The sequence below is a fragment of the Ignavibacteriota bacterium genome (genome assembly GCA_013285405.1).
Lineage (GTDB): Bacteria > Bacteroidota > Ignavibacteria > Ignavibacteriales > Ignavibacteriaceae > IGN2.
The window spans coordinates 2,155,001-2,385,686 of record CP053446.1; the positions used below are offsets into that span (position 1 = coordinate 2,155,001).

Consider the following 230,686-nt stretch of genomic DNA (forward strand, 5'->3'; position numbering starts at 1 on the left):
TTATCGGGATGACAGCGTGCCTTTTGGATAATGAGCCAACGAGTTACTCGTATGTTGCAAGGTTAATTCCCTAAGGGAAGCAGCCACAGCGAAAGCGAGTCCTAATCGGGCGATTGAAGTAACATGCGGTAGACGCGAAACCGGGTGATCTACCCTTGTCCAGGATGAAGTGAGGGTAAAACCTCATGGAGGTCCGAACTATTGCGGGTTGAAAACTGCTTGGATGAGATGAGGGTAGGGGTGAAAGGCCAATCAAACTCGGAAATAGCTCGTATTCCTCGAAATAGCTTTAGGGCTAGCCTCGATTAATAGTATGCGGGAGGTAGAGCACTGATTGGGCTAGGGCTGTCACAACGGTACCAAACCCAGACAAACTCCGAATGCCCGTCATATGTTTTTCGGGAGTCAGGCTGTGAGGGATAAGCTTCACGGCCAAGAGGGGAACAACCCAGACCACCAACTAAGGTCCCTAAATAATAGTTAACAGAGAAAGGATGTTAAGTTGCTTAGACAACTAGGATGTTGGCTTAGAAGCAGCCATTCATTTAAAGAGTGCGTAATAGCTCACTAGTCAAGCGACTTAGCGTCGACAATACACGGGACTTAAACTATTTACCGAAGTTGTGGATCCGGCATTAGCCGGGTGGTAGAGGAACATTCTATATGCATCGAAGGTTAACTGCGAGGTTAACTGGAGCGTATAGAAAAGCAAATGTTGGCATTAGTAACGATAATCTCGGTGCAAAACCGAGACGCCGAAAATCTAAGGTTTCCTGAGCAATGTTAGTCATCTCAGGGTTAGTCGGATCCTAAGCTGAGGCTGAAAGGCGTAGGTGATGGCAAACAGGTTAATATTCCTGTACCTGGTGAATTTCGTTTGACCGTAAGGAGAGACGCAGGAGTGAAGATCAGCCATCTGTTGGATTAGATGGTCTAAGCATGTAGGCTGAAAGCGTTGGCAAATCCGCGCTTTCTTAAGGCTGAGATGCGAACGGGAGTCCTTTGGACGCAAACTGATCGTAATCATACTGCCGAGAAAATCTTCGTACGGGAGAAATTTATCAGTCCGTACCGCAAACCGACACAGGTAGATGGGATGAGTATTCTAAGGCGCTCGAGTGAGCCGTGGTTAAGGAACTCGGCAAATTAACCCCGTAACTTCGGGAGAAGGGGTGCCTCTTGTAAGTGATGTCCTTCGCGGGCATAGCTGAAAGAGGCCGCAGTGAAATGGCCCAAGCGACTGTTTAACAAAAACACATGTCTCTGCGAAGTCAATCAAGACGATGTATAGGGACTGACACCTGCCCGGTGCTGGAAGGTTAAGAGGAGAGGTTAGCCGCAAGGCGAAGCCTTGAATCGAAGCCCCAGTAAACGGCGGCCGTAACTATAACGGTCCTAAGGTAGCGAAATTCCTTGTCGGGTAAGTTCCGACCTGCACGAATGGTGTAACGATTTGGGCACTGTCTCAACCACGGGCTCGGTGAAATTGTGGTACCGGTGAAGACGCCGGTTACCCGCATATGGACGGAAAGACCCCGTGCACCTTTACTGCACCCTAATATTGGGTTCGGATAGGGCATGTGTAGCATAGGTGGGAGGCTTTGAAGCCGGGACGCTAGTTTCGGTGGAGCCAAAGGTGAAATACCACCCTTGTTTTATTTGGATTCTAACCTCGATCCTTGAATCAGGATTAGGAACAGTGTTAGGCGGGTAGTTTGACTGGGGCGGTCGCCTCCAAAAATGTAACGGAGGCTCTCAATGGTTCCCTCAGCATGGTTGGTAATCATGCGTCGAGTGTAAAGGCACAAGGGAGCTTGACTGCGAGACATACAGGTCGAGCAGGTGCGAAAGCAGGACTTAGTGATCCGACGGCTGCGAGTGGAAGTGCCGTCGCTCAAAGGATAAAAGGTACGCCGGGGATAACAGGCTGATCTTACCCAAGAGTTCATATCGACGGTAAGGTTTGGCACCTCGATGTCGGCTCATCGCATCCTGGGGCTGAAGAAGGTCCCAAGGGTTTGGCTGTTCGCCAATTAAAGCGGTACGTGAGCTGGGTTCAGAACGTCGTGAGACAGTTCGGTCCCTATCCTATGCGGGCGCAGGATACTTGAGAAGGGTCGCTTCTAGTACGAGAGGACCGAAGCGAACGTATCTCTAGTGCACCAATTGTCACGCCAGTGGCATAGTTGGGTAGCTATATACGGTTGTGATAAGCGCTGAAAGCATCTAAGCGCGAAGCACGCTTCAAGATTGGGTATCCCTCAGGCTTAGCCTGACTTAAGACTCCTCGGAGATTACGAGGTTGATAGGCTGCAGGTGTAAGTGTAGTAATATATTTAGCCAAGCAGTACTAATAAGTCGTGAGACTTAACCATTTATTTTTATAAACAGGTTACGTTTCAAATTCTCATACAAGCTCTGCTCTTTCAATCTTCGTTATTTTGATATGTCATTCCGTCCCGACTTTATCGGGATCGGAATCTCTGAGATGCTGAAACAAGTACAGCATAAATTTTTAGATTTTGGTGACTATAGCCTGGGTGATACACCTCTTCCCATTCCGAACAGAGAAGTTAAGACCCAGTACGCCAATGGTACTGCATGCGCAGGTGTGTGGGAGAGTAGGTAGTCGCCAATTTTATTTTTAACCCTGACCATTATATGGTTGGGGTTTATTTTTTTAATAGTGTGTGGGAGTCCCGATTTTCATCGGGATAAAATCCGGTAGTCGCCAATTTTATTTTTAACCCTGACCATTATATGGTTGGGGTTTATTTTTTTAATGGTGTGTGGGAGTCCCGATTTTCATCGGGATACCTGTCCGCCTTTGGTGGAAAATCCGGTAGTCGCCATTTTTTATTTTAAATCACGGAACTCATTATTTGTCATTTGTCTTTCCCAGCCAGGCCAAAACAATTCTCAATTTTCCGTAAGTAATATCAGAAGGTGTACATTCTTTAATTTCGCTTAACCTGATACCTTCCAAATTCAACGGGAAATATTCAGCAATTTTTCTTGCTTCACTGATTGACATAACTTCATCTATTTGAATTAAATTCTGCTTGATTGCTCGCGCTAAATGTCCTTCAATTGTGCTGATGACGAGATTTCTTTCATTTGCTATCTGATTGAGATTCTTTCCTTGTCTAAATAATCTTACTGTTTCTGTAACTGTATCCGTTTTTTCGATTTTGTTCTTTGCGTAAGTACTTCGAAGAATAGGCAGAGTATTTAACACAGCTTCCTTGTTGAAAGATTTTTTATTCTTCAAATAATCTTTGAGAATGAATCCGCTTTTACAATAATTGATGTTAATCAGTTGTTCTGATAACAGATTATTTATGTCAGCTACTATCTTGTCTATCGGCTTTGCCAGTTTTTTTGTTTGAACTTGTAATGGATGGTTAATGAATAAATTCCTCCAGGCATTTATTTCATTATAAAAATAAATCGCTCCATCCTTAATTCTATTTTGCAAGAGATGATTATTTTCTACTAATGCTTTTTCTTTGCTGATCCGAAATATTGCATCTTTAAATTTCTCAGAAGTTTCGGATAATTCAATCTGTTTTGTCATCAGGTTATTTAGCCAGACTATTGTATCAGAAGGAAAATTTGATTGATTCTCATTTAACAGATCACTAAAATCTTTCAGCTTATAATACCAGTTTTTCCAGGTGAAAATATTTTGAAGCTCATGTAAAATAAATTGTTCTCGTGCCTTAAGAAACTGTTGATTAATATCGCTATCTATAATTTTACTTCGCCATTCATTTGGTTCTTTTTGCGAACTTAGTGAATTGCTATTTATTGCACTTATAAGAATGAGTCCTTCTAAAGTTGTGCACCTGCTTAATGCAACATAAACCTGCCCGGATGCAAATGCTCTGCCTGCATCAATAATAACTTTATCAAATGTCAAACCCTGACTTTTATGAATCGTAATTGCCCAGGCAAGCCTTAATGGATATTGCAAAAAATTCCCTAAAACTTCTTCAGTTATTTGTCTGGTCTCAGGATCGAATTTAAATCTGATGTTTCGCCATTCAGATTTCTTTACAATAATTACTTTTTTATCATCTTTACAAAAAACTTTAATACTGTCCCAATCGAGCTCTGTTACAGTGCCGATTTTACCATTAAAATATTGTTTTCCTTCAGTATCATTTTTAAGAAACATTACCTGCGCACCATGTTTAAGTACTAATTCCTTTTCTGCCGGTAAAATGTTTTCAGGAAATTCACCGGTTATATCGGCATTAAAGATATATTCTCGTGAAGTAAGGTTATCTATCTTTCTTTTGTTTATTTCATCTGCCTGGTAGTTGTGTGTAGTTAGTGTAATGTATCCTTCATCATCTTTAGGTGTGAAATTTCTTTTAAGTCGTGAACTTAGCAGATTAAAATTTTCCTCTGATATATTGTTATCACGGATGCCATTAAGTATCTCAATAAACTTATCATCTTTCTGACGATAGATATTTTTCAACTCGATAATAACCGGAAAATTCTCTCGCAAGACGAGACTGTCAAAGAAAAAAATTGATGAGTAGTAATCCTGCAGAATTTTCCATTCTTCATTTTTAATAACAGGGGGAAGCTGATTCAGATCACCAATGAATAAAATTTGTACTCCGCCAAAAGGCTGTTCAGGTATTCTTTTTATATAACGTAGGATAATATCAATCGCATCCACTATATACGAAGCGAGCATGCTTGCTTCATCAATAACAAGTAGATCAATGCTGCTCAATAAATTCAATTTTTCCTTGCTGTAATGAATTCTTGAAAGAAGAGGATGATTTTTAAAATAATCTCTGCTGAGATGAAAAGTATCAGAGGAGGGAAGAATAATTCCAAGTGGAAGTTGGAATAATGAATGAAGTGTAACACCCTGAGCGTTTACCGCTGCAACACCTGTTGGTGCAGCAACAACCATTCTTTTAATTGAGTTATTGCGAAGATATTTGAGGAAAGTTGTTTTTCCTGTTCCCGCTTTACCAGTGAGAAAAATATTCTTGTTTGTTTCGGTTACAAAACGATCGGCGAGATCAAATTCTTCTGTACGATTAATTTCACTCATAGATTTCATTCATAATTGTATATAAAAATATAACTTTTATTTATTTATAGCTATTTAATTGTAAGATTTAATTTTTTAATTCTCTTGATTTGCGTTTATGACTTTTTGTCTTAACTCATTCAGCTTATCTTTGATATAATCGAAAGCATATTTTGGAGGTTTAATGGTTTATTTAATATTAGTTTTGATTCATGTTATTACTGTAATTATTTTTCTTGGTAATATTACAATAGCTCCTTTCTGGAAAATGCGCGCTGAAAAAACAAAAGACAGGTTATATCTGATTAAAACCTGGGAAGGAATAATTCGTGCCGATAAATATTTTACTATGCCGGGTGTTTCAATTTTAACTTTGTTTGGAATAGGTGCTGCTGCACATTTTAAATATAATTTTATTGAAACCGGATGGATTTTCTGGTCAATAATTATGCTTGCAATTTCTGGCGCAGCATTTATGGTAAGAGTGGTTCCTATTCAAAAGAATATTGTTGCGTATTTAACTGATGAATCAAGGTTTAACTGGGATGGCTACAATAAACTTTCAAAACAGTGGGACATTTGGGGTTCGATTGCAACTCTTTCTCCGTGGATTGCTGTTATTTTAATGGTGCTTAAACCTGAAATTTGAATTAAATTATAAATCATCTTTTATCTGATAAAACTAAAGTGGCTTAAATGTTTTCTAAAATTATTTCTCTATCATTTTTAGGTTTCTTCCTTCAATCACAGATTTTTGCAGCAGGTGAAACGGATTTCCCATTGCATTATTATGATGTGGTTGCCGTAATATTTTTAATTTTAATCGTACTATCACTTCTCAGTATCATTTACTTTGAAGGAAAGACAAAAGCTTTAATTGATAAACAATTTTCGCTTTTATCAAAGCATACAGAAATGACTGTTGAACATAGCGGCGATACAGTAAGAGAATCTGACACTAAAATTCCAGCCTGGTTCAGCTTGATTTTCATCTGCACAATTCTTTTCGGTGCTTATTATCTGATTCAATATCATCTGTTTGTATCCGGGCATTCAAATCAAAATGTTTCTACTGTAGATATAAATAACACTTCGGCTGAAAATGGGACTTCAAAAAATTCTAACACAACAGTAAATGAAGAAAATGTAACTCAATTAACAGACGCTGCAGATCTCAAACTTGGAAAACAAATTTTTGAAACAAATTGTATTGCTTGCCATGCCGCGGACGGCGGTGGAATTGTTGGTCCGAATCTTACTGATGAATATTGGCTCAAAGGCGGTGGGATAAAAAATGTTTTTCATACAATCAAGTATGGTGTTCCGGATAAAGGAATGATTAGCTGGCAATCTGTGCTCAATGACAAACAAATTCAGGAAGCAGCCAGCTTTGTTTTAAGTCTGCAAGGAACAAAACCTGCTAATCCAAAACCACCTGAAGGCGAAATCTGGAAAGGAAAGTAATTTATCAATTATTATTGATGAATTTTGAGTTATGAATTTTCACAGTTCAAAAATGTATAATATGAGATTAGTCCGGAAGTGTTCATTGAACAACAATATTTTTCTCTATTGATTCAATTCTGATTAAGACTTTCACTGTTAAATAAAATTTGATAGAATACATTTCTTTCTGACAATAGTCAATTACAAAGTTTGGTTTGATTAACAAAAATTTAAATCAGCGAAAATCTGCTTAATCAGTCTCATCTGCGTTCTATTAACTAACAACCCATTGAAATATTAACAGCAGTTTTTGTCGGATTAGTTGGGAGTTTTAATGTTTGCGTGTTTAGTAAATTGATCAATATCGGAATAAGAGCTAAAATCAGGAAAGCAGTTCCGGTTCTGACAATTATCCTCGGAATCATTTTTGTTTTGAGAGAAATGAATGTGAGAATCCCAATACTCAGTCCAAAATTTTTTACTCAAACTGAAGTTTCTTCGGTGATGGAATGTTATTGATTTAAGAAGCTAAGGCGGAGGCGACGGCTGAGAATTAGCAAATCTGAAGTATTCTAAAGCGAAATTAATACTCTACACTTGGAATATTAGTAATTTTTCTTAACTTAGCTAAGTAAAATGACTAAGTTATCGGAGTTTAAAAATGACACAAGTTAACATTCACGAAGCAAAAACGAACCTTTCAAAATTAATTGATAAGGTGTTAAAAGGCGAGAGCGTAATTATTTCGAAAAGTAATAAGCCGGTGGTTAAACTAGTTCTGGTTGATGAAATGAAAAATAAACGTAGCCTTGGTACTGCAAAAGAATCGATTAAGATATCAGAAGATTTTGATGCACCTGTAAACGAATTTAAGGAATATATTTAAATGGAATGCTTACTTGATACTAATGCACTTCTGTGGATTGTTACTGATGATGTTCAACTCAGTAAAAAAGCAAGAAAAATATTTTTAGATGAGGAGAATGAAATTTTCATAAGTGTTGCCAGCTTGTGGGAGATTGCTATCAAAGTAAGTTTGAAAAGGTTGAATCTTGGACAGACATTAAATGAATTTTATATAAGACATATCGTCGGTAATAAAATTCGCTTGATGGATATTAAGGTTGAGCATCTGGCAGAACTGGAATATCTTGAATTTCATCATCGCGATCCTTTTGACAGATTAATCATTTCTCAGGCAATTGTCGAAAAAATTCACGTACTGAGCAAGGACAAGGTTCTATCAAAATATCCAATTAAAAGAATATGGTAATCATTCTCGGAATCATTTGTGTTTTGAGAGAAATGAATGTGAGAATCCCAATACTCAGCCCAAAAATTTTTACTCAAACTGAAGTTTCTTCAGAGATGGAATGCCAATGAAGTAAACCAGGCAAAGGCTGAGGTGAAGCTAAAGAATTTAATAAATTACAATATTCAATCATTCAATAATACATTCATACATCATTCATCAAATCTTCCTTTTATTATTTTTTAAATTGACTTAAGTTTATGTGTGTTAAATTATTTTGGTGTTGAAATGAAAAAAATTTTTCTATTAATAATTGTCTCGTTTTTTCCGCTCATTATCTATTCTCAACAGAATAATATAACTTATACGGATGTGTCACCTGATGGCAGAGAAATCTCAACTTATAATTCTGATGAAAAAAATATTGAAGGTGTTGTTATTGCCAATTCGGATGATATTCCTTTTAGCTTAACTCCAGATTGGAGTTCAACATTGGAACGACAAATTGGTGGAATGGCATGGGGAGATTATGATAATGATGGCGATCTTGATCTTGCAACCGGTTGTTATTTCAGTAACTCATATCCGCCAATTCCGGAATATGAGGTTTTGATTTATAGAAATGATAATGGAATTCTTACTACAACACCAGCGTGGGTTTCAACTGATATGAGATCGACCACTGATGTAAAGTTTGCTGATCTTAACGGCGATGATAAACCTGAATTGATTGCTGCTAATGGTGATAACTCTTTCGTGCCATCCGTAATTTATTTTAATGGAGAAAGCGGACTGAATAATTCACCCGGATGGATTTCACAGGATAATAACTGGACAGTAGGAGAAGCTCTTTGTGATATTGATGATGACGGAGATCTTGATCTTACATTTGGAAATCAAGGGAACAGCGTAAATCCTATGAAACCAATCTGTATTTTTTATAATAATGGAGGAACATTTCCTGTAGTACCAAATTGGTTATCAGCGGATCAGATGATAACAAATTCAGTGGCTTTTGGTGATCTCGATAATCAGCAAATAAAATATAAATATTTGGAATATTATGGAGATGAAATCAGATATACATTTCCTCTTCCTTTGTATCCAATATATTCTATTGATACTGTACTGGTCGATGATCAACCTTATTATGAATTTTGTTATGATCCGATTGGTGGCTGGATTTCATTGGGAACCAGACCACAATCCGGGATGACAGTAAAAATTTCATACCGATATGTTACTAAAGGTGATCTTGCTGCATCAAAGTGGGTGAATTATGAAAGCGGAGTTTATTTTAATAACAACGGCGTGATAAATAATTTGCCGGGCTGGACAGTTGGAAATACCACAAGTCAAAAAGGAATTGCGTGGGCTGATTTTGATAATGATGGTTACCAGGATCTGGCTATCTCAGGAAGTGGAGTTCAGACAGTTATTTACAAAAATGTGAACGGAACTTTAACGGGTCCAGTTTGGACATCAAATTCTGTTAACACTTCTGCACAAGAGTTGATAACTGGTGATCTCGATCGAGATGGTTATCCTGAACTTGCAGTCATTCATTTTGGTGGTGGCAGAACAGAAATATTTAAAAATCGTTCCGGAGTTTTAGATACAACACCAACCTGGCTTTATATTGCAGGATCTTCTGCAACTTCTATTTCATTCGGAGATGTGAATGGTGATGGTGCATTGGATTTAGCAGTAGGAACTGCGCGAACTCCGGTGGTTGTTTTTATTAATCAATTGACAATTCCGGTTGAGTTAGTTTCTTTCACCGCATCAATAAATGTAAATGAAGTTCGGCTAAATTGGAGTACTGCAACTGAAACGAATAATCGTGGATTTGAAATAGAAAGAAGCCCATCCCTAATCACTTCCCAAACCCTTTGGGGGGATTGGGAGGAGATTGGTTTTGTCCCGGGTTTTGGAACTACTACTGAGCCTAAATCTTATTCATTTATTGATGATCTTTCTCTTACTCCTAAACTGCCTTCTGATAGGCAAGGTCTTACTCATACTCTTCGTTATCGATTAAAGCAAATTGATTTCGATGGAACCAGCAGATACTCTGAAATTGTTGAAGTTGAAATTTATTCTCCTGCTGAATTCTCTCTTGAACAAAACTATCCTAATCCGTTTAATCCATCTACAAAAATAAAATTCACAATACCTTCTGTCATTGCGAGTGAAGCGAAGCAATCTCAGTTAGTTACTTTGAAAATTTACGATATTCTCGGTAACGAAGTTGCAACTTTGGTAAATGAAGAAAAACCAGCAGGCACTTATGAAGTTGAGTTTAATACATCATCCATTAAACATCAACCGTCTTCCGGAATATATTTCTACAAACTTCAGGTTGGTTCATATACTCAAATAAGAAAAATGACTTTATTAAAATAATGTTTAGGTTTACATAAATTAATATTGATTGATTAATAATTTATTTTAAAAACGTAAGGAGTGCTAATGAAAAGTATAATTACTGTTTTATTTTTGTTCTATTGTTCACTGACAATAGCTCAACCGGCAGAATTGTTATACAATCCTACGCGGTTAATTGTTAAATTTTCAGAATCATCTGAATTATTTACAAACATTCGGGGAATTCGTGTAGAAGAATCCGGTGATAAAATTGAAGCGGATGAAATTGTAAATAATGTAGAAGTATTCTCATTTTTCACTCAAAATAAAATCATCTCAATAACCCCGGCAAAACTTTCTGATTGGAACAATCCGACAGCAAATGAGATTTCAAGAATTTATTTTTTAGATTTTTTGAATAATGATGATCTTGAATCAGCTTATAAAAATCTGAACGATTCACCTGATATTGAATTAGTCGAATATGATTGGAGAGGCACGGGTAGTGGTTACCAAAGTATGATAATACCAAATGACCCGGGATTCAATAACCAATGGGGATTGAGAAATACCGGACAAAATATCAACGGTGTTACGGGTACACCTGGTGCTGATATTAATATTACTCCTGCCTGGGATCTTACAGTCGGAAATTCAAATACCATTGTTTCAGTTTTGGATACTGGTATTCCTCTAACTGCAGCAGAGTTTAGCGGACGCATTTTACCCGGTTATGATTTTGCAAATAATGATAATGATCCAACAGATGATCAAGGTCATGGAACGAATGTTACAAGTATTGTTGCTGCATCTGGAAATAATTCTTTGGGAGTTGCTGGTATAAACTGGAATTGCAAGATAATTCCGATTAAAATACTCAATGCTAATAATAGTGGATATTATTCATGGTGGATTTCAGGGATTACAATGGCTGTGGATAGTGGCGCGCAAGTACTTAGTATGAGTGTCGGTGGAAGTTCTTTCAGCCAGCCATTATTAGATGCTGTAAACTATGCGCTTAATTCGGGATCTATTGTTGTTGCATGTATGATGAATGAAAACAATGAAGTTCCTTATTATCCAGCGGGTTTTGACAACGTAATATCTGTTGGAGCATTAAATAATACTGATAACAGAGCTGTTCCTTTTTGTTGGGGTGGAGGAAGCTGTTTTGGAAATCATATTGATTTCGTTGCACCTGGTGAGATGATTATCGGACTTTATTTTCTTAATCCAACGCAAATGACTTATTGGTGCGGAACTTCACAAGCAACTCCAATGGTGACTGGTTTAATTTCACTTATGCTGGGAATTAATCCATCTCTGAACTTAACACAGATTTACAACCTGATAAAACTTTATGCACACGACCAGATTGGTAATCCTGCTGAAGATGTTCCTGGTTGGGATAAATATTATGGCTGGGGTAGAATAGATGTTTATCAGGTTATTAATTCTTTAATTACCGATGTTCCTTATGAAGATATGATAGCATCATCTTTTTCTCTTTCACAGAATTATCCAAATCCATTTAATCCATCGACAAAAATAAAATTTACAATACCGGCATCCTTAAATCCATCCAAAGGAGAGAATTTAGCGCAATTACAAGTTTACGATATTTTAGGAAACGAGATTGCAACATTGGTTAACGAAGAAAAATCTGCTGGCACATACGAGATAACTTGGTTTGCAGAAAACTTACCAAGTGGTGTTTATTTCTATCAGTTGAAGGCAGGATCATTTATAGAAACCAAACAAATGTTATTGCTCAAATAATTAGTATAAGACTTCTGAATGATTATCGATGTATCACTCTTTTCAATTTAAAAACAAGATATTTCACTCCTGCCTTGCCGGCAGGCAGGTCGTTTAATATGACAAACTAAAAATTTTCAGAAGTCTCAATATAACTGTAGGGGCAGGCTGAGACCTGTCCTTACAATCATACAAACATGCAATCATTCATCCATGCATTCATGCATTTATTTACTCATTCATTATTGTAATTGGTTATATTTGTGTTTATAAAATTTTCATTCAATAAATGCGTACCTGGCTAAAAGTTACAATCGGAATCATTGTTTCACTCATAATTATCTTCATTGTTGGTGGATATATATTATACAATTCGCTTCTTGAATCTCTCCCGATTTATCAAGGTGAATTAAAAGCTCCTTCACTCAAATCAGAAGTAAAAATTTATTTTGATAGTCTTGCTGTTCCATATATCGTTGCGAACACTGATGAAGATGTTTCATTCACACTTGGTTATTTGCATGCAAGTGAAAGAATATTTTCTATGGATATGATGCGTCGTGCTGGTGAAGGAAGACTGAGTGAAATATTTGGAGTTGAAACTTTACCATTTGATAAAATGTTCAGAACAGTTGGCTTGGGCAGAACAGCAAAGATGATAAAAGAGAAAATGAATCCCGAAGGATTGAAACTGCTTGAAGCTTATTCACGCGGAGTGAATTTTTATATTGAAGAAAAGAAAAATGATTATCCTGTTGAGTTTGATGTACTTGGTTATCAACCGGAAGAGTGGAAACCGGAACATAGCATAATCGTTATTAGAATGATGGCGTGGGAACTTAATCTTGGATGGTGGACGGATTTGACTTTCACTGAACTGGTGCAAAAACTTGGTGAAGAAAAAGTAAAAGAAATTCTTCCCGGTTATCCTGAAAATGCACCTACAATAATTCCATCGGATATAAAAAAATTTTCTCAGATCAATTCTAATTTCATTGAGACGGATAAAGCTTTCAGAAAATTTATTGGAATGACTGGAACACATCTAGGCTCAAACAACTGGGTTGTAAATTCTCAAATGTCTGCTTCCGGAAAACCGATTATTGCAAATGATCCTCATCTTGCGTACAGAGCTCCGGGAATCTGGTACGCTGCTGTTATCAAATCACCGAACCTGCCTGACGGCAAGGCAGGATGGAATGCTGCTGGAGTTACTCTGCCGGGAGTCCCGGGAATTGTTATCGGAAAGAATGAGAATATTTCGTGGACGTTAACAAACATAATGACAGATGAAACAGATTTTTATTTTGAAACTCTCGATTCATCACGAACAAAATATTTATTAGATGGCAAATGGATTGATTTAAATATTATTCAGGACACAATTGAAACAAGAGATGGAATCAGAGAACCGATTGAAATAAAATACACTCATCGAGGACCGATAATCTCGAACATTCATCCTTACACTTTTGTTTTTAACAAGGATGAATCAACATATCCACCAATTAGTATGCGATGGCTTGGTAATGAATTCAGCGATGAGATGGATGCTTTTCTGAAAATAAATAAAGCCAAAAACTGGAACGAGTTCAAATCAGCAGTTGAAAAGTTTAATACTCCCGGACAAAATTTTGTTTATGCTGATCGTGAAGGAAATATCGGATATATTTTTGGTGGTGCACTTCCTATCCGACCAAATAATGCAACTACTTTTGTGTTTGATGGTTCAACAGCTAAAAATGATTGGAAAGGATTTGTCCCGAGAAATGAACTTCCATATTTGTTCAATCCAACTCAGAACCTGCCTGCCGGACAGGCAGGTTTTATTGCAACTGCAAATAATAAAGTGATGAAAGATTTCAAGTATCACATCACAAATCTCTGGGAACCTTCTTCAAGAATTGAAAGAATAACGGAACTTCTACAATCAAAACAAAAACACTCGGTGGAAGATTATATGAAATATCAGGAAGATATTTTATCTCCGTACGCAAAGCAGATTGTTCCTTATATACTTTTTGCTTTTCAGGATGTTGAAGTGAAGGATAAAAATTTATCACGAGCACTTCAGTTATTGGAAGAATGGAATTATGAAATGGATAAATATCAGCAGGCACCGGCTATCTTTTTAACTTTTTTTGACAAGCTGATGAAAAATATTTATATGGATGAAATGGGGGAAGATCTTTTTAACCAGTATGTTTTTCTTGCGAATGTTCCTTACAGAAATATTCCTGAACTTTTGCAGAATCCTTTTTCTGATTGGTTTAATGATGTGAAAAAGAATGAAAGAAAAACAAGAGATGATGTTATCAGAGAAAGTATGAATGATGCACTCGATGAACTTGAAAATAAACTTGGTAAAGAGGTAAAATTCTGGCAGTGGGGGAACCTGCACACAGTTACTTTCAAGCACGCATTTGCCGGTGTTTCGTGGATACTTGATGAAGTAATAAATATTGGTCCTTATGAAATTAGCGGAGATGGAACAACTATCTTCAACACAGAATATTCTTTCTCTGAAAGCATTGAGAAGTATCCTTTGTTTCGTCACGAACCTTTTGATTGCGAGCTTGGTCCTTCGATGAGATTCATTTATGATTTTGCCAAGCCTGATGAGTTTTATTTGATTCTTACCACAGGACAGTCAGGAAATATTTTCAGTGATCATTATAAAGATCAGACAGAACTTTTTCTTAATGGTAAGTATATGAAGATAAGAACTGATGAAAAATCAATAACTAATCAAGGAAATAGTTTGCTAAGATTGCTGCCGAAATAGATCAAAGCGGAACCGGTGCGACCGTGACGGCCCAGCCATAGAATTAATATTAACCCTTTCATTACAAACTCCAATTATTAATTTAATTTTAATATTGTACTATGTATAAGTTTATTTAGATAGCTTAATTCAAAGCCCGTTAATTCTTCTGACTCAAATCTTTTCTCAATTCCAACACCTACACCAGGTGTATCGAAACATTCTAATCTTTCAACATCATCTAATAATGTATGAGTTTTGTATAAAGCTTCAGCTTCTGTCATTATTTTATCAGAAGATTTTAGTCTATAATTTTCAAGAGATGCGCTTCGGATTATCTTGGAGAAATATTCATTGTATATATCAGTGCGGTTAAAGATTTCAATATGTAATAATTTATTTTTTACAAATACAGTAATTCCGTTTACGTCATTTTCGACTTTGAAACTCTTTAGAATTTTATCAAATTCCTCAAACTTTCTTTCATATATTACATTGTAATCGGAAGTGCAAGAATCTTCTTCGGCACTCATGCAGTATAGATGAACTTCCTCCCAAACTTCGCCCTGATCGGCACTGAATGATTTATTTCTCTTTAAGTTCTCACTGACGCTTTTAGCCTTTTTGGCTCTCAAGATACTTGTTCCAATATCTGGTGATTTATCAAATACTGGTTTAGAATAATTCCATCTCCCTTGTTCCACACAACTGACTGGTAAAATTATCTTTGAATTAGGTGCTAAAAACACTGAAGTATTCAATACTCGATTTTGCTTTGCACCAGTGAGAATATCACCATCCATAAAGAATACAAAATTGTCAGAGTTGTTTTCCAAAAAAATCTTATTGACACTTGCTTGTTCACTAACTTCTTTGAGAATAATATAATTTTCTTCCAATGCTTTAGGTCCGGAGATATGCTCAAGAGTGTTTTTCTCGCTAGTTGAAAATTGCACAATAGAAATATTACTGTTAGTTTGAAATGTGATTGGCCTTATTTGCATTTTCTAATCTTTCTTAATTAAGTTTAATAAACATTGTATAATCGAGAAGATCATCCGCTTCTTTTTTTATTCTTTTTGCTTTATTGGTAATCATCTTTATTTGCTTAGAAATTTTTTCTTTTTTTAGTGAGTTTGTCTTCAGCTTTAAGATTCTTAGCAATTCTATATTGCAGTTTCTTTTTCTAAACTGATCTTGTTTGGTCATTAGTCTAATTTTTCTGTCCAGAAGAACATTTCTAATAAATATTTCCATTCCTACTCCTATATCACTAAACAATGTTACTGATAACTGAACCTCTTCTGTGTTCCCATTCTGATTTATAACGACCCGGACAACCTGTTCACCTCTTTTGAACAGCACCCATTTTTTATCTCCTTTAATCAATCTATAACCATTCTCCTTTGTTACTCGATCAATCAACGAACCTAATATTTCAACATTATTTACTTCCTTAAATAAATTCATTTCAGAATTGCCTGTTTGCAAATGGTAATTTCCCTGTAGATTGATAAAACTGTCTAATTAATTTTTCCTCTAATATTCTTGGCGCTGGTGGATTGCCAGTTGCTAATACCCAGATCTCAAAGTTTTCATATCCACTTAGCTGCCAAATTATTTCCCCACCTTTATGTGGTCCTCTATCAGTTACAAATCCCATTGAGTGATTAACTAAATCCTTTAATCTTGATTTAAGTGATCTAGGTGAGTTTGCCCCTGCTAACCCGTAATATAGAATATCTGCATCATCAACCCATTTTCGTGTAAGCCTTTCGATATCCCAGGGAGCTATTACATTTCCATTATCCTTTGCTTCACTTGGAGAAAAATATTCGGGGTTATAATTGACTGGTTTAACCATTGAATATACTCCGCAGGCATTTAATGTTTCAATATCTGGGAAACCATTTTGTTGTAAACTAAGGATGGTTCCGATACTTATAAATCCAGAGCTTTTAAGAAAGTCCAGTTTATGAACTATTACTTGGGGTGATTCTAATTCTTGATTTAATTGTTCTGCCATCTTTTTCTCTTTCAAAATTTCTACTCCAAAAATAAGTAGAGAAAGAGGCGTTAAGATTTTGGCAATGTTGTGGCAATAGTTAACAGATTTGAATTTCTGAAGGAGAATCTAAGAGATGTTTGCAAGCTTCCACATCTTTCCTCACATCTTTAACATTCATATATGAGAGAGCTGTTTTTCGAGTCTTTCCATTAGAATGCTTAAAGAGATCAAGCCCTCTGCCAATATTAAATGCGAACTGTTCAGTATAGATAAATCGTTCATGCGGTAAAGCAGTATTAGTATTAAGTGGTACATAATACTTCATAAATATTTCAATATTACTAATATTGATAGGTAAATGGCTGGATAATTCGCTCATTATAAAATTTGATGTCCCTTGATCTCCTTTATCGGAATGGATAGTAATTTTAATATTTCGATTTGGATTATTGAGGCCAGCAAACCAGTGAATCAAAACCTTCCAACTATAGATGTAATCATCTCTGACATTTTTACCAAATGAATAATCACAAATTTCTATATGGTTGGCATTAAGTAACAATTTTCTTAAGAATTTATTTAAGTATATTAACTCGTCATATTCATCATCGGATATAGTTCTACCTGATCTGCAATAGGAATATCTTTCTTTTTCGAAAATGCTCTCATTATAAGTATCTATCGTAGCTGTTTCAACTTCCCATTCGTATGATTCGGATTCATTTTGGCTTAATAAAATAATATCTAATTCTTTATCAATATATTGTTCATTTAAACAACGCAAATCAGATTTTCCTCCAACATAGTCAGGTATTAAATAAGCATTGAATCTATTATTCTTCTTTAAATAAGTGAATAAAGACGTTAATTCACGTCTATCGAACGACTCAGGTAATTGATTAACAAGTTCGCCTATCTCTGTTATTTGATGATAGTCCTCAAAAGTGAGAATTGAACAATTTATTGAAATACCTTTTAAGATCTCTTGTAAATGTTTTATTGCATAATTTCCTTGTTCATTTGCATCCTTTATAACAGCTGGATCAAAATATATATAGAAAATCAACTGAACATCTCCTCAAAATCTTCTTCAAAGAATCCGCCAGGTATTGGATCAAGAATTTTACCCATTCTATCAATTCGTAAATTTCTGAGAATCGTTCCGTTTTTTGTGTTCTCAACAAAAATTAAAGCAACATCATCGGGAGTTAATTTTGGTAATCCATTATCCTTATTTAGAGTCGATTCTCTAATCAATTTAAGTATCCTCAACATCATGGTTTCGCTATGATTTTCCAGAATGAAAGTATTCTTATTCTCACCCAACGCAGAACTGACTATTAAACTTCCTAATTCTGCTTGTAGTGCGGGGTGTAAATGTATCTCTGGTTGTTCAATCAAAATCGTTTTACCTTTATTTGCGTATGCAGAAACTAATACTGGTATAACTTGACTAATCCCAAAACCAACATCACGATGTGTTACAACCGTATTAGAATTCTGATCTACAAGAACTAGGTCATTAATTCCTTCAATCGCATCATCTTGATTCACTTTTTCCAATACTTTGTCAAAAACTCCACTATCCCCACTCCATTCCTTGAATTCAGATAATTCAAAATCGATATCCTGTGCTGCAGCCCATATTTGATCTTCAAAATCCTTAGACTTTGGATCAATATGCTTTCGGACTTCCAGCTTATATTTTGTATTAAGCTTAGCAGTCGAGCTCAACCAATTATTAACTTTATCTCTTATATCTTTAAAGTCTCTTAGAGTCTCCCAGGCATTTGCTCCGCCGGCAATCCAGTTCGGATCATTATTGTTTGTGAATGCAAGATGTCTGGCTGGGAATGATCTTACTGGTCCAAGGTAAATTAGATTACTTAGTTGGGAATCAAGTTCATTATAAACTGATTCTATAATTTCAGTTAGCGCAAATGGTAAGTACAATTTTAGCGAACTAACTAAATCGCTTTCTCTTGAATCACGACTAATCGGTAAAACAGTCTTGGATGCATCATAAAATGATTCACGAACTTTTTTCAGATGTCTGGGAATAAATAATGTGTCGTTGGAATATAATTCGTTTATAATCGAATCCATTGCTTCCTGAATAATATTCCAATCACTTTGCTTTATTTCTGGTGTCGTTGTATTTGAAATTATTAGAGCCTCAATTAATCTTTTAAGGAGAGAATTTTCTAAATTCAGGTAATCAATCCTAAAAGCAAGATTTTTCGTTAAACCAATATTCAATAAGGGTTCGCCATCGGTTAAGATTTCAAACTTTTGCACTTTGGGCTTGCCAGTGGCGATAAATTCATCGGTTGGCAGTTCATCATAATAAATTTGATGATCTTCAACCCGAATTACTTTCTTTTTCTTCCTTTGTTCAAGTGGTTGCCTAACTTCAAACCTCGCTGAAACAATATTTGTTTCTGGAAAGTTTTTCCTTAAAGTTTCATTTCCTTTCTCAGCATCTATGTCAATGTAAAAATTAATCGATCTTTGGAAATCCCGTTTATGAACCAACTGTCTGAATCCACCCAGGTCCACAGAATCACCACTTATTTTCATATAATGAGTATCAAGTTCTTTACTACTAAAAGCATTTTGTAGATACAGCAGTGAATGTATAAGACTTGATTTGCCTGAACTGTTAGGTCCAAAAAGTAATGTTATCGGTTTGATTTTCAATTCTTGTATGGAGTTATAACTTTTAAAATTGGCAATTCCAATATGTTTAATTGATATTTCCGTAACACTCTGTTCTTGTTGAGCTTTTTCAAGCAGTCCTTCAGTATAATAGCGATAATCATCTGATACGGAGGCATCAAAATCATTCCATTCCATCAATCCAACTTTGTCGCCATTAATTTCAAATATTTTCGGATTATTTTTTGCTTCTAAAAATATTTTGCCAGCACTTGTAGGAAGAACTCCTTCAAATTCCCCCTTATATCTACGGTTAATTTCATCCGCAATTACTTTTGTTGTGAGTTCATCCTTGTTATCTTTTAATACCAGGGTAATTGCATCTGACAGTGAAAATTCAACACTTCCAACGATTGAATCTGGCTCAACATAAAACGTTTCCTTTTTCCCTTCCCATTCAACAAGACCAACATAGTTACCCTCACGTGTAAAGAGCTTAGGATAATTTTTTGTTCTGCCATGTATTTGAAATGGTGTTACAGATGAACCATCCCGCTTATGATAATTTCCCCTTTCATTTACCTTCTCAGCAATCTCTTTTGTCATCAGTCCGTGACCAACTTCTTTGAGTATTGCAACAATCTCTTCGTGCAGTGTCATTTTAATTTCCTTTAATTAACCTTCTCTAAATATTTTTTCTGTTCTTCCATTTCTTGAAGCAGTTCTTTCATATGTGCTTCTCGCCAGGATGATGTTAAACTTCCATCGAAAGCTTTTGAAAGTACTAATTCAAACAAATTATTAATTCGTTCAGATGATTTCTCTCGATACTCTCTTTTCTGCTCAAGATTGATAATCATATCATCAAACTTTTTATTCAAAATTTCATTCTCATTCGGATACGGAATTTTTAGATTTAATATGTCATTTTCAGATACTGCTGGATATGATGCACCTTTGGCCATACTCATTAATATATTTGAAAACCAATTCAATCTCGATAATGCATACAGAAAACCAAAACCATAAGGCTCTTTGGTTCTCAAAACACAAAACCCTGTGCTGCAAACTTGGTTATCTAAACTTTGAGGCACTAATGCTGTTGCTTTGAGGTAAGGTCTGACTGTTGAAACGAGAACATCATTGTTTTTTATAATTTGTTTCGCTCTACTTGGAGCATCTGATCCTACATAATTAGCGAAAGACATTATCTTCCCTTTATTTCCGTCCACACTTGATATATCAATATACTTAAATTCATACTCGGGTAATTTTCTTAAATCCTTCTGTTCAACTTTTTTTACAATATCTTTAATCTTTAACTTTCCATTGTAAGTAAACGGATCCCCAAACATCTCATAAAACAAAGCGGGAATTATTTTCTCTGCTTTTTCATCTGCTTGTTTGCGGAGTTTGCGTATCTCATCTGCTTGGTCTAATATTTCTACTATTCGGCGCTGCTCGGAAAGCGGAGGGAGATCTAATTTTATTTTCTTTAGATCGCCGGTTGATATACTGGCTTGATTAACGGCTCTTTTTGAAATACGAATAAACAGATTTTTAAATCGATAGTTTCTAAGAAAATAATAGAGATGTTTTGGATAAACGATTTTTCTATTGGGTCGTAAACATAACAGATTCATTCCGTGTATTATTTTTTCTGGTTGGCCTTCATATATTGCAACTTTACCTAAATGCTTTTCACTGTTTATATGACTTAATAATATATCACCTTCTAACAGTAACCAATTAGAATAATTATCTTCATTTAGATTAGCATATCCAACTTTATTAGGATCAATAATTTCATCAGAAATAGTTTCGATTCTTGTAATTGGTAATCCTCTAGATTCCGTTGACAACTGGTTGACATTCAGTCCATTTCTTATTAAAGAATTTACAGAACCCAGATTTGCTTCAATCCAATTCATTATTTTTACTTAATTTCGTTTAGTAGTTTATATAATTGTTCGGTAATCTTCTTTTCAATTTCAATAACATTTTTTATCAAATCAACAGGTTTTTCATCATTAACCTTTTGTGTAATCTGCGGTTTGTATCTTCCAGCAGAAAGGTTGTAATCGTTCTCAGCAATCTTATCAACCAGAGCCCACCAGCATTTGGGTTCTTCACTTCCGTGTTCAAGAATTGATAAAGCTTCAACTCCGGGAGGATTTTTAAAGTTGGATTTTTTATAACTGTTCCATTGCATAATCAAATCGGGAATATCATTTTTATCTGGGGTTTCAGGTCTTCCGCCTCCCGTAATTTTATCGGGATCATAGCCATCATTTTGTATTTCATAAAACCAAACTTTTTCTGTTGCAGGTTTATCTTCAAACAATCCTTCTTTAAAAGGTTTCTTAAAGACAAGAATAGAAGTTTTTACTCCCGCATAAGGTTTAAACACTCCTGCTGGTAAGGAAATAACAGATAGCAATTGGAATTGTTCAACCAGCTTAACTCGCAACTCCAGGTGTGCATTAGTAGAACCAAACAACAGACCTTCAGGAACAACTACTGCACATATCCCTCCTTCAACAAGCGAATCCATCATTACTGCCAGAAAGAGCAGCTCACTTTTCTTTGTATTCTTTGGCAAGTTTTCTCTGATAGACTCTTTAGGTAGAACACCTGCAAATGGCGGATTTGAAAGAATGACTTTGTATTGACGGTAAAGATCTTCTTCAGTCAATCCACCCATTTCAGATAGAGTATTTCCTCTTTTAACATTTGCTTTCATCAGTCCGTGCAAAACCATATTCATTGTAGCAATACGCATTATCTGTCTGCTTACATCCACTCCATAGATAGAAGCTTCAAGAATTCCCCAGTCAGGTATCAAGTCGCCATTTCCTTTTCTATAAGTCATTAAATTGGGAACTTCTTTTTTCAATTCAGTAATAAAATTCTCTCTGAGCTTAGGATCATCATCAAAAGAAAAATCTTCTTCTTTAAATTTTAATTGAACTTCAGCTTCCTGCTTATTGAAATATTGCTTTAACAGCCATTCTTCTCCATAAATTGGTACATCAATAGTCTTCTCAGAATGCTTTGCCATAATAAATTCAAGTGCATCAATTAAGAAACCCGCTGTTCCGCAAGCAGGATCGTAAATCGTATCACGCCAATCGGGGTCTACAATTTCAACCATCATCTTTCTAATTTGCCTTGGAGTTCTGAACTGACCCAGCAAAGCACCTTCCATCGTGTTAAGATAAGTGAGCATATATTCATAAATATCACCCTTAACATCGGAACCAAGTTTGGAAAAATTGATTTCATCTATTTCATCAACAACTTGTTTCAATACTGCAGGGTCGTTTATTTCTAATACAGCATCGCGGAAATAAGAAGCTATATGCTGATTTTCACTATTTATTGAAGACATATAGGGAAAGACTTCGTCACGAACAAACTTTACAAGCTTTTCACCGCTAAGACCTTTCCACTCGAACCATCTGAATCTTTTTGCTTGTTCTGGATAAAGTGATTTTGCCCGTGTCGCAGCTAGTCTTTGTTGGATTGCGATTTCACTTTCTCTTTCATCCAATAATTTAAGATAGATCAGATATGAAATCTGTTCGATATAGGTGATCGGATTATTTACTCCACCAGCAAATAAAATATTTGTTATTCGGTCAAGTTTTCTTCGTATTTCCTGGTTCATAGTTATCCAGCTTTAAGCGTAAATAGTGATTCATTCATTTCTTTAATAACATCTTTTAACCCATCTTCGCCAAATAATTCTACACCCAAACCAGCAGCATTCAATATTGATAAAGGTGGTTTAAATAATTCCTCCATCTCAATTTTACCTTTCACAATTCCTCTGTTCTTCAGCATAGAAAGATACTGAGCCTGTTCAGGTGAGAGTGATTTTGTTATGAGCCAGGCGTGAAAATTTTCCGTTACAATTTCTTCTTTTGACTTCTGTTTTTCAGTTCCTAAGGCATATTTAATAAAGTCTATAAGGTTACCACCAGGCTGCTGATATGCTTTTCTTAAATTGTCTTCGTTGAAATACATTTCTGGAGAGTTAAGTGATTCCGCAAGACTTTGTTCTTCTTCTGGGGTTAGTCCATATTTTTCTCTTTCTTCTTCTTGTGCAGCCGATTGATTTTTTATCTTTTCAATGAGTGGATCATTTTCTAATTGCCGCTTTATGGTCTGTTCCCAATTAGTAACATATTCCTTTTTATCCACTCTTTCGCCCTGTGGACCAACTTCAACATATTTTACACTATACATCCATTCATCGTCTAATCCAAGTTCAATAAGTTCTTTTGCAGTTTTCGGTTTATCTGGTTTAGTCTCATAAGCGTTGCCAAAACCAGACCCAGAGAAAATATCCACCTCGCTATCATTAAAGTATTCGTGATTACCAAAGAAGTCATAGATCATAAATTTCCTCTTATCAATCTTTGGACACGTTCTTGTTCCTCTGCCTCGCATCTGCTGATAGAGAATTGGAGATCGAACTCTTCGACACATAACAAGATGTAAAACTTCACGACAGTCAAAACCAGTATCAAGCATTCCTACACTCACAGCAACCATCGGGTAATCTTCTCTCTTAAATTTTCTTATCAGTTCATCAGCATTTGTCACATCACTAGTAATTACTTCTGCATATTGTCCACGTGATTCAGGATGTAACTCATTGAGGAATTTTGCTAATCTTGTTGCATGATTTTTCGTAATTGCAAAAACTATTGTTTTGCCGGGACCTTTTGATTGTCCTGGTGCAAGTTCTTTATAATTTTCCCAAGCAAGTTTGTCAAACTCTTCCATCATCAAACGATTCGTCTTTTCGTTTGTCCATATTCTTTCAAACTCAGCTGGATCATAATATTCTTCATCAACCTCTACACCTTCAGTCATCAGTTTTGTAATTCTCTCTGCAAATTTATAGGGCACTAAATATTCACCTTCAAATGCTTTTCTAATTGGTAAAGAGAAATCAGGTGCTTCATTCTTACATTGATAGAAATCAAAAGTATTTCTTTCAATATATATTGAAGGCGTGGCAGTTAATCCAATGTGAAAAGCATCAAAATGTGTTAAAGCTGTCTGCCAGGCACCATAAATTGAACGATGACATTCATCAGCAATAACAACATCAAAATATCCGCTCGTATAATCGGTATATCGTGAAATCATTGTCTGTAATAAACAAACCGTGATTTGTTTTTCTTCTCTAATAACTCCAGGTCTTAACCAATAACTGCTGTATTGCCTGAGTATGTCCTGTATAGCTTCAAGAGCTTGCTTAGCGAGTTGTTCACGATCAACCAAAAAAAGAATTTTTTCTGCTCTTCCTGCTTCAATTAATCTTTTAAGATATAAAGCAATTAGGTCGGTCTTTCCTGTACCTGTTGGAAGTTCAATCAAGAATCTTCTTTTGCCTAATTCCAAGGAATGGTCTAAAGCTTTCATTGCTTCCTTCTGGTAATCTCTCACATTTCTTACTTCACCTTGCCTGATGTAATTATCAGGAATTGGCATATGAGCCATTGGTTCTCTGTTAGCTCTTTGCTTTACTATTCTCTCTAGATCCTTCTGAGAATAAAAAGAGTTTACAATTCTTGCATCGTCGTTAGTGTAATCCCAGAAATAAATTAATTCTCCATTTGTTAAAAAGATGAACGGAGCACCTATTGCTTTTGCATAAGGAAGTGTTTGTTGCTTAGCTCGATACGGATGAAGTGCGGATTTCTTTGCTTCAACTACAGCAAGTGGTTTCCCATCTCGATCATAAAGAACATAATCAGCTCTGCCAAGAGTTTTATCTTCTGAATAATCTCTATCCGAATATTTATCCTGATTCTCTTTAACTATATTAATAGGCACTTCTGTCCGCACCTGGAAACTATCTTTCAAATCCCAGCCAGAATCTTTTAACAGATCGTTAATAACTATTCTTGCGTCTTGTTCGGAGGAATTAAAACTCATATTGAAATTTCATCGATTATTGAGATCATATAAAAATTTATTATACAAAATAAAAATAATTCAGATCGGAAGAATTTTGGCAATGTTGTGGCAATCTACTTCAGCTTTTTAGATTTTAGTAACCTTCTTTTTTCAATTGTCTTTCTTGTCTTTTCGATTTCACCTGCAAGTAGTTCCTCATCGGGAAGCGTTAATTTATATTCTGAAGCGAGAACTTTATTAGGTAACCCGGCAAGAGCATACTTTGCTACTGCACTGTCTTTTTCAGCACAGAGTATTAATCCAACCGGCGGATTTTCACCTTTATTAGTCCAATTATCCTTTGCAAAGTTAAGATAAAGATGCATCTGCCCGGCATCTGCGTGAGTGAATCTTCCAACTTTTAAATCAATTACTACAAGACATTTTAATTTCCTGTGGAAAAACAGCAAATCAATTCTATACCACTCATTTCCAATTCGCAATCGTTTCTGGCGACCAATGAAAGCAAATTCTCCACCAAGCTCAAGAAGGAATTTCTCGAGATGAATTATCAATGCTTCTTCGAGTTCATTTTCTGAGTATTCATCTTTCAATCCAAGAAATTCCAAAATGAAAGGATCTTTAATTTCTTCTTCAGGCGTAACTATATCTTCAGGCAAAAGTTTTTCGCCTTTCTTAAGCATTGCTGCTTTGTTTTTTGAAAGCAATGTTCTCTCATAAAACTGAGATGAAATTTGCCTGTCAAGTAATCTTACAGACCAACCATTTCTAAGTGCTTCTGTTTCATAAAAATTGCGAGCTTCTTTTTTCTTCGCCCTTCGAATCAATATAACATAGTGAGACCAGGAAAGTGGAAAAATATCATAAAGTTTTTCAGATTTAAAAATCCGAGACAATGTATCGGATTTGTTTGAGTCGGATTTCCGAAACAGCGTCTCGGAAATCTTATCTTTTGGATAAGCCAGGTAAAACAATCTCATTAATTCCAGATTATCAACAGAAAATCCTCTCCCAATATTTTTTGTTAAATCATTTGAAATATTTTGCAATAATTTTTTCCCATATTTGGCTTTTACCACACCGGATTGTTCATACTCTACAATTCTTCTCCCAATTTCCCAATAGGTAGCTGTCAGGATTGCATTGATGACCCTTGTAGTTTTGCTTCTGGCGGATTCGAGTAGTTCTGCAATTCCACTGATTAGCGAAGTGTATTTATTTGGCTTGCTTATTTTTGAATCATTAATCATTCAAATCTTAATAAATTATTTTCAACTTATTTTTATTTGCTTTTAGACCATAAAATTTTGCCCCCCTCTGTCCTTCAATGCTAATCTTAAATGCTTCTAACACTGCTTCCTTCTCAATTACTTTTTTAATTTTCTTATTAATTTTTGAGACATTTCCGCGGAAAGTATAAAGCGAAAGACCAAATTTATTTCTTTCCATTTCTTCCAATTCCATTCTGTTTAAATCCAAATCGGGGAAGAGCTCGGTGTGTATTTCGATAATTCGTTTCAGGAACGCATTGGATGTATTTATCCCTGAAAACTTTTCAAGACCTTTATCGTTGATGATCCTTTCTGCAAAATATCTGTAATAAGAAAGTTCCACCGGTGCCAAACTAATTACTTTATCCTCAATAATTAATCCTGGTTTTGAAATGCTTAATGTTGCCGATGGAAGTAAATCCTTTAATCCTTTCACCTCTTCTTTTAATCTTACTATCCTTGGTAAAGATGTATCAATTTTAACAGAAATGTTTTCAGATTTACCAAACTTTGGATCTTTCACTTGGATTAACCTTAATGGATTTGATTCCGAAAAATCACCCGATTCAGCCAATAGTATCCAGCAGACAGACATCGCAGGTGTTCCAGATGATATTGCTGCTGTGTAAATAAAAGAGTCAGTTTTATCCAGTTTATCTGTAAAATCTTTTAATTGTGTATAAATCTTATTGTGATTTGTAATATCAGTAATAGCCAACTCTGTAATTGAAACTAAATTAGATAATTTTCTTTTACTAATCTCTTTTTTAAGATATTCAGCAATTTTTTTATAAGTGATTTCGGTTGTCTTCCCTCGATTCCAAAGAAGCTTAACTTGATCAAACTTTTCATTGTCAAGAGCTGTCAGGATAGCACCATCAGGTTTTCCGGCTAATTTACCTGCATCATTAGAACCGATGAATGAAAGAAGAATTTTTAATTTTTTGATCATAATTTTATTTGAAAATAATCAAAGAATAGATGAGTATTCTTTTTAGATAAAACAATTATTGAAAAATAGTGAAGAAAAAAGTCCTATTGAAAATGTTAAAGAAATATTTAAAGTTTTACCTTAAATAATTCACTTCTAATCAAACCATAATTATTATTAACTTTGTCTATATTTACACAGATAATTTGTCCAACAAAAAGAGATTAAATGAAAGTAATTGATCATTTAGAGAAGGCGAAAGAACCTCTTATAAGTTTTGAATTGATACCTCCAAAACGAGGCGGAGATATCACGGATGTTTTACACGTTCTCGATGGAATAATAAAATTCAGACCACCGTTTATTGATATTACCAGTCATTCCGCAGAAGTTATCTACGAGGAAACCTCTGAAGGAATTAAAAAGAAAGTAAAAAGAAAACGTCCCGGAACTCTCGGAATCTGTGCCCTCATTCAGAATAAATATAATGTTGATGCTGTTCCTCATATTCTTGTAAAAGGATTTACCCGTGAAGAAACAGAAGACTTTATGATCGAGTTGAATTATCTTGGTATTGATAATATTCTTGCAATCCGCGGAGACGACAGCGGATATGAAAAACCAATTCCTGTTGGAAGAAGTGCAAACAGAAATTCAGTTGAACTTGTTGAACAAATTATGAGAATGAACAAAGGAATTTATCTCGAGGAATCTCTGCTCGATGCAAAGCCAACAAATTTTTGTGTTGGTGTCGGTGGTTATCCTGAAAAACATTTTGAAGCTCCGAATTTAAAAGCTGATATTAAATTCGCAAAAGAAAAAGTTGATGCCGGCGCAGAATACATTGTTACTCAAATGTATTATGATAATAAATTTTATTTTGAATATGTTGATAAATGCCGTGAAGCAGGAATAAATGTTCCGATTATTCCGGGATTAAAAATTTTAACTTCAAAAGCTCAGCTTCATTCTATTCCAAAAGATTTTCACGTTACAATTCCTTCCGCTTTATCAGACGAAATTGAAAAAGCAAAACCGGAAGAAGTTATGAATATCGGAGTTGAATGGGCTGCAAACCAGGTTCTTGAACTTCTTGATAAGAATGTTCCAAGCGTTCATTTTTATGTTATGCTGAATGCCAGACCGACTAATATGGTTATGGAACGTCTGAAATTATTTAATAAAGTTTTTTAGAAAGTCAGTTCGGCTTAAATGGTTAATGTAAGAAAACCTGTCGTAAAAAAATTAAAATGGGGAGTTGCAGGCTGTGGAAGATTTAGCGAGCACACTTTTATTCCCACAATAAAATTTTTAAGAAGAAGTTTTGTTCAATCATTTTATAGTCATAATCTTAACAGGGCAAAAGAACTTGCTGAATTATCCGGCGCTTCAGGATATTTTGACAGCTATGATGAATTTCTGAAATCAGATATTGATTGCGTTTTTATCGGAAGTGTAAATGCACATCATTATGAACAGGTCATCAAAGCTGCGGAAGCCGGAAAAAATATTCTTTGTGAAAAGCCATTATCGATTACCAGCAAGCAAGCAGAAGAAATGGTTCAGGTCTGCAAAAAAAATAATGTTTTGTTTGCAGTAAATTATGTTCATCGTCTCCATCCTCATGTAATAAAAGCAAAAGAATTAATAAAAAATCAGACTATTGGAAAACTTGTAAGTATAAATCTCTCATTCAATCTTGATTTTCCACCGGGCAATAATTTCAGATTTAAAAAAGATTTAAGTGGCGGTGGTGCCTTGCGTGATCTCGGAACTCATTTAATTGATTTGTTAAGATTTTTTGGCGGAGAAATTTCAGAGATAAATGGTTATATGGATAACATCATTTATAATTATGAAGTTGAAGATTATGTATCAGCAATTGTAAAGTACGAGAATGGAAACTATGGTTCGTTCAATGTTTCTTACAACACTAAAAAAGCATTCAACAGGATTGAAATACTTGGACACACTGGTGCAATAAGCATCGAAAATTTTATTGGAGTAAAAGGAGTTCCTTCAAAACTTACTATTCAGCTTGATGGTGAAGCAAAAAAAAGTTTCCGCAAGCGTGGTAATAAATTTTTGTTTATGATGCGGGCTATTCAAAAATCATTTTTGAAAAATCAGACACCACCTGTTACTGGCGAAGACGGATTGATCAATATGAAATTAATGGAAGAGCTTGAAAGAAAATGTCAGAGATAGATAAGCTCATTTCTGTTTGTCACAAAGTTTATCAGAAAGGGTTTGTTGCAGCCAGTGATGGAAATGTTTCACTGATCACTGATGATAATACAATTCTCATTACTCGTTCAGGAATCTGCAAAGGAGAAATAACAGAAAAAGATATTCTTGAATTTGATTTCAACGGAAAACATTTAAAAGGCGAAGGAAAAATCACAACTGAATTTAAATTACATCTTTATGCATATTCAAAAAGAAAAGATGTAAATGCAGTTGTGCATTGTCATCCAATTCATTCAACCGCTTTTTCACTTTTGGGTGAAGGACTTGTTAATCATTATTTCCCTGAAGTGATTTTAACACTCGGGAAAGTTCACCTTTGCAAGTATGCAGCACCATCAACAAATGATCTCCCGTTGAGTCTCGACCCTTTTATTGAATACGGCTGGGCATTTCTATTACAAAATCACGGTGCAATGACACTCGGAAAAAATGTTGATGATGCTTATTACAAAATGGAAAAACTTGAACACGCAGCAGAAACTTTATTCAAAGCGCGATTGCTTGGAAAACCAAATGAGTTATCTCCCGAAGATGTGAAAAGATTAGTTGAATTATCCGAAGAGACTTACGGAATTACACAGGATCCGAGAAATGTTTTTTAACTAACAGACTAACCCAATTTCTATAAGAAATTGGGTTAGTAAAAATAGTAAAAGGTAAATGATTAAAGTAAAACCCAAAATAGCATTATTAGTCGGTGGAACTTCTCCCGAAAGAGATGTTTCAAAAAAATCAGGCAAAGGAATTTTGCAGGCTTTAAAGAATCTTCAATATCCTGCAGTTGTTATTGATCCGGCTTATGGATTGCATCAGCCAAAAGAAGAAATGCAATTCTTTTCTGAAAAAGATTATTCTGAAATATCTAACCGGAATTGTATTGATGCAATTAATTCTACGATGTTTGATAATGTCGATATTGTTTTTTCTGCAATGCACGGAAAGTGGGCTGAAGATGGTACAATTCAATCACTACTTGAACTCCGCGGATTAAAATATATCGGATCAAAAGTTCTTGCAAGTGCTCTTGCAATGGATAAGGATATGTCGAAAGTAATTTTCAGACAGACCGGAGTTCAAACCGCTGATTGGTTTACTATTAATTACAAAAGTTTCGAACCTGTTCTTATTGCTGATGAAATTAAGCGGCGATTCGGATTTCCATGTATCATAAAAGCGAATGATCAGGGTTCAACAGTCGGATTAAAATTTGTTAAAGATGAATCCGAAGTTGAAGAAGGAATTGCACTTGCTCAGCAATATTCTTCCAAAGCATTGATTGAAAAATATATTCCCGGGAGAGAATTAACTGTCACGGTACTTTTAAATGAAGCGTTACCAGTTCTTGAGATCGTTCCGAAAAGTGGTTTCTATGATTACAAACATAAATACACTTCCGGTATGAGTGAATACATTGTTCCTGCAAACATTCCTGACGATGTTGCAAAGAAAGCACAGCAGCAGGCAATAACTGCATTTCATTCTCTCGGCTGCGAAGGTTATGCAAGAGTTGATTTCAGAATGAATAATCAGAATGAATTATTTTGTCTTGAAGTAAATACATTGCCAGGAATGACACCGACAAGTCTGGTTCCAAAAGCAGCAAAGGCAGTTGGAATTTCATTCGATGAATTGGTTGATAAAATAATTAAACAGGCTTTGTAATGGCAAAGAATAAAAAGAAACTTGTTCTGTATTTATTTATAGCCATTATTGTTCTTGGCTTACTTTATATTTTTTTTAACGAACGTGGTTTGATTAAATATACCGGATTGAAAAACCAGGTTGACTCGATGCAGGTCGAACTTGAGAAAATAAAACTCGAAAACGAACAACTAAAAAATGAAATTGATTCATTGCAAAAAAAGATTCCTGCAAAGATGGAACAAATCGCCCGCGAAAAATATAATATGAAAAGAAAAGATGAGACAGTAATTGAAATCGAAGAAAAGTGATGACAAAACCGGATTACCGAACACTCCGCTTGCTGACAGAGTAAGACCAAAATCTCTTACAGAATTTTACGGACAGGAACATCTCGTTGGTGAAGGCAAACCAATCCGGTTGATGATTGAAAATCAAACGGTCACTTCATTTATTCTTTGGGGACCACCGGGAACTGGTAAAACAACTCTCGCACAAATTATCGCAAATGAAACTGACTCAAAATTTTATCAGATCAGTGCTGTTTCTGCTGGAGTGAAGGATGTCAGAAATATTATTCAGATTGCCGAACATAATAAAAGTCTCGGACTTCGGTCAATTCTTTTCATTGATGAAATTCATCGCTTCAACAAAGCTCAGCAGGATGCATTGCTTCATTCAGTTGAAACTGGTTTAATAATTTTAATCGGTGCAACTACTGAAAATCCTTCGTTCGAAGTAATTCCTGCTCTTCGTTCGCGTGCAAGAATTTATGTGCTGAATGAACTTTCAAAAAATGATCTTCACAAAATTTTGCACAATGCAATTTCAAAAGATGAATACCTGTTGAAATATAATATTGAAGTACCGGCTGAAGATTATTTGCTATATCTGTCTGGCGGCGATGCAAGAATAATGCTGAGCATATTTGAATCAGCAATCATTCAGGAGATTGAAAAGGAAAAAATCATTGTAACAAAAGAACTTCTCGATAATATTATTCAAAGAAAAAATGTTGTTTACGATAAAGGTGGAGAAGAACATTACAATTTAATTTCAGCTTTCATCAAAAGTGTTCGCGGAAGTGATCCTGATGCAGCACTTTACTGGCTTGCAAGGATGCTTGAAGGTGGTGAAGACCCATTATTCATTGCAAGAAGATTAATTGTTCTGGCTTCTGAGGATATTGGAAATGCAGCGCCAAACGGACTTGTTCTGGCTGAAGCTGCTTTTGGTGCAGTTGAAAAAATAGGAATGCCGGAAGCGAGAATTATTTTAGCACAGTGTACAACATATCTCGCATCCAGTCCGAAAAGTAATGCATCTTATATCGGAATTTCGAAAGCGGAACATGAAGTAAAAAACCAACCACTTTATCAGGTTCCTGTTCATTTACGAAATGCGCCAACAAAGTTGATGGAAGAACTTGGCTACGGTGAGAAATACAAATATCCTCACGACTTTGAAAATAATTTTTTAATTGAAAAATATTTTCCTGATGAGATGGACGGGAAGCAATTTTATTTCCCAACAGAAAATGGGCAGGAAAAAAATCTGAAAGACCGACTTAAGTTTTTATGGAAAGAGAAGAAGAAATACAATTGATCAAATCGCAATGTTCAAATTACAAATCACAAATAATATTAAATTTAGAAAATCTAAAGTTCAAAAATTGTCTGGAAATTTTGTTTGATATTTGTGATTTATTTGGGTTTTGTGTTTTGTGATTTGGATTTTAGAGCAGCGCGAACATCTTCCCTGGCAGCTGCTTAATCAATCCTTTAAACTCAAGCGAAAGCAAATTAACTAAACAATCTGATGTCGAAAGATTTGCAAGCGTAGCAATTTTGTCAATGTGCAGCGGTTCAGAATTCATTACGTTAATAATTTTTTCTTCAAATAAACTCAAATCAACTTGCTGTTTCGGAATATTTTTACCAAGCACTGGTTTAAGTTTAAGTTCAAGTTCGGTAATAACATCCTCTGCTGAAGTAATCAATTCAGCTTCTGATTTTTGAATTAGTAGATTTGTTCCCTCTGATTGTTTAACTCCAACATTTCCCGGTAATGCAAAAACTTCTCTATCCTGATCAAGAGCAAATGCTGCTGTTTGCATTGCACCACCCTGGAGTCCTGTTTCAATTACAATAACACCAAGACTTAGTCCGGAAATAATTCTGTTCCTTCTTGGAAAATTTTGTGCATCGGGTTGTGTGCCGAGAGAAAATTCACTTATCACAGCACCACATTCGGTAATTTTCTCAAATAATTTTTTATTTTCAGCAGGATAAATAACATCTAATCCACTTCCGATAACTGCTATTGTTCTTCCTGCTGATTTGATTGCAGCATTATGCGCCACCGAATCAATTCCTCTTGCCATTCCGCTTACGATTGTAATTCCCTGTTTAGCAAGGTCCATTGAAATTTTTTCTGCATGAACTTTACCATAATTTGTTGGCTGCCGTGTTCCGACAATCGCAATTGAATATTGGTCACTGTCAGTCATCTCTCCAAGCAGATAAAAAAGAATTGGTGGGTCGTAAATCTTTTTCAGGATTGCAGGATATTCCTTATCCCAGATTGTAATTAATTTCCCGCCAAGTTTTTCTAATTTTTTTAATTCTTTCTCAGTGAATTTTTCTGTCTCTGCTCTTTCGTGTGAAGCTTTTCTGATTCGTTTTGCAAGGTTTGTACTGATGCCTTCAACATTCATCAAAGATTGGGAGTCAGCTAAAAGAATATTTTTCGTACTTCTGAATTTTGCCAGCAGATTTCTGAATTTGCCGGGACCAATCCCATCAATCGATAAAAGCAGAAACAGATCGGTTAACTGTTCAAAATTTAATTTGCTCACATTAAAGAATTTTTATTTTTTAGAAGTGTATTTCTCGTTCACATCGATTGAATCAACAACAGCTACAACTATTGAATGAACTGGAGCTTTTTTATGTCCAAGAATTTGCTGAACAGCTTTTCCTTCCTGAACAAGCAAAACAGTGTCACCAATTCCTGCATTTGCAACATCAATAGCAAGAACATCATTACTACCAATGTAATTATCATTTAAATCAATCGGATGAACGAGCAACAATTTTTGCCCGACAAGATTAGAATTTTTCTGAGTCGAAACCAGGTTTCCTTTAACTCTTGCCAGGATCACTTTCGCTATCCTGCCTGCCCATTTGGGAAACTTGTTCTTTATCTGATTTCTTTCTTAAAAAAATTGATAATGGAAAAATGATGACATAAGCTATAAAGAGTAGTATTGGTGAGATTACCAGAGAAGAAAAACTATCCCAGGGACCGATGGTCATAAAATAAAATCCAATAATTGTTACAATCAGACCGAGCGCAAGCAGGTAATAGTTCCTTTTATCCCAATAAATATTGAAAGGGGAAACAGATATTTTTTTTGTCTGTTTGATTGTTCTTTTTTTGATTTTGGTTGCCATAATTACTCCTAAAAAAAAAATTAAAAAGCCCAGCGATGGGGGACCACTGGGCTCGACTCTGTTACATCAAAGGGCAGGGGAGAACCCTTTGAAAGAGTCATTAGAAATATAAATTGATAAGCGCTATTTGTCAAGTTTTATTATTTACTAATCTGATAAACAATCTTTCTGATTGTATCGAATTGCAAATAAGGATATTCTTCCCTGATTGCATCAATTGCATCACCTGCACTTACCTTACCAGCCCTCAGGCTTTTGAACTTTTTACGAATCTGATAATCGCGAACCGCTTTTTCATCAATCAATCCATGAACTTCTAACAACTCAAAGATTTCGTCACTAATTAATTCAGACAGAGGATTGTCTATTTTTGCTTTTATTTGGTTCATCTCAGCTTTCCTTCCTTTTTGTTAATGAATGTCTGTGTATTATTACAGTATCGAAGATTTAGAATAATTCCTCCGTATTTTGTTCCATTATGTTTAAAACTAAAAAACCGACCAGAGCTATTCCCTAAAATCGGCGTAAATCTGCTACTCTGGTAATAAAAGTTCCTGATAAACGTTTTTTATTAAAGTAGCAAATTATCTATAATTGTATTGATTTTTACTTAATTATTAAAATTCGTTTCAAAAATAAATAATCTTTCGTTAATATCAAACGTCTTTGACCAGCTTCATAAACAAATTTCGTATGAGCAATAAAGTAAAATATAGTTATTTTTCAAAGGAATATTCTTTAATCTTGACATTTTCATTTCAGATGAAAAAACAACTTTTTCATAGATAATCATAAGGGAAATATTTAATTCATGGCAGAATATAAAGGACTGGATTTTCTGGATCTTTTAGTAGTTCTTACAAAATGGAAGATTTTTTTATTGATTTTAATAGTTTCCACTTTTGTAATATCCTATCTCGTTATCTACTTTGTTATTGATGAAGAATTTGAATCAAAAGCTTTAATCATACCTTCAGACGATTCCTCACCAACAGGCAGCATATCAGGTATTATGAAAAATCTTAAAGACCTCCCTTTAGGACTTGGTGGAAGTTCAAAATCAGCTAGTACCGATCTATATATAACTATTATTTATAGTCGATCAAATCTGGAAAATGTAATTAAGAAATTTGATCTCTTAAATGATTACAACCTAAACAGCATGGAAAAAGCTGTCAAGCTAGTATCAAAGAAAATAGAAGCAGAAGTGACCGATGAAGATGCTTTTGAGATATCGGTGCGAGCAAAAACCAGAGAAAAATCTGCCGAGATAGTAAACTATCTTCTGGAGGTTCTAAATCAGAAAGTGATTGAATTAAATATTGCCAAATCAAGGGATAATAGGATCTTTTTGGAGAATCGTTACGCTGAACTAAAAGAAAATTTGAGAATTGTTGAAGATTCTCTGCAACATTTTCAAGAAAGTACAGGATTGTATGAAGCAAAAGAGCAACTTAAATTGATTGCAGGTACTTATACTGAATTAGAGACTAAAATCACAATGAAAAAGATTGAATTAGAAATATTAGAAAATATGTATGAAAAGGAATCTCCCCAGGTAGATTTGTTAAGAAGGGAAGTGAGTTTGATGGAATCGGAATTTAATGGTTTAAAGCGAAATAAAAATGAAGAAAGCTTTTTATTGGCGCTTAATTCATTACCTGAAAATATGAAAAAGTTTTTAAGATTGTACCGGGATATTGAAATATATACTGCCATCCTGGAATTTATAGTCCCTATATATGAACAGGCTAAGCTCGAAGAGCAAAAAAATATTCCGGTTTTACAAGTAATTGATTATGGAGTTGTTCCTGAGAAAAAAGCTTATCCACCGAGGCTATTAATGTCAGCGATAACTACATTGATAATATTCTTACTCTTTGCTTCTTTCCTTATCTTCAGAGAAGTATTTAGGAATTCAAAAAATCCTAAAGTTGAATTCATCCTGTCAAACATAAATTTTTTCAAACGAAGATAAACTTTTTGCAAATTCTCACTACAAATATTAATACTGAGAATAATCAGAAAAACTTACTCCTCCAATTACTAATAGCATTTATACTCGCAGCGGCTATTGTTCTGCTTATTACAACTTTAGATATTAAAGCCCGCTATTATGTAATAATAATATCAGTCCCCTTATGCCTTTTTATAATTCTAAATTACAGATTGACATATTCAATTCTGATTATTTCCATCTTTGTTAACCTCAATTTTTTTTATTTCTCAATTTCTGAATTACTCGTGTTGTTCGTAGTGTTATCGTTTCTTTTAACTCATAAGTATGAGTTCCAAGAATTTAAAAACAAAATATTAAATTATTTTGGAATTTTCATTCTTTCATTAATTCCATCCTATTATAACTTAATATCGAATGTTACAGAAGCTCTGCCATTGTCATTACATCTTATCTTTTTTGTCTTGACGTTTACCATAATCTCCGCATCTATACAAAATCATTTTCAAATTAGAGATTTAATTATTTTATTTTTAGCTGTTTCATTAATTAATGGACTTTTTGTTGTAGCATTGGCATTACTAACTGGCCAAAGAGTATTCGGTTTTTCAGGTATTATGTACGTCGACTATGTTGGATATTCAATTGTGATTTCATTCATTTTCTTAATGCTTAAGAAAAGAGGAAAGCTGATAAGTCTGATTGTTTTGTGTATTCTTTCGCTTGCTCTTATCTTTACTCAAACCCGAAGTATCTGGTTAGTGACCGGAGCTACTCTATTCTTAAGTTTTTTGCACTTATTTTTTAGCAGCCAAAAGTATCAATTGAGCCGACTAAAATTATCTGTAGGTTTTATTTCAATCATTTTTGCTATAAGCATTTTTACTCTGACTTTAAAGGATGTAAACAAAGATTATTTTGAACGAGTAGAAATAAAAAAGATTGAGCAAACAGACGATCCGATGCGACTAACTCTCCAAATAAATTCTTTGGTAACAAGATATTTCATTTGGTCAGCTGCATGGGAGGCTTTTATTAATAACCCTGTTATTGGTGTTGGAATTTATGGATTCCCATTTGTTTCCAAAGAATATTCTGACGTAGATCCGTTTCTTTACAAATCGTTTATTGAAAAACTTACACCTCATGAAACATTCTTAGCAATCCTTACTGAAGGTGGTATACTAGGATTTTTAGGCTTCATGTTTTTTTTAATCTCAACTATACTTTATGCAATAAAAAACTACAAGCTAAGTAGATCCCAAGACGAACTTTTTTATTCTGAGCTAATTCTGTGGTTAACTATTTATACTCTGCTTTCGATGATTGTTACAGACGCCTGGTTGTGGGGACACGGAATTGTGCTGTGGGGAGTACTTTTAGGTTTATCAATTGCTAACAGGAAAATTTTAGGGCGTAGAACAGGCATAGCGAGTACATGACATGAATATTTTTTATAGAATACAGAGAAAAACAAAAAAGTTAATTCGTGAATACATTCTAAATAAAGAATTTGTAAAAAAAACTAAATATGGATTCAAAATTAAATTAGATGTTTCCAGAGACGTTGACAAACATTTTTACTGGGGAGAGTTCGAAATTGAAATAATTGAATTCTTGAGGACATTACTAAAAAGGAGTTCAGTTTTTTTTGATATTGGTGCTAATATCGGAATCTATTCTCTTCTAGCGAGTAAAAATATCTTAGCTGGCGGAAAAATTTTTGCCTTTGAGCCAGCAGATTGGGCATATAACCGTTTAACTGAAAACATAAGAATTAATGCTGTAAAGAATATTGAAACATTGAAACTTGCCGTTTCTGATTTTACAGGTTCAAATCAATTTTATGTTTGTGAGGATGATGCGTATAATTCACTGATCAGTACCCCAATGAAGCAGGTACAGAAAGTAATCAAAATTAATTCAATTCGTCTTGATGATTTCTGTCTGAAAAATAATATTAAGGATATAGATATTTTAAAGATTGATGTTGAAGGTGCTGATTTCTTAGTTCTGAAAGGAGCCAAGAATATCTTAAGATCAGACCATTCCCCTATAATTATTTGCGAATTTAATAGAAGTATAACCAATGGTATAAAATCTTCACAGGATGAGTTTGTTTTTTTTATGAAAGAGTTGTCTTATAGATTTTTTACAATAAAAGAAAGAAAACTTGTTGAAATTGATTTAGCAAATACAGCAGCTAATGAGCTTATCTGTATAAAAGACTGCCATCTCCCCAAGTACAATCTTAACCTTAAATCCTGATGAAGAAGAAACTCCTCTGGAGCTCAATTACAGGAACTTTTCAGGTAATCCTTAACACAGTTCTAATTTTTATTGTAATCCCAGTTTTTATAAGCACACTTGGTTTACATTCTTATAGTATTTTCTCGTTGTTATTATTATTCAACAACCTGAATGTATTTATGAATTTGGGATTAAATACTTCCCTAATTAAGTATGTTGCAGAACAAGGAAGGTCTCAACAATCAAATTATGATATAGCAGTTAGTTTCTCATTGCTTTTTATTGTTCTCATTCCAATCTCAACAGCTGCTATTTTCTTTACTGAGTTTTTTTTAAGCAACGTTTTTAACATAAGCCAAGTATATATTACATCCGGAACAACCTTACTTTTTAATGCGATTATTATTTCAAACTGTTTTTTGTTACTCGGACAAATATTTAGTGCCGTTTTAGATGCTCAGCAGAAAGTTTACCTGAATAATGCCGCTCTCATACTTTATAACTTTCTTTATTGGGGACTAATTCTTCTGTCACTGCTTAAATTTCCCGGGTTCACTGCAATTAGCATTAGCATTCTGACAGCGACAATAGTGTGGTTTGTTGTAGTATACATCTTATTTAAGAAAACCTGGGGCAGTTTTAAATTACGAGGTGTTAGAAAGAATTTCTTAATCACCGCAAAAAAGCAACTTTCATATGGTGTTAAACTTTATTTAAGCGGCTCAATTAGCTTTTTTCATGAACCCCTCACAAAACTGCTTATCAGTCATTTTGTTGGACTGACTGAAGTCGCTTTTTTTGATATAGCAATAAGGTTAAAAAATCAACTTTGGAATCTTACAAGCCGTGTATTTTATCCACTCTTTCCATTTATTTCACAGCTTAGCGATAAGGAAAAAATTAGAAAATTAATTCATACTGTTGAACAAAAAACAGCTTTTCTAATTATTCCCATTGTATGCATTGTTATATATGTTTCTAAGCCATTTGTTGAAATCTGGATTGGGAATGATGTTGAAGTTATTTCAGTAAGTATGATTTCGATCACTGTTGCATATTTGCTTGCTGTTATAGTAGTTCCGGTGTATCAATACTTAATGGCAAAAGGTTACCCGGGAAAAACAATTATCATACAGATTTTGAACGTCATTGTGAACACCTGTCTTTTCTTTCTTACATTACCTTGGATTGGCTACAATGCAGCAGTAATTAGCAGTGTTGGGTCAATTTTAAGCTCATTCACATTAACACTGTATTATCAGAAAAAATATTTAAATAGTCTAATACTTGATAATTTTAAACAACTTTGGAAGTCCTTTCTGATTCTAAGCATTAATATTTTAATAGGACTAGCTTTATCTGAAATTATAGAGAAGGATATTCTTAAGATTATAATTATCCCTCTGGTTTTGATAACGGTATCTGTATACATGTTTCGTGTGCTGAAAATATTTTCAAGAGAAGAAATTAATAAATTTGCAGTCAGCGAAAGCACTTTGTTGAAAGTCGCCGATAAAATTTTTGTGAAAAAATGATTGATCATACCATTAAATATGATTTAAGACTTGATTAATTAAATTGGTATTTTTGATTTTGTAACGTTAGTTTAACATTATTACATAGTATATGACTAATCCAAATCCAGTTGTCTCCGCTATAATCTCAACTTATAATTCCGAGAAATTTATTGAAGGTAGAATTGTCGATCTACTCGAACAAACTATAGCTGATAGAATAGAAATAATAATTGTAAATAGTGGTTCCGCAGAAAATGAGGGAAAAATAATTCAGCCTTATTTAAGAAACTACACTAATGTTCACTATTTAAGAACTGAACAACGGGAGTCTATTTACAAAGCCTGGAATAGGGGAATTAAGGTTGCGAATGGTAAATACATTACGAATGCTAACACAGATGACAGACTTAAGAAAGATGCCTTAGAAATTTTAGCTTCACATCTGGAAAAAAATCCCAAAGTTGCAATCGTGTCCGCTGATCAGAAATATTCGTATACATCAAACGAGAAATTTGATGAGATAAAAAGAAACAAAATTCGAAGGTGGAATGATTTTTCTATTACAAGATTGTTAGAAGCAAGTTTAACAGGACCGCAACCTATGTGGAGAGCTTCACTTCATTTAGAGGATGAAATATGGTTTGATGAAAATTTGGAAGTCGCAGGCGATTATGATTTTGCTTGTAAAGTTGCACTTAAGTATAAGCTTTATCACATACCGAAAGTTTTAGGTTCCTATTACCTTTCAACAAGCAGGGAGAACAAGGAATATAAAGAACAGAAAAAGGGAATTACAGAATCATATCATATCCGAAATAAATATTGCGAGCAATATATTCGCTATTTAAGCTTTCAAGAATTAGAAATTAAAATTCATTATTATAATAAATGGAGTCAGGCAGGAAAATTACTCTTCTACTTTTGGAAATTATTGTTCAAAATCATATCTCCAGCACGAAGACTGGAAACAAGAGAGTTCGTTACATTTTTTGCAGTTAAATTGAATAGCCATTTAGGGTTGAACAAAAATGCAATGGCTCTGTGCGACAATTATTTAAGTAAATATTCCTCATTTGATATATCGAGTTTAAGGTATTCACTAACTAGTGAATTAATGTATAAGGTTTCAGTAAGTGTAATAATACCTACCTTCGACCGTCCAAATTTTTTGGATGATGCACTTGAAAGTCTGACAAATCAATCCTTTAAAGATTTTGAAGTAATTGTTATAAATAATGGCGAGGTGAAAATATCAGATTTAATTGAAAGATTCTCTGGAAGAATTAGTATTAGGCTTTATGACTCAGAGATTAAAGGGAATGTTTCTCACGCTAAAAACATTGGATTAAAAGCCGCTTCCGGTAAATATGTAGCTTATTTAGATGACGATGATTGGTATCATCCTGAGCATTTACAAACTCTGTACGATTTTCTGGAAAATTCTGAGATTATGTTTGCGTACACTGATGCCCTTGTTGAGTTACAGGATAAAAAAGATAATACTTATTTTACAACGAAGAAGTTCGTGGAGTATTCTAAAGATTTTAATAGAAATTTGTTATTAATTAAGGATTATATTTTTACACCTTGTGTTATGCATCATCGTAGATGTTTTGAAGTCGTAGGTTACTTTGACGAAAAGCTTAGTACTGATGAAGATATGGATATGTGGATAAGGATGAGTCGCATTTATGATTTCAAACACATTAAAAAAGTTACTTGTTCAGTAAGAAGAACTTCTGATACCGGCTCCTTAACTAAAGATTGGAGTAAGATGTATCAGAATGCAAAATATTTGAATGAGAAGCATTCAAATTATGGTAAGTTTAATCCGATAGTTTGTCTAGGTAGAAAATATTATCTGGAACTTAGAAAAAGCAGAGCAAAAAGATCCCAATATGGAACTGTCAGTAATTATTATTAACTATAACAGTAAACAAGTACTTTTCAACTGTCTAAACTCTTTAGTGCAAAGTACTAGTTCAACTTCAACTGAAATGTTTGTAATTGATAATGCCTCTTCTGATAGTATAAAAGGTATAGAACCAGAATTCCCCACCATTAAATTTATTTATAATGAAAAAAATATTGGTTTCGCTGCTGCAAACAACATAGGTATAAAAAGATCTAAAGGAAAATATATCCTACTCTTGAATCCCGATACAAGAGTAAATGAAAATTCATTTCAACCGATGATTGATTATCTAGAGAACCACGACGATGTTGCAATAGTTGGTTGTAAAATTTTTAATACAAATGGAGAAATAGAGAGATCAACTCATTCTTTCCCATCTTTGCTTAAAGAGTTTGTTCATGCAAATGAGTTTATAAAAAATATGATTGGTTATGAAAGTAAGACTGCGGCTTTGTTGAAGAAATTTTTAAAGTCAAAATCATTGGAGAGTTATTGGGATCATAACAGTAGCAGGGAAGTTGATCATGTAACAGGGGCTTGTATGATGGTGAAGAAAGAAGCAATTGATAAAATCGGTATTTTAGATGAAGCTTTTTTTCTTTACAACGAAGAAGTAGAATGGAGTTACAGATTTAAACAAGCAGGTTACAAATCTGTTTTTCTACCGACTTCTAATATCATTCATCTGTTTGGACATTCAACCGGACAGCGTGTGCAAAAACAAGCGGTAAATAATCTTTTAGTAGAACGGTACAGAGGAATGTTCTATTTCTTTCAAAAGCATTATGGAGTTATCAATTTATTTTTATTACGAATATTAGTATTCGAAGGATTCACTCTTCGAATATTATTCTCTTTTATAAGCTCATTTTTTATCTCAAACGAGAGAAATCGATTAAAAAAGATTGAAAGAGCCAGCATGCGGAAGATTTTATCTCTTATCTTTAAAACGGATTTTGATTGGAGAAAGAATTCGTAACAATTGCAGTCAAGATATGAGGACTTTAATTTCAGTGTTTTGGTTTTAGCATATTTACATTATTTTCGACCCTTAAATGCAAAAATTTCAACTATTCAATTGGAGTACTAGTTAATGAATATTGCCTTCATAAATCCCCCGTTTTTCCCAAAGTATTCAAGGGGATCGAGAAGTCCAGCTGTCACCAAAAGCGGAACAGTTTACTATCCTATTTGGTTAGCACTTGCAGCAGGAGTTGCAGAAAAAAATGGTCATCAAATCACACTAATTGATGCACCTGCGGAAGCTATTTCAGTTGAAGAAACGATGAACAGGTTAGCCAACTTTAATCCTCGAATTGCTGTAATTGAAACAAGCACTGGAAGCATCAGCAGTGATATAAAGTTTGCTGAAGAAGTAAAAAAGAAATTTGATAACGTATTAGTCTGTTTGGTTGGAAACCACGTAACTGCCGTTGATAAAGACACCCTAAAAAGTTCAAATTTGATAGATGCAATTGCCAGAAATGAATACGAAGCCACCATCGTCGAATTAGCAGAACGACTTGAAAAGAAAGAATCACTGGAAAATGTTCTCTCACTTACTTGGAGAAATGGAATTGAAATTGTTGCGAACGGTCATCGCCCTGCTTTAACGCAGGAAGATCTTGATGCTATGCCATTTGCAAGTGAAATTTTTAAAAGATTTTGTAATTCTAGAGATTATTTTTTTGCAGCTGGCCGTTTCCCGCAAATGATGGTTTATACTGGCAGAGGTTGTCCATATCTGTGTACCTGGTGTGTTTATCCTCAAAATTTTTATGGACATACATATAGACATCGTTCTCCACAAAGCATTGCTGCTGAGTTTAAGTACATTGAAGAAAATTTTCCTGAAGTTGTGGAAGTAACAATTGAAGATGATACTTATACAGTATTTAAAAAACATACTATTGAAATTTGTAAGCTTCTTATTGAACAAAATAACAAACTAACTTGGACTTGCAATGTAAGAGCTGATCTGGACGAAGAAACAATGCACTGGATGAAAAAGGCAGGATGTCGTTTAGTCATCGTTGGATTTGAAAGTGGCTCGAATGAAATCTTAAAGTTGATGAAAAAAGGTGTGCGAGTTGAACAGTTTACAGCGGCTGAAAATGCTCGTAAAGCTGGATTGCTAATCCACGCCTGCTATATGATGGGAAATAGAGGCGAAACTTTACAAACGATGAACGAAACTCTTACTTTAGCAAAGAGACTTAATACTGATACTGCGCAATTCTTTCCGCTGATGTTGTATCCCGGAACCGAAGCTTACGACTGGGCAAAAAAGGAAGGACTGATAACAGCAAAAACCTGGGATGACTGGCTTACTCCTGAAGGTCTGCACAATACGGTTGTCGGTACGCATGATCTTTCAGCTCAAGAGATTGTCGACTTTTGTAATTATGCAAGAAGAGAATATTACTTAAGGGCTGCATATTTCTCTATGAAAGCAAAGAACATTATCAGACATCCATCAGAACTTAAAAGAACATTAAAAGCTTTTCTCACTTTTTACAAGCACCTTTTTAGTAAAGAGTCCAAAGCTAACACAGATAAGTTCAAGACTCGATTATCACACGACAAAGATGTAACAACTGAAATAAATGGGGAAAAAGGTTTGAATAATGTTGTTAAAAAATCTTCTGAGGCAACAGTAATTCAGAAAGAAACAGTAGTATAGATTACTATAAATATTTATTCTGATTCTATTAAGTAAGTCTTTGATTAATCATAATAGAACTATATGACTTTCTTCTCTCTTTTCGTTTAAAAATGCGATGCCAATCAAAATACAAAATTGATTTATATATTTAGCCTTACTATTTATAATATTTATTGATACAAGTGGAACTTTACATTGCAGCTATTTTCTGGTTTGCTGTCTTACTCCTTCTTCATGCATATCTGATTTATCCTTTTTCGCTTAGGATATTCAAACTTTTTAAATCCAGACCATTTACTGCGGATCAAGACTATTTCCCATCGATTTCAATTTTAATTGCAGCATACAATGAAGAAAAGGTTATTGCTGAAAGGATTGAGAATATCAAGAACCTCAACTTTGATTTTGGCAAGCTGGAATTGATCATAGGATCAGATTGTTCTTCAGATCGAACAAGTGAGATAGTACAGAGTAAGAGCAAAGACTATAACTGGTTGAAATGTGTAAATTTTGAGCAGCGAAGAGGAAAAGCTACCGTGCTAAATGATCTGTTTAAAACAGCTAAGAATGATATACTTGTTTTTAGTGACGCCAATACTAAGTTTAACAAAGATGCGCTTGTTAAGTTAGTATCTGAATTTGATGATCAAAAAGTGGGTGGTGTGTGCGGCCGTTTGGTTTTGGAAGAGCCCGCAGATGATTTCGATAAAACCAACCGGGAAAGATTGTATTGGCAGTATGAAACGCAGCTAAAAAAACTTGAAGGTAATCTGGGTACGCTCATCGCAGCAAACGGTGGTATTTATGCGATAAGGAAAAAACTGTTCACTAAATTTCCGGTTCAAGTTGCTATAACTGATGATTTGTTTCAGACATTAGCTGTACTTCAACAGGGTTTTCAGTTTTTATACAAATATGATGCTATAGCAGTTGAGGAGGTATCGAAAGAAATTATAACCGAATTCAGAAGAAAAGTCCGGTTCGCAACGACAAATTTTCAAACTCTGAAATTTTTCGGGGGTCTTCTCATCCCTAAAAAGATACTTTTATCGTATGCTTTTTTTTCACACAAAGTGATACGCTGGTTCGTACCTCTGCTTCTGATATTATTGCTGATTACAAATGCATTGTTAATCGATCATCAATATTTTTATAAAATCATTTTCTATTTTCAAATCGGATTTTATGTATCCGCTCTAGTGGGATTTATTCTTAATAAATTGAAAATTAATATTTCAATATTTAGTATCATCTACTATTATGTATTCACTAACCTGGCATTGCTTATTGGACTATATAAATTTCTGATGAGGAAGCAGGTATATATTTGGAACTCAACCCCAAGATAGAATATGATAAAATCCCTATTTAATTCCATCTGCAACCATTTAACCTAACCCATGCAGCCAACTACAAAAGTCTCGAGTAATGTTTCTGCAATATTTTTTGGCAGGGGCGCGGAAATGCTCATCACTCTTGTTTCGGTTACACTCATTGCACGTAATCTCGGTGTCGAGCAGTATGGTTTGTTCTCTTCTATTGTTGCTTTGACTGTACTGGTTTCTAAATTTATTGATATTGGTTTTGGTCCGATTGTCTTCAGAGAGTCGTCAAAGAAAGATTCAAGCTACGATCTGCTTAACACAGCATTTAGTCTGCGGATAATTTTGTTGTTTGGTTTGTTTCTTGTCTTCAACACTTTTTCTTTGATAACAAATCTGAACCAGAAGGAACTGATCCTTTCCAACATCCTTTTTCTGAACATTATATTTTCATCAAAATACATGAACTTCCGTGAACTTCTGGAAGTTTTGTTCAAGGTTAATCTGAATATGTTCAGCGTTATGCTGTTTAATACGATTGATAGTATCGTGTTGCTCATTCTTGTTTTTTTGATGTCTTATACAGGAGGAGGACTTGAATATTTGGTTATAGCTTATGTTGCCGCAAATATTCCCGGATTTTTACTTCTGATTATCTATCTTCATAAAAAGTATAAGTATAAATTTAATTTTTCTTTTAAAGAGGGAATCTGGTTAATCAAAGAATCTATTCCTCTATTTGGAACAGTTGTCCTGACCACAGCATTTCAACAGCTTGATGTTTTACTATTACGAAGTATGGATTCTGAGTATTCGGTTGGATTGTATTCTGCGGCGCTCCGGCTTACGGTTCCGCTTGGAATAATTCCTCAGGCATTAATTACTACAATCTTCCCTTTGATTGTTCGGGGAAGGGAAACCGGAAGTGCAAGCACAATGCCGGCGACAAGACTCGTTTACAAAATTTTATTTCTTTTTTCATTCTCGATTTCGTTTATAATAACCTTCAAAGCTGAACACATTATCAAACTTATTTTCGGCGGTGAATATTCAGATGCCTATCTGCCGATGACCATTTTATTCTGGTCGATATTATTTACCTATTTCAATACTTTTACTTTAAATCTTCTTACAGTTTATAACAAACAGAAATATAATTTTTTTGGTACTTTATTAATAGTTTTATTTCAGGTCGCATCAGTTATAATCCTTACTCCACTTTATTCGTACAGCGGTGTTGCTGTGGCAAGAGTCGCCGCTGGTGCTGCAGGTACAATTTTTTTCATATTTATTTTAAAAGGAATTGGTATCCAGTTTAATTTCTTTTCGATGAGAGTTGCCAAATGGCTGATCCCGTTTATTACAGGTTCTGTTCTTCTGTCTTTTCTTCCTTTCTTTGTTTATTTACCCATGGCTGTTTTACTTACGATTACACTCACAATAAAATTAAAATATTTTTCAGATGAAGAAGTAAATCTTCTTCTCCGAGCAATTAATTATGAGTCATGGAAGAGCAAATTCAAAAGTTAGGGATTGACGTTTCGATAATTATAGTTAATTATAAATCAACAGAATTATTGAGAAACTGTCTTAATTCGATTTATACTTTTACAAAAGATATTTCATTTGAAATTATAGTAGTGGATAATGAATCAATTCCAGGTGAACTTGAAGACGTCACGAAGAAATTCGCCGGGATAAAACTCGTTAAGAATGAACTGAATAAGGGATTCGGAGCGGCAAATAATCAGGGAACGGAACTGGCTGAAGGAAAATATTTATTGTTTCTTAATAATGATACAATTCTTCAGGAGAATTCAATTAAGAAAGTTTTTGATTATGCTGATTCAATCTCAGGTGAGAATATTATAGGTTGCAGACTTCTTAATGAGGATAGATCGATTCAAAAATCTGTTTTTGATTTTCCGACTTTAGCTAATGTATTTACATCAAACTTTTTTCTTTATTTACTGTTTCCTAAATCAAAATACTTCAACAAATATCATCTGATGAATAGCGAGATAAATTCAATTACAGAAGTTGATGTAGTTACAGGTGCATTTCTTTTCACTCCAAAGCAAATCTTCAAAAAGCTTGGTGGATTTGATGAGAGATTTTTTTTCTATATGGATGAAACGGATTTATGCTATCGTTATAAGCAGATGAATGAGAATGTAGTTTACTTTCCTGAAACTTCGCTTATTCATTTGAAAGGGAAATCAGCCGGAGGAGAATCCTGGTTCAAAAATAAATATCAATCAATCTCCACCATTAAATTTTTTCAGAAGCATTTTAAAGGAATGAAATTTTTCTTCGCGATAATTTTTCATTATGCAGGTCTGATTATCCGCATTCCGGTTTTTCTGATCGGTGGAATCTTAATGATGAAAAGAGATTTAGTGAAAAGAAGTTTGTACTATACCCGATTATTTTTTATTTATCCGGCTAATGAGTTTAAAAGCTGAACAATTTAATCATGCTAATCGACAAAAATATATTGATGATTTCGCAGGCACTTTTTCCTCCTGATATCAGGTTAGAAAAAGAAATTAAAAGCCTTAATGAAGCCGGATATAAAATTCTTGTGGTTTGCAATCAGTATGACAAAACACAAAACCCCGCTTTTAAATATTGCGAAATCAAAAGAGTTAACGCACTGTTTAAATCCATAAAACTCAACCGCATAATTAATTTTCCGATCTTTTTTAATCCAAGATATCTGGTTAAAGTTTTTATTTGTATAGTAAGATTTAAACCAGGATTTATTCATGCTCACGATTTACCAATGGTTCCAATTGCTTTGTTGTTCGGAAAGTTGTTCAGACTTCCGGTAATTTTTGACATGCATGAAAACTATCCTGAAGCTTTGAAAGCTTTTGGTAAAACCGGTTTGATAAATTTAATATTTAAGAATTACAAAGCAGCCAGACTTCTTGAAAAGTTTTGTATTAAATATTCAGATGCAATTATTACAGTAGTTGAGGAAAATACAGAGAGACTGTTGAAGCAAGATGTTAATCCGGAAAAAATTTATCTTGTTTCAAACACTGTTGATCTTGATACTTTTGCTATGGAACCGATCGATGAAAAAATCATTGCGAAGTATAATAATTTTATTGTTTTGCTTTATGCCGGCTACGTTACACCTGAAAGAGGTTTGGATGTTGTTGTAAAAGGTATGAGCCGTTTGAAAGAGAAATTTACTAATGTGAAACTCCTGATCATCGGTAATGGAATTACTGTTCCAGTATTAAAAAAAAATTCTGATGAACTGTCACTAAAAAATGTAATCGAGTTCATAGACTGGCCCGGTCACGATAAACTCGCTTCATATTTCAAGGTAACGAAAATATTTATAAGCCCACAGCCTGAATGTGAATTTTGGAATACCACTATTCCGCACAAACTGTTTGAATATATGTCCAAATCAAAACCGGTTTTAGCCGCTGATTCAAAAGCCATTAAACGAATCGTCGATGAAAGTAAGTGCGGATTAACTTATAAAACAGGTGATTCTGAAAATTTTGCTGCTGCGGCAACTGAAATTTTATCTTCAGATAATCTTTTCGGTCAAAATGGATTAAAAGCCGTAAAAGAAAAATATAATTGGAAAACGGATTCAAAGGTATTAATTAGTCTCTATGCGAAAAAATTTTCAGGTTGAGGTAATGAAAATCGTAATTTTTTCTGTTTTAGAATTCATATTTTTGAAGTTCAATTACAGCAGTAGAAATAACACTAAATCTGCATGTCAACAAACATTGGTACTGTGTCGTCCAACTAAATAATTATGATAGAAACATCCTCCAGGAAATACAGTTTCTCGATTGTGATACCTTGTTACAATGAACGGGATAATATCGGAAATTGTTTGGACTCAATTATAAATCAAAACTACGATCATGATTTAATTGATATAGTTATCGTTGATGGACATTCATCTGACGGAACGATTGACAAAGTAAAAAGTTATCAGGAAAAATTTCCTAAGATTACACTACTGGATAATCCTGTAAGAAAAACACCTACCTCATTGAACATTGGAATAAAAGAATCAAAGGGTGAAATAATTGTTATACTTGGAGCGCATGCATCCCTCGATCCGGATTTCATCTATTATAATAATAAGTATCTAACTGAAAGAAATTTGAAAGTTACCGGTGGCACACAAATAAATCTTGGATTCAATCTCACTCAAAAAGCAATTGGGTGGGCAATGGAAAATCCGTTTGGAATGGGAAGCGCGCCTTATCGTTGGAGCAGGAAAGAACAGTTTGTAGATACTGTTGTTTACGCGGCATACAGAAGAGAATTATTTGATGAAATAGGATATTTTGAAGAAAACTTTTCTATAGCGGAGGATGCCGAATTAAACTGGCGTATAAGAAAAGCCGGACACAAAATATTTTTTTCACCTGATATTAAAAGTTATTATCACCCGAGAAAAACTGTTAAAAAGTTTATACAACAAATGTTCAGATACGGAATATTAAGAGTGCACATGTTCAAGAAACATAAATCGGCTGCAAAAATAACTCATCTGATCCCACCAGCTTTTGTATTTACACTTATTATACTTTCGATATTGACGATGCTTTCAATTTTATCGCCTTTGTTCCTGATTATTGTTCTTGGATTTTATTTTTTTGTAAACCTGCTGAGTGTTTCAATCAAATCAACAAAAGAAAATTTTAAATTTATTCCATTAATATCCAGTTTGATATTCGCATTACATTTTTCATGGGGATTGGGTTTTTTAGTTGGATTACTTCTGCCCAGATCAAAAAGGTGGTAAAATAATTCACATTTAATAATAAAAAGTATTTTGAAAACCAGAACACAGAAAATATTAATCTTACTATCCGATTTTGTTTTTATAAACATAGCTTGGTTCGTTTACTATTACATCAGGATTGAAACCGGCTGGTTCAAAGTATTGATAATGCCGGAAATGTACATCACAATGCTTGTTATGTACTTCTACTGGCTGATTATCTTTACTTTTTTCGGTATGTATCGTACGTGGTTTGCTGCTTCCCGCTTCGATGAAATTTCAACTTTATTTAAAACGACATTCATTGGTATTTTCATTTTATTCTTCCCGATATTCATAAGTGATTACTTAGAAGGCACAGAATCGAGCTACCGGATTCTGATATTCATTTATTGGAGTTTTCTTTTTGTATTCGTCTTAATCGGAAGATTAGCGATCAGAAGTTTCCAGCGAGCATTGCTTATCAAAGGTATCGGCAGAAGAACTGCGGTGATTGTCGGTTTCAATTCAAGAGGGCAGGAAGTTCACGACCAGATTCTTCAACATCCTGCTTTAGGTCTTGATGTTGGTGCTTACGTTGCTGTTCATTCTGAAAATGTTGGAAAGATTTATAAAGATGTTAAAGTTGTTGATAATTATGAAAATCTGTTAAACATAGTTGAAATGACTCACGCAGCGGAAATAATTATTGCACTTGAAAAAGAAAATCACGATCTGCTGGTTGAAATCATATCAAGAGTTGAGAACAGAGAAATTGGATTAAAGATTGTACCTGATCTTTATGAAATATTGAGCGGTCAGGCTAGAACATCGCAGCTTTATGGAATTCCTTTGATCGACATCATGCCCGAGCTGATGCCTGAATGGGAGAAAAAATTAAAGAGAATTTCTGATGTTATTATTTCATTGCTGGTTCTTTTAATAACATTACCTCTAAATTTTCTTGTTGCTGTGGCGATAAAATTGGACAGCAGAGGTCGCGTACTTTTTAAACAAGATAGAATTGGAATGAATGGTAAGGAATTTAAAATTTATAAATTCCGTTCGATGCACAAGGACGCTGAAAAAAATACCGGACCGGTTTGGTCAAGCAAGGATGATCCTCGTGTAACACGAATTGGAAAAATTATCAGGAAACTCAGGATTGATGAAATACCACAATTCTTCAACGTCTTAAAAGGTGAAATGAGCCTGGTTGGTCCCAGACCCGAAAGACCTTACTTCGTTGAAATGCTTGCCGAACAATTGCCGTATTACAAACGTAGATTAAAAGTAAGACCAGGAATAACGGGCTGGGCACAGGTAAAACATAAATACGATGAAAGTATTGAAGATGTAAAAGTTAAATTGCGTTACGATCTTTTTTATATTGAAAATATGTCAATAAGAATGGATCTTAAGATCCTTGCCAGAACAGTTCTGGTGGTAATATTCGGTAAAGGACATTACAGTTGAGGGTTTTATTTAAGAAATTTGTCCGCTGCAGTAAGGTTTGTGTCAGTTAATTATTAAATTCAGGTATGAAAACATTAATTATCATCCCAACATATAACGAGCTGGAAAATTTACCCAGATTGTTGCCTGTTGTTCTTTCAAAGGATAGCACGATTAATATCCTCATTGTTGATGATAATTCACCCGATGGTACAGCTTCGTTCGTTGAAGGTGAAATGAAGAAAGATAATCGTATTCATATTATTAAACGACCATCAAAGCAAGGACTTGGGACAGCATATATTGCCGGATTTAAATTTGCACTTCAAAATCAATTCGATCTCATTTTCGAAATGGATGCTGATTTCTCACATGATCCGAATGAAATACCAAAATTTCTGGAAGAGATAAAAAAATCAGACGTTGTTCTTGGCAGCCGCTACATAACCGGCGTGAATGTAATCAACTGGCCAATGAGAAGATTATTACTTAGTTGGTTTGCGAATTTTTATACAAGAGTAATTACCGGAATGTCAGTTCACGATGCAACAGGCGGATTCAAATGTTTCAGGAAGGAAGTACTTCAAGCAATTGATCTCGATAAAGTAACATCTAACGGTTATGCATTTCAGATTGAAATGACTTTCAAAGCATGGAAAAAAGGTTTCCGGATAAAAGAAATACCAATCATTTTTATGGATCGTGTAAAAGGAAAATCAAAAATGTCAAAGAAAATTGTTCGTGAAGCTGTTACAATGGTATGGAAATTAAGATTAAAAAGTATTTTTGGAATGCTTAAATAGGGTTTCAATTGGACCTTTCCGTTATCATAGTTAATTACAATGTAAAAGAATTCCTGCAGAATCTCCTTCATTCAATTGAAAAAGCATCTGCAAATCTTTCCAAAGAAATTATTGTTGTTGATAATGCATCCGATGATGGGAGTGTTGAAGTCATCAGGGAAAAATTTCCTTATGTCAATCTCATCGAAAATAAAATTAACGTTGGTTTTGGAAAAGCTAATAATCAGGGACTTGCCATTGCAAAAGGGAAGTACATTCTTTTTATCAATCCTGATTGTATTGTTAGCGAAGACACTCTCGACAAAATGATCTCATTCTTTGGAGGACACTCTGATTGCGCATTAGCAGGCTGTAAAATTCTCAATTCAGATGGAACTCTTCAGTTAGCCTGCAGAAGAAGTTTCCCCGGACCCTGGACTTCATTCACAAAAGTTACAGGACTCAGCAACCTTTTTCCCAAAAGCAGAATATTTGCCCGTTACAATCTTACATATCTTGATGAAAATAAAACTTACGAAGTTGATGCTGTCTCCGGTTCATTTATGATGATGAGAAAAACTGTATATGATAATGTGGGCGGATTTGACGAACAGTTTTTTATGTACGGTGAAGATCTGGATTTATGTTACCGCATTCAGAAAGCCGGGCACAAAGTTTTCTACGTTCATTCAACACAGGTGATACATTACAAAGGTGAAAGTACCAAACGCAGCAACCTCGACGAGACAAAATTATTTTACGATGCAATGCATCTCTTCGTAAAGAAACATCTTTCCAGCTTTCCGCTTGTTGAAATAATTCTTCGATCGGCAATTGGTTTTAGAAAACTATTTGCATTTATAGGCAAAAGAAAGTTGTCACTCTACTCCGCAATCGCCGATGTACTTTTGTTTAACATCTCACTTTTTGCTGCTGAAAAATTTTACAAGAATATTACCGAGTGGGTTGGGTTTGACCCGGGAGCTTACTGGATTGTTTATACCATTCCAGTCTTCATTCACGTTTTGGTAGCGTTTCTTTCAGGAGTTTACAAAAAAGATGAAGTATCGGTACTGCGAAATATTGGTGCAATGTTCATCAGTTTTTTAATCATTACATCAGCAACATTTTTTTTCAAACAATATGCATTCAGCAGAGCTGTTGTTCTCATCACGTTTATTTTTCTTCTTTTAGGAACTACACTTTATCGTATCTTTCTTAAATTATTTTTTAAAGTGGGAATTAAGATTGATGGCACTTTGAACAGGAGAACAGTTATTATTGGCACCGATGATGAAGCGATAAAACTCGCACAAAAAATAAAATCTCAAAAATCTGAATTTCATAGTTTTATCGGATTAATCGGAAAAACTCATTCCGTTATCGGGCTGGAGGTTGCCGGATTCAAGGTTGTAGGAAGCATAGGAAACATCAAAAATGTTTTTTCGGGAAACAAAATAAATGAAGTAATTTTTTCTTCGGAAGAAATATCGTATTCGGATATGATGTCGATTGTTTCTGCGAGTAAAGACCATAATGTAGATTTCAAAATAGTTGGTTCAGATATGAACTTTGTAGTTGGTAAAGGTTCAGTTTCGATGCTCGACGATATTCCACTGGTTGAAGTCAACTACAATATTTCCAACCCTACTGTAAGAACATTAAAAATAATATTTGATTATGCGATTTCTATTCCGGTATTATTTACTCTTTACCCGGTGATAATCCTAATTTCAAAACTCACCGGTAAAAAAACAGAATTCAGAAAATTTATACTTTCAATCCCTTCTGTTATTTCAGGAAAATGTAGTTTAGTAGGTCCAAAAAAACCTGTCTTGCTTGAAAGTAATAATTTGGGGAAAACAGGTTTAACAGGTTTATGGTATATTGATGAAGGAACATTTACAGATTCTGAAAAACTCGACTTTTATTATGTAAAGAACCAGAATATCTGGCTTGATCTTGAGATACTCGGAAAAACACTGAATAAAATGCTGAGTAAAGGAGATTAAAATATGGGCAAAACAATATTAGATTTTGAAAAACCGGTTTATGAACTTGAGCAGAAGCTCGAGGAAATGAAAAAATCATCCGACAGGCTTGGAATTGAAAAAGAAATTGCGCGCATTGAAATAAAAGTTTCTCAGCTTAAAGAAGAACTTTATAAAGATTTGTCCCGCTGGCAGCGGGTTCAACTGGCGCGTCATCCCGACAGACCATACTCCCTCGATTATATAAATTTAATGACAACAAATTTTATTGAACTTCATGGTGACAGGCATTACGGCGATGATAAAGCAATCGTTGGTGGGTTTGCTCAGCTTGATGATTACAAAGTTATGATTCTTGGTCACCAGAAGGGAAGAGATACCAAGTCAAATGTTTACAGAAATTTTGGAATGGCAAATCCGGAAGGTTACAGAAAAGCTCTTCGTTTGATGAAACTTGCCGAGAAATTTGATAAACCCGTTATTACTATGCTTGATACTCCCGGTGCTTATCCCGGTCTTGAAGCTGAAGAACGTGGGCAGGCGGAAGCGATCGCAAGAAATTTATTTGAGATGAGCAGATTACGGGTTCCGGTAATTGTTTGTATAATTGGTGAAGGTGCAAGCGGTGGTGCGTTGGGAATTGGAGTCGGCGATAGAATTCTGATGTTTGAAAATTGCTGGTACTCTGTTATCAGTCCTGAATCCTGTTCAAGTATTTTGTGGAGAAGCTGGGATTATAAAGAGCAAGCTGCTGAAGCATTAAAACTCACTGCAACTGATCTGCTCGAGCAAGGAATTATTGATCGCATTATTCCCGAACCATTAGGTGGTGCGCATAAAAATCATCAGAAAGCTGCTGACAATTTGAAAAAAGCGCTGCTTGAGGAATTATCGGAGCTTGTGAAAATTAAAAAAGATAAGCTTGTGCAAAATAGAATTGACAAGTTTGGAAGTATGGGTCCTTATACTGAATAATTTTATAGTTCTAATTATATCATTCCTGCTCGTCAGGAATTTTAAATCATAAATAGCACAAACAGATTCTGAACTTATCAGTTCGTAACTAAAATTGCAGAATTTGTAGCTTTGGTTATAAAATTTTAATCCCGATATCTTCGGGATTTTTTAATTTGCTAATGCGAAAAAGAAAGATTTATTAAATGCTAATTCATAAAACTACTTTACGGGTTCGATACGCGGATACAGATCAAATGCAATATGCATATAACGGAAAATATTTTGAATACTTTGAAGTCGGACGAACCGAAATGATGCGTGAACACGGATTGACTTATAAAAAAATTGAAGAGAGTGGTTTTCACATGCCGGTGTATGAAGCATTCCTCCAATTTAAAAACCCGGCTTTTTATGATGAACAACTTGAAATAGAAACACGTGTTGAAAAAATACCGCAGGCTAAAGTGCATATCGATCATACAATCCGAAGTCTTGATAGAAATATCATTATTGCCGAAGGTTACATCGAGCTTGCATTTATAAAATCGGGTACAAAAAAAATTACAAGAGCGCCTGAATTTTTTACAAGCGCTATTGAAAAATTTTTTCGGAATAAATAATAAATTGATTTTAAAAAAATAACCTGATGTTCGATAAGCTAAAAGAACTGACAAAAGATACTGCCATTTATGGAATCAGCACAATGATTGGCAGGTTCTTAAATTTCATTCTTGTTCCGCTTTATACAAATATTTTTTCTCCGGCAGATTACGGAATCATCCAACTGATTTACGCGTATATGGCAATACTTAATATTGTTTTCATTTACGGTCTTGATTCAGCATATCTCAAATTTGCATCCTTTAAAGATGTCGGAGATGATAAAGATAATTTTTCAACTCCGTATGTTTCAATTTTGATGACTTCTCTTCTGTTTGTTTTTTTAATAATAATGAATATCAGTGCAATCGGAAATTCTCTGGGAATTCCATCTGAATATCAATATCTGATTTATTTTGGTGCTGCAATTTTATTTCTTGATGCGAATGTAGTAATTCCTTTCCTGAAACTTCGGCTGGAAAGAAATGCTAAAATTTTTTCATTATACAGAATTATAAATATTCTCGTAAATATTCTGCTGAATGTTTATTTAATAATAATACTCAAATGGGGAATTAAGGCAATATTATTAAGCAACCTGATTGCATCTGCTGTTTCACTGCTGTTATTGTTACCAACTATCATTAAAAACTTTCGATTCAAATTTCATTCAGTTCTTTTTAAAAGAATGTTGAAATTTGGACTTCCTTTTCTTCCAGCAGGTTTTGCGGTTATGCTTGTTCAGGTTATTGATGTTCCGATTCTCGAAAAATTAACTGACTTACAAACCGTCGGAATTTACAAAGCAAATTACAAGCTTGGAATTTTTATGATGCTTTATGTAAATATGTTTCAGTTTGCCTGGCAGCCCTTCTTTCTTCAGAACGCAAAAGAACCAAATGCGAAAGAAATGTTTTCCAAGGTGTTAACTTACTTTACCCTGGCTGGAAGTGTTATGCTTGTTGTCGTTTCACTTTTTATATCAGATATTGCACAAATCAGAATTGCCGGCTTTTCTATAATTGGTTCTGAATACTGGTCGGGATTGCATATAGTGCCAATAGTGTTATTAGCTTATCTTATCAATGGAATGTATTCAGTATTTTCTGCAGGAATTTATATCGAAGAGAAAAGTATTTATGTTCCTTTTATTACGGGAGCCGGTGCAGTTGTAAACATAATTGTGAATTTTCTATTAATTCCGGTTCTTAGTTTGACAGGAGCCGCACTTGCAACATTTGCAAGTTATTTGGTGATGGCATTGGGTTATTATTTTGTAACGCAAAAATTTTACCAGATAAAATATGAACTGAAAAGGATTGGGCATATTCTGTTTGCAGTACTGATAACGGGAACTCTGTTCTATTATCTTCATTCATCAGGAAATTTATTGTTCGTGTATAAAATTTTAATCCTCATAATATTCTCACTGTATATTTATTTTGTGGCAGTAAATAGAAATGAAATCAATCTGATAAAAAATAAATTTGCAGAGAGCAGAAGAAAGAATAGCTGATGCCGCAGGAAATTGAAATTAAGTTTAAACGATTGAGAAAAGAATTAATCCATATTCCGTTGCCATCGTATGCAACAAGGGGAAGTGCCGGACTTGATATTTATGCAGCATTGGAAAAACCGATGAATATCACTAAAGGCTCAATTGAAATGGTTCCAACAAATATTTCTGTTGAAATTCCTGAAGGATTTGAAATCCAGGTTAGACCGAGAAGCGGACTTGCAGCAAAACACGGAATCGGAATATTAAATTCGCCTGGTACGATTGATTCAGATTATCGTGGAGAAATAAAAATTATAATTATTAACTTGGGTAAAGAAGATTTTGTAATTCAACCTGCGGAAAGAATTGCACAGCTTATTGTGTCGAAAGTTTACACGGCAAAATTTATTGAAACAGATGAACTGAATAATACTTCTCGAGGCAAAGGAGGATTTGGACATACTGGGCGATGAGTAAATAATTTTATCTCATTACATTGCATTTTAATTTTATTTTTCTGAAGTTGAGTTCAGAAATTTTTCTTCTCACTGCAATACAAATTCTAAAAAATTATTAACCAATGGCAGAATTCATTCATCTCCATAATCATAGTCATTACAGTCTTCAGGATGGTGCCTGCACCGTTGATGGATTAATTGCAGCCGCGATTAAATTCAATATGAAATCTGTTGCACTTACAGATCACGGTGTTCTGTACGGTGTGATTGAATTCTATAAAAAAGCAGTAAAAGCAGGCATCAAACCAATTCTTGGAATGGAAGCTTATGTTGTAAATGAAGGTGACAGATTTGAAAGAAAAAGTTCACAATCAAATGGAACCGGAAAACGAAGAAAGAACTACAGCCACTTAATTCTTCTTGCAAAGAACAAAGAAGGATATAAAAATTTAACAAAGCTTTCAACACTCGGACACACGGAAGGATTTTACTACCGACCAAGAATCGATCTTGAACTGCTGAGGAAATATCGTGAAGGATTAGTCTGCACTTCTGCCTGTGCTGGCGGAGTTGTATCAACTCATCTCGTTCACAACGATTATGATAAAGCAAAGCAGGTAGCAAGAACTTACAAAGAAATTTTTGGCGATGATTTCTATCTCGAAATCCAGAATCATAATATGGATGTTGAGAAACCGATACTGGAAAATATGCCGAGGATTGCGAAAGAACTTAATATCAGTTTAGTTGCAACAAATGATTGTCACTACATCGAAAAAGATCACGCTGTTGCGCACAATATACTTTTGCTTCTTGGCGATAAAATGGGTGACGAGATTCATTCAAATCTCAGGTACGGTACCGATCAGATTTATTTTAAATCTGCAGAAGAAATGGTAAAACTTTTCAAGAATCACAAGCAGTCAATTGAAAGCACATTGGAGATTGATTCCAAAATAGATTTGAAACTCGACTTTAATGAATATCACTTTCCGAATTTTCCAATACCAAAAGATTCAAAGGCAAAAAATCTTGATGAATATTTTGAACAGCTTGCCTGGTTGGGATTAGAAAAAAAGAAACTTGAAGTAACAGAAGAAATTGAAGAGCGCTTCAAATACGAAATTGAAACAATTAAAAAAATGGGTTTCTCAGGTTATTTTCTGGTTGTTCAGGATTTTATTAATTCAGCAAAAGAAAAAAATATTCCGGTAGGACCGGGAAGAGGAAGTGCTGCAGGAAGTTTAGTAGCATACGCTTTGGGAATTACGAGTATTAATCCGCTCGATTATAATCTTCTCTTTGAAAGATTTCTGAACCCGGAAAGAAAATCAATGCCTGATATTGATGTTGATTTTGCCGATGATCAGCGTGGAGAAGTAATTGAATACGTTCGGAAAAAATATGGTGATAACAGTGTTAGTCAAATCGTAACATTCAACAGACTTTCCTCAAAAGCCGTTATCAGAGACGTTGCAAGAGTTTTGAAGATACCTATTCCAACTGTCAATAATATCACAAAGCATATTCCTTCAAAATTTGGGAAGGTATATTCAATTGATCAATCACTTGCAGAAGTTCCTGAGTTGAAATGGGTGAAAACTTCAGAAGAACCGCAGATAAAAGAGTTATTTATGCATGCACGTGTTTTAGAGGGAATGAACAGGAATGCATCAAAGCATGCTGCTGGTGTTGTTATTACTCCCGGTGAAGTAAGCGAATATGTTCCGCTTGCAAGTGCTGTCTCTCAGCAGGAAATCGTTACTCAATACAATATGAAAGATATTGAAAACGTTGGTTTGCTGAAGATGGATTTTCTTGGATTGAGGACACTCACAATTATCAGAGACACAATCGATCTTGTTAAGAAAAATTATAATGTTGAAATAAACATTGATGAAATTCCTTCTGAAGATCAGAAAACATATCAGCTTTTTACAAAGGGACAGACGACAGGCATATTTCAGTTTGAATCTCCGCCAATGCGTGAATATCTGAAAAAACTGCAGCCATCAAGTCTGAGTGATCTTGCCGCGATGAATGCTCTATATCGTCCCGGACCGATGGAGTTTATTGATGACTTCATTGAAAGAAAATTCGGAAGAAAAAAAGTTGAATATCTGCATCCGGTTCTGGAAGATATTCTGAAAGAAACTTATGGCGTAATTGTTTATCAGGAACAGGTAATTCAGATTGCAAACAAAGTTGGCGGGATAAGTCTTGCTGAAGCAGATATTCTCAGAAGAGCAATGGGTAAAAAAGATCTCATTGCAATGCAAGAACAGAAAGCAAAATTCATAAAAGGTGCGGTTGAAAACGGAATCAATAAAAAAGTTGCTGAAGAAATATTTAATGCGATAGATAAATTTGCGAATTATGGTTTTAATAAAAGCCATGCTGTTGCATACAGCTATATTGCGTATCAAACTGCATTTCTAAAGGCTCACTATACTGCAGAGTTTCTCGCAGCAAACCTGACAAATGAATTTGAGAATACAGATAAAGTAACAAAGTTTCTTGAGGATTGCAGGAAATTAAAAATTGAAATTCTTCCACCGGATATTAATAACCCCTCGGTGAATTTTGATGTTGTTGGCGGGAAAATATTATTCGGACTTTCCGCAATAAAGAATGTTGGTAAAAACGCAGTTGAAGAAATAATTAAATCGAGAAAGAAAATAGGAAGAAACTTTGCGAGCTTATTTGATTTTTGCTTAAACGTCGATACAAGAATCGTCAACAAAAGATCACTTGAAGGATTAATTACAGCCGGGGCTTTTGATTCTGTTCATAAAAACCGGTCATCTCTGTTTGAATCGGTTGAAACTGCACTTGAACATTCTCACAAAGTACAAAATTCAAAACTTGCTTCCGGTGATAGTCTTTTTGGTGGTACGGACGACATAATAATTCCCGAACCTTCATTAAAAAAAGCCGAACCATGGTCAGAAAAAGAAATGCTGGCTAAAGAAAGAGAAGTTGTAGGATTTTATGTAACCGGTCATCCACTTCGTAAATATGAAATTGAATATAAATCATTTGCCAACTTTCACATTGGGGAAGTTGAGGAGAATGAAGAAATTGAAAATGTGAGAGCCTGCGGAATTATTACTGACGTTAGAACAAAAATTGACAAATCAAATAAACAAATGGCTTTCTTTACAATTGATGATTTCACTGGCTCATGCGAATGCCTGATGTTTTCAAAAGTTTATGCTGAGTACGGGAAGTATGTTCAAAAAGAAGAAGCTGTTTTTGTTGTCGGTAATCTTGAAAGCAGCGGCGATACAGTTAAAATGCACATCAACAAATTATTACCAATCGATGTTGCAAGGAATGAATTAGCAGGAAGTATCAGAATTAATATTAATAAAGATAAAACCCCACCCGAATCCCTGCCTGAACTTCGAAGGATAATGGAAAAATATCCGGGAAAAATTCCTGTGTATCTTCAGCTGTTTTCAAATGGAAGCAAAAGTTCTGCATACGGACTTAAGAACCACAGAGTTGAATTATCAAATGAATTCTTTGGTGAGCTAAATAAATTGTTCGGAGAAGATTCAATTTTCTTAAACACAAAATAAAAAGTAATATCAAAACTTTTGAAATTATAATTTATTTGTGTGACTTTAACCTATTTTGTATTATTACACCCACTAATAAATCAATATTTCATCGTCTATGGATAAAGAAGCAAACAAAAAATTCTGGGCGCTTATTTTAGGTGCATCCTCTGGATTTGGCGGCGCTACTGCAATGAAACTTGCTGAGGATGGATATAATATTATTGGCATTCATCTCGATCGACAAGCTACAATGCCGAATGTCGAAAAGATCATTAGTCATATCAAATCTAATGAAAGAGAAGCACGGTTTTATAATGTAAATGCAGCAGATCAGTTTAAACGAACAGAAATAATTTCTGAATTAAAATCGCAGCTTGGCGGTGAAGGCGCAATAAAAATTATTATGCATTCATTAGCATTCGGTACTTTGAAAAGTTTCGTCCCGCGAAATGATGAGCAGCCAATAACACACTCCCAGATGGAAATGACACTCGATGTAATGGCACATTCTCTGGTTTATTGGGTGCAGGAAGTCTATATGGCAAATCTTCTGGCAAAAAAAGGAAGAATTTTTGCGATGACAAGTTCAGGAAGTCACACCGCGATTCCTTATTATGGTGCTGTCTCTGCTGCTAAAGCCGCTTTAGAGTCACACGTACGACAGCTTGCAATCGAACTTGGGCATATGGAAACAGGTGTGACAGCAATAATGGCAGGTGTAACCGATACTCCGGCATTACGAAAAATTCCTGGAAATGATGCAATGATTAAAGTTGCTGAAGTTAAAAATCCCAGAGGAAGATTAACGACTCCAGAAGATGTAGCAAAAGTTATTTCGCTGTTAAGCAGAGACGGAGGCGAATGGATAAGCGGTGGAATGATAAATGCCGATGGTGGTGAAGATATTGTCAGTTACACAGGGAAAACCATCAATTAATTTTTTTATAAAAGGATTTAAGAATGAAACCAGTTGAAATCACAGATGAAAATTTTGAAACAGAAGTAATCAAATCAGATAAACCAGTTCTAATCGATTTTTGGGCTGTATGGTGCGGACCATGTAAACTTATTGCACCAATCGTTGAAGAATTAGCTGCAGAATACGATGGCAAAGTTAAAATTGGTAAGCTTGATGTTGATTCAAATCAGCAAACCTCAATAAAATTTGGTGTACGTAGTATCCCAACACTTCTTCTTTTTAAAAATGGAAATTTAAAAGACACAATTATTGGTGCAGTTCCAAAGAGCAAGATAGTTGAAAAATTAAACGCTGCGCTTTAAGCTGTTAATAAACTTTAAATATGTTTAGATGAAAAAAATCCTTATCAGCGATTCCGTTGATGATAAATGTATTTCAATTTTGAAATCAGCCGGTTTTGAAGTTGATTATAAAACTGATTTATCTAAAGAAGAATTAGCAAATACAATATCAGATTACAATGCACTGATTGTGCGGAGCTCAACTCAGGTAAAACCAGATTTAATTGAGCAGATGCAGAATATGGAATTAATCGGAAGAGCTGGTGCCGGTGTTGACAATATTGATGTTAAAGCTGCAACCAGAAAAGGTATTCTGGTTATGAATACTCCCGGTGGAAATACGATCTCAGCAGCAGAACATACTATTGCTTTGATGCTTGCTGCTGCAAGAAAAATTCCGCAGGCAAATATTTCTCTTCAGTTAAAAAAATGGGACAGGAAAAGATTTCAGGGAACAGAGCTGTTTGGAAAAACACTTGGCTTAATTGGTTTAGGTAAGATAGGAAAAGAGGTGGCGATAAGGTCAAAAGCATTTGGGATGAAAGTAATTTCATACGATCCATTAGTAACATCTGAATCGATTATTGATTTCGATATTCAACTTGTATCACTGGATAAAATCTGGAGTAATGCTGATTTTATTTCTGTTCATACTCCTCTGAACGAAAAAACAAAAAATCTGATTTCGTATGAACAGATTTCAAAATGCAAAACAGGAGTTATCCTGATAAATTGCGCTCGTGGCGGTATTATAAACGAAAGTGATCTTTTAAAAGCATTGAAGGAAGGTAAAGTATCAGCAGCAGGTTTGGATGTTTTTGAAAGTGAACCACCTGATTTCAGTACCGGATTACTCCAGCATCCATCTGTCGTTTCAACGCCACATCTTGGTGCATCTACTGAAGAAGCGCAACAAAAAGTTGCAGTTCAAATTGCAGAACAGGTAATTGATTATTTCAAAAACGGTTCTTCACTTGGATCTGTTAACGCATCGGGATTGAAAGAAATAACAAATGAAAATCTTAAAGCATTCATCAAACTGTCTGAAAAAATGGGAAAGCTTCTCTCACAAATCAGGAATGATTCTCTGGTAAGACTATCAATCGATTTTTATGGAGATATTTTTAACAGCAATGAAAAAATTATTTCGAATGCTTTTTTAAAAGGATTCCTCAGCGAACAATTAGATACGAATGTTAATTTTATTAATGCACCTGTATTAGCTGATGATCTTGGAATTGTACTTGAAGAAACGATTTCGACTGAACAGCACGATTATTTAAATCTTATCGAGATAAAAATGATAACAACCACTACGGAGTGGAAAATTTCAGGAACTGTATTCGGTAACGATGGACTCAGAATAGTGGAGTTCAATAATTATCCTGTAGAATTCAAACCAGATGGAAGCATTTTAATTTACCGGAATTTGGATAAACCTGGAATGCTTTCATCTGTTAGCAGTAAACTGGCAGCATCAAATATTAACATTGCAGGCTTATCACTCGGAAGAAATACAGAAGGTGACTACGCTTTGACTATTATAAATATTGACAGTCCGTTAAGCGAAGAAATTAAAAATACAATTTCAGAGATAGAAGGCATCAAAGATATATTTTCGGTACTCATTTAGTTTCATCGGATAAATCAATCTCTTGACATTTTTAGTAAAAAAGCTTATTTCGGAAAGAGTAAATAAATTGTGTTTCAATGCTTGACTGTAATAATTGACGGTATTATTTTGCACAGGTAATAAAAATTAACATTTTTTATCTTTTTATTATCGGTTCATAATAAAAAAGAATAACAACTTTAAATAACATTATTCGTACAACAACTTAGAAGGAGTAAACTATGGTCAGAAAAATGACTATCTCAATCTTCGTTTTAGCATTAGTATTTTCAACTGCTTTTGCTCAAAACAAAAATATTGTAAAAGAAAGATGGATTAAGCCCTCTGATCAAAGCCAGGTTGGCTTTTCACAGAATGGTTACAATTCCCCTGCATTAACTCCAGGTCAGGAATTATTCCAAACTGACTACGATTACATGACAAACAATTCGGTTGGTCCTATGATTGCTCTCGTTGACCTTGATGGCGACGGTGCTCTGGACCCAATAATGACGGCTATGGCCAGACAAAATGCTGGAACAAGACAAGTGCGTTTTTCATACATTGCTTTTGGTGCACCAGCGGATAATTTTTCAGCCTTTGATGAAACAGCCGGAACAAGCGGTAGTGCAGCTTACGGTTGGGGAACTGTGCAGGTTTGTAATGGTGGTACATTTGATGGAAATGCTTTGATGTTTGCTCATAGTAATAGCAGTTCATGGCATTCTGTAATTGATTTAACAAATCTTGCACCAGTTACACCATACCCAACAACATCAATTGCAGGTAACTTTCCGATGTTTGTTTATTTGACTGATGGAACCATTTTAGTCAATAATACTAACTTTGTGTATTTTTCTTCGTCGGATTATGGTGTCACCTTCGACTCACTGTTCCGTGTTGGTGATGGAGATTCTGGATTCCTGTTTTCCACTACAAATACTCCTTCAGAACTTCCAATATTTAAATCAGATGATGGAACATATATATCTTCAGTTGGTGGTTTTGATGCTGTTTTCACATCAGGTAATCCTGATGGAATATATTTGTACCGTTCTACTGATAGTGGAGCTTCCTGGAGCGGTTTACAGGCTGGTAAAGGTTCCGGAGCAAATCCAGAATATGGTCAGGTTATCAATAGAACCTACGCTGCATATTTCACAAACTTTGCACAAGTCAATGCAAATGTCAGTAATGATGGTGTAACTCATATCGTATTAAATGGATACGGCGAAGGTGTTCTGCAGGGTGCTACAGACACAACCAACGTATTCCCAATTCTATATTGGAACAGCAATCATCAGGATTGGATTTCAGTTTCTAACCCTCTTACAGATGCTCCAACAGATGGATTTGGAAATCAGGTTACAGGTGGTACAACAACCAGACTTTATTCTGGAAATGGCATCGGTCAGGCTTATCCAAACGTATCTACATCTGATGACGGTCGAGTAGTTTTTGTAGTATGGCAAGGATTTGAATATACCGGTGCAATTGGCAGCAGTGCTTGGAACGTTTATCCTGGTGATGGCAGCCCGGATACCGGTCCTATCTATTTCACAGATTTATATTATGCAGTTTCAACCGATTATGGTCAAACATTTTCAGATGCTGCAATACTTAAAGGTGATGCAAGTGTAATGGAACAGTTTCCATATTTAGCCAGAAGAATTGAATTTAATGGTGATATGGCAAAAGTTCACTATATGTATATGGAAGATGCCATCCCCGGTGGTGGTATATTTATCGGTCAGGTAGCAGGTCAAAATAGTTTATCAAATAATACAAGATGGTTATATGATTCTTTCGAATTCCAGGTTCTTAGCAATGACGATGAAATTTTAGCAAATAATTTCACATTAGAGCAGAACTATCCGAATCCGTTCAATCCAAGCACAAAAATAACTTACTCACTTGCAGAAAGAAGTGATGTCTCATTAAAAGTTTATGACGTTCTTGGTAAAGAAGTTGCCAGCTTGGTAAATAACACAACACAAGAAGCCGGAAAATATGATGTTACATTTGATGCTGGAAAACTTGCATCCGGTCTTTATATTTATACACTAAATGCAGGTAACTTCACTTCATCCAAAAAGATGATGTTGCTCAAGTAATTTGCGTGTGAAGGTTATATGACACGGGTGGGTTTTCCAATTTAACGATTGGTAAATTCGCCCGTTTTTTTTAACGTACTTTTGTTCTTTTAATTCTTAAATAGAGATTAACTCAGAAGATTATTTCAAACATTTCGTGGAGAAGAGATGAAAAAATTATCTACAAATCTTCTGGCAACTTTAGTCTTTCTGCTCTTATCAGCCTCAATGTTTGCTCAAACGGGAGTTGGCAAAATGAGTGGTAAGGTTTTAGACGCAGATACTAAAGAACCTTTGATTGGTGCCAATATAATATTATTGAACACTAATCTTGGTGCTGCCACAGACATCGATGGAAATTATTTTATATTAAATATTACTCCCGGAACCTACGAGGTCAAAGTCAGCTACGTAGGTTATGCACCCAAAACAATTCAGGAAGTAAGAATTGTTGCAAACATTACATATGAATTGGATGTTGAACTGTCAACTGACTTTACTTTGCCAGACATTGTTGTTGTTGATAAAAAATTCTTTGAGGCAAAGTCCACTAATACGGTTAAAGTAATTGATTCAGAACAGATTTCCAGATTACCTGTTCGTGGTGTTCAAGGCTTAGCTTCTCTGCAGTCTGGTGTCGTAACTCAGGAAGGAAGCGGTGGACAGGATGGTAACGCAAGTATAAACGTACGAGGCGGAAGAGGGAGTGAAGTACTTTATATAGTTGATGGTGTTCCTCAGAATAACTTATACAACAGAGGAACAGTTGCCCAGGTCAGTAACGTTGCTATAGACCAGATTTCATTTCAGGTTGGCGGCTACGAAGCTAAATACGGACAAGCGCAGTCAGGTATTGTGAACGTAACAACTAAATCCGGTCAACCGGATTATGACTTGTTTGTCGATGTTCAATCCTCTGACTTATTAAACACAGATGATTTTGGATCCAACTTATATTCAGGTTCTTTAAGCGGTCCTATCATACCAGGTATTCCTGAACATACGATTTTCTTGTCGGGTGAAAGAGGATGGTACCAAGATGCAGATCCTCCTGCTGTTCCGATGGAACTCTGGACTGCTGCAGACGGCTCTGTAATGAATGAACCATTAATAATGGAAACGATTCCCAATAACCCTGCCAGTGTTTGGAGATTCAGTGGTAAGTTAAACTCTCGTTTTGGCGATTGGAATGTTCAATTAAGTGCTTTGCTTAATGACAGAATTTACAAAAACTCCAAGGGTACTGGTCCAATGAGGCAATACAAAAACTCTTCTCAGTTTATTGAAGAAATTGAAGAAGAGAATGCTTCTTACAGTATGAGAATTTCTCAAACAGTAAGCAGTACTACTTTCTGGAATTTAAATTTGGGTTACAGACAATTTGAATTGCAGCGTTACAACCCCTTCTTAAAAGGTGTTGAAAATCAGATACTTTATGGTGATAGCTTGTGGTGGGCTAATGAATCTGGAATGAATGTTACTCTTCTTGGAAATGGAAGAAGAACAAGAACTGAAGACATCAATGGAGTTTTCAGACCTTATGGTTATTCTACCGGCTTATTCCAGCAAAGAGAGGATGACAGAATTGGTGCAGATTTCGATCTTACTTCTCAGCTAGATAATCATCTGCTTGAATTTGGATTTGGAATTGAGCAGCATACAGTCAGAGGTTACGGAAACTTTGCTTATGTAGTTGCAGGATTGGATCCTAGTCAGCCTGACTATATAAGATTCGCTCAGAATCAACCATTCGTCTTTGGTTATGATGTTACAGGGATTGAGAAAACAGGCTCGGATTATCCTTCCTCTTTAGATTGGTTTGCTGACCCCAGCATTCAGTCACATCCAACAATGGCTGAGTTTTTAAAACCAAGACAACCAATACTCGGCTATCTGTATTTGCAGGATCGATTCGAGTTACAGGATTTAGTATTAAATCTTGGTGTTAGAATGGACTATTTTGACATCAAATCTCATGAACTCATTGATCCAGAATTACCTTATGCTGGTGGAGTAGATCCTAATAAATTTGATATTGGGGACTTTAGAATTAAAGACGTAGAAGTTAAATTCTCTCCAAGAATAGGTATAGGATTTCCAGTAACTGAAGCTACAGTATTTCATGCTCAATACGGAACATTCTTCCAGACACCAGAGCTTAATGATATGTATGCTGGTCCGTTTGATTACAACCAGTACATCACAATGTCACCACAGAATGGATTTAATGGAGGCTTGATTAGCGAGGAAACCACTCAGTATGAAGTTGGTTTTAGACAGTTGCTTGGTCTTAATTCTGCATTAAACCTGACTGCCTTCTACAAGAATACAAAATCTCTTGTAAATGTTGAGATGAGTCAGTACCGACGCACAGAAGGTGGTGAAGTTATTAATGCCATTGGACCGCAGAATGCTGATTTTGGAACTATCAAAGGATTCGCATTTTCATTTGATGTTACACGGCTAAGTTACTTCAGTGTGTCACTACAGTATACACTCTCCTTTGCTGATGGAACAGGTTCCTCAACTAGTTCGAGTCAAACAGCAGTATTCAGAAACCTTGACAACCTGCCTCCAAAGGTTATTGCACCATTATCATTTGATCAAAGACATACTGCAATAGCAATATTGGATTTCTTTGTGCCCGAAGGTGAAGCAGGGATGTGGGAACTCCTTAATGTAAATACCATTTTCTCATACAATAGCGGCAGACCATATACTCCGGTTGATCAATGGGATATTTTAGGAGATAATGGACTAGTAGCTGATAATACAGGTTATATAAATTCAGCCTACGCTCCGGGCAGTTTCAGAATTGATTTGAAAATTGAAAAAGGTTTCCCGATTGGAAACTTATACATTACACCTTATGTATGGATTGAAAATCTTCTTGACGCAGATAATATTGTCAACGTATGGAGATCAACAGGAGATCCCTATACAACTGGCTGGTTAAGTGACCCGGATGCTCAGGGTACCATTCAACAGCAAGGTGAAGGTTATGTTAAAGATTATGAATTCTTAGAAAGAGATCCGAGTAATTTTGGAATACCAAGACTTATTAAACTCGGTCTCAAGTTAAATTTTGGTAGAATAACTTTCTAACAAAAATTTGATTTAATTACAAACAGGATAATTAAAATGAAAATATATATTAAATACAGTTATAAATTGCTGCTGCTGATAACAACCGCAGCATTTATCACATTTGGTTTTTTAGGAGATGATATAAACGGTGTTAAATCTCCCAGACCAATTTATAAAATTAACAATGAACAAGCCTCAGGTAAAAATGGAGATGCCTACGCATTGAATGTTAACAATGTTTATATGCCCTTGAACCGAAAGGGTATAATCGCAGACGTAAACGTACCACCCATCGGCTCACTTGGACGTTTCGCTGGCTCAGGATTCCTCTTTTCCGGCGGCTTCTTCTTAAGCGGTTATAAGAATGGTGTTCTTTGGGCTAACGCCGCAGCTTCTGCCAGTCTTGTAGAAGATTATATACAAGGTGTTGTTGATGGTGAGAATGATCCAAATGCAGTCGTCTATGTAATAAACTCTCAGGATGAACCATTCGGTCAGAGTTGGCAAGATTGGATTGACGCGGTTAATCTCGGTGCCGATTTCGTTGATGGCGATGGTAATGGAGTTTATAACCCGACTGATAATAATAATAACGGTTTATACGATCCTGAATCTCAGCCTGGAGCTGGTGATGGTGAAGATATGCCTGATTTAATTGGTGATGAGCTTGCATGGTGTGTTTATCATGACGGTTTACCAGTTGCTCAACGAAGATGGAATACAACTATCGAAGTTGGACTTGAAGTAAGACAATCTGTTTTCGCTTTTGCTTCAGCCGGTGCTATTGGAAATATCATCTTTGTCAGATACAGGATGAAATATGTTGGATTAACTCCGGGCGACCCCGAACAACTTACAGATGTCTATTTCGGTGCCTGGGCTGATCCAGATCTTGGTGATGCGACTGATGATGTTGTGGGTGTAGATGTTCCAAGAAACGCAGGATACACTTATGGTAACAAATCTGATACTGAATATGGAAATCAGGTCCCTGCTTTCTTCATTGATTTTTTCTCAGGTCCGCGTGTCCCTGGAACTTCGACTGATACCGCATTTTCCATTCAAGGTCAGTTAAAGGGGAAAAAAATATATCCTGGATTTAAAAACCTCCCAATATCTTCATTCGTCGTTTACTTCAATGGAGTTGCAGCATTAGGCGATCCAAATGATATAAATGAAGCACGTAGTTATGCACTTGGTTTTGATAGATTTGGTGTTCCAGTAGATCCTTGTAACTTCGCTTATGGAGAAGTTAGAGGCGGAGTAGATTGTGCAACTGTCGATCCTAGATTCTGGTATTCGGGTGATCCGGTTACTGATGTGGGATGGATTTGTAATCAAAATCGAGATGTTCGTCAAATGACAAATACTGGTCCTTTTGTTCTTGACAAAAATCAAGAAAATGAAATTGTTATCGCTTATGTTGTAGGAAGAGGTGCGCAGCCATTGGATGGCATTACAACGACCCGTGCAATAGATGATGGAGCTCAGAATATATTTGATCTGAACTTTTTGGCTCCAACACCACCACCGGCTCCCCAAGTTAATCTGACTTCGAGCGATGATTTTATAGATATTACGTGGTCCACAAGCAAACAGGTTAATTATTTAAGTCAAACACCTACTTGGGATTTAAAATTTGAAGGTTATCAGGTTTGGGCTTTCAAAACTAATATTGCTGAAGATGAAGTATCCGGGCAGGATAATTCTGTATTATTAGCAAGATATGATTTGAATGACTTCATTCAAAATGTATATAAAGAAAATGCTGAAACTGGTGGAATAGAATTATTATATGAAGTCTCTCCTTCAGGTAATCAATTGAATTATTCAATATATGCTGACCCTAATACTGGCAGAATTAGGCTCAGAGTATTCAACGATCCATTTGAACCTAATATAAAAATTTATAAAGGAAGACCTTATTACTTTGCTGTAACCAGTTATGCTCTTAACTATGATGCATTGGTTTACAAAGATAATGATACTCTGGCAGTTGGTACAGTTGGAGATTATTATTTGGATGCTTTTGCTTTCGCTCAGGAAGCTGAGAATGTTAGATCAATCGTTTCTATAGTTGCTGGCGAAAATAATTATACACCGCCCCAGCTTGTTTTGGAAAGCAGTAAATTGTCTGGATTCAGCGATGGTAAGGTTCAGGTTGATCCTATTAACAATGAAGCCCTAACTGGTGATACGTATGAAGTAACGTTCACAAAAGACAATTCTTCAACTCTTTATAAGATGTTCTGGAATCTTGAGAATGTATCAACTTCAACTATGCTTCTGGATTCTATGAATCAATTTTTATATGGCAGTACGCAAATCAGCTATCCAAGTACCGATGGCTTTATTACAAAAGTATCAGATGCAACCCCAACACTTGGTACCCTTGAATATCAGACTTCAAACCTTTGGTACGACACTGCCGGAACAAAACGTTACTATTTAAACGTTGATGTTAAGAATGGTGGACCTATGGGTGATGCTCTTGGAGGTAATTCTCTTGCGAAAGATACAACCAAGATTACAACAGCTGATAAAATGCGTAGAGTTGAAATCAGGTTCGGTGATAACGGTAAGGCATATAGATACTTGCATGGCTATGTTGGAGCAAATCCTCCGGCAAGAAATTCTTCGTATGTCTATGCCGAAGGGGTTACAACTGCGAATCCGGATGTTGTCGTTGACTTGAGTGATATTGGTAAGCTTGGTGAAGGATTTGTAGATGTGCCATTTACAGCTTGGATGGTAGATACAAGATATAACATCGAAAAACAACTTGCGGTTGGATTTCTTGAACGCAAATCTGGCTCACCAAATAATGGTACTCCAGATGGCATCTGGGACCCAGGCACAAACGTTACTATCTCCGGAGAATTTATTTTTATCTTTGATGCAGACTATGATCCAACTGGAAATCAACAGGTATATAAAGGTAATTACCCTGCAAATCAGACTGTATGGGCAAAATTACGTGGTTACAATATCCCAACAGATGCTTCTGCAACCGAAGATGAAAGGACGATAGCCAAATCACCTTACTTCAATGTAATGTATGTTCTTGGTGTACAAAAAAGGGATAATGCGATATTCTATCAACCGGGTGATAAGTTAGTTATCCCGGTAGGTACTTATCCATATACGATAAATGATGTATTCCAATTCTCAACAAAAAAATCTGGTGCTTTAACAACAGATGAAGAAAAGAACTTGTGGGAGAAGGTAAATGTGTTCCCTAATCCTCTATATGGATACAACACTTTATCAAATTACTATTCCAATACGCCTGATGAACCTTTTGTGACTTTTACGAACTTACCTGAAGAAGTCACAGTAAAGATTTATTCTTTATCAGGTTCACTTTTGAGAACAATAGGTACTGAAGATAAAGATTCACCAACTTCGCCGTTCTTACGATGGAATTTGCAGAATGAATCCGGATTACGAGTGGCTTCAGGCATGTATCTTGCAATTGTATCATCACCAAAATATGGTGATAAAGTATTGAAGTTTGCTATAATTATGCCTCAGAAACAAATACAAAGGTTCTAACAAAATTAAGATTGGCAGGTATAAAATTGTTGCCTGCCAGCTATTTTTAGTTAAAATAGTGGAGTTTAAAAAATGAAAAAAATAATACTTATACTAATCTTAATTGCAACTTCAATCTATGCAGGTGACGTTGCAAGAAAAGGTACAACGGGTGCTGAGCAATTATTGATACCCGTAGGTGCTCGTGGAATAGCTACAGGAGGTGCATTCCTGGCTAATATTACAGGGTTAGAATCTATTTATTACAACCCTGCAGGTTTGGATATCAATCCGCAAACAGAAGCAATGTTCAGTTATGTTAGCTATCTTGCTGACATAAATATTTCCTACTTTGCAATTGGTACCAGCCTCGGCGATATCGGATCTATTGGATTTGATTTAAAGACTTTAGACTTTGGTGATATCCCGATAACTAGTGAAAACTTTCCTGATGGAACGGGTGAAACTTACTCACCATCGTTTATAACTTTGGGATTCACTTACTCAAAATTATTAACAGATAGAATATCAATTGGAACAAATCTGAAACTCATCTCTGAGAATATTCAAAACACGAATGCAACAGGTTTTGCAATTGATGCAGGTGTGCAATATCGTTTCTCTGAAGCTTTGATGATTGGTGCGGCTGTTAAAAATATTGGTAGTGATATGAGTTACTCTGGTCAGGAACTTTCTTCCAGAACGGTCATACCGGGGACTATACCCGGAGCTTCTACAGGAAGTTATGAAATCATAACCGAATCTTTCCAGATTCCCAGCTTCTTCCAGCTTAGCTTAACTTATGCATTTCAGTTTAACGAACAGAATAATCTGTCAGTTGGTGGTGCATATACAGCTAACAACAACTTCGAGGATATCGGTAATCTCGGACTTGAATACAGTTTTATGAATAACTTCTTCCTGAGAGGCGGATATAATTTCTTGTTTGAAAATGCTGATGAATACATCTATGGTCTTACTTTTGGTGCCGGTTTGGATTATAAAATCGGTGGTGAAGTCGGATTTGTATTTGATTATGCATTCAGAGATGTGAAAGAATTCCCAGCCGCAAATCATGTATTTACGATAAAACTTAGTTTTCAATAGTAATTTGATTGCCTTGATTAAAGCGTCTGTTGATTTTTCAACGGGCGCTTTTTTATTTTGTTAATAACAATTAGAAAAATTGAAATGAACAGGTTACTTCTTCCAATATTCGTACTGACATTTGTAGTAAATCTTTATTCCCAGAATATCAATTTTGAGTTTGATTACGCTCAGTTTGGTTATGATTCACTATCAAATTATGTCGAATTTTATTATTCATTTAATCAGGTTGGATTGACTGTCACAAATACAGATACTGGTAATTATGTAAATGGACTTTTAGATATTGAAATAGCTGACTCGACAACGGGAAATGTAATTGTAAGCCGACGCTGGATGGTATCAAATGAAATCACTGATTCAACAAGTTATAATAAGAGCCTTATTGGTCTGGTTGGTTTTATAATTGATCGTGGCTCATACATAGTAAATGTAATTGGGAGTGATTTTAACAATAGCTTAAATAAAAAAAATTTTTCAGAAAATATTATTGTAAAGCCTTTTCTTAATAATGAAACATCATTAAGTGACGTTCAGCTTGCTTCCAATATTGTTCCTAATTCACAAAATACATCTTCAATATTTTACAAGAATACTTATGAGGTAATGCCATTGCCAGCCAGCGTTGGAGGGGAAATGCAGCCAGTTGTATTTTATTATCTCGAGCTATATAATCTGCAGTCCGAGGCAGCCGGAACAGAATTAAGGCTGGATGAGATAATTTTAAATAGTAAAGGTCAACTTGTAAACTTCAAATCGAAAAAAATAAATAAGTTAGTAGATACAAGAGTTGAGGTTGGATTAGTTAAAGCTCATAAACTTCCGACTGATACTTATACACTTCGGCTCAATTTAATTGATAGTGTTGCTAATTACGGCGTATCATCAACAAAAAGATTTTTTGTTTACAATCCATCTGTTGTAGCAATGGATTCACTTTCACTCACGGTTTCGCCAGTGCTTAGCACTACATTTGGAGCTATGTCAGAAGAAGAAATTGATGATCTTTTTAATAAGTCTAAGTACGTTGCCACAAATCCGGAAATTGACAAATATAAAGCACTGTCAACGGAGGAAGCTAAAAGAGAATTCATTTACAATTTCTGGAAATCCCGTGACGAGAATCCTTCTGATGATAGAAACGAAAGTTATCTCAACTATACAAAAAGAGTAAGCGAAAGTGATAATAAATTTAGTGCAATGGGTAAGCCAGGATGGAAAACGGATAGAGGAAGAGTGTTTATCATTTATGGCGAGCCTTCAGAAATAGAACGACACCCAAATGAAACCGGAACCCGACCTTATGAAATCTGGAAATATGAAAACCTTGAAGGCGGAGTTTATTTTGTATTTGGCGATCTTACCGGGTTTAATGATTATCAACTGATTCATTCCACAAAAAGGGGTGAATTACGCGATGATTACTGGCAGCGACGGATTGCAGTTCAATAGTTGCTGATCCTGTATTCATTAGAATATATGTTCTATTAATCCTTCATCTTTATTCATCAGCTTTGGTTATTTTTACATCAATTATTGTTGGATATGATGAAGAACAGGATTGAATATATTCTTTTTATTTTTTTTAGTCGCTGCTTTAAGTTTTTCGGGCTGACTCTTTCCAGAAAATTTGCCAGCATTTTAGCATTCACATTTTTTTATCTTATCCCTATTCGAAAAAAGGTTGTGCTGAAAAATCTTCACATTGCGTTTCCTGAAAATGATATCGTAACTAACAAGAAACTGGCGTATAAAATTTATTTAAGCTTTGCTATTACTCTTGTTGAAATTTTGTATCTGCCGTATATGAGTAAGAACGATATTGCATTTGCGGTTGAGTGCAGCAATCCGGAATTAATTATTGAAAAATATAAAGAAGGTAAAGGCGTAATATTACTTTCATCGCATTTCGGTAATTGGGAGTTTATTGCGATCTCTGTTGCAATCCAATTACAACTTCCTTTTTCTGTAATTGTAAAACCACTTCGTAACCCATTGGTTTTTGAATGGATGAATAAATCACGAACCAGGTTTGGCAATGAGGTCGTTCAACTTGGAATATCAATACGAAAAACTTACCAAACTTTAAAAGAAAAGAAAATTGTTGCAATGGTTGCTGACCAAAGAGGACCGGCTGAAGGTGTAAAAGTAAACTTTTTTAAGAGAAAAGTTGCTGTATATACCGGACCTGCTGTACTTGCAATCAAAACTGGTGCACCGTTGATTTGTGGTATTCCAATAAGAGATAAAAATTACAAGTATAAAACTACTTTGGTCGAAATTTCTGTGGACAATCTTCCTGAGAATTATGATGAAAAAGTGATCGAACTTAGTCAAAGATATATTTCCTATCTTGAAAAAGTGATTAGGGAAAATCCAGAACAATGGTTATGGATGCACAACAGGTGGAAACACTAAATGAGTGAAGTAAAAAAAATACTTGTTATTCAAACAGCATTTCCCGGTGATGTTATCCTTACCTTACCATTTATCCAGGAATTGAAGAAGAGACGAAACCAGTATTTAATTGATGTTTTGTGTATCCCATCAACTGCGGAAATATTTAATGCCTCACCTTCTGTTAACTCCACAATTACATTAGATAAAAAAGGAAAACAAAAATCTTTTTTCGCTTTCCACAGATTTATAAAAAATCTGAAATTAAATAATTATGATATCGTTTACTCACCTCACAGATCATTTCGGAGCGCACTTATTACACTGAGTATTGGTGCAAAAGAATCTTACGGATTTGATAACAGCAGTTTGAAATTTGCATTTAAGCAAACAGTAAAATATGATCCATCTTCGCACGAAGTTAAAAGAAATTTAGCTTTCCTCGGTGATGACTTTAGTGATGATGATGCCTGGAAAATTATTCCTGAACTAAAATCTTCTGCTGAAAACAGGATAAAAGCAGAAGAATTCTTAAAATCGAATTCGATAAACAAATTCATTGCTATAGCGCCAGGTTCAATTTGGGGGACAAAAATTTATCCTTTAGAATATTTTAAAACTATTGTGGATTATTTTATAAAGAATAAATTTCAAATCGTAACCTTTGGCAGTGAGCAGGATAGAAATTTATGTGAATCATTGCGGTCTGAACAAGAGAAAAATGTTTTTATTGCTGCTGGTTATTTTTCTTTTACTGAATCAGTTGAACTGTTGAAAAGTGCTTCGCTTCTGATTTGTAATGACAGTGCACCGACTCATTTGGGAATGTGCGCTCAAATTCCTGTGCTAACCATATATTGTTCTACTGTACCGCGGTTCGGTTTTTATCCTTACAACTCAAAAAGTGATTTTATCAGCTATGATAAATTACTTTGCAAACCTTGTGGAATACATGGATTTAGCAAATGTCCGATTGAGACATTCGATTGTGCAAAACTATTAACACCTGATCTTATAATCAAAAAGGCTGAAAAATTATTATCTGATGCAAACTGATAGTAAAAATATAATCAATATAGATATTGAAGCCGAAAGAGCTTTGACGTTTGCAACAGAATTGTTCCAAACAGGAAGGATTTTCATCTACCCAACGGATACAATTTACGGAATTGGTGGTAATCCTTTGAATCAAAAAGTAGTAAACAGAATATCAGAAATCAAAGGAAGAGATGAGCAAAAAAGATTTATCTGGTTGATTTCGGATATAGATAATTTGTTGAACTATACTGATTTTGCAATTGAATCTCACATCGAAATACTTCAGAAAATTTGGCCCGCTCCGTTATCGGTGATTCTGAAATTGAATGAAAGAACGAGTGAACTTTTAAATCAAAAAACTGTTGCTGTAAGGATTCCGTCTGATAAATTTTGTTTAAATCTTCTTAAAGAAATTTCACGACCATTAATTTCAACGAGCGTAAACCGTACCGGTGAAAATCCATTATATCGTACTGATCTGATAATCGAGGAATTTTCTGACAAGGTAGATGCAATTCTGTTTCATACTGAATCACCTGAAAGAAAATCATCAACAATCATCGATCTCACTACAAATAAACCAAAATTAATTAGAGAAGGTGCAATTAAATTTGTAGAATTGTTACAAAACTTCACTTAAATTTACTCCACTTTAAAATGATTTTACGAAGATGTCGATATTAAAATATATTAAAAATCTGAAAAGCTTTTCAGTAATAATAGTTCCTGATAATACTTCGAGTGGGGCTAAATCAAAAAAGATAACTCTCTCAAAAATATTATTGCTTGTAGTGACCTATTCAATATTAATATCAATACTGGGATTTTACTTGTTGAATATTTCCGGAGCTGGTGATTATATATTACCAAATAGTTATACACGTGACTCGAAGAATAATTTGCAAATAGAACAATTAAATGAAAAAATCTTGTTCCTGGCGAATGAACTTCAAGTCCTTAAATCTACGAACCAAAAGCTTAAGTATGCTTTAGCATTAGGAGATTCGTCCTTAATTGACTCTTTAAAAATCGATGCGGATACACTTAAAAAATATTATCAAACTCCGCATGAAGGAAATATTTTTGGAGTTCTTTTGAGCATTCTTCATAAATATTTTATACAACAGCAAGAGAATAAAATTTTTTTCATTCTTCCCTCTAATGGATATATTAGCAGAGCATTTGATCCTGAGAGAGCTCATTATGGTATTGATATCGTTGTTAAAGATGGAACTCCGGTTTATGCTTCTGCAGGAGGATTCGTAGTTTTTTCAGGTTATACAAATAATTATGGTAACATAATTATCCTCAATCATTCTGATGGATATCTGAGTATTTACAAACATTGCTCTGTTATAATAAAAAGAGAAAGAGAATTCGTAAAACAAGGTGAACTGATTGCACAGAGTGGAAACAGTGGATTAGCAACTACCGGTCCTCATCTTCACTTTGAAATATGGCATAATGGTAAACCTATTGACCCAGAAACAATTTTACTAATCAATAATTAAGGAGAATATATGAAAGGCAAAATGAACGGTGATTCAGAAGAAATCACAATTATCAGTCACGGTGTAAAAGTCGAAGGCAAAGTTTCAAGTAATGGAAGCATCCGGCTTGATGGAACTATTCAAGGTGATATTGTCTGTCAAGGCAATGTTACAATCGGTGAGTCTGGTGAAGTATATGGAAAAGTTAATGGTCAGAATATCACCATTGGCGGCAAGGTTGAAGGTATGATAAATGCAAAAGAAAAACTTATGCTCGAAGCTAAAGCTGATTTAAAAGGAGATATTTTTACCAAAATACTTGTCGTCGAAGCAGGTGCACGTTTTGATGGTAAAAGTAATATGGGTCAGGGTGGTTATTCATCTGAATTATCTGATTCTTCTTCAACAAATTCTTAGTAATGAAACTGGAACCTGATAATCTTAAAGGTACCAGAAATCTATATAAAACCGTCGGACCTTATGTTGGCTTAGGTCTCCAACTGGCTGTTACCGTAACCGTAATGGTTTTCATTGGCATTTGGCTGGACGGATATTTTGATACTAAGCCAATTCTTACAATTGTTTGCGCATTTTTTGGTGTATTTGCAGGGATGTACAATTTCATTAAATCCGTACTGAAAGCCGGAAATGATAAAAAATGAAAAACAACTTCTGCTTCAGTGTTTTTTAATTTCAATTATTATTTTTCTGGTTCTGATAGTATTGTATTTAATGGATAATATTTCTGCGATACTATTTAAGTCTATATTAATTGGCGCACTGATTTCATTATTAAATTTTTTAATAGGATTTCTGCTGATTAAGTTAAGTCTGCACAAATCTGAGAATATTTTCCTCCTTTCTTTGTGGGGCGGACTTCTGATCAGGCTATTGATAGGACTTACTCTCATATTATTAACCCTCTTTTTTTTGGAAATAAACACCTATGGGTTTATATTTTCAATCCTCTTTTTTTACGTTTTTTATTTATTAATAGAGATATTTTATTTGATTTTAGGGAGAAAAAGCCAGATTGGCAGTAACCGATAACATAGATACTCTGAGAGTTGTTACAGATAGTTTGATGACTTCTGACAAAGCTGAAAGTGATTGGATTTTACATCACATCGTTGATGGTAAAGAAATCGAACTTCCTTTGCTAGGATATGTTCATATACCTCAACTACCTCCAGTTTTCGGAATTGATATTACACCAACAAAGCATGTTATTTTTATGTGGATAGCAGCATTTTTAGTGTTATTTACATTTTATTTCGTTGCGAAGAATTATAAGAGATCTCTGATTCCCGGAAGAATGGCAAACTTTTTCGAAGTGTTGATCATTTTTGTTCGAGATGAAATTGCAGAACTGACATTGGGCAAAGCTTATAAACCTTTTCTTCCTTTTCTTCTGACTTTATTCTTTTTCATTTTGTTTGGTAATTTTCTTGGATTGATTCCATTCTCGGCAACTTTTACAAGTAATATAGCCGCAACTACGGCGCTTGCAATCATTTCATTTTTTATGATTCAATTGGGAGGGATCAAACACCACGGATTTTTAGGCTACTTCAAAGGATTAGTTCCACATGGTATTCCAATGTGGCTGCTGCCGCTTATGATACCTGTAGAAATTCTTGGATTATTCACGAAACCTTTTGCATTGACGATACGACTTTTCGCAAATATGATAGCAGGTCATACTGTTATCCTTGCTCTTATCGGCTTAATATTTTTTATGGGAACAATTTTTATTGCGCCCGTTTCAGTAGCATTCGCAGTTTTTATTTATCTATTAGAAATTTTAGTTGCGTTAATTCAGGCATATATTTTTACAATGCTTACTTCCTTATTTATAGGAATGGCAGTACATCAGGAACATTAATTTATTAACAAATATTAAAGGAGTACTAAAATGGATTTAGCATGGTTAGCAGCGGGTATTGGCGCCGGATTAGTTGTTATCGGTGGCGGAATTGGAATCGGTAAGCTCGCAAGTTCTGCAATGGATGCAAGCGGCAGACAGCCGGAAGCTGCAGGCGCAATCAGAACTTCAATGATTATTGCTGCTGCTCTTATAGAAGGTATATCATTCTTCGGACTGGTTATTTGTATCCTTCTGGCGCTTAAAGCATAAATACCTAATCAATAAGGAAAAAAATGTTAGCTGAACTTACATTTGCTGTAATTGCATCTGAAGGCGGAGGAGGCGGTTTACTTGACGTTAGCCCGGGCTTAATGATCTGGACTGTACTGACGTTTATTATTCTGCTTCTGATTTTGAAAAAAGTCGCCTGGAAACCTATTCTGCAAGCGATTGATAAACGCGAAAATGATATCAAAGAATCACTGGCTCAGGCTGAAAAAGCCAGGGATGAAGCAAGAAAAATTCTTGAAGAAAATCAAGCGAACCTTTCAAAAGCGGAAGAGGAATCAAAGAAAATAATTGAGCAAAGCCGTACTTATGCTGAGTCGCTCAAAGAACAAATAATTAAGGACAGTAAAGAACAGGCTAAGAAAATTGTTGATGATGCTTCATTAGAAATTCAAAGAAAGAAAGATACTGCTTTTGAAGAACTAAAAAATCAGATAGCTGAAATTGCTGTCAGCGCAGCTGAAAAAATTATCAGACAATCACTTGACGCTCAAAAAAGTAAGCAGGTAATTGACAAGTATTTAAATGATGTGACGAAAAATTAGTAATGGCAGATTTCAGAATTTTACATAGATATGCAACTTCTTTATTGGAATCTTCAATTGAGAAAAATAATCTTGATGTCGTAACCACAGATTTCCGGCTTCTTGTTGAAACTCTTGATCAAAGCAGAGAGTTACAGACTATGCTTGATAGTCCGGTGGTAAGACCTGAATTAAAACTCAATATTCTCAAAGAAATCTTTAAAGAAAAAATATCCGGAGATTCCATGGAATTCGTTGAATTCGTTATTGCTAAAAATCGTGAAAGTTTGCTGCTTCCAATAAGTAAACGATTTTTAGAATTACGCGACGATCATCTTGGCATTGCTAACGTATTTATAACATCGGCGACTGATTTTTCAACTGAACAAAAAAATGTTCTGGAAGCAAAGCTGGAGAAGATTCTTGATAAAAAAGTCCGGCTGAATTTTAAAACTGATTTGAACCTTGTTGGTGGGTTCATAGCTAAAGTTAATGATACACTCTATGATGCTTCAATAAAGCATCAACTGGAACTACTGAAGAAACAATTTTTAACGGGTGATATATCACTCAACTAAACAATGAAGTTTAAAAGGAATTAAGTTATGGCTGAAGTTAGACCCGACGAAATATCGGCAATATTAAGGAAACAACTTTCAGGTTTCGAGAGCGAAGTAGATATTTATGATGTTGGTACCGTTCTGCAAATTGGTGATGGGATTGCACGTGTTTATGGTTTGAGCAAAGTTATGGCTACTGAACTCGTTGAATTTCCTAACGATGTAATCGGAATGGTTTTGAACCTTGATGAAGACAGCGTTGGATGTGTTCTTTTTGGTGAAAGTTCGCTGGTTAAAGAAGGTGATACAGTAAAACGAACAAAACGGGTTGCTTCAATTCCAGTTGGTAAAGAACTATTAGGTCGAGTTGTAAATCCTTTGGGTAAACCTATTGATGGAAAAGGTGCAATAAACACTGATAAGTTTTTACCTATTGAGAGAAAAGCACTTGGTGTAATTCAGAGACAAGGTGTGAAGGAACCGGTGCAGACTGGTATTGCAGCAATTGACGCGATGATTCCGATTGGACGAGGACAGAGGGAATTAATTATTGGTGATAGACAAACTGGTAAAACGGCAGTTGCAATAGATGCGATTATTAACCAAAAATATACTCATACTGAAGAAGCCAAGTCGCTCGGTATAAAACCAGTTTATTGTGTTTATGTTGCCATTGGTCAGAAGAGTTCAACAGTTGCCCAGGTTGTTGCTAAATTGCAGGAACACGGCGCAATGGAATTCACAACAGTTGTAGTAGCTTCAGCGTGGGAACCAGCACCGCTTCAGTACATTGCACCATATTCAGGTGCTACACTCGGCGAATATTTTCGTGATAATGGAATGCATTCACTCGTTATTTACGATGATTTATCAAAACAAGCTGCAGCTTACCGTGAACTTTCTCTTTTATTGAGAAGACCTCCGGGAAGAGAAGCTTACCCCGGCGATGTTTTCTATCTTCATTCAAGATTACTTGAGAGAGCTTCCAAACTTAGTGATGAACTTGGTGGCGGCAGTTTAACTGCTTTACCAATTATTGAAACTCAGCAGGGAGACGTTTCAGCTTACATTCCAACAAACGTAATTTCAATTACTGACGGACAAATATATCTTGAATCAAGTTTGTTTAACTCCGGTGTTCGACCTGCTATTAACGTTGGAATATCTGTATCTCGTGTTGGTGGAAATGCCCAGATTAAAGCGATGAAAAAAGTTGCCGGTTCTCTTAAACTTGATCTTGCTCAATACCGCGAGCTGGAAGCATTTGCTAAATTCGGTTCTGACCTTGATCAGGCGACACTAAAGACTTTAAACAAAGGTGCAAGACTTGTTGAATTACTGAAACAAGGTCAGTACGCTCCAATCCCGGTTGAAAGACAGATTATAAGTATCTTTTTAGGGACAAGAGGTTATATGGATTCCGTTCCCGTCTCAGACGTTAAACGATTTGAGAAAGAAGCACTTGAGTTTTTTGAAGTAAAGCATAAAGACATTTTTGAAACTTTGAAGAAAGACAAAGATATTTCAAAAGAGCTCGAAGCAAAAATTAATTCTGCAGCAGAAGACTTCCTTAAAGTTTTTAAGAAGACAGCATAGATAATTTAAATGGCAACCTTACGTGATATAAAGAATAGGATAGTCGGTGTTAAAAGCACGCAAAAAATCACAAAAGCAATGAAAATGATTGCCACCGCAAAATTACGCGGTGCTCAACAACGAATTGTTGGTGCAAGACCTTATGCGAACAAAATTGGTGAAATGCTTTCCCGCCTTGCTGCCGATGATTCTTTGCAAACTAATCCATTCTTCACTTTAAGAACTTCAAAAAAAGTTTGTGTTGTTATAATAACTGCAGACAGAGGATTATGTGGTGCTTTCAACACTAATATTAACAAAGAAGCATCAAACCTTATCAGCGAAGAATTAAAAAATGATAGTGATATCTCAGTTTATACAGTAGGTAAAAAAGCTACAGAATATTTTGGCAGAAGAAATTTTAAACTGCAGGGTAAAATGACCGGTCTGTTTGGTTTACTTGAATATCACTCAACTCTGCAACTTTATAATGATCTGATCCCTAAATATTTGAGTGGTGAAATTGACAAGATTGTTTTGGTGTATAATGAATTCGTTTCGATGATTCAACAAAGGATAGTTAGAGTGCAACTACTGCCGGTTCCATTCATTTCAGAAAATAATGATGATAAGGTTTCATCAAATTATATATATGAACCCGGTCAGCTTTCAATATTTGAATCGCTAATTCCAAAACACTTAAAAGTTCAAATTTGGAGAAGCCTGCTTGAATCAAATGCTGCGGAGCTGAGTGCGAGGATGACAGCTATGGATAATGCTACCACGAATGCTCAGGAACTAATTCGTTCCTTAAATTTAACCTACAATAAAGAAAGACAGGCTTCAATAACTAAAGAGATACTGGAAATCGTTTCCGGCGCCAATGCACTTAAATCCAGCTCATAGATTCTCTTTTTATCTCGCCATGTTTATTATGAAATGTTAAGATGTTTGAAGATTTATCATTAAAAATAGAAAACGCTTTAAAAAAAGTTCGAGGTCAGGGACGTTTAAATGAGAAGAATATTTCTGACACACTCAGAGAGATTCGTCGCATATTACTGGATGCCGATGTTAACTACAAAGTAGCCAAAGAGTTTATTGACAAAGTTTCTGAAAAAGCACTCGGTCAGGAAGTTATTACGTCAATAACACCCGGTCAGCTAATTACAAAAATTATTTTTGACGAGCTTGTAGCTTTACTTGGTTCCTCACAATCAGAAATAAAACTCAATCCGTCTGGTGTGACCACAATTATGGTTGTTGGGTTACAAGGTTCAGGAAAGACTACTTTTTGCGCTAAACTTGCACGAAGATTAAAAGAGCATAAAAGAAAAGTTTTTTTAGCCGCCGCTGATGTTTACAGACCTGCAGCAGTCGAACAGTTAAAACAGCTCGGTGAAAAAATTGATGTAAAAGTATTTTCCCTTGAACAGCCAGATGCAAGAAAAACAGCAACGGAAGCACTAAAGTTCGCCAAAGAAAATAACTTTGATACATTAATTATAGATACAGCCGGTCGTTTGCATGTAGATGATCAGATGATGGAAGAAATTGCGGATATAAAAAAATTAGTGAATCCATCAGAAATTCTTTTTGTTGTAGATTCAATGACAGGTCAGGATGCAGTAAATTCAGCCAAAGCATTTAATGAAACGGTCGATTTTGATGGAATAGTGCTTACAAAACTCGATGGCGATGCCCGTGGTGGTGCAGCATTATCAATCAGATCAGTTGTAGGAAAATCAATAAAATTCATAAGTAATGGTGAAAAAACTGAAGCTTTAGAGGTTTTTTACCCCGATCGGTTAGCTTCCAGAATACTTGGGAAAGGCGATGTAATCTCATTAGTAGAAAAAGCTCAACAAAATTTTGACGAAAAAGAAGCTGAACGACTTGAAGAAAAGTTCAAGAAAAATCAATTTGATTTTGATGATTTTCTTAAGCAAATTAAAGTGATTAAGAAAATGGGTTCTCTGTCATCTTTGATTGGAATGATTCCGGGAGTGAGTGCTCAGATTAAAAATGCACAGATTGATGATAAAGCTCTCGTTAAAGTTGAAGCGATTATCAGTTCAATGACTGGTTCAGAGAGAGGGAATCCTAAAATACTGAACGGCAGCAGAAGAAAAAGAATTGCACGAGGCAGTGGAACATCCATACAGGATGTAAATAGATTCCTTAAGCAATTTGAAGAAATGAAAAAGATGATGAGCAGATTTTCAGGTAAGTCATCTTTTGCCAATTTGCCGTTTGGCAGATAGATTCAAAAATATTTTTTTTAACAAATGAATAAATCGGAAAGGTTCTAATAAATTGGCTGTTAAGTTAAGATTAAGACGCATGGGTAAAAAGAAGCAACCAATCTATAGGTTGGTTGCTGCAGATTCAAGATCACCCAGAAATGGAAAATTTCTTGAAGCTGTTGGTTTTTACAATCCTTTAACTAATCCGCACACGCTGGATTTTAAAGAAGAAAGAATAATGTACTGGCTGAATGTTGGTGCAGTACCAACTCATACAGTAAAAAGTCTTTTAAGGCAGAAAGGTATTACTCTTAAAAAAGAATTAATATCAAAAGGTCTGGATGAAGAAAAAATTAAATCAGAAATTGAGAAGTGGCAGAAATTGAAAGAAGCCAGTTCAAATAAAAAGAGTGATAAAAAATTATCCAGAAAAGCCAAAGCAAAACAAGAAACCCAGACGAATGCTGAAGCATCTGAAAAGCAAGCTCCGGCAGAAGAAAATAAAACAGAAGAGACAACTAGCTAAAGTACATCAGAAGATAATGGCGCTGCTTCTGATATACTGATAAAACAGTACTGAACTATTAAGTTCAAAGCGCTTATTGAGGAGGCTCTTATGAAAGAGTTCGTGGAATTTATCGTGAAGTTCCTTGTGGATCATCCTGAAAGCGTAGTTGTTGAAGAAACACTCACTGAAGAAAATAAAATTAGTTTTACTCTGAGAGTAAAACAGGAAGACATAGGGAAAGTAATCGGGAAAAAAGGGAAAACTGCTATTGCAATGCGAACCCTTCTTACAGCAGTTGCAGCTAAAGAAGGAAAACGTGCAATACTGGAAATATTAGATTAGATTTTTTGTTTTTTAATTTGGACTATCTTTTAATCGCAAGTATCGAACAAATTTATGGTAAAGATGGATACCTGCGAATAAAATCTTTTTCAGATTTTCCTGAAAGATTTACTCGCTTGAGAAAAGTTTATTTAGATTTTTGGGGAGATAAGAAAACCTTTTTCATCGAAGATGTTAAGAATGTTAAAGGGAGTATAATTGTAAAGTTTGAAAAATTTGACAGCATAAGAGATTCTCAGCTGCTTTTAAAAAGAGAAATATATATTGATGAAAAAGATGCTGTTAGTTTACCCAAAAATCATTTTTTTGTACACGATTTAATAGGAAGTGATGTTATTGCAGAGAAAGAATGTCTTGGTGTAATCACGGATGTTATGAAAGGAAAAGGAAACGATGTGCTTGTAATTAAAAGTGATGATAATAAAGAAATATTGTTCCCTCTTGTTCTTAAATTTATTGAAAAATTTGATGTTGCACAGAAAAAATTAATTCTGAATATTACTAAAGATTTCTTGCAAGATGATCAGGATTGATGTTATATCGGCTGTACCGGATTTGCTTGAAAGCCCGTTGAAGACAAGTATTATCAAGCGTGCTCAGGATAAAGAAAAACTTTTGTTGCAAATTCATAATCTCCGGGATTATGCATATAACAAGCACAAGCAGATTGATGATAAACCTTTCGGTGGTGGTCCGGGAATGGTTTTAAAACCCGAACCTTTTTTTGAATGTATAGAATCACTGCAATCTGAAAGAATCTATGACAGAATAATTTTTACTACACCCAAAGGAAAATTATTCAATCAGAAACTTGCGAATGATCTGTCACTTGCAGAAAATTTGCTCGTAATTGCAGGTCACTATAAGGAAGTTGATGACAGAGTAAGACAGAAATTTGCCACAGATGAAATTTCGATCGGGAATTATGTGCTGACTGGCGGAGAACTTCCGGCTTTGATAATTATCGATGCAGTAGTAAGATTAATTCCGGGAGTATTGAACGATAGTGAAGCAGCATTAGATGATTCGTTTCAGGATGGTGAAATAGTTGAAGCGCCTTATTTTACCAGACCTGCTGAATATAAAGGGCTGAAAGTTCCTGAAGTTCTTCTTTCTGGCAACGAGAAAGAAATTAAAAAGTGGAAAGAGGAGCAATCAAAAATTTTAACAGAAAAATGGCGTGAAATTAATTCATCCAAAGACTAAGAGTCTTTGGTAAAAAGTAAAGGAGTAAAAGATGGATAAAATAAACAGCATATTAAAGGAAAAACCAAGAACCGATTTACCGGAGTTCAGAACCGGAGATCATATCAAAGTCTTTGTAAGTATAGTTGAAGGTGACAAAGAACGAATCCAGCCTTTTGAAGGAGATGTGATTAGCGTTCGAGGTACCGGACTTAATAAATCTTTTACTGTAAGAAAGATAGCCAGCGGAGTTGGTGTTGAAAGAATCTTCCGAATTACATCACCGAAAATTTCAAAGATAGAAATTTTGAAGAAAGGTAATGTTAGAAGAGCAAAACTTTACTACCTTCGCAATCTTTCCGGTAAAGCTGCAAGAATTAAAGATAAAAAAGCTCAGTAATTTTAGTTCGCCGCCTGCAGGCGGCTTTTTTATTTTATGATTACCAAATTCTATGTGCCGAAGAATATTTTTTCACAAATTCTGATTTCGGAAATTTCTGATAAATCGACTCTTGATATTGAATTTTTTCCTGCATCACTGATAGCAAAGGAAATTTCAGGCAAAAAAAACACAGTTGGATTAATTCCATCAATGGACTTAATAACAAATAGAGATTTATTCGTTTCATCGGAAATTGGAATTTCATTCAATGCACTTTTATCCAATTCTTATATTCATTTCAAAGAAGAACAGGAAACGATTAACGAACTTTTATTAAAAGGTGATGTATCCTCTAATGAAGTAATACTCAGCAAAATACTTTTCAAAGAATTTTATGATGTTGAGATCAGGACAACTTTGTTGAACAGAGAAGTTGCAGATTTTAAAGATAATATTCTGATAGCAGGAGATGAAAATTATCAGAAAGAGCTTTTCTTAAACGGATTAAGTTTTTCCGAAGAGATAATTGAATTACTAAATGCACCTTATGTTAATTTTGTTCTGGCTTCGTTTTCTGAAGATGCGATTAAAGAATTCTCTTCCGATTATAAAAACCAATTTCAGAATGGTCATTCAGAAAATTTTAATGAACTATTTCCTTCTTTTCCTCAATCATCACTTGATTTTCTTTCAGTAAATATTCAGCATCTTATTTTTGATTTCGACGAACAGGACAGGGAAGGCATCACGCAATTGCTGCAAATGCCTTATTACCACGGTTTGATTAAAGACATTATTGATGTGAAGTTTGTTTGATAATAATTGGGCGACTCAATTTGAATCGCCCGGTTAAAAGATCTAAATCTCTACGTGGCTAACACTGATTATATCCGGATTCTCACTCATCTTTTTAAGCATATCTGGTGTTGCACTATTCATTAATTTCATAGTACAACTTGCTGCAATTCCACCATCAAAAATTACATTTTCGATTTCTTCAATGTTTATATTACCTTCTCTTAATAAATCAAGAACGCTTGCCAGTACGCCAGGTTTGTCATAATGTTTAACAACAAGCTGATAGTGAGCATCCGTTATCTTTGCTCTGTTTACCCAATGATCAATTATTCCGCTGTGAACATAGTGATTGATTATGTTAATTGTTTCTTCAGCAACTGCATCCTGTGCTTGTTCGGTTGAAGCACCAATGTGATGGGTTACATAAATATTGGGATTGTTTTGCAGCTTAGATGTTACCTCACCTGATTTTCCTTCAGGTTCACCTTTGAATACATCACAAGCATAACGAATGTTTTTTTCTTTAATTGCCTGAAGAAGATCATCTTCAACTACTATATCCTGTCTGGAAGTGTTGATAAGATATGCACCGTCCTTCATATAACTGATCATTTGTTTGTTAAACAAACCTTTAGTCTGTGGTGTAGCAGGCAAATGAATGCTGACAATATCACAAAGTGGAAGTAATTGATCCATCTCACTAAAGTCTTTAATCTGAACGCCTTCTATCCTGGATATATCTTTGCCGTAAACATTCATTTGAAATGCAAGAGCTCTTTTTGCAACTTCTTTCCCAATATTTCCAACACCAATAAGACCAAGAGTTTTACCTTTCAGTCCTTTGCCTTTTGAAAATTTATCTTTATTCCAAACACTCTTGTTAAAATCACTAACATTATCAGGGATAAATCTATCAAGTGAAATCATTAATCCCATAGCAAGTTCAGCAACTGCAACAGCATTCATTCCGGGGCAGTTGGTAACATAAATACCCTTTTTGTTCGCTGCAGCGATATTGATATTATTTACTCCTGAACCAGCACGAATAATGAGGTTCAACTTTTTTGAACTGTTAATGGTTTCTTCATTAACCACGGTTGATCGGACAACAAGAATATCAGTTTCTTTGGCAGCATCTGGAAGATCTTTTTCTCCAAGCTTTGGCTGATAGATGACATCAAGGTCAAGATCCTTCATTTGCTGGATATATTTTTCTGGAAATTTGTCGGCTACCAATACTTTAAGTTTCATATTAACTCCTCTATTTATGATTAAGTAATGCTGAACTTGCCTGCCTGCCAGGCAAGTTCGGAATGATTAATTCGGTATTAAGGAATACCCGGAAACGAATCCACAAATTTTATTTTAATATCACCGAAAGATTCTACTATTTGCACTTTAATATCAGGGAACGAATCAACAATCTGCCATTCACCACAATCTTCTGCAAACGAATCAACTATTTTAACTTCCAGGTCAGGAAATGATTCCACAACCTGAACCGTCAAATCAGGAAATGATTCTACAAACTGGATTTTTCCAAAGAGTTTGATCCCATTGAATGTGCATTCGTCTTCATTTATTTCATCTTTTGATTGAGCGAATGAGTTGTTGTTGAAAGTTAATAAGCTTACAACAATGACACATAAAACTTTTAATGATATTGAATACATTTTTTCTAATTATCCTTCGTAGTTCTCTGTGTATTCTTTGTGTTCTCAGTGTAATGAAACTGGTAGTTACACAGAGTCCACCGGGAACCACAGAGGTTCACAGAATTTATTTCAACATCGGAATTTTAACATTCCACATTTTCGCATTTTCAATTGCCTGCTCGTATCCGGCATCAGCGTGACGTATTATTCCCATTCCAGGATCGTAAGTAAGAACACGTTCCAATCTTTCTTCAGCTTCTTTAGTTCCATCAGCAACCACAACCATTCCAGCGTGAATTGATTTACCAATTCCAACTCCACCACCATGATGAACCGATACCCAGCTTGCACCACCAATTGCATTAAGAAGAGCATTAAGTATTGGCCAATCAGCAATTGCATCGCTCCCGTCAATCATCCCTTCGGTTTCTCTGTTTGGTGAAGCAACGGAGCCGCAATCAAGATGGTCCCTACCGATAACGATCGGGGCTTTAACTTTTTTATCAGCGACCAGCCGATTAAATATTTTTCCCATTTTTGCGCGCTCTCCATAACCAAGCCAGCAAATTCGTGCGGGTAATCCCTGGAAGTGAACTTTCTTTTGAGCCATATCAATCCAGTTCATCAGTGCTATGTTGTTAGGAAAAGTTTCTTTCACAGCTTTATCTGTCTCGTAAATATCATTTGGATCACCAGACAATGCAGCCCATCGAAATGGTCCTTTACCATCACAGAAAAGTGGGCGAATAAATTCAGGAACGAAACCTGGAATATCAAAGGCATTGGTTATACCATTTTCTTTTGCTTCGCCGCGAATATTATTTCCGTAATCAAAAGTAATTGAACCGCGTTTTTGAAATTCAAGCATTGCTTCAACATGTTTTACAATCGTTTTTCGTGAAAGTTTGATGTATTTGTCAGGATCAGATTTTCTTAATCCAATTGCTGCTTCGAAACTCATTCCCATTGGAACATAACCATTAAGTACATCATGAGCTGATGTCTGATCGGTTAACACATCAGGAATAATATTTCTGTTCAATATTTCAGGAAGAATTTCACCTGCGTTTCCGATTAATCCAACTGATAAAGCTATTCCTTTTGATTTAGCTTCAAGAACTTTGTTTAAAGCCTCATCAATATCATCAGTCAGAAAATCAAGATAACCAGTATCAATTCTTTTTTGTGCTCTTGCACGATCTACTTCGATTCCGAGGAAAGCGGCACCGTTAAATGTTGCAGCAAGCGGTTGAGCTCCACCCATTCCACCTAAACCTGCAGTTAAGACAAATTTTCCTTTAAGTGTTCCATTAAAATATTTTCTCGCACACTCAGCAAAAGTTTCATACGTACCTTGAAGAATTCCCTGAGTGCCAATATAAATCCAGCTTCCTGCAGTCATCTGACCATACATCGTTAAACCAAGATGTTCAAGTCTGCGGAATTCATCCCAGGTAGCCCAATCGGGAACAAGCATTGAGTTTGAAATAATAACTCGTGGTGCGTTTGTGTGAGTTTTAAAAATACCAACTGGTTTACCGGACTGAATTAAGAGTGTTTCATCATTTTCAAGATTCTTTAATGACTCAATAATTGCATCGAAAGCATCCCAATTTCGTGCGGCTTTTCCGCTTCCACCATAAACTATAAGCTCCTCAGGTCTCTCAGCAACCTCAGGATCCAGATTATTCATCAACATCCGTAATGCTGCTTCCTGTATCCATCCTTTGCAGATTAATTTAGTTCCGGTTGGTGCTTTAATAATTTTTATAACATTGGACGTCATCTTCAACCTTTAAAATGATTTTCAAAAATATCAGAGTATTGTTTGTATAGCGATTTCATTAACCACTTCTTAAAGAACCAACTTTTATTCATTTCTTTTTTCAGATATTCAATATTCTGCTTTATGTTATTTGTAAGTCTGATTTTTTCATCTTTTGTAAGTTTGACAGATTCTTCATTTGAGTTCAACTTATCCAAAACTGAGTTAAAAGCTTTCACCTCTCCAAAGTACTGATTGTCGCTGCCCATTTGTTTAAGAGCCTGTTTACAAAATGATGATAAAAGTTTCTTTTCGTTTTTATTGAATTCGAAATTATAATTTGTAAAAAGTTTTTTCATTCTCTATTGAGTTTTAGTGTATAATTGATTCCGGATTTTTTGATAGCCAGGTTTAATAATATCATAAATATATCTGAGTCTTTCCTTATAGGGAATGAAAGCAGATTTCATAGCATTGATAGTAATTTTTTCTATATCATCAAAACTGAGGCTAAAATATTTTACTGCTGTCATAAATTCTTCGGTCATATTTGTATTGCTCATCAGTCTGTCATCGGTATTTATTGTAACTCTGAATTTTTCTTTGAATAAAATTCCAAAAGGGTGATTCTCAAGCTTATCTACAGCACCAGTGTGTAAGTTGCTAAGTAAGCAAATTTCAAGCGGAATTCTTTTATCAAGAACATATTGAGCAAGATCACCAAAACTTACAACGTCACTGTCATCATTCAATACTATATCTTCAATCAATCTTGTTGCATGACCAATCCGATGAGCACCACACCATTGAATCGCCTGCCAGATAGATTCTTTTCCGAAAGCTTCTCCGGCGTGAATAGTAATATTAAAGTTTGATCGCTGAATAAATTGGAACGCATCAAGATGTTTTTTGGGTGGATAACCACCTTCTTCACCGGCAAGATCAAATCCAACAACTCCATCTTTTCTAAAATTAACTGCAAGTTCTGCAATCTCAAGAGTGTTCGTCATATTTCTCATCCCGCATAGAATGAGACCATATCCAACGCCAAAATCATTCTTACCTTTTTCCAAACCATTTAACACAGCCGTTACAGTATCTTCAAGGTATAATCCTTTATTTGTATGATAAACCGGTGCGAATCTTGTTTCCACGTAAGCCACTCCGTCAGCTTTCATATCTTCCATCATTTCGTATGCAACCCGCTCCAAACCATCTTTGGTTTGCATCACAGCAGTAGTGTGTTCAAAACCTTTCAGAAATTCTACGAGATTACCTTTGTTAGCATTAGTAAAAAACCAACTTCCAAGTTCATCCTTATCGTACACAGGTAATTTTTTATAATGCAGATCATCAGCCAGATCAATTATTGTTTGTGGTCGGAGACCGCCATCCAGATGATCATGCAGCAGGACCTTAGGAACGGAATTTATAATCTCTTTGGTTAACAAAATTTCCTCAATTTTCAATTTAAAAATTAGCCTTTTAAGTGCGCAAAATCAATTTAAATAGCTCGCCTGTGATACAAAATAAGTCTGACTTTTAAGAAGAATAATTGTATTTTTGAATTACTAATTTTATCCAAAAGTAACTAAACAATAAACTAAAAATCCATTAATGGAGTTAATATGAAAAATTCCAAACTAATTGTTTTAGGAATGTTATTTATGGGAATAATATTCCTTGGATTCCAATGTTCCTCAACCGAGCTTACCAGTGCAAAGCTTTACATTCAACAAAAAAATTGGGATAAAGCAATTGAAACTCTTAATACTGAGATAGCTAAAAATCCGAAGAGTGACGAAGGATATTATCTTTTAGGAACTGTCTATAGTGAGAAAGATGATGTAGATAATATGGTAAAAGCGTTTGACCAATCACTTTCTATTAGTAATAAGTTTCAAAAAAATATTGAAGAGTATAAAGCGTTCCAGTGGGCTAATAACTTCAACCGTGGAGTAAGTCTTTTCCAGAGAGGCAATAAAACCGTTGATGAAGACAGCTCCAAGATGTATTATAATATGGCGATTGACGCATATAATAAAGCAATTACACTTGAACCGGACTCAGCGGAAACTTACAGAAACCTTGCATTTGTTTATTTGACAACAGGAAAAACTGAAGAATCAATTGTACCACTGAAGAAACTTGTGGACCTCGAACAAGCTGAAGAAGGTTACCAGTACCTTGGTGAAGTTTACTATACTCTCGGTCTTAATTCGATGAGTAATTTTAAAATTGAAAAAAATGTTCAGGACAGTGTAAAAGCGATGGAGTATTACAATAATGCAATAGCTACACTTGAGGCAGGTACTGAAAAATATCCTGAAAATGCCGAAATGATAGGCACTAAGTTCAGCGCTTATATTGGAGCTAATAAAATGGATAATGCTTTAAATTCTGCAGCAGCTTTAGTTGAAAAGGATCCAAACAATAAGTTCAATAGGTATAATTATGGAGTTGTTCTGCTTAATACTGAAAATTTTGCAGAAGCAGAAAAACAACTTTTGGAAGCAATTAAACTTGATCCTGAATATGAAAATGCAATTTATAATCTCGGAGTTACTTATGTAAAATGGGGAACTGCACTGAACAAAGAAGCAGAGCAGAAAGGTATTATGAGCGATGATTATAAACAGAAGTACCAGGCATCTTTGCCATACCTGGAAAAAGTAGTTGAAAAAGATCCAAGTAATGTGGCAATTTGGGAGCTTCTCGGTAAAGTATATTCAGTACTGGGAATGACAGATGATGCAAATAATGCATTCAAAAAAGCAGATGAAATGAGATAAAGTGAATAAAATGAATCAGAACAAACCTCCTCAGGGACAGCAGATAAATATTGAGCTTGGTGAAAAAGAAGCAGAAGGAATTTATTCCAATCTTGCTATCATTACACACTCACCAGCTGAGTTTATAATTGATTTTACACGAATTGTTCCCGGTGTACCGAAAGCAAAAGTACTATCCCGGATTATCACAACACCGCAGCATGCAAAAATGCTAATGAAAGCTTTGAAGGATAACATCGAAAAGTTTGAAGCCCGCTTTGGTGAAATAAAAATGGAGATACCTGCTGACCAGCATTTTGGATTCGTTGCGCCGAAAGGACCTGAGAAGGTGAATTAACCTCACCCTTTATCCCTCTGCTTATAAAGGAGAGGGAATATGAAATGATAATGCCATCTCATTTAATGGGTTGGCATTTTTTATATCAATACTTCATTCTTGGAAGAGTAATAAACGTTCCGGCAACAAAAATTAAGTTAGCAAACCACGCAGTTAAAATAGGATCAAGAGCGCCGTTTTTTCCAAATGCCTGACTTACTTTCATAAATACAAGATAGATGAAAGCGATTAAAATATTAATTCCAACTTGCACGGCTACTCCACTTTTTCTTTTGTTTGCGGATATTGGAAGACCAAATAAAACTATTATTACACTTGTCATTGCAAATGCAAAACGTGAGTGATACTCAATCTGGGCTATTGTTGGATTTGTTCCTGCTCGCTTTTGTGAATCTATCAAATCGGAAAGCTCGCTTAAATTCATCTCAACTGGCTTTTGCTGTTTTTTAGTCAAGTCAATCGGTTTAAAATTCAGTGTTGGAAGTTTTAAGCTGTCGAAATAGATGGCTGTTTCTGTTTTGTCTGTGAATGACCTTCTAACACCTTTTATTGCAATCCATATTCCATGCAAAGAATCATATTCAAGTTTCTGTGCATCAATACGTGCAGTCATTTCAGTGAGATCAGCTTCATTAAAATCCTGTATGCTGACTCTGTTTGCCCAATTCATATTACTATCAAAGTAAGAAATGCTGACTATTCTCGATTTACTATCCTGAAAATAAATATTGCTGCCTGTAAATGTCATCCCTCTTTTCAGATAGGTTTGCTCTATGTAAACTTTGGTTTTGTTTGCCATTGGAACAATGTAGCCACCAAAGTATAGAGATATAAAACTAATCAGAAGAGCAGTAACAACGAATGGAGCCATGAATCGATAGAGACTTACACCACTTGCCCGCATTGCTGTAAGTTCGCTAAGTTGAGATGCTTTTCCCGCTGTGAATAAAGCACCGAACAGCACAGCAACAGGAGTTATCAGTTTTATTATTTCAGGTGTGAATACTACATAGTAATGAAGAATATTAATCCAGGGTACATTTTGATCGATGAAATCATCGAGGTTTTCCATCGCATCAATTACCAGAAAGATCAGAATGAATGCAAGAAGCGCAAAGAATACGGTTTGCAGAAATTGTCTTATTAAATATCTGTCAATGATTTTCATTTGGTTCCTGCTGTAATCGAAAACGTTTTGGAATTAGTTTTTTAAGCAGAGTAAATTTGATAGTTACTGTCTCGCGATTTGTTTTTATTGTGAGAACAATCCCAAGGAAACCAAGCAGAAAATTTGCAGCCCACATTCCAATAAACGGAGAGAAGAAACCTCTTTCCGCCAGTTTCTCACCGCCAATTAAAAATGCCCAATATATCAGGAAGAAGAGCAAACTAATACTTGCTGCAATACCAAAGCCTCCTTTTCTGACCATAACTCCCAATGGCGCACCAATTAAAATAAAAATAATACAAGCAGCAGGAATCGAGTATTTTTTATAAATCTCAACATCATATTTTTCAATTTCTCTGTTTGTGAATTCAATGCTTTGTGCTTTTGATGTAATATTATTTTTTGCAGTTCTTATTTTGTCGAGTACTCTTGAATACAACAATTTATTATTTACAATTGGTGATGAGTTGCCGTATGCTGTTATCATTGATGAATCAGTGAAAAAATATTTGTCGGTTTCATCTGCTAGAAATTTTAACTGTTGTTCTTTCTCCGTTTTAAAATTATCCACAATTGCGTTCATTGTGTCAACTCCAAGTTCTCTTTCTCCTCTGATTCCACCCTGTGATTGATGAAACGTAAACTGTGATCCGTCCATTACAATTCTGTGTTTCTCAAAAATAAGTTTCCTATATAAACCGGTTTCTTTAACATCAGCTTCATGGATTTCACCTTCCCATAAATCCATTACAAGATTTTTCTGGTCAGCAGTAAAATAAATTTTTCCTTTAGTAGCCGTTACAACATTTATTTTAGAAGGAGTTGTATAATCGTAAATAGTGATGCCACTAAGCTCATTTGTTTTCGAATTAATTGCCCTTACAAGAATCGCATATCTTGAAACCTCCTGAGAAAAAAAACCAGGTTCTAATGAGAGAGTTGGTTTTTGCTGTGAGATATCAGACATTAAAATTCTTGCCTGGTGATTTGCATCCGGTAGAACCTGATCATTAAATAAAAACAGAAGGAAAGCAAGTAAGATACTCGCTAAAAACGGAGCCTTCATCATTTTGTAAAGACTAACACCAGATGATTTCAATATTGTTATTTCATTGTTCTGAGAAAAATTTCCATAAGCCATTAAAGTTGCAACAAGAGTTGCCATTGGAATTACCAGAACAAGCATCCATGATAAGTTGAAAACCACAAGCTTTATTAATAACCATGTATCTAACCCTTTACCCACAAGCCGATCAGCAAATTTCATCATAAACTGAAGAAGGAATATCCCCATCAGAGTAATTGTTGAAAATACGAATGGAATAAAATGAGCTTTCAGTATATATCTGTATGCAATCATCAAAAGAAAAATAATTAAGCCTGCTTAGTTTAACAAGATAATCAGTGTGGACTGAAATGATTTGTTGCGTATATTTATTACCCAGATATGAAAAATTCATTTGTTGTTATTGCTGCTCCATCTTTGGTTCTGATCACCGCTCTGATTATTCTTTTATTTTCTATTTCTTTAAATAGAAGTGAAATTCAAATCAGTATTCATCCGGCAGCACATTATCCGCGCTGGCTTGAAGCTAATAATTACAATCCAACTCAAACTTCCGGCATTACCTTGTTATTTGAAGATGCAGGAAAAAAAATATTTCTTTTAGCAGATGATATCGGGAAAATTCACAGGTTTGTCATAAAAAATGATACTATCTTCAGTTTTACAGAAATAAGGTTCAGTAATGAGTTAAATAACTATCTGGCTGAATTTCCAAAAAAGGATTTTGAAGAAATATTTTATGATAAGTACACTGATGAAGTATATCTGACAATTGAAGGAAATGGAAAAGCCCACTTACGTTATCATGGAATATATAAAATGAAATTTTTAAATAATGATGTTCAGCGGGATACAATTACATCGCTTGAAAAAATTCATTTTGTACCTGAAGCTGAATTTTTCAAAAATCTGCTTCCAAACATTGGGTATGAAGGATTCACTGCAGACGAAAATTATTTTTATCTTGGTCTGGAAAATATTCAATCCAATGATGGCGAATTTAGCAATAAGACAGCAATCAGGATTGCAGATAAAAAGTCATTGAAAATTATTAACGAAATCTCAACAGATTCTCTTAATATTTCTACTATTTGTGGACTATATTCGGATAAGAATTACTCACTGTGGGGAATTGACAGAAATCACAGGAAAGTTTTTAAATTAAAACTGGATGAATATTTTAACATAGTTGATTTAGATTTTTTTGAAATAATAACTGTGGTACCCGGTTATAAAGGTTTGGAATATACTGGCTCGCTTGAATCAATTACGATTACCTCGGAAAAATTTCTTTTTATGGTGGATGATCCCTGGTATGCTTTCTTTATACCTCCCGGTGATATTCTCGCGAAACTCGATTCAAACACAGTAAATAATTTTAAAAACTTTATACCCATTATTTATAAGTTTATCATAGAATAAAAATAAGGAAAGAACAAATGGAAAAAGTTGTTGATTATATTAATTCAAACAGACAAAAATATGTCGAAGAGCTAAAGAACTTTTTAAAAATACCAAGCATTAGCACACTTGCTGAAAACAAAGCAGATATGACTACTGCAGCAAAGTTTGTAGCAGACAGGCTAACTGATGCAGGAATGGAAAACGTGAGAATAATTGAAACCAAAGGTCATCCATTAGTTTATGCAGACTGGCTTCATTCACCAGGTAAACCAACTGTACTTATTTATGGTCATTACGATGTTCAGCCCGTTGATCCAATAGATTTGTGGGATTCACCTCCCTTTGAACCAACAATTAAAGATGATAAAATTTTTGCCCGAGGTGCAACAGATGATAAAGGACAGATGTATATGCACATTAAAAGTGTGGAGGCATATTTCAAAACTGTGGGCAAACTTCCATTGAATGTTAAATTCATTATTGAAGGTGAAGAGGAAATTGGAAGCGGTAATCTCGACAAATTTGTAAATGATAACCAGAAGATGCTGCAATGTGATGCGGTTTTAATTTCCGATACCTCTCTCTATGGTCCGGGTATTCCTACTTTAACTTACGGACTCAGAGGATTGTGCTATATGGAAGTTATAGTAACCGGTCCAAACAGAGATTTACATTCAGGTACTTTTGGCGGCGGTGTTGATAACCCGATAAATGTTCTCGCTGAAATGATATCTAAATTAAAAGATAATAATGGAAAGATTAAAATTCCCGGTTTTTATAAAGATGTTGTTAATCTTTCAAAAAAGGAGAGGGAAAATTTTAAGAGATTACCATTCTCCGAAAAACAATATGCGAAAACTTTGGGTGTGAAGGAATTAAAAGGTGAAAAAGGTTATACAACGCTTGAACGAGTGTGGGCAAGACCAACATTGGATTGTAATGGTATTTTTGGTGGTTTCACCGGTGAAGGTGCTAAGACAGTACTTCCATCCAAAGCAACGGCAAAAATAAGTATGCGGTTAGTTCCTAATCAGGATCCAAAAAAAATTGCAAAATTATTCAGCTCGTATCTTAAAAAAATTGCACCGAAGACGGTTAAATTAGAAGTTAGCGATCTTCATGGTGCATATCCAATCGCTACTTCATTAGATGACAAGGCAACAAAGGCTGCAGCCATTGCTTTATCAAAGGTATTTGAAAAGAAAACTGTATTTATGCGTGAAGGTGGGTCGATTCCGATTGTTGTTTCCTTTGCTAAAAAATTAAAAGCATCACCAGTGCTTTTGGGAATGGGACTCAACACTGAAAATCTACACTCACCAAATGAACACTTCAACCTGAATCATTTTCATTTAGGAATCCTGAGCTCTGCTTTTTTTCTGGATGAGTTTTCAAAGTAAGTTTTAACGATGAAGTAAATTGTTGCTTCAACACGAGGATAAAATCCAATCTGTCTTTATTCTTTTTGAAAGGGTAAACTACGACCTTACACTTATAGATTTTCAAATGCTATAATACTTGAATGGTAAAATTGACCTAATCACCACAACTGACTGACTCCTTGCAGATTGATGAATTAATGATTTTTCAAAAGCTTTTTATTAGTTTTTAGTATTGTATATTTGTAGCACAAATTTTGATTTCTAAATTATCCTAATATTAAACCAAATCTGCTAAGTATTGATGATTGTTTCTGACGAAAAAAATTCTTTGTTAATAGAATATCTTGAATCAAAAGGCTTCGCTTCCTATCAAGTCGATGGATACCGGGTTATTAATCGATTTACCAAATCAGAAGAAGAGTTTGACTCACTATACAACGGCGTTGCATTAAGAAACATATCTCACCAGGGTATTATTGAACTTAAAGGTAAGGATTCACTGGATCTGGTTCATCGCATTGGAACTAATCGGATAAATGATCTACCCAAAGAGGGTGTGAGAAAAACGATTTTTACTACTGAAAAAGGGAGAATTATCGGTCTCAGCACTTTAATGAATTTTGATAATTACCAGCTTGTAGTTTGTGATAGATCAACTAAATTAAAAGTAATGAGCTGGATCAGAAAATATGTTATCAGTGATGATGTTGAAGTTAATGATGCAAATGCTAAATATAATTTACTTGAGTTACGCGGCCCGCAAGCTGAATCATTTGCAACACTTGTTTGTGGAAATGTTGTAAGTGAGATTCAACCAAATTCGTTTAAAATTATTCACACTGAAAATATTCTTTTTTTCCTGATTAAGATTCCAGCTGAAAAAGGAAAAAACAAATTCTGGTTCCTTGCAGATTTTGAAAATTCAAAACGACTGATCAATTATATGCAGGAAAATAGAGGTGTGTTTAATTTTAATTTAGTTGGTGAAGAAGTTTTCAATATTTACAGGATCGAATATGGAATACCTGTTTCACCGTTTGAGTTGAATGATGAAGCCAATCCACTCGAAGCTGGATTGGAAGGCTTGGTTGATTTTAATAAAGGTTGTTACATCGGTCAGGAAGTTATAGCAAGGTTACAGACTTACAATAAAGTTCAAAGAAAACTTGTTGGACTTAAATTCGGCGAACCACTCGAATTTATTAATGGTCACACATCCATTGAAAGCAACGGAGAAGAAGTAGGAAAGATTACATCAATCGCGAATTCACAAAGACTGAAACAGCCAATAGCATTAGCGTATATTCGTAATTCACACTCAACACCCGGGACACAAATACAAATAAAACTTTCTGATAATAAGACTATAAATTCAGAAGTTCATTCTTTGCCATTTCTAAAATGAAAATTTACACAAAAACCGGTGACAAGGGTGAAACCGGTTTATTCGGCGGCGAACGAGTTAGTAAAGATTCACTTCGTATTTCTGCTTATGGTACCATCGATGAATTAAATTCATTTATTGGTTTTGCAATTACAGAAATTCAGGATAGCGGCGTTAAAGAAAATCTTTCAATAATTCAGGATCATCTTTTTACAATAGGATCTGATTTAGCAACACCTGATACCGAAAAAAATGCCAAACTGAAAATTCAACGGACACCGGAATCATTTTATAAAGATATTGAGAAATTAATCGATCACTATGAAGAACAACTTGAAGTGCTTCATCACTTTATTCTTCCTGGTGGTTCAAAAAGTTCTGCATTACTTCATATTTGCAGAACTGTTTGCAGACGAGCTGAAAGAGAAGTTGTGGCACTAAATAATTCAGTGACTATCGGAGATAATATCATTATATTTCTCAACAGATTATCAGATTTGTTTTTTGTTCTGTCACGTTTTGAAAATAAAATCTCGAACCATCCTGATATTATCTGGAATCCAAAATTGTAATTTTTTGAAATTTGATTTTTGGATTTTGATACTTCACGGGGGTGAAATTTTGGTTTCGACGGGATTAAAGAGGCATAGAACTGCGTATCGTGTTCCCCGAAGACACGTTAAAAAATTGGGAACAAACAATAACTGGCGAATATAATTACGCCTTAGCTGCGTAAATAAAACGCAGCTCGTTCTCCTCTCTCCATTTTACCGGGGTTAGAAAGAACGTCGTTTAGGTAAAATAGCTGAGTCTTTTGTCTGTGAAGATAAAGCGAAATTAATAGCAGACAGACTTTAAGTGATCTTTGTCTGTTTGGCAGCTTAAAGTCCAAATGAAACAGACTATGTATGTAGATGTTCTTTGGATCTTAATTTCGGACGCGGGTTCGACTCCCGCCACCTCCACCATGCTTCGTTTTGTCCGAAGGACTCCTTTGGAGAGTGAAACGAAAAATGAAGCCTGCAACGGTGAAGTCTATTAAAGACGAAGCCGTGCAAAGAGCTAAGACAGTGTCACTCAAAACTACGCCCGAGTAAACCGGACAACATAAATGAAGGAGTCAAAATGTAGTACTACGTTTACATTCTTCAAAGTATTAAGTATCCCGCAAATCATTACACAGGATATACATCCGATTATAAGAAAAGAATTGTTAAGCATAACAACGGGGAGGTTCCACACACATCAAAATATAAACCCTGGAATCTGCAAACCATCGTAGTATTTACAGAAAAAGAAAAAGCATTAGCATTTGAGAAGTATTTAAAAAGCCATTCCGGAAGAGCGTTTACAAAAAAACACTTCTGAGTGCGACGAAAAATGAAGCCTGCAACGGCGAAGTCTATTAAAGACGAAGCCGTGGAGAAAATAATTTCTGGTTTTGTATGAGAACCATTTCCTGACAGCAGTAAAGATTACATAAACAAAACTCATCCTAATCCTTCTTTTGCTAAGAGAAGGACTTATCGGTAAACATAACTTTGCACTTTATGTGCTGACAGAAAAATAATGGTTGGTTCTTAAATGACAATAATTCTCTCTCTTCTCAAGAGAGAATTTTATGAAAAGGATTACAATACCAAACTCACGAAGTGTCTGCTTTAACCAATGGCTGATAAATTTTATAGGATTTGTTACAACAAGAAAATTCAAATAACCACAACAAATCCATAACTCACCGGTAAATAGCTACCATTCATCATCCTGTAATTGTTATTACTGATTTGATTCTCTAATTTTAAATCAGAAATAAATTTTGTTCGCTAATAAAATGAGCATAACAAATCATACTATTTATCAAACGGAGAATTTCGTAAAACGCTTTTCAGTAAAAGCGAAAAAGCTCTGGTTACTAATCGGCTTCGAATCTCTAATCTGGATTATTGGTTTACTTTACCTTGCGTTTATTCATTCGCCCGGTGAAACACATTTTACTATTTGTCCTCTTGCTAATCTTGGATTTGAATTTTGTCCGGGATGCGGATTAGGAAATTCAATTTCTTTTCTGTTCAAAGGGATATAATTTCTTCATTCCGGTCACATCCATTAGGAATTTTTGCACTAATAGTTTTAACTCTCAGAATAATTACAATCATTAAAAATAATTGGAGGAAATATGCCTAATGTATTTCAATTAATGCCAAGTCTGGAAGCTGATGAAATGGCTTTTGTGCAGATGTTGATAAAAGATATGAACGAAAATCAGGCTCAGCAGTTTGCTATGTCATATATGTCAAGAAGAAAAGATCCCAGCAACATGTTGATATTTACATTGATAGGATTTCTTGGTATTTCAGGAATCCAAAGATTTGTTATAGGTCAGATTGGACTTGGCATTCTATACTTACTTACCGGTGGACTTTGTCTGATCGGAACAATCGTTGACCTGATAAATCATAAGAAGCTTGCCTTTGAGTACAATACTAAACAAGCTCAGCAGGTGGCAACAATGATGAGAACTTATACTTCTTAATTTTATGAGGAAGTTGTTGTAGTACGGCTTCCTCTCTTTTTTGTTTGATTATAAATCATATCAGCAATTATATTGTTGATTACTACTGGCTCATCGGTTAAATTTCATGACGTAATGAAAAAGATTAATTTTGCAAAAATGACCGGTGCAGGTAACGACTTTGTTGTTATTGATGGGAAGATAAATACAAGTTTTAATGTTTCTGAAGAATTAGTTCAGCGTATTTGTGATCGCAGGAATGGAGTCGGAGCTGATGGGCTGATTATTATCAATGATTCAATTGATCACAATTTTGTAATGAATTACTACAACGCAGATGGATCAACTGGAAGTCTATGTGCAAATGGTGCGAGATGCGCGGTCATTTACGCTTCCACAACTGGGAGGTTGAATGGTCTGACTGCAAAATTTATTTCAAACGAAATTGAATACAATGCGGAATTGCTCAGCAATTCAGAAGTTCGGTTTTATCTAAACCCACCAAAAAAATTAAAATACAATTTCAAAATAAAAGCTGCCGGAAAACTTCTGAATGCCCATTTTGCTGATACCGGTTCCCCGCATATCGTGATAGATTTAAATGAGATTGAAAGATTATTTGATTCGTTGGACTCTGTTCCCGTTGAATCAATTGGAAGTGAAATACGATATCTCCCTGAATTTCTACCTGGCGGAACAAACGTAAATTTTGTTGAAGTTAAAGATGGCGTGGTTCATATAAGAACTTACGAAAGAGGAGTGGAAGCAGAAACTTTAGCATGCGGAACCGGTGCAGTGGCTGCTGCACTAATATGCTATGTTAATAGAAAATTAACTGTCCCGATTCAAATTATTCCTAAATCAAAAGAAAAATTATTAGTAAATTTTGAAGTAGAAAATTCTAAAGTTAGAAATGTATCACTCACCGGTCCGGCAAAAATTGTATTTACCGGTGAAATGAAATATTAAATTAAGGAGAGTAAATGTCCAAAGTATTGTTCACAATCAATTATGAAATTCAGGAAAATAAAAGAGAAGAATTTTTAAAAACTATCAGAGAATTAAAAACTTTAATTAAAGCCGAAGGTTTGGAGAGTTATTCGGTTTACGAAGTTAAGGGTAAAACAAACCGTTTTCAGGAACAATATATATTTGTTACGGAAGAAGCCTTCGAAAATTTTGAAGATAATACAGATGAGCGAATAAATATTCTTGTCTCAAAGATCGAATCAATGAGTATGGGGCATTCAACAAAGTATTCAACTCTCATAGAAATACTGTAACAAAATTGATTTCAGCTCAAATCTATTGCTTAATTATGCGCAATTAAAGTTTGTAAAGAATTTTAGCACTCTTTAGAAATTTTTTCTTCGGGTAATTTAATTCTACCTGTCAAATCTTCATTTTTAACGAATTATCAAGTCTTTTTTGGGAATAGGATTTGTCAGCAGGCAATGTCTACGTAGTGGACAGTGGTTGTTTAATTATTAATCTATTTCCAGAAGGAGGAAAAATGAAATTTTCCAAAATACTACTAACTGTTTGTCTAATACTTACAGTTTCAATCTCATATTCACAAGAAATTAAAAAAACTGGTGGATATGCAAGGCTCAATGGAATGGGTGCGAACCCTTACGTAATTGATCCTTACTTTAATACAGTGAATCCGGCATGGAATGCTGTGTACAATAACTTTATATTAGGTGATCTTGGTTCTGCAGCAGGTAAACCATTTTCTGCAGGCGGATATGGTCAATACCTTTCTACTAGTTTTCAGGTTGGAGATCAGTGGACGCTTGGTGGAATATTGGCAAGAAGTGATTTCAACGGAATGTCAATTGCCTTATTAGATCCCGGCTCAAATGGTTCAATAAGCCCATCATATCCTGGCGTGGTTTCAACAGTGAATAACCTTATTTCCGGAGGAGGCGTTATTCCTTTGGATAACAACGTTGAATTAATAGGAACTTACTCTTTCGGACAATCCGCTGTTGGATTGGGTGTTGCTTATGCTTCTACCAGCAATGAATTTACACCACCAACTGGCGGTTCATCAGAAGGTTCAGCTAGTCAAATTGGTTTTAATCTCGGGTTAATTTCCGATGTAACAAGCACTTTAAAATTAGATCTCGGTGCATCAGTGATTATGCCGAGTGCAAGTTTTGAACCAGATACTTTAAACGAAACAAGTGCAAGCCAGACAATCATTACTGTTAATGGAAGAGCGTTCTGGGAATTAAATGATAATCTTCAGCTTGTTCCGCTTGTACTATTTTCTACAGAAAGTGGTTCAATTGACTCAGGAGGAGCTTCAACAGGTTCTGTTGATATGCCATCATTTTCGTGGTTTCAATTCGGAGTAGGACTTAATTATCAAGTCGGTGATTTCTTACTTGCAGGTGGTGCAATTTTCTCCACATCAAGTTTAACAAGACCTGCTCTCAGTAATGTTTCACCTGAATTGACAGAAGGAGAAAAAATGTTTCCGATTTGGAATATTGGTGCTGAATGGAATATGATTGATTGGTTCGTTGCAAGATTAGGTTATATTGCTTATACAGGCTCGTCTAGTTATGAATATCCTAATTCACAAAATTCAAAAACAGAAATTGTCCAAACATTCTTTGGTCCGGCACAAAGAGGTGCTACTGTGGGTGTTGGTTTTAGATTTGGAGGTTTCTCTTTGGACGCAACAGTTAATGAAGATGTTTTACGTCAAGGAATCAACAATATCGGAGGTGGAGGCTCTACTTTTGTTTATATGACTGCAGGTTACGTAATTCCATAATCTTGACTATAGGAAGGCATTCAATTTAGAATGCCTTCTTTTTTTCCATTCTCTTCTTTCATCATTTCACCAAGAACATAATCTTGTTAAATTTCCTTTTAGGAAAAATAATTTAACTTTATGATAGAATATGTAGGTGTAGCGCATATTCATTCGCTTTTTTCAGATGGTACAGGTGAAATTCCTGAAATCGCGAAATTTGCTGATGAATCTGATCTGGACTTTCTCCTTATCACTGATCATAATACTTTGAGAGGATTAAAAGAAGGTTATGAAAAGTGGTATGGTAAATCTTTATGCCTGATCGGTTGTGAAATAAATGACAAAGAAAACAAGAACCATTATCTGGCATTCGGAATCGAACAGGCATACTCAACACGGTTGTCGGCGAGGGAATATGTAAAAAAAGTTAAAGAGGCAGGTGGTATTGGTTTTCTTGCTCATCCGCATGAAAAAAGAAATCACATCAAAGAGCATCCGCCATATCCCTGGGTGGATTGGAGTATTGACAATTTTAATGGAATAGAAATTTGGAATCACATGTCTGAATGGATGGAGAATCTAACTGAACAGAATAAATACACATCGTTTCTTCACCCATTACGTTCGATAGTTGGTCCTCCAAGAGAAACTTTAAAACTCTGGGATGAATTAAACTTAAATAGAAAAGTAGTCGGGATCGGTGGTGTTGATGCCCATGCCCACAAGCAAAATTTATTTGGATTCTTTGAAGTTGAAATTTTTCCTTACAAGGTGTTGTTCAAATCCATACACATTCATTTGTTGTTGAATGAACCACTCGTCAAAGGAAATGCGAAGCAAAAGATCGCCAAATCTAAAACAGCTATTTACGAAGCTCTTGCTTATGGTAGTTCGTTTATTGCAAATGATTATCATGCTGATTCAAAAGGATTTCAATATTTTGCAAAATCCGGTAAAAAAAAATATTATATGGGTGATACCATTCACTCTTCTGAAAATGTTACTTTGTCAATAATTTTACCTGTTGAAGATTCTGAAATAAAATTGATCAGGAATGGAAGCGAAATAGCCAATTTCAGTTCAAACAAAGTTGAATTTGAAGTGAATAAACCCGGAGCTTACAGAGTTGAAGTTTATTATCAGAATAAAGCCTGGATATTCTCAAATCACATCAGAATAGGTATTTAATTGCGCCCATAGTTCAACTGGATAGAACGTTGGATTCCGGTTCCAAAGGTTGGAGGTTCAAGTCCTCCTGGGCGTACTAAAATCAATGGTAGATTGTGTATAAATGTATTATTTTTGCAAGGTTTTTTAATCAAATTAGTTGCTAACTGAAGGAAAGATTAATGTTACAGAAAAAGAAAAAATTGTCCAAGAAGGAAATAAAAAAAGACTCCTTATTAGAACTTTATGAATCATCAATTGAATTCTTTGAGAAGTATAAAAGTAAAATAATGCTTTATGCCGGAGTTTTAGTAGTTGCTGTTGCCGCTGTGTATTTTTATTTAAATCAAAAATCTCAGACTAATGAAAAAGCCGGATTAGAACTCTCCCGTATCATGTCAATCTATGATCAAGGTTCATATCTTGAAGCGATAGAAGGAAAGCAGGGCACCAATGTCATTGGTCTAAAAAATCTCGTTAATGAATATGATGGGACAGAAAATGGTGAGACAGCCAAAATATATCTTGCTAACTCGTATGCATTTCTTGGAAATTATGAGGATGCATTCAAGTATTATTCTGATTATAATGGGTCGATAGATTATTTTAAAGCAACTGCTCTGGCTGGTGAAGCTGGATACTATGCAAATAAAAATGAATTTCAAAAAGCTGCAGATTTATTCCTTAAAGCATCAAAGAAATCCGATGTGAATTCACAGAATCCGGATTACTTACTTAATGCCGGAATTAATTACCTTAAAGCTGGTGACAAAGAAGATGCAAAAATTGTCTTCAGTAAAATCAAAGAAGATTATTCAACTTCTTTAGCGTTCAGAGATGTTGATAAATATCTTTCAATGATTTATTAATACTCTTAGCAGAATAATCAGAATTATTATTTATCTTTCATTAACTTAAAAGTGTCAGATTTCTCTATTCATCAAATTATATTATAAGAACTTTTTAGGATTCACATACATAAAAGAATATGGCAGATACATCAGATTTTAAAAACGGGCTTATAATAAAATTTAAAAACGACCTGTACACTATCGTAGAATTCCAGCACGTTAAACCGGGAAAAGGTGGAGCATTCGTACGCTCTACTCTAAAAAATATGAGAACCGGAAGAGTTCTGGAAAATACTTTCAGAGCAGGAGAAAAAGTTGAAACCATACGGGTTGAAAGAAGGAAATATCAGTATCTTTATTCCGAAGGTGATTCTTTAGTCTGTATGGATAATGAAACTTATGAGCAGATTAATATTGATAGAATTCTTTTTAGTGATGGAGTTAAGTTCCTCAAAGAAAGCGAAGAAGTAGAAGTAGTACTTAATGGATCAGATATTATTTCAGTTGACATACCAATTTTTATAAATCTTAAAGTAGTGGAAACCGAACCCGGCTTTAAAGGCGATACGGCTACTGGTGCGCTCAAATCTGCAAAGTTGGAAACAGGCGCACAAATTAACGTTCCCTTGTTCATAAATGAAGGTGATGTACTTAAAGTAGATACACGAACAGGTGGATATTCTGAAAGAGTTAAATCTTAAAACCAGAGGCTGAACATGGATCTTGATTTAGTTAAAAAGCTGGTTAAAATTGTAGATACCAGCAATATCACCGATCTGGAAATTGAAGAAGGTGATTTGAAAATAAAAATTGCAAAGAAGCAAAGGAATACTCAGGTTATTGCACAGACTAATGTTCCATTTACTTCTGCTCAACCGGTTATTCAACCATCTTCAGTTCCTGCTGAAGCTCAAAAACAAAATATTGAATCACAAACTGTGTCAGAAAATTTGCACGAAATCAGGTCACCGATTGTTGGTACATTTTACCGTGCACCAGCGCCTGATGCTGATTCTTATGTTCAGGTTGGATCGGTTGTTACACCCGGAAGCGTATTATGCATTGTTGAAGCAATGAAGCTTATGAATGAAATCGAGTCGGATGTGAGCGGAAAAATAGTTAAGATATTGGTTGAAAACGGAAAACCAGTAGAATATAATCAGCCGCTTTTTTTAATAGAATTAGCATAAGTAATTGAAAATTCAGGATAAATTTTGTTTAATAAAATATTAATCGCCAACCGGGGCGAGATTGCTCTTCGGGTAATCCGTACTTGCAAAGAGATGGGGATTAAAACAGTTGCTGTCTATTCTGAATCTGATAAAGATTCTCTTCACGTTACTTTTGCTGATGAAGCTGTTTGTATTGGTCCTCCTTTTGCAAAAGACAGCTACCTGAAAATCCCATCAATTATTTCTGCAGCTCAGGTTACTGGTGCTGATGCGATTCATCCTGGTTATGGATTTCTTGCTGAGAATGCAAACTTCTCTGAGATTTGCCAGGAATCCAATATAAAATTTATTGGTCCGGCTCCTGAAATGATTCGAGCAATGGGTGACAAAGCTTTTGCTAAAGATACTATGAAAAAAAATTTGGTTCCTGTAATTCCAGGCAGTGATGGAATTGTTGAAAATGTGGATCAGGCAAAAATTCTCGCCAAAGAAATTGGATTCCCGGTTATCATCAAAGCATCAGCCGGCGGTGGCGGAAAAGGAATGAGAATAGTCTGGGATGAAGATGAATTTCAAAAAGCTTTTCAGACTGCAAGAACCGAAGCAGAAGCAGCATTTGCTAATGGTGATGTTTACATTGAAAAGTATATAGAAAATCCCCGGCATATAGAAATTCAGATTTTAGGTGATCAGCATGGAAATGTTTACCATTATGGAGAGAGGGATTGTTCAATTCAAAGAAGACATCAAAAGTTGATTGAGGAATCACCTTCACCTGCAGTTGATGACGAACTTAGAAATAAAATGGGGGAAGCAGCAATAAGAGGTGCACAATCAGTAAATTACGAAGGTGCTGGAACGATAGAATTTTTGCTCGATAAACATAAAAACTTTTATTTCATGGAGATGAATACCAGGATTCAGGTTGAACACCCTGTTACAGAACTTATTTATGATGTCGAGCTTGTTAGACAGCAAATCCTCGTTGCCGCTGGTGAAAAGATAGCATCAAAACCTAAAAAGCCTCACGGACATGCAATTGAATTCAGAATAAACGCAGAGGATCCAGAAAATAATTTCAGACCTTCACCTGGAAAAATTACTTCGTTACATTTTCCCGGTGGATTCGGTGTAAGAGTTGACTCGCATATTTATCAATCGTACTCTATTCCGCCATATTATGATTCATTGATGGCAAAACTAATTGTTTGGGGTACGGATAGAGAGCGTGCGATTATGCGCGGTAAACGAGCGCTAAGTGAATTTATCGTTGAAGGTGTAAAAACAACAGTTCCTTTCCATTTGAAAGTTCTGGAGGATCCAAGATTCATAAGTGGTAATTTTGATACAAGTTTTTTAGAAAAATTTTAACATTCTTAATATTCATAAAATTTAGTCAGAGGGAAAAATGAAAATACCAGATAATGTAAAATATACTAATGATCATGAATGGGTTCGCGTTGAAGGAAATATTGGCATAATTGGAGTAACTGATTATGCTCAGGGCGAACTTGGTGATGTAGTTTTTTTAGACATTGATTCAGATTTAAAGGAAATCACAAAAGGCAATTCAATTGGAACGATTGAAGCGGTGAAAACGGTCAGCGATATTTTAGCTCCTTTCAGTGGTAAGATAATCGAGATTAATAAAACATTATCAGATTCACCGGAACTCGTGAATTCCGATCCGTATGGTGAAGGCTGGATGATTAAAGCAGAAATTGCTAATCCGTCAGAGATCAATGATTTACTTGATGCAGCTTCGTACAAAGCTTTGATAGGTCAGTAAACCCGGTTAAACTGTGGTTAAAATATATTTTTATAAACCCGTTGATAGCGGGTTTTTATTTTTAATAAAATATTTATTTTAATGTTAATGAAACAGCGAGACTTAATTTTAATTATCGACTTTGGCTCTCAATATACCCAGCTTATTGCACGCAGAGTCAGAGAAGTAAAAGTTTACTCAGAAATTCATCCTCATACTATTTCCTTCCAACAAATTCTGGAGCTTAATCCAAAGGGAATAATTCTTTCCGGCGGTCCAATGAGCGTTTATGATGATTCTGCACCTGATATTGATCCTCAAATATTCAATCTGAAAGTTCCATTTCTTGGTCTTTGTTATGGTTTGCAATTAATATGTAAAAACTTTGGCGGAAAAGTTGAACCTGCTGTCGATCGTGAATATGGTAAATCGATTTTAAGAATAACTGATAATACTGATATATTGCATGGAGTTGAGGATGCTTCAATTGTCTGGATGAGCCATGGGGATTATTTAACCGAGCTGCCAAAAGGTTTTAAAATTATAGGTGAGTCAGATCATTCTCCGATTTGCGCAATATCAAATCCTTCAAAAAGATTTTACGGACTTCAGTTTCATCCGGAAGTTGTTCATACTGAAAAAGGAGAAAAAATTATTAACAACTTCCTTTTTGATATATGTAAGTGCAAAGGAGACTGGACGCCTCAGAATTTTATTGAAGAACAACTGGAAAAAATTAAATCAACGGTTGGGAACTCGAAAGCAATATGTGCGCTCAGCGGTGGTGTTGATTCTACAACTGCAGCAGTATTAGTTGGCAAAGCAATCGGCGAAAATTTAATCTGCATACATATTGATAATGGCTTGATGCGTAAAAATGAAAGTGATAAGATAGGAAGATTACTTGATGAGAAACTTAAACTTAATCATATACATGTAGATGCTTCGAAGAAGTTCCTGAAAAATCTTAAAGGTATTTCTGATCCTGAAAAGAAACGCAAAATAATCGGAAAAACATTTATCGATGTCTTTGAAGATGAAGCAGCTAAAATTAAAGATGCAAAGTATCTCGTTCAGGGTACTCTTTATCCGGATGTAATTGAATCTGTTTCTGTGAAAGGAGCATCAGCAACAATAAAAAGCCATCATAATGTTGGTGGACTACCAGAAAAAATGCATCTGAAATTAATCGAACCATTTCGTGAATTGTTTAAAGATGAAGTAAGAAATGTAGGCAGGAGCCTTAATATTCCACCTGAATTAATTAATCGTCATCCGTTTCCCGGACCCGGTCTTGCAGTCAGAATATTAGGTGAAATCACAAATGAAAAACTTGAAATTATCAGAGAAGCAGATGATATTTTCATCACGTCAATTAAAGAAGCTGGATTATATAACAGCATCTGGCAAGCATTCACTGTTTTACTTCCGGTAAGTTCGGTTGGAGTTATGGGTGACGCAAGAACTTATGAATATGTTCTTTCATTGCGTGCAGTAACCTCAGTTGATGGAATGACCGCCGATTGGTTTGCATTCGATCCTGAATTCCTTGCTTCTGTTTCGAATAAAATAATAAATAAAGTAAAAGGTATAAACCGCGTTGTTTATGATATAAGTTCTAAACCACCGGCAACGATTGAATGGGAATAATATTTTTTTAATCAAAGAGATTGGAACTGATGTCATTTAATTATTCAAATATACTTTTATTAACAGGATTGTTACTACTTGTTTTTTATAGCAATGGTTTAACTCAATCGGAACAGGAACAAATCCAAATCAAATTCAACAATTCATTAGCATTATTTGATTCAGCAAGGTATGAAGAAGCCCTGGTTGGATTTAATCAAATTTTATCTGATTATAAGTACAATTCAAAAACAACTGTATCTGAATTTTTCATTGCTAAAATTCATCTTGAACTGAAGCAATTCAATCAGTTTAAATATACTGCGGATCGATTCCTGCAAAATTATCCAACTAGTTTATATGTTGATGAATTCAGGATGTTGTTAACTAAGTACTTTCTGGAAATCGCTAACTATTACAATGCATTTAAGGAAATATTAAATATAATAGATAACACAACATCTTCTTCCTATGAACAAAACGCAAGAAAAACCGGAGAAGGTATCGCAGCAAAATATCTGAATGACATTCAGTTAGATCGGATAAATTCTTCATACAGCAGTGATAAGATTAAAGCATTTGTTTTACTTCAAAAGGCAAAGTACTATCTCAGAAACGGAAATGCTTATAGCGCAAAAAATACATTGAAAGAGATAGTAGAGAATTATTCTCAGTCAATTGATTACAACGAAGCTCAACGGTTATCAGAAAATGAAACAGAAAGTTTTTTACCAATGACTGCTGTGATAGGTGTGATGCTTCCACTTGATATTAATGAGCAGGGTGAATACAAATCACAACCTGCAGCAGAAATTCTTGAAGGAATTAAGTTCGCAGTTGATGAATTCAATAAATCAAGAGAAGAAAAGATTGGATTACTGATTCGTGATACAAAAAAAGATATTCAACAAATCAAAAATGTACGAGATGAGTTTGTTGAATTAAATTCACTTGTTGCTGTTATTGGTCCTATCTTTAGCAATGAAGTGCGAATAGCTCTTGATGAGTTTGATGATTACGATATACCAATTATTTCACCTACAGCGACAGATGATGATTTAACCAGCATAAGCCATAATTTCTTCCAGGCAAATCCATCATTTTCCGTCAGAGGTAAAGTTATGGCACAATATATCTACTACGTCGAAAATAAAAGAAACATTTCAGTACTGAATTCCATTGACAGCTACGCACCAATTCTTGCTTCATCATTCATTGGGGAATTTGAAAAACTTGGTGGAAGAATTATCCGAAAAGAATCATTCGGTAGTGATATTTCTGACTTCAGCATCCCGATTTCAAAAATTTACAGCGATTCAATGATTGTTGAAGGGATATATATTCCGTTTTCAGATAATTCTGTAACTCCTTTAATATTGTCTGAAATGGTTAAATATAATGTTAAAATACCGTTATTTGGTAATCAGGATTGGTTCACCGCAAAAGGTTTTGAAACTGCACCTGAGATAAGTAATAATATTATTTTTGAATCTGATTACTTTGTTGACTATAGTTCAGAAACTTATCAGCATTTTAGCGATCAGTTTATTTCTGTAACCGGGAAAGATGTAAATCGTAATACATTATATGGATACGATGCAGCAAAATTCCTGCTCACTGCATTTAGAAACAGCAGCCATGATAGAAAAAGTCTTACAGAAAAAATGTTATCAGGTATGGTTAGCAGGGGTATGCAGAATAATATTTCTTTTGATGAAAGAAGAGTAAACAGGTTCCTTAATATTATTCGATTTAAAGATAGCGTCTTTGAATTAGTTGATAAATTCAAACTGAGCCAGTAATGAAGGGAGAAAATGATAAAAAGCTGACCGTAAAAGAACTTCCTCATGATGATCGACCAAGAGAAAAGTTATTGTTAAGAGGTGCGCACAATCTTTCTGATGCTGAATTGATTGCTATTTTACTTAGAACCGGAAAAAAAGGCAAGTCAGTAATTGAAATTGCGCGTGAACTTATTAATAAAGAAAGAAATTTGGCTCTTCTTGCAACGCGTTCAGTTTTATCGCTTACAAAAGTAAGCGGAATTGGTAAAGATAAAGCTGCAACTCTTGCTGCTGCGTTTGAATTGAGCAGAAGAATATTGACTCAGCCAAAATTGATCATAAATAAAAAAATAACCTCGCCGCAGGAAGTTGCTGAATTTTTTATTCCTGTTCTGCGGGATGAAGTTAAAGAACAATTTATAGTTGTTTGTTTAAATTCTGCCAACAAAGTCAGTAAATACGAAACGATTTCAGTTGGTAATTTGAATTCGAGTGTTGTACATCCGCGTGAAGTATTTAAAGTTGCAATAGATAATAATTCAGCCAGCATAATTCTGATTCATAATCACCCCAGTGGTAATCCGGAACCAAGTAATGAGGATATAAGAATAACAAAAAAACTTGTTGAAACAGGTAAGATTCTTGAAATTCCGGTGTTTGACCATGTAATTATTGCAGGAGAGACTTATACAAGTTTTGTTGAAAAACGTCTTTTTTAAAATAAAAAACAAATTATCCTTGAATATTTTACCATCTTTGGTTATATAACTACCCTAAATATTTACTACTTTGTAAATTAACTGTAGTTAATTTTTGCTTATTTCTAATCAATCAATTTATTATTCATAAATAATCGGAGGTTTCATATGAGCCTACTTAAAAATTTCAGGACTCCCGTCCTCGCTGCTGTTCTGTTTGTCAGTATGGCACTGATTGCTGGTTGCGGTGGTTTAAGTGAAGCTCAGATTGCTGAACTTAATGCATTGCGTGATGAAGTAAAATCACTCGAATCAGAAGCCAACAGTCTGAGAGATCAAAAAGCCCAACTCGAAACAGAGATTCAGACCATCAATCGCAAACTGGCTGAATGCAACAAGCAAAAGGAAGAAACTAAGGCAAACCTTGAAAAATTGCCTAAGTAATTATTAACAGGAATTTTATAACAAAATTAAAATGGAGAAAAAAATGAAACTTGCAAAAATTTTAGTTGCTATCATTTCCCTTTCTTTCCTGTTATCTCTTTCTTCCTTTGCGCAGGAAACAGAGATGACTGAAGAAGAATGGGAAGCCGAAATGACCAGGCTTACCGGTCAGAAACAAGCTTTAACATCTGAGATTGCAACCCTTCAGAAGGATATTGAGAATCTCAATACTGTAAAAGCTGGCCTTCAGGATCCAGAACAGTGTATCGACGAACTTTATGCACTTGTTGGTGCTACAAGAAGTGATGTGGATAATTTCAGAAATGCTGTTAATGAACTTGATGGTAAGATTAAAAGAAAAGAATCACCAAAAGCTGACAGACAAGCTGATCTGAATGCTTTGAAGATGAACAAAATAAGTGCATTACCTGAATTTTTCGATAAAGTTCATAACAAGATGCAAAAAGCTCTTGACGAATGGATTGATGCTCCTCCGGTAATTTCTTATAATGTTGTTAAAGGCGACTGTCTCTGGAATATTGCCAAGAAGAAAGAGCATTACGGAAACGGTTTTGCATGGCCGGTTATCTACAAAGCCAACAGAGAGAAAATTAAGAATCCGGATCTGATCTATCCTAATCAACAGTTTTCAATTCCACCGCTGACTCAGGAAGAGAAAGATAAGTATGAAAAATTGAGAGCTAATTACAAACCAGCTCCGGTTCAATAATTTAATTTAGTTTGTTGTTCAAATTATATTATTTCGGAAAAACCCTTGTCCATTTACCGGATGAGGGTTTTTTCATTTAAAGAGTTTTATGACAGCCATCGAAAAGAAAATAATTATAGAAAATGTTAATATGCTCGATTTTCTCGGGTTCAACGATTCAAATCTTAGAATACTTGAGGATAGGTTTAATACTTCAATAACTGTAAGAGGAGATAATGTAATTCTGAAAGGTGTTATTGAAGAAGTTGAAATTATAGAAAAAGTTCTGAAGGAAATGACATACGTTCTTAATACGAGCGGACGTTTGGGAACTAATGACGTAAATACTATTCTCGATCTAACTATAGAAGGCAAAGAAATTGTCAATGAAGAAGAATTTGATTCAATAGTTCTTTACACAAAAAAGGATGTCATTAAGGCGAGAACTCCCGGACAGATTAATTATATAAACCTTGCTCGTAAGAATGATATTTGCTTTGCGATTGGTCCTGCCGGAACAGGAAAAACTTATCTTGCTGTGGCGATTGCTGTCTCTGCGTTAAAACGCGGGTTGGTTAAAAAATTAATTCTTGCAAGACCGGCTGTGGAAGCTGGAGAAAGCCTCGGATTTCTGCCAGGTGATTTTCGTGAAAAAATAGATCCATATCTTCGACCACTTTATGATGCACTTGATGATATGATACCATCAGAAAAATTAAAAAACTACATTGAAAAAAGAATTATCGAAATAGTTCCGCTTGCATATATGCGTGGAAGAACTTTGAATAATGCGTATGTGATCCTTGATGAGGCTCAGAACTCTACAACTATGCAGATGAAAATGTTTTTAACGCGACTGGGAGGCAATTCAAAATCGATTATAACTGGTGACATAACGCAAATTGATCTTCCCGCTAAACAGGCAAGTGGATTAATCCAGGCAAAAGAAATTTTGTCGAATGTTGAAGGAGTTGCCTTTGTATATTTTGATAAGAGTGATGTCGTTAGACATAAACTTGTGAAGGATATTATTGATGCGTACGAGAAGTTTAATAATAATAAAAACGGCAGCTAAATTATTTTTTTACTTTCTTCCCAATAAAAATCCATTTCTTTAAGATTTGATTCAAATAGTTTTCTTCCTGAAGTTTTTATTTTTTCTTCGATATAATTAAATCTTTTAATGAATTTGGAATTTGTTCTTCTCAGAGCATTTTCAGGATTTATTTCTAAAAATCGTGCGTAATTTACTAAAGCAAAAAAAACATCACCAATTTCATCTTCTAATTTATTATGAAACTCCGCATCGCTTTTGAGATTTGAATTTTGATTTTTGAGCTTTTCTACTTCATGCATCTCTTCAATTTCTTCAATTACTTTTTTCCAAACGTCTTCTTTTTTCTCCCAATCAAAACCTACTTTTGCAGCTTTCTCCTGAAGTCTGTGAGCTCTCTGCAATGCAGGAAGCATTTCGGGTACACCTTCCAAAACTGAATCACGTCCTTCTTCAAGTTTAATTTCTTCCCAATTCTTTTTAACTTCGTCAGCTCCCGAAACCTTTACATCGCCGAAAACATGTGGATGTCTTCGAATCAATTTTTTTGTGATTGAATCAATTACATCATCTATTGATATATTATTTTTTTCTGAAGCGATAATGGTATGGAAAACAACATGGAGCAGTAAATCACCGAGTTCTTTTTTGAGTTCATCAAAATTATGTTTGTCAATTGCTTCAACTACTTCATAAGCTTCTTCGATAGTTGCTGCTTTGATTGAATCATTTGTTTGTTCGCGATCCCACGGACATTCTTTTCTTAATCTTTTAACTATCTCAACGAATTCGTTAAATTTGTTACCAGTCATTTGATAATTCCTTATTGTACTATTTCTTCTTAAATACTTGTTAGAAATCAATTCAAATTTAATCAAAATAAAACTCTCTGAGTAGAAATCGAGGATATTATGTTCGAAGAAAAAATTAAACAGCTTGGAATTACTATTCCAGATCCAGTTAAACCACTTGCTGCATATATTCCGGCAATGCAGGTCGGAAATCTCGTGATGACTTCGGGACAAGTGCCTATTGCCAACGGTGCAGTAAAATTCCATGGAAAAGTCGGGAGAGATTTAACAGAAGACGAAGGAAGAGATGCGGCGAAACTTTGTGCAATCAATTGTCTGAGTGCTGTGAAGAGTGTAATTGGAAATCTTGATAAAATCAAAAGAGTACTGAAGTTAACAGTTTTTATAGCCAGCGCGGAAGGATTTACTGCACAGCCAAAAGTTGCAAACGGTGCATCAGAATTTATTGGTGAAATATTTGGTGAAGCAGGAAAACACGTTCGAAGCGCAGTTGGTGTAAGTGAACTGCCTCTGAACTCTGCAGTGGAGATCGAGATGATTGTCGAAGTAAAAAGTTAGTCAAGATTCAGCCAGTTTTTTATTAGCTTTTTACCAGTTGGTGTAAGTATTGATTCAGGATGGAATTGTATTCCTTCAAGCGAATAAATCTTATGACGAATTCCCATAACTTCACCGGAAACCGCTTTAGCTGATACTTCAATTTCATCTGAGATAGTATTCTCTTTTACAATCAGAGAATGATATCTCATTGCGTCGAAGTGCTGTGGCAGGTTGTTGAAAATGGTTTTGTTGTCGTGGATTATTGCAGAAGTTTTCCCGTGATAAATATTTTCAGCTTTAACAATTTCAGCACCGAACAAATAACAAATTGCCTGCATACCGAGACAAACACCAAGTATTGGAATTGAATTACCAAATTCTTTAATAGCTTCGAGAGTTAAAGCTGAATTTTCAGGTCGTCCCGGTCCGGGTGAAATGAGGATTTTGTCAGGCTGAAATGCCCTGATTGAATTTATTTTATCATCATTCATGACAACCAGCAACTTACTTCTGTATTTCCCGAGCAGTTGAACAAGATTAAAAGTAAACGAGTCGAAATTATCAATTACAAGTATTTTCAAGTTATCCTGTGTATTTGTTGGCTTATATTTAATAATTGAATCATTCTAAACTTAAATTGATGCCTTGAATCTAAGAATTGTCATTAGGTATATTTGACAGCACAAAATTAAAGGAAAAAGTTTTATTGCAAAGAGAAATGTTAAAATCCAAAATCCACCGTGTAACTGTTACACAGGCTGAATTGTATTATGAAGGAAGTATCACTGTAGATAAAAATTTATTGGAAGCTGCCAATATTGTACGCTATGAAAAAGTTCAGGTTTTAAATTTTAATAATGGAACACGTCTTGATACATATACGATCGAAGGTCCGGCTGGTAGTGGTACAATTTGTCTAAATGGACCTGCTGCGAGATTCGGTGCAGTTGGTGATGAAATAATTATAGTCAGTTATGTTAGCATTCCTGAAGAAAGCATAAAGAACTATATGCCAAAGATCGTTTTGGTGGATAAGAATAATAATATAACAAAGATACTTTAGTGAATTGACCACAAGTAGTAAGTTGCTTTTTGTGATTTATTTGTATAAAATTGAATTAAAATTTTGGTGATGAAGTGAAAAGTTTTTTAATTATAGGTTTTCTTCTATTCGCTGCAAATGCTTTTGCACAATTCAGGGATACAGGCATTGAACCAAAAAGTGTAAAGGAAGGAATTGTATCAGAAAATTCAAATGCACTGTTTGGTTTTTTGAACTCGGATGATTTTATTATGCGCCATTCATTCAGTTTAAACTATACTACATTTGCAGGACAGGCAATGTCATTAACAAGTTATACGAACAGTATGTTTTACAGGTTAATGAACAATCTCAATGTTCAACTGGATGTTTCAGTTTTGTATTCACCCTATAGTACTTTCGGAGATCAGTTCCAGAAAGATGTTTCCGGAATATATATCAGCAATGCAGCGTTAAATTATCATCCGTGGAATAATTTTTCAGTTCATTTGCAATACAGAAGTATGCCATTTGGATACGGTTATTATCATCCGTTTTATGGTTATGGGGATCCGTTCAATTTCAATTCGGGGATAAATGGTTATCAAACAACATCACCGTTTGAAGTGAAATAAAATTTAGATTGTTCTTGGATAACCGGAGAAATAAAATTTCAACCAGTACTTTAAAAGTAAACCAATCTAAAAACCTTATCCTTAATATTTCAATTCTTGTCCTGATTTTAATTAATTCTGTTTTAGCTTATTCGGTTATTAATTCTGTTTCAGCAAGGTATTTTAACTCTGATGATGAACTTTTAATTGACAGTACAAAAGTAAAAATACAGGCTGAAGTTTTGAACGGATGCGGAGTAACAGATGTGGCACAAAAAATAACCGAATATTTAAGAGCACATAAAGTTGATGTTGTCAATCTCGGGAACTACCGTTCGTTTGAAATTGAAAACAGTATTATCATCTGCAGAAATGATAAAATTAAATATGCTGAAAAAGTGGCTGCCATTGTTGGACTTGATCATAGTAATATAATTCAACAAACCAATCCGGATTATTTGCTCGATGTTACTTTCATTCTCGGGAAAGATTACAGAAATTTAAAACCAATAAATCAGAGGTAACTTTGAACTCAACAGAATTAGCTAATCACATCGCAGAAATTATTTTTACAAAGAAAGGCTTTAATGTTCTAAAAGTTGATTTAAGGAATCTTGTTACTTTTACAGATTACTTTGTGATTTGTTCTGCTGATTCAGATGTTCAGGTTAAAGCTATCGCTGATCAGGTAGATAAAGCACTCTCCGATGAAGGAATCAGATGCTGGCATAGAGAAGGACTTAAAGCGCTTAGCTGGGTATTACTGGATTATGTGGATGTAGTCGTTCATATTTTCAAAAAAGATGCACGGGATTTCTACAATCTCGAAAAACTTTGGGGAGATGCACCCTCTGAGATGATGAAGGACACAGCTGAAAAGAAAGTTGTATCAGCAAAGCGTTGATATTATTTAAAGCGTATGATTTTTTCCGTTAAACTTCTTTTATAAGTTTACTTATCAAAATTCAATCACTTATTTTCATTTTCATTGAAAAAATATTTAAATAAAATTTTCACTGATGCTGTACAACGGCTTCCATACCTGTCAGATCTGGAACTATCATTTGATATTCCCAAAATAGAAGCACACGGAGATTTATCATCAAATGCAGCGATGATTCTATCAAAAAAATTAAAGAAAAATCCCATGGATATTGCTGCCGAGATTTTGTCAAACTTATCTATCGATGTGCAAGTAATAAAAAATGTGGAAATTGCCAAACCTGGATTTATCAATTTTCATTTTACTCCTTCCTTTGTTTCAAATATTATTAAGGAAATTAATAATACCGGTGATGATTATGGCAAATCAAAAAAATATTCAGGTAAGAAAGCAAATGTGGAGTTTGTTTCTGCTAATCCAACAGGACCTTTAACAGTAGGACACGGAAGAGGTGCAGTTATTGGTGATACAGTCGCAAATCTTCTTGAATGGATAGGTTATGAAGTTGACAGAGAATATTATTTCAATAATGCCGGAAGACAGATGCGTGTTCTTGGTGACTCAGTCAGGATAAGATATCTGAATCTTGTTGGTCAGCAAACAGATTTCCCTGAAGATTATTATCAAGGTGAATACATTATTGATATTGCCAAGAAACTCAAAGATAAATTTGGCAATATGCTTATTGATGAATCGCCGGAAGGTAAATTTAAAGAGGCAGCCGAGTCAGAAATTTTTAATGATATTAAGAAAACTTTATTAAATATTGATATACATCATAAAATATTCTTCAACGAAAAATCACTTTACGATGACGGAAAAATTGCAAACCTTCTGCAAAAATTTGATGAATTGAATCTTTCTTATGAAAAAGATGGAGCAACTTGGTTAAAACTTTCTCTGCTGACTGGTGGTGAAGATAAAGTCATAGTAAAAAATACAGGCGAGCCAACTTATCGTCTTCCTGATATTGCTTACCACCTTGTAAAGTATAAACGTGGTTATGATTTGATGGTTGATGTGTTTGGGTCAGATCACAATGCAACTTATCCTGATGTTATGGCTGGGGTAAAATCTTTAGGCTATGATGTAACTAAGACGAAAGTTTTGATTCATCAATTTGTTACGATACTTAAAGATAGAGAAGTTGTGAAGATGTCAACAAGAAAAGCAAACTACATCACACTTGATGAACTAACAGAAGAAGTAGGCAAAGATGTTGTGAGATATTTTTTTAATATGAGAAGCATTTCTTCTCATATGAACTTTGACATTGATCTGGCAAAGAAACAGAGCGATGAAAATCCTGTTTTCTATCTTCAATATGCACACGCACGAATTTGTTCAATAATACGGACGGTTGAATCAGAAAACATAAAATCATCTATGGATAATTTGAATTTACTCGTTGAAGAAGAGGAACAAGCGCTGCTCAAAAAGCTTCACAAGTTTGAAGAAGAAGTTCTATATAGTGCTGAAAATTGTGAACCACAGAGAATCTGCGCGTATCTTGAAGAACTTGCTTCTGCGTTTCATAAGTTTTATACATTCAGGAGAATTTTGGGAAGTGAAAAAAAAATAGCCGAAGCCCGCCTTGCTCTGGCAGTTGCAGCTAAAACAATAATTAAAAACGGATTGATTATTCTTAGAGTATCTGCACCGGAAAGAATGTAGAATTGAGATTGAGCTTTTATAACTTTTAGAGTATAATAAATCTAATTCCATTGTCAATGCTGGAATAGTTAGGCTACACTTAAGAATATCCATTACTATAAAAGTTTATAACAAGAAACTCAACAGTTCTCTTAGCAAATAATTTGAAAGACCAGTCCTTGATAAAACTAAACACGCTCAATGAATTTTTAGAAAACAGAGTTCCACTCATTAATATTATTCTGATGGGCTTGGGACAAGTAATGCTGCAAGCGAATGCAATTACAGGATTATTATTTTTAATTGGAATCTTTTATAACTCCTGGCTTTTAGGGATTGCTGCTTTAGCTGGAACAATAGTAAGTACTGTAACAGCCTGGGCTTTAAAGTATTCTAATGAGGACATAAAAAACGGACTATATGGTTTTAATGGAGCTTTGGTTGGAATTGCTTTATTATTCTTTTTTGAAATGAATGCATTTACTTTATTAGCATTAATTATCGGTGCCGCAGCTTCAACCATCCTAATGAGCATACTCAAAAAATTTATTCCTGCCTTTACTTCACCGTTTGTTATTGTAACCTGGGTGATTATCAGTTTATTACTTTTTATCTTTGATCAGAAGTTACTGTCAGGTTCATCAGCCTCATCAGCAGATTTAAATATTTTCTATGCGTTGTTCAATGGTTTTGGTCAGGTAATGTTTCAGGAGAATATTATTACTGGCGCAATATTTCTATTTGCCATTTTAGTAAATTCACGTCGTGACGCCTTCTATTCGTTGTATGCTTCTTTATTAGGAGTTCCAATCGGTTGGTTATTCTCAATACCTTTTTCCACTTTGAATTCCGGGCTGATGGGTTATAATGGTATTCTTTGCGCAATTGCATTAGCCGGATCAAAACGAAGTGATTTTGTATGGATTTCTTTTACTATTTTTTTATCTGTTGTAATTCAAATCAGTTTAGCAGCTCAAGGAATAATTACATTAACTGCTCCATTTGTTTTCTCAACCTGGATTGTTTTAATTATTAAGAGAATAAAGTAGTCAAAAGTAAAAATTCCAGCTAATTGAATTCCAACTAAGTTAATTGCCTTAAAATTCAGATAACTTAAAAGTTATTTAGTGAGACTTCTGAATTATTATCGATGTGTTACTATTTTCAATTTAATAACAAGATATTTCACTCCTGTCTTGCCAGCAGGCAGGTCGTTCAATATGCAAATTAGAAATTTTTCAGAAGTCTATTAGTATTATTATATCTCAGTGAACCTTGCAGTAAAGAATCGCAATTGTTTCGGTTCATAAACAAATTTCAATCCTTTAATTTGATCCCTCTCACTGTACAAATGTTTAACGGCATTCGCAACATAATCCATCTGCCGATAAGAATAAACACGTCTTGGAATGGTTAACCGCACTGTTTCGAGTTTCGGTTTGTGATTTTCACCTGTTATTTTGTTACGTCCTGCTGATACAATACCTCTTTCCATGCTGCGTACACCTGAGTATAGATAAAGTGTAGCAGCAAGACTTTGTGCCGGAAACTGATCCTGTGAAAGATGAGAACAAAAACGACGTGCATCTAAAAATATAGCATGCCCGCCAATCGGTTCAATAATCGGAACTCCAGCTTCGAGCAACAGGTTGCCGAGATATCGGACTTGTTTTATGCGATGTTCAATATATTCAAACTGCATCGCTTCACGCAAACCGATTGCCATGGCTTCCATATCCCGTCCTGTCAATCCGCCATAAGAAGGCATACCTTCATAAACCACTACTAATTCTTTAGCATCATTAAAAAGTTGTTCATCGTTTACACATAAAAATCCACCAATGTTTACCAGGCAGTCTTTCTTTCCGCTCATTGTGCATCCATCTGCATAGCTGAATGTTTCAAAGACAATTTCCTGTATGCTTTTATTGGCAAAACCCTCTTCCTGCTCTTTAATAAAGTATGCATTCTCTACACAGCGAGTAGCATCGTAAAATACTTTTATACCATATTTATTTGTAAGCTCACGAACTTCACGCATATTTTTCATCGAGACAGGCTGACCACCGGCTAAGTTTACGGTTATTGCCAGGCAAACGTATGCAATGTTTTCCGCTCCCTTTTCATTAATCAGTCTTTGCAGTTTGTTCAGATCAACATTACCTTTGAAAGGAACATTGAGCGTTGCATCATGTGCTTCATCAATAATGATATCAATGAAATTACCGCCATTACGTTCCTGATGGTATCGGGTGGTTGTAAAATACATGTTCCCTGGAACATACTGTCCAGGTTTTATAGCTATTTGAGAAAGAATATTTTCAGCACCTCTTCCCTGATGAGTGGGAATAATATGATCGAATCCGAAAATTTCATTCACTGTCTCTTTTAAGTGGAAAAAGTTTTTACTGCCTGCATATGCCTCGTCGCCCAGCATCATACCTGACCATTGACGATCGCTCATTGCATTAGTACCGCTGTCTGTCAGCAAATCAATGTACACATCTTCGGAGTTAAGTAAAAAAGTATTGTAACCGGCGTCATTAATTAATTTTTCTCTCTCGGTTCTCGTATTCATTTTTAAAGTTTCTACAGTTTTTATACGATAGGGTTCGGCGGGGTAGTAATCAGTGTTCATTCAATAATCCTCGAAATTTTTTATTTAAAAAAATATACAGTTTTTTTCAAGCTACGATGAAGTATGGTAGCAGATATAAATTTATTTTAACTTTTATACATTGTAATTGATTGTATAACAAGTCTGTTAAAAAATTTGTTGTTAAGTTTTTCTCAGCACTATTAAAAGTATAAGTTGAAGCAAAATCAAAACTTAATATTTAAAATAGTTTTTATTTTACCGGAACAGGTGCTTTGGGATTTAACGGACGGATTGTCAATTCGTTAATCAGCATATTGTCCGGAGTTTTTAAAACATGAATTAAAGTATTTGCAATGTCTTTTGGCTGCAGAATATTATTATGAGCTTCCGTTCCGGAATTTTTAAAAAAATCAGTTTCAACAGAACCTGGATTTATACAGGTTACTTTGATATTATCGCCTCGCAATTCTTTGAAAAGTGCTTCACTGAAACCGTTAACACCATACTTAGTTGCACAATAAGCTGTAGCTTCAGACCTGGCAGTTGTTCCTAAAATCGATCCAATATTTATAATATGTGAGCTATCCTTTTTCTTTAGCATTAATTTCACAATCTCAGAAGTGATATAATACAAACCATTCAGATTTGTGTTTATCATTGCAGACCATTCTTCTGTGGACATTTCATCAATTCGTCTGAAATATCCTATTCCTGCATTATTAATTAAAATATCGGGCAGCAATTTATCCGAAAAAGTATTTGCTATCCACATCTTAACTTCATCCTGATGACATATATCCAATTGAACAGGAATAAAACGGCTTCCCAAATCTTTTTGCAAAGAAAATAAATCTGCGGTATGTCGTGCTATACCATAAACGAACAACGCATGTTCATCAATCAGCGCTTTAGAAAATGCAGCACCTAAACCTCTGCTCGCTCCAGTAACAATTGCTACTTTTGAATCAATATCCAAAATTACTTTTTATCCCATTTTCCAGGAACATAGGAACCAGCGGGTGTTTTAAAAGGAATAGATAACCTGTTCCAACCGTTAATTGCTATAATTGCTATAGTAAGTGCCATCAATTGTTTTTCGTCAAAGTGTTGATGAACTAAATTATACAGTGATTCCGGTATATCATTTTCAGAAATCAGTGTCAACGCTTCGGTCCAGGCTAAAGCCGCACGTTCACGTTCGGTATAGAACGGCGCTTCTTTCCATCCAGAAAGAACGTATAAACGTTGTTCTGTTTCGCCGGCAGCTCGTGCATCCTTTGTATGCATATCCATACAATAAACACAACCGTTAATTTGTGAAGCCCGATATTTCACCAATTCATATATAGTTCTGTCTAATCCTGATTCAGCCACATATTTTTCCATCTCCATAAGTCCTTTAATTGCTTCGGGAGTTTTTTTAGAATAATCAAATCTTTGCTTTTCCATGATAATATTTCTCCTTTCGATCAGTTTAAATATTTCTTTAATTAAACAGATCGATTTATTTTTTGATTGTGTTTTTCCATTTCATCCATTGCTATGTTCGCATGAGCATAAGCAGCACCTGCACGCATCTCTGCAGCCACCCATATAGCTTCCATAATTTCAGATTGAGCGGCACCTTTCCTGAGTGCCTGATGTGTATGAGAACGAATGCAATAAGGGCATTGTGTAACATGAGCAACAGCTACTGCAATGAGTTGTTTCGTTTTTTCATCCAACGCGCCTGCTTCGAAAATAGTTTTACTGAAATTCCGCCATGCATCAATATTCTTCGGAGTAAGTGCAGCTTTTTTTTCCGTAAGCTCAAATGTTGCCATTGGGAATAAATTATTATCCAATGTTATTCTCCTTTTTCTTTTTAATAAAATTACATAATGATTAAAAGTTATTACACTGTAAAAAATATTTTAATCACTATTGCAATATGTTCACAAACATTTAAAATGAATTTGACTTTTGTCAAGAATTATCTCTTTTTTTCTTTTTATCGTTGAGTTAAATATTTATTTTGCGTTTAATATTGATAACAATACTAACCATTTCACTATTGCATTATTTAATCAATTTTTAAATTGCATAAATCATCAAAAATATTTTATAAAGACAAATCACGTCCCAGATGCAAGACGAAATTCCACTGAAAAAAAGTTATATATTGTCAGCCCTTATGATGACAATGATGCTGGCAGCAATGGATACCACCATAGTTTCAACTGTAATTCCACAGATAGTTATGGACCTCGGCGGGTTCAAAAGATTTTCGTGGGTTTTTTCAATTTACTTATTATCACAAACTGTGACCATACCATTGTATGGAAAACTCGCTGATATTTTTGGTCGAAAAAAAATTCTGCTTACCGGAGTTACCATTTTTTTAATTGGCTCAGCAGCAAGTGCAGCTTCATGGAATATAATCACTTTAATCATATTCCGCGGAATACAAGGTCTCGGTGCAGGCAGTATAATGGCTTCAGTAAATACTATCGCTGGAGATATTTATACAGTAGAGGAGCGTGCAAAAATTCAGGGATTACTTTCCAGTATCTGGGGAATCAGCGCTATCATTGGTCCTGCATTGGGCGGTGCATTAGCTGAATATATTAATTGGAGATGGATATTTATTATCAATTTACCTATTGGGATAATGAGCATGGTATTTTTAATCGTCTTCTTTAAAGAAAAACTTGAACCTCGAAAACCGGAAATTGATTTCAAAGGTTCATTTTTGATTTTAGTGACGATCGGGTTGTTTATTATTTATTTACTTGAAGGTGGGCAAGCATGGCCCTGGTTAAGCGTTCAGAGTTTATCTTTGTTAGCAGCTATTGTGGTTCTTTCGTTAGTCACTTTAAAAATTGAAAATAAAGCTAAAGAAGCCATACTGCCAGCTTGGGCGTGGAAGAATCGTACTCTCAGCTTCACAAATCTGGCAATGATATTTATGGGTATTGTTATGATGGGACCCGAAACCTTTTTACCAACATTTTCACAAGTGGCTCTTGGTCTGGGAATTATTGCTTCTGGTTTTGTTCTGGCGAGTGAAAGTATCGGTTGGCCTACTGCTTCAGCATTATCAGGAAAGTTATATTTAAAAATCGGTTTTAGAAACACCTCATTAATTGGTACTGTTTTTATTATTGCTGCCTGTTTAGGATTTTTATTCATTCCCTGGCCTCAGCCAGTTTATCTTGTAGTTATGGATCAGATATTGCTTGGTGCAGGGTTTGGGCTATTGAGTACACCTTCACTGGTTGGTATTCAATCAATGGTTGGATGGGACCAGCGCGGTGTTGTAACAGGATTAAATATTTTTTGCAGAAATCTAGGTCAAAGTTTAGGAGCGGCTATATTCGGTGCAGTTTTCAATAATTCTTTTGAGATGCAGATGAAACAGGCTCCACCTGAATTTGCAGAACGTGCAGTAAATATTTTAAATGCGATAAAAGGTGATGGAATTACCGAAGCTAAGAAATTATTCTTGGAAAAAGCATTCAGCAATTCTACCGGATATATTTACTTAGTGATGACTTTTATAGCAGTATTAACATTTCTGGCGATTTATAAAGTACCATCAAAAAAGAATAGCTGATTACAAAATAAAATTTTTACCAACTATTCTTATCTGTAATTAAACTGTTCAAATAATCTGATAAAACCATATTAGAAATTATCTCTGTCATTCCTTCTTCTCTCAATAATTTCTCGGCAATATTTTTCATTGTATAAACTGCACTTCTCAGAAATCCTGAAGCCAGGCTGACTCTTGCCACTCCGATATTTTTCAATATTTCAAAATCAGGTGCACCTTGAGTCATCATAACATTTACCGGCAGTCCAATTTCTTTAACAATGATCTCAATTTGTTTTTTGTCTTTCAAAAAGATAGGATATATGCCATCAGCACCAGAATCTTTATATGCTCTGCCTCTTTGAAGTGATTCTTCCAGTTTTTGTTCAGCACTTAAATGTCTGCTTTTAATATATACATCAATTCTTGCATTAATGAATAGAAGTGATCCCGCCTCTTCAGATGTTTTTTTAATAATTGTAATTTTATCACATTGTTCCTTTACAGAAATCATTCCTGCTTCATCATGATGACTGTCTTCAAAGTTGATTCCGGAGATGCCTGTATCAATCAGTTTTTTTATGTTTTCTTTCAAAATTAAATTGTTTGCAGCATAGGCAGTTTCAACATCTGCCGATACAGGTATTTTTACGCACGATGTTATTCTTTTCAAAATATTTAACAATTCAACAAACGGAAGTTTTTCACCATCACGAAAGCCATTACTCAAAGACATTGCTGAACTTGAAGTTGCCACAGCAGGATAACCAGTATTTTCTAACAGAGCTGCACCTAAAGGATCCCAAATATTTGGTAGTATGAGTAATTTGTTATTATGATGAAGCTGATGAAAAAGTTTTTCTTTATCTGATTGTATATTTTTGTTAGAATTCATTTATTCACCATAAGTTGATTAGTAAATTTAAATTAGTTAACAGCAGTTAAAACGAAATAAATGTATTGATTGTAGAATAATTTGAAACGTTAAAAGAATATCTCACATTAATCTGGAAATCCTGTTTCACTCGTTTTCTTTACTGAACTGAACAATAACTGGTGGCTTACTCCAATGAGCCGGTACTTCTTCTGAAATCAGTAGTGGCATCGAAGAAGAAAATCCTCCCAGATAATTTACGGCATGTTGAAATACCACTTTTTTTATTTTGTGAAATCGGATAACGTAAGAACACATAATACAAGGTTCGTGAGTAGAAAACATTGTGCAGCCGGAAAGATCAGCTGATTTTAATTTTCTTACCGCAATCCGTATTGCCTCGATTTCCGCATGACAAGTGATATCATTTTTATTTTTACTTGCTTCTTCAGCTTCAGAAATTATTTCATCATCTTTTAATATTAAAGCGCCAACAGCAGGATTTCCTTTTAATGAAGCAGCTTTACCTATCTTTTCGCATTGATCCATATAATAATTATCAGTTTTCATATTTATACCATTTATTTATTTCGTTATCATAAATATAAACAGCAAGTTTTTTCATAATTCCTGAATCTGGATACGGTTAAAAAAATAAATCCGATTACTATCAGCGAAGTTTTACTTTATCCTGTTACATCACGTTGTATTATATAAAAAAAAGAATTCGAATAGTATCAAATAATTTTTTCATTAGTCATATTGTCTTATTCTCTTTTTCGGGTTGCTGGCTTTCTTTTATATTTATATTTTTATGATAGAGTTAATGTAATCAATAGTCTTACATTTAACAGGCTAAAAAAAACTTCATTTAAAATAATTACACAAAATTTAATAAGAAGTTATCAAGCTGTTTATTAATACTCTATTTATAATTCTGTTCAAAAATTATTTTATCATCTTAAAACAAAGAGGCTGAAATGGAAAAACTTACCAGACCAAAGTTGAGTGAAAGAAAACTCAGGGACAATTTATTATCATTTGCAATAGACAAAGAGAACAAAAAATTAAAAAAAGAAAGTTTCTGGTTGAAAGGAGATCGTAATTCAGTTACGTTGCAAAAAAATCCAAACCTTCGTGTTGTGTTGACATCATTAAAAAAAGGTGCTGCATTAAAAGAACACAAAGTTGCAGGTCCGATAACTTTATTTGTTCTCTCAGGCAAATTAAAATTTACTGTTGAGAAAAAAGAAGTAAAGTTGAAGAAAAATGAAATGATTGTGTTAGAGAAAGCAATTCAGCATGATGTTGAAGCTTTAGAAGATACAACATTCATTCTGACACTTATTACTCCGAAATATTAACATAGTTGGGATTAGAAATAAAACTAAATTCCTGAATAGCCGGAATATTAAAAGCGAAACCGTTTCAAGAGTATGAATCTGTTTCTTACTTTTTATTCTTCTTTTATTGAATTGAAGTAGTCATCTGATTTATGTCAAGAAATTTTGCAGAAAGAGTAATAGATTTTAATCGCCGCCTGCATTATTCAGGCAAACTACCGAAAGATTTTCGTGTGTTGAATCCATATCTGGACAATCCTGAAACAATGAAAGTGATGCAGGAGTTTTATCAAAAATATTATAATGATCTAACACTTCGGAAATTTATTATTGGCATTAATCCAAGCCGTCATGGTGCAGGTATAACCGGAGTTCCGTTTACCGATACAAAAAGACTTGAAAGCGCTTGTGGCATCAAAATGCATTCATCACATTCTCACGAGGTATCTTCAGTTTTTTTGTATGATATGATCGAAGCATACGGCGGTACAAAAAAATTCTATCGCGACTTTTATATTAATTCACCTTTTCCTCTTGCGATAATTCGAAAAACAAAAAATGGAAAGTGGCTTAATGCAAATTATTATGACGATCCTGATCTCTTTGAAATGGTAAAAAGTTTTATGATATCATCTTTGAAAAAGCATATCAAACTTGGATTGGTTACTTCAGAGGTGTTTATACTCGGAAAGAAAAATGCTGATTATATCAGCACACTCAATAAAGAAGCAAAGCTGTTCGACAAACTAACGGTTTTAGAGCATCCGCGTTTTATACAGCAATACAAATCAAAATTCAAACTGCAGTATATTGAAAAATATCTGCACGCATTGAAAATATGATTGTAATTTCAGTAACTTGTCAGAAAAGTTAGAGTCAAAGTCATAACTCTAAAATAATTTTATCTGGGATGAAATTGTTTCATTCCGGAAAACAAAAATCAGGTATATTTATGAACCACACAAACGCAAAATCAGTAAAAGAACTTTCAGTAAATGGAATAAAGTACCACATTTGTTCGTTAAAAAATCTCAGTAACAATATTGAGCATTTACCTTTTAGTATTCGTATTCTTCTTGAAAATGTTTTACGTAACTATGATGGTTTCAGCATTACAGATGAGCATATTGAAACTTTATTAAAGTGGACTCCTGAACCCATCGATAAAGATATCCCTTTCAAACCTGCAAGAATTCTTATGCAGGACTTCACAGGAGTTCCAGCAGTTGTAGATATTGCATCGCTTCGTGCTGAATTTGTTCGTCACGGAAAAGACGGACAGAAAATTAATCCAGCAATCCCGGTGGATCTTGTGATCGATCATTCTGTTCAGGTAGATTATTATGGAACAGATTACTCATACGATAAAAATGTTGAACTTGAGTTCGAAAGAAACAAAGAACGTTATGAACTTTTAAAATGGGCACAGAAAGGTTTAAGTAATTTTACTGTTGTTCCTCCTGGGATGGGAATCTGTCATCAGGTAAATCTGGAGTATTTATCCAAAGGAATTATTGAAAGAGATGGATGGTTGTTTCCAGATACTCTGGTCGGCACTGATTCACATACACCGATGGTAAACGGAATAGGAGTTATTGCGTGGGGTGTTGGTGGAATCGAAGCTGAAGCAGCAATGTTAGGTCAGCCTATTTTTTTTACATGCCCTCAGGTTGTGGGATTGAAATTAACCGGAAAAATTCCTGATCAATGTACAGCTACTGATTTGGTGCTTTCGATTACAAAACTTTTACGCGACACAGGAGTAGTTGGAAAATTCGTAGAAGTTTTTGGAGACGGCTTAAATAATTTAACCGTTACCGACCGTGCAACAATAGGAAACATGTCTCCTGAATTTGGTTGTACTGTTACTTACTTCCCGATTGATGAACGCACATTGGAATATATGCACGCTACGAATCGTTCTGCGGAACAAATTAAAATTGTTGAAAATTATTGCAAGGAAAATCTTCTTTGGAGAACTGGCAGGGAAGAAATTCACTATTCCAAAATAGTTGAATTAGATTTATCAACATTAGAACCAACTGTATCAGGTCCAAAACGTCCACAGGATAAAATATTAGTGAAGAACCTGGATAAAAAATTTACTGAAATACTAAAAGACGAATTCAGTCGTGAATATCAACCTGAATCTCAAAGGAAAGAGTCTGCGTGGTTGGTAGAAGGTGGTTCAGGAACAGAGTTTACTTTCGGGAAGGTACCAATCAGCGGCGAAGTTCATTCTGAAGTTATTCTTGGTAACAAAATTCATTCGGTACGAATCAAGCAGACAAACAGGGAGTTCGTGGTTAATGACGGAAGCATTGTTATTGCAGCAATTACCAGTTGTACTAATACATCAAATCCTGCAGTAATGGTTGGCGCTGGTCTTCTGGCGAGGAATGCTGTTGAAAGAGGATTGAGAACAAAATCATGGGTTAAAACTTCTTTAGCTCCCGGTTCCAAAGTTGTAACTAAATATCTGGAGCGTTCCGGATTAATGACTGATTTAGAAGCATTGGGTTTTCACACTGTTGGTTACGGCTGTACTTCCTGTATCGGAAACTCAGGTCCGCTGCCTCCGGCTATTGCAACTGCTGTGGATAAAGGTGAATTAGTAGTTGCTTCTGTTCTTTCAGGAAATAGAAATTTTGAAGCAAGAATACATCCTCAGGTAAAAATGAATTTCCTGATGTCACCACTGCTTGTAGTTGCTTATGCTTTGGCAGGGCGTGTAGATATTGATTTAATAAATAATCCAATCGATTACGATCCAAACGGAGAACCGGTTTATCTGAAAGATATTTGGCCATCACGGGATGAAATTCAAAAAACAATTAATAATTGTATGAAGCAGGGTGATTTCAAAGAAGTTTATGATGTGATTTTTGATGGCTCAACCGATTGGCAAAATCTGAAAGTAAATCTCCACAAGAATTTTGAATGGAATAAAAATTCAACTTATATCAAAGAAGCACCTTTCTTTGAAAACCTGAGCCCAACACCTGAGCCTGTTACTGATATCAAAGATGCAAGAGTGTTATTATTTTTAGGTGATTCAATAACAACTGATCACATATCTCCAGCGGGTTCATTTAAAGAAGATTCATCGGCAGGAATCTATTTAAAGAATCATAGCATACGCAAAGAAGACTTCAATTCTTATGGTTCACGAAGAGGAAATCATGAAGTAATGATGCGCGGGACTTTTGCAAACGTTCGTATTAAAAATAAAATTGCAGATAAGGAAGGAGGTTACAGCCGTTACTTTCCTACAAATGAAATAAAAACTGTATTTGATACGGCAATGCAGTACAAAAAAGATAATACATCTTTAATTGTATTGGCAGGAAAAGAATATGGTTCGGGTTCATCACGAGACTGGGCTGCAAAGGGAACTTTTCTTTTGGGAATAAAAGCAGTTATTGCAGAAAGTTTTGAACGTATCCACAGAAGCAATCTTGTCGGAATGGGTGTTGCTCCGCTGGTTTTCACCAACGGACAAAACGCAGAATCACTTGGTTTGGATGGAACAGAAATTTATAGCATTACTGGTTTGGTTGATGATCTGAAACCACATAAAATTCTGGATGTTAAAGCTATTCATCCATCTGGAAATGAAATTAGATTTAAAGTTGAAGCAAGATTGGACTCTGCAATTGAAATTGAGTATTACAAAAACCAGGGAATCTTACAATATGTATTACGAGAATATCTTAGAAATACTTAAACGAAGAATAAAGAATACAGAAAATCTTTACTCAACTTCAATTTAAATTATTGAAAGGTTTGAGTTAGAGGTAAAATAAAATTCGAATTAAAATCTGTGTGACAAATAAGAATCTCTAATCCCGGAGTATCCGCACCTGAGAAAATGTTGCGTATTCATTTTCAAATGAAGTCGTACCAACTGTACAGGCAAATACTTTTCTCGCTCCTGATTGCTTTAAAATTTTTGCACATTCCTGAATTGTCGCACCAGTCGTACTAACATCATCTACAAGTAAAATATTTTTATCCATAATTTTTTCAGGTTTACGAACTTTAAATGCATCGGAAACATTTTTTGCTCTTTCAGCCATATTTAATCGCGTCTGTGATTCTGTATGTCGCGTTCGCTTAATTGTGTTCGTTGAATTGGTGATGTTTAGCTCTTTTGTTATTCCTTTAACAAGATAGTCAGATTGATTAAATCCTCTTTCAATTTTTTTTAGGCGATGAATAGGTATTGGCAGAATAATGTCAATTTGCCAGCCACGTAATTTTATTCTTTCACCAAGTATTTGACCTAAAAAAATGCCAAGCTTGAACTGTTTCTTATATTTCAATGCGTGGATAATATGCTGAAGAGTCTTGCCTATTTCAAAAATATAGGCGGCGTAATAGTCATCAACAAAATGTGAAAGAGCAAAATTCTTTTCATACTCGTCTGAAAGTTTTTCTTCGTCAATAACTAATAAACTGCTTAGACACGTTTCGCAGACGGGGTTTTCTTTTGGTGATAATTTATTATTACACCCAGGACAGAATCTTGGCAGGAAAAAATCTATGAAATATGTAAACACTGATTTCACTCGAACATAAAATAGTTATAACATTCCGTTTCTCTTACGTAAAAACCATTCAAACGAAAACAGAAGTACAGCAATAACGAGCAGCCAGGTATCAGACCAAAGTGCAATTTCTGAAGTAACTATTTTTTCTTTTGAAGAATTAATTTTCAATTCTTTAAGCTTATTCAGCAATGATGAATAATCATTTGCAAAGAAAAATTCACCTCCCGATTCATTTGCCATCAGATTTAATAAAGAGTAGTTCATTACAGGATTTGCCATCTCAATATCAATCTCGCCAATATTGAAACTGCCTTCATCTTTACCCAGTAAATGGTTATTCACTACTGCTTCGGCTGAGTACTTAAAATCTCCCGTCTCATTAATTATTATTGACCCTTCATATAATCCCGAACCAATGTTCTGCATATCGGTTTCATAATTATTTTTTTGTGAAGTGATTTTGATTTTAATTCCGGCATCCGAAACCGGGTTCAACGATTCATCGAAAACTTCGGCAGTGAATTCAACTCTTTCACCCTGTGAATAATTCTTCTTTGACGTGTTCACCCGAACCAACTTCTGATCTACACCGGTTCTCAACCAGCGTAAAGAATTCACTATGAAACTGTCAAACAAATCAAGCCCCTTTGGTGCAATCTGCAATTTCCATTTCCAGATATCTTTTGCCAAAACAGCGATTGATCTCCGACCACTGAAACTGCTTGAAATAATTAATGGTGAGTTGACTACGTTATTATTCATTTTAATCTGTGCAAGAGTTTTACTTTCCACTCTCGGAGAGAATACTGCATTCGGCTGCGAAACCGGTGGAAGATTATTCCAATCATTCAATGGGTTTTTATCAGTTTGCTGAAATATCGGATTAGCAGCTTGTTCAGGCAAAAGATAAGGTTGAACTTCTTTCGAACCACCGATCATCTGAATGATATTAAAAGGCAATACGTTACCGAAACTTTGCAGCTTGTTGATACTAATTCCTGAAGAAAGTGTGAAGAAGAAGGGAGTTTCCTTGTCTTTAATTTTAGTGATTACACGACTCAATAACTCCTGAGGTGTTTTGTCGGAAGGAAATCCAATCAGAAATAAAACGTCTGCACTGTCGATAACATTATAGTTCAGTTCATTTTGAAATTTATTATATGATATTTGCACAATTGAATTTACCTGGATGTTTTCATCTCTCTTCAGTGCGTTTTTAATAAAAGTAATATCTGCATTCGGACTCGATGCCAGCAGCAGGACTTTAATTTTATTTGACAGAACGTTAACATAAAATACCTGCTTGTTATTTGCTGTTGTAAATTCACCTTTAAGCGAAGACAATTGAATACTAAGTTTTTTTTCTCCGCTGCTTTGAGGACTATAATCGAAAGTTATATTTTGTATTCCTGATGGACTCAGTTTCACTGTTTGCTGTGAAATAAATTTATTATCCTCATACAAAGCTGCTGTTATCAAATCGCCTGAAAACCCTTTGTTCGAAATGGTGCTGATTATGTTTGTCGGAGTTTCGACATAAACAATATCGTTGTGCAAAACTTTTTTTATTTCAACATCTGTGTGCTGGGTTGTATCTCCGATCCCAATGGTAAACACCGGGATACCGAGGTTTATTGCATCGTAATATGGATTACTTCCTGACGTTATAACTCCATCACTGACTATAGTAACAGAAGCAATATTTTTTTCTGAGTTTTGAACTGTCTTGAACACATCCTGTAAGTTTGTAGCCCCATCTGAAAAATTTAATTTATCAAGGCTATCAACATCAATTGGTTTAACAGAATTGCCAAACTCATAAAAAGTTAAATTGCTTTCAGATGCATTTACCGAAAAATCATTCACTATTTTTTTTATAGTTGAAAGGCGGTTCGTTCCGTCATCAATCCGAATTGAACGGGAGTTATCTATGAAAACAAAATTAGACGGTTCAAGAGTTAATTTTTTACTGAGGTTGAGTATCGGTTCAAAAAGTATCAAACATAAAATAAGTAAAGCTAATACACGCAAAGTTACCAGTACTATTTTTTTGAATGGCTGAATCTGAGGAATTGTATATCGGTAAACATAGAATGAGTAAGCGGCAATTAAAAATAAAGACAGGAAAAGATATATTACCGGGAATGTGAGTGTTAAATTAATGTCTTCGTAACCAAACATTATTTTGCATTTTGATTATTGTTCTTTTCTATACCCCAGTTTTTCATTTTTTCATAAGTATCATAATCGGTAAGATCAAAATGAATTGGAGTGACAGACACATATTTGTTTTTAATTGCGCTCTGATCTGTTTGATTTTCATTTTCAACTTCAACCAGTTTTCCTGTTAGCCAGTAATAATCTTTGCCGAATGGATCAGTTCTCTTTTCATAAATATCGTCCCATTTAGCCTTGCTTTGTTTAGTAACAAGAATACCTGCGATTTCTTCTTCGGGTATATTCGGAACGTTAACATTCATTAAAGTTCCGCGTGGTAGGTCGTACCGCACTATTTTTTCAGAAAGATACTTTGCTACTTTGCCTGCATACTTGAAATCTTTTGCTTCGTGACTTGTAACTGAAATAGCAATTGCAGGAACATCCATTATTGCTGCTTCTCTTGCTGCTGAAACTGTTCCTGAATAAATAATATTTATTGCTGTATTTGAACCATGATTTATTCCGGATATAACCAGGTCAGGAGATTCACCCATAATATTTCTTATTCCCATCTTAACACAATCGGCGGGGGTTCCTTCAACCGCATATCCGAAGAAGTTTCCGTTTTTGTGATATTTAAAAACTCTCAATGGATATTTCATAGTGATTCCATGACCGACAGCACTTTGTTCTTCACTTGGTGCAACCACAATAACTTCAGCTATTTCCTTCAGTGCTTCAACTAATGCTGCTATTCCTGCAGAATAAATTCCATCGTCATTAGTTACTAATATTTTCAATATATTTGCCTTAATTGATGTTTTAAATATAACCGTGCTAATATAATACTAAAGTGATATACTCTCAATCTGATTTAGCAGCCTGAAACCTTAATTATGCTAATCATCAAACCATTTATCTTTAATCAGTTTCATGAAATCACTTTTGGTTTTTCCACCAAACCCGGTCCAAATGTAAATCCACCCTATTATTTTAATATGTCCTTCAGCGTTGGAGATGAAAAAGTAAACGTTGATGCAAATAGAAATTTATTTTTTAATGAACTTGGTTTGAGCGCGTCAACTGTCAGCTTTCAAAAGCAAGTGCATGACGATAAAATAAATTATGTTGAAACTTACGGAGACTGTGGTGAAAGCGATGCATTGATTACCAAAACAAAAAATCTTGGTTTGGCAATAAGCAGTGCTGATTGTCCCGCAATATTTATTTTCGATCCTGTGAAAAAAATAATAGCTGCAGTTCATTCAGGCTGGAAAGGAACTGAAAAGCAAATTCTAAAAAAAACAATCAGGAGATTGAAGAATGAATTTTCAAGCAACTCAAAAGATTTGTTTTGCTATATCGGACCATCCATCTCCCAAAAAAATTACGAAGTTGGTAAAGAAGTTGCGGCTAAGTTTGATGAAAAATTTATTCTAAAAAAAGAAAACAAACTTTACCTGGACCTTGCCCGTGCTAATTTTAATATGCTGATTATCGAAGGAGTAAAAGAAAAAAATATTCAGGTTTCCAAACTATGCAGCTTCGAATATTCCAATCTGCTTCATTCGTACAGACGTGACGGAAGCAGATCGGGCAGAGCATTAGGTGTAATCGCAATCAGAGAATGAAATGAACAAAATGACAATAAAAATTGTGATTGCTTATACAGTTCTTTGTTTCATCTGGGGATCAACATGGCTCGCTATCAGGATTGGACTTGAATCACTCACTCCGATTTTTTCTGCCGCAGTTCGTTTTATTCTTGCATCGGTTCTTGTATTTGCACTAATGAAGATTAAGAAAATTATTCTCCAAACTGACAAAGTTGCAATCAGGTTATACATTATGATGGGATTTTTTTCATTCGTAATTCCATTCGGTCTGGTTTATTGGGCTGAACAATTTGTTCCATCAGGGATGGCAGCAGTATTGTTCGGTGTTTATCCTTTCTGGGTTGTGATATTTTCTTATTTAAGAATGAAAGAAGAGCCTATCGGGTTTTATAAAATATTTGGAACAATTTTAGGTTTCATCGGAATCGTCGTGATCTTTTCTGATTCATTTAGTGGAGATATTTCAGATTACCTGATCGGAATGTTTGCTGTTGTAGTAAGCGGCACAATGCAAGCATGGATTGCAATTTCCATTAAAAAGTTTGGACATCATCTTCATCCTTTATCAATGAATTTTATCCCAATGGTAATTGCCGGATTCGCAATGATAATTATTTCATTTTTTTCTGAAGATCTTTCAACATTAAAATTTAATGAGAATGCTGTTTTATCAATTTTATATCTTGCTGCGTTTGGAAGCGTTGTAACATTCACATCATTATACTGGTTGATTAAACATATTAACGTGGTAATACTTTCGTTAATAGCTTTCATAACTCCTGTAGTTGCATTAGTGCTTGGCTATTTTCTTTATGATGAAGTTCTTTCAACCAGACATTTTACAGGAACGGCTTTAGTTCTCACAGGTGTTATCTGGGCAAATCTGGATAGTATTTTCAAGCTGAGAAAAGGTTCAATAATCAAAATCGAATCAAGTGAAATTCATTAAAAACTTCAATTCATCTTTATTAACATTTATTTAATTTTGACTGTATAAAAAATTTCATTTAGGAAAATGACAAACATTATAAGAATAAAGAATGCGACGTTTTACGGCTATCACGGAGTTAGTAATGAAGAGCAGTATGTTGGTGGAAAGTTTGAAGCAGATATAGATATTTATACTGATTTCTCCTCCGCAGCCTCGGAAGATGATTTGAAGAAGACTGTTGACTATTACAAGGTTTATTCTTTCCTGAACCAGTTTACAGTCAAACAAAAATATTATTTAATTGAATCGCTTGCCGTTGAAATTGCCGATGAGTTATTGAAGCAGTTTGATAAAATATTAAAAGTTGCTGTGAGAGTCAGAAAAAACAATCCACCGCTTGGCGGAGTTGTAGATTGCGTCGAAGCAGAAGTGATTAAAGAAAAAACTGAACTAAAAGATTAATCCGGTAAATAAAATTAAGAATACTGTTTACATAGGTATTGGTTCAAACGTTGGTGTTAAGATCAATAATATTGAGTATGCAATCGAGCTAATTGATTCCAATCCGGATTGTGAAGTTGAAATAGTATCATCAATTTATGAATCGACTCCATACGGAGAGGTTATTCAAAGTAACTTTTTCAATGCAGTTTTCAAAATAAAAACAAAACTTGATTTAATTGTTCTGTTCAGATTTTTAAAATCAATTGAGAAAAAAGCGGGCAGGAAAGAAACAGTTAAATGGGGACCGAGAGAAATTGATCTCGATATTTTGTTCTTTAATGATTTGATTTATTCGGATGACGAAATTACTATACCTCATAAAGATATGCTCAACCGGGATTTTGTTTTAGTACCGTTATCCGAAATTGCTCCTGATTTTGTACATCCGGTGATAAACAAAAAAATCTGCGAAATTAGTATTTTAATGCAGGAACAAAATCAGTCTTTGGTCTCAAACAATAAAACGTACATCATCAGGAAAATTTCTCATAAAGTTTTGATATAATGACCAATAAACAAAATTTAAATAATGATCTGCGATACATAGCCATTGAAGGCGTTATTGGTGCCGGTAAAACAAGTCTTGCAAAAAAAATCGGTGAGAGACTAAACGCAAAACTTATCTTTGAACAGTTTGAGCATAATCCTTTCCTTGAAAAATTTTATGTGGATAGGAAACGATTTGCTTTCCAGACACAAATGTTTTTCCTGATTAATAGATTCAAGCAGCAGCAGGAACTGAACCAGGAAGATTTATTCTCTGAACATCTTGTTTGTGATTACATTTTTGAAAAGGACAGAGTATTTGCTTATCTGAACCTCAGTAAAGATGAATTAAATCTATACGAAAGTATTTATCCGTTATTAGCGCGAACGCTGCGAAAACCTGATCTGGTAATCTTTCTTCAGTCAAGCACTGAAAGACTGCTTTATAATATCAAAACAAGAAACCGTAAAATTGAAAGAGCAATTACAAGAAGCTATCTTGAAGAATTGAGCGAAGCTTACAATCACTATTTCTTCAGATACAATTCAACTCCGCTGCTGATAGTTAACTCATCTGAAATTGACTTCGTTCATAACGAGAATGATTTTGATGAATTGTTTAAACAGATATTCAGAGAAGACAGAGGGTTTACAGAATATTTTAATCCTGAGACGAGGAGGATTTTATGACCAGAATCATTCTTTATGGTGCAATTGCAATACTTGTTTTATTCGCGTTTAAATTTTTTAAGCTGATGTCAAATTATAAATCCGGATCAAGACCGAATGTTGATGATCTCAAAGAGAGGGCAGCCAACCTGAAAAACAAATATAAAAATGTGCAGGAAGCTGACTTCCGTGATATCACTTCTTCAGAAGATGAAACAGAATCACCGAAGAAATAATGTCTGCAAATAACCTTGCATCAAATATAGTTTATACATTTTTTAAAATATTTTTCACTGTTACTGAAAATTCCTCAAAGGAAATTAATTCCCCGCAAAAAATTATTATCATAAGGCAGCATAATCAACTTGGCGATTTGCTTGCCAGTGTATCGCTGTTAAGAGCATTGAAGGAAACTTATCCGGATTGTTATATAACCCTTGTTGTAAGTCCGGACAATTATCCCGGCATTGCAAAAAATAAATTAATTGACAGAACCTTCATCTTCGATAAAAGAAAATTCTTTAATCCAATGTATGCGGTGAGGTTGTTCAAATTATTAAGAGAGAAATATGACCTCGCAATTGTTCCTGCAACCGTATCAATTTCATTTACAAGTGATCTACTGGCAAGATTGTCAAATTCTAAAATTCGGATCGGTGCAAAATCTCTGGATGGAAAATTTAACAGGAGTTCTTTCTTTTTTGACAGGAGAGTAAATCTTGATTGGAGAAATCACCCTGATTCAAATGTGTCAGAACGAATTCTTGATATCGTAAGACCTTTTGGAATAAGTACTCAAAATTTCAAATCAGAAATTTTCTTTGACGATGATGATGCATCAGCAGCAAAAAAATTTATTGATGAGTTTGCTGATAAAGAGAAAAAATTTTTAATCGGACTTCATGTTGGTGCAGGAAAACCAGTCAACCGATGGTCACTCGATAAATATGCTGCAATCGTTGCAAGAATTGATAGAAATTATCATGCAAATTTTTATCTTACCGGAGGCTGGGCTGAGAATGAAGAATTAGATTATCTGTCCAATCACTGTGAAATCAAATTTGGTAAATTTATTAATAAACCTATCCCTCAGATTGCAGCATTAATTTCGGTGTCTGATCTTTTCATCTCTAATGATACTGGGATAATGCATGTTGCTGGAACAACCAATACTCCGCAAATTAGTATTTTTGGACCAACAAATCCGTTCAACTGGGCTCCGATTGGAGTGGATAAATATTTTGTCAGAAAATCCGAGTTGATTGATGATGTTTCCATTAATGATGTTTATCATCTGTGCGAATTAATTTTAAATGATAAGGAAAAATAAAAATGAACAAGTGCATTGCCGCAATTGATATGGGCACAAACTCTTTCCATTTGATTATCGTTCAGGTGAAGAGTGATGGTTCATTTAAAATAATTGACCGTGAGAGGGAAGTGATTCGACTTGGATCACACAGGGGAAAAGAATTTACCTGGATTTCTGAAGGCGAAATGGAAAAAGCGATCGATGTGCTGAAAGACTTTGCAAAAATCGCTCAATTTTACAAAGCTGATGTAAGAGCAATCGCAACCAGTGCAATCAGAGAAGCCAAAAACAAAAGCGAATTTATTGATCGTGTGTTTGAAGAAACAGAAATTAATGTTGAGGCAGTTGATGGTAAAACTGAAGCTGAGTTAATTTATCTTGGCGTGCAGAACGCACTTGATGTATATGACAAACGAGTGCTTTGTGTTGATATTGGCGGTGGAAGTACCGAATTCCTTTTAGGTGAATCTGGTATTTCTGAATTTTCTGAGAGCATTAAAATTGGCGCAGTCCGGCTTAGCAAAATGTTTTTTCCTGATTACCATCTAAGTGAATCCGGAATTGAAATGTGCAGGCAGTATATTAAAGATAAACTTAATGCTAACATAAATCTTCATCCGAATCATGATTTTGAATTTGCAATCGGAAGTTCGGGAACTATTGTAGCAGCAGCATCAATAATTTCATTTAGAAGAAGCGGCAAATTCAAAAAGAGTATGAATGATTTTGCTTTTAGTGCAGGTGAAATTTATAATTTAACATCCGATGTTTTAAAGTGCGAATCACCTGTTGACAGATTATTCATTGAAGGAATGGAAATAAAACGAGCGGATATAATTCCAGCCGGATTGCTGATTCTCAGTGAAGTCTTTGACAAATTTAAACTTAATGAAATGACAGTCTCTGAAAATGCACTGAGGGAAGGAATTATAATCGACACGATTTCAAGAATGAAAGAATTTCAGTCTTTAGTTTTTTAACTTTGACATACCTTTAATTAGAACACACCCCTCGTTATATTTACACTTAATTTATTTTATTTCAATGGAACAGATAAGAAACTTCTGCATAATTGCACATATAGATCACGGTAAATCCACAATTGCCGACAGACTTCTGGAGAAAACCGGTGCTGTTACTGAACGTGAAGCGAAGGCTCAGGTTCTGGATGATATGGATCTCGAAAGAGAAAGAGGAATTACAATTAAGTCTCACGCTATCCAGATGCATTACAAAGCTAAAGACGGTGAAAATTATATTCTTAACTTAATTGATACTCCCGGTCACGTTGACTTCAGTTATGAAGTTTCCCGTTCACTGGCTGCATGCGAAGGTGCGCTGCTTGTTGTAGATGCTGCACAGGGAGTTGAAGCTCAAACTATCAGCAATCTTTATCTCGCACTCGATGCAGGACTTGAAATAATTCCTGTTCTGAATAAAATAGATCTGCCGAGCGCTGAAGTTGATAGAATTTCACATCAGGTTATCGATTTAATCGGATGCAAAGAAGAAGATATTTTAAAAGTTAGTGCAAAAGCAAACATCGGAATTGATGAACTGCTTGAAGAAATTGTAAAAAAGATTCCACCGCCAAAAGGCGATCCGAATGCACCGCTTCAGGCGTTAATATTTGATTCGAAGTTTGATTCATATCGTGGCGCGATTGCATTCATCAGACTTTTCAATGGTACAATTCGTACGAATGATAAAATAAAATTTTTTATTGCTGATAAAGCAATGGAAGCGGAAGAAATCGGCGTACTCGGGTTAAAAAAAGTTAAAGTCGATGAACTTTCTGCCGGAAACGTTGGCTATCTGATTGCAGGTATCAAAGAAGTTAAATTAGCGAAAGTGGGTGATACAGTTACTCACGCAAAAAATGGAGCAGAGAAACCTCTTCCCGGTTACAAAGAAGTTAAGCCGATGGTTTACAGCGGACTTTATCCAACAGACTCGGATGATTACGAAGGGCTGCGTGATGCTCTTGAAAAATTCAGATTGAATGATTCTGCTTTAATTTATCAGCCTGAAACTTCTGCGGCTCTTGGTTTTGGATTTCGCTGTGGATTTCTGGGACTTCTTCATATGGAAATTGTTCAGGAAAGATTACACAGAGAGTATAATCAAACGATAATTACAACTCTGCCGAATGTTGAGTATCAGGTTTATAATAAACGTGGTGAAAAATTGGTTGTTGATAATCCGGCTGAAATGCCTCCGATTGGAGAAATTGAAATGATTGAAGAGCCGTACATCAAAGCACAGATTGTTACTCCGAGTGAATTTGTAGGAAACATCATGAAACTCTCGATGGATAAAAGAGGTACATACAAAAACACAACTTATCTTGATCCGACAAGGGCTGATCTCCAATTTGAGTTTCCGCTTTCAGAAATAATTTTCGATTTTTACGATAAACTGAAATCAACAACTCGTGGTTACGCTTCTTTTGATTATGAATATATTGGTTACCGCGAATCTGATCTTGTGAAGCTTGATATTTTACTTAATGGTGATCCCGTTGATGCATTATCTATGATTGTACACAGAGATAAAGCTTACGATTGGGGACGAAAAGTCTGCAACAAACTTAAAGATTTAATTCCAAGACAGATGTTTGAAGTTTCGATTCAGGCTGCAATCGGGACAAAAGTAATTTCAAAGTCTGTGGTCAAAGCATTGAGGAAAAATGTGCTTGCAAAATGTTATGGAGGCGACATAACAAGAAAAAGAAAACTGCTTGAGAAACAGAAAGAAGGAAAGAAAAAAATGAAGCAAGTAGGAAATGTGGAAATTCCACAGGAAGCGTTTTTAGCAGTTCTGCAAATTGAGGAATAATTTTATGGGGAATTTTACTTCTAAACTCGGAAAGCTGATTAAAATAATTTTTTGGGTAATTCTTATTGCTGTCCTGATTAAAGCTTTTGCTATTGATGCATTCCGGATTCCAAGCTCATCGATGGAAAACACATTAATGCCCGGCGATTTTATTATTGCAAATAAATTCGCATATAATATTACTACCCCCAAAGAAATCCCATTTACTAATATTTCCATTCCTTATGCAAAACTTTTTGAAATCGGAAAACCGGAAATTAATGATGTTGTAATATTTCAATTTCCTGAAGGTTATGAAACTGATCCGAAAAAAAGCGGATCGAAGTATGTTAAAAGGGTAGTTGCTGGTCCGCATGATACTCTCAGAATAACTGAGGGAAACGTTTTCGTGAATGGAAAAGTAGTAATGCTTCCATCAACATTTAAAAAACCGCATTTATCAAACGATGAAATCCTTAGTAAAACAGAAACGATTTATCCGCCCGGTGCGAAATGGAATAGATTAAGTTATGGACCTATTATTATTCCGGCTAAAGGAGACACAATAAAAATTTCTCCGGAAACTTTTGAAAGATGGCAATCAGTAATTGTTATGGATCATGGTGAAAGATCACTATTGTCTGAAGGAACTCTCGTAACATTGGATGGCAGAGCAATCTTTGAATACGTCCTGACCCAGGATCATTATTTTGTTGTTGGGGATAATTTTGACGAAAGTATGGATAGCAGAAATTTTGGATTTATTACAGACAATATGATTTTCGGCAAAGCATTGTTCGTTTACTGGTCGTATGATTCTGAAAAAGTTGCACCAGGACCGCTCGGTTTTCTTTCTGCAATCAGAGCAGATAGAATTTTCAAGGGGATGAATTAATTTTCTACAAAGTTTGAGAGTGTTATTATGAAGTATATTCTCTCTTTTACATTATTATTGTCCTTTTCTGTTTTTCCACAGACGAAGTATCTCATTTATTTCAAAGATAAAGGTGTTGAAGAAAACGTAAATCTTCAGAAGAACAATCCGATTTTTTTATCAGCACTTTCATTACTTTCTGAAAAAAGTATCGAGCGAAGAATTAAAACTCTCGGCGAAGATGATATCATCACTTACGAAGACCTTCCAATCAATCCTGATTATGTTTCTCAGCTTGAGCAGCTTGGAATCAAGATCGAAAATAAACTCAGATGGTTCAATGCGATCAGTGCATATCTGACTGAAGATGAAAAAAACAAAATATCTATGTTACCATTTGTTGAAAAGATCGAACAGGTTAAAAATTTTGTATTCAAAGCTCCGGAAATTTTGGAATCAAATAATTTCCTAAAGCAGACTGACAATTCATTTCTTTTTGATTACGGACCTTCATTCGCTCAACTTCAGCTTTCTGATATTCCTGAAGTTCATTCAAAAGGAATAACCGGTGAGGGAGTTCTACTCGGTCTTCTTGACACAGGATTCAACTGGAAGAATCATGAATCTTTAAAAGATGCTACCGTTGTGGCAGAATATGATTTCATTTTCAAAGACAACTCAACAGCAAACGATTCGCTTGATGTTCCTGCTCAGCACAATCATGGAACACTCGTCTTCTCAATCGTTGGAGGATTTAAGGATAGTTCATTGATTGGATCGGCTTATGGTGCTGATTTTATTCTTGCAAAAACAGAAGATATCCGAAGTGAAAAGCATATTGAGGAAGATAATTATGCTGCCGCACTCGAATGGATGGAAAGTTATGGAGTTGATATCACCAGCAGTTCTCTTGGTTACAGCACTTTTGATCCGCCAGAATTTTCTTATTCGTACAGTGATATGGATGGCAGGACAACGATAGTTACACAAGCTGTTGAAATTGCGTTCAGAAAAGGTGTGATGACAATTTCTTCTGCCGGAAATGAAGGAGGAACTTCATGGTATTACATTACTGCTCCTGCTGATGGAATAAATACACTTGCAATAGGGGCGGTTACCAATGAAAATGTAATTGCATCATTCAGCAGCCGCGGACCAAGCTATGATGGCAGAATAAAACCGGAGGTTGTAACCCAGGGAGTTGGTGTTTATTGTGCTGCGGCAGGAAATTTTTCAGGTTATTCCACAGCAAGCGGGACTTCTGTTGCTGCACCGATTGCAAGCGGAATTGCGGCGTTGTTATTATCTGCTTATCCGCATTTAAAAAACAGTCAGGTAAGAAATATTCTCATTGAAACTGCTGACAATAGTTCTTCACCGAATAATGAAAGAGGCTACGGATTACTTTCTGCAGTCAGAGCAATAGAATTTCCTAATCTGAAAGCATCATCTGGAACGTTTATTATAAACAAAATGTTTCTCACTCAAGAAAATATTTTTCCGCAGACAGTTTATATTCACTATTCAACAAACGGTGTTGATTATACTGAAAGTCAAATGCAATTTGACGGCAATCTGAAATACTTTATTAAACTTCCGTATCTGTTTAACGATGATCTCGTGGATTTTTATTTTACTTATGATGATAACACTGGTGCTACTTTCAGAGAACCTGTTAGCGGCAATTACAGATTTTACTATGGCTCTCTCGACATAACATTGAATACGGATCTTGTTCATACTTATCTGGATTATATCGTCAGTGAACCTTATCCAAATCCCTTTAATCCTTTACAACACAGTTTTAATTCAGTTTCAATTAAAACATCCGGAAATGAAAATCTTACGATAAGAATTATTAACCCGCTTGGGCAGCAAGTTGGATATTACAATGCTGTTACTGCTGGAGAAGAATTTAGATTCGATTGGTATGGCAGGAATGGCAGCGGAGAAGAACTATCAAGTGGAGCATATTATTTCCTAATTGATCTCAATGGTAAAAAATACAGTAGAAATCTAGTTTTATTGAGATAGATTGATTCTTCTTTTTTAAAAGTATTTATGAGCTAGTGTTCAGAACCTTTATGAAATCTTCATTCATTTATTTTTTGCTTTTCAAAAATTAATTTTTTAAAATTAAATCAACAATTATCACGGGTATTTATATGTTTAACAAAAAATCCCTGAAATTTGATTTTCTCCTCTCACTGCTGCTTGTCTTACTATTGTTTGCTTCCTTGGACTATGCCCAAGCAGTTGATAGTACAAAAGACAAACAACACCACCGATTTGATTACCGACGTTTAGACCCTAACAATCTTCCGCCTGTTCAGAAATATGCACAACCTAAAGAAGAAGTTTTTCCGCTTGGTTATCCCGATTTTATCGGGACAAGTGGTACAAATCATTTAAATAAAATAACAACGGGAACTGGTGTTTGGACTGAACTGAATCCAAAAGTACCCAGAGTTACATACCTTGGATTACACTTCGTCAACAAAGATACCGGTTGGGCTTGCGGACAAAGTGGTGCTGTTATAAAAACTATGGATGGAGGAAGTTCCTGGACAATATTATCAACACCAGTTACTAATCTATTATTAAAAACTCACAGTTATAATGGACAAATAGTTTTGGTTACTGGATATGATGGAATAATACTTCGCTCAAGTGATGGAGGTGAAAACTTTATTCAGGTGACAAGCGGAGTTGGAAACGGATATGATCTTTGGGGTGTGCAAATGCTGAATGATACGCTTGGCTGGGTATGTGGATTAAACCAGACTCTGTTAAAAACCACAGATGCAGGATTAACCTGGCAATCAGTAAGTACAGGTTTAAACCAACACTATTGGTCACTTGATTTTATTGATGAACAATATGGAATGATTGCCTGCGGTGGAGGAAAAATTTTAAAGACTACAGACGGAGGAAGCGGATGGACACAAATACAGGCGGGAGACACAAGAGCATTATACACAATTGATGTAATAGATAGTCTGCATATTGCAGCAGCAGGAGCAAATGGAAAAAATGTTTACAGCAGTGATAGTGGGGTAACCTGGATAAGCAATTCGGATATACCGGTATTCTCAGCAACAAACTGTATTGATTTTATAAATGCAGATACAGGTTATACTGTGCAAGACGTTTATAACATAAGAAAAACAACCAACCGTGGTCAAAGCTGGTTTGGATTACCAATAAATATGACAAGCGAATGGTACATACAACTACTTGAAGATGGAACTGGTTATTCCTGCGGTGAAGAGGTGGGTTGGATTTACTCACTAAACTTTTATAAAAGAACAAATGGATTGGAAAACTGGAGTAGATTATTTCTGAATGATAATTTTGCTGATGTGTTTTTTATTGATGAGGAAAATGGATTTGCTATAAGTGGTATTTCATCTGAAATTCAAGCTTTATATAAGACAAATGATGGAGGAATAACCTGGATGAAAGTCCAGGATGCACCGAGCGGAAATGATTTACTTTTTCTTGATAGTCTTGCTGGTTTTATAGGCAGTAATTTAATTTATAAAACTACAAATGGTGGAGTAACGTGGTACGTTCCTAACGGAGGACAGGGCGGAGCTGGAAAAATATTTTTTGTAAACCAGGAAATTGGCTGGGCAGTACGAAGTAATGTAATTTATAAATCTACAGACAGAGGTGAAAACTGGTTTACTCAGTTAACATCACTAACAGGTTCTTTTACAAGTATTCATTTAACGGATTCGCTGACAGGTTGGGCATCAATTATTGGTAGAAGACCTTTCAAGACAACGAATGGGGGAGCTAATTGGATTGAGCAAACAGATCTAGAGCTTTGGGGAACAGTTGATGTTTTCTTTAAAGATTACAATGAAGGTTGGTTTGCTAATGAATATGATAATAATCTACTCAATACAACTGATGGAGGAATTACTTGGGAAGTTGTAAGTGGTGTATATGGTCCAAGAAGATTTAGCTTCTTCCCGGATACGAGTCGTTGGTGGACATTAGGTTTCTCTAACTTATATGAGACTACAGATGAAGGAAACAATTGGAACGATATTACACCCCCATTCCAATGTTTGCAAAATTTAATGCTCCTTTTAATTGGGTTGGTTACGGTGTTGGAAGTGGGGGGTACATCATAAAATATATTGATTCTTTATACATTCCAGTTGAGTTAGTTGCATTCACTTCAACTATTGAGGGTCATAATGTAATGTTGGAATGGATCACCGCTTCTGAGTTGAATAATTATGGTTTTGAATTAGAAAGATCTTTCGACGAATACAATTGGATGACAATTGGCTTTCTAACCGGAAAAGGAACTACATCAGAGAAATCATTATATAATTTTGAGGACCAATTAATCAGACCGATACAATTTTACCGATTAAAACAAATTGACTACAATGGTAATTTTAATTATTCGAGAATAATTACGATTGAAACGTCCTTAAGTAACTTTGTCCTCTTTCAGAATTATCCAAACCCCGCTAATCCATCGACAAATATCTCATTCTCGGTACCAGAAAAAACAAAAGTAAAAATAATTATTTATTCTATTAGTGGTGAAGTTGTCAAAGATTTAGTAAATGAGGAAAAAGATAAGGGCATATACACTATTAAAATTGATTTGAACGACTTAGCAACCGGAGTATATTTTTATAGAATCACAACAAGTAAAGGCTATTCAGATGTAAAAAAATTAGTTTTATTAAAGTAAACAACTCCGCTTTAAAAAGCGGTATATTTTCATTTAAATAATGGAGGACCGTATGAAAAATTCATTGTTACTTTTTTCGATATCATTTTTTCTCTGCATTAGTTTTGCAGAAGCACAACCAAACCTTCCCGATTCATCTCATGTCCTTGTTGTTTATAATTCTTTAGATCAAACTTCAATATCTGTGATGAATTATTATAAAGATGCCCGGAATATCCCTAGTTCAAACATAGTTGCTCTAAATAGTCTTTTCAACGAATGGATAACTGATCCTGAGACTCAGGATTCACATTACATTGAGTTGCGACAGCAAGGAGAAGCAATTGTAGATACTTTCAACGTAAACACTTGGTGCGCTACAAAACACGCCTGGATTTATTTTAATAAAAGGATTGCAATCCCCATCGCCAATTGGCTAAATAATACTGTCGTAAATGGTGATACACTAAAAAATATTATCAGGTTTATTGCCATAACCAAAGGGGTACCATTTAAAATACATTCAAGAACAGGTATTGGTGGCTACAGCGAGAGCAGAAATGTAGTAGTTGATAGATTGCTCTGTCTTGTTGGCGAAACGATAGATGATCCTGAAGCACTTTTAGACTATTTCTACGGTGATTCTTGTTTTTATAATCCTCTGAATGATTATATAGAAAATCCATACTACAATGTTGACCCGAATTTTTCGATGGAACAAAATTTTCTACCTTTTCTCAAATTAATTTCCTAAGTTTAAAACAAAAATAATTAAGGGTATTTATATGCAACGCAAAAAATCCCTGAAATTTAATTTTCTCCTCTCACTTCTGCTTGTCTTACTATTATTACCTTCGATGAACTACACCCAGCAAGAGGAACGATCCATACAACCACAATTAACTCGGGATAAATCTCTTTTCCCTTTAAAATCTACCGGGGTATGGACAGAAGTTCATCCATTAATACCAAGAGTGGATTATTGGGGAATTGATTTTGCAAATGCAGACCTGCCTACCGGACAGGCAGGCACCGGCTGGGCAGTAGGCGAAGGCGGTGCAGTAATTAAAACAACGAATGGAGGACAGAAGTGGATATGGTATGAAAGCGGAGTTGAAAATACATTAAGAACAGTTGCTTCAGTAAATAACGGACAAAGAGTTATAGCAGCAGGCGATGGAGGAATAATTATAATCTCAGAAGATGCAGGAGAAACGTGGATCCAGTTGTCAAGCCCGACGACAAGAAACATCTGGAATCTGCAGATGATAACCGATGAGATTGGATGGATGGTAGGAGAAAGAGGAACTGCTTTAAAAACAACTGATGGCGGATTAATCTGGGTGCAACAATCTATGCCATATCCAACTGCACCATACTGGGATGTAAGTTTCATTGACACATTATTTGGTTATATGTGCACAAGTTCAGGTATTGTGTTGAAGACAACAGATGGCGGAGTAAATTGGATAATACAAATAGCAGGAGATACAAGAAGTCTTTACACAATTTATGCTATTGATACACTCAGAGCATCTGCAGGGGGCTTCGCAGGAAAGGTTGTTTATACAACGGATGGAGGTATTAACTGGTTAAATGCAGGAGGAGGAGGAATAAGTGCACCAGAAATAAATAAAATAAAATTTATGGATGAAGTAAAAGGATTTTTAGCATCTTCAGGCGGCTTCTATAAATCTACTAACGGAGGTGTTAGTTGGTATGAAAATAATGATCTTAATCAGGAATTTTCCTCAGTATTTACAACAAACATATCTCTCCCAGCAGAAGGAAAAGGTTTTGTTGCTGGAGGTAAAATGCTTCTTGCAAAAACCACAAATGAAGGTGAAAGCTGGCGAAGAACAATAGTGAATGCAGATTTATTTAATGTTTACTTTAAGGATGAACAAAATGGGTTTATAAACAGTACCGACCTAATTTACACAACAAATGACGGAGGACAATCTTTAGATACTATTTTAACTTTTCCGTATAATGAAATTTTTTCTATGGAAGGAATGACATTTACAGATAGTCTGAACGGCTTCATCGGAACATTGCCTGCAAGAATTTACAAAACCACAAATGGAGGGCAAGGCTGGCATAGAACCAATATAACAGGGTTAGTGGATTCATCCTGGGTAATAATTAAGTTTTTCTTTTTGACAAAGGATATAGGTTGGGCAATTAGCAATAAACGCATAATGAAAACAAATGACGGGGGAGAGAATTGGTTTGTACAAGTAAATGCTCCCGGAAGCGGGAATTTTTCAGGCATTCATTTTGTTGATTCGTTATTTGGATGGGCTTCAATATCAAATAGAAAACCTTTTAAAACAACTGATGGAGGCGAAAATTGGATTGAACAGACAAATTTAAACTTTTATCAAACGGATGATGTATATTTTAAAGATACACTTAACGGATGGTTATTAGACTGGAATAAGCTTTATAGGACTAATGATGGAGGTATAACCTGGGATTTGGATTCATTAGTAACCGGTTTCGGCGGATCTGGACGATTTGGTTATTTTGATTCAGAGAATATATTCATTACTGGTGATAGGGTATATAGGACAACAAATGCGGGTATTAACTGGACTGAATTCCCTGAACTAGCCGATCAAGGATGGAGGATGGCAATCACATTATTTTCTGTTAACTCGGGATTCCTGGTTGGCAACACGGGTTTAATCTTCAAATACTATGATGAGACTGTTCCGGTAGAGTTAATAAACTTTGAGGGTTGGTTAAATGAAAATGAAACATATTTGCAATGGACTACTGCTACCGAAACTAATAACAGAGGTTTTTACATACAAAGAAAAAAAGCGAATGAGCAGGAATGGATTGATTTAGATTTTATTGAAGGTAAAGGAAACTCTACGGAAATTAATTTCTATTCATACAAGAATATTTTAACTGAATCAGGAGTTTATTTTTACAGACTAAAGCAAACAGACTTTGACGGTACATATAATTATAGCGAAGAAATAGAAATTTATTTTTCAGTTCCTTTAGAGTATGAACTATTTCAAAATTTTCCTAACCCTTTCAATCCAGTTACAACAATAAAGTATGATCTGCCTGCCTCCCTAAATCCCTCCAAAGGAGGGACTTTAGTAAATCTTGTAATTTATGACATACTTGGCAGAAGAGTTAAAGTGTTAGTTAATGAAATTCAGCAAGCAGGAAGGTATGAAGTTCAGTTCGATGCCTCGAACTTATCGAGTGGGGTGTATATCTATCAACTTATTACTGAGAAATATTTGAGTTCAAAAAAGATGATACTTCTTCGTTAAGTCAACTTTAGTCGGATTTTGCTTAATTAAAAATGTAAGTAGAGACAGATCGCTCCACCAAGGTCGGACTGTCTCTACAAGCTTAATTAAATAGTAAATACACTTTATTAAAATTTTCCTTAATTTTCCTACCACCTACTCACATTTCATTTAAAGATATGGAAAAAATTATACTATCATCGCAATTGGAATATTTGTCCTCATTCAGAAAGCAATTAGACCCTCTTATCGAGGAAATGGAAACTTATGCAAAGGAACATAATGTTCCGATTTTATCCTGGCAATCAGCAGATTTTCTTGAGCAATTAGTTCTTTTAAAAGAACCGAAAAGAGTTCTTGAACTCGGTACAGCTATAGCTTATTCAACCATCAGGATTGCCCGGATGCTTCAGGGCAAGTCAGTTGTTCATTCAATTGAAAAAAGTGTTGATAATATTGCCATCGCAAAAGATTTCATTGCTAAGTCCGGATTGGGTAATAAAATAAAATTGCTTGAAGGTAACGCAATGAACGTTATGCCGCAGTTAAAAAAGAAATATGATATAGTTTTTCTTGATGCAGATAAAGAAGACTACAAACGACTTTTTGATTATTCACTTGTGTTACTTAGAAAGGGAGGAGTTCTGGTTGTAGATAACTTGTTGTGGCATGGTTATGCTGCTTCTGTACGTGTCCCACAAGATTACAAAGAATCAACACGTCACATTCGTGAGTTTAATTTATTATTTATGAATCAGCCTAATTTGAAATCATCAATAATCCCGATTGGTGATGGACTCGGAATCGGTGTAAAAATTTAGCTGAAGAACGACGTTGAAAATAAATTTCGCTGATAATTCCTTCTTAACTGAAATAGAAAATTATACCGGCAGTTTACTTTTTAAAAAAGATGACATTAAAAAAATAATTAATGTAGTTGTAACTGATAACAGAGAAAAAGATTTCGCTGAACTTACTTTCACAGCAAAATATATTTGTGGTTTGATGCGTGTAATGAAAAATGCTCAAACTATTCCTGAAGTAAATAGCGTTGAGCATATTAAAAATGATCTCAATATAAATTTGAAAAAAGGAATTGAACAGTTAAAGCAAATAATTTCTTCATTTAATGAAAATGATAAAAGCTATTTCGGGGAGACATATTTAAAGCTTACTGCTGAAAGCTTCAATGACCTGTCAAATCTTTTTTCTGATTTGGAATCAGTAAAAAAATATCTTAATTATCTTAAAAGGAAAACCTGAATTTACTTTTCGGGTTTCTTCAGCCAGTTTTCTAATGCTTCCAGTAAATGCTGCATTGCGATTATTAATGGTTCGTGTTGAACTTGATCGATATCCTGTAAAATTTCCTGGTGAATCTGAACGTAAGCTTTGTTAAGCTGGTTAACAAGATATTTACCTCTTCTGGAAAGCATCACCCGCATATTTCTTCTATCGTTGGAGTCAATTTCTCTGATAATATATTCCTTCTCAACAAGTCCGTCAATAATTCTTGTTAACCGGCTTGGGCTTAAGTTCATTCTCTCAGCGATTGATTTGTTATTAATACTTTCGTCAGTGCCGAATAATCTTAAACATCTGAATTCAGCCTGAGTAAGATTATGAATTGAAGCTAATCTAACTTCCTTTTCCTGGCAGTTTGCAAGTAGATTGAAGGTTAGGTTGGCGAGATGTTCAGCGGTTTGATTCGAGTTCATTGTACCCCCAATGTTTTGTGTAAATTGAAATATTGTCTATAACAAATATCATCAATAGAGATATTTGAATCAAGTAACAACAATAGTTTTTTTTGGACAATTGTTTCTAATCAAATAAAACTTTCATTTGTAAATGAAATCAGCTTCATTGGTAAATTTTATATTGTTTTTCCCTGATTCTTCAAGAATTCTCTGTATCTGATCAATCGTTCCCGGCATAATAAGACAGTTTAAACTTACAGATTCTGCATAATCTGTTGATAGAATTATTGAGTTATAATGAGTTAAAATCCGGTGAACCAAGCTGACCTGATTGAATTTTGCTGTAATAGAAACTTTCCTGTATAAATATTTCGATATAATTTTCGATTCATTCAGAATTTGAAACGCTGATTCATAATATGCCTTTCCAAGCGGACCAACACCTAACTTTATTCCACCAAATATTCTTGAAACAATTACCAGTTGATTGGATAGATTGAAATGCTCAATCGCATTCAGTATTCTCATTCCTGCAGTTCCATTCGGTTCGCCTGCATCTGTGTAATGAAATTTTCCGTTTGCAAGTTTGTATGCATAACAGTGATGAGAAGCATCGTGATATTTCTTTTTCGTTTTTGTAAGATAATCCTTTACTGCTTCTTCGGATTCAACAGGATAAACTTGTGCAATAAAACGGGATTTATTTATCGTAGTTGTTATTTCTTTAGTTTTTCCTATTGTTTTTATTTCATCGGGAAGATTCATAGTGGAAAAGTAATTCAGTGCAAAACATTTTAAATTGATTATCAAATCATCAATAGCTAATATAGATAATTAAAATTTTATTTGCCTTTCCTTGGAAAAAGAATACATAATAATTAAAGGTGCCAGAGAGCACAATTTGAAAAATATCGATCTCGAAATTCCGAGAGATACGTTTACTGTAATCACCGGACTTTCTGGATCAGGAAAATCTTCGCTTGCCTTCGATACAATTTATGCTGAAGGTCAGCGCCGTTATATCGAATCTCTTTCAGCTTACGCACGTCAGTTCCTCGATATGCTTGAAAAACCGGATGTAGATCTCATTGAAGGTTTAAGTCCTGCAATTTCAATTGAACAAAAATCAACAACAGGTAATCCACGTTCAACTGTTGGAACAGTTACAGAGATTTATGATTATCTCAGGCTTTTATTTGCGCGGGTTGGAATACCTCACTGCTATAATTGCGGCAAACCTGTAAAAAAGCAAACCTCAAATCAGATAATTGATTCAATCATTTCAACATTCAGGAACAAAAAAATCTCTATTCTCTCGCCATTAATCAGAGGAAGGAAAGGTCATTACAAAGAATTATTTGAAGAAGTTTCGTCGGATGGATTTCTAAGAGTAAGAGTTGATGGTGAGATTGTTGAGATTACAAAGGGATTGCAAATTGATCGTTATAAAATTCATAATATCGAAATAGTTGTTGATAGATTCAGTGTTAATGATTCAGCAAGAACAAGAATAGCAGAATCAGTTGATGTTGCTTTGAATTATGGCGAAGGAAGTATCATCGTTAATGATGGGAAAGAAGATCATATTTACAGCAGACAGCTAGCCTGTCTCGATTGCGGAATCAGTTATCGTGAACTTGCACCGAATTCATTTTCATTCAATTCACCATACGGATCCTGCCCGGATTGCGAAGGACTTGGCGAAAAGAAAGAACTTGACATCAACTTGATTATTCCAGATTGGGATAAATCGATTAATGATGAAGGACTCGCGCCACTCGGTAAACCGCGAAAGATCTGGTTTTTCACTCAGCTTGAAGCAGTTGCAAAAACCTACAAGTTTAATTTCTATACTCCGCTAAAAAAATTATCTGATGCTCAGAAAGAAGTGATAATAAACGGGAGTAAAGAGAGAATCCCGTTCACATATACTTACAACAATGGAAGACCGGTTCAATATATGCATCGTTTTTCAGGAGTTGTCAAATACTTAAAACATTATTTTGATTCAACTGCATCGAACAGCATTCGTGAATGGGTTGAATCATATATGAATACTATTCCCTGTGCAACTTGTAATGGTGGAAGATTGAGGAAAGAATCTCTTGCGGTAAAATTCAATGGAAAGAATATAAGCGAGATAACCTCACTTTCAATTTTAAGAGCGATTGAATTTTTTAAAAGTGTCAAGCTAAAAGGCAACGAAGCATTGATTGCCAAACCAATTTTGAAAGAAGTAAATGAACGATTAGAATTTCTTCATAATGTTGGTTTAGATTATTTAACGCTTGGTCGTTCAGCGAGAACTTTATCGGGCGGAGAATCACAACGAATCAGACTTGCAACACAAATCGGAACTCAGCTTGCCGGTGTACTTTATGTTCTTGATGAACCTTCGATCGGACTGCATCAGAGCGACAACATCAAGCTTATTAATTCGTTAAAAAATCTTCGCGATTTAGGAAACACAATCGTTGTTGTTGAACACGACAGGGAAACAATCGAGAGTTCGGATTATATGGTTGATCTCGGTCCCGGTGCAGGTGAGCATGGTGGAAATGTGGTAATGGAAGGTGATACAAAAAAACTTTTGAATTCTGATAACGGTTACGATTCTATGACTCTTTCTTATTTGCGATGCAGACAAAAAATTAAAATACCTGATGAAAGAAGAAAAGGAAATGGAAAATTTATCACGCTTAAAGGTGCAAAAGGAAATAATCTGCAGAATGTGAATCTGAGAATTCCTCTTGGTACATTGACACTAATTACAGGTGTGAGCGGTTCAGGCAAATCATCAGTGTTGAATGAAACACTTGTAAAAATTCTGATGAACAAACTTTACAATTCTAAATCAGTTCCTCTTCCATACAGTAAAATTGATGGATTAGAGAATATTGATAAGATTATTGAAATTGATCAATCACCCATTGGCAGAACACCAAGATCGAATTCTGCAACTTATACCGGACTATTCACTTTCATACGTGATTTGTTTGCAGAACTTCCTGAAGCAAAAATGAGAGGATATAAAACCGGAAGATTCAGTTTTAATGTTGCTGGCGGAAGATGTGAGGAATGCGGCGGCGATGGTTTGAAAAAAATTGAAATGAATTTTCTTCCTGATGTTTATGTTCACTGCGATTCTTGTAAAGGAAAAAGATATAACAGGGAAACTCTCGAAGTGCTGTACAAAACAAAATCTATAGCTGATGTATTGGGCATGCGTGTTTCCGAAGCGCTTGAATTTTTTGAAGATCTCCCGCGAATCAAAAGAAAAATAAAAGCTCTTAATGATGTTGGATTAGGTTACATAACTCTTGGTCAGCAGGCAACAACACTGTCCGGCGGTGAAGCGCAGCGAGTAAAGCTTGCAACTGAATTGAGTAAAGTCTCAACAGGAAAAACTTTGTATGTACTCGATGAACCAACAACAGGTCTTCATTTTGAGGATGTAAGAATCCTTCTCGATGTTCTGAACAAACTTGTTGATAAAGGAAATACAGTTGTTGTAGTTGAACATAATATGGACGTAATAAAAATGGCTGACTGGATAATTGATCTTGGTCCCGGCGGCGGTGAATTTGGTGGAAAAATTGTAGCCGAAGGAACTCCTGAACAGATAGTTAAAATGAAAAACTGCTTGACTGGAGAATATCTGAAGCGTGAATTATAATTGAAGGACAATAAACAGATGGGAAATCATAAAATCATTTATTCGGTTAACAGCTTCTCTATTCTATCAACAAATCTCTGCATATTTTTGAAATCAACGGTTACTTCTTCAAAAGAAAAGGTTTTAAAGTCTTCATAATCACTCTCCATCCTGTTTTCCAAAGCATTTCTGTAAATATCTCCAAATTCTTTTTCAATCTTTTTGGATTTAACAAAATTTTTATTGAACCATCCTAAAAGCTGATTATGTTTAGAAGTAGAAAATCCATATTTAACTCCCAAAGCTAAAGCAGAGTAAAAAATGGCATAATAAATTCTGTTTTCTGCACTATGTAAAAAGTTTTTTGAAATATCATCTTCAGCTTCTTTTATTGTATCTTTTGCTCTTTGTATCCGATGCTTAATGAGAGCTTCTGTATCAACCGGCATAAAAAATACCCTCTGTTAGCACTGTATGTCTAAAAGGTGTTGTGGGTTCAGAAATTTCAGTGGTGTTATAAATTTTAGCGTCAATGAAAATGTCATACTTCAGTTCAATATCATAGATAATTTTTATTATTTCTTTTTTAAATACCCAGTCAATCTTTCTATCAAATACAAACACAATATCATAATCTGAATCAATATTATGGCTGCCTTTTTTTCGCGAACCAAAGAAATAACTTCCTCGAAAATCTTTATATTTTTTTGTTAATATGATATTAATTTCCTTAATTATATCTTCAATGACTATTACAGTATCCATAAGATTATGATTTATTATTTAATTTTTATATACCAATATATTTATTTAACTATAGTTAAACAATTGAAGTTTTAGAAAAAATATTTTTTATCATTTTATGACTAGTTTTAGAGTTTATAGCGGTGAATAATTATCGCAGAAAGAACACCGGAAGGTCTAGTTAAAAATTCAAAAAGCGTTACAGGGAAGTTTCTAAAAGTTGAATTCAACCAGTGACGTTGAAATGTAATTTATCTTACTCTATTTTTACTGGCAGTTATGATTTTTTTCTTCTTCAAAAATGGAACACAAATGAAAAAATTTTTAATAATTCAGATTGCAATAATTATTTTATTTGGGAATATTAATTATGCTCAGTCATTTTATTCCGAAAATCCTCTTGTTGCAACTTACTCAATCGTTGCACGAGATCCTGAAACCGGTGAAATGGGAGTTGCAGTTCAATCTCATTGGTTTTCTGTTGGATCAATAGTATCGTGGGGTGAAGCAGGTGTTGGAGTTGTTGCAACACAGTCTTTTGTTAATCCTGCGTTTGGTCCGGATGGACTTGCATTATTAAAATCAGGAATGACTGCCGAACAGGTTGTTGATAAACTTATTGCAGATGATGAAGGAAGAGATTTCCGTCAGCTTGCAATAATTGATGTGAACGGAAACGTAAAAAGTTATACAGGGAAAAATTGTATTCCCGGTGCAGGAAATATTGTTGGCGATAATTATTCAGTTCAGGCTAACCTTATGCTGAATGATAAAGTGCCGGCTGCAATGTCAAAAGCATTTGTAGAATCAAAAGGAACGCTTGCTGACAGAATGATGACAGCACTTTTTGCTGCTGAAAAAGTTGGCGGAGATATTCGCGGTAAACAATCGGCAGCTATTTTAATTGTTAAAGGAAAATCAACAGGCAAAGTTTGGGAGGACAGGTTAATTGATCTGAGAGTTGAAGACGATCCATATCCTCTGGAAAAACTTGAGAGATTAATAAAAATCCATCGTGCTTATAATTATATGAATGCGGGAGATCTTGCGATTGAGCACGGTGATATGGAACTTGCGATGAAGGAGTATTCAGCCGCAGAAAAAATGTTTCCGGATAATGAAGAAATGAAGTTCTGGCATGCAACAACACTTGCCAATAACGGAGATATTGAAGGTTCGCTTCCGCTTTTTAAGGAGGTTTTTTCCAAAAATCAAAACTGGAAAAATCTAATACCAAGATTAGTCCCGATCGGATTATTAAATGTGAATAAAGAAGAACTTAATAAAATATTATCAGTAAATGAGTAATGAAATGAAATCAGTATTAATTATCACTTCGCTATTACCTTTATTAATTTTCATTAGCTGTAATTCTGATGAACAAAAGCCTGAACCAAAGCAGATGCAGGGTCAGCAATATGTTCTACCACCAACGCAGGAACAGAAGCAGATTCCAATTCAGAAACAGACAGGCATTGATCCCAAAGTAGCTGAAGATATTATCGCAGCGGTAAAAGAGAATATTGCTGCCACTGAAGCAGAAGATAAGGAGCGTGTGTTGAAAACGATTCACAAAGATTCACCACAGAGAAAATCTACTATAAACGGGATGGATTTTGTATTTGCAAACTTCGATATGAAATTTGAGCTTGAAAAGGTAGAAGTTCTCGAGGTGACTGGCGATGATGCAAAGGTTTATTATGAACAAACCACTCGCGCAATCAAAGGTGAAGGATTTGCCCCAACAAGGGCAACAGGAATTCATTATATGAAAAAAGAAAACGGCAAATGGAAAATATTCAAAACTGAGTATCTTGAGAATCAACAAATAATGTAGGACTAATAATGAATAAAGAAGTATTAAAAAATTGTTTGAACTGTAACAGAACAGAAAATGAAATTCCGCTTGTTACACTTAGCTATTCAACTAAACCAGCATATATATGTTCGCATTGTCTTCCGCTGCTGATCCACCATCCTGAGCAGCTTATAGGAAAGTTGAAGGGCGCAGAAAAAATTCCACCTGCTCAGCATAATGATTAGGTTTCTCCATTCATTATTAAATTTTGAAAAGGGGAAATTAAAATCATCACTAATAATTCTTTTATTTGTATTCACAATAATTTCTTGTGACCATGGATTAGAACCAGCACCACTTGAATCTTCAGGATTTAGCGGAACTATTACATTCATTAGTCCCTGGCCAGATAGTGTAAAAAGATCTTTCCTCGTTGTATTTGAGGATCCGCTGCTTTCAGATACTGATTTTACAATTTTAAATTTGAAATATTTAAGCAGAGAAATTCCTCTCGGAGTCCAAAATCATCATTTTAGTTCTCTGGATTCAGCATACATACCAGCAACTCCCGGTTCATTTCCATCGGGGACATATTCTTATGTAGCAGTCGTACAGCAATCAACAGATGAAATATCACTTGCGCGTAAAGATTGGTTTGTATCAGGTATTTATTATACAAATAGTGATACTACAAAGCCAGCAAAGATGATTATACCTGACAGCACATTTGTCGAAAACATAAATATCAAAGTTGATTTTAACAATCCACCATCACAACCGCCGGGTGGGAATTGAAGTTCCTGTTCGAAAAAAAATTATCCTATGCGGCGCAGCGGTTAATCTTTATTCCAATCATTGTCTTTCTATTTACTGAAATAATTTTTGCACAATCATATTCAATCAGGGGTAAAGTAGTTGATCCAAAATCAAAACCGATTCCGGGTGTTAATGTAGTACTTTTAAACACAGAGTTTGGGGCTGCAACTGATGCTGATGGAACATACGAAATATCAAATCTTCCCTCAGGTAATTATACAATTGAATTTTCTGCGATTGGTTATCAGAAATTCAGAAAAGATAATGTTGTTATTAAAGATGAATTAATTATTCTTAATGTAACATTGATTGAATCAGTAATTCAAACGGATGAAGTTCTGATTACAGCAGGAAAGTATGAACAAAAAAAATCTGACCTGACGGTAAGTACAGAAATTATTTCTGGCAGTAAATTTTCTGAAAGAAACTTCAGTAACCTGGAAAGCGCTATGAGATATGTTCCCGGTGTAAATATGACAGAAGATCAGATTAGTATTCGAGGTTCAAGCGGATATAGCAGAGGTACGGGCTCAAGAGCATTATTAGCAATTGATGGTCTTCCATTTTATACAGGCGATTCCGGAGAAATTGTATGGGAGATGATTCCCACTCTGGAAATTCAGAGAGTAGAAATTATTAAAGGTGCTTCAAGTTCACTTTATGGTTCATCTGCAATTGGCGGTGTGATAAATAGTATAACAAAAGATATTTCAGAAAAACCACTGACAATGTTTAACGGATTTTATGGAGTTTATGATAAACCTTATTATAATGAATGGGATTGGTCGGGAGAGAGAAGACCATTCAACGGATTAACACTTTCTCACTCAAATACTCTGGGAAATTTTGGATTCAATGTTTCACTTACAAGACTTGAAGAATTAAGCTATCGGAAGGATGATGATTCTAAAAAATATATCGGTTTCCTGAAAACAGTTTATAATTTTACCCCGATTTCTTCGATTACATTTTTAGCAAACACATTCAATAAAAAAGCAGGGCAGTTTCTATATTGGAAAGATTCACGAAATGTTCTTGTTCCACCGGATCAGAATCTCAATGACAGAATTGAAACAAATCGTTATCTGTTCGGGCTTATCTACAAAAGCATTATTGAGAATAACATTATTCTGAATATCAAAACAAGTTATTACAGAAATTATTTTAGGGATAATGAAACGATTCCAAACGAATCAACTTCACATCTTTACCGCGGTGAAGTTCAGATAAATAAAAATATTTTAGATGATATAGTATTAACAAGCGGAGTTGAGGGAACTTTCTCACAAGTTAATTCCAGTTTATTTGGTAACCCGGATGCTTTCACTATCGGAGCTTACACTGTCGGAGATATAACGTTTAGTTTTCCCCTGATTGCAAGTCTGGGAGTGAGATATGATTACAGCAAGCTTGACTCTCTCGAAGGCGCAGGTGCAATTTCTCCAAAGATCGGATTGAATTATAAACTCACAAAGGAAATTATTCTGAGAACTTCACTCGGAACGGGATTTCGTGCACCAACAACAGCAGAAGCTTTTACTTCAACTTCAACCGGTGGAATAACAGTAAAGCCTAATCCAAATATTAAATCAGAGCATAATTTATCTTTTGAATTTGGTCTAAACTTCACACCCCTCAGTTTTATAAATCTGGATGTGGCATTTTTTCAGAATGAATATTATGATATGATTGAACCCGGAGTAGATCCTTCGGATGGTTTGGTGTATTTCAGTAATCTTATCAGAGCGAGAATTCAGGGGATGGAAGCAGGAATTTATTTTGATTTGATACCGAACGAATTTTCTTTTTCTTGTAATTATACTTATCTATGGGCAAGAGACCTGCAAAACGGAATTGCACTACGTTATCGTCCAAGACACATTTTTTATTCTGCATTGGATTTCAGAAAATGGAATTTTGATTTAGGAATTAACTTCCGATACACAAGCAGAGTTGAAGAAATTGATGATGAACTTGTTGATCTTGGTATTGTGATTGATGGCGACATTCGTGTTCCTGTTTATACAACTGACCTGAACTTTGGCTATAATTTTATTGCAATGAGATTTCCGATAAATATTTATTTAACTATCAAAAACCTTTTCAATTATAATTATGTTGAACTTATTGGTAATTTGAGAAAAATAAGAAGTTATTCAGTTGGAATAAACCTTGCAATTTAATTCTGTCCGAAATCCTTTCGCTTGCATTTCTCAATCTAAATTTGAAATTTAACCAAAGTTAAAATGTATGTTAGTTTAGTAAGAACTTTTTAGTACGGAGGTGTGAAAATGAAAAATATATTTACTTTATTGTTTAGTTGTGCTTTGCTTACAAGTTCAATTGCACAACAGGCAAGCGATTACTTTCCTTCACAAACAGGATTTGAATGGAAGTTCAAACAAACTCCATTGGATTCATTAAATAACCCGGTCCCTTCTTTGGCAGCATTCAGGATCGATTCATTTGCATCAGTTGCAAATTATGAGGGGAGATTAGCAAATATAATCCCGACTAAAACTGGTCCGCTATCAACAATTCGATATCAGCCATTCCTTGATTCGCTGTTTTACAATATGGAAGGAACAAATGGTTTTGAATATTTCAGCATTAGCAGAATTGAAGAATTCCTAATCGAGCTCGATTCGATGGGGATAGATCCCAATTTTAGTTTCCTTGATTTTTTTACTTCGCTGCAGGATTGGTATTCAACTTATAGATTCGCTTCAAATATTAACACAGAATATACATTGATTTCTGTTGATACGACTGTTGGTATTTATCCTCTTCTTTTCGAATATCTTGGAATGAGAATAGACGATGAAACCATTTCAACAGTCTTAGGCAATTTTGATTGTAAAAAATTTCTTTTGCAGTGGAAGGTTTCATACAGATTGCTGCCGCCTCCATTTCCACCAGTTGAATTAATTGCAACAAATGATACGATTTGGATTGCTCCAGATAACTGGATTGTTCAGGATATTATTCCCTCAAATCCTGTTGATCTTTCGCTGCTTGGTATTCCGCCGTTTTACATTCCGGGACTTGAAACAAAACTAACTGATGAAATTGTAGTCTCAGTTCCCGATGATAAAACAAATCCAGTATCTTTTATACTTTATCAGAACTACCCCAACCCATTCAATCCAAGTACAATAATAAAATTCACAATTCCTGTCACCCTGAGCGGAGGCGAAGGGTCTTTTGTAACTCTTAAAGTTTATGATGTGTTAGGTAATGAAGTTGCAGTTTTAGTTAATGAGGAAAAAGATCCTGGTATTTATGAAGTAGATTTAGATGGCAGTAAACTTTCAAGTGGAATATATATTTATAGATTAACTGCAGGTGGATTCACTGATACGAAAAAATTAGTTTTGTTAAAATGAAATTCGTAAAACCATCCACCCTCTCCTTTGGAGAGGGACGGGGTGAGGCCTCAATCTGTTAATGAAGAAAAACCTGCAGGAAATTATGAAGTAGAATTCAATGGTCATTCTGACGAATCCGCCAACGGCGGACAGAATCTCACGAGTGGTGTGTACTTTTATCAGTTAAGAGTTGGAGGTCCTGAAACAAGTTCAGGACAAGGTTTTGTCGAAACGAAGAAGATGTTGATGCTTAAGTGATATGTCACTTAACCTGCCTGTCGGCAGACAGGGCAGAAATCCCGCTTTGCGGGGATACTAATGAAATAACATTTTTATTTGAGATGCAATATCGGAGAGTATTATCTTACGATTATTTTATTGAAATCAACTTAAAATTGTTTCGAAAATAATACTATTATATAATTTGTATTTGAGCATCATTCCATATATTAACTATTACAAATATTAAATTATCTTTCCTTAATATTTTTATTAAATCATCCATACTATTTATAAACTTCTACTTATGTATTTGTAGAGAGTAAATAGTATAATACGAATCATCAATATAGGAGATAGTAATGAAAGTGTTTTCATATTTTGCTTGTCAGATTATTGTGATCTGTCTTTTCCTTCCGAATACTGTCTGGTCACAATGGATTCAAGAAGGAAGCAAAGTTATTCCAAATAGTTATATAGGATCTACAGTATGGTTTGGGTATTCCGTTGCATTATCAGCGGATGGAAATACAGCGATCGTTGGCGGAATTGGCGACAATGCAAATGCTGGAGCAGCATGGGTTTATAAAAGAGATATTGGTGGTAACTGGATTTTTGAAGCAAAACTAATTGGTTCCGGTGCAGTTGGAAATGCAAGTCAAGGATTTGCTGTCGCACTTTCATCTGATGGCAATACTGCACTTGTAGGTGGTCTCGGAGATGATACAAATAAAGGTGCTGTCTGGGTGTTTACCAGATCCGGTAGTATATGGAGTCAGCAGGGGAATAAACTTGTAGGATCAGGTGCAATAGGGAACGCACAACAAGGCAGCGCTCTATCACTTTCCGCAGATGGTAATATGGCAATCATAGGAGGATTCCGTGATAATAACTTTGCTGGTGCTATTTGGGTTTTCACGCGAACAGGGAATGTTTGGTCTCAACAAGGAAGTAAGATCACCGTTTCAGATGCAATAGGCAATGCAAGATTTGGAATTTCAGTCGATCTTTCATCGGATGGGAGTACTGCCATCGTCGGAGGTCATACAGATAATACTAATGCTGGAGCTGCGTGGATATTAACCCGAACCGGTACAACCTGGCTGGTTCAAACAAAACTTACTGGTGCAGGTGCAGTAGGAACTGCCCGGTTTGGTCGCTCAGTTTCTATTTCCTCCGATGGGAATACAGCTATCGTTGGTGGATATGAAGACAATGCTTCTACAGGTGCCGTTTGGGTTTTCACCGGAAACGGTAGTACGTGGACACAACAAGGCAACAAACTTGTTGGATCCGGTGCTACAGGCAATGCAAGTCAGGGATTTTCAATATCTCTTTCATCAGATGGAAACACTGCATTGGTTGGTGGTATTGATGACAATGCGACTGCTGGTGCAGCCTGGGTTTTTATCCGGAATGGTGTGGTATGGTCACAATCAGGAAATAAGCTGGTTGGTTCGAGTGCTATTGGCAGTGCAAACCAGGGCGGTGCTGTTGCAATCTCATACGATGGCAATACAGCAATCATCGGAGGGATTGCCGATAACATTAATTTAGGAGCCGCTTGGGTTTTCATTCCAGGTACAACTTCTATTCCGGTTGATGAAACACTTTCTGGATTTTTGTTGGAGCAAAACTATCCCAACCCATTTAATCCAAGTACGGTAATCCGTTATCAGTTACCGGTAACCGGTTTCGTAACATTGAAAGTTTATGATGTGTTAGGTAATGAAGTTGCAACTCTGGTTAATGAAGAAAAACCAGCAGGAAGTTATGAGGTAGAATTTTCAGTGGGTCAGTCCGCCACAGGCGGATCCAGTCCTGACATAGCAAGCGGAATTTATTTCTATAAACTGCAAGCTGGATCTTTTGTTGAAACAAAGAAAATGTTGTTGTTGAAGTAACCCGAGAACTTATTCTGCAATCCCACTCAATTAAGTCGGGTGGGATTTTTTTTGCTCTCAGACAACTCACAGGCTATTGTTTTTAATCAAAAAATATTTGATGTTAGCTGACAAGAAAACATCTACACTTTTAGGAAGGTCATATAGTCCTAGATAAACTATCCCCTAAATTACTCGGCGTCATTCAGTCCTAAGCGTGGATGCAGTGCTTCGGTTCTGTATTTGCGTTCTGTTTTTTCAAATTCTTTGAATTCATTGATAAACAATTTATTTATTGGAAAATATTGGAGGATTGAATGTTGTCTCAACTAATCTTATTGTTATCGATAATCTCACTTACTACAATTTCATTTGCTCAGGATATATCTGGCAATCTTGAGGGGATATTAACAGATTCTCTTGGTAATCCTTTACCCGGAGTGAATATCACAGTGCAAAGTGATAATCTTCAAGGTCTAAAAGGTACGGCTACAAACCAGAAAGGATATTTCGGAAACTTCTACCTTCCTGTTGGCAGTTACAAAGTAAAAATAAGTATGATCGGTTTCAGAGATTTAGTTGTTGAAAATGTTCAAGTCAGGCTTGGTAAAACGACCTATCTGGGTAATCTGAAATTATCTCCTGAAGCAATTAATCTTCCCGAGATAACTGTCTCAGAAGAAAGAAATATTATCGATCCCACAGCAACGACCTACGGTGGAAATCTTCAGCCAAAGTATTTTGATCAATTGCCAATTGACCGGGGTTATCAAGATATGGTAACTTTATTACCTCAGGCGAATGTAAGTTTCTTTGGAGATGCAGCTAATATTGGCGGTGCTACAGGTTTTGAAAACAAATATTTTATTGATGGAGTGGATGTAACAGATCCTTTATTCGGAACTACTGGAATGAACCTTCCTTATAATTTTATTCAGGAGGTTGAATTAAAAGCTGGTGGGTATGAATCTGAATATATCAGTGCCCTTGGTGGACTGGTTAATGCAGTAACTTATTCTGGAACGAATGATTTTCATGGTTCTGCATTTGGATTCTTCACAAATAACAACCTGACTGATAATCCGCGATTGGGTTTACTTGACCCGACTCAGGGAGATATTTCTAAATACGATTTTGGTTTTAGTATAAGAGGACCAATTGTACAGGAAATGCTCTGGTTTAGTGTTGCATACAATCCTATTTTTGACAACCACGATGTTGAAATTCCTGTATATGGAACCTATACAGACAAAATTGTAACTCATTCTTTCGCTGCAAAACTGACCTGGAGTGCATCATCAAAATTGCAACTTATTTTTTCTGCAAATGGAGATCCTTTTACTGAAGACTATGTCTGGCCTGGAAATCTAACAGATTCAACAACTAATCCAGACTTGTATCTTGAATATCACACAGGCGGTATGTATAGTGCTTCGGCTAAAGGTATTTTCACTGTCAGTTCAGATTTATTATTAAATGCATCTATTGCCAGAGTAATCAGGCATGATACCGGTGAGCCAGCAACAGAGGCAGGCAATGCTGCATATTTTTATGATTTTATAACACAAACTCAATCAGGTGGTACCGGTGGCTGGTATGATTCATACCGCTATAATACGATTGCAAAAATATCTGGAACTCATTCCTTTTACACTCATAATATGAGTGCTGGAATCGAGTATAAAGTTAATGGAACAGATAATAAGTATTTCTACAATTCTATTAATCATGATTTTTCGGCATTCTTCGACACAATTATGTACAGGGAGAACATTGGCGAAGGATTTCAAACCGTTCAACAGAGACTTCCATCTTTTTATATTCAGGATGCCTGGCAAATTTTTCCAACACTTCGATTCAATGTTGGGGTAAGATGGGATGGGCAGTACGTGATTGGCTCAAACGGTGAGCTTGCACAGACAATTGATGTGCCGCTCCAGCCACGTCTTGGACTCATCTTCTCACCGAGTGAAAATGGTTCAGATAAAATTTTTGGTTCTTATGGCCGGTATGTTCAGGAACTTAATCTGGGCACAGGTATGGCATATTCCGATCAGGGATATAATTCTACAATTTACTATTATCAAGATCCAAGATATTACCCTGAACAAGAACCCATTTATTCAGAGTACAATCAATTTTCTATAGCGCCAGAAGTGGAAAATCTTCAGGCACAGTACTATGATGAATTCAGCCTCGGATATGAAAGAATAATCTGGAACAACTTTAAGATTGGTATCCAGGGATTATATAGAACCCTTGGTCAAGCGATTGATGATGCTTTTATTTTATCTGATTTTAGGTGGGGTGTTGGTAACCCTGGGAAATACCCGTTGCAAGATCGTCCTGAAGCGATAAGAGATTATGCAGCTTTAATCATCAGTATTGAACGACGTGGTGATGAGCACTTTAATTTTCTTGCTTCGTATGTACTTTCAAGAGACTATGGAAATTATGAAGGATTATTTGATGCATTTTATCACAGTCCATTTCCAAATCAGGCTATGAGTTATGATAATGCATTTATCTTCGAAAACATAAACGGGCTTGTGCCGAACGATAGAACTCACGTATTTAAATTTTCAGGCTCATACAACTTTCTATTTGGATTAACTGCAGGAATAACGTTTTTATTAGAATCCGGTACACCGTTAAGTGAATATACCATTGGAAGTTTTGGTACTGGAATACACTTCCTGACTCCGCGTGGATCTGCTGGCAGAACTCCAACTGTCTGGGATCTTGGTGCAAGATTTACGTATCCATTACCTCTTATGAATTTATTCCGTTCCCGAATTATTCTTGACTTATTTCATATTGCAAGTCAGCAGGAACCTGTAGATATTGATCAGCAGAAATACTTTGTTAATAGAAGTGGAAACCCAACCGAGCCAAATCCAACCTACGGTCAGGCATTCAGATACCAGCCATCTATGTCTATGCGTCTGGGAATGGAAATAAATTTTTAAATGAAATCTTTGTTCAAAATAACGTTTGTCATTTTCGCATTTGGATATTCGCTTTGCATCGCTCAGCAATCAAAAATTACTTTTGAACATTTTGGATTAAAGGATGGTTTACCCTCACTTACCGTTCCCTGCCTTTTTCAAGATCGCATTGGTTATCTATGGTTTGGAACTTTCCATGGGATTGCTAAATATGATGGATATTTATTCGTTTCTTATACACCGATTGAAGGAGATTCAACTAGCATTTCAAATGCATATATCAGAGCTATTTGTGATGATAGTTATGGAAATATCTGGATTGGACACTCACAAGGACTAGATAAATTTAATAATTCAACAGAATCCTTTACTCATTTTATTCTTAATAATAAATTTCCCTTAACGGATTGGTGTAATCATGTGCTTTCACTCTTGGAGGATAGTGATAGTACCCTTTGGATAGGTACAGGGCGTGGGCTGTATAAATTTAACCGGGAAACAGAATCTTTTGAGTGGTATACTCACAATGACAGTGATTCAGGAAGTTTAAGCAGCAATAATATTAATGCAATTTATGAAGATAAAGATAAAAAGCTTTGGTTTGCAACTGGTAAAGGCCTAAACTATTATAATAAAGAAAAGAACTCATTTGTACATTATTTATATCCAGCAGAAAAATATAAAGACTATGGAAATGTTGATAATCCTTATTGGCTGCTATCAATTCTAGAAGATAATGTCGGAACATTTTGGCTTGGTAGTAGTGGAGGAATAATAGAGTTTAATCGGAAAACAAATGAACATGTTTTATATCAGCATGATGAGAAAGATCCTGAGAGTCTGGCTGATAATATAGTGCTTTCAATTAGTGAAGACAAAGAAGGCTACCTCTGGATTAGTACTAAAGAAGGAGTTGACATTTTTGATAAAAAAACTAAAGTATTTTATCATAATAAACATGACAACAAAGATCCCCAAAGTATTGGCAGCAATGATGTTGGACAAATAATTACTGAGAAATCGGGAACAATTTGGATTTCTCTTTACGGAGCTGGAGGTGTGGCTAAATATACACCACCAAATCCACAGATAAAGCAATATAATGATAACAACTTCTTATCAGGAAATATTCAGATAATTTACGAAGATGAAAAGAAAACACTTTGGGTTGGATTACAAGATGGACTTTTAAAATTTAATTCCAAAAAAGAAATTTTTGAAAAAATACTTTTCAATAAAGAGATAAATCATATTTTAGAAGACCAGACTGGAACTCTATGGGCTAATATTTGGAAAGAAGGTATTTATAAGATCAATAAGAATGATATAGCAAATACATTTCTAGATGCACGAAAAGCAAAGTTTCCAACTTCAAATACAGCAATATGTAAAAGTGAAAATGGAAATTTTTGGATTGGAAATACGGTAGGGGATATTTTTCAATTTAATCCTCTTTCTGATGAAAGTGAAATTATAGCTCATTATCCTACCTGGATCGAAGCAGTTTTTGAAGATTCAAAAGGAATATTATGGATTGGCACCAGAGAGATGGGAATAATATGTTATAATATTAATGCAAAGGTATTCAATTATTATTCACATATTGCTAATGACTCATTGACAATAAGCGGTAATAACGTAACTCAATTTTGTGAAGATAAAAATGGCGATATCTGGATTATTGCTAGCCAAACAATAAATAAATTTGAAAGATTAAAAAATAGATTTATACATAATATTGGAAAAAATAATTTCCCTAATGATGTATACTATATTATGGAAGATGGAAACAGAAAGCTTTGGTTTACTACTCTCGCGGGTGCTGTCATATATGATATTGATTCGAACAACTTCACAACTTATAGAAATTTAATCGGTATTGGATATAAAAGTAAAAATGGAGAAATATTATTAAATGATTTTAGCAGTATTATTCGATTCAATCCCGATAGTTTAAGAGAAAATCCTTTTATACCACCTATAGTTATTACAGATTTCAGGTTGTTTGAAAAATCTCATTCCTTCGGAAAAGAAATTCAAGTGCCATATAATGAAAACTATATCTCTTTTGAATTTGCTGCTTTGAGTTTTATCAATCCTGAAAAAAATCAGTATTCTTATAAAATGGAAGGAGTGGATAAGGATTGGATTAATTCCGGTTCAAGAAGATATGCTTCTTATCCAAATCTTGATCCGGGTGAATATACTTTCAGAGTGAAAGGATCCAACAACGATGGTGTTTGGAATGAAGCAGGAACTTCGGTTCTAATAATTATTTCTCCGCCTTGGTGGAAAACCTGGTGGGCTTATTCTTCGTATGCTTTGATTTTTGCATTTACTCTTTTTGGAATCAGACGTTATGAGATGAATAGATTAAAACTGAAAGATAAGATAAAGCTGGATGAAGCTGTGCTTAAAGAAAAAGAAGAAACGGATAAAATGAAATCGAGTTTCTTTGCAAATATCTCCCACGAGTTTAGAACACCGCTTACATTAATTCTTGGACCAGCAGAAAAAATCAGTTCAAAAACTTCAGATGATGTCGTAAAAGATGCGAACATTATTAAAAGAAACTCAAGACGATTACTCCAATTGATCAATCAATTATTAGATCTATCAAAGCTGGAGTCAGGTAAGTTAAAGCTTGAAGTCTCGAAAGGAAATATCGTTTCATTTGTAAAAGGTGTTGCTTTATCATTCGAATCTCTGGCTGAATCAAAGGATATAACTCTAAAACTTCTTCCTGAAAAAGAATTTATTGAAATGTATTTCGATAAAGAGAAAATGATGAAGATATTGACGAACATTTTATCGAATGCATTCAAGTTTACTTCGGAAGAAGGAAAAATTACGGTTTCGATTAAAGAGAATAAATTGAGTAGTGTCATTTCGAGGGAGTCATCGACCGAGAAATCTCTTTCGACTAACAATGAGATCCCGAAACAAGTTCGGGATGACAACGTAGTAGAAATAAAAATCAGAGATACCGGAATCGGAATAACTCAGGAAGAAATTCCAAAACTCTTTGACAGATTCTACCAGGTTGACAGCTCACACACAAGAGAATATGAAGGAACAGGAATTGGACTAGCTCTTACAAAAGAATTAGTTGAGCTTCATCACGGAAGAATAATTGTTGAAAGTGAAAAAGGAATATTTACTGAATTTACTTTGCAATTTCCTCTTGGCAGAGATCATCTAAATGATGAGGAGATCATTGATGAAAAAGCAGATGTCATTCTGACACCCGACAAAGTCGGGATGAAGAATCTCTCTCTTGATAGCACTGTGCTAATTAATACCAGAGATTCTTCGTCGTCGGTCAGCAGCAGGACTCCTCAGAATGACATTGAAGCTAATGGAGACAAAACAATCATCCTTGTTGTTGAGGACAATTATGATATGAGACAGTACATCCGAGAATCGCTCGACGGTAATTATCTGATTGAGGAAGCAGTCAACGGAGAACAAGGAGTTAGAAAAGCAGAAAAAATTATTCCCGATCTGATTATCAGTGATATGATGATGCCGAAGATGGATGGGAACGAGTTAGTGAGAATATTGAAGAACGACGAAAAGACAAGTCACATCCCTATTATTCTTCTAACAGCAAAAGCAGGACAGGAAAATAAACTTGAAGGACTTGAGATTGGTGCGGATGATTATCTTACAAAGCCATTCGACATAAAAGAACTTCAAGTAAGAATTAAAAACCTGATAAGCATCAGGAAAAAGCTTCAGGAAAAGTTCAGCAAAATTGCAACTCAGATACCAGAAATAAATAAGCAAAAGCTAAGCAGTCTTGATGAAAAATTTATGGTAAGAGTTGGAGAAGTAATTGATAAACATATTTCGGAGGAGGAGTTTGATATAGAACAATTTTGTAGTGAAATCGGAATGAGCAGAACACAGCTTCATAGAAAACTCAAGGCACTAACAGGAAAATCAGCAAGTATTTATGTGAGATCGTTTAAACTAGAAAAAGCAAGGAAATTGATAGCTGATCAGTCGGGAAATATCTCGGAAGTTGCTTACTCTTTGGGATTTTCCAGCCCAGCTTATTTTTCCAAATGTTTCAAAGAAGAATTTGGTTACCCGCCGAGTGATGTGAAAAAATAAATTAAGATATTTCATTCAGTTAAAAAGTAACTCACCCTTATCCCTCTCTTATTAGAGAGGGAATTATTATAACCAAATCAGTTTATTATCTTGTCATGTCAAGATATTCAAGAAAAAGTAAACAATGAGAATAAATCCTTCTCTTTTTAAGAGAAGGATTAGGATGAGTTCAGATTTACGTGATTATTTGGAACAATAGTATAACTTTTCGGAACAATATTGATATGCACCTCCTACTGGTTTTTATTTATTTGCCTCCGTAATTTTTTTTCACTAATAATTAAAGGAGGTTCTTATGAAAACCTTTTCTTTCTTAATTGTTTACTTCTTTGTTACTTTGTTATCTATTCCTGTAATAGCACAACAGTGGAATACAATGCATATAGCTGGATTACCAAATTCAACAAATTCTACTCTCATATTTTCACCGGTAGATGCTGATATTGTTTGGGGCATTCAATCTACAGATGCTGGAATAGTTAATCCCAAATTCATTCTTACAACAAATGGAGGCAATAACTGGAGTTTAGCGGATGTACTAATCCCATCAGGACATAATGTACAATCTATTCACGCCATAAATGCAACCACAGCTTATATAGCAGTAGATGACCCTGCCGGTTCAAATAGTGGCATTTATAAAACCACTAACAGTGGAACAAGCTGGGTGAAACAAGATTCTGCTTTTCTTGGTTCAGGAAGACATCCCCGGCATGTTTACTTTTTTGATGTTGTTCATGGACTCTGCATTGGTAATCCTCCGGATTCTGGTTATTGGGAAATTTATACAACCTCTAACGGAGGAACAAACTGGACACGCGTTCCTCAATCAAATATTCCGAATGTGGGGGATGATATAACTTTTACCACCACTTCAGCAGCTTCAGGATTCAGCTTTTGGTTTGGCACTTGCGGACGCGATTTATTCAGAACAGCTGATAGAGGTTTAACCTGGGCGGTTACACAAAATGCTTTTGCAGAACCACCCGACTTTTGTGGTGTTGATATTGCTTTTAAAAATCCTGGGAATGGTATTGCAGTTACTTACTTTGGAGATCTTATAAATAGAGTTTATAAGACAACAGATGGTGGAATAACATGGTCAAACCTTCCAACTCCTCCGGGAGAACCATCATTCAAATTTCTTAACCATGTCTCTGGAGATATTTATATAGCAACTTCTCATGCTACTGTTGGTCAGACGGTTACTCCAGGTTCTGCATTTACTTCAGATGACGGAAATACCTGGCATGTAATTGATGATCTTATACATGGTCCGGTTTGGTCTAAAAACGGTTTTTCCTGGAGTGGAGGAATTAATGATATGGTTTATAAAATACAGACTGAAGCACTGCCGTTTTCCGAATTCTGGACTACTCAGTATGCAAATGGTTTACCCAATTCGGTAAACCCTCAATTAGACTTTTCAGCGGTAGATGATAATATTTTTTGGGGAATTAGTATCGAAAATTCCAATTATGTTCGGACCATTGATGGCGGAACAACCTGGACAGTCGACACAATTCCAGGCGCGACCGGTTTGAGTGGTTCTAGTATTTCAGCATTAGATGCCTATATAGCTTATATCGCAATGAATGATCCATCTAATGCAACAAGCGGTGGAGTATTTAAGACAACTGATGGAGGATTAACATGGACGAAACAAACCACTGCTTTTCCTGGTTCAGGTGGATATCCTGCGCATATTCAATTCTTCGATTCCAATGTTGGTGTTGTAGTTGGTCAACCTAAATCAGGTAGTTATGAAATTTATACAACTTCAAATGGTGGATCACAATGGACTCAGGTTGTAAACGTTCCGGCGCCTAGCTCTGATGAAATTACAACTGGTTATGCAAGTGTGGGTAATAATATCTGGTTTGGAACAGTAGGTGGCTCACCAAATAATTTTTCAATTTACAAATCGACTGATCGGGGTCATACCTGGCAGCGTTTTCCACAATCGGGAAAAGTTACTCTTGCGCTGGCATTTAAAGATGCTTTGAATGGACTAGCAGTAAATTGTTTTGAGAGTAATGAGGTATTCAAGACTACCGATGGTGGTGTAACCTGGACGGCGCAAAATGGACCTACCAATCATTCAGCTATGTTTATCTCTTATGCAAAGGGAACACCGGGATCTTATGTTATTACCTCGCGCACAAATATTGGTTACCCCGTTCAAACTACTCCGGGTTCTTCATATTCAAATAATGATGGTGCAACCTGGATACCTATAGACAATTTACCGCACGGAGAAGCAGAATTTTCTTCAGGAGATATAGGATGGAGCGGCGGTTTAAATGATATAATTTATAAATGGGACTCTAATGTTTTAACAGGGATTGAGCACGATTTTACTGCGATTATGAGATTCAAACTTCTGCAGAACTACCCCAACCCATTCAATCCAAGTACGGTAATCGGTTATCAGTTGCCAGTAACCGGTTTCGTATCATTGAAAGTTTATGATGTGTTAGGAAATGAAGTTGCAACACTTGTTAATGAAGAAAAACCTGCAGGTAGTTATGAAGTTGATTTCTCCGCTCGAGGATTATCAAGTGGGATTTATTTCTACACTTTGCAAGCAGGGAATTTTACTCAAACTAAAAAATTAATTCTAATTAAATAACAATAACTAAAATCTTCAGGAGGTTTAAAGTGAAAGCTCTATTATTATCATTCTCGCAAAATGTAATGTCGTATTTAATCATACGCTTTACATCATATAAATTATTATTAACCATACTTCTATCAGTAATAATTTTTACTGATTCATCAAAAGCAGATCCTGTAATTGATTGGAATGCAACGGCAGTTACTGTACAGGGTAGAGTTCCGGCACAAAGCGGTGGTCTCGTTGACTTAGCATATCTGCATATAGCAATTTATGATGCAGTTAATGCTATTGATGCTAATCATCCGATTTTTGCAATTGATCCACCAAACAAAGTTCCTTGGGCAAACCTTCAAGCTGCTGTTCATTCAGCTGCACGTAGAATACTTATGACATTTTATTCTGCCGATAGCGTTTTTATAGATTCGGTTTATCAAGCAAGAATGTCTCTAATTCCGAATGATAGTACTAAAACAAAAGGAGCTGAAATCGGAAATACTACTGCAACTATGTACCTTTCATATCGTACCGGTGATGGTAGGCTAGCAAATATTCCTTACGTCTGGCAGCCATTAGCTCCCGGAGTTTATCAACCTACTCCTCCTGGTTCTCCACAATATACACCAGTTGCACCATGGCAAGCACAACTTCTGCCATTTTCGTTTAATTCACCTTCACAATATCGTGCACCAGCTCCTCCATTATTGACGAGTGCAGAATACACTGCTGATTTTAATGAAGTAAAAATGTATGGCTCGAGTGACTTTACTAATACAACTCCGGAAATGAGGGAAATTGCATTCTTTCATACTGAAAATCCTGGGATACACGTACCACGAAATATCCGAGATTTTGCAGCATCTCAGAATTTATCTTTAATTGACAATGCCCGGTTCTTTGTTCAGATATATGTTTCCATTGGAGATGCATTGATTAGTGGATGGAATTCAAAATATTATTACAATCGTTGGAGGCCATCAACAGCAATACGTAATGCCGATATTGATGGTAATCCCGCAACAGATCAGGATACTTTATGGCTGCCATTAGCTGTCACACCTCGTCATCCCGAATATGTGGCGGCACACGGTGTTGTAAGTGGGGCGATTGCGTACACAATCAACAATTTTTTTGCTACTCCAAATATTACAATTACACTTACAAGTACCGTTACAGGGACTCAACATACATTCACTAACATTTATGATTACTTAGATGAAATTACGAATGCCCGGATATGGGGTGGAATGCATTTCAGAACTTCTTGTCAGCAAGGAGTTCAAATTGGACAAGATGTTGCTAACTATGTTGCAAATCTTTTTGTACCTGTTGAATTGATTAGTTTAAATTCTATGATAAATGGAAGTGATATCACATTAACTTGGATTACTGCAACAGAAATAAATAACCAAGGTTTTGAGATTTACCGCAATGGAAATAAGATTGCTTTTGTTGAAGGTAAGGGTACAACAACCGAAACTCAGAATTATTCTTTCACTGATAAAAATCTTGAGTCCGGTATTTACAATTACAGACTTAACCAGATTGACTTTGATGGTACGCAAGAAGTTGTTGGAGAGTTGACTGTGTATCTAACATTACCGGAAGAATTCAGTCTGGAACAGAACTTCCCTAACCCATTCAATCCGAGTACGGTAATCGGTTATCAGTTACCGGTAACCGGTTTCGTATCATTGAAAATTTATGACGTGTTGGGAAACGAAGTTGCAACTCTTGTTAACGAAGAAAAACCTGCTGGAAGTTATGAAGTTGAATTTAACAGTCATTCTGACGGAGGTCAGAACCTGCCTGCCGGTAGGCCAGGTCTTTCAAGCGGAATTTATTTATATAAATTACAAGTAGGAAATTTTATTGAAACAAAGAAGATGTTGTTGTTGAAGTAACACGAGCACTTATTCTGCAATCCCACTCAATTAAGTTGGGTGGGATTTTTTATTTGCTGGAGTCAATAGACAACAACTTGCTTTTAATTCAAAATTATTTGATGTTCACCGTAAAGAATCTTCCGCACTATTAGGAAGGGCATATAGTCCTAAATAAACTATCCCACAAAATATATAGAATCATCCAGTCCTAAGCGTGGATACAGTTTTCATTATTCATTTATTAATCTGAATTGAAAAGACTAATCGCCATTTTTATTTTATTTGCTCTGATATTAGCAAGTCGATATTTGCTTGCACAGCAATCGAAACTATCTTTTGAGCATTTGGGATTACATCCAAAGATTACATGTGCATTTCAGGATCGGACCGGTTATTTGTGGTTTGGTTCCAGTCATGGTGTATTCAGATATGATGGGTATTCTTTTAAAGATTATACGACTTTTAAAGAAAACACTTCTAATCTTACTAATGCAGAAGTTCAGGCCATCTGTGATGACAGCGAAGGTAATATCTGGATTGGACATGTTCAGGGTCTTGACAGACTCGATCCAAAAACCGATGAAGTAAAACATTTCATACTTAATCCAAATGCACCTGTAACTGACTGGAGTAATCATGTCCTCGCCTTACTTGAAGACCGCGAAAGAAAATTATGGGTCGGAACTGGTGATGGTCTATATCTCTTCGATCAGAACACACAAACTTTTAAAAGAATAATTCACGATAGCTCAGAAGTCAATAGTATAATTAATAATAATGTTAATGCAATCTATGAAGATCGTTCTGGAACGGTTTGGTTTGGTACAGGAGGAGGACTAGATAAATTGGATAGTTCCGGAAATAAATTTCTTCACGTCTGGAACGAAAAAATAAATTCATCAAAACAGGATGGTGGAATCTATTCTATCCTTTCAATCTTTGAGGATAGTGATGGCGTCCTCTGGATTGGAACATGGGCTGGATTAGTAGAATTTAAAAAAGAAAATAATTCCTTCACTATTTACCAGAATGATCCAAAAGATCCGCAGAGCTTAGCTGTTAATTATATCTTTTCAATCAACGAAGATTTAAATGGAAATTTATGGCTCGCTACAAATGGTGTTGACATTTTTAACAAGCATACAAAAAAATTTACTCACCATAATCATGATAAGTTTGATTCTAATAGTTTAAGTGACGATGGTGTGTCAAATATTCTTGTTGAAAAATCCGGAACAATATGGATTTCAACGTATGGCAGAGGAATAAACAAATATATTCAGCCTAACCGGTATGTTAAAAAATATTATCTGGAAACTGCTGAAATATTAAATGCCGGCTTTGGGGATTTAGTTGAGGATAATCAAGGCAAGATTTGGATTGGAACAGATATAGGGCTTATAAGTTTTGATCCTGATAAAGAAATATTTAAAGAAGAAACATTTAAAAAAACTATAACAGGATTATTAGTGGATGAAGAAGGAACTCTTTGGATATACAGTACAACTAATAGAGCCCTTTATTATAAGAATGATGAAGAAAATGAAATAAAACAATTTTTCTATTTTGATGGAAAACCTTTTTATAATTCAGTTTCTGGTATGACTAATTGCAAAGATGGAAGTATATGGATTGCTACAGATGGCGGTGAAATTTTAAAATTAAATCAATCCAAAAAAAGAATTGAACAAATTGCAAAGTTTGATAACTCTATAACAGGTTTATATGAAGATAAAGAAGGTCTGTTGTGGATAGGTACTTACGATGCAGGTGTTATAAGTTATAATCCAATTAATAAAACTTCTACTCGATACATTTCTGATCCCAAGGATTCTTTGACATTAATTGGTAATCAAGTATTTAATTTTTGTGAAGATGGTCAGGGGATTTTATGGTGTCTGGCAAACAGCAGTCCAAATAAATTTGACAGGATAAATCAAAAATGGATTCGGTGGAAAGGAAAAGAAGGATTTCCTGATAATGCAATGACATTAATTGATGATAATAAGGGAAATCTTTGGATGAGCAGTTCAAACGGTGCATTTAAATATAATCCATTTACAAAAGAAGTTACTAAATATAACGACATTAAACTCTCCTGGAGTTATAAAGTACGAAACGGCGAACTATATTTTATCTCAACTACTTTCTCCAGCGAAAGGCAGAGTATAACCAGAATTAATCCTGATAATATTTTTAATAATAATTTTATACCACCTATCGTTATTACAACATTCAAAAAATTTGAAAAACAATTTCCATTTGGGGAAGAGATTCAATTGCCATATGATGAAAATTTTATTTCCTTTGAATTTGCTGCCTTAAATTTTATAAGCCCTGAGAGGAACCAATATGCCTATATGATGGAAGGAGTTAATAAAGATTGGGTGTATTCGGGAACAAGAAGATATGCTTCCTATCCTAATCTTGACCCTGGCGAATACATTTTCAGAGTGAAAGGATCAAACAACGACGGTGTCTGGAATGAGGAAGGGACTTCGTTGGTAATATTTATTTCTCCGCCCTGGTGGAAAACCTGGTGGGCATATTCTTCGTATGCTTTGATTTTTTCATTCACTTTGTATGGAATCAGACGATATGAGATGAACAGGTTAAAACTGAAAGACAAGATAAAGCTTGATGAAGCTGTGCTTAAAGAAAAAGAAGAAACAGATAAAATGAAATCGAGTTTCTTTGCAAACATCTCCCACGAATTCAGAACACCCTTGACATTAATTCTTGGACCTGCAGAAAAAATCAGTTCAAAAACTTCAGATGATGTTATTAAAGATGCAAATATTATACAAAGGAATTCTCGTCGGCTTTTACAATTAGTAAATCAACTACTTGATCTTTCAAAGCTTGAAGCAGGTAAAATAAAGCTTGAAGTTTCTAAGGGAAATATAGTTTCATTTGTAAAAGGAGTTGCTTTATCATTTGAATCATTAGCTGAATCTAAAGACATAAGCTTAAAGATACATTCTGAAAAAGAATTTATTGAAATGTATTTCGATAAAGAGAAAATGATGAAAATATTGACGAATATATTATCGAATGCATTTAAGTTTACACCTGAAGAAGGAGAGATTACAGTTTCGGTAGCCGTACAAAATGCTGAATATATTTCAGCATCTTATTCAAAGCTGGAGATCCCGAAACAAGTTCGGGATGACAACGTAGTAGAAATAAAAATCAGAGATACCGGAATCGGAATAGCTCAGGAAGAAATTCCAAAACTCTTTGACAGATTTTACCAGGTTGACAGTTCGCACACAAGAGAATATGAAGGAACAGGAATTGGACTTGCTCTTACAAAAGAATTAGTTGAATTGCATCACGGAAGAATAATTGTTGAAAGTGAAAAAGGAATTCCCGACAAAGTCGGGACAGGCTGGACAGAATTCACTTTGCTATTTCCTCTTGGTAGAGAACATTTGTCCGAAGGACTCCTATCGGAGAAAGATGATGAGATTATCGAAGAAAAAATAGATGTCATTCTGAGTCCCAACGAAGTCGGGGCGAAGAATCTAGAATTGGTTGGAAATGATAAGAAAACAGATTCTTCATCGTCCGTCAGTAGCCGGACTCCTCAGAATGACAACGAAGTAAACGAGGACAAAACAATCATTCTTGTTGTTGAGGACAATTATGATATGAGACAGTATATCCGAGAATCACTTGACGGAAATTATATGATCGAAGAAGCTGTTAATGGTGAACAAGGAGTTCGAAAAGCAGAAAAAATTATTCCCGATTTAATTATCAGTGATATGATGATGCCGAAGATGGATGGAAACGAATTAGTCAGGATTTTGAAGAATGATGAAAAGACAAGTCACATTCCAATAATATTACTTACAGCAAAAGCAGGACAAGAAAATAAACTTGAAGGACTTGAGATTGGTGCGGATGATTATCTTACGAAACCATTCGATATAAAAGAACTTCAGATAAGAATTAAAAATCTTATAAACATTCGAAGAAAATTACAGGAGAAGTTCAGCAAAATTGAAAATGATTTTCCTGTAGTTACAGGATTGAAACTCCAAAGTCTTGATGAGAAATTTCTTATCAAAGTAAATGAAGTGATAGAGAAACATATCTCTGAAGAAGAATTCAGTATTGAGGAATTTGGGAAAGAAGTTGGGATGAGTAGATCTCAGTTCCACAGAAAATTTATAGCCATAACAGGAAAACCAGCCAGTATATATTTACGATCCGTACGATTATCCAGAGCTAAAAAAATGATTGAAGGAAAAACAGGAAATATTTCAGAGATTGCTTATTCTGTAGGTTTTTCCAGTCTGTCTTATTTTTCAAAATGTTTTAAAGAAGAATTTGGATACCCACCGAGCGATTTAGTATGAAATGGGATAAAATTTCAATCTTTTGGGACATTGCTTATAACTACCCCCCACTCTAATTTCATTTATTTGCCTCCGTAATTTTTTTTCACAAATAATTTATGGAGGTTCTTATGAAAAACTTTTTTTTGTTTTTCAGTTTCTTGTTCGTTTCGTTTTTGTTTCATTCAGTAATGGCTCAATCGGTGTGGATTCAGCAGAATGCACCCGGATTGCCTAATTCTCCTCAGCCACAGGTTATTTTTTCGCCTGTGAATGATAATGTCTGCTGGGGAAAAAACAGCAACAACTCACAATTTCTGCGAACAATCGATGGTGGAGATAACTGGACTGTTTCAACAGTTACAGGTGCTGCCGGATTAGAAGGTTCGAGCATTTCTGCTTTTGACGCTAATACGGCATGGATTGCAATGAATGATCCTTCAAATGCAACAAGCGGTGGAATATTTGTAACGAACAATGGTGGTTCGATGTGGCTAAAACAAATTTCAGCTTTTCCAGGAGTAGGTGGACATCCAAATGTAATTCATTTCTTCGATCCTAATAATGGAGTTTGTGTTGGAAATCCAAGAGGCGGTTATTGGGAAATTTATACTACTACAAATGGTGGCACAAACTGGTTACGAGTTCCCTCAGCAAATATTCCTCCTCCATTAGCCGGTGAATTGGGAATAGAAAGTCCAAACATTAATTCAACGGCAACTTATTTCTGGTTTCCAACTCTTAGAAACAGACTATACAGAACAACTGATCAGGGTTATACGTGGACAGTCGCAGATAGTGTTACCGGCGGACCCAGCCAGATTGGTTTTGGGTTTGCATTCAAAGATGATTTGAATGGATTGGCGGCTGATTTTTACCCCAATAGTGTTATTTCAAAAACTACCGATGGTGGTGATTCATGGGTACCTATAAATCCGTACCCTTCGGGGCTAAATACAATATCTTCACTTTTTATTGTGTACAGACGAACAAATAACTCTTATGTCATCACTTCACAAACTGATCTTGGAGGAAATCAAATGCAACCTGGTACTGCATATAGTGATACTTTTGGACAGAGTTGGACAGAAATCAGCAATATTTCATTAGGTCCGGCTGCATTTTTCGATTGCAATACAGGATGGGCTGGTGGAATAAATAATTTAATTTATAAATGGGTTACTGACTCTTTAACCTGTGAGGTTCCAGTAGAATTAATAAGTTTCAATTCTGCTATAGATGGAAACAACATTCAACTTACTTGGCAGACGGCGACAGAAACAAATAATATGGGATTCGAAGTCTATCGAAATGGAAATAAGATTGCGTTTGTTGAGGGCAAAGGAACAACAACTGAACGGCAGGATTATTCTTTTACTGATAAAAATCTTCAGTCGGGCATTTATAATTACAGACTAAACCAGATTGACTTCGACGGTACACAAGAGGTTGTTGGTGAGTTAACTGTATATCTAACATTACCGGAAGAATTCAGTTTAGAACAGAACTACCCCAACCCATTCAATCCAAGTACAATAATAAAATTCACAATTCCTGTCACCCTGAGCGGAGTCGAAGGGTCTTTTGTAACACTGAAAGTTTATGATGTGTTAGGTAATGAAGTTGCAACTCTGGTGAACGAAGAAAAACCTGCAGGAAGTTATGAAGTCGAGTTTAACAGTCATTCTGACGAAGGTCAGAACCTGCCTGCCGGTAGGCAAGGTCTCTCAAGTGGAATTTATTTCTACACTTTGCAAGCCGGAAATTTTACACAAACTAAAAAATTAATATTAATGAAGTAAAAAAACTTATCTTCTCAAATCAAACCCCTATCAATATTTTTCGATAGGGGTTTGTTGTTTACCAGTTAGAAACTTTATCAACCGCTAATCAAATAAAAATAATGTTTCGGATTACATTTCTTAATTTCCTTTAACATCAATTTTTAATTATTCGGAGGTTCAAATGAAAAATCAGGTACAGTTATTAATTGGGGCAATTTTTCTTTTCTTTTTCTTCACACTTTCACTATCTGCACAAAAAGATTTAACTCTTCCTGATGCAAGTCAACATGCAGTAGTTGTACAGCAAATAGGTATGTGTGAAATTAAAATCGACTATCATCGTCCTGGTGTGAAAGGACGAGAAGTCTGGGGCAAATTAGTTCCTTATAATCAGGTTTGGAGAGCCGGTGCAAATGAGAATACTACTATTTCATTTTCAAAAGATGTATTGATCGATGGAAAAAATGTTCCAGCAGGAATTTATGGGCTGCATACAATACCGACTGAAAATGATTGGACAATAATTCTTAACAAAGACTATCGTGCTTGGGGAAGTTTCTTCTACAAAGAAGAAAATGATCTTATGAGATTTAATATAAGACCAGTATCATCTGATTTTCAGGAATGGTTGATGTACACATTTGATGAAGTTGCTCCTAATTCAGCTATTGTATCATTAAATTGGGAAAAACTTAAAGTTCCTTTTAAAATTGAAATTGATTTGCATAAACAAATGCTCGATGAGATGGCAATTCAGCTTACTGGTATTCCGGGATTTTTCTGGCAAGGATGGAATCAGGCAGCTAACTACTGTTACATTAATGGATTAGCCCTTGAACAAGGATTAAAATGGGCAGATCATTCAATCGGAATAAACAAAAACGCAACAAATCTTTTTACTAAATCATTGATATTAACAGATCTGAATAAAACGGATGAAGCTGCTGAAATTAAAAATGAAGCTTTCAGTATAGCAACAGAAGCAGAAATGAATAATCTGGGTTATCAACTTATGAACGGTGGAAAAATTAATGACGCTCTCGAAGTCTTTCAAAAAAACACAGAACTATTTCCTGAAAGCTGGAATGTTTGGGATAGTCTTGCAGAAGGTTATATGAACAAAGGAGATAAACAGCAGGCAATTCAGTATTATACCAAAGCGCTTGGTATGTCTCCTGAAAATCAGCACCAGAGAATTAATAACGCTTTAAGTCAGTTGACTGATAATTAAATTTAAATTTTATTCTGTTCAACATTGCGGGGACAAGCTGTTCCATCTGAGGCGGATTGTCCCCGTTTTTTATATACAAAGATATCTTCAACATATAATTATATTTGTTGTTGAATGATAAATAATCTAATCAATGAACGACAACAATTCAATCGAACAGAAACCAGATGTTTCCAGATTACTAACACCGCTATTTTTTCCGATGGTATTATGGATTGTTCATCTTGTCTCATTATTATTTAATGAGGATCTGAGCAAACTTGGTTTATTGCCGAGAAACTTAGCTGGTTTATTAGGAATAATTACTTCTCCACTTATACATGCTGATTTTGCACATCTGATTTCGAACACAATTCCGTTGATTATTCTTGGATGGATAATATTTACTTTTTACAGAAAAGTTTCCTATCTGCTTTTTGTATTTATTTATTTAATTACTGGTTTACTTGTTTGGATTTTTGCACGACCAGCTTATCACATAGGTGCAAGCGGAATTGTGTATGGTTTTGTAAGCTTCTTATTTTTCAGTGGATTATTCAGGAAGGATAATATATCTATTGCACTGTCACTTATTGTAACATTTTTATATGGTGGGTTAGTTTGGGGAATAATTCCCGGTTTGGAAGGAATATCGTGGGAGTCGCACCTGTTTGGAGGAATTACTGGACTGATAGCAGCCTATCTTTTTAGAAAAATTGATCCCCCAAAACAGAAATATGATTGGGAAGATGAACCGGATGATTTCAACATTAAAGATCTTGAAGTGTCATACGATCCTGAAAAAAATAAATTTGATTAATAAATTAACATTCAAGATTAGAGATGACATCTTTGTGCAGCAAATTCAGCTCTAATAATTTTTCTATGAAAATAATTTACAGGATATAGTTTGTTCACGAAAAAAGATGTCATCTTTTTTCTACAATAATTAAGAGGAGTAAAATGAAAAAGAGTGTACCCGAAACAAGAAAATACAGACTTGAGATGAACGATAAAATTCTTAACTCAGGTTTCAGAGATTTTAATAAATTTTTCGCGCTTGATAACAAAGCCTACATCGAAGGTGCATTACCTGTAAAGATGAAAGAACTGATGGGACTTGTCGGTTCTATGGTACTTCGGTGTAATGATTGCATTTTTTATCATATCGATCGTTCAATTTCTGAAGGCGCAACAAAGGAAGAATTACACGAAGCATTCAACATTGCACTGATTGTCGGAGGTTCAATTGTGATTCCACATCTTCGATATGCTTTTGAAGTGATGGAAGAGATTTACGTGGAGAAATCTGAGAAAGAGTAAGAGTATGAATAAGCCTGCCTGCCGGCAGGCAGGAGTAAGAAAATGAAGAAGAAAAAAAATATTCTAATCATTCCAAAAAAAATAGTAACAGCCGACAAAAAAGATTTAATTATTAAAAATCAGGCTGTTGAAATCATTGATAACAAAATTTCTGCATTCATTCCGGTCGAAAAAATTGAAAAGCAAAATTTTGATGAAGTATATGATGCACGGAATCTGACTCTTATTCCGGGATTTATACAAACCCACGTTCATCTCAGTCAAACGCTTTTCAGAGGATTAGCTGATGAATTGCCGCTTCTCGATTGGCTTCGATTAAAAATATTTCCATTTGAAAATGCACATGACGAAAATTCTCTGCAAACAACAGCACGACTTAGCATCAATGAACTTTTGATGTCCGGAACAACAACGCTGCTTGATATGGGAACTTTGCGTTTTGGTGAAATCGTTTTACAGGAGATGATCAATTCAGGGATTCGCGGCTTTTCCGGTAAATGTCTGATTGATCTGAACGACCTTTATCCTGATTTTAAATCCTCAACAAACAATGAAGTAAAACAGATTACAAGCCTTGCAAAACAATTTCATAATTCAGCAGATGGAAGAATTAAATATTCTTTCTCACCGAGATTTGTTTTATCGTGTACCGAAAAACTTCTTAAAGAATCAAAAGAGATAATGAAAGATTTTCCGGGAAGTATTTATCATACACATTCATCGGAAAGTATTGATGAGATTAATGAAGTGCGGAAAAGACTTCAAAAAGAAAATATTGAATACTTTAATTCAATTGATGTGCTGGATGATCGTACTGTTTTAGCTCATTGTATTCACACTTCTGATAACGAAAGAAAAATGTTAAAGGACAGAAATACAAAAATCGCGCATTGCCCATCGTCCAATTTAAAACTTGGTTCAGGTGTTGCACCGATTCCACAATATTTGAAGGAAGGAATTTCAGTTTCATTTGGTGCGGATGGTGCAGCGTGTAATAATAATTTCAGCATATTTAACGAAATGAGATTGGCTTCTCTGATCCAAAAACCGATTCATGGTGCGGAAGTAATGAATGCAAAAACAATTTTCAGAATGGCAACGATAGATGGCGCGAAAGCTCTTCATCTCGAAAATGAAGTTGGAAGTATTGAGGTTGGTAAGAAAGCAGATTTGGTTTTAATCGATCTCAATTCATATTCAAACTCATATTCTGATTCGGATGATTCAGTTTATTCGGATATAGTTTTTTCATCATCAACTGAGAATGTAAAAAGTGTGATGGTTGATGGCAAGTGGTTAGTTAAAGATCGAAAATCAAGTATTTATGACCAGCAGAAATTAATTGCAGATGGTAAAGAAGAATTAAAAATGTTATTAAAAAGAATTTGATGAGACAGATAATATTCGCTTCAAAGAATGAAGGAAAAGTAAAAGAAGTCCGGCACATCCTGAATGGAATTAATGTTGAAATACTTTCTTTGAATGATGTCGGTTACACAGATGAAATTCACGAATCAGCCGACACTTTCGAAGGCAATGCAAAGATAAAAGCCGAAACCATTTATAATAAATATAAACTTCCAACAATTGCCGATGATTCCGGAATTGTTGCGTTACAATTGGGAAATGAACCCGGAGTTTATTCTGCAAGATATGCCGGCGAGAATGCAACAGACAATGAAAATAATATCAAGCTTCTTGAAAAGTTAAAATCTTTTCCCCAACCTCACAGAGCAAAATTTATTTGTGCAGCGGTCTATTATTTTGGGACTGATTTTAAAATAACAATGGGCGAAATTAACGGTCAGATAATTAAAGAAGCTCGCGGTACGAATGGATTTGGTTACGATCCATTATTTTTACCTGATGGTTATGGTAAAACATCAGCAGAATTAGTATCGGAAATAAAAAATAAAATTAGTCACAGGTTTAAAGCTTTTAATCAGTTGAAAAAATATTTATGAAAAAGATATTAGCATTTTTTCTGATTCTTTTACTTTTATTTTTTGCATGTAGTGAATTAACCACTGAACCATTATTCAACAATGATCCAATTGATTTTTTTCCCAACAAGGATGGTAATTTTTATAACTACAATGTTTCATTATTTGATACAAATGGGATAATTCTTCAAACTGGCACTCGAAAATCTGTTTATAACGGTGATACAATATTTTATGGAACGTCTTTCCAGGTTAAGTCTGATGTATTTGAATTAACTAGTCTTCAAACAGAAAACAATTCTTATTTTAGAAAACACTCTTCGGGAGTCAATAACTGTAATACATTAGATTCAATTGGTTCTTACTATATTTTACCTGATTCATTGCGTAACAATTTCTCGCTTGCTTTAGAATATCCTTTCCTAAATGATTCGTTGGAAGTAAATCAAACTTGGCATGTATTTGAAATTTGGACGGACATTCCTCAAATTCAAATTTTTAATGTTGATGCTGAAGTCATATCATTAGACACACTTACAATCATTTTTCAAAATACAACACGAACCACGGAAGTTTTTAAAATCAGATATGATGCAAGGTTTACAACAAGCTTATATCAAACTCCGAAATTATTTGAAGTCAATGCATGGATTGCAAAAGGAATTGGATTTATTAAATGGGAAGGTGATGCAAAGTTAATTAATTTCTTTGCAGGAGCTGAAATTTATCCCGTCAACACAACGGTTTCTGAAGAACTTGTTTCATTCAATGTTAAGTAATTGACTAATAATAATTCAAAATGAAAATTATAAAGCAAATATTCTTCTTTAGTTTTTTATTACTGTTACTGATTTATTGTAATGACACTTCTACTGAACCACTTCAACAAAATTATCTCGATAATTTTCCGGTGGGAATTGGTTCCTCTTATAAATATTCAGTTACTGAAAAAGATTCAAACGGCAACATTGTTCAATCCGGCACAAGAAATATTTTCTTTTCCGGTTCAACAATTTATAATGGAATAAATTATACGACTCAGACAGATTCATTGGATTTTGAAAGTCAAAGTTCGGTGAGTTCTTATTTAGTTCGTAAATCTGAAACTGGTATTTTTTATGCAGTTGATACGAGCCAGGTTTCGCAACTAATTCCGGACACATTAAAACAATACGTAACACTTCGGAATGAAATGCAGTTATTGTTTTATCCACTTAAAACAGGCAGTAGCTGGAGTTTGTACAGAATAACTGCGGAAATTCAATCTGGTGTTGAAATTAAAATTCTTGATGTGATCTCAAGTTTTGATAAAGCTGAACAGGTTGATTTAAATTTAATTTCAGGAATTATTAATGTTACTGCTCAAAAAGTAAAATACACTCTGGAATTATTTTCCGGGATTGGATCTCCACCTCAGACTTACTCTGCATTTATGTGGTATGTAGAAGATATTGGCTTAATAAAATTTGAAGGTAATCAGTTTATTGTGAATATCGGTGAAGGTGGAATTTCTTTTGAACCTTCTTCAAATATCCTCACTCAAGAATTGATCGATTACAGTATTTCTGAGTGAAGGTTACGCTTAGTGACTTTGTGCCTTAGTGGCAAAAAAATATTTATAGCCACAAAGACACTAAGACTCAAAGCAATCACTTTTCCGCAATCACAACCTGAACGATTCCAAAAGTAAGTCTGAATTTTTTTACAGATTTGAATCCCGCTTGTTTCAGCATATCAACCAGGTAAATTTTTTCATCAAATTCTTCAACTGAATTCGGCAGGTATTGATATGCAGTTTTATTTTTGGAAATAATTCCACCAATAAAAGGAAGTATTCTTTTAAAATAAAATTTATACAGTGTTTTGAAAATTATATTTTGCGGCATCTGAAATTCAATGACAGTTGCTTTACCATTTGATTTCATAACCCGATAGAACGATTTAAATCCTTCCTGAATATCATAAAAGTTTCTGACTCCAAATGCAACAGTTATATTTGTGAAAGTATTGTCAGTGAATGGCATTTGCTCTGCAGTCGTTTGAACTGTTTTCCCCTTTATCCAATCACTTTTTTTTGAGAAAAGCTGAAGCATATTTTGAGAGAAATCAGCACCAATAATTTTTCTCACACCCTGTTTGTAAGCTTCAATTGCAACATCACCAGTACCACAGGCAACATCAAGCAAAAAACTTTCACTGCCGACTTTGCTAAGTTTCAGAGCTTTTCTTCTCCAGTATTTGTCAACGCCAAAACTTAATAGATGATTCAGAAAATCATATCTGAAAGCAATTGAATCAAATATGTTTTTAACCTTGTTCTTTTTATCCTGCATAATATTTAATACCGATTGATCATACATCTATGCAAACATGCACGCAATCTTGTATGAATGTTCGAGCTGTATATTTGTATGAAATTGACAACTAAAATAATCCTGACATTGTGCTAGTATTTTCCGTACTCAAATTCCGGTTTGCCAATCTTTCTTTGCCACCAGTTGAAAATGTATTTACCTGACCAAACTGCGAATATCATAAATGTTAATCCGCCAATTAAATCTATCACATAATGATACCACAGATAAACGGTTGAAAAAATTAGTAGAGCTCCAACCGGAATAAAGAAAAATCTTGACCTGCTTTTTAAACGATAGGATAAATACATCACGATCAGTGTAATCATTGTATGTCCGCTGGGAAAAATATCACGCTGAACAACTTCTGCGGGATTTGGTGTACCGGCAGGAATCGATTCACCTGTATTTACGATTTCACGTAAAAAGTTTGTTAATAGAAGTCCTGGCAAATCCTGATTTATTGTATCGAAATTGTGTAGTGTAAATCTTGGACCGATTCCCGGCCAGATAAAATATCCGAGATATGACAGATAAAATCCGTAGATGACAACAAAAACTGAAAAATCCATCGCGACATAACGCTTCTTGCGCAAGAGGAATAATCCAAGTAAAATCGGAAGCAGATAAAAAATTCCATACACAATTTGTAAAATTTCAGTTAGCAATGGAGTTGAGATTTTCCAGAGCAGTTGTGTCGGGTCATTTCCGAAAAATAATATTCTGTCGATGAGAATAAACATCTCGTCATGATCGTAGATTCTGATAGGCTGGATCATGAAATAAAGCTGCTTGAAAGTAATCAGAACAACCGGAACGATGTACCAGTAATGAGCTGCGTTCCAGAATTCATTATCATATTTCGATTCAAGGTATGCAAATAAAAATGAAATTAAAATAATGAACAAGTTTACTGCTATCCAAAATTCCCAGGTTTCAATTCTGTCACGATAGATTAAATGTACTACTGATAGAATGATGTAGAAGACTATAACAACAACGTCGAAAGCTTTAAGATGTTTAACGAACTGTTTGAATTTATCCATTCAGAATATTACAGGGATTACTTTCGGGTAAATCCGGGTGAAATTTTCTTGACATACTTTGCAAGTTGTATGAAATCATCAACAACCAGATTCTCAGCACGGAGTGAAAGGTCAATACCCGAATTTGTAAAATCAATTTCGTGAAATATACTATTACCAAATGAATTTTTTAGGATTTTTCTTCTGTTTCCAAACGATGCTTTTACAATTTGGATGAATAATTTTTTCTCTTCTTCTGAATTGCTGATATCTTTGAAGTTAATGTGAACTAATGCTGAATAAACATTTGGTTTCGGATAGAAAACATTAGGTGAGATTTTGAAACATAATTTTGTTTCAGTAAAGAATTTTAACACAACAGCCAGGATGCCGTAATCTTTTGTTCCTTTATTTGCAATCATTCGTTTTGCAACTTCAAGCTGAACCATAAATACCGCATCGTGTATTAAATTATTATTTTCAATCAACTTAAAAAGTATTGGCGATGTTATGTTGTATGGAATGTTTCCAACGACACGAAATTTTTTCCCTGATGAAACTAATGCAGATATATCAGTTTCTAAAAAATCCTCATTGATGAGTTGAAGCTGTGGAAATTTTTCTTTCAAATCACCGGCAAGTTTATTATCAATTTCAACTGCAATTATATTTTCGGTTACTGAAAGTAATTTCTGAGTTAAAGCACCATAACCAGGACCGATCTCAACTATCAGCTCATCATTCTGTGGATTTATTTCCTTTACAATTTTATTCAGGATGTTTTCATCCAGCAGAAAGTTCTGACCGAATCGTTTTTTGGGTTTGTTATGGATTTTCATTGTGACAAAAATAAGAAATTCTATCCAGCCGTCATGCTGAACTTGTTTCAGCATCTTAAACAATAATCGTAGATCCTGAAACCTGCCGTGCCGGCAGGCAGGTAAATTCAGGATGACAAACTCATAACTTTTTGATAAAAATCATTTTCTCTTTAGTTTTTCAAAAACAAAATAGGATTTATTCTAAATGCACAGAGATTCAGTAATCAGCATTGATATGGGCGGAACGAAAGTTCTCGGCTGTGTTGTAAATTCAAAAGATGGAATAATCGCCCGCGTAAAAAAGCCAACGGATCCAACAGCTACAAGAAAAAAATATGTTTACCAGCTCGTTGAAGCAGTTTACGAGCTGATTGAAGAAACGCAAATCAGCAAGAAAAAAATAAAAGCCGTTTGTCTCGGAGTTCCGGGAACTGTTAATCCATTAACAGGAATAATTGGTTTAGCACCAAATCTTGGATTGAAAAATTTCAACATTAAAAAAATGCTGGAAGCTGAAATTCCTTTTCCTGTTTTAATTGAGAATGATGTTAACCTCGGTGCACTTGGGATAAAAACTTTTGGTGTTGGGAAGAAATCAAAAAATATGCTTGCAGTTTTTGTTGGAACCGGGATCGGCGGAGGATTGATAATTGACGAAAAGATGTACCGCGGCTCAAATTATGTCGCGGGTGAAATCGGACATATGCTTGTCGAAAAGAACGGACCAAAATGCGGCTGCGGTAGAAAAGGCTGCTTTGAAGCGATTGCAAGCAGAACTGCAATCGTAAATAAAATTATAAAAGATATTAAATCAGGTAAACGAAGTAAGCTATCGAAGTTGGTAAAATCGGGAGAGAGAATAAGAAGCAAGTCACTGTCTAATGCAGTAAAGTCCGGTGATAAAGTTGTCCGAAGAAGAATAAAAGAAGGATGCGAAGTAATTGGAGATACTCTTGCAAGTATTGCAAATCTTTTGAATCTCGATATGATCGTTCTCGGCGGAGGGATGATTGAAGCGCTGGATTTTTATATGCTTCCATTAATAAAAAAATCTTTTTCTGAACACGTGCTTAATGATTCTGCCAGAGGTTTGAAAATTGTTGCCAGCAGACTTGCCGATGATGCCGCAGTTTACGGTGGTATTGCACTTGCTGAAGAGTTTTTGGGCGTGAGGGTTTAGTTGAAATCGGTTTGTTTGAAATAATTTGAAAATAACAATTATATAAAGTCTGATAAAATGCTAACAAAAAAAGTAAAAGTAATTGCTAGTACTCTAGTAGTTTTATTATTTATAATAATATTTTTTGCTGTTCGTGAAAAGTATGAGAGCAATAGATTTAAGAATAACTTTATAGATTTCGATACGACCAATATTATTGGAGAATTAGAATACGTTGCACTCGCATCACATGGTGTTGTTTTTAGAATTAAAGGAAATTCAAAGATGTTTATCTTTTATCCTCGAACGAGTGAGCTAAATAAAAATAGAATTTTTGATCATTTAGCGGAAAAAGGGGACACGATTATAAAAGGAAAATTTTCTGATACTCTTAAATTAATTAAAAATAGGAATAAATATTTATACACATTCGATCAATTGAAGTGATATTTAAGGGAATGAAACATTAGCTAAACTCCCTCTCAACCTCCTCCAAACTCAAACTCACTTCTTCCCATTCTTTAACTTTTTCATCAAGCGATAATTTCAATTCTTTGAGCTTTTCATTAAGCTCGCGTATCTGAGAGTGATTGTTATATGTGTCGGGATTAATAAGAACTGCGTTTATTTTTTTAAGCTCCTGCTCAAGCTTGTGGATCTCTTTTTCAAGCTTTGCAAGCCGTTCCTTCAAATCTTTTGTGGCTTTGTATCTCTGATTGCGTTTCTCGGCTTCAATACGTTTCTGTTCTTTGTGGGAAGATGTTTCGGTTGGATGTTCTTTTTTTGTAGATGAAACTTGTTCTGTTTCTTCGTTTCTCTTGTAGAGATAATATTCAATATCACCTTCGTAAATTTTTAAATTGCTCTGCCCTGCCTGCCGGTAGGCAGGACGAATATCAACAACTCTGTTCGCAATTGGTTTTAGAAATTCCACATCGTGGGAAACAAGTATCAGCGAACCGGAAAAATTAACTAATGCCTGCTGTAAAACTTTTTTGGATGAATAATCGAGATGGTTTGTCGGTTCATCGAGGATTATAAAATTGGAAGGAGAGAGCAAAATTTTTGCAAGTGCCAGTCTGCTTTTTTCTCCTCCGGAAAGAACTCCAACCTTCTTGAAAACATCATCACCGGAAAAAAGAAATGCACCAAGAAGTGATCGAAGCTGTCCGATTGTCTTCGCAGAACCTACGGAGTCTAAAGTTTCAATCAGATCAATTTCTGGATTGAGAGAATCAGCAACATCCTGCGAATAATAGGAAATAATGTTATTGTGACCAGATATTTTTTCACCTTTATTGAAATCAATTTTTCCAGCTATGATTTTGGAGAGAGTAGTTTTGCCAGCACCATTTGGCCCGACAAATGCAATTTTATCTCCGCGATTCACTCTGAAATCAATTCCGTCAAACAGCTTCATCTCGCCGAAAGATTTCTGAATTCCTTTCAGTTCAACGTTAAAAACTCCACATGGTGGTGGATTTGGAAACCGAATGTTTACAGTTTCTTCATCATCGGGAATTTCAATCAGTTCAACCTTTTCAAGCTGCTTTATTCTGCTTTGCACTTGTCGGGCTTTTGTCGCTTTATAACGAAAGCGCTCGATAAACTTTTGAGTGTCTTTAATTTTTTTCTGCTGAATTTCCCTTTGATTAATCAGCATCTGGTCGCGTTCTTCTTTGTATTTCAGGTAATCATTCAGCTTGCCGTTGTATGGATTTATTTTTCTTAAGAATATTTCCCATGTTCGGTTTGTGGTGAGATTCACAAAATTTTTATCGTGCGAAACAATTATCATCGATCCTTTGAAGCTTTGAATATAACCGATTAGCCATTGAAGCGAATCAAGATCGAGATGGTTTGTTGGTTCATCAAATAGAAGAAGATCATTTTGAGCGATGAGAAGCTTTGCCATTGCTATTCGCATTTGCCATCCACCCGAGAATTCATCCGTAAGTCTTTTAAAATCTTTTTCTTCAAAGCCAAGTCCGGTTAAGATTTTTTCAATTTTATATTCTATACTGTAAGATTCGAGTTCTTCCAAACGAAGATGAACTTCACCAAGTTGATTAACGAGATCTTCCTTTTCTTCGTCGCTCGATGATGATTCAAGTTGTGCGATAATTTCTTTTTCTTTTTGATGAAGGGATTTGATATCCGAAAGTGCAGTGAAGACTTCATCAATTAAAGTTTTTCCGCGATGAACAACCTGATCCTGCGGGAGATAGCCGATAGTAATATTTTTCTGTTTATTGATTGATCCTGATTCGGGTTCAATTTCTCCGACAAGCATTTTCAGAAGAGAAGATTTACCTGTTCCGTTTGAACCGACGAGACAAATTTTATCGCCCGAATTGATTTTCAGGTTAACATTCTGGAAGAGATTTTCCCCTGTAAACTGAAGTGTGATATTCGATAGATCAATCATTTGAAAAACATGGACGCAAATTTATTTTTTAAAATTGTCCCTCCCCTTTGGGGAGGGCAGGGTGGGGCCATTATTCTCTCAGAACAGCAACTTTACCAGTTACAACTTCATTGCCATCAGCATTAAAAGCAACAATTATATAAACGCCAGTATTTACTAATTCACCATTTTTGTTTTTTCCATCCCAGTAAGCGGTTCTTCCACCGGGAGAAAAAAATTGACTGACAAGAATTCCGTCTATAGTCAGAATTTTAATTTCTGTATCACGAATCAACCCATCAATAGTTAAAAGATTATTTCCACTTTTTATTTTATATGGATTTGGATAAACGAAAAGTTCATTAAAGCTTTCCAATGGTTTTATATATGGCGTTTCAAATGAAGTTAAACCTTCATCAGTACCGACGTAAACTATTCCTTTGTTCTCATCAATTGCAATACTTCTGATAATATTGGAGAGTAAAGCACTGTTCTGTGCCGTGAAAGTAGTAATTAATCTTGAACCATCTGAATTTACTAAAAGCAATCCTTCATTTGTACCAATCCATTTTTGATTCAGTGGATCAACTGCAATTGCATTTATTGATTGCTGTCGAAGAACAAACACATTCGATATTCTAAGCGCAGAACTACCTGAAGTCGGGATTGCACTGGTATTTGTTATAATATTCACTCCGAGACTTGTTCCAACCCAAACATCGCCTCTCCTGTCAACCACAACATCACGTATATCATTTTGATTTAATCCATCAGATGTAGTCAGGAAATCTGACCTATCATCCGCTGGATCTTCGTAAGTTTTATTTTCATTGAAGTAGAATACTCCAAATCTTGAGTTTGATCCGTCAGTACAGCTATACCACTTTGTGTCGTATGGATCGATTGCAAGATTCTCAATGCCTAATAATGTTCTACCCTGAGCAGCAGGAATTGTAAAATGATACCAGACACTATCCGGCGTTCTCATTGATAAAGTATTTCTGTCAACTGCCCAATAATTCAGTGCCCATAAATTATTTCGCGAGTCTTTCCCGAATCCGGTGACTACAACAAAATCCGGATTGCTTGGTATTCCCTGCATACCGGTATTTGCTCTGTTAAAAAGTTTTTTGTTATCACCATTCACTTCGAGAAACCCATAACCCCAGCCGCCAAGATATGCGGTTGTTCCTGACGTGAAAGCATGATAAACAGCATTTGTTGGTAACTCAGGAGTGTTTGAAGCATTAAAATAATTCCAGTTTTCATTCTCGTAAGTATAATATCCAATCCCTGTAACATCTTTACCGCTTGCAGACCAAAGTTTACTGTTATCATCAACACTCATTGAAGGGAATTGATTAGCCGGTGGTGCATTCGGTGATACAAAATCACCGATCATTAAAGTGTTTAGAAAAAGTGTACCGTTTGTACTTGCGCATACATATCCAAGATTTTTTCCGAATTCAATTTTAGAAATTGATACCGCAGAGTTGTAAAGTACGCTAAGAGTTTGATTATAGTAAAGATATATATTCTTCTGTGCGAGAATAATTATTGAATCGCCGCTGATTTGAAAATCATTAATATTTATATTGGCTAATTCAGTAATGAAATTATTCCAGATATTATTTTCGAACTTCGAGAAACCTTTATCAGTACTGACGATTAAATTTCCCTGGAATAATCCTGGTTTAAAAGTTTTGTTTGATGGCAGTCCGTTACTACTTGAATAAACATTCCATGATTCAGGCGCTGAAAGGTTCGTTGCACCTGGTTTTTGAATTGCAACGCCCTGATCGGTGCAGACATAAAATAAACTATTCTTTACAGCACAATTGACTTTTGTGTTTGAAGCGAATGTTCCAAACTTGAAGAATGTATCGAAGAAAAGTAAGCTGCCGGAATTAATTAATGAAACTCCAAAGTCCGAAGCTACTATTATAGTATCACCTGTTATAGAAAAGTCGTTTATTCTTTTGTTGATTTGATTTGAATTAAAGATATCCAGAATTACATCAAGACTACCTGTATCTTCGTTGTAGATATCAATTATTCCTTCAGCACTGCCAAACCAGATTCTGCCTGAGTTATCTTCAATAACTGATGTTAGAGAATTTCCCTTCAATCCTTCTGATTTATGCAAAGTTATAAACGTGTTTGATTCGGGTGTAAATTGAAATGCTCCGCCAGTTGCTGCACTCCAGATTTGATTGCCGCTTATTGCAACGTCCTGAACATTTTTGAGTGCGGTATAATTCTTCCAATTAATGAATTGCTGAGGCAGGGCAGTAGTAGTACAGAAATAAACGATTAACAAAAAAAATAAAATTTTCATTTTCTATCTCTCGATTGTGAGTTAAACGTAGAAACGTGCTAATCGTACCTTCAAAATATTTATGTATTTGTAATTAAATGTTATAAAAAAAAATCAGGTTTGAAAGTCTAAAAAAAATAGCTCTGGTTTCATTCAATATTGCCGACAAGGCGGGTTCTCATAGTGTCAACCACTTTAGCAGAAGTATAAAACCTGCCAAGATTTTCATCGTCCTCTCTTTTTCCACCATGAAAATCTGAGCCACCTGACTCGAGCAGAAAGTATTCATTTACAATTCCCCGGTAAAATCTAACCTGCTCAGGTGAATGTGATGGATGGACAACTTCAATACCATCAACTCCAGCATCTATCAACTCTTTTATCAGGATTTCGGGCATATTTCCCGGATGTGCAATAAAAGATAATCCTCCAGCATCATTAATAATTTTAAATGCACTCTGCGGAGACAAATGAACTTTCTTTTCGTAAGCAGGGGCATGATTACCGATATATTTATAGAATGCTTCAAAAAAAGATTTGATCTGTCCCTTGGCAAGCAATGCTTGCGCAATATGAGGTCTGCCGATAGCAGAATTTTTTGCGAATACAAGAACGTCATCAATTGTGATATCAAGACCGAGGATGTTTAACTTTTTAACCATTCTTATTGCACGCTTCAATCTCTCTTCTCTGAAGAAACTAAGATAGTGTTCAAGATCTTTGTTTTTGGGCTCAACAAAGTAACCAAGTATGTGAACCTCTGTATCTCTGATATCGGTGCTGATTTCGAGCCCGGGAATTACTTCAATACCATATTTTTTTGCGTGACTTATTGCTTCATTTATTGCGTTAACACTATCGTGGTCAGTAATACTAAGAATATTTATTCCCTGCTTATTAGCTTTATCAACTAATTGTTCTGGTGAATGATAACCATCAGAATAAAAAGTATGCATATGTAAATCAGTTTTTTCAACAGCCATTTTTATCAGAGTCCATAAAGAGTTTTAAACTTTTCATATTCCACTATTCTTAGTTTTGAACCTTCAAGCTCAATCAATCCTTTCTTAGCAAAAGAATGAAGTGTCCGTGATATTGTTTCCCTTGAAGTTCCTGCCATATTTGCTAATTCATGTTGAAATGGAAGTTTCTCAATTTCTACTACACCTTGTTTTATTTTCCCAATATCATCGGCAAGTTGAAGCAGAACCGTAGCCACTTTTCCCTCAGCATCCTTTAGTGAAAGTGCTTTAATTTTCATACCCGCAACTCTTAATCTTTGTGTCAATTCTTGCAAAAGTGCAATTGAAACTTCAGGATTATCTTCTAACAGCTTCAGGAAATCATTTCTTTGGATTATAAAAATTTTGGAATCTTCCATTGCCGTGGCTGTGGCTGATCTTTCAAGTCCGTCTAGAAGAGACATTTCACCAAAAAAATCTGATGGATTAAGAATGGAAAGGATTACTTCTTTGTCATTATCCTCTGAACTAATTCTGGAAATTTTAACTTTACCGGAGATGATAATAAATAACGCTGTACCAGCTTCCTTTTCAGACAATATTATAGAATCTTTTGAGAAGTTTTGAACAGAACCCGAGTGGGTTAGTTGTAAAAGCGTTTCATCTTTTAATTCAGAAAAGATAGGAACACTCTTTAGAAATTCAGTTTTTTCCAATTTTAATTCAACTTTTTCTTAATTGATGACAGGCTAAAATAGGTTTAGCCGCTCTGAAAATCAAATAAACTATCACTTATACGAAGCTGGATCGAAGCTGAAAATGAAGAATAGACAGGTAGAAAAATCCAATAAGTTCTTCAGGATTAAATTGATTTTTAACAAGCCTGTGTCTATGTTTGTATCCTTATTTTTGAATTAAAAACGGAGATTTTTAAGTAATGGGAATGATGGCTAAAATGAGAAACCTTGCACCCGTTTTCATAATTACAGTTGGTGCATTGTTTGTCCTCTTTATGGTGATTTCTGATTCGAACGTACTAGAAGCTATTGGCGGCAGAACAAACGATGTTGGCTCAGTAAATGGAATTGATATTTCTTACCAGGAGTTTCAGGCAGCTGTTGAGCGACAAAGAGAACAACAAAAACAACAAACTGGCAATGACATTCCCGAAGAACAATTTGATCAGTTCAGAGATCAGGTATGGGAATCCCTGGTTACTGAAAAACTTATTGATCAGGAAGTTAAGAGATTAGGAATTACTGTTAGTGATGAAGAAATTAAAGATATCATTTTGGGTGATGATCCTCCGGCTTTCCTCAAACAGAATTTTATTGATTCACTCGGTCAGTTTAATCGCGAATTATATGAACAAGCAATATTTGATCCACAGAACAAACAGGTTCTATTGCAGGCTGAAGAATCTGTAAGGCAAATGCAGTATAGAAAAAAACTGCAAAGTTTACTTGAAGCCGGCATTACGGTTAGTGAAGATGAAGTAAAAAGAAAATTCATTGAGCAGAATATTTCAATGGAAGGTAAGTTTGCATTATTTCCAAATGCATTATTTCCGGATTCGACATTCAAACCCACTGAAAATGATTTGAGAAAGTTTTATGATGAGAACCCTGATAAGTTTAAAATAAATGCGCAAAGAAAACTCTCTTATGTTCTCTTCCGCCACGAACCTTCGCATGCAGATAGCATGTTGGTAATAAAGAATCTTGAAAATGTTAAAAAAACTGCTGAGAACGACACATCAGATTTCAAATATTTCGCAGATATTTATTCTGAAACACCTTATTCAATAGACACATTAACAGCATCCGGTTTATCAGATGAAGCTATAAATGAATTAAAGCATGCAAAGATTGGTTCGATAGTAGGACCGGTCCCTTCAAAGACTGGTGGTTATGCACTTTATCATCTCGTGAATATAATTCCATCAAAAGATAAGTTTGTAAGAGCTTCACATATTTTAATTTCACAAATGGGAGATGATGCTGCAAATTTAGCTGAAGCAAATCGTATCTATCAGGAATTAATTAATGGTGCTGATTTTAAACAGATGGCTATGAATAATTCAAAAGATCCTGGTTCCGCTAAAAATGGTGGTGATCTCGGCTGGTTTGGGAAAGGAATGATGGTTAAAGAATTTGAAGATGCAAGTTTTGGAGCCAAAGTCGGAGTTGTTCAAAAACCAGTTAAAAGTTCCTTTGGCTATCATATAATACTTGTAACTGATGAATCAAACAGTAAATATGTGGTAGAGAAGATTACAAATTCAGTTACCGAATCTGCAGTTACACGCGATGCAAAATCTACGGCTGCAACGGATTTTTCTTATCTTGCAAAAAAGAATGGTTTTGAAAAAGAAGCAGAATTAATGAGTTATACAATCCAGGAAAGTGGAAGCTTTACTATTAATAGTCCATCAATCCCTGGTATCGGAGCTAATAAACGCCTTGTTGCCTTTGCATTTGAAAATGGATTGAATTCTATTAGTGAGGTTTACAAATTACCCAACGGTTTTATAGTAGCAAAGGTTTCAGAAGTAATTGCCGAAGGTCTTGAAAAATTTGAAGATCAGCAGCCAAAAATCAGGCAGCTTTATGTTGTAGAAAAACAATTTGAAAAATCCCGCGAACTTGCTTTGAACGTGATGAAAAAAGCTAATAATAATATTGACAATGTTAACCAGATAGATCCCAGAATCCAGGTAGTTAATACTGGTAAATTCAATGCAGCGAGTTCAATTCCACTTCTTGGAAAAGACAATGCCGTAATTTTCACAGCGTTGTCTATGAAACCTGGTGAAACTTCCGAGCCAATAAAGGGATTACGAGGTTATGTTGCATTTCATCTGAACGAAAAAACAGCTTTCGATTCAACAGCATTCAATAATCAAAGTGCAACTCTTAGAAATTCTATCTTTCAGGAGAAAAAATCTGTTGCATTAAATACGTGGTTAACCAAGATTAAAGAAAATGCAGATATTGTAGATAACAGGTATATGTTCTTCGGTTATTAAACTAATATATCTTTAGCCAACCCTCTTTTCTGTTTAGAAGGATGAAAAGAGGGTTTTCTTTTTTAAAGAAATTTTTAGATGTTCTTTCAGGTATCATTAAACTTTTTTTAAATGATTAAATCATTTTTCATTCTGTCATTAATATTGAATTGGGTGTTACCTGTGTATGCTCAATTGGATTCAGCCAGTATTGGAATCGCAGTCAATGCTGTTTATACAACCTCGGCTGAAGTATTTTTGAATCCCAATTCATCAAATCCTGAAGTAAGGAATAAATCTACAACTTTTGAAAATATCTGGAGCTATGCTTTGGATGTTCGTTACAGATTTTCAAGTGAATTTTTATTGGGTTTAAATGTTGAATACATCAATACGACTTCGGTCTTACCTAACCTGACTGCATTTATAGGAAATCAGGTTTTCGTTTTTGAAGTTGAAGATGGCTTCACTGTAATTCCAATTGAACTTACAGCTTACTATCATTTTCCATTTTCGACTGAAGATTTCAAATTTATGATGGGTGGTGGACTTGGATATTACATTGGTGAATTCATTAGAAAATTTCAAGACGTCGAACTTGAAGTCACACAGCAAAAATTTGCACTTGGAATGCATGTAACAGCATCAATTGATTACGTATTATATAAAAATATTTCTGCAAGATTTGAAATGAAATTTCGGGACCCTCAATACACAGTCGCAAGCAAATATTCTTCACCTCAGGTTATCTACCAGGGTAATGTAATCGATCTTCCAGAAAATGCATTCGATACAAAAGTTGATATTGACGGACTCACATTTATTCTGGGATTTGTAATCAGCATTTGATTTCACAGATCTTCATACTTTTATTATTCAAATAATAAAATATATTTTTGGTTTAATTCTTATGAATAAAAAAATGTATTATCTGACTGGATTTATGGCTGCCGGTAAAAGCACAATAGGACCAATACTCGCGAATACACTTGGATGGAATTTTTATGATCTCGATAGAGAAGTTGAATCTCAGGAAAAAATGAAAGTAGTTGAAATATTTGAAGCAAAAGGTGAAAATTATTTCAGGAAAGCGGAATCCGGGCTTTTAAAAAAATTATCTGAAAAAACTGAAGCGATCATTTCTCTTGGCGGCGGAGCAATTTCATCCGATGAAAACTTTAGAATCATAAAATCATCCGGAAAAATTATTTATTTGAAATCATCACCCGAAATGGCATATCAACGATTGAGGTTTAAAAGAGACCGTCCTTCATTTATTTTTGAAGGTGAAGAAGTTCCTTCAAAAGAACAATTTATTGAGCGAATTAATAAACTGCTCGATGAACGAAAAAAATATTATGAGCAAGCCGATTATATTATCGATACCGATAATCAAACGGTTGGTAAAACTGTTGATATCCTGGCAAAATACGTTATGAATCAATCATAAATAAATTTTCACACGATCTTGAAAAAAGTATTTGTCAAATCAAGTATTAAGAATTACCCGGTTTACATCGGTAAGAATTCGTTTGATTTGCTGCCTGAATTAATTATTGAATATTCTCTCAAGGGAAGGATATTTGTAATAATTGACAGAAAGGTTAACAAGCTTTTTAAAAACGAAATAGAAAAGATTTATAAAACTATCTCTGATAAAATTCATTTCAGCGTTCTTACAGCTTCTGAAAAAACAAAATCTCTTGAAGAAGCTTCGAAAATTTATTCTGCACTTTACAGGGAACAATTCGGAAAAGATACACTTTTGATTGCAATAGGAGGCGGAACAATTGGAGATCTTGCGGGATTTATTGCTTCCACTTTTATGCGCGGAGTTTCATTAATTCATATACCAACTACGTTGCTTTCTATTGTTGATAGTTCAATTGGTGGCAAAACAGGTGTGAATTTCAGATCAACAAAAAACTTAATTGGTACTTTTTATCAGCCTGACATTGTAGTCAGTGATACGAACTTTCTTAAAACGCTCACTGATGAAGAAATGATTTCAGGATTTGGTGAAGTTATTAAATATTCATATCTGACAGACAAGTGGTTTTACGATAAGCTTCTTTCCGCACCACGCTTATTAAATAATCCGACTGAAAATTTTCTTAATGAAGTAATTTTAGAGTGTATAAAAATTAAATCAGCAGTTGTGGCTCAGGATGAATTTGAAAAATCAGGATTGCGGAAAATTCTGAACTTTGGACACACCTTCGCTCATGCATATGAGGCTATTTCAGATTATAAAATTCCACATGGTAAAGCTGTTATTATCGGAATATTAAATGCATTGAATCTTTCTTACGAAGTGGGATTAATTAACCAAAAGCAGTTAGATAAAATGATTGAGCTTCCACTTAAGTTCAAAGATGAGTTAAAAATAACTAATTTCGATGAAAATGATATTTACAGGTCAATGCAATATGATAAGAAGAATAAAGGCGGAAAGAATCGTTTTGTTTTGATTAAAAATTTTGGCGAATTATTAGTTGATGTGGAAGCAAATAAGAATTCAGTGTTAAAGTCAATCAGAAAAACAAAGAAAGATTTGGTTTAAAAGGGCAACTGCCGGATTGTGAGGGCGAAACCCGGCAGCTTTGTGTGTCATATTTGGAGGGATGCTATGCTTAAACTATTTCGTTTTATAATTCTCAATATCAGTGCCACTGGTTTTTATATTGATTTTATACTTCTATTGCGTCAAACTGTAGATAAATTGATTTCAAGGAAATAATTACCTGTAAATTGGTATTCGTATTTCCGAATGAACCTTTGTTGGAGTGATTTGTTATTTAAGAGATAGAAACCACGACAGATCTGGTCGAGAAATTCCGTATAGAGAAAGAGAAGTTAACGAAACGATAATAGCGCATTTGAATCAGCAATCCAGGAAACAGTGCATCGCAGTTTTTGTCGGTGACATTATTAAAATGGCGAGAGAAGATATGTAATCAAAAGCCGATAGGATTCTATATGCAGATGTTAATTTTATAGCAGATATCAATAAAAAGAATTCCATAGAGAAACTAACAACGCCTAAGAATTATTTTGAATGTAGTTCCTTCTCCGGGTAATGAACTTTTAACGAAAATTTTTCCACTATGATAACCCTCAATTATTCTTTTTGATAGACTCAGTCCCAATCCCCAGCCTCGTCTTTTTGTGCTATATCCTGGTCGGAAGACGTCTTTTCTCCGTTTCATTTCAATACCTTTACCACTGTCTTTAACTTCAACTTCAACATGATTTTTTGTTTGATGAACTAAAATTTCGATCTTACCGGTTACTCCTTCGATTGCATCGAGAGCATTCTTAATCAGGTTTTCAATTACCCATCCGAATAATTCCGGGTTTAATTCTGCGCACGCGTCTTCATCTCCGGAAATTTTAAGTTCTACGGATTTTCCTGTTTGCGGAAGTCGTCTTTCAAAATAGGATATAACCTGTTTAAGTTCCTCAATAACATTTTGCTTCGCGAGTTCAGGTTTTGCCCCGATTTTTGAAAATCTGTAAGTGATTCGGTTAAGCTTTTCAACATCGCTACTAATCTCTTCTGAAATATCATTCACTTTATCCGGATCCTTATAATTAATTTTCAGCATTTCCAACCATCCCATAAGACTTGATATCGGAGTTCCAAATTGATGAGCCGTTTCCTTTGCCATCCCAACCCAGATATTACTTTGTTCTGATCGCTTGATGCTGCTAAAACTGATATAACCAATAACGATAAACAAAGCGGCTATTATCAGTTGTATGTAAGGATAATATCTCAACTGTTCAATATGTTCGGAATCTCCATAGTGAATTTTATTTATTATTATTCCCTCATATTTAACTTCAATGGGAGGATGAGCAGCATCCATTTCAACGATTTGTTCTGCAATAAAAATTTTAAATTGTTCAGCCGTAAGATTCGAATCAATGTCAATATTTCTAATATCCGTTCTGTTATAAACATTATTCTCAGCATCTGATTGAATGAGTGGGAAGTCTATAGGTTTTATGATATTATCAAAAAGGAAAGTTATATCAACATCCGGATTTGTTGTGTTAGCCAGGTATTCAATTCCTTTTGCGTAAAGTTCTACTATCTGTCGTTCTTTATCCTGCAGTTTTTGCACAACTGTCTGCGTATAGTAAAGAGTTCCAATTGCTATCAGAACTGCAATTATCAAAAGCACAATTTTCAGATTAACCGATGCGGGACCGCCAGACATTTTCATAGAGCACCTTAAAAAGTTTATTTCACTGAGGTAAAATTAGAAAAAAGGTTAGTAATAATCTGTTGAAAATCTTTGAAATAAAAAGCCCCGTCTGCTGAAAGCTGATACCACGGGTGGATAAATATCATCTTCCATACTTGCAGCGGAGCCTAAAAATGTGTACAAATATTTTATTCGATTTAAAAATAGATAATGCCCGACGAGATTTCACACCATAAATTTAGTTCAGATAATATTAGTTCTCCATTTAATAACATATAAATTAAAAAGATTCTTTCCTCAATAAGCCGTAAGTTTGTGGTACACTTTCTAAAAATTCAGGGACAAAAATGACTGCTGTTTTCAATGATTACTTCTATCCAAAATCAATCTGTGTAGTTGGCGCATCTTCAAAGCCAAAATCACTCGGTTATGAATTAACTAAATCAATAAAACAATATGGCTATACGGGGAAATTATTTCTGATCAATCCAAAATCTGATGAAATCCTTGGATATAAATGCTATCCGACAATTGAATCAGTCAAAGAAAAAATAGATCTTGCAATAATTATGGTCCCAAAACAATTTGTTGAAGAATCAATTAAACAGCTTACTGACAAAGGAACAAAAGCTATGATTCTTATTACAGCGGGTTTTAAAGAAACAGGTAAGCAGGGTGAACAAGAAGAAAAAAGAATTTTAGAATTAGTAAAGAAATCAGACGCAAGAATAGTTGGTCCAAATTGTATGGGAATCATCAACACAATTCATGAAATAAAAATGAACGCTACTTTCGTTGCTGAAGAACCACAAAACGGAAAGATGGCTTTCTGTTCGCAGAGCGGAGCAATCGGCGCAGCAGTTTTAAATTCATTGAGAGAAACTGATATAAAATTTTCTCAATTTATAAGTGTAGGGAATAAAGCTGATGTTACGGAAAATGATTTGCTTGAATATTGGGAGAAAGATAAAAATGTTAGTGTGATTACATATTACCTCGAAAGTTTTGAAGCAGGAGAAAAATTTATAAAATATTTTATCGATGAAAAGATTACCAAACCTGTAATTATCCTCAAAGGAGGTAGAACATCGAGCGGAATTAAAGCAGCGTCTTCTCATACCGGTGCGATGGGAAGCAGCGATAAAGTTGTTGATGCTGTACTTCACCAATTTGGAATCATCCGTGCTGATGATTTAAATGATATGTTTAATACTGCTAAAGGTTTTGAAGATTTTCCGATGCCAAAAGGAAACAGGATTGCTGTTGTAACAAATGCTGGCGGTCCGGCTATTCTCACTGTTGATACTCTTGAAAAAAATAATTTAACTCTTGCTGAGTTATCATCAGAAACAAAATTGAAGCTAAGAGAAATTGTTCACCCGCAGGGAAGTGTAAACAATCCGGTTGATTTACTCCCCGGTGGTATAGCTGAAGAATTCAAACAGGTAAATGAAATTCTTGTGGAAGATAAAAATGTGGATGCAGTTATTTCTGTTTTTGTTGAACCAATTATGGTTCCTGCAATTCCTGTAATAGAAGGAATCAATGAAATAGTGAAATATCCTTTTGGGAAAAATGTTAAACCAATTTTCCAGGTTGTAATGCCTTTACCTGAATTTTGGGATCAGTATAGAAAAGAATCAAAGACAAAACGATCACTTTTCAAAAGATCAGAAGATCCTGCAGTCGTAATTGGAAATATGCTGAAGTTCAAAAATAAACAGGATAACAAAAACAGATTAATACCTGTCGAAACAAATATTGAAGGATTGAAATTTGAAGCCGGTAAATTTTTGTCGCAGGAAGAAGTAATTAAAATATCAGAGCACTACAACATTCCAATCGTTAAAACAAACCTGATGAGTTTAAATGATTTGAAGAGAGTAGATTTTAAATTTCCAGTGGTTCTTAAAGCCGTCGGCGAAAAAATTATTCACAAATCTGAACTAAAAGGTGTCGTGCTCAATATCAAAGATAAAAATGAGTTGATACATATTGCTGAATCAATGATTAAATCATTCAATCAAAAAAAATTAAGTATAGAATCATTTCTCATACAACCGTACATCCATACAAAGTTTGAGCTTTTAGTTGGCGGTTTCCGAGATCCAAGCTTTGGTCCAATGATAATGTTTGGCTCCGGTGGTAAATACGTTGAGTTTATCGAGGATACAACAATTCGATCTGCGTACCTGAGTGATTATGATATTGAGGAAATGATAAACAATACGAAAATAGGAAAAATTATTCAAGGTGTGCGCGGTGAAATTCCTGCTGATATGAATAGAATCAAAAGCACTATAAAATCAGTTGCTCAAATGATGCTCGATCATAGAGAAATAATCGAGTGCGATCTTAATCCGCTTGTAGTTACGGATGATAATAATATCTTTGCAGTGGATATTAGAATCAAATGTTAAAATTTTGTAAGTGAAACGCCGTAACTTCATTAAAACAATTTCCACCGCAGCTATTGCTGGCTCAATCTTTCCTGTTACTGCAAAAGATGACAGAATTCTGCCAAATAAAAAACTTAAAAAGCCAGCAAGGTTAAAGAAGGGAAATACGATTGCACTCGTTACTCCCGGCAGTTACATCACTGATCAGGAAAAACAAGAATCAATTATCAACCTACAAAGTCTCGGGTTTAACGTAGTTTACACTGACAGACTGATGCAAAAAAATGGTTACTTCTCTGCGAATGACGAAGAACGTGCGAAGGATCTGAATGATATGTTTGAACGGAAAGATGTTCATGCAATAATCTGTGCGCGCGGAGGTTACGGATGTGCAAGAATATTACCTTATCTTGATTATGATTTGATTGAAGATAATCCAAAAGCACTGATTGGTTTCAGCGATGTTACTGCACTTCAATATGCAATTTTTAAAAACAGCGGATTGTTAACATTTCACGGTCCGGTTTCAATTTCAACTTTCAGCAATTTTAGCGTTAAGAATTTTGAAAGTGTATTGATGAATCCAACTTTTGAGTTTGATCTTATGAATTCAACAACTGAAAATAATTATAATCCGTACGGAATTACTGTTATCTCAGAAGGCAAATCTGAAGGTAAGTTAATTGGAGGAAATTTATCAATTTGCGTTTCACTTATTGGAACAGAATTCGACATAGATTATTCGGATAAGATAGTATTTCTCGAAGAGTTTATTGAAGAACCGTACCGTGTTGACAGAATGCTCACACAAATGATACAGTCAGGTAAATTCGAAAATGCAGCAGGAATTGCACTTGGAGTTTTCAAGTTGTGTGAGCCAAATAAAAGTAATCCGGCTTTTCAGGGATCTTTTTCTTTGATGGAAGTTTTACAGGATAGGCTTGGGAATCTTGGAATTCCAGTTATCTACGGACTTTCATTCGGACACGTTGCTGATAAGTTTACTCTTCCTTTCGGCGGATATGCTGAATTGAATACGGAAACTAAAAGGCTAAAATTATTGGAACCTGCTGTTCAATAAAATTTAAATCGTTTTATTAAAAATTTGAAAATTACTTTTTCAACAACCTGTTAGTTTCAATTTTATTTTTAATTGTCTGTAGCATAGCTTTACAAGAATACTTAATATGATTTAAAATGGGAGAATAAAATGCTCATAAAAAAAATATCACTTTTGTTCTTTGTAATTCTTGCAATGCAGGGATGTCTTGTATTTCATACTGTTTCTTATGAAATAAATCTTGAAGATGAAAATTCAGGCTCAGTTACTTTAAATATTTCTGATATCCGGTCAGATGCGGTGAATACTTCTGAACTTGAGGAAGACAAAAATCAGCTCTTTAATTTTATTCTCAAGAGCGATGATTTTATTGAACAGATGAATGTTGAAGGTAAATTTATTTCCGATCGAAAGTTATTTATTTCAGATGGTAAACTTGTAGGTAAATTAAATTATTCTTTCGACGATATTTCGAATGTCGAAGGCATTGTTTACCAGGAACCGTTTTACTTCATCACAATTCCGCTTGAAGACAGTATTGTTTCTACAAATGGTGAAATAATTACTTCCGAAAGTCATAAGAGAATAATGTGGGATAATACAATCAGAACATTGAAGTTTGAAATGTTTAGTACTGATGTTGAAAAGGGAAGTCTTGTTAAACTTACTCAGTATCTTGAAGAGTAATGATAGAATTTTGTTTATCGTGAATTGGAAATGTGTTCTGGTTAATCAGTCCCGGGTTTTTTTAAAAAATATATCGAATCATTATTAGCAAAATTCTGATCAGCGGGTTGCAGGAATATTTTTGGGTTATTGCAGTCGTCAATAACAAGAAATTGAAAAACTAAAACCATTTCACTTAAAACCAAGATCTAAACGAATGTATGCTGAAATAGTATTTCCATTATCATTCCGTAAAACTTTTACATATCGGGTTCCGAAAGAACTTCAAAACCAGGCAAAAGTCGGAGTGAGGGCTGTTGCTCCATTTGGAAAAAGAACTTTGACCGGTTTTATAATAAGCAAACCAAAAGATGTTTCCATCAAAGAAGAAATAAAACAAGTAATTGATATCCTCGATGAAAAACCAATTGTTGATAAAGATGGATTTAAATTTTACGAATGGCTGGCTGATTATTATCTCTGCTCATTAGGAGAAGCGTTAAAACTTGCAGTTCCGTACGGCTCCGATATTGAATCAAAAAGAAAAATCATTTCTGATAAAACTGCTTCAGCACATCTTCTTTTAAAAGAAAAAAACAAATCTTCTACAAGAGCCAAAATTCTGACAGTCCTGTCGGAGAAGGAAGAAATAAGTCTTCAGCAGCTTCAGAAGATTGTAAAGAAAAAAAATATATACTCGACTCTCAGAACCCTTCAGGAAAATGGAGTTATTACTTTACTTGACAGTATTCAGAAAGCAAAAGTAAAACCGAAAACAGTTAATTATGTTAAGTTGAATAAAACGACAGGCGAAGTTTATTCACTGTTTCCTGAAATTGAAAGACGTTCGCCAAAACAAATTAAGATTCTTTTAGAATTAGTTAATGCGAAAGGAAAAGGTTTGCCTGTTGCTGAATTGCTTCACAAAACTTCATCCTCAAAATCTTCTATTGATTCACTTGCAGCAAAAGGAATTGTAAAGCTTTACGAACAGGAAGTTGACCGCAGATATGTTGAGCATTATAAAGAAGAGCAAACTAAGTTTCCACTTTCCGATAAACAATCTGAAGTTATAGCAGAAGTTGCGAAAACATTTTCTGAATCAAAATTTAAAACATACTTGCTTCATGGTGTTACCGGTAGCGGAAAAACGCAAGTTTATATCGAACTCACAAAAAAAGTAATTGATCAAAATAAAACAGCATTAATTCTCGTTCCTGAAATTTCTCTTACACCGCAGATTACTTCACGCTTCTTCAACGTGTTTGGTGATGAAGTTACTGTTCTTCACAGCAGAATGTCACCCGGAGAAAGATTTGATTCGTGGCAAAGAATATTCAAGGGAAAATCGAAAGTGGTAATTGGGGCAAGATCTGCATTGTTCTCGCCGTTAAAAAATATCGGACTTATAGTAATTGATGAAGAACACGATGCAAGCTATAAGCAAGCTGATATGATACCAAAATATAATTCACGTGATTCAGCAATAATGCTTGGAAGCATTCTTGACTGTCCGGTTTTATTGGGATCAGCAACTCCTTCTGTCGAAAGTATGTACAATGCTAAAACAGGGAAATATACTCTGCTTGAACTTCCTGATAGAATTGATAACGCAAAACTTCCGGTTATTACTCTCGTTGATGTTAATAAGGAAAGAAAAAAGAAACGAATGGAAAATATTTTTTCCAAAACTCTGCTTGATAAAATTGAAGACAGATTAAAAAAAGGTGAAGGCGTTATCATTCTCCAAAACAGGCGAGGTTTTTCAACTCAAATTTACTGTACTGATTGTGGTGAAGTTGAAATTTGTGATAACTGTTCGGTTCCGATGGTTTATCATATCAACAAAAATATTATCGAATGTCATTATTGTGGATTGATAAAAGATGTCCCCGGTGCTTGTACTCATTGCGGATCAATTCAAATAAAATATTTTGGAACAGGTACTGAAAGAGTTGAAGATGAACTTGAGTTTTATTTTCCCAACGTTAAGATGAGCAGAATTGATTCTGATTCAATTACAAAAAAATCTGCATTAAGCAGATTGTTAATTTCTTTTGGAAATGGAGATATTGATGTACTCGTTGGGACGCAGATGGTCTCGAAAGGTCTGGATTTTTCAAGAGTAACTCTTGTTGGAGTTATTTCGGCAGAAACAACTTTATGGCTTCCTGATTTCCGGGCTGATGAAAGAACTTTTCAATTGCTCACACAGGTTTCAGGAAGAGCAGGCAGAAGTAAAAATCCGGGTGAAGTAATCATTCAAACTCAGAATGAAAAACACTTTGCACTTCAGATGGTTCTTAACAATAACTACAACGGATTTTATGAAAAAGAAATTTTAGATCGGGAAAAATTGGAATTTCCACCTTTTACAAGAATTGCGTTGATCGAAGCAAAAGATCAATCCAATGAAAAAGCAAAGGGTGCAATGAATGATTTCTATCACGAAATAAAAAAATATAAAAAGTGGTTAAAAATATCCTCTCCTACACCTGCAATAATAGCCAGACTCAAAGGGCTATTTCGTTATCAGATATTAATCAAATCATCGAGACAAACTGATCCAGGCGGGAAGATTTTAAGAAATTCAATTTTAAATTCTTATGTCGAGTTTAACAGGAAATCAAGATTCAAAGATGTGCGTTTGTTTTATGATATAGATCCGCAGAGCGTGATTTAGTGAAAACTAAAACACAATAAAGAAATGTGAGACTCACCTCTAAGGTGAGTCTCACATAGAATTTGATATAACTCATTAGAAATGTCACTATTAAATTAATTACTAACTGATGTTACGCAGAAAAGCAATTAGCAAAGAGATGACATCTTTATTTTTTATTAAATATTTAAACAAAAGTAACATTGACATTCCAATTTAAGTGCTTATTTAATCTATAAAAAGATGTCATCTCTCCATTTTGCGTAAGGTGAGTTACTAATGGATTCTGAGTAAACGGAATGTTAAGTTTTTAACTGAAGTAAAAACTTAAAGCAGAAATGAGACTCACCTTAAAAGTGAGTCTCATATGGGGTGAGTTTCTCATTAAAATAAAAATATATGGCTAAAAGGAACGTAAAATTTTTAAAGGGAAGATGTTACCATATTTTTAATCGTGGAGCTAATAAAAGGAAAATCTTCTTTGAAGAAGAAAATTACGTTTACTTGTTGAAAAAGCTAAAACATTATGTTAAAAAATATGAATTTTCAGTTTTAGCTTATTGTCTAATGCCAAACCATTATCATTTTGTGTTAAGACAGGATGGTGATATTCCACTGAATATTCCAATTGCTTTTTTATTCAATGGTTATACCAAAGCTGTGAATAAAAGGTATAACAGAACCGGAACTTTGTTTGAAGGAACATTTAAGTCAATAGAAGTTGAATATGCCAATTATTTGCTTGAACTATGCAGGTATATTCACAGAAACCGGGTTGATGATGGATTAGTAGAGCAAATTGAGGACTGGAAGTTCTCAAATTATCTCGAATGGATTGAAAAGAGAAACGGAAGTCTGGTAGATTTGAAATTAAGGAATAAATATTTCAATAATGCAAGCAGCTATGAATCTTATGTTATAAATTATAAATCCATTAAACGAGCAGTTAAAGGATTGCGTAAATATTTGCTGGAATTAGAAAGGAATAAAAAATAAAAACACAAGTGAGACTCACCTCTAAGGTGAGTCTCACATAAATAATCAACAAATAGAATTACTGATTAAATCCTTGTAAAAATGGAACAGCTTGTGTTATCTGGAACCAGATAAATGCACCAATCAGCCAGACAGCAAAAACGAGTGCATAATATTTCCCGGTTGATTCGGATTTGTTCATCTTTGCAAATCCAATCGCAAGAATCGCATAAGCCCAAATACTTATCGGATCTATCTTTGATAAAACCCACCCTGTGATTGTGTTCTTATCACTTCCTATAAAGGATGCAACACTCGTATCCATCATTATCTTACCCATTAGCATTGTGAGAATACCTGCGATTACTATTTGAAGAATATTTATGTAAGCTGTTAACCCATTGGCAACTAATGCACCGGTAAAGGTTCCTTCTCCTTTAAGAATAAATTTAATCAGCAGAAAATAAATTCCGGTAATGATAAAGAAGAAGATGAAACCAAATAAAAGTATCGGAATGACTGTAAATATCCAGCTCATCGGTCCTCTCATATATGTGTCCATTGCATCAATCTGCTGATCAGCTTGTTCACGGGTTAGTGTTCCGTTTTCAACCATCTTTTCAATCCGATCAATACCTTGTTTCTTAGCTTCAAAATAAACTTCCTCGTTTGTCATTGCAAGGATTCTTACTAAAGATACTACAACAAAGAAAATAAGAATTGGGATTACCCAGTCTTTGTGCTTCGCAGCAAACTTTGAAGTGACTGAAAACATTCTTGCTGGCTCAGTAAATACTCCGATCATTTTATCGGAATGACTTAGTTCTCCGGTTTCCTGTTTTTGTTCAGGTGAGTTTATAGTTTCGTTTAGATCCATTTCGAGCCTCACTAATTATTAAAAATTGTTAAACAAAACATATTCTATCTTTAAGCCAAAGGCAATAAATTTTTGCTGATTGGTAATTAAAAATGCTGCATGGTTTTTACACACTTGCTGTTTTAGAAAAATCATTTTGATTCACAAATTCAATTAAAATATGCCTGAGCAAAGTCCGCTATCATTTTGTAAATTTGAAGAGTAAATATTTACCAACCTTATCTGAGAAGAATATGAAACCAAAAACAATCATCGAACCATTCAAAATAAAATCAGTTGAACCAATCCGTTTCACCACTCGTGATGAAAGAGAGAAAATTCTAACTAAAGCAGGTTACAATCCATTTATGATTCATGCCGATGATGTGCTGATTGATTTGCTTACTGACAGTGGTACATCTGCAATGAGCGCAAAGCAATGGGCAGGAATAATGGAAGGAGATGAAGCCTATGCCGGTTCAAAAAGTTTTTTCCGTTTTGAGGATGCAGTAAGAAAAATTACTGGAATGAAATTTATTATTCCTACTCATCAGGGTAGGGCGGCAGAGAAAATTTTATTTTCGATTGTTGGAGGACCGGGAAAATATTTTCCGAACAACACTCACTTCGATACAACAAGAGCCAATATTGAATTTACAGGTGCTGAAGCTGAAGACTTACTAAATGAAATTGGAAAGCATCCGGAACAGCGGGCTGATTTTAAAGGAAATATGGATGTCGAAAAACTTGAAAAATTCATCAGGGAAAAAGGAGTAGAGAATATTCCACTGTGTATGATAACAGTTACAAATAACTCCGGTGGTGGACAACCGGTTTCTATGCAGAATATTCGTGATGTGAAAGATGTCTGTAAAAAATATGGTATCCCGCTTTTTCTTGATGCCTGCAGGTTTGCTGAGAATGCTTACTTCATTAAGAAAAGAGAAAAAGGTTATCAGGATAAATCTGTTTTGGAAATTGCACAGGAAATGTTCTCCTATGCTGATGGTGCAACGATGAGTGCAAAGAAAGATGCTCTTGTAAATATAGGAGGATTTCTCGCGCTGAATGACGAAAATCTTGCGATGCAATCAAGGAACCTTCTTATTGTAACAGAAGGATTTCCAACTTATGGAGGATTAGCCGGGAGAGATCTTGAAGCAGTTGCTCAGGGTTTAGAAGAAGTTGTTGATGAACATTATCTTGAATATAGAATTAGAAGCGTTGAATATTTGGGAGAAAGATTAGTTGCAGCCGGTGTTCCGATTATTGAACCACCGGGTGGTCATGCAATTTATATTGATGCAAAAAGATTTGTCCCGAATATTCCTGCTGATCAATATCCGGGTCAGGCGATTGTTTGTGAACTTTATCTGGAAGGTGGAGTTCGTGGCGTTGAAATTGGTAGTGTAATGTTTGGTAAGTATGATAAGAATGGAAAACTTATTCCTGCAATGATGGAACTTGTAAGGCTTGCAATTCCAAGAAGAGTTTACACACAAAGTCATGTTGACTACTTAATTGAAATAATCATTGAAGTTTTCAAAAACAGAAATAAACTTAAAGGTTACAAAATAGTTTACGAAGCACCGATGCTCAGACATTTCACGGCAAGGTTTGCACCAATTAAAAGTTAAAAGAGTTCTCCGTGGTCCTCTGCGGTTCTTTGTGAACTCTGTGTAACCCCTTTAAAAAGAATTACGCAGAGAGCCACAGAGATTTCACTGAGATAAATAATCACTATGAAGCTCAAAAAAAAATACCGGTTTGATAACAAGAGACAGATATGGAGAATTATTCCCACTAACTCCGGTAAACTTATAATCGAAGAACGTGAATCTGAACAGAAACAAGTTTACTTCCATTGTATTGAGTTGACATCAGGTAAAAAGATTTTGCAGGATTTTCAACTTGATGATAAATTCTGGGTAGGAATTGAATCTGTGAAAGATGACTATATCTATTTTCATAAATTTGCAAAACCAGATATGCCAAAACACAAAGGAATATTTGCCTTCGATATCAAAACAAAAAAAATATTCTGGGAAAATTCCAACCTGACATTTCAATTTATGTTTCGTGATAAAATGTATGCATACGTTGAAGAATTCGGAGGTAAAAAATTCTTTGCTTTGAATCTGCAGGATGGAACGGTTGAAGATGAACTCGGCGATAACCCACTATTGATTAATGAACTCAGAGACCAATCAATAGCTGACAATATCCCGGCTGGCTATTTATTTCCGGAAGTCTTCTCATCCGATTCATTGATTGAAAATAATACATTCGATTTGATTAGTTCACTGAAGACTGATTTTATGATTTCGGGTCAAATTGAATATTTACTGAAAAACGGGCTTCTGATGATGAGCTTTCATACAGTTAATGAAAAAGGAAAATTAAATAACATTTTCAAAGCAGTTGATTTATCCGGAAGAAAGTATATTTTAGAAGAAGTTTTGAATAAAGATACGAGTCTGTTTTTCACTGATTCTTTCTTTGTTAAAGATGATTTTCTTTTTTTATTGTTCGGGAAAACAAGGCTCGAAGTTTATAATATTATATCCTGATGGGTATTGTTATGGAACTTTCAACTGATGAAAAAAAAATATTACTGCAAGCTGCAAGAGAATCCATTCTGCAGGAATTCAGTGAATGTGATGTGACAAAGATTGATTACAAAGTTTTTCCAAATCTTAAGATGCAATTAGGTGCTTTTGTTACTTTGCATATTGACAATCATCTTCGTGGATGTATTGGTTACATCATTGCACAAAAACCTTTATTCGAAACTATTGTGGATGCGGCAAAACATTCAGCCTTTGGCGATCCAAGGTTTGATGAATTAAGCAGAGATGAATTTGATAAAATAAAAATAGAGATTTCAGTTCTCTCACCATTTGAACCTATCAAAAGTTATGATGAAATTGAAGTAGGAAAGCATGGGCTTTTATTAGAAGAAGGTGGAAGTGCAGTTCTTCTTCCACAGGTTGCGATCGAACAGAATTATAATCGATCTCAATTCCTGACAGCCCTTTGTCATAAAGCTGGTTTATATGGAAATTATTGGAAGGAAAGGATGTTAAATATAAAAGTCTTCACTGCTCTTGTTTTTTCTGAAGAAAAAATCGGAGGTAAAAAATGAATTATGTCAGACCTGCCCAGGTTGCCGGATATTTTTATCCTGCAAATCCAGATAAATTGAAAAAAGATATTTCGCTGATGCTTGAGGTAACTAAATCCAAAAATGAAATTAATAATATTTTTGGAATCGTATCACCTCATGCCGGATATGTTTATTCAGGTAAAACAGCAGCACATGCTTATAATTTATTGAACGGAAAAAATTATAGACGAGTTGTTATAATTTCACCGAGCCATTCAGAATATTTCCCTGGCATTTGTATTTTTGAGGGTGATGCTTATGAAACGCCACTCGGTATTCTGAAAGTTGATAAAGAATTTCGTGAACTGTTTCTGACCGATGATGAATTAATATTTAAAGGTTTTGAAGGTCACAGAAGAGAGCACGCATTAGAAGTTCAGCTTCCATTTTTACAATCCGTACTCAATAATTTTAAAATTGTTCCAATAGTAATGGGTGATCAGTCGAAACTGAATGTTGATAAACTTGCAAAGAAACTTGCTGAGCTTTCTGATGATGAAACCTTGATTGTTGCCAGTTCTGATTTATCTCACTTTTATTCCAAATCGCATGCTGACAGACTTGATTCAATTGTTGAAAAGCGAATAAGAGAATTTGATTTTAACAACCTTCAAACCGATCTTGACACTCATGTTTGTGAGGCTTGCGGCGGCGGACCAATAGTTGCACTAATGAAATCAGCAGACCTAAAAAACGTCAGACACTCATTGGTTCTGAACAGAAGCGATTCGGGTGATGTTACAGGTGATAATAAAGAAGTTGTTGGATATTTGTCGGCAGTTTTTTATGGAGATTAATCAGGATTGACTAAACAAAAAATTGCAATTATCGGAGCCGGTAAACTTGCTTATTCAATAGTTTCCGCACTTATAAAATCAAAATACGATATCCAGATAGTAATAAGTAAAAAACTTTCATCTGCCAGAGTACTTTCGGAAAAATTTAAGATTCCACATTGCTCAAATTCTATAAAAAACATTTCTGCGGAAGTTAATGTTTTCTTTTTGACAGTTCCTGATGGAGAGATAAAAAAAGCTGCTGAAAAGTTATCAAAATTGAAACGAGATTTTAGTAAGTCAATCTGCATTCACTTTTCCGGTGTTGAAAATATTTCCGTTCTGAACTCACTTCGCAAGAAAGGTTGTGCAATTGGTTCAATCCATATAATCAGACCATTCCCATCAAAAAATATTGTTGATATCAGAAATTCACCGGCTTCAATAGAAACAGAAAACAGACAGGCAAAATCTTTTTTGCTTCAGATGTGTAAAAAATTAAAATTGAAACCGCATTCAATAAATTCCGATGAAAAAGTTTTCCATCACCTTGCAGCAGTTCACAGTTCAAATTTTCTTGTTGGAAATTTATTTAATGCGTTCTCTCTGATAACTTCTGGAAATAATTTTCCAAAAAATATTCTCAGAAAAACTACTCAATCTGCTCTCGATAATGTTTTCAATTTATCTCCTGCAAAAGCTCTTTCTGGTCCGATAGATCGTGGTGATATTTACACAATAGAAAAACATTTGGATACACTCGATGCTAAAATCAGAAAAGCAAAAAACAAGGATAAACTTAAAGTGATTCGGAAAAATTATATTGTTCAGTCTCTTAATTTGCTGGAGGTTGTAAAAGTAAAATACGGAAAGTTGAGTGAGAAACACAGGAAGATTGAAAAGCTGTTGAAGAACAAACTTTAATAGTTTGGATTTAATCTATTGAAGAAAATATACAGCAATTTCATAAATAATCATCGCTAAAACTGCTGATACCGGAATCGTTAGTACCCACGCCCAGATTAACTTATAAGTTACTTTCCATCTTACTGCAGATAATCTTTTTGTTATTCCGGCTCCGATAATAGAGCCCGTAATTGTATGTGTTGTACTTACCGGAATGCCAGCTAATGCTGTTCCAAACAAAGTAACTGCTCCGGCTGTTTCAGCGCTGAATCCTTCAAAGGGATGAAGCTTTGTTATTTTTTGTCCCATCGTTTTTACAATTCTCCATCCGCCCGAAAGCGTTCCCAATGCAATTGCTGCATAGCAGGATAAAACAATCCATAACGGAATTTCATCATGAACATTCAGATGTCCGGTGGAAACAAGCGCAACAAAAATAATTCCCATCATCTTTTGTGCATCGTTTGAACCATGCCCAAGACTATATGCAGCGGACGATATTAGCTGAAGTTTTCTGAAATATTTATCCACCGAATACGGATTCATATTTTTACAGAGATGCAGTGTGATAATTGAAAAGAAAACAGAAGTTACAATTCCAACTAATGGAGCAATAAAAATAAATGCGATAATCTTTATTACTTCCGGAAGAAAAATTGAACCAATACCGGCTTTTGCAATTGCTGCACCAACAAAACCACCAACTAACGTGTGTGAAGAGCTTGAAGGAATTCCCCACCACCATGTTAACAAGTTCCAGCCAATTGATGCAATTAGTCCGCTTCCGATTACTACCAGATCAACAACTTCTGGTCTGACAATTCCTTTTGCAACTGTATTTGCTATGTGCAATCCCAGAACTAAAAAAGCGATGAAGTTAAAAAATGCAGCCCAGACAACTGCAACCTGCGGTGATAGCACCCGTGTTGATACTACAGTAGCAATTGAATTAGCAGCATCGTGAAATCCGTTAATGAAATCGAATATTAACACTAAAATAATTATGATAACAACTTCATGCATTAATTTTTTCTATGAGTATTGGTGAGGATAGAATTTTAATGTTTCTGCTTTCTATGAGTTCTTAATAAAAATTGAAAGAATGATGTTAGCCACCGATTGGCAGCGATCGGAAGTTCTTTCCAGCAGATCAAGTATTTCTTTTTTCTTTATGAGTTCAATAGCATCTTTCTCATTAGTGAAGAGACCTTGTATTGCATTCCGGTAAACCTGATCAGCTTCGGATTCCAGATCTTTTACAGCTTTAATCTCATTAATCCGTTTTTCTTTTAAATCCTGGATTGCTGTGACAAGTTCCTGTACTTGTTTGTGGACAATAGCGGCGAGAATATCTGCATGCTGAATTTTTTTTGTTATGTTGAATGTTTCAATTCTTGCGGCAACTCCGAGCAGCATATCGCTTATATCATCCATTCTTTTTGCCAGAGCAAAGATATCTTCTCTATCGAATGGAGTAATAAAAGTTTTATTCAGCCTTTTAACAATTCTTGACGAAATTTCATCGCATCTTAGCTCTAATGGTTTAATATTCAGATAGTGATTTTTGTCGATAAGTTCATCAGCAAAAAGCTGCTCGGTGTATTTTGCCATTTGCTGTATGTGTGAAATCATTTCTCTGAAATCGTCATAATATTTTTCTTCTTTAGGCAGGAAGGCTTTGATCATAATAAATCCATTTTTTTGATATGACTAAAATATTTTCATTCACATATAAATTGCTAATGAATTTTTTAATTTAGTGTAAATATTTTATTAATTCTCTCACGATTCTTTGTTATATTCAAACCCGAATTTTTCAATTTATTAAAGGATCACATCATCTCTAACAAGAATAACAACCAGGATAATTTATTAGAAAAAATCGTTTCTTTGTCGAAAAGAAGAGGATTTGTTTTTCAATCAAGTGAAATTTACGGCGGACTTAACGGCTGCTGGGATTACGGACCGCTCGGTGTTGAACTTCTGAACAACATTAAAAGTGAGTGGTGGAAAGCAATGACTTATCGCGAAGATATTGAAGGAATTGATGCTTCTATTTTAATGCACCCGAGAGTCTGGGAAGCTTCAGGTCACGTTGAGAATTTTACTGACCCAATGATTGATTGCAAACAATGTAAAGCTCGATTCAGACTTGATGTACTTGGCGATTCGTATGCCGATAAGAAAAAAGAAAAAGCAATTCAGGAGTTGAAAGAAAATTTAAAGTCAGATGAAAGACTTTTAAAATTAGTTGATGAAAAAATCAGTAATGCTGGTCAGGAAAATCCTTTCACTCTTTTACTTGAAGATGCAGAGATTTCAAAACTTCTTCTTGCACAATTGAATTGTCCTCAATGCGGAAACAAAGGAACATTCACCGATGCAAGAAAATTCAATTTGATGTTTAAAACATTTATCGGACCGATGGAAGATAGTACAGCCGTTGTTTACCTCCGCCCGGAAACTGCACAAGGAATTTTTGTAAACTTTTTGAATGTGCAAGGATCATCACGACAAAAACTTCCTTTCGGAATTGCACAGATTGGGAAAGCATTCCGTAATGAGATAAATACAAAAAACTTTCTTTTCCGTACGCGCGAGTTTGAACAGATGGAGATGCAATACTTTGTTAAAGATGGTGAAGACAAAAAATTTTATGATTACTGGAAAGCAGAAAGACTTGATTGGTTTAAAAGAATGGGAATGACTCCAACAAAATTACGTTACCACGATCATCCGGCTGATAAGCTTGCTCATTATGCAAAAGAAGCTGTTGATATAGAATATGAATTTCCATTCGGATGGGGAGAGATTGAAGGAATTCACAACAGAACAAATTATGACTTAAGCAGACACGAAGAGTTCTCCGGCAAATCATTAAAATATTTTGATGAGCAGACGAAAGAAAAATTTATTCCTTTCATAATTGAAACATCAGCAGGTGCAAGCAGATCATTTATGGCATTTTTAGTTGATGCTTATTATGAAGAAGAAGTAAATGGAGAGCTTCGCTCCGTTCTTAAATTCCATCCGAGACTTGCACCAATAAAAGCCGCAATATTTCCTCTTGTTAACAAAGACGGTATGCCTGAAATTGCAAGGAAGATTGAAACCGATTTAAGAAAATCTTTCAGAGTTTTTTATGATGATAAAGGTGCTGTCGGCAGAAGATACCGCAGACAGGATGAAGCCGGAACTCCTTTTTGTATTACAGTTGATACACAAACTCTCGAAGATCAAACTGTAACCGTCCGTGAAAGAGATACAATGGTGCAGGAAAGAGTTGGGATTGATAAGTTGTCAATTTATTTGTTGAAAAAATTACATACTGCTTGAGATGAAATTAATTAGTTTAATTGTATTTTTGACTTTTATAATATTTCAGGTCCCCATTCTATCAAAACCCAGCTACGATTCACTCGTTAAAGCAGGCATAAATCAAATCTACAGTATAAAATTTACTGAAGCAGAAAAAACATTTCTCTTTTTACAAAAAGAATATCCGAAACATCCGGCGGGAAAATTCTTTTTTGCCATTATTGACTGGTGGAAAATAATTCTTTCAGAAGAAAATGAAGAGCAGGATGAAAGATTCTACGAAAAGATCGAGGAGACGGTTGATTTCTGCGATGATATTCTTGACAAAGATCCCAATAATGTTGACGCACTTTTCTTCAAAGGTGGTGCGATTGGTTTCAGGGGAAGGTTACGGGTTATGCGCGAAAGCTGGTTCGCTGCTGCTGATGATGGACGTGAAGCTTTACCCTTAGTTGAGCTTGCACACAAGCTCGATCCGGATAATGTTGATGTAAAGCTTGGTTTCGGAATTTACAATTATCTTGCTGCCGTAATCCCAGATAAATATCCAATAATAAAACCAGTGATGATGTTCTTTCCAACAGGCAACAAGGAACTTGGACTTAAGCAATTAAAAGAAGCAGCAAACTATGGAAAGTATTCAAGCTATGAAGCTAAATACATACTCGTTACTTTCTTCTATTATTTTGAAAACGATGCAAACTCGGCGGAGCTTTATACGAAACAGCTTGTTGAATTATTTCCTGATAATCCTGTATTTGAGAGATGGCGGGGAAGAATAGCAGTAAAAAAAGCTGAATGGGAAACAGTAGATAAAATCTTCAGAAACGTTCTTAATAAAGCCGATAAAAATCTGGTTGGATACAACACTCCAATGGTAAGAAGAGAAGCGAATTATTATGTTGGTAATATTCTTAAGAACAAAGGTGAGTTAACTGAAGCTTTTTCTTATTATAAAAAATGTATTGAAGAATCTAAAAAAATTGACGAAGATAAAGCATCCGGTTTCAGAATTAATGCAACTCTTTATTCAGGAAATATTATGGAAACACGCGGTAAAAATGATGAAGCAAAAAAATATTATAACGCTGTGCTTGATATGAGGGAGTTTCAAAACTCACACACACTTGCCGAAACTTATCTCGATAGGATAAAAAATTCAGAGAAGCAGGGAAATAAATAAACTTTATTAAGTCGGTTTATTGTGGTGTCAGATTAGGGACAAGCCGGAATGACAATCACACGATCAGGAACAGCGAACAGATTCCGGACAAGCTGGAATGACATCTGGTTGAATAATTAAATCGATGTTGCCAAACCTATCCTGTGCATTGCACCGATTGAACCCATTGATGAGTATCCGTAGTTAAAAATGTATTCGGATATTTTAACACCAAGTCCGCCGTTGAATCCGGCAATACCTGCAGAAGATCCAACTTTCAAATCTGAACGAGCTTCATTATCATAACCAAATCTCAAAGTAAAAATCTCACTAAGGTAGAACTCCGCACC

199 protein-coding genes, 1 tRNA gene, 2 rRNA genes, 1 other RNA gene and 2 pseudogenes (2 of these 205 cut by a window edge) are annotated in these 230,686 nt (G+C 35.0%); 156 read left to right on the forward strand and 49 right to left on the reverse strand.

Annotated elements, in window-relative coordinates; genetic code table 11:
• A 23S ribosomal RNA gene (locus HND39_09345) occupies window positions 1-2,384 on the forward strand; it begins 637 nt to the left of the window's first position.
• A 137-nt stretch (window positions 2,385-2,521) separates the two neighbouring features.
• Window positions 2,522-2,638: ribosomal RNA gene (rrf, locus tag HND39_09350) — 5S ribosomal RNA — on the forward strand.
• A gap of 240 nt (window positions 2,639-2,878) precedes the next feature.
• Here the strand turns inward: rrf and HND39_09355 are convergent.
• The gene (locus tag HND39_09355; protein QKJ96469.1) at window positions 2,879-5,083 is read right to left on the reverse strand and encodes an AAA family ATPase; all 2,205 of its coding nucleotides are present in this window, start codon (window positions 5,081-5,083) and stop codon (window positions 2,879-2,881) included.
• A gap of 163 nt (window positions 5,084-5,246) precedes the next feature.
• On the opposite strand from HND39_09355, the gene HND39_09360 reads away from it, so the two are divergent.
• The 7 genes from HND39_09360 to HND39_09390 all read left to right on the forward strand — a co-directional run bounded on the left by HND39_09360 (window position 5,247) and on the right by HND39_09390 (window position 14,670).
• Window positions 5,247-5,711, forward strand: a complete 465-nt coding sequence (locus tag HND39_09360) for a DUF2269 family protein (GenBank protein ID QKJ96470.1) — start codon at window positions 5,247-5,249, stop codon at window positions 5,709-5,711.
• Between the two features lie 47 nt (window positions 5,712-5,758).
• The gene (locus HND39_09365) at window positions 5,759-6,526 is read left to right on the forward strand and encodes a c-type cytochrome (protein QKJ96471.1); all 768 of its coding nucleotides are present in this window, start codon (window positions 5,759-5,761) and stop codon (window positions 6,524-6,526) included.
• A gap of 643 nt (window positions 6,527-7,169) precedes the next feature.
• Window positions 7,170-7,394, forward strand: a complete 225-nt coding sequence (locus tag HND39_09370; GenBank protein ID QKJ96472.1) for a type II toxin-antitoxin system Phd/YefM family antitoxin — start codon at window positions 7,170-7,172, stop codon at window positions 7,392-7,394.
• On the forward strand, window positions 7,395-7,781 hold the full coding sequence (locus HND39_09375; GenBank protein ID QKJ96473.1) for a type II toxin-antitoxin system VapC family toxin: 387 nt from the start codon (window positions 7,395-7,397) through the stop codon (window positions 7,779-7,781).
• A gap of 267 nt (window positions 7,782-8,048) precedes the next feature.
• Window positions 8,049-10,166 (forward strand): T9SS type A sorting domain-containing protein, encoded by a 2,118-nt coding sequence (locus HND39_09380; GenBank protein QKJ96474.1) that lies wholly within the window; start codon window positions 8,049-8,051, stop codon window positions 10,164-10,166.
• Between the two features lie 66 nt (window positions 10,167-10,232).
• Window positions 10,233-11,906, forward strand: coding sequence for a S8 family serine peptidase (locus HND39_09385; GenBank protein QKJ96475.1), 1,674 nt, complete (start codon window positions 10,233-10,235; stop codon window positions 11,904-11,906).
• A 268-nt stretch (window positions 11,907-12,174) separates the two neighbouring features.
• Window positions 12,175-14,670: a penicillin acylase family protein gene (locus HND39_09390; protein QKJ96476.1), complete on the forward strand. Its 2,496-nt coding sequence runs from the start codon at window positions 12,175-12,177 to the stop codon at window positions 14,668-14,670.
• Window positions 14,671-14,747: 77 nt separating this feature from the next.
• On the opposite strand, the gene HND39_09395 is transcribed toward HND39_09390, so the two are convergent.
• The 10 genes from HND39_09395 to HND39_09440 form a co-directional block, all read right to left on the reverse strand.
• On the reverse strand, window positions 14,748-15,653 hold the full coding sequence (locus tag HND39_09395) for a hypothetical protein (GenBank protein ID QKJ96477.1): 906 nt from the start codon (window positions 15,651-15,653) through the stop codon (window positions 14,748-14,750).
• Between the two features lie 13 nt (window positions 15,654-15,666).
• On the reverse strand, window positions 15,667-16,119 hold the full coding sequence (locus HND39_09400; GenBank protein QKJ96478.1) for a hypothetical protein: 453 nt from the start codon (window positions 16,117-16,119) through the stop codon (window positions 15,667-15,669).
• A gap of 1 nt (window position 16,120) precedes the next feature.
• Complete coding sequence (locus HND39_09405) at window positions 16,121-16,690, reverse strand: hypothetical protein (GenBank protein ID QKJ96479.1); 570 nt, start codon at window positions 16,688-16,690, stop codon at window positions 16,121-16,123.
• 64 nt (window positions 16,691-16,754) lie between these two features.
• Window positions 16,755-17,723 (reverse strand): hypothetical protein, encoded by a 969-nt coding sequence (locus HND39_09410; GenBank protein ID QKJ96480.1) that lies wholly within the window; start codon window positions 17,721-17,723, stop codon window positions 16,755-16,757.
• A complete protein-coding gene (locus HND39_09415) occupies window positions 17,720-19,975 on the reverse strand; it encodes an AAA family ATPase (GenBank protein ID QKJ96481.1) in 2,256 nt (751 codons plus the stop codon). Before HND39_09415 ends, HND39_09410 begins: the two co-directional genes overlap by 4 nt.
• An 11-nt stretch (window positions 19,976-19,986) precedes the next feature.
• The gene (locus tag HND39_09420; protein ID QKJ96482.1) at window positions 19,987-21,246 is read right to left on the reverse strand and encodes a hypothetical protein; all 1,260 of its coding nucleotides are present in this window, start codon (window positions 21,244-21,246) and stop codon (window positions 19,987-19,989) included.
• A 5-nt stretch (window positions 21,247-21,251) separates the two neighbouring features.
• Window positions 21,252-22,985, reverse strand: a complete 1,734-nt coding sequence (locus tag HND39_09425; protein QKJ96483.1) for an SAM-dependent DNA methyltransferase — start codon at window positions 22,983-22,985, stop codon at window positions 21,252-21,254.
• Between the two features lie 2 nt (window positions 22,986-22,987).
• Window positions 22,988-25,270, reverse strand: a complete 2,283-nt coding sequence (locus tag HND39_09430) for a DEAD/DEAH box helicase family protein (protein QKJ96484.1) — start codon at window positions 25,268-25,270, stop codon at window positions 22,988-22,990.
• 95 nt (window positions 25,271-25,365) lie between these two features.
• The gene (locus tag HND39_09435) at window positions 25,366-26,502 is read right to left on the reverse strand and encodes a DUF1016 domain-containing protein (GenBank protein QKJ96485.1); all 1,137 of its coding nucleotides are present in this window, start codon (window positions 26,500-26,502) and stop codon (window positions 25,366-25,368) included.
• 7 nt (window positions 26,503-26,509) lie between these two features.
• Window positions 26,510-27,475 carry a hypothetical protein gene (locus HND39_09440; protein ID QKJ96486.1) on the reverse strand — a complete coding sequence of 322 codons (966 nt, stop codon included), beginning with the start codon at window positions 27,473-27,475 and terminating at the stop codon, window positions 26,510-26,512.
• 207 nt (window positions 27,476-27,682) lie between these two features.
• Between HND39_09440 and HND39_09445 the strand changes: the two genes are divergently transcribed.
• The 6 genes from HND39_09445 to HND39_09470 are packed head-to-tail and all read left to right on the forward strand — an operon-like array spanning window position 27,683 to window position 32,950.
• Entirely contained in the window at window positions 27,683-28,648 is a 966-nt protein-coding gene (locus HND39_09445) for a methylenetetrahydrofolate reductase [NAD(P)H] (protein ID QKJ96487.1), read from the forward strand.
• Window positions 28,649-28,666: 18 nt separating this feature from the next.
• Entirely contained in the window at window positions 28,667-29,662 is a 996-nt protein-coding gene (locus tag HND39_09450; protein ID QKJ96488.1) for a Gfo/Idh/MocA family oxidoreductase, read from the forward strand.
• Entirely contained in the window at window positions 29,650-30,306 is a 657-nt protein-coding gene (locus tag HND39_09455; GenBank protein QKJ96489.1) for a class II aldolase/adducin family protein, read from the forward strand. Before HND39_09450 ends, HND39_09455 begins: the two co-directional genes overlap by 13 nt.
• 58 nt (window positions 30,307-30,364) lie before the next feature.
• A complete protein-coding gene (locus HND39_09460; protein ID QKJ96490.1) occupies window positions 30,365-31,366 on the forward strand; it encodes a D-alanine--D-alanine ligase in 1,002 nt (333 codons plus the stop codon).
• Window positions 31,366-31,656, forward strand: coding sequence for a hypothetical protein (locus HND39_09465; GenBank protein ID QKJ96491.1), 291 nt, complete (start codon window positions 31,366-31,368; stop codon window positions 31,654-31,656). Before HND39_09460 ends, HND39_09465 begins: the two co-directional genes overlap by 1 nt.
• A complete protein-coding gene (locus HND39_09470; GenBank protein QKJ96492.1) occupies window positions 31,637-32,950 on the forward strand; it encodes a replication-associated recombination protein A in 1,314 nt (437 codons plus the stop codon). The genes HND39_09465 and HND39_09470 overlap by 20 nt, the downstream gene beginning before the upstream one ends.
• 130 nt (window positions 32,951-33,080) lie before the next feature.
• Here HND39_09470 and dprA read toward each other — a convergent pair whose 3' ends face one another.
• The 4 genes from dprA to HND39_09490 form a co-directional block, all read right to left on the reverse strand.
• The gene (gene dprA / locus HND39_09475) at window positions 33,081-34,202 is read right to left on the reverse strand and encodes a DNA-protecting protein DprA (protein ID QKJ96493.1); all 1,122 of its coding nucleotides are present in this window, start codon (window positions 34,200-34,202) and stop codon (window positions 33,081-33,083) included.
• Between the two features lie 12 nt (window positions 34,203-34,214).
• Window positions 34,215-34,508 (reverse strand): EutN/CcmL family microcompartment protein, encoded by a 294-nt coding sequence (locus HND39_09480; protein QKJ96494.1) that lies wholly within the window; start codon window positions 34,506-34,508, stop codon window positions 34,215-34,217.
• Entirely contained in the window at window positions 34,489-34,800 is a 312-nt protein-coding gene (locus tag HND39_09485) for a hypothetical protein (GenBank protein QKJ96495.1), read from the reverse strand. Before HND39_09485 ends, HND39_09480 begins: the two co-directional genes overlap by 20 nt.
• A gap of 140 nt (window positions 34,801-34,940) precedes the next feature.
• Window positions 34,941-35,189 carry a hypothetical protein gene (locus HND39_09490; protein QKJ96496.1) on the reverse strand — a complete coding sequence of 83 codons (249 nt, stop codon included), beginning with the start codon at window positions 35,187-35,189 and terminating at the stop codon, window positions 34,941-34,943.
• A 422-nt stretch (window positions 35,190-35,611) separates the two neighbouring features.
• Here HND39_09490 and HND39_09495 point away from each other — a divergent pair, with 422 nt between their 5' ends.
• From HND39_09495 to HND39_09725, 47 genes are all read left to right on the forward strand, one after another.
• A complete protein-coding gene (locus tag HND39_09495; protein ID QKJ96497.1) occupies window positions 35,612-36,778 on the forward strand; it encodes a hypothetical protein in 1,167 nt (388 codons plus the stop codon).
• 596 nt (window positions 36,779-37,374) lie between these two features.
• Entirely contained in the window at window positions 37,375-38,199 is an 825-nt protein-coding gene (locus HND39_09500) for an O-antigen ligase family protein (GenBank protein ID QKJ96498.1), read from the forward strand.
• A gap of 1 nt (window position 38,200) precedes the next feature.
• Entirely contained in the window at window positions 38,201-39,025 is an 825-nt protein-coding gene (locus HND39_09505) for an FkbM family methyltransferase (protein ID QKJ96499.1), read from the forward strand.
• On the forward strand, window positions 39,025-40,542 hold the full coding sequence (locus tag HND39_09510) for an oligosaccharide flippase family protein (protein ID QKJ96500.1): 1,518 nt from the start codon (window positions 39,025-39,027) through the stop codon (window positions 40,540-40,542). The genes HND39_09505 and HND39_09510 overlap by 1 nt, the downstream gene beginning before the upstream one ends.
• 91 nt (window positions 40,543-40,633) lie before the next feature.
• Window positions 40,634-42,448 (forward strand): glycosyltransferase, encoded by a 1,815-nt coding sequence (locus tag HND39_09515; GenBank protein QKJ96501.1) that lies wholly within the window; start codon window positions 40,634-40,636, stop codon window positions 42,446-42,448.
• Window positions 42,423-43,418 (forward strand): glycosyltransferase family 2 protein, encoded by a 996-nt coding sequence (locus HND39_09520; protein QKJ96502.1) that lies wholly within the window; start codon window positions 42,423-42,425, stop codon window positions 43,416-43,418. The genes HND39_09515 and HND39_09520 overlap by 26 nt, the downstream gene beginning before the upstream one ends.
• A 114-nt stretch (window positions 43,419-43,532) precedes the next feature.
• Window positions 43,533-45,122: a radical SAM protein gene (locus tag HND39_09525; protein QKJ96503.1), complete on the forward strand. Its 1,590-nt coding sequence runs from the start codon at window positions 43,533-43,535 to the stop codon at window positions 45,120-45,122.
• 164 nt (window positions 45,123-45,286) lie between these two features.
• Window positions 45,287-46,453, forward strand: coding sequence for a glycosyltransferase family 2 protein (locus tag HND39_09530; protein QKJ96504.1), 1,167 nt, complete (start codon window positions 45,287-45,289; stop codon window positions 46,451-46,453).
• A 51-nt stretch (window positions 46,454-46,504) separates the two neighbouring features.
• Complete coding sequence (locus HND39_09535; GenBank protein ID QKJ96505.1) at window positions 46,505-47,956, forward strand: flippase; 1,452 nt, start codon at window positions 46,505-46,507, stop codon at window positions 47,954-47,956.
• Window positions 47,932-48,891, forward strand: a complete 960-nt coding sequence (locus HND39_09540; protein ID QKJ96506.1) for a glycosyltransferase family 2 protein — start codon at window positions 47,932-47,934, stop codon at window positions 48,889-48,891. Before HND39_09535 ends, HND39_09540 begins: the two co-directional genes overlap by 25 nt.
• A gap of 35 nt (window positions 48,892-48,926) precedes the next feature.
• Window positions 48,927-50,090 carry a glycosyltransferase family 4 protein gene (locus HND39_09545; protein QKJ96507.1) on the forward strand — a complete coding sequence of 388 codons (1,164 nt, stop codon included), beginning with the start codon at window positions 48,927-48,929 and terminating at the stop codon, window positions 50,088-50,090.
• 126 nt (window positions 50,091-50,216) lie between these two features.
• Window positions 50,217-51,221 (forward strand): glycosyltransferase family 2 protein, encoded by a 1,005-nt coding sequence (locus HND39_09550; GenBank protein QKJ96508.1) that lies wholly within the window; start codon window positions 50,217-50,219, stop codon window positions 51,219-51,221.
• 30 nt (window positions 51,222-51,251) lie between these two features.
• On the forward strand, window positions 51,252-52,655 hold the full coding sequence (locus tag HND39_09555) for a sugar transferase (GenBank protein ID QKJ96509.1): 1,404 nt from the start codon (window positions 51,252-51,254) through the stop codon (window positions 52,653-52,655).
• A gap of 65 nt (window positions 52,656-52,720) precedes the next feature.
• Window positions 52,721-53,437, forward strand: a complete 717-nt coding sequence (locus tag HND39_09560; protein QKJ96510.1) for a polyprenol monophosphomannose synthase — start codon at window positions 52,721-52,723, stop codon at window positions 53,435-53,437.
• Between the two features lie 8 nt (window positions 53,438-53,445).
• On the forward strand, window positions 53,446-55,428 hold the full coding sequence (locus tag HND39_09565; protein ID QKJ96511.1) for a glycosyltransferase: 1,983 nt from the start codon (window positions 53,446-53,448) through the stop codon (window positions 55,426-55,428).
• Between the two features lie 3 nt (window positions 55,429-55,431).
• On the forward strand, window positions 55,432-56,382 hold the full coding sequence (locus tag HND39_09570; GenBank protein ID QKJ96512.1) for an acetyl-CoA carboxylase carboxyltransferase subunit alpha: 951 nt from the start codon (window positions 55,432-55,434) through the stop codon (window positions 56,380-56,382).
• Window positions 56,383-56,567: 185 nt separating this feature from the next.
• Window positions 56,568-56,984, forward strand: coding sequence for an acyl-CoA thioesterase (locus HND39_09575; GenBank protein ID QKJ96513.1), 417 nt, complete (start codon window positions 56,568-56,570; stop codon window positions 56,982-56,984).
• 26 nt (window positions 56,985-57,010) lie between these two features.
• A complete protein-coding gene (locus HND39_09580) occupies window positions 57,011-58,480 on the forward strand; it encodes an oligosaccharide flippase family protein (protein QKJ96514.1) in 1,470 nt (489 codons plus the stop codon).
• Window positions 58,480-58,935 (forward strand): dUTP diphosphatase, encoded by a 456-nt coding sequence (gene dut / locus HND39_09585; GenBank protein ID QKJ96515.1) that lies wholly within the window; start codon window positions 58,480-58,482, stop codon window positions 58,933-58,935. Before HND39_09580 ends, dut begins: the two co-directional genes overlap by 1 nt.
• A gap of 107 nt (window positions 58,936-59,042) precedes the next feature.
• Window positions 59,043-62,504: a DNA polymerase III subunit alpha gene (gene dnaE / locus HND39_09590; GenBank protein QKJ96516.1), complete on the forward strand. Its 3,462-nt coding sequence runs from the start codon at window positions 59,043-59,045 to the stop codon at window positions 62,502-62,504.
• Window positions 62,505-62,601: 97 nt separating this feature from the next.
• Window positions 62,602-63,423 carry an SDR family oxidoreductase gene (locus HND39_09595; GenBank protein ID QKJ96517.1) on the forward strand — a complete coding sequence of 274 codons (822 nt, stop codon included), beginning with the start codon at window positions 62,602-62,604 and terminating at the stop codon, window positions 63,421-63,423.
• Window positions 63,424-63,446: 23 nt separating this feature from the next.
• A complete protein-coding gene (gene trxA, locus HND39_09600) occupies window positions 63,447-63,767 on the forward strand; it encodes a thioredoxin (GenBank protein ID QKJ96518.1) in 321 nt (106 codons plus the stop codon).
• Window positions 63,768-63,795: 28 nt separating this feature from the next.
• A complete protein-coding gene (locus HND39_09605) occupies window positions 63,796-65,379 on the forward strand; it encodes a phosphoglycerate dehydrogenase (GenBank protein ID QKJ96519.1) in 1,584 nt (527 codons plus the stop codon).
• Window positions 65,380-65,612: 233 nt separating this feature from the next.
• Window positions 65,613-67,472, forward strand: coding sequence for a T9SS type A sorting domain-containing protein (locus HND39_09610; protein ID QKJ97952.1), 1,860 nt, complete (start codon window positions 65,613-65,615; stop codon window positions 67,470-67,472).
• A 147-nt stretch (window positions 67,473-67,619) separates the two neighbouring features.
• Complete coding sequence (locus HND39_09615) at window positions 67,620-70,556, forward strand: TonB-dependent receptor (GenBank protein ID QKJ96520.1); 2,937 nt, start codon at window positions 67,620-67,622, stop codon at window positions 70,554-70,556.
• 36 nt (window positions 70,557-70,592) lie between these two features.
• Window positions 70,593-74,093 carry a hypothetical protein gene (locus HND39_09620; protein ID QKJ96521.1) on the forward strand — a complete coding sequence of 1,167 codons (3,501 nt, stop codon included), beginning with the start codon at window positions 70,593-70,595 and terminating at the stop codon, window positions 74,091-74,093.
• Between the two features lie 72 nt (window positions 74,094-74,165).
• Window positions 74,166-75,179, forward strand: coding sequence for a PorV/PorQ family protein (locus tag HND39_09625; GenBank protein QKJ96522.1), 1,014 nt, complete (start codon window positions 74,166-74,168; stop codon window positions 75,177-75,179).
• Window positions 75,180-75,263: 84 nt separating this feature from the next.
• Window positions 75,264-76,631, forward strand: a complete 1,368-nt coding sequence (locus tag HND39_09630; protein ID QKJ96523.1) for a GWxTD domain-containing protein — start codon at window positions 75,264-75,266, stop codon at window positions 76,629-76,631.
• A gap of 93 nt (window positions 76,632-76,724) precedes the next feature.
• Entirely contained in the window at window positions 76,725-77,597 is an 873-nt protein-coding gene (locus tag HND39_09635) for a lysophospholipid acyltransferase family protein (GenBank protein ID QKJ96524.1), read from the forward strand.
• Complete coding sequence (locus tag HND39_09640; protein ID QKJ96525.1) at window positions 77,598-78,632, forward strand: glycosyltransferase family 9 protein; 1,035 nt, start codon at window positions 77,598-77,600, stop codon at window positions 78,630-78,632. It abuts the gene before it with no gap.
• Window positions 78,622-79,254: a threonylcarbamoyl-AMP synthase gene (locus tag HND39_09645; GenBank protein QKJ96526.1), complete on the forward strand. Its 633-nt coding sequence runs from the start codon at window positions 78,622-78,624 to the stop codon at window positions 79,252-79,254. The genes HND39_09640 and HND39_09645 overlap by 11 nt, the downstream gene beginning before the upstream one ends.
• Window positions 79,255-79,285: 31 nt before the next feature.
• The gene (locus HND39_09650; protein QKJ96527.1) at window positions 79,286-80,125 is read left to right on the forward strand and encodes a M23 family metallopeptidase; all 840 of its coding nucleotides are present in this window, start codon (window positions 79,286-79,288) and stop codon (window positions 80,123-80,125) included.
• 9 nt (window positions 80,126-80,134) lie between these two features.
• The gene (locus tag HND39_09655) at window positions 80,135-80,521 is read left to right on the forward strand and encodes a polymer-forming cytoskeletal protein (GenBank protein QKJ96528.1); all 387 of its coding nucleotides are present in this window, start codon (window positions 80,135-80,137) and stop codon (window positions 80,519-80,521) included.
• A gap of 2 nt (window positions 80,522-80,523) precedes the next feature.
• Window positions 80,524-80,766 (forward strand): AtpZ/AtpI family protein, encoded by a 243-nt coding sequence (locus tag HND39_09660; GenBank protein ID QKJ96529.1) that lies wholly within the window; start codon window positions 80,524-80,526, stop codon window positions 80,764-80,766.
• Between the two features lie 389 nt (window positions 80,767-81,155).
• The gene (atpB, locus tag HND39_09665; protein QKJ97953.1) at window positions 81,156-81,989 is read left to right on the forward strand and encodes a F0F1 ATP synthase subunit A; all 834 of its coding nucleotides are present in this window, start codon (window positions 81,156-81,158) and stop codon (window positions 81,987-81,989) included.
• A gap of 30 nt (window positions 81,990-82,019) precedes the next feature.
• Window positions 82,020-82,241 (forward strand): ATP synthase F0 subunit C, encoded by a 222-nt coding sequence (gene atpE, locus HND39_09670; GenBank protein QKJ96530.1) that lies wholly within the window; start codon window positions 82,020-82,022, stop codon window positions 82,239-82,241.
• A gap of 23 nt (window positions 82,242-82,264) precedes the next feature.
• Window positions 82,265-82,804, forward strand: a complete 540-nt coding sequence (gene atpF / locus HND39_09675; GenBank protein QKJ96531.1) for a F0F1 ATP synthase subunit B — start codon at window positions 82,265-82,267, stop codon at window positions 82,802-82,804.
• Between the two features lie 2 nt (window positions 82,805-82,806).
• Window positions 82,807-83,361, forward strand: a complete 555-nt coding sequence (gene atpH, locus HND39_09680) for an ATP synthase F1 subunit delta (protein ID QKJ96532.1) — start codon at window positions 82,807-82,809, stop codon at window positions 83,359-83,361.
• A gap of 27 nt (window positions 83,362-83,388) precedes the next feature.
• Entirely contained in the window at window positions 83,389-84,939 is a 1,551-nt protein-coding gene (locus HND39_09685; protein QKJ96533.1) for a F0F1 ATP synthase subunit alpha, read from the forward strand.
• Window positions 84,940-84,948: 9 nt separating this feature from the next.
• A complete protein-coding gene (gene atpG, locus HND39_09690) occupies window positions 84,949-85,824 on the forward strand; it encodes an ATP synthase F1 subunit gamma (protein ID QKJ96534.1) in 876 nt (291 codons plus the stop codon).
• Between the two features lie 41 nt (window positions 85,825-85,865).
• Entirely contained in the window at window positions 85,866-87,182 is a 1,317-nt protein-coding gene (gene ffh, locus HND39_09695) for a signal recognition particle protein (GenBank protein ID QKJ96535.1), read from the forward strand.
• A 52-nt stretch (window positions 87,183-87,234) separates the two neighbouring features.
• On the forward strand, window positions 87,235-87,690 hold the full coding sequence (gene rpsP, locus HND39_09700) for a 30S ribosomal protein S16 (protein QKJ96536.1): 456 nt from the start codon (window positions 87,235-87,237) through the stop codon (window positions 87,688-87,690).
• Between the two features lie 90 nt (window positions 87,691-87,780).
• Window positions 87,781-88,014, forward strand: a complete 234-nt coding sequence (locus tag HND39_09705; GenBank protein ID QKJ96537.1) for a KH domain-containing protein — start codon at window positions 87,781-87,783, stop codon at window positions 88,012-88,014.
• 17 nt (window positions 88,015-88,031) lie between these two features.
• A complete protein-coding gene (gene rimM / locus HND39_09710; protein QKJ96538.1) occupies window positions 88,032-88,547 on the forward strand; it encodes a 16S rRNA processing protein RimM in 516 nt (171 codons plus the stop codon).
• Complete coding sequence (gene trmD / locus HND39_09715) at window positions 88,537-89,220, forward strand: tRNA (guanosine(37)-N1)-methyltransferase TrmD (GenBank protein ID QKJ97954.1); 684 nt, start codon at window positions 88,537-88,539, stop codon at window positions 89,218-89,220. The genes rimM and trmD overlap by 11 nt, the downstream gene beginning before the upstream one ends.
• A gap of 31 nt (window positions 89,221-89,251) precedes the next feature.
• Window positions 89,252-89,599 (forward strand): 50S ribosomal protein L19, encoded by a 348-nt coding sequence (gene rplS, locus HND39_09720; protein QKJ96539.1) that lies wholly within the window; start codon window positions 89,252-89,254, stop codon window positions 89,597-89,599.
• A gap of 36 nt (window positions 89,600-89,635) precedes the next feature.
• A complete protein-coding gene (locus tag HND39_09725) occupies window positions 89,636-90,397 on the forward strand; it encodes a hypothetical protein (protein ID QKJ96540.1) in 762 nt (253 codons plus the stop codon).
• A 42-nt stretch (window positions 90,398-90,439) separates the two neighbouring features.
• Here HND39_09725 and HND39_09730 read toward each other — a convergent pair whose 3' ends face one another.
• From HND39_09730 to HND39_09750, 5 genes are all read right to left on the reverse strand, one after another.
• Window positions 90,440-91,630, reverse strand: a complete 1,191-nt coding sequence (locus HND39_09730) for a phosphoglycerate dehydrogenase (GenBank protein ID QKJ96541.1) — start codon at window positions 91,628-91,630, stop codon at window positions 90,440-90,442.
• A gap of 77 nt (window positions 91,631-91,707) precedes the next feature.
• Window positions 91,708-92,019, reverse strand: a complete 312-nt coding sequence (locus tag HND39_09735; protein QKJ97955.1) for a hypothetical protein — start codon at window positions 92,017-92,019, stop codon at window positions 91,708-91,710.
• Between the two features lie 139 nt (window positions 92,020-92,158).
• Window positions 92,159-93,820 (reverse strand): urocanate hydratase, encoded by a 1,662-nt coding sequence (gene hutU, locus HND39_09740; protein QKJ96542.1) that lies wholly within the window; start codon window positions 93,818-93,820, stop codon window positions 92,159-92,161.
• Window positions 93,821-93,822: 2 nt separating this feature from the next.
• Window positions 93,823-94,158, reverse strand: a complete 336-nt coding sequence (locus HND39_09745) for a hypothetical protein (protein ID QKJ96543.1) — start codon at window positions 94,156-94,158, stop codon at window positions 93,823-93,825.
• A gap of 3 nt (window positions 94,159-94,161) precedes the next feature.
• A complete protein-coding gene (locus HND39_09750; GenBank protein QKJ96544.1) occupies window positions 94,162-95,250 on the reverse strand; it encodes an adenosine deaminase in 1,089 nt (362 codons plus the stop codon).
• Window positions 95,251-95,427: 177 nt separating this feature from the next.
• Between HND39_09750 and HND39_09755 the strand changes: the two genes are divergently transcribed.
• The gene (locus HND39_09755; protein QKJ96545.1) at window positions 95,428-96,591 is read left to right on the forward strand and encodes a tetratricopeptide repeat protein; all 1,164 of its coding nucleotides are present in this window, start codon (window positions 95,428-95,430) and stop codon (window positions 96,589-96,591) included.
• Between the two features lie 10 nt (window positions 96,592-96,601).
• Complete coding sequence (locus HND39_09760) at window positions 96,602-96,928, forward strand: DUF3467 domain-containing protein (protein QKJ96546.1); 327 nt, start codon at window positions 96,602-96,604, stop codon at window positions 96,926-96,928.
• 85 nt (window positions 96,929-97,013) lie between these two features.
• Here HND39_09760 and HND39_09765 read toward each other — a convergent pair whose 3' ends face one another.
• Complete coding sequence (locus HND39_09765) at window positions 97,014-98,096, reverse strand: YjgP/YjgQ family permease (GenBank protein ID QKJ96547.1); 1,083 nt, start codon at window positions 98,094-98,096, stop codon at window positions 97,014-97,016.
• The gene (locus HND39_09770) at window positions 98,083-99,456 is read right to left on the reverse strand and encodes a YjgP/YjgQ family permease (GenBank protein ID QKJ96548.1); all 1,374 of its coding nucleotides are present in this window, start codon (window positions 99,454-99,456) and stop codon (window positions 98,083-98,085) included. The genes HND39_09765 and HND39_09770 overlap by 14 nt, the downstream gene beginning before the upstream one ends.
• Window positions 99,457-99,543: 87 nt before the next feature.
• Here HND39_09770 and HND39_09775 point away from each other — a divergent pair, with 87 nt between their 5' ends.
• From HND39_09775 to HND39_09890, 24 genes and pseudogenes are all read left to right on the forward strand, one after another.
• Complete coding sequence (locus HND39_09775) at window positions 99,544-100,584, forward strand: hypothetical protein (protein ID QKJ96549.1); 1,041 nt, start codon at window positions 99,544-99,546, stop codon at window positions 100,582-100,584.
• A 17-nt stretch (window positions 100,585-100,601) separates the two neighbouring features.
• Window positions 100,602-101,966, forward strand: a complete 1,365-nt coding sequence (locus HND39_09780) for a dipeptidase (GenBank protein ID QKJ96550.1) — start codon at window positions 100,602-100,604, stop codon at window positions 101,964-101,966.
• 283 nt (window positions 101,967-102,249) lie between these two features.
• On the forward strand, window positions 102,250-103,353 hold the full coding sequence (locus HND39_09785; GenBank protein QKJ96551.1) for an aminomethyl transferase family protein: 1,104 nt from the start codon (window positions 102,250-102,252) through the stop codon (window positions 103,351-103,353).
• Window positions 103,341-103,904, forward strand: coding sequence for a cob(I)yrinic acid a,c-diamide adenosyltransferase (locus HND39_09790; GenBank protein QKJ97956.1), 564 nt, complete (start codon window positions 103,341-103,343; stop codon window positions 103,902-103,904). Before HND39_09785 ends, HND39_09790 begins: the two co-directional genes overlap by 13 nt.
• 37 nt (window positions 103,905-103,941) lie before the next feature.
• Window positions 103,942-104,300: a transfer-messenger RNA gene (ssrA, locus tag HND39_09795) on the forward strand.
• 175 nt (window positions 104,301-104,475) lie between these two features.
• Window positions 104,476-104,700, forward strand: a complete 225-nt coding sequence (locus tag HND39_09800; GenBank protein QKJ97957.1) for a GIY-YIG nuclease family protein — start codon at window positions 104,476-104,478, stop codon at window positions 104,698-104,700.
• A 547-nt stretch (window positions 104,701-105,247) separates the two neighbouring features.
• A pseudogene (locus HND39_09805) lies at window positions 105,248-105,516 on the forward strand (DUF2752 domain-containing protein).
• Complete coding sequence (locus HND39_09810) at window positions 105,509-105,865, forward strand: TM2 domain-containing protein (GenBank protein ID QKJ96552.1); 357 nt, start codon at window positions 105,509-105,511, stop codon at window positions 105,863-105,865. The pseudogene HND39_09805 and the gene HND39_09810 overlap by 8 nt, the downstream one beginning before the upstream one ends.
• Window positions 105,866-105,979: 114 nt before the next feature.
• The gene (locus tag HND39_09815; GenBank protein QKJ96553.1) at window positions 105,980-106,813 is read left to right on the forward strand and encodes a diaminopimelate epimerase; all 834 of its coding nucleotides are present in this window, start codon (window positions 105,980-105,982) and stop codon (window positions 106,811-106,813) included.
• Window positions 106,814-106,827: 14 nt separating this feature from the next.
• Window positions 106,828-107,127 carry a hypothetical protein gene (locus HND39_09820; GenBank protein ID QKJ96554.1) on the forward strand — a complete coding sequence of 100 codons (300 nt, stop codon included), beginning with the start codon at window positions 106,828-106,830 and terminating at the stop codon, window positions 107,125-107,127.
• Between the two features lie 230 nt (window positions 107,128-107,357).
• A complete protein-coding gene (locus tag HND39_09825; protein QKJ96555.1) occupies window positions 107,358-108,632 on the forward strand; it encodes a hypothetical protein in 1,275 nt (424 codons plus the stop codon).
• Between the two features lie 120 nt (window positions 108,633-108,752).
• Window positions 108,753-109,802 (forward strand): PHP domain-containing protein, encoded by a 1,050-nt coding sequence (locus tag HND39_09830; GenBank protein ID QKJ96556.1) that lies wholly within the window; start codon window positions 108,753-108,755, stop codon window positions 109,800-109,802.
• A gap of 2 nt (window positions 109,803-109,804) precedes the next feature.
• A tRNA-Arg gene (locus HND39_09835) sits at window positions 109,805-109,878 on the forward strand.
• An 85-nt stretch (window positions 109,879-109,963) separates the two neighbouring features.
• Window positions 109,964-110,650 carry a hypothetical protein gene (locus HND39_09840; protein ID QKJ96557.1) on the forward strand — a complete coding sequence of 229 codons (687 nt, stop codon included), beginning with the start codon at window positions 109,964-109,966 and terminating at the stop codon, window positions 110,648-110,650.
• A gap of 119 nt (window positions 110,651-110,769) precedes the next feature.
• Window positions 110,770-111,333, forward strand: coding sequence for an elongation factor P (gene efp, locus HND39_09845; GenBank protein QKJ96558.1), 564 nt, complete (start codon window positions 110,770-110,772; stop codon window positions 111,331-111,333).
• Window positions 111,334-111,348: 15 nt separating this feature from the next.
• Complete coding sequence (locus HND39_09850; GenBank protein ID QKJ96559.1) at window positions 111,349-111,822, forward strand: acetyl-CoA carboxylase biotin carboxyl carrier protein; 474 nt, start codon at window positions 111,349-111,351, stop codon at window positions 111,820-111,822.
• 24 nt (window positions 111,823-111,846) lie between these two features.
• Entirely contained in the window at window positions 111,847-113,175 is a 1,329-nt protein-coding gene (gene accC, locus HND39_09855; GenBank protein ID QKJ96560.1) for an acetyl-CoA carboxylase biotin carboxylase subunit, read from the forward strand.
• Window positions 113,176-113,212: 37 nt separating this feature from the next.
• Window positions 113,213-113,593, forward strand: a complete 381-nt coding sequence (gene gcvH / locus HND39_09860; protein ID QKJ96561.1) for a glycine cleavage system protein GcvH — start codon at window positions 113,213-113,215, stop codon at window positions 113,591-113,593.
• A gap of 87 nt (window positions 113,594-113,680) precedes the next feature.
• Window positions 113,681-115,222: a glutamine-hydrolyzing GMP synthase gene (gene guaA / locus HND39_09865; protein ID QKJ96562.1), complete on the forward strand. Its 1,542-nt coding sequence runs from the start codon at window positions 113,681-113,683 to the stop codon at window positions 115,220-115,222.
• A gap of 29 nt (window positions 115,223-115,251) precedes the next feature.
• Window positions 115,252-117,003 carry an ABC transporter substrate-binding protein gene (locus tag HND39_09870; protein QKJ96563.1) on the forward strand — a complete coding sequence of 584 codons (1,752 nt, stop codon included), beginning with the start codon at window positions 115,252-115,254 and terminating at the stop codon, window positions 117,001-117,003.
• Window positions 117,003-117,704 carry a DNA repair protein RadC gene (gene radC / locus HND39_09875; GenBank protein ID QKJ96564.1) on the forward strand — a complete coding sequence of 234 codons (702 nt, stop codon included), beginning with the start codon at window positions 117,003-117,005 and terminating at the stop codon, window positions 117,702-117,704. Before HND39_09870 ends, radC begins: the two co-directional genes overlap by 1 nt.
• A gap of 147 nt (window positions 117,705-117,851) precedes the next feature.
• On the forward strand, window positions 117,852-118,127 hold the full coding sequence (locus HND39_09880; GenBank protein QKJ96565.1) for a hypothetical protein: 276 nt from the start codon (window positions 117,852-117,854) through the stop codon (window positions 118,125-118,127).
• Between the two features lie 43 nt (window positions 118,128-118,170).
• The gene (locus HND39_09885; GenBank protein ID QKJ96566.1) at window positions 118,171-118,857 is read left to right on the forward strand and encodes a LysM peptidoglycan-binding domain-containing protein; all 687 of its coding nucleotides are present in this window, start codon (window positions 118,171-118,173) and stop codon (window positions 118,855-118,857) included.
• An 88-nt stretch (window positions 118,858-118,945) separates the two neighbouring features.
• Window positions 118,946-119,911, forward strand: a complete 966-nt coding sequence (locus HND39_09890; protein ID QKJ96567.1) for a PhoH family protein — start codon at window positions 118,946-118,948, stop codon at window positions 119,909-119,911.
• Here the strand turns inward: HND39_09890 and mazG are convergent.
• Window positions 119,908-120,702 (reverse strand): nucleoside triphosphate pyrophosphohydrolase, encoded by a 795-nt coding sequence (gene mazG / locus HND39_09895; GenBank protein ID QKJ96568.1) that lies wholly within the window; start codon window positions 120,700-120,702, stop codon window positions 119,908-119,910. The two genes, HND39_09890 and mazG, sit on opposite strands and share 4 nt — an antisense overlap.
• Window positions 120,703-120,798: 96 nt before the next feature.
• Here mazG and HND39_09900 point away from each other — a divergent pair, with 96 nt between their 5' ends.
• Window positions 120,799-121,260, forward strand: a complete 462-nt coding sequence (locus tag HND39_09900) for a RidA family protein (GenBank protein QKJ97958.1) — start codon at window positions 120,799-120,801, stop codon at window positions 121,258-121,260.
• Here HND39_09900 and HND39_09905 read toward each other — a convergent pair.
• Complete coding sequence (locus HND39_09905) at window positions 121,257-121,823, reverse strand: aminodeoxychorismate/anthranilate synthase component II (protein QKJ96569.1); 567 nt, start codon at window positions 121,821-121,823, stop codon at window positions 121,257-121,259. The genes HND39_09900 and HND39_09905 overlap by 4 nt on opposite strands.
• Before the next feature lie 125 nt (window positions 121,824-121,948).
• On the opposite strand from HND39_09905, the gene HND39_09910 reads away from it, so the two are divergent.
• From HND39_09910 to HND39_09935, 6 genes are all read left to right on the forward strand, one after another.
• Window positions 121,949-122,305: an aspartate 1-decarboxylase gene (locus tag HND39_09910; GenBank protein QKJ97959.1), complete on the forward strand. Its 357-nt coding sequence runs from the start codon at window positions 121,949-121,951 to the stop codon at window positions 122,303-122,305.
• A gap of 74 nt (window positions 122,306-122,379) precedes the next feature.
• Window positions 122,380-122,898, forward strand: a complete 519-nt coding sequence (locus tag HND39_09915) for a hypothetical protein (GenBank protein ID QKJ96570.1) — start codon at window positions 122,380-122,382, stop codon at window positions 122,896-122,898.
• Between the two features lie 14 nt (window positions 122,899-122,912).
• Complete coding sequence (locus HND39_09920; protein ID QKJ96571.1) at window positions 122,913-123,401, forward strand: LytR C-terminal domain-containing protein; 489 nt, start codon at window positions 122,913-122,915, stop codon at window positions 123,399-123,401.
• Window positions 123,402-123,403: 2 nt separating this feature from the next.
• Window positions 123,404-123,781: a ribosome silencing factor gene (gene rsfS / locus HND39_09925; GenBank protein QKJ96572.1), complete on the forward strand. Its 378-nt coding sequence runs from the start codon at window positions 123,404-123,406 to the stop codon at window positions 123,779-123,781.
• 84 nt (window positions 123,782-123,865) lie between these two features.
• Entirely contained in the window at window positions 123,866-125,494 is a 1,629-nt protein-coding gene (locus tag HND39_09930) for an arginine--tRNA ligase (GenBank protein QKJ96573.1), read from the forward strand.
• A gap of 143 nt (window positions 125,495-125,637) precedes the next feature.
• Window positions 125,638-126,522, forward strand: coding sequence for an urea transporter (locus HND39_09935; protein ID QKJ96574.1), 885 nt, complete (start codon window positions 125,638-125,640; stop codon window positions 126,520-126,522).
• Window positions 126,523-126,731: 209 nt separating this feature from the next.
• Here the strand turns inward: HND39_09935 and HND39_09940 are convergent, their stop codons facing one another.
• From HND39_09940 to HND39_09955, 4 genes are all read right to left on the reverse strand, one after another.
• Window positions 126,732-128,111, reverse strand: a complete 1,380-nt coding sequence (locus HND39_09940) for a tyrosine phenol-lyase (GenBank protein ID QKJ96575.1) — start codon at window positions 128,109-128,111, stop codon at window positions 126,732-126,734.
• A gap of 211 nt (window positions 128,112-128,322) precedes the next feature.
• A complete protein-coding gene (locus tag HND39_09945; GenBank protein QKJ96576.1) occupies window positions 128,323-129,048 on the reverse strand; it encodes an SDR family NAD(P)-dependent oxidoreductase in 726 nt (241 codons plus the stop codon).
• Window positions 129,049-129,050: 2 nt separating this feature from the next.
• On the reverse strand, window positions 129,051-129,521 hold the full coding sequence (locus HND39_09950; GenBank protein ID QKJ96577.1) for a carboxymuconolactone decarboxylase family protein: 471 nt from the start codon (window positions 129,519-129,521) through the stop codon (window positions 129,051-129,053).
• A 41-nt stretch (window positions 129,522-129,562) separates the two neighbouring features.
• Entirely contained in the window at window positions 129,563-129,916 is a 354-nt protein-coding gene (locus HND39_09955) for a carboxymuconolactone decarboxylase family protein (GenBank protein QKJ96578.1), read from the reverse strand.
• A gap of 281 nt (window positions 129,917-130,197) precedes the next feature.
• On the opposite strand from HND39_09955, the gene HND39_09960 reads away from it, so the two are divergent.
• Entirely contained in the window at window positions 130,198-131,667 is a 1,470-nt protein-coding gene (locus HND39_09960) for an MFS transporter (protein ID QKJ96579.1), read from the forward strand.
• A gap of 16 nt (window positions 131,668-131,683) precedes the next feature.
• Here HND39_09960 and HND39_09965 read toward each other — a convergent pair whose 3' ends face one another.
• Both HND39_09965 and HND39_09970 read right to left on the reverse strand, forming a co-directional pair.
• Complete coding sequence (locus tag HND39_09965; protein ID QKJ96580.1) at window positions 131,684-132,541, reverse strand: isocitrate lyase/phosphoenolpyruvate mutase family protein; 858 nt, start codon at window positions 132,539-132,541, stop codon at window positions 131,684-131,686.
• Window positions 132,542-132,667: 126 nt separating this feature from the next.
• A complete protein-coding gene (locus HND39_09970) occupies window positions 132,668-133,090 on the reverse strand; it encodes a nucleoside deaminase (protein ID QKJ96581.1) in 423 nt (140 codons plus the stop codon).
• A 410-nt stretch (window positions 133,091-133,500) separates the two neighbouring features.
• Between HND39_09970 and HND39_09975 the strand changes: the two genes are divergently transcribed.
• The 3 genes from HND39_09975 to acnA all read left to right on the forward strand — a co-directional run bounded on the left by HND39_09975 (window position 133,501) and on the right by acnA (window position 137,590).
• Window positions 133,501-133,884, forward strand: coding sequence for a cupin domain-containing protein (locus HND39_09975; GenBank protein ID QKJ96582.1), 384 nt, complete (start codon window positions 133,501-133,503; stop codon window positions 133,882-133,884).
• Window positions 133,885-134,015: 131 nt separating this feature from the next.
• A complete protein-coding gene (locus tag HND39_09980; GenBank protein ID QKJ96583.1) occupies window positions 134,016-134,705 on the forward strand; it encodes an SMUG2 DNA glycosylase family protein in 690 nt (229 codons plus the stop codon).
• A gap of 110 nt (window positions 134,706-134,815) precedes the next feature.
• Window positions 134,816-137,590, forward strand: coding sequence for an aconitate hydratase AcnA (acnA, locus tag HND39_09985; protein ID QKJ96584.1), 2,775 nt, complete (start codon window positions 134,816-134,818; stop codon window positions 137,588-137,590).
• Between the two features lie 115 nt (window positions 137,591-137,705).
• Here acnA and HND39_09990 read toward each other — a convergent pair whose 3' ends face one another.
• From HND39_09990 to surE, 3 genes are read right to left on the reverse strand one after another with little or no spacing between them, the layout of a single operon-like run.
• Window positions 137,706-138,434, reverse strand: a complete 729-nt coding sequence (locus HND39_09990) for a ComF family protein (GenBank protein ID QKJ96585.1) — start codon at window positions 138,432-138,434, stop codon at window positions 137,706-137,708.
• Window positions 138,435-138,449: 15 nt separating this feature from the next.
• Window positions 138,450-140,597 (reverse strand): VWA domain-containing protein, encoded by a 2,148-nt coding sequence (locus HND39_09995; GenBank protein ID QKJ96586.1) that lies wholly within the window; start codon window positions 140,595-140,597, stop codon window positions 138,450-138,452.
• The gene (gene surE / locus HND39_10000) at window positions 140,597-141,376 is read right to left on the reverse strand and encodes a 5'/3'-nucleotidase SurE (protein QKJ96587.1); all 780 of its coding nucleotides are present in this window, start codon (window positions 141,374-141,376) and stop codon (window positions 140,597-140,599) included. The genes HND39_09995 and surE overlap by 1 nt, the downstream gene beginning before the upstream one ends.
• A gap of 96 nt (window positions 141,377-141,472) precedes the next feature.
• Here surE and pgeF point away from each other — a divergent pair, with 96 nt between their 5' ends.
• The 17 genes from pgeF (at window position 141,473) to HND39_10085 (ending at window position 159,028) form a co-directional block, all read left to right on the forward strand.
• Complete coding sequence (gene pgeF, locus HND39_10005) at window positions 141,473-142,207, forward strand: peptidoglycan editing factor PgeF (protein ID QKJ96588.1); 735 nt, start codon at window positions 141,473-141,475, stop codon at window positions 142,205-142,207.
• A gap of 1 nt (window position 142,208) precedes the next feature.
• Window positions 142,209-143,141, forward strand: a complete 933-nt coding sequence (locus HND39_10010; protein QKJ96589.1) for an EamA family transporter — start codon at window positions 142,209-142,211, stop codon at window positions 143,139-143,141.
• A gap of 66 nt (window positions 143,142-143,207) precedes the next feature.
• Window positions 143,208-143,585 carry a dihydroneopterin aldolase gene (gene folB, locus HND39_10015; protein QKJ96590.1) on the forward strand — a complete coding sequence of 126 codons (378 nt, stop codon included), beginning with the start codon at window positions 143,208-143,210 and terminating at the stop codon, window positions 143,583-143,585.
• On the forward strand, window positions 143,581-144,132 hold the full coding sequence (gene folK / locus HND39_10020; GenBank protein QKJ97960.1) for a 2-amino-4-hydroxy-6-hydroxymethyldihydropteridine diphosphokinase: 552 nt from the start codon (window positions 143,581-143,583) through the stop codon (window positions 144,130-144,132). The genes folB and folK overlap by 5 nt, the downstream gene beginning before the upstream one ends.
• Window positions 144,132-144,803 carry a deoxynucleoside kinase gene (locus HND39_10025; GenBank protein ID QKJ96591.1) on the forward strand — a complete coding sequence of 224 codons (672 nt, stop codon included), beginning with the start codon at window positions 144,132-144,134 and terminating at the stop codon, window positions 144,801-144,803. Before folK ends, HND39_10025 begins: the two co-directional genes overlap by 1 nt.
• Window positions 144,800-145,018 (forward strand): hypothetical protein, encoded by a 219-nt coding sequence (locus HND39_10030; protein ID QKJ96592.1) that lies wholly within the window; start codon window positions 144,800-144,802, stop codon window positions 145,016-145,018. The genes HND39_10025 and HND39_10030 overlap by 4 nt, the downstream gene beginning before the upstream one ends.
• The gene (locus HND39_10035) at window positions 145,018-146,112 is read left to right on the forward strand and encodes a glycosyltransferase family 9 protein (protein QKJ96593.1); all 1,095 of its coding nucleotides are present in this window, start codon (window positions 145,018-145,020) and stop codon (window positions 146,110-146,112) included. The genes HND39_10030 and HND39_10035 overlap by 1 nt, the downstream gene beginning before the upstream one ends.
• Window positions 146,113-146,114: 2 nt before the next feature.
• Window positions 146,115-147,074, forward strand: coding sequence for a Ppx/GppA family phosphatase (locus HND39_10040; protein QKJ96594.1), 960 nt, complete (start codon window positions 146,115-146,117; stop codon window positions 147,072-147,074).
• A 64-nt stretch (window positions 147,075-147,138) separates the two neighbouring features.
• Window positions 147,139-148,932 (forward strand): elongation factor 4, encoded by a 1,794-nt coding sequence (lepA, locus tag HND39_10045; GenBank protein ID QKJ96595.1) that lies wholly within the window; start codon window positions 147,139-147,141, stop codon window positions 148,930-148,932.
• 4 nt (window positions 148,933-148,936) lie between these two features.
• Window positions 148,937-149,806, forward strand: a complete 870-nt coding sequence (gene lepB / locus HND39_10050) for a signal peptidase I (protein ID QKJ96596.1) — start codon at window positions 148,937-148,939, stop codon at window positions 149,804-149,806.
• Between the two features lie 27 nt (window positions 149,807-149,833).
• Window positions 149,834-151,819, forward strand: coding sequence for a S8 family serine peptidase (locus HND39_10055; protein ID QKJ96597.1), 1,986 nt, complete (start codon window positions 149,834-149,836; stop codon window positions 151,817-151,819).
• A 131-nt stretch (window positions 151,820-151,950) separates the two neighbouring features.
• Entirely contained in the window at window positions 151,951-153,930 is a 1,980-nt protein-coding gene (locus HND39_10060) for a hypothetical protein (GenBank protein ID QKJ96598.1), read from the forward strand.
• Entirely contained in the window at window positions 153,861-154,508 is a 648-nt protein-coding gene (locus HND39_10065) for a T9SS type A sorting domain-containing protein (GenBank protein ID QKJ96599.1), read from the forward strand. Before HND39_10060 ends, HND39_10065 begins: the two co-directional genes overlap by 70 nt.
• 52 nt (window positions 154,509-154,560) lie before the next feature.
• Entirely contained in the window at window positions 154,561-155,241 is a 681-nt protein-coding gene (locus HND39_10070; protein ID QKJ96600.1) for a hypothetical protein, read from the forward strand.
• Window positions 155,242-155,272: 31 nt separating this feature from the next.
• Entirely contained in the window at window positions 155,273-157,786 is a 2,514-nt protein-coding gene (locus tag HND39_10075) for a T9SS type A sorting domain-containing protein (protein QKJ96601.1), read from the forward strand.
• Between the two features lie 158 nt (window positions 157,787-157,944).
• Window positions 157,945-158,586, forward strand: a complete 642-nt coding sequence (locus HND39_10080) for an O-methyltransferase (protein ID QKJ96602.1) — start codon at window positions 157,945-157,947, stop codon at window positions 158,584-158,586.
• A gap of 13 nt (window positions 158,587-158,599) precedes the next feature.
• Window positions 158,600-159,028, forward strand: a complete 429-nt coding sequence (locus HND39_10085; GenBank protein ID QKJ96603.1) for a hypothetical protein — start codon at window positions 158,600-158,602, stop codon at window positions 159,026-159,028.
• 2 nt (window positions 159,029-159,030) lie between these two features.
• Here HND39_10085 and HND39_10090 read toward each other — a convergent pair whose 3' ends face one another.
• Window positions 159,031-159,483, reverse strand: a complete 453-nt coding sequence (locus HND39_10090) for a MarR family transcriptional regulator (protein QKJ96604.1) — start codon at window positions 159,481-159,483, stop codon at window positions 159,031-159,033.
• Window positions 159,484-159,606: 123 nt separating this feature from the next.
• Complete coding sequence (locus tag HND39_10095) at window positions 159,607-160,275, reverse strand: YigZ family protein (protein QKJ96605.1); 669 nt, start codon at window positions 160,273-160,275, stop codon at window positions 159,607-159,609.
• A 46-nt stretch (window positions 160,276-160,321) separates the two neighbouring features.
• Between HND39_10095 and uvrA the strand changes: the two genes are divergently transcribed.
• Window positions 160,322-163,141, forward strand: a complete 2,820-nt coding sequence (gene uvrA, locus HND39_10100) for an excinuclease ABC subunit UvrA (GenBank protein QKJ96606.1) — start codon at window positions 160,322-160,324, stop codon at window positions 163,139-163,141.
• Window positions 163,142-163,179: 38 nt separating this feature from the next.
• Here the strand turns inward: uvrA and HND39_10105 are convergent, their stop codons facing one another.
• Window positions 163,180-163,569, reverse strand: a complete 390-nt coding sequence (locus HND39_10105) for a HEPN domain-containing protein (protein ID QKJ96607.1) — start codon at window positions 163,567-163,569, stop codon at window positions 163,180-163,182.
• The gene (locus tag HND39_10110; GenBank protein QKJ96608.1) at window positions 163,559-163,885 is read right to left on the reverse strand and encodes a nucleotidyltransferase domain-containing protein; all 327 of its coding nucleotides are present in this window, start codon (window positions 163,883-163,885) and stop codon (window positions 163,559-163,561) included. The genes HND39_10105 and HND39_10110 overlap by 11 nt, the downstream gene beginning before the upstream one ends.
• Before the next feature lie 291 nt (window positions 163,886-164,176).
• Between HND39_10110 and HND39_10115 the strand changes: the two genes are divergently transcribed.
• From HND39_10115 to HND39_10215, 21 genes and pseudogenes are all read left to right on the forward strand, one after another.
• A complete protein-coding gene (locus HND39_10115) occupies window positions 164,177-165,172 on the forward strand; it encodes a DUF1028 domain-containing protein (protein QKJ96609.1) in 996 nt (331 codons plus the stop codon).
• 4 nt (window positions 165,173-165,176) lie between these two features.
• Window positions 165,177-165,701, forward strand: a complete 525-nt coding sequence (locus HND39_10120; GenBank protein ID QKJ96610.1) for a hypothetical protein — start codon at window positions 165,177-165,179, stop codon at window positions 165,699-165,701.
• Window positions 165,702-165,709: 8 nt separating this feature from the next.
• Window positions 165,710-165,907 carry a hypothetical protein gene (locus tag HND39_10125; protein ID QKJ96611.1) on the forward strand — a complete coding sequence of 66 codons (198 nt, stop codon included), beginning with the start codon at window positions 165,710-165,712 and terminating at the stop codon, window positions 165,905-165,907.
• A complete protein-coding gene (locus tag HND39_10130) occupies window positions 165,900-166,457 on the forward strand; it encodes a hypothetical protein (GenBank protein QKJ96612.1) in 558 nt (185 codons plus the stop codon). Before HND39_10125 ends, HND39_10130 begins: the two co-directional genes overlap by 8 nt.
• Window positions 166,454-168,661 (forward strand): TonB-dependent receptor, encoded by a 2,208-nt coding sequence (locus HND39_10135; protein ID QKJ96613.1) that lies wholly within the window; start codon window positions 166,454-166,456, stop codon window positions 168,659-168,661. The genes HND39_10130 and HND39_10135 overlap by 4 nt, the downstream gene beginning before the upstream one ends.
• 624 nt (window positions 168,662-169,285) lie before the next feature.
• Entirely contained in the window at window positions 169,286-169,864 is a 579-nt protein-coding gene (locus HND39_10140; protein QKJ97961.1) for a T9SS type A sorting domain-containing protein, read from the forward strand.
• Between the two features lie 57 nt (window positions 169,865-169,921).
• Window positions 169,922-170,104: pseudogene (locus HND39_10145) on the forward strand (hypothetical protein).
• A 323-nt stretch (window positions 170,105-170,427) separates the two neighbouring features.
• Window positions 170,428-171,969, forward strand: a complete 1,542-nt coding sequence (locus HND39_10150; GenBank protein ID QKJ96614.1) for a T9SS type A sorting domain-containing protein — start codon at window positions 170,428-170,430, stop codon at window positions 171,967-171,969.
• Window positions 171,970-172,265: 296 nt separating this feature from the next.
• Entirely contained in the window at window positions 172,266-174,917 is a 2,652-nt protein-coding gene (locus tag HND39_10155) for a TonB-dependent receptor (GenBank protein QKJ96615.1), read from the forward strand.
• Window positions 174,918-179,015 carry a response regulator gene (locus tag HND39_10160; protein ID QKJ96616.1) on the forward strand — a complete coding sequence of 1,366 codons (4,098 nt, stop codon included), beginning with the start codon at window positions 174,918-174,920 and terminating at the stop codon, window positions 179,013-179,015.
• A 2,107-nt stretch (window positions 179,016-181,122) separates the two neighbouring features.
• Window positions 181,123-181,647 (forward strand): T9SS type A sorting domain-containing protein, encoded by a 525-nt coding sequence (locus HND39_10165; protein ID QKJ97962.1) that lies wholly within the window; start codon window positions 181,123-181,125, stop codon window positions 181,645-181,647.
• Window positions 181,648-182,879: 1,232 nt separating this feature from the next.
• Complete coding sequence (locus HND39_10170) at window positions 182,880-183,536, forward strand: T9SS type A sorting domain-containing protein (GenBank protein QKJ97963.1); 657 nt, start codon at window positions 182,880-182,882, stop codon at window positions 183,534-183,536.
• Between the two features lie 233 nt (window positions 183,537-183,769).
• Window positions 183,770-187,885, forward strand: a complete 4,116-nt coding sequence (locus HND39_10175) for a response regulator (protein QKJ96617.1) — start codon at window positions 183,770-183,772, stop codon at window positions 187,883-187,885.
• A 1,268-nt stretch (window positions 187,886-189,153) separates the two neighbouring features.
• Window positions 189,154-189,666: a T9SS type A sorting domain-containing protein gene (locus HND39_10180; protein ID QKJ97964.1), complete on the forward strand. Its 513-nt coding sequence runs from the start codon at window positions 189,154-189,156 to the stop codon at window positions 189,664-189,666.
• Window positions 189,667-189,829: 163 nt separating this feature from the next.
• On the forward strand, window positions 189,830-190,879 hold the full coding sequence (locus HND39_10185) for a DUF2911 domain-containing protein (GenBank protein ID QKJ96618.1): 1,050 nt from the start codon (window positions 189,830-189,832) through the stop codon (window positions 190,877-190,879).
• Between the two features lie 133 nt (window positions 190,880-191,012).
• Complete coding sequence (locus tag HND39_10190) at window positions 191,013-191,678, forward strand: rhomboid family intramembrane serine protease (GenBank protein ID QKJ96619.1); 666 nt, start codon at window positions 191,013-191,015, stop codon at window positions 191,676-191,678.
• 143 nt (window positions 191,679-191,821) lie between these two features.
• Window positions 191,822-192,181: a carboxymuconolactone decarboxylase family protein gene (locus tag HND39_10195; GenBank protein QKJ96620.1), complete on the forward strand. Its 360-nt coding sequence runs from the start codon at window positions 191,822-191,824 to the stop codon at window positions 192,179-192,181.
• A gap of 42 nt (window positions 192,182-192,223) precedes the next feature.
• Window positions 192,224-193,570 (forward strand): amidohydrolase family protein, encoded by a 1,347-nt coding sequence (locus tag HND39_10200; GenBank protein QKJ96621.1) that lies wholly within the window; start codon window positions 192,224-192,226, stop codon window positions 193,568-193,570.
• Entirely contained in the window at window positions 193,570-194,145 is a 576-nt protein-coding gene (gene rdgB, locus HND39_10205; protein QKJ96622.1) for an RdgB/HAM1 family non-canonical purine NTP pyrophosphatase, read from the forward strand. Before HND39_10200 ends, rdgB begins: the two co-directional genes overlap by 1 nt.
• Window positions 194,142-194,903 (forward strand): hypothetical protein, encoded by a 762-nt coding sequence (locus HND39_10210; protein QKJ96623.1) that lies wholly within the window; start codon window positions 194,142-194,144, stop codon window positions 194,901-194,903. Before rdgB ends, HND39_10210 begins: the two co-directional genes overlap by 4 nt.
• Before the next feature lie 20 nt (window positions 194,904-194,923).
• Window positions 194,924-195,697: a hypothetical protein gene (locus HND39_10215; GenBank protein ID QKJ96624.1), complete on the forward strand. Its 774-nt coding sequence runs from the start codon at window positions 194,924-194,926 to the stop codon at window positions 195,695-195,697.
• A gap of 76 nt (window positions 195,698-195,773) precedes the next feature.
• Here HND39_10215 and ubiE read toward each other — a convergent pair whose 3' ends face one another.
• From ubiE to rsmA, 3 genes are all read right to left on the reverse strand, one after another.
• Entirely contained in the window at window positions 195,774-196,460 is a 687-nt protein-coding gene (gene ubiE, locus HND39_10220) for a bifunctional demethylmenaquinone methyltransferase/2-methoxy-6-polyprenyl-1,4-benzoquinol methylase UbiE (GenBank protein ID QKJ97965.1), read from the reverse strand.
• Window positions 196,461-196,570: 110 nt separating this feature from the next.
• Window positions 196,571-197,524, reverse strand: a complete 954-nt coding sequence (locus tag HND39_10225) for a phosphatase PAP2 family protein (GenBank protein ID QKJ96625.1) — start codon at window positions 197,522-197,524, stop codon at window positions 196,571-196,573.
• 17 nt (window positions 197,525-197,541) lie between these two features.
• Entirely contained in the window at window positions 197,542-198,342 is an 801-nt protein-coding gene (gene rsmA / locus HND39_10230; protein ID QKJ97966.1) for a 16S rRNA (adenine(1518)-N(6)/adenine(1519)-N(6))-dimethyltransferase RsmA, read from the reverse strand.
• Window positions 198,343-198,529: 187 nt separating this feature from the next.
• On the opposite strand from rsmA, the gene HND39_10235 reads away from it, so the two are divergent.
• Both HND39_10235 and HND39_10240 read left to right on the forward strand, forming a co-directional pair.
• Window positions 198,530-199,504: an ROK family protein gene (locus HND39_10235; GenBank protein QKJ96626.1), complete on the forward strand. Its 975-nt coding sequence runs from the start codon at window positions 198,530-198,532 to the stop codon at window positions 199,502-199,504.
• Between the two features lie 57 nt (window positions 199,505-199,561).
• Window positions 199,562-199,930: a hypothetical protein gene (locus HND39_10240; GenBank protein ID QKJ96627.1), complete on the forward strand. Its 369-nt coding sequence runs from the start codon at window positions 199,562-199,564 to the stop codon at window positions 199,928-199,930.
• A gap of 19 nt (window positions 199,931-199,949) precedes the next feature.
• Here HND39_10240 and HND39_10245 read toward each other — a convergent pair whose 3' ends face one another.
• The 4 genes from HND39_10245 to HND39_10260 form a co-directional block, all read right to left on the reverse strand.
• A complete protein-coding gene (locus HND39_10245) occupies window positions 199,950-201,911 on the reverse strand; it encodes an ABC-F family ATP-binding cassette domain-containing protein (GenBank protein ID QKJ96628.1) in 1,962 nt (653 codons plus the stop codon).
• Window positions 201,912-201,981: 70 nt separating this feature from the next.
• Window positions 201,982-204,228, reverse strand: a complete 2,247-nt coding sequence (locus tag HND39_10250; GenBank protein QKJ96629.1) for a hypothetical protein — start codon at window positions 204,226-204,228, stop codon at window positions 201,982-201,984.
• Between the two features lie 128 nt (window positions 204,229-204,356).
• Window positions 204,357-205,190: a PHP domain-containing protein gene (locus HND39_10255; protein ID QKJ96630.1), complete on the reverse strand. Its 834-nt coding sequence runs from the start codon at window positions 205,188-205,190 to the stop codon at window positions 204,357-204,359.
• A 5-nt stretch (window positions 205,191-205,195) separates the two neighbouring features.
• Window positions 205,196-205,885, reverse strand: coding sequence for a Crp/Fnr family transcriptional regulator (locus tag HND39_10260; GenBank protein QKJ96631.1), 690 nt, complete (start codon window positions 205,883-205,885; stop codon window positions 205,196-205,198).
• 239 nt (window positions 205,886-206,124) lie between these two features.
• Between HND39_10260 and HND39_10265 the strand changes: the two genes are divergently transcribed.
• The 4 genes from HND39_10265 to aroB all read left to right on the forward strand — a co-directional run bounded on the left by HND39_10265 (window position 206,125) and on the right by aroB (window position 210,739).
• On the forward strand, window positions 206,125-208,197 hold the full coding sequence (locus HND39_10265; GenBank protein QKJ96632.1) for a hypothetical protein: 2,073 nt from the start codon (window positions 206,125-206,127) through the stop codon (window positions 208,195-208,197).
• Window positions 208,198-208,308: 111 nt separating this feature from the next.
• On the forward strand, window positions 208,309-209,025 hold the full coding sequence (locus HND39_10270) for a hypothetical protein (protein ID QKJ96633.1): 717 nt from the start codon (window positions 208,309-208,311) through the stop codon (window positions 209,023-209,025).
• Between the two features lie 61 nt (window positions 209,026-209,086).
• Window positions 209,087-209,626 (forward strand): shikimate kinase, encoded by a 540-nt coding sequence (locus HND39_10275; GenBank protein QKJ96634.1) that lies wholly within the window; start codon window positions 209,087-209,089, stop codon window positions 209,624-209,626.
• Window positions 209,627-209,644: 18 nt separating this feature from the next.
• A complete protein-coding gene (gene aroB / locus HND39_10280) occupies window positions 209,645-210,739 on the forward strand; it encodes a 3-dehydroquinate synthase (protein QKJ96635.1) in 1,095 nt (364 codons plus the stop codon).
• Between the two features lie 469 nt (window positions 210,740-211,208).
• Here aroB and HND39_10285 read toward each other — a convergent pair whose 3' ends face one another.
• Window positions 211,209-212,408: a HAMP domain-containing histidine kinase gene (locus HND39_10285; protein QKJ96636.1), complete on the reverse strand. Its 1,200-nt coding sequence runs from the start codon at window positions 212,406-212,408 to the stop codon at window positions 211,209-211,211.
• Between the two features lie 329 nt (window positions 212,409-212,737).
• Here HND39_10285 and HND39_10290 point away from each other — a divergent pair, with 329 nt between their 5' ends.
• The 5 genes from HND39_10290 (at window position 212,738) to HND39_10310 (ending at window position 220,173) form a co-directional block, all read left to right on the forward strand.
• Window positions 212,738-214,810: an acetyl-CoA synthetase gene (locus HND39_10290; protein QKJ96637.1), complete on the forward strand. Its 2,073-nt coding sequence runs from the start codon at window positions 212,738-212,740 to the stop codon at window positions 214,808-214,810.
• Between the two features lie 10 nt (window positions 214,811-214,820).
• A complete protein-coding gene (locus HND39_10295) occupies window positions 214,821-215,870 on the forward strand; it encodes an LD-carboxypeptidase (GenBank protein ID QKJ96638.1) in 1,050 nt (349 codons plus the stop codon).
• A 129-nt stretch (window positions 215,871-215,999) separates the two neighbouring features.
• Window positions 216,000-216,536, forward strand: a complete 537-nt coding sequence (locus HND39_10300; protein ID QKJ96639.1) for a hypothetical protein — start codon at window positions 216,000-216,002, stop codon at window positions 216,534-216,536.
• A 196-nt stretch (window positions 216,537-216,732) separates the two neighbouring features.
• The gene (gene priA, locus HND39_10305) at window positions 216,733-219,198 is read left to right on the forward strand and encodes a primosomal protein N' (protein ID QKJ96640.1); all 2,466 of its coding nucleotides are present in this window, start codon (window positions 216,733-216,735) and stop codon (window positions 219,196-219,198) included.
• A 378-nt stretch (window positions 219,199-219,576) separates the two neighbouring features.
• Complete coding sequence (locus tag HND39_10310) at window positions 219,577-220,173, forward strand: transposase (protein ID QKJ96641.1); 597 nt, start codon at window positions 219,577-219,579, stop codon at window positions 220,171-220,173.
• 58 nt (window positions 220,174-220,231) lie between these two features.
• On the opposite strand, the gene HND39_10315 is transcribed toward HND39_10310, so the two are convergent.
• The gene (locus HND39_10315; GenBank protein ID QKJ96642.1) at window positions 220,232-221,029 is read right to left on the reverse strand and encodes a hypothetical protein; all 798 of its coding nucleotides are present in this window, start codon (window positions 221,027-221,029) and stop codon (window positions 220,232-220,234) included.
• Window positions 221,030-221,262: 233 nt separating this feature from the next.
• Here HND39_10315 and HND39_10320 point away from each other — a divergent pair, with 233 nt between their 5' ends.
• From HND39_10320 to HND39_10340, 5 genes are all read left to right on the forward strand, one after another.
• A complete protein-coding gene (locus HND39_10320) occupies window positions 221,263-222,645 on the forward strand; it encodes a tryptophanase (protein ID QKJ96643.1) in 1,383 nt (460 codons plus the stop codon).
• 105 nt (window positions 222,646-222,750) lie between these two features.
• Window positions 222,751-223,578, forward strand: coding sequence for a DUF4905 domain-containing protein (locus HND39_10325; protein ID QKJ96644.1), 828 nt, complete (start codon window positions 222,751-222,753; stop codon window positions 223,576-223,578).
• 11 nt (window positions 223,579-223,589) lie between these two features.
• Window positions 223,590-224,153 carry an AmmeMemoRadiSam system protein A gene (gene amrA, locus HND39_10330; protein QKJ96645.1) on the forward strand — a complete coding sequence of 188 codons (564 nt, stop codon included), beginning with the start codon at window positions 223,590-223,592 and terminating at the stop codon, window positions 224,151-224,153.
• Window positions 224,150-224,971 (forward strand): AmmeMemoRadiSam system protein B, encoded by an 822-nt coding sequence (amrB, locus tag HND39_10335; protein QKJ96646.1) that lies wholly within the window; start codon window positions 224,150-224,152, stop codon window positions 224,969-224,971. The genes amrA and amrB overlap by 4 nt, the downstream gene beginning before the upstream one ends.
• Window positions 224,972-224,977: 6 nt before the next feature.
• Complete coding sequence (locus HND39_10340; protein ID QKJ96647.1) at window positions 224,978-225,874, forward strand: DUF2520 domain-containing protein; 897 nt, start codon at window positions 224,978-224,980, stop codon at window positions 225,872-225,874.
• Window positions 225,875-225,889: 15 nt separating this feature from the next.
• Here the strand turns inward: HND39_10340 and HND39_10345 are convergent, their stop codons facing one another.
• Both HND39_10345 and HND39_10350 read right to left on the reverse strand, forming a co-directional pair.
• Window positions 225,890-226,879, reverse strand: a complete 990-nt coding sequence (locus HND39_10345; GenBank protein QKJ96648.1) for an inorganic phosphate transporter — start codon at window positions 226,877-226,879, stop codon at window positions 225,890-225,892.
• Window positions 226,880-226,930: 51 nt separating this feature from the next.
• Window positions 226,931-227,542, reverse strand: coding sequence for a DUF47 family protein (locus HND39_10350; protein QKJ96649.1), 612 nt, complete (start codon window positions 227,540-227,542; stop codon window positions 226,931-226,933).
• A gap of 153 nt (window positions 227,543-227,695) precedes the next feature.
• Between HND39_10350 and HND39_10355 the strand changes: the two genes are divergently transcribed.
• Together HND39_10355 and HND39_10360 are read left to right on the forward strand one after the other, a co-directional pair.
• On the forward strand, window positions 227,696-229,192 hold the full coding sequence (locus HND39_10355; protein ID QKJ97967.1) for a glycine--tRNA ligase: 1,497 nt from the start codon (window positions 227,696-227,698) through the stop codon (window positions 229,190-229,192).
• Window position 229,193: 1 nt separating this feature from the next.
• Entirely contained in the window at window positions 229,194-230,357 is a 1,164-nt protein-coding gene (locus HND39_10360; GenBank protein ID QKJ96650.1) for a hypothetical protein, read from the forward strand.
• 116 nt (window positions 230,358-230,473) lie between these two features.
• Here the strand turns inward: HND39_10360 and porQ are convergent, their stop codons facing one another.
• Window positions 230,474-230,686 carry the end of a type IX secretion system protein PorQ gene (porQ, locus tag HND39_10365; GenBank protein QKJ96651.1) on the reverse strand. Its footprint extends 723 nt past the window's final position, so 213 of the gene's 936 nt are visible here — the last part of the coding sequence; the start codon falls outside the window, past its right edge — the gene reads right to left on this strand; it ends in the stop codon at window positions 230,474-230,476.

Coding starts and splice junctions, on each gene's coding strand:
- HND39_09370 (QKJ96472.1), top strand. CDS start 7,170: ATGACACAAGTTAACATTCACGAAGCAAAAACGAACCTTTCAAAATTA.
- HND39_10055 (QKJ96597.1), top strand. CDS start 149,834: ATGAAGTATATTCTCTCTTTTACATTATTATTGTCCTTTTCTGTTTTT.
- HND39_09755 (QKJ96545.1), top strand. CDS start 95,428: ATGAAAAATTCCAAACTAATTGTTTTAGGAATGTTATTTATGGGAATA.
- ffh (QKJ96535.1), top strand. CDS start 85,866: ATGTTTGAAGATTTATCATTAAAAATAGAAAACGCTTTAAAAAAAGTT.
- guaA (QKJ96562.1), top strand. CDS start 113,681: ATGAAACAGCGAGACTTAATTTTAATTATCGACTTTGGCTCTCAATAT.
- HND39_09975 (QKJ96582.1), top strand. CDS start 133,501: ATGGAAAAACTTACCAGACCAAAGTTGAGTGAAAGAAAACTCAGGGAC.
- amrA (QKJ96645.1), top strand. CDS start 223,590: ATGGAACTTTCAACTGATGAAAAAAAAATATTACTGCAAGCTGCAAGA.
- HND39_10360 (QKJ96650.1), top strand. CDS start 229,194: ATGAAATTAATTAGTTTAATTGTATTTTTGACTTTTATAATATTTCAG.
- HND39_09605 (QKJ96519.1), top strand. CDS start 63,796: ATGAAAAAAATCCTTATCAGCGATTCCGTTGATGATAAATGTATTTCA.
- HND39_10115 (QKJ96609.1), top strand. CDS start 164,177: ATGAAAAAATTTTTAATAATTCAGATTGCAATAATTATTTTATTTGGG.
- lepB (QKJ96596.1), top strand. CDS start 148,937: ATGGGGAATTTTACTTCTAAACTCGGAAAGCTGATTAAAATAATTTTT.
- HND39_09950 (QKJ96577.1), bottom strand. CDS start 129,521: ATGGAAAAGCAAAGATTTGATTATTCTAAAAAAACTCCCGAAGCAATT.
- HND39_09485 (QKJ96495.1), bottom strand. CDS start 34,800: ATGGCAACCAAAATCAAAAAAAGAACAATCAAACAGACAAAAAAAATA.
- HND39_09705 (QKJ96537.1), top strand. CDS start 87,781: ATGAAAGAGTTCGTGGAATTTATCGTGAAGTTCCTTGTGGATCATCCT.
- HND39_10250 (QKJ96629.1), bottom strand. CDS start 204,228: ATGAAAATTTTATTTTTTTTGTTAATCGTTTATTTCTGTACTACTACT.
- HND39_10285 (QKJ96636.1), bottom strand. CDS start 212,408: ATGAAAATGTCTGGCGGTCCCGCATCGGTTAATCTGAAAATTGTGCTT.
- HND39_10040 (QKJ96594.1), top strand. CDS start 146,115: ATGAACAAGTGCATTGCCGCAATTGATATGGGCACAAACTCTTTCCAT.
- HND39_09880 (QKJ96565.1), top strand. CDS start 117,852: ATGAGCCTACTTAAAAATTTCAGGACTCCCGTCCTCGCTGCTGTTCTG.
- HND39_09635 (QKJ96524.1), top strand. CDS start 76,725: ATGATGAAGAACAGGATTGAATATATTCTTTTTATTTTTTTTAGTCGC.
- HND39_09455 (QKJ96489.1), top strand. CDS start 29,650: ATGTCAGAGATAGATAAGCTCATTTCTGTTTGTCACAAAGTTTATCAG.
- HND39_10120 (QKJ96610.1), top strand. CDS start 165,177: ATGAAATCAGTATTAATTATCACTTCGCTATTACCTTTATTAATTTTC.
- HND39_09360 (QKJ96470.1), top strand. CDS start 5,247: ATGGTTTATTTAATATTAGTTTTGATTCATGTTATTACTGTAATTATT.
- HND39_09535 (QKJ96505.1), top strand. CDS start 46,505: ATGCAGCCAACTACAAAAGTCTCGAGTAATGTTTCTGCAATATTTTTT.
- trxA (QKJ96518.1), top strand. CDS start 63,447: ATGAAACCAGTTGAAATCACAGATGAAAATTTTGAAACAGAAGTAATC.
- HND39_09595 (QKJ96517.1), top strand. CDS start 62,602: ATGGATAAAGAAGCAAACAAAAAATTCTGGGCGCTTATTTTAGGTGCA.
- HND39_09550 (QKJ96508.1), top strand. CDS start 50,217: ATGATAGAAACATCCTCCAGGAAATACAGTTTCTCGATTGTGATACCT.
- HND39_09520 (QKJ96502.1), top strand. CDS start 42,423: ATGGAACTGTCAGTAATTATTATTAACTATAACAGTAAACAAGTACTT.
- HND39_09640 (QKJ96525.1), top strand. CDS start 77,598: ATGAGTGAAGTAAAAAAAATACTTGTTATTCAAACAGCATTTCCCGGT.
- HND39_09850 (QKJ96559.1), top strand. CDS start 111,349: ATGGATCTTGATTTAGTTAAAAAGCTGGTTAAAATTGTAGATACCAGC.
- HND39_09660 (QKJ96529.1), top strand. CDS start 80,524: ATGAAACTGGAACCTGATAATCTTAAAGGTACCAGAAATCTATATAAA.
- HND39_10195 (QKJ96620.1), top strand. CDS start 191,822: ATGAAAAAGAGTGTACCCGAAACAAGAAAATACAGACTTGAGATGAAC.
- atpG (QKJ96534.1), top strand. CDS start 84,949: ATGGCAACCTTACGTGATATAAAGAATAGGATAGTCGGTGTTAAAAGC.
- HND39_10185 (QKJ96618.1), top strand. CDS start 189,830: ATGAAAAATCAGGTACAGTTATTAATTGGGGCAATTTTTCTTTTCTTT.
- radC (QKJ96564.1), top strand. CDS start 117,003: ATGAAGGGAGAAAATGATAAAAAGCTGACCGTAAAAGAACTTCCTCAT.
- priA (QKJ96640.1), top strand. CDS start 216,733: ATGTATGCTGAAATAGTATTTCCATTATCATTCCGTAAAACTTTTACA.
- HND39_09725 (QKJ96540.1), top strand. CDS start 89,636: ATGATTACCAAATTCTATGTGCCGAAGAATATTTTTTCACAAATTCTG.
- HND39_09760 (QKJ96546.1), top strand. CDS start 96,602: ATGAATCAGAACAAACCTCCTCAGGGACAGCAGATAAATATTGAGCTT.
- HND39_09610 (QKJ97952.1), top strand. CDS start 65,613: ATGACTATCTCAATCTTCGTTTTAGCATTAGTATTTTCAACTGCTTTT.
- HND39_09575 (QKJ96513.1), top strand. CDS start 56,568: ATGCTAATTCATAAAACTACTTTACGGGTTCGATACGCGGATACAGAT.
- HND39_10170 (QKJ97963.1), top strand. CDS start 182,880: ATGCATTTCAGAACTTCTTGTCAGCAAGGAGTTCAAATTGGACAAGAT.
- HND39_10200 (QKJ96621.1), top strand. CDS start 192,224: ATGAAGAAGAAAAAAAATATTCTAATCATTCCAAAAAAAATAGTAACA.
- HND39_10125 (QKJ96611.1), top strand. CDS start 165,710: ATGAATAAAGAAGTATTAAAAAATTGTTTGAACTGTAACAGAACAGAA.
- acnA (QKJ96584.1), top strand. CDS start 134,816: ATGAACCACACAAACGCAAAATCAGTAAAAGAACTTTCAGTAAATGGA.
- HND39_09645 (QKJ96526.1), top strand. CDS start 78,622: ATGCAAACTGATAGTAAAAATATAATCAATATAGATATTGAAGCCGAA.
- HND39_09365 (QKJ96471.1), top strand. CDS start 5,759: ATGTTTTCTAAAATTATTTCTCTATCATTTTTAGGTTTCTTCCTTCAA.
- dnaE (QKJ96516.1), top strand. CDS start 59,043: ATGGCAGAATTCATTCATCTCCATAATCATAGTCATTACAGTCTTCAG.
- HND39_09450 (QKJ96488.1), top strand. CDS start 28,667: ATGGTTAATGTAAGAAAACCTGTCGTAAAAAAATTAAAATGGGGAGTT.
- HND39_09615 (QKJ96520.1), top strand. CDS start 67,620: ATGAAAAAATTATCTACAAATCTTCTGGCAACTTTAGTCTTTCTGCTC.
- HND39_10245 (QKJ96628.1), bottom strand. CDS start 201,911: ATGATTGATCTATCGAATATCACACTTCAGTTTACAGGGGAAAATCTC.
- HND39_09400 (QKJ96478.1), bottom strand. CDS start 16,119: ATGAATTTATTTAAGGAAGTAAATAATGTTGAAATATTAGGTTCGTTG.
- HND39_09780 (QKJ96550.1), top strand. CDS start 100,602: ATGGAAAAAGTTGTTGATTATATTAATTCAAACAGACAAAAATATGTC.
- efp (QKJ96558.1), top strand. CDS start 110,770: ATGGCAGATACATCAGATTTTAAAAACGGGCTTATAATAAAATTTAAA.
- HND39_10350 (QKJ96649.1), bottom strand. CDS start 227,542: ATGATCAAAGCCTTCCTGCCTAAAGAAGAAAAATATTATGACGATTTC.
- HND39_09515 (QKJ96501.1), top strand. CDS start 40,634: ATGACTAATCCAAATCCAGTTGTCTCCGCTATAATCTCAACTTATAAT.
- HND39_09810 (QKJ96552.1), top strand. CDS start 105,509: ATGCCTAATGTATTTCAATTAATGCCAAGTCTGGAAGCTGATGAAATG.
- rplS (QKJ96539.1), top strand. CDS start 89,252: ATGGATAAAATAAACAGCATATTAAAGGAAAAACCAAGAACCGATTTA.
- HND39_09435 (QKJ96485.1), bottom strand. CDS start 26,502: ATGATTAATGATTCAAAAATAAGCAAGCCAAATAAATACACTTCGCTA.
- atpH (QKJ96532.1), top strand. CDS start 82,807: ATGGCAGATTTCAGAATTTTACATAGATATGCAACTTCTTTATTGGAA.
- HND39_09380 (QKJ96474.1), top strand. CDS start 8,049: ATGAAAAAAATTTTTCTATTAATAATTGTCTCGTTTTTTCCGCTCATT.
- HND39_09960 (QKJ96579.1), top strand. CDS start 130,198: ATGCAAGACGAAATTCCACTGAAAAAAAGTTATATATTGTCAGCCCTT.
- HND39_09510 (QKJ96500.1), top strand. CDS start 39,025: ATGAAGAAGAAACTCCTCTGGAGCTCAATTACAGGAACTTTTCAGGTA.
- HND39_10090 (QKJ96604.1), bottom strand. CDS start 159,483: ATGAACTCGAATCAAACCGCTGAACATCTCGCCAACCTAACCTTCAAT.
- HND39_10270 (QKJ96633.1), top strand. CDS start 208,309: ATGATTAAATCATTTTTCATTCTGTCATTAATATTGAATTGGGTGTTA.
- HND39_09620 (QKJ96521.1), top strand. CDS start 70,593: ATGAAAATATATATTAAATACAGTTATAAATTGCTGCTGCTGATAACA.
- HND39_09685 (QKJ96533.1), top strand. CDS start 83,389: ATGGCTGAAGTTAGACCCGACGAAATATCGGCAATATTAAGGAAACAA.
- gcvH (QKJ96561.1), top strand. CDS start 113,213: ATGAAAATACCAGATAATGTAAAATATACTAATGATCATGAATGGGTT.
- HND39_09820 (QKJ96554.1), top strand. CDS start 106,828: ATGTCCAAAGTATTGTTCACAATCAATTATGAAATTCAGGAAAATAAA.
- HND39_09965 (QKJ96580.1), bottom strand. CDS start 132,541: ATGAATTCTAACAAAAATATACAATCAGATAAAGAAAAACTTTTTCAT.
- HND39_09355 (QKJ96469.1), bottom strand. CDS start 5,083: ATGAGTGAAATTAATCGTACAGAAGAATTTGATCTCGCCGATCGTTTT.
- HND39_10240 (QKJ96627.1), top strand. CDS start 199,562: ATGCTAACAAAAAAAGTAAAAGTAATTGCTAGTACTCTAGTAGTTTTA.
- HND39_10160 (QKJ96616.1), top strand. CDS start 174,918: ATGAAATCTTTGTTCAAAATAACGTTTGTCATTTTCGCATTTGGATAT.
- HND39_09570 (QKJ96512.1), top strand. CDS start 55,432: ATGGGCAAAACAATATTAGATTTTGAAAAACCGGTTTATGAACTTGAG.
- HND39_10215 (QKJ96624.1), top strand. CDS start 194,924: ATGAAAATTATAAAGCAAATATTCTTCTTTAGTTTTTTATTACTGTTA.
- folB (QKJ96590.1), top strand. CDS start 143,208: ATGACAAACATTATAAGAATAAAGAATGCGACGTTTTACGGCTATCAC.
- rdgB (QKJ96622.1), top strand. CDS start 193,570: ATGAGACAGATAATATTCGCTTCAAAGAATGAAGGAAAAGTAAAAGAA.
- HND39_09940 (QKJ96575.1), bottom strand. CDS start 128,111: ATGAACACTGATTACTACCCCGCCGAACCCTATCGTATAAAAACTGTA.
- HND39_09490 (QKJ96496.1), bottom strand. CDS start 35,189: ATGAACCAAATAAAAGCAAAAATAGACAATCCTCTGTCTGAATTAATT.
- HND39_09390 (QKJ96476.1), top strand. CDS start 12,175: ATGCGTACCTGGCTAAAAGTTACAATCGGAATCATTGTTTCACTCATA.
- HND39_09465 (QKJ96491.1), top strand. CDS start 31,366: ATGGCAAAGAATAAAAAGAAACTTGTTCTGTATTTATTTATAGCCATT.
- HND39_09980 (QKJ96583.1), top strand. CDS start 134,016: ATGTCAAGAAATTTTGCAGAAAGAGTAATAGATTTTAATCGCCGCCTG.
- HND39_10235 (QKJ96626.1), top strand. CDS start 198,530: ATGCACAGAGATTCAGTAATCAGCATTGATATGGGCGGAACGAAAGTT.
- atpE (QKJ96530.1), top strand. CDS start 82,020: ATGGATTTAGCATGGTTAGCAGCGGGTATTGGCGCCGGATTAGTTGTT.
- HND39_09765 (QKJ96547.1), bottom strand. CDS start 98,096: ATGAAAATCATTGACAGATATTTAATAAGACAATTTCTGCAAACCGTA.
- HND39_10010 (QKJ96589.1), top strand. CDS start 142,209: ATGAACAAAATGACAATAAAAATTGTGATTGCTTATACAGTTCTTTGT.
- atpF (QKJ96531.1), top strand. CDS start 82,265: ATGTTAGCTGAACTTACATTTGCTGTAATTGCATCTGAAGGCGGAGGA.
- HND39_09420 (QKJ96482.1), bottom strand. CDS start 21,246: ATGAATTGGATTGAAGCAAATCTGGGTTCTGTAAATTCTTTAATAAGA.
- HND39_09525 (QKJ96503.1), top strand. CDS start 43,533: ATGAATATTGCCTTCATAAATCCCCCGTTTTTCCCAAAGTATTCAAGG.
- HND39_09870 (QKJ96563.1), top strand. CDS start 115,252: ATGTCATTTAATTATTCAAATATACTTTTATTAACAGGATTGTTACTA.
- HND39_09630 (QKJ96523.1), top strand. CDS start 75,264: ATGAACAGGTTACTTCTTCCAATATTCGTACTGACATTTGTAGTAAAT.
- HND39_09580 (QKJ96514.1), top strand. CDS start 57,011: ATGTTCGATAAGCTAAAAGAACTGACAAAAGATACTGCCATTTATGGA.
- HND39_10025 (QKJ96591.1), top strand. CDS start 144,132: ATGACCAATAAACAAAATTTAAATAATGATCTGCGATACATAGCCATT.
- HND39_09385 (QKJ96475.1), top strand. CDS start 10,233: ATGAAAAGTATAATTACTGTTTTATTTTTGTTCTATTGTTCACTGACA.
- HND39_10275 (QKJ96634.1), top strand. CDS start 209,087: ATGAATAAAAAAATGTATTATCTGACTGGATTTATGGCTGCCGGTAAA.
- HND39_10035 (QKJ96593.1), top strand. CDS start 145,018: ATGTCTGCAAATAACCTTGCATCAAATATAGTTTATACATTTTTTAAA.
- HND39_10140 (QKJ97961.1), top strand. CDS start 169,286: ATGAGAATAGACGATGAAACCATTTCAACAGTCTTAGGCAATTTTGAT.
- HND39_09840 (QKJ96557.1), top strand. CDS start 109,964: ATGTTACAGAAAAAGAAAAAATTGTCCAAGAAGGAAATAAAAAAAGAC.
- HND39_10210 (QKJ96623.1), top strand. CDS start 194,142: ATGAAAAAGATATTAGCATTTTTTCTGATTCTTTTACTTTTATTTTTT.
- lepA (QKJ96595.1), top strand. CDS start 147,139: ATGGAACAGATAAGAAACTTCTGCATAATTGCACATATAGATCACGGT.
- HND39_09395 (QKJ96477.1), bottom strand. CDS start 15,653: ATGCAAATAAGGCCAATCACATTTCAAACTAACAGTAATATTTCTATT.
- HND39_09825 (QKJ96555.1), top strand. CDS start 107,358: ATGAAATTTTCCAAAATACTACTAACTGTTTGTCTAATACTTACAGTT.
- HND39_09970 (QKJ96581.1), bottom strand. CDS start 133,090: ATGAAAACTGATAATTATTATATGGATCAATGCGAAAAGATAGGTAAA.
- HND39_10150 (QKJ96614.1), top strand. CDS start 170,428: ATGAAAGTGTTTTCATATTTTGCTTGTCAGATTATTGTGATCTGTCTT.
- HND39_10320 (QKJ96643.1), top strand. CDS start 221,263: ATGAAACCAAAAACAATCATCGAACCATTCAAAATAAAATCAGTTGAA.
- HND39_09445 (QKJ96487.1), top strand. CDS start 27,683: ATGAAAGTAATTGATCATTTAGAGAAGGCGAAAGAACCTCTTATAAGT.
- HND39_10325 (QKJ96644.1), top strand. CDS start 222,751: ATGAAGCTCAAAAAAAAATACCGGTTTGATAACAAGAGACAGATATGG.
- HND39_09730 (QKJ96541.1), bottom strand. CDS start 91,630: ATGAAACTTAAAGTATTGGTAGCCGACAAATTTCCAGAAAAATATATC.
- HND39_10290 (QKJ96637.1), top strand. CDS start 212,738: ATGACTGCTGTTTTCAATGATTACTTCTATCCAAAATCAATCTGTGTA.
- HND39_09425 (QKJ96483.1), bottom strand. CDS start 22,985: ATGAACCAGGAAATACGAAGAAAACTTGACCGAATAACAAATATTTTA.
- HND39_09495 (QKJ96497.1), top strand. CDS start 35,612: ATGGCAGAATATAAAGGACTGGATTTTCTGGATCTTTTAGTAGTTCTT.
- HND39_10165 (QKJ97962.1), top strand. CDS start 181,123: ATGTTTATCTCTTATGCAAAGGGAACACCGGGATCTTATGTTATTACC.
- HND39_10315 (QKJ96642.1), bottom strand. CDS start 221,029: ATGGATCTAAACGAAACTATAAACTCACCTGAACAAAAACAGGAAACC.
- HND39_09745 (QKJ96543.1), bottom strand. CDS start 94,158: ATGAAAAAACTTTTTACAAATTATAATTTCGAATTCAATAAAAACGAA.
- HND39_10155 (QKJ96615.1), top strand. CDS start 172,266: ATGTTGTCTCAACTAATCTTATTGTTATCGATAATCTCACTTACTACA.
- HND39_09770 (QKJ96548.1), bottom strand. CDS start 99,456: ATGATTGCATACAGATATATACTGAAAGCTCATTTTATTCCATTCGTA.
- rsmA (QKJ97966.1), bottom strand. CDS start 198,342: ATGAAAATCCATAACAAACCCAAAAAACGATTCGGTCAGAACTTTCTG.
- HND39_09540 (QKJ96506.1), top strand. CDS start 47,932: ATGGAAGAGCAAATTCAAAAGTTAGGGATTGACGTTTCGATAATTATA.
- HND39_10180 (QKJ97964.1), top strand. CDS start 189,154: ATGGGATTCGAAGTCTATCGAAATGGAAATAAGATTGCGTTTGTTGAG.
- HND39_10225 (QKJ96625.1), bottom strand. CDS start 197,524: ATGGATAAATTCAAACAGTTCGTTAAACATCTTAAAGCTTTCGACGTT.
- HND39_10030 (QKJ96592.1), top strand. CDS start 144,800: ATGACCAGAATCATTCTTTATGGTGCAATTGCAATACTTGTTTTATTC.
- HND39_10190 (QKJ96619.1), top strand. CDS start 191,013: ATGAACGACAACAATTCAATCGAACAGAAACCAGATGTTTCCAGATTA.
- HND39_10130 (QKJ96612.1), top strand. CDS start 165,900: ATGATTAGGTTTCTCCATTCATTATTAAATTTTGAAAAGGGGAAATTA.
- HND39_09430 (QKJ96484.1), bottom strand. CDS start 25,270: ATGAGTTTTAATTCCTCCGAACAAGACGCAAGAATAGTTATTAACGAT.
- HND39_09440 (QKJ96486.1), bottom strand. CDS start 27,475: ATGATCAAAAAATTAAAAATTCTTCTTTCATTCATCGGTTCTAATGAT.
- HND39_09650 (QKJ96527.1), top strand. CDS start 79,286: ATGTCGATATTAAAATATATTAAAAATCTGAAAAGCTTTTCAGTAATA.
- HND39_09995 (QKJ96586.1), bottom strand. CDS start 140,597: ATGTTTGGTTACGAAGACATTAATTTAACACTCACATTCCCGGTAATA.
- HND39_09625 (QKJ96522.1), top strand. CDS start 74,166: ATGAAAAAAATAATACTTATACTAATCTTAATTGCAACTTCAATCTAT.
- amrB (QKJ96646.1), top strand. CDS start 224,150: ATGAATTATGTCAGACCTGCCCAGGTTGCCGGATATTTTTATCCTGCA.
- HND39_10300 (QKJ96639.1), top strand. CDS start 216,000: ATGCTCATAAAAAAAATATCACTTTTGTTCTTTGTAATTCTTGCAATG.
- HND39_10105 (QKJ96607.1), bottom strand. CDS start 163,569: ATGCCGGTTGATACAGAAGCTCTCATTAAGCATCGGATACAAAGAGCA.
- HND39_09890 (QKJ96567.1), top strand. CDS start 118,946: ATGACAGCCATCGAAAAGAAAATAATTATAGAAAATGTTAATATGCTC.
- HND39_10265 (QKJ96632.1), top strand. CDS start 206,125: ATGAGAAACCTTGCACCCGTTTTCATAATTACAGTTGGTGCATTGTTT.
- HND39_09815 (QKJ96553.1), top strand. CDS start 105,980: ATGAAAAAGATTAATTTTGCAAAAATGACCGGTGCAGGTAACGACTTT.
- HND39_09460 (QKJ96490.1), top strand. CDS start 30,365: ATGATTAAAGTAAAACCCAAAATAGCATTATTAGTCGGTGGAACTTCT.
- HND39_09545 (QKJ96507.1), top strand. CDS start 48,927: ATGATTTCGCAGGCACTTTTTCCTCCTGATATCAGGTTAGAAAAAGAA.
- HND39_10065 (QKJ96599.1), top strand. CDS start 153,861: ATGTTTGCAAAATTTAATGCTCCTTTTAATTGGGTTGGTTACGGTGTT.
- hutU (QKJ96542.1), bottom strand. CDS start 93,820: ATGACGTCCAATGTTATAAAAATTATTAAAGCACCAACCGGAACTAAA.
- HND39_10070 (QKJ96600.1), top strand. CDS start 154,561: ATGAAAAATTCATTGTTACTTTTTTCGATATCATTTTTTCTCTGCATT.
- HND39_10075 (QKJ96601.1), top strand. CDS start 155,273: ATGCAACGCAAAAAATCCCTGAAATTTAATTTTCTCCTCTCACTTCTG.
- HND39_10110 (QKJ96608.1), bottom strand. CDS start 163,885: ATGGATACTGTAATAGTCATTGAAGATATAATTAAGGAAATTAATATC.
- HND39_10060 (QKJ96598.1), top strand. CDS start 151,951: ATGTTTAACAAAAAATCCCTGAAATTTGATTTTCTCCTCTCACTGCTG.
- HND39_09775 (QKJ96549.1), top strand. CDS start 99,544: ATGAAAAATTCATTTGTTGTTATTGCTGCTCCATCTTTGGTTCTGATC.
- HND39_10345 (QKJ96648.1), bottom strand. CDS start 226,879: ATGCATGAAGTTGTTATCATAATTATTTTAGTGTTAATATTCGATTTC.
- HND39_09505 (QKJ96499.1), top strand. CDS start 38,201: ATGAATATTTTTTATAGAATACAGAGAAAAACAAAAAAGTTAATTCGT.
- HND39_09415 (QKJ96481.1), bottom strand. CDS start 19,975: ATGACACTGCACGAAGAGATTGTTGCAATACTCAAAGAAGTTGGTCAC.
- dut (QKJ96515.1), top strand. CDS start 58,480: ATGCCGCAGGAAATTGAAATTAAGTTTAAACGATTGAGAAAAGAATTA.
- HND39_10080 (QKJ96602.1), top strand. CDS start 157,945: ATGGAAAAAATTATACTATCATCGCAATTGGAATATTTGTCCTCATTC.
- HND39_09885 (QKJ96566.1), top strand. CDS start 118,171: ATGAAACTTGCAAAAATTTTAGTTGCTATCATTTCCCTTTCTTTCCTG.
- HND39_10255 (QKJ96630.1), bottom strand. CDS start 205,190: ATGGCTGTTGAAAAAACTGATTTACATATGCATACTTTTTATTCTGAT.
- mazG (QKJ96568.1), bottom strand. CDS start 120,702: ATGACTGGTAACAAATTTAACGAATTCGTTGAGATAGTTAAAAGATTA.
- HND39_09375 (QKJ96473.1), top strand. CDS start 7,395: ATGGAATGCTTACTTGATACTAATGCACTTCTGTGGATTGTTACTGAT.
- pgeF (QKJ96588.1), top strand. CDS start 141,473: ATGCTAATCATCAAACCATTTATCTTTAATCAGTTTCATGAAATCACT.
- HND39_09785 (QKJ96551.1), top strand. CDS start 102,250: ATGATTGTTTCTGACGAAAAAAATTCTTTGTTAATAGAATATCTTGAA.
- HND39_10310 (QKJ96641.1), top strand. CDS start 219,577: ATGGCTAAAAGGAACGTAAAATTTTTAAAGGGAAGATGTTACCATATT.
- HND39_09655 (QKJ96528.1), top strand. CDS start 80,135: ATGAAAGGCAAAATGAACGGTGATTCAGAAGAAATCACAATTATCAGT.
- HND39_09500 (QKJ96498.1), top strand. CDS start 37,375: ATGTACGTCGACTATGTTGGATATTCAATTGTGATTTCATTCATTTTC.
- HND39_09560 (QKJ96510.1), top strand. CDS start 52,721: ATGAAAACATTAATTATCATCCCAACATATAACGAGCTGGAAAATTTA.
- HND39_09830 (QKJ96556.1), top strand. CDS start 108,753: ATGATAGAATATGTAGGTGTAGCGCATATTCATTCGCTTTTTTCAGAT.